Origin of the sequence: Rhizobium pisi, assembly GCF_003938655.1 — a bacterium.
Taxonomy (GTDB): Bacteria; Pseudomonadota; Alphaproteobacteria; order Rhizobiales; family Rhizobiaceae; genus Rhizobium; species Rhizobium pisi.
This window is the reverse complement of sequence record NZ_RJJT01000006.1, coordinates 1-224,843: the sequence shown is the minus strand read 5'-3', so window position 1 is coordinate 224,843 and position 224,843 is coordinate 1. Positions and strand designations below refer to the sequence as shown.

The window sequence follows — 224,843 nt, the reverse complement described above, 5'->3', positions numbered from 1 at the left end:
CCCAGGCGCCGGTCTGCCTGCCTGGGATGCCGTATGGTTGCGAGCCGGTGCTGGCATGAATTGTTCCTTCTTATTCAATGGCGTGCTGTGAGATATGTCCTTCTCCCCGTCAAAACCGGGAGAAGGCTCGGGCTGGCGGTTGAGGGACAGGCCGCGCATCAGGACGCCGCCTTGATTGCCAGGCTTTCGAGATAGGCGGATGGATTGTCCGGATCGAAGACCTTGCCGTCGAAGAAGGTCTCCTTGCCCCGCGAAGTCGTGGCCGGAATGTCAGCCGCCGCGACGCCGAGGTCCTTGGCGGCATCGCGCCAGATATCCTCGCGGTTCACCTGATCGACCAGCGCCTTGATATCCGTATCCGCCGCGAAATTGCCCCAGCGGATGTTCTCGGCCATGAACCAGGTGTCGTGGCTCTTGAAGGGGTAGGAGACCCCGCCGGCCCAGAACTTCATATAGAGGTCGGTGCCATGGGCGACGCGGCCGTTGCCGTAGTTGATGTCGCCCTTCAGGCGTCCGAGCACGTCCTTCGGGGGCACGTTGAACCACTGACGGCGCCCAAGGATCTCAGCCATCTCGGCCTTGTTGTCCATGCTGTCGCACCATTGCTGGGCTTCCATGACAGCCATGACAAGGGCCTTGGCCGCATTCGGGTTTTTCTCGATCCAGTCGGCGCGCAGGCCGAGCGCCTTTTCTGGATGTCCCTTCCAGAGTTCGCCTGTCGTCGCTGCGGTGAAGCCGATGCCCTGGTTGACGAGCTGCTCGTTCCAGGGTTCGCCGACGCAGAAGACGTCCATGTTGCCGACCTTCATGTTCGCTACCATCTGCGGCGGCGGCACGACGATGGTCGAGACGTCCTTGTTCGGATCGATGCCGCCGGCGGCCAGCCAGTAGCGGATCCAGAGGTCGTGCGTGCCGCCGGGGAAGGTCATTGCGGCCTTAACCTCTTTGCCCTCGGCCTTCTTCTTTTCGAAGGCGGCCTTGAGCTTGGAGGAATCGAGCTGCACGCCGGTCTCGGCATATTCCTTGGCGACCGAAATGCCCTGGCTGTCGTAGTTCAGCCGTGCAACGAGGGCCATCGGCACCGGCTTGTTGTTCTGCGTCACCTTGCCTGTATGCATGAGATAGGGAAGCGGCGAGAGGATATGCGCGCCGTCGATGCCGTTTGCCGCTCCGCCGAGCACGAGATTGTCGCGCGTTGCACCCCAGGAGGCCTGTTTGGCAACGTCGACGTCGGGCAATCCGTGTTTTGCGAAAAGCCCCATCTCCTTGGCAACGATCAGCGGCGCCGCATCGGTCAGCGCGATGAAGCCGAGCTTGATGCCGGTAACCTCAGGTGTCGCGGCTGCGGCAAAGGCGCCAGACGGGAAAGCCGAGCGCACGGCGCCGATCAGTGCGGCAGCGGCGGTGGTCTTCAACATGCTGCGACGGCTGATTGCAGTCGTGAAAATCTTGGTCATGCGCAGGTTTCCTCTGATGGCGGGTGGCTGCCGGAATTTGGGAATAAAAAAACGCCGCTCGATGATTGCGTCCGCGGGAGGGAGAAAGCCCGGACTGCAAAAATCTTGCGACGTCGATGTCTTCTGTGAGCGCCTATCGTGCGCTCATCCTGCACCGATCGCCGTTGACCGGTGCGCAAATAACCAAGCAAGCCGTGTGCCAGTTTGAATTTAATTCTTCAAGATAATGAATTTAAACGGTATTTTGGAAAGATTGGCCACTGCATGTTTTTTGAGCTGCCGACAATCATGCAAATCTTTTGTGCGCCGGTGTCCAGCCGGCGCAAATCCCTGCTGGCGTTTTGTGCAGAGCAATAGGAAAATCAGGCCTCGTCGCTGCCGCAAGCGAAGGGCAGGGCGCTTCTGACGGCAAAGCCCGCGACATAATCCGGCAGTGCCGTGGGATCGAAGACGTGGCCATCCATGAAGCGATCGCCCTCATCGCCACCCTCGATACGGATATCGGCATCCTCGGGTGCATTCTCGTCGCCGAGAGCCGCGCGATAAAGATCCGGGCGATAGGCGGAGGCGGCAGCCCGCGCGTGGTTGAGGCTGGTCTCGGCCTGTCCCCAACGGATCATCTGGCTGTAGATCCACAGCGCATGGCTCGGCCTCGGATAATTGGCGAAGCCGGAATGGAACTTGAAATAATCGGCGATGACGCGCCGGTTGCCTCTGGCGTCAAGGCTGAATTCGCCGGCAAGCACACGACGGATGATGTCGACGGGAGCGGCGATATAGCGGGGATCGGCGAGGGCGGCTGCGAGCGCGTCGTGATTTTCAGCCAGATCGCACCAACGGGCTGCAGCGTCGAGCGCCACGATCAGTCGGGAAACGGTTTCCGGATGGCTTTCCGCCCAATCCGGCCGCATGCCGATCACCTTTTCCGGGGCTGACGGCCATATGTCCTGCTTGGCGGCGACGATGCGGCCGACGCCTCGCTCCGAGGCGACCATGTTCCACGGCGCGCCGACGCAGAAGCCGTCGATGGCGCCGGCCTCCAGCGCGTCCGACGTCAGCGGCGGCGGCACAACGACGAGCTTGACATCCCTGTCGGGATCGATGCCGCCGGCCGCCAGCCAGTAGCGGAATTCGTAATTGTGGGAGGAGAAGGGATAGGTGACGCCCAAGGTCGGCAGCGGCTCGCCGCGCGCCTTCATAGCCGCAATTGTTTTTGCCAAGGCATGGGCATTGTCGAGCGCGCTTGCCGTTTCCGACAGGCCGGTACCATCCCGCATCCTCTCGAAAAGCCGTGTCGAGAGCGTGATCGCATTGCCGCCGCGCCCCAGAGAAAACGGCGTGATCGTCGGCGAGGGGTTGGAGCCGAGGCCGAGCATGGAGGCGATGGGCATCGGCGACAGCATATGGGCGATATCGTACTGGCCGAAGGCCAGGCGGTCGCGGACATTCGCCCAGGAAACGTCCTTGACCAGATCGAGCGTCAGCCCTTCCTTCCTGGTAAATCCGAATTCCGCCGCGGCGATCAGCACCGATGCGTCGACGAGCGGAATGAAGCCCGCCCGCAGCACTTTTGCTCCCTCGCTGTTTAGGCGCGCGGGCAAAGGGAGCCCACCGCTCACATCGGCGATCTTCGTCATCATATCCACTCCGGTTTCCTCCGGAAATTCGCCAAGTCGGCCATCACATCAAAAGTCCCGCGGCGGTGACAACGCTCTGGGCGATTTCCGACATCTTCTTCTTTTCGTTCATCGCCGTCTGTCGCAGCAGCGCGAAGGCCTCTTCCTCCGGCAATCCTCTCATCTTCATCAATATGCCCTTGGCGCGCTCGATCAGCTTGCGCTCCTCCAGCGCCGACCGGGCATCGGCAAGCTCCCGCCGCAGCCGATTGAAGGCGTTGAAGCGGCTGACGGCCATGTCGAGGATCGGCTTGACGCGTTCCTTCTTCAAGCCGTCCACGATATAGGCCGAGACGCCTGCATCGACTGCGGCCTCGATCGAGGCTGTGTCGGAGCGGTCGACGAACATGGCGATCGGGCGGGAAACCGTGCGCGTCAGCTGGAAAAGATGCTCCATCATGTCGCGGTTGGGATTCTCAATATCGATGATGATCACATCGGGCATGAGGGTTTCGATGGTGCGCGCAATGCCGTGGACCTCATGCACCACGGTGACGCGCGCATGCCCTGCCTCGCGCAGTCCTTCTTCGATGATGGAGGCGCGAATGGCATTTTCGTCGATCACCAGAATTGTCAGATCGCGATGCGTCATGCCTATATTCATGACGCACTGCAGCAATTTTTGCAAGATGTTCGCCTGAAAAGTGTGCGAAATTCAGTATTGCATAAAATATAATCAGTTTGCCGTACTTTCGCGCGGAATCAACGCGTAGCCAAGGTCGATCTGTTCTATTTCTGAAGCGACAGAGCGCTGCCCGCGTGCTCAGGACCGATGGGGATCATCGATCTTTATAACGTGCATCCACCGGAAAAATAATGCTGCAGCGGGCCGGAAATCGAAAGAGCATGCCTTCGGTTATCGTGGTATATAACTTACTGAAAATCCTGGAATGGGACGTTATTGTTGTCGGCAGGCTGCGAATACTGGTGATTGTAGTCTTGCGATCGCTTTCTGCCGACGGATCCCATGGCCTCGATTTTAGACGAACAACTTTAAACACAAGGCTTTGGAGGGCCGACCATGAGCTTACGCATCAACGATATTGCACCCGATTTTACCGCCGACACGACCCAGGGACCGATCAGCTTCCATGACTGGATCGGCAACGGCTGGGCGGTTCTGTTTTCGCATCCGAAGAATTTCACGCCCGTCTGCACCACCGAGCTCGGCGCCATGGCCGGCCTCGAGAAGGAATTTTCCAAGCGCGGCGTCAAGATCATCGGCATCTCGGTCGATCCGGTCGAAAGCCACGGCAAGTGGAAGAACGACATTAAGACAGCCACCGGCTTCGATGTCGAATACCCCTTGATCGGCGATAAGGACCTCAAGGTCGCCAAGCTCTACGACATGCTGCCGGCCGGCGCCGGCGAGAGCTCCGAAGGCCGCACACCCGCAGACAATGCGACGGTGCGTTCGGTTTTCATCATCGGTCCCGACAAGAAGATCAAGCTGAGCCTGACCTATCCGATGACGACGGGCAGGAATTTCAACGAGATCCTGCGCGCCATCGATTCCATCCAACTGACGGCCAAACATCAGGTGGCGACGCCGGCGAATTGGAACCAGGGCGAGGACGTCATCATCACCGCCGCGGTTTCGAACGAAGACGCGATCACCCGTTTCGGCTCTTTCGACACGGTTCTGCCCTATCTCAGGAAGACTAGGCAGCCGACCGCTTGATTGCTGATTTCAATCTGTTCCTCGAGCCGCCGGCCATATGGTCGGCGGCTTTTTCGTGAATGCCTCTCAGCGCACCAATTCGAGCGCAGATGTGAATGGGGGAAGCCTTGGGCCTCCATCGATGCTATCTAAGGCATGTCGCGCAAAACCGTGTTCGAACCTGCTGAGATCCGATGATAGGGCGAAAGCGTCAGTCCGGCATTGGGAGGAGACCGGCGAAGGCCATGCTTTCGCTCTGCCTTCTATTTTCTGAAGAGGGCACGGCAAGGGCTCAGCCGGAGGGGAGTGTTGCGCCGCCCGCCTGCCTGTATTCGGGGCCATCCGCATCGGTGTCGGGCGAGACGCTTTGTATCCGCAAGGAGAGTTTCAATCGCGATCTCTGCATTGCGATCGAGCATTTCGCCAAGGCCAATCAATTGCCGCCGGATTTTTTCGCCCGTCTCATCTGGCGGGAGAGCACCTTTCGCCCCGATGCGGTCAGCAACAAGGGAGCGCAGGGCATTGCGCAATTCATGCCGGGAACAGCGAAACTCCGCGGCCTTGAAGACAGTTACCAAGTGCTGGAAGCCCTGCGGAAATCGGCGCAATATCTCGATGAACTACGCCATCGTTTCGGCAATCTCGGCCTGGCCGCCGCCGCCTACAATGCCGGCGAAAATGGCCTTGCTGCTTACCTTACAGCAGGCAGTTTACCTTACGAGACACGCGGCTACGTGATGGCGATCACCGCACATACGGTCGAGGAATGGAAGGATAATCCGCCGGAAGATGCAGCAGCCCCGCTCGACAAGGACAAGCCCTTTCTCGATGGCTGCGTGGCGCTTGCCGAAAGCCGGACGTTGAAGGACACGCCCTGGCGTCAGGAGGGCAATTGGGCTCCCTGGGGTGTCCAGCTTGCGGCAAATGCCGATGTCGGGGTTGCCCGGCGTCTATTTCTCGATGCCGTCCAGGACCTGCCGGCACCGCTGAACGCGGAGCAGCCGTTGATCCTGCGCCAGCGCGATCGCAGCTTCGGCTTTCGACCGCGTTATGCGGCCCGCATCGCCCGCCAGACGCGCGTGGAAGCCAACAATATCTGCACCCAGATCAGAAAGCATGGCGGCAGCTGTCTTGTTTTCAAAAATCGATAGTGGTGCAGCCGCCTCATGCCCAATGACGAAAAGTCTGCTTGCAGGATCGTGGGGCGGCGCAGCATATTCGGCGCGAAAATGGAAAGGGAGGAACGATCATGCGGGTTCTGGTTATCGGGGCAACTGGCCATGTCGGAACCTATCTGGTTCCCCGTCTGGTGGAGGCGGGTCATGACGTCGTGACGATCAGCCGCGGGGTGGCAAAACCCTATACGGCAAATCGCACCTGGGCGTCCGTCGATCAGCGACAGATGGATCGGGCGGAAATGGAGCGGAGCGGTGAATTCGGCCCGGCCGTGCGCGCACTGAAAGCCGATATCGTCATCGACATGATCTGCTTCACGCTGGAAAGTGCGGAGCATCTGGTGACGGCCCTGTCAGGGCATGTCGGCCATTTCCTGCATACCGGCACGATCTGGACGCATGGTTATCCAACGACCGTACCGACGACGGAGGAGGCGCCGAAGTCTCCTTTCGGTGGCTACGGCATACAGAAGGCCGCGATCGAAACCTATCTCTTGCAGCAGGCAAGGCTTCGAGGATTTCCGGCAACCATCATCCATCCCGGCCATATTGTCGGTCCCGGATGGGCGCCGCTCAATCCGGCCGGCAATTTCAACCTGCAGGTCTTTTCGACGCTTGACCGCGGAGAGGTTCTGGCACTGCCCAATTTCGGCCTGGAGACTGTACACCACGTCCATGCCGACGATGTCGCGGCGATGTTCATGGGCGCGATCGCCAACTGGAATGCATCGATCGGCGAAAGTTTCCATGCGGTTTCGGAACAGGCGCTGACACTTCGCGGCTACGCGGAAGTCATGTCGCGATGGTTCGGCCATGAGCCCAAGCTCAGCTTCGCGCCATTCGATAACTGGGCCGAAAGCCAGACGGCAGAGGATGCGAAGGCGACATGGGAGCATATTGCCCGCAGCCCGAATTGCTCGATCGCCAAAGCCCAGCGCCTGCTTGGTTACGCCCCGAGATATACGTCCCTGCAGGCGGTGCAGGAATCGATCGGCTGGCTGATCGGGCAGGGGAAGATCAGGACCTGATCCGCCAGTTCCTACCGGATCAGGATCGCCCTGAAATCATTGACGTTGGTTCCGGTCGGTCCGGTCTCGAAGAGATCGCCGATAGCCTTGAAGGCGGAATAGCTGTCATTGCCGTCGAGCAGCCGGCGCGGATCGAGCCCTGTGGCTCTGAGGCGTCTCACCGTACCGCCGTCGGCAAAGGCGCCGGCATTGTCTTCCGATCCGTCGATCCCGTCCGTGTCGGCCGCCAGCACATGAATGCCCTCCTGGCCGTCTATCGCCAGCGCGATGGCGAGTGTGAATTCGCCGTTGCGTCCGCCTTTGCCGCCCTTGGCCCGCAGCGTCACGGTCGTCTCGCCGCCGGAGAGGATGACGACGGGTTTCGAAAACGGCCGGTCGCGGCCCAGCACTTCGCGGGCGATCGCCGCATGCACCAGCGCCACGTCGCGCGATTCCCCCTCGATCGCATCCGAAAGGATAACAGGCGTGATGCCCTGCGACGTCGCCACCGTTGCCGCCGCCTCCAGCGACACACCAGCGGAGGCGATGATATGATGCTCATGCCTTGAAAAGATTGGGTCGTTCGGCCGCGGTGCATCTGCCTTCGGTGAGTTCAGATGATCGAGCGCCGCCTGCGGTAGCTTCAACCCGTATTGGCGGACGATCTCCAGCGCCTCGTGCCGCGTCGAACCGTCGGGCACCGTCGGTCCGGAGGCAACATGTGCCGGGTTGTCGCCGGGAATGTCGGAGACGATCAGGCTGACGACCCTCGCTCCGGTCGTTGCCGCAAGTCTGCCGCCCTTGATGGTGGAAAGATGCTTGCGCACCACGTTCATCGCAGAGATCGGCGCGCCGGAGGCAAGCAGCATTTCGTTGAGCGCGATTTCGTCTTCAAGCGTCAGCCCCTCCGGCGGGGCGGGCAGCAGCGCCGAGCCGCCGCCGCAGATCAGCGCGATGACGAGATCGTCTTCCGTCAGTCCGCCAACCGTCTCCATCAGACGTCTTGCAGCGGCAAGCCCTTCAGCATCGGGCACAGGATGCGCGGCCTCGACGATCTCGACGGCGCGCGTCTCGCAGCCATAGCCGTAGCGGGTGACGACCAGACCTTCCAGCTTTCCGTCCCAGACGCTTTCGAGCGCTCGCGCCATCTGTGCTGCGCCCTTGCCGGCGCCGATCACAACGGTTCTTCCCTTCGGCTTATCGGGCAGATGCACCTTGATGCCGGTCAGCGGATCGGCGGCGCGAACCGCTGCATCGAACAGGACTTTCAGGAAATCGCGGGGGGCGGTTATCGTCATCGGTGATCTGCCTCGGGTATCGGTCTTGATGCGGACTGTCGGCGCATCGGTGTGCCCGCGTCAAGGTCGAAGGCGCGGCAGTTTGACGGCAATAGGCGTCCTTGAACGAGAGCGGATACGAAACGAATAGAAAGCGTTAACCATACTCCCGTAGACAACGAATAGGATCAAAGGAACGTCTGTTCGATGGCTACTGAAATGACCCGCCGCCCCGTCTCCAATGAAGGCAGAATTATCGCTTTCCCCTCCGGTACCGGAACCGCCAATATCGAGCGCTGCGCCCGCGAACTCGGCCGGCGGCATGGCGCGGATGCAATAGAATTCTGGAAGGCCGAATGCCGCAGGCTCGCCGATCAGCTTCTGGCTGCCGGAATGCCGGAGAGCGATGTCCGAGAGCGGGTGCTGCGGTTCCAGGAAGATGTCCAGATCGAACTCGTCCTGAGCCACGAAAAGCGGGCCGTCGCCAAATCTCAAAAACGATAGCGGCAATCTCGCGGGATCAAGCTTCCGCAATGTCACGTTTGCCCTCGGGTGGCCATTGCTAAGGCACGCAGACCAGCTTGCTGAGAATACTTACCGCAGCAGCCCCGCGGACCGCAGGGCATCTTCAATGACCTTCTGAATGCCGCCACGGTCATTGCCCGTGCCGAATGGACCTGCGGCGTTTTCCGGTTGTGCAGCAGAGGGTTTCTCGGCGCGCCGTTTTTCAAACGAGGGAACAAGACCCCAGGACCTGGCAGTTTCGATGGTCGAGGAAATTCCGACATCAAGCATGAAGGGGCCGCTTGCCCCGTAGCCGGTTCCGACATCGAGCGGCGTGCCGTGAGCCATCCCGGTAATCGTATAGAGCTCGATCACCTCGGCCCCCAGAGCATCAGTCCAGACCCTTCGCTGATGTCGTCCAATATCTTCGACGCGTGACGGCGATGCATCAACGCCGTGGATATGTCTCCATTGCTCCACGATCGCATTCGTATTGGATGGCACGACGGTTCTGTCGGCGGTTCCCTGCCAGATCGATAATGTCGGCCATGGGCCTTTGTGGGCTGAAGCGTTTCTCACCCGCAGTTCCAGCTCTTTGCCGGTCGGGCCGCCGTGACCACGCATTCGGTCGAATGCTTCGGGAATAGTTGCGGCACTTGCATATGGCAGGCCCGCAATGATCGCGCCGCCGGCAAAAACCTCGGGATAGGTGGCAAGCATGGCGGCGGCCATGGCGCCGCCGGCCGAGAGCCCGGTCACGAACACGCGCCTGCCATCGATACTGTGTTCCGCAACGACCTTTGCGATCATCTGGCGAATGGAAAAGACCTCGCCGTGATCCCGGCGGATGTCCTGCGGGTTGAACCAGTTGAAGCAGAGATTCGGATTGTTTGCCCTCCGCTGCTCGGGAAACAGCAGCGCGAAACCATAGTCCTCTGCCAATCGCGACCACCCCGACCCGATATCGTAGCCGGCGGCAGTCTGGGTGCAGCCGTGCAGAACGACGACCAGGGCCATGTTTTTTGCGCGCTTTGACGGCAGGTAGATATAGCCGCCCAAGGCACCCGGGTTCGTGCCAAATGCGTCCAGGGCGATGAGATCGGAGTTGTCCTGCGTGGGTTCGGGGCGAAGCGTTCCTCGCAGCGCAGCAAGGCGTGCGAGGGTGTCTGACATAGATCTCATGAAAGTCTCCGCCAATCAGCAGCCGGGATGGCGGTGATGCCTGACTAACGCCCCAGCCTACGAAAGGTTGCTGCACTGCACAATGTTTATTTTTGGGGCGCCGCGTTTCGCAGTCCTTGTTCCCGGCCGACCTGGTCATCGGCGATCTTCACACAGAGCTCGTGGAGATCGACGAAAATGTTGAATCCTTGGAGCTAACGTAAACTGGGGAGCGCCCCTATATCTTCAGGCGAAAGGTGATCTGGAAGGAGAGAGCAGCGGCTTTTCTCGACCGGTGACAGCCTACAGGGAGAAGCATCGATGAACAAATTTCGGGCATTTGTAGCAGCCGGAGCAATCACGCTTGCCGCCATCACTTCGGCCTGCTCGACCCCGCCGAATTCATACGGCTCGGCATCCGGATATGTGCCGGGAGATTCCATGAATCCGGCCTGCGCGGATGGATTCAGACCCCGCGAGGGCCGTTCGTGCAGCTATTAGAGGCGGTCGGCTCCTGTCCGCACAGAATGGCAGCTTGTCGAATCCGTCAGGCAGACGCTTCAAGACAGAACGGCCACGTGATCTCGTGGCAGCGACGTGACGTCAATCTGTCGCCCGACCCCATTCTTAAGTTAATGGCAGTCGCGTCCTGCCGCGGTCTGTATATCATCCGATCGTCAACGCAAAGGTGGTCGGTTGCGCGGCGCTTTGCATGCTGGTGCTCTGAGTATGCCGGCTCAGGTCACCCTGCCTTGATGTTTCAGTATGCCATCCTCGTCTTCCCGTACGGTCTTTCTTGACGGAAAGAAGACAAAAGGTCGGCGCGAGAGTTCGCGCCGACCTTTCTCAAACATCATCAGCAAAGCGCCAGTTCATCCGTGGTCGCCGGCCATCTGATTTCATGTAGCAAGTGTAGGCGGCTTGTGAATTATGGCAAGGATTACGGGGCTACCGATTTCTGGCTAGAGTTGGCATGCAACGTTCCCCAGCCAGCTTTGAAATAGGAAACGGTTGGTTCAATCCACTCGGCCCCGGACCCGTGCGGAGCTTTTCTGGCTTCATTCGTACCCGCAGTTGTCCACAGGAGCCAAGGGCAAAAATTGGTTTAAAAGCGGGGCGGGAAAGAGGGAAGAAAGCGCGTGCTTTCAGGTTTATCAACGAAACAGGCGCTTGCAGCGCGCCGACTAGTTCTATTTTTTGCCGAGTTCACCTGGCAAAGCGTCAATGAGTTGATGCACTTTTCCGGTGGCGAACGCGATGTCCTCGCGCGGCAGATGGACTGTTATCTCAATTTCTTCCCACCTGCCGCCATGGTCTTTTGCAAACCTGACGGCGGCTTCCAAAGAGGTGAATTGCACGGCCGGTGCGTTGGCGGTCCAGAACTGCACGCTGCAGTCCGCCGTACTGTAATCTAAAAATGCTTTTTCAGGATCTAGCGCCATGGCGTTTGCTTTACACCGTCGGCGGTTGGTTGGCCAGCGAATGCCTGCCCGTCGTAAAAAGCGCTGTTGTCCGCCCAGCGGCGCGCCGGCCGGTGCTTTTCTAAGAAGCGCGCGGCCATTCATCGGAGGTTAATCCTCATTAACCCAGAATCGTAGCCTGAAAGGATGCGCCGATGAAAATGCTTTGTTCCTCACTTGCAGCCATTGTCTTGTCTGCATCTTTCGCCCTGCCGCTAAACGCAACGCCGATCGTCGTGCCGAATGCAGTACAGATGCACACCCCCGACGTCGAGCAGGTCAAACACCGTCGCCACGGTAATGGATATGCATATGGCCACTGGAAGAAACAACGGTACGCTTACCGCGACTGCCGGTACTACGGCTCGTGCTATCGTCCCCGGTATTACGGCTACCGCGACTATTACGGCTATCGCGACGACTACCCTTATCGTCGTCGGTCAGGTGTGACAGTGTATTTTGATTTTTAGTCGGCAGTGCCAGGGACACCAACCTTGGCACCCAACAAGCGCGCGCCATCCATCTCCGAAAGAAACGCGTGCGCCATAGGGGCGCACCGACCTCGTTCGGAGATGGACATGCATCACAAAAGAAAGCGGCCGTGCAAAGCTGCGTGCGGACTCTGTAAGTCCCACAAAACGAACGGCAATTGCCCTCGCCATAAAAACGCGAAACGAAGCAAGTTATCCGCGGAACACGCGTTTCAAAAGTGGGGAGGGAAAGAGGGAAGAAAGCGTCTGTTTCGGAATTGTCCAACGAAAACAGGCGCTTATATTGAAAAATGGCTCCCCGGGCCGGATTCGAACCGGCGACCTGTCGATTAACAGTCGAATGCTCTACCGCTGAGCTACCAGGGATCACTGCTTGGCGCGGTGTGAGTGGGCTAATACAAATGCTTTCCCGATTTGCCAAGCAGTTTTTTCAAAAAAATGAAATGAACTTGTATTTCGGTTGTCTGCGCCCATCTCTGACGCATGACGAATGGGAATGATCGTGAAGAGACGAAGGGCAACGCTGAGCGCAAGGTGAAGGCACGGCGCTTCGGCATCGATCACGCAAGCGGCAGGCTTATGCTCGGCTCTTTCAGCATCGGTATGCCGCGTTCGCGGATTGCGCGGATGGCAATCGGCATTGCCCTCATTTTCTGCGGATTGCTGGGCTTCCTGCCCATCCTCGGCTTCTGGATGCTGCCACTTGGCTTCCTCGTGCTCTCGCACGATCTGCCAGTTGCGCGCCGGCTTCGGCGGCGGCTGGCGGTATGGTGGCACAGGCGGCGCACGCCGGCCGGCTGACCGTCGCCCGGGGACGGTCGGGTGGAACAGTGGATCGCTTTTCGCATTCGTGGTGTATGCAGTGTAAATGCGCCACAATGGACAAGGTGAGGAAATGAAGGCTTTTTTCGTGGTCGTCTTATCTGCGGCGACCGTTCTCTCAGGCGTTCCCGCCGAGGCTCAAGGTGTCGATAGCGGCGGTTTCGACGCCCGCGGCATCTGCCGCCGCCCCGAAGGCTGCGTGGTCGATCATGGCCAAAGCGGATTTAGCGGACCTCGAAACTATCGCAATTTCAACGGCCGCAACGATCGCGACGGGGAAAATCGCGACCGGAACGATCGCCGCTACCGTGATCAGAAAAGAAGCGACAATCCAGGCGCCGCAACTGGCCGCCTTGCAGTCTCGATGAAGGGCACTTTTGCATGGCAGACCGGCGACGATCTTGCCGGCTGATACTGGAGTCGTAACGATTCGACCGGAATCCAACATCTAATTTTCGGTCGGCACATTGCTCCCGGTGATCGAGGCTGCGTAGCGCTTGGACGAATTCGGGTTTAGTTCGAGCTGAGTTCGCTCGCGTGGAAAGTCCCGTCGGGGCCGGGATCGAGGTCATTCGCCGTCAACAGGCTGCAGGCGATGAGGAGGAGCACGAGCTTCAATCCATAGGACACGGCAGAGAATGGTCGTCGACGGCCCGGTGTCACGCGAGAGGGAGCGATATAATATTTGTAGTAGAAGTGCGGATCATCCGTTTCCAGCAGGTTCTGGTAGACATGCTGCGGGATATCTGCGTGTTTCACCGGCTGAGAACCGGGAAATTTTACGTGCAGTTCCCGAGTTTCGGCATCGTATGCCGCCCGCCCGCGCTTCGATTTGAGGGCAGCCCAGTCCATAGCAGCTCCATACAGCTCTTATGCCCTCCCGATGCAATAAGATGTCCGGGCGACGATCGAAGTCAAGCTTGGGATTTATTTCAAATATGATCATTGACAGGAAACGGGACATCGTCGCCGATAGGGAAACTTTAGTTTGCGCCCGGCCGTTCCGGAATGGGGAAGGGGCCATTTTCGGCAGCGGCGGAAAGGCGTTTTTCCGAAATGCCCTCTTGCGATTTCCTTACGATCATTCTAAACGCTCGCCACGGCTCAGATAACGAGCACGTGAGGCCTCGTGGCGGAGTGGTGACGCAGAGGACTGCAAATCCTTGTACCCCGGTTCAATTCCGGGCGAGGCCTCCAAATTTTCCCACATGACATAGTCGGTTAGAAAATGCGGCTCGCTGGCGGTGCGGCGTCAGTGCTTGCGACGGGTCCTACCAGACCTGCGGACCTGGCGAAAAATCGAACTGCGCCGGATTGATTCCCGTGAGGCGGTAGAGCGCTTTCAGACCGCCCTTGCGGATTTCCGCGTGATATTCGGGATCGCTCAATTCGGATCCCCCATCGATTTCGGCGCCGGCGCCGAGCAGCCGTCGCAGGCCTTGCGGCGAAACACGGGTAATGCTGCGAATGTCGCCGCTGCTGTATTTGATCAGCAGCAGTTGGACATTAGCGTTATAGTGAAGCGCTTCTATGCCGCGCGATTGGATCAGGAAGGTTTGCATGCGGCACCCATAGCGAAAGGTGAGGGCGCCGCAACAAAATGGTTGACATAACCTTAATGCGCATAAGGCGGTCGAGGGGAAGGAGCCACTGTTTCAAGGCAACCGAGCGCATAGCGTGAGATTGCCGCAGATGCCATGCGGGAGAATTTCGAGCGCTTCTCGGCGCTCTATCGCCTCAGCTCGTTTCGCCGTCGAGCAGCCCGCAGCAGAGGGTGCCGATGAGCGCTGCGAGGATGAAGAAATCGAACAGCGTGAAATATTCGAAAATCGCAGACATGGCCTGCTCCTCCTATTTCCTCCGGTAGGGATGATAACATCAAGAGGCCGAAGATTCCATGTTTGAGGTGCCGCGTCCCTCATGGGGGCTGTGGCGAGAAAGAAGCGCTCGCCGGATTCTTTTCGCCGACGGTTGCCAAGCCTTGAAAGCATTCGTGGCGGAGATTAAGAGACGCAGGGACAGGAACCGCTTTTCAAAGAGCGAGAGGACATGATGGATTTCGAAGCAGCGCGCGTAAAGATGGTCGACAACCAGGTTCGCACGACGGACGTTACCTCGCATTCCGTGCTGACGGCGTTTCTCACGGTGCCGCGTGAGGCGTTCGTGCCGGAGAAGGCGAAGCTGCTGGCCTATATCGACAACGATGTCGAGATTTCCGCAGCCGCCCCTGCAAAGCCTGCCCGCTTCCTGATGGAGGCCTCGCCGCTTGCCAAGCTGCTGCAGCTCGCGGCGATCACCAAGGATGATTTCGTCCTCGAAGTCGGTTGCGGCACGGGTTACACCTCGGCGCTGCTGTCGATCATTGCCGGTTCGGTTATCGCGCTCGAATGCGACGAGCAGCTTGCGGCCGAGGCCAAGGCGCAGCTTGCCGGCTACGGCAAAATCGAGGTCGTGACCGGCCCGCTCGAAAAGGGTTACGCTGCCGGCGCTCCCTATGATCTGATCTTCATCAACGGCGCGGTCGAGGAAGTTCCGGCAGCTCTTCTCGGTCAATTGCGCGATGGCGGCCGTCTGGTGACGGTCGAGGGTTACGGCAATGCCGCCCGCGCCAAGGTCTTCGTCGCCGAACGCGGCGCCGTTTCGGAAAACGTCTTCTTCAATGCCTCCGTCAAGGCGCTGCCGGGTTTTGCCAAGGCACGCGAATTCGTTTTCTGAGGTCGTTTCTACCGATGAAATCAGCAACGGGCGCCATCGGCGCCCGTTTTTTTGTCGGTGCCGCCGGAAAGCCTTCACAAACATTCTCTATCCTGAACCTGCCGCGTCGGACCGGATGGCTGCGGCTATCGTCACCCTGAAATCGCTATGGATTTTTCGGCGGCAAACATTGGGTAACAAAACTGTGCATGGCCGCATTCATTTGATTCGCGATGATTTTTTTCACGCCTGGGGTATTCTAAGGTCGTGGTGATTCGGATGAACGCTCTCCACACCATCCGGTCGTTGTTTTGGGATAACGGGGATAGATATGGCTCAGCCAAGTGTAGCGCGTGAACCGTCCATGGAAGAAATTCTGGCCTCCATCCGCCAGATCATCGAAAGCAATGAGCCCGGCGCCGGCAAGGCGATTTCAGCATCCCTGCCGCCAGTCTATGGCACCGACGAAGATGAGAACGGTTCCGAAATCCATCTGACCGTTGACGATACCTATGCCGGCGTCGAATTTCCCGAACCGACCATGCGCTCCTCCGATCCGCGTTTCGTCGCCGCCAATTCGGCTGGTACCCCTGAATCTGAAGTGCCGGCCCGCGCGCTGTCGCTGGCCGATGTCGCCGCCCGCGTGCGCGCCGCCTCCGAGCGCAGTGCCGCACAGGCCGGGCAGGCGCTACGTGAAATTCCGAGCGCCTTCCGCCAGCCCGAACCGCAGCCGGCCTTGATGCCAGAGCCGCCGCGCGCCGCAGCGCCACAGCCGGAGCCTCAGCCGGCGCAGCCCGTTTTCCCCGTCGCTCCGGCGCCAGTTCAGCATGCTCCGATCCAACAGCAGCCGGCCGAGCCGATGTTCGCGGAAGCGCCGAAAGTCGCGGTCGCCGAGCTGACGCCCGCCGTCGAAGCAGTGCCGCCGGCACTGGAGCCCGCCGTGCAGTCGTCGACCGACCGTTTCCTGCCGAGCGTCATGGAGGAAGTCCAGCCGACGCTGCTTTCGGAAGATGCCGGCCTGCAGATCAGCCGCTCTTTTGAAGAACTCGCCGCGGCGATCGATGGCGCGGAGCGCCGCTCGCTGGACGAGATCGCAGAGGACATGCTTCGCCCGATGCTGCGCGAATGGCTTGATGATAATCTGCCGACGCTGGTCGAGCGGCTTGTGCGCGAGGAAATCGAGCGCGTGGCGCGCGGCCCGCGCCGCTGATCGGATTGCTTTTTTCCTGAAAAGCCGCTCCGGTCTCCGGGGCGGCTTTTTTATTGACTTGGCCGTGCCCATCCTATTTACAAACGCCCATCCTCGAACCTCGAAATTGGTCAGAAAATGCTCGACAAGACCTATGATTCCGCTGCCGTCGAACCGAAAATCGCCGCGAAATGGGATGAGGCGGACGCCTTCCGCGCCGGCGCGAACGCCAAGCCGGGGGCCGAGACCTTCACCATCGTGATCCCGCCGCCGAACGTCACCGGTTCGCTGCACATGGGCCACGCGCTCAACAACACGCTGCAGGACATCCTGGTGCGCTTCGAGCGCATGCGCGGCAAGGACGTGCTCTGGCAACCGGGCATGGACCACGCCGGCATCGCCACGCAGATGGTCGTCGAGCGCAAGCTGATGGAACAGCAACTGCCGGGCCGCCGCGAAATGGGCCGCGAAGCCTTCATCGACAAGATCTGGGAGTGGAAAGCTGAATCGGGCGGGCTGATCTTCAACCAGCTGAAGCGCCTCGGCGCCTCATGCGACTGGTCGCGTGAGCGTTTCACCATGGATGAAGGCCTGTCGCAGGCCGTTCTCGAAGTCTTCGTCACGCTCTACAAGGAAGGCCTGATTTACAAGGACAAGCGCCTCGTCAATTGGGACCCTAAACTGTTGACTGCCATTTCCGACATGGAGGTCGAACAGCAGGAGGTGAAGGGGCATCTCTGGCATCTGCGCTATCCGCTTGAGCCTGGTGTCACCTATCAGTATCCCATTGCCTTCGACGAGGAAGGCAAGCCGACCGAATTCGAGACGCGTGACTACATCGTCGTCGCGACGACGCGGCCGGAAACGATGCTGGGCGATACCGGCATCGCCGTGAACCCTGAAGATGAGCGTTACAAGCCGATCATCGGCAAGCATGTCATCCTGCCGATCGTCGGCCGCAAGATTCCTGTTGTCGCCGATTCCTATGCTGATCCAACGGCCGGCACCGGTGCCGTCAAGATCACGCCGGCGCATGACTTCAACGACTTTGACGTCGGCAAGCGCGCCGGCCTGCGTGCGATCAACGTCATGAATATCGACGCTACGATCGCCATCAAGGACAACGAGGATTTCCTCGAAGGTCTCGACCATCCCGCGGCGCTCCATGGAGCCTGGGACCGTCTGGAAGGGCAGGACCGCTTCCATGCGCGCAAGGTCATTGTCGAGATTTTCGAAGAGGCCGGCCTCCTCGACAAGATCGAGCCGCACAAGCACATGGTCCCGCATGGCGACCGTGGCGGCGTGCCGATCGAGCCGCGGCTGACGGAACAGTGGTTTGTCGACAATAAGACTTTGGGGCAACCCGCGCTGGAATCTGTCCGCGAGGGAAGAGCCCGGTTTATTCCGAGGAACTGGGAAAACACCTATTTCAACTGGCTGGAGAACATCGAGCCGTGGTGCATTTCCCGCCAGCTCTGGTGGGGACATCAGATTCCTGCCTGGTATGGCCCGGATGGCCAGGTCTTCGTCGAAAAGACCGAGGAAGAGGCGCTCCAGGCGGCGATCCAGCACTATCTCTCGCATGAAGGGCCGATGAAGGCCTATGTCGAAGACCTGCTCGAAAACTTCAAGCCGGGTGAGATCCTGACGCGGGACGAGGACGTGCTCGACACATGGTTCTCCTCAGCCCTCTGGCCATTCTCGACACTCGGCTGGCCCGACCAGACGCCGGAACTCGCGCGATACTATCCGACGAATGTTCTGGTCACCGGCTTCGATATCATCCCGTTCTGGGTCGTTCGCATGATGCAGATGGGCCTGCATTTCATGAAGGACGAGAATGGCGATCCCGTCGAACCCTTCCACACGATCTACATTCACGCACTGGTCCGCGACAAGAACGGGCAGAAGATGTCGAAGTCGAAGGGCAACGTCATCGATCCCCTGGAACTGATCGACGAATACGGCGCCGACGCTCTGCGCTTCACGCTGGCGATCATGGCCGCGCAGGGCCGCGACGTGAAGCTCGATCCGGCCCGCATCGCCGGCTACCGCAATTTCGGCACCAAGCTCTGGAACGCCACGCGCTTCGCCGAGATGAACGGCGCAAAGAGCGACCCGCATTTCGTGCCGGAGGCCGCCGAGCTCACGATCAACCGCTGGATCCTCACGGAACTTGCCCGTACGGAACGTGACGTTACGGAAGCGCTTGAAGCCTTCCGCTTCAACGACGCCGCCGGTGCGCTCTACCGCTTCGTCTGGAACGAAGTGTGCGACTGGTATCTCGAACTGCTGAAGCCGGTCTTCAACGGTGAGGATGAGGGCGCCAAGGCCGAAGCCCAGGCCTGCAGCGCCTATATTCTCGAAGAGATCTACAAGCTGCTGCATCCCTTCATGCCCTTCATGACCGAAGAGCTCTGGGCGCATACGGCGGGCGAAGGCAAGGAGCGCGACACGCTGGTCTGTCATGCCGAATGGCCGGCGCCGTCCTATGCCGACGATGGGGCTGCCGACGAGATCAACTGGCTGATCGACCTCGTCTCGGGTATCCGCTCCGTGCGCGCCGAAATGAATGTGCCGCCGTCGGCAACCGCGCCGCTCGTCGTTGTCAAGGCCAACAACCTGACGCGCGAAAGGCTGTTCCGCCACGACGCCGCCATCAAACGGCTCGCGCGCGTGGAAGCCATATCGCTGGCCGACGATGCGCCGAAGGGCGCCGCTCAGATCGTCGTCGCCGAGGCCACCATCTGCCTGCCGCTCGGCAATCTGATCGACCTTTCCGCCGAAAAGGCTCGCTTGGAAAAGGCGATCGCCAAGACGGACGGCGAGATCTCCCGCATCAACGGCAAGCTCTCCAACGAGAAGTTCGTCGCCAATGCCAATCCCGAGGTGGTCGAGGCTGAACGGGAGCGGCTCGAGGAGCTGGAGGGGCAGATCGCAAGCTTGAGGATCGCACTCTCCAGGGTGAGCGAAGCCGGTTAAGCTTCTCAAGCCCATTTGGTAAGTTATTCCAAAGACGCGCCCTTCGCCGGCGCGTCTTTTTTGCTTTTTTGGCGTAGGCGATTCGGTCCTGAAAACGGCCGATTTCCGGCTTCCAGCCTGTGGATTGTGGTCTTGGGAGCCTCTGGCTGGCGAAAACTGCCACTGTTGTCGGATTGATACAGCTTCTGCAATGTTTGGAATGAATACCCAAAAGCTGCCCGAAAAATGATCCGTCTCGGAATAAAATTTTATTAACCAGATTTTTTGACGTGTCCGTCAATTTCTTTACGTAAATTAGTCGCTGCAACGATGGGAAGCGCTGTCATGGGGCGCGTTGCCATATCAGGCGAACACTTACTAGAGTGCCGCCACATCAATTGCTGGAGTGGGGGAGACACAATGGCATCGCGTATGTTTTCCAAGGGCGTAACGTCGCTCGTTCTTCTTTCGTCGCTTGCATCGCCGTCCTTCGCCGGCGGTCTGGAGCGCGGTGGATACAATGTCGACCTTCTCTTCGACAATTCGCGGTTTTCAGTCCAGTCCGGCGCCACCTATGTCATGCCGCAGCGCAAGCTGAAGAATGTCAAGGACACCAAGGCGAGCGATGGTCTCGGCACCAATGGCATCGGTGGCGGTTCGACCACCGCCGACGATACCGAGAATTATTGGGTCCCATATCTCGGCGTGAAGGTTGGTTTCGGCGATGCGGTCGATTGCTTGGGCGACTATTCCACACCCTTCGGCGCGCATACCAATCCCGGCACTTACTGGCTGGGCGTCAACAACAACATCGAAACCAAGATCAGCACCCGCAACTACGGCCTGACCTGCTCCTATCGTTTCGATATGGGACCCGGCCAGCTTCGCCTGATCGGCGGCGGCTTCTACCAGACCGTCGAGGGTTTCAAGACCCGCCTTGTCGCGCCGATCACCACACCGCCGGCCTCGCTGATCTATGACGGCACCGGTCGTCTGGAGCTTTCTGACCAGGCCTGGGGATGGCGGGCGGGCATCGCCTACGAAATCCCGGAATACGCCTTCCGCGCCAGCCTGCTCTACAACAGCAAGGTCAAGTATGACGATCTCACGGGCACGGTCGATCTGACCGAGGTGCCGAAGGCCGTCAATCCCAGGAATCCCTATCTTGGCGTCGTCACGCCGGTCTATGGTTCGGCTGAGGCCCCGGATTCCGTCGAGTTGAAGCTGCAGAGCGGCATTGCGCCCGACTGGCTTGCCTTCGGTTCGGTCAAGTGGACGAATTGGAGCGTGCTGCAGTCGATCGCCTTCTGCCCGAAGGCCAACAAGGGCGTCGTCGCCTGCAACGGCAGCACCCAGCTCACCTCGCTCGATCTCTTCTATCGCGACGGCTGGACGATCGGTGGCGGCGTCGGGCACAAGTTCAACGACCAGTGGGCGGGCGCCGTCAGCCTGACCTGGGATCGCGGCACGAGCCAGGGCTATGGCTCCCAGACAGACACGTGGACGCTTGGCGCAGGCGTTTCCTACACGCCGGTCGAAAATGTCGAATGGCGTCTGGCCGGCGCGCTCGGCATCATGACCAGCGGTGAATCCGGTACCTTCGTGTATAAAGGCAAGACCTACGGCGACGACGTCTCCTATTCCTTCGGGGATGATCTGGTCGCTGCCCTCTCCACCAGCGTAAAGATCAAGTTCTGATCCTGCGCCCCAAGTAGAAGTCTCCGAGCCCGGCAGTTTGCCGGGCTTTTCTTTGGGCGCTCCGCAAGACAAACGACGTTCTGATTTGTGACGATTCAGCAACACTTTTTTACGACGGTTGGCGTATGGTGGCGATGGGGCGAATTTGTCCATTTCCCGCCACAAAGAGAGCGCAGCGGTATTTGCAGGCGAGGAGATGGCAGACTTACGGTGCGTGTAACTAGTAGCATGGGTCGAATTTTTTCCGGTAACACCAGATCGTACGGCGCGATTGGCGACAATCGTTGGATTGCCGCCGTTTCTCCCTCCGAACAAGGCTGTTCCGGCGGCAAATCCGGCCTCACGATGACGTCGTCGGCCCACTCACGATCGTTGTTTTCGGCCCGCTCGCATGCACAGCCGAACTTCGCCGGAGAAGTCGATACCGGTTTGGTCACATTTACTATTTACGAATGCGATAAAGGCGGGAAGGCGGATGCCGCGCCCACCGAAAGAGTGCCACAGAGATTGCAGTCGGACCATGCCGGAAGCCGGGTGGTTCTGGATGAAATGCTTGAAATACGGTCTTTGAAAAAAGGCCAATGGGCTGGATGCGACGCGGGCAAAGGAGCCATGGAGCTTGCCGCGGGATCGCTCGCCTCGAAGGATTACATCCGCGGGATGCACGGCGTCAGCGCCGCCGCTACCTGCCAGGGATGAACGAAAGAAATCGGTTGAAATGGTGACGTCCGAGTTCAAATTGTTCAAGTTCATGCTGATGGGCATGTCGATGGCCGTTGCGCTGGCGCTGACCTGTCCAGCTCGTGCATTCGACATCAAGGCCGGCGTCAACAAGGAATCCGGTCCTTTCGATCTCTTCAAGTTCGGCTTCAAGGCCTATAAGAACGGGCAGAAGGAAGAGGCGGTCGAAGCCTATAAATACGCCGCGGAAAAGGGCCATACGGGCTCACGCTGGGCACTTGCCAACATGTATGCCGACGGCGACGGCGTCGCGCAGGACGATTTCGAAGCCTTCAAGATCTATAGCGAGATCGCCCAGCAGGGTGTCGAACCCGGTTCGGAAGATACCGGCTTCTTCGTCAACGCGCTGCTCTCGCTCGCCAACTATTACAAGCACGGCATTGCCGGGAGCCCTGTCAAGATCGATCTTACACAGGCGCGTCAGCTCTATTTCCAGGTCGCCTCTACCTTCGGCGTCGCCGAGGCGCAGTTCCAGCTGGCGCAGATGATGCTGGCGGGAGAGGGCGGCTCAGCCAGCCCGCAGCAGGCGAAGAAATGGCTGAACCAGGCCCGCAAGAGCGGCCATCCCGGCGCCATGGCCGTCTTCGGCAATATTCTTTTCGATGAAGGCCAGTCGGCGCGCGGTCTGGCGCTGATGACGGCAGCACTCGACCGCTGCAAGCCCAAGGATTGCAACTGGATGGAAGCGCTACAGGAGCAGGCCTTTTCAGTTGCCAACGAAGCCGACCGCCGTACGGCCATATCGCTATCACATACGATCGCGAGCGGCTCCGACGACTAATGCATGTCGCCTGGAAGTGTGCAGCGGTTCCAGGATAGCGACATGCATAAAACTGAACTTAAGAAAAACTTCAGGCCGCGAAGTCGAAATAGGCGATCACAGGTACGTGGTCGGACGGCTTTTCCCAGGCGCGCACATGTTTTTCGATCGCTGCTGACGTCATCCGGTCGGCGGCTTCCGGCGACAGCAGCAGATGGTCGATGCGGATGCCGTTGTTCTTCGGCCATGCGCCGGCCTGGTAGTCCCAGAAAGAGTAGAGCTGCGTCGCGTCCGTCGTCGCGCGCACCGCATCCGTCAGGCCGAGGTTTTCGAGCTTGCGGAACGCTTCCCGTGTCTGCGGCAGAAATAGCGCATCGTTTTCCCAGACTTTGGGGTCGAAGCAGTCGTGCGGTTCAGGGATGACGTTGTAATCGCCGGCAAGAATCAGCATCTCCTCATAGGCCAGCCGTTCGGCTGCGAACGTCCGCAGGCGCTCCATCCAGGCGAGCTTGTAGGGATATTTCTCCGTGTCGACGGGATTGCCGTTCGGCAGATAGATGCAGCAGACGCGCAGGATGCGCGTGTCAGCCAGCGTGAACACCGCTTCGAGGAAACGCGCCTGCTCATCCAGCGGATCGCCGGGCAGGCCGCGATTGACTTCGAAGGGGGAGCTCTTGGAGAGGATCGCCACACCGTTGAAGCCCTTCTGGCCGTGCGTCTCGACGTGATAGCCGAGCGCCTCGATCTCCAGCCGTGGAAACCCTTCGTCGACGGTCTTGATCTCCTGCAAGCAGACGATATCGGGATTGGAATCCTTGAGCCATTGAGTGAGATTGTCGATACGCGCCTTGACGCCGTTGATGTTCCAAGTCGCGATCTTCATCTCTTCGTCCTGTTGGCTTAAAGCATGTCGCGCAAAAGCGTGCGGCGGTTTTGCGATGACGACATGCGGAAAACAAAAGACCTAAAGCGTGGCAAGCGAATCTGAAAGATTGCGACGCGCTTTAGCGCGCTTCTTTTATCGCGGTCTTTCATCGCCGGACAAGACGATAAACCGGGCGGAAGCAAAACTTCCGCCCGGTTTGATAGGGACAATGCTGTAGTCGGATGTTCAGATCGAGAAGCTGGTGCCGCAGCCGCAGCTTGCCACCGCGTTCGGATTCTTAATCTGGAAGGATTGACCGAGCAGGTTGTCGACAAAGTCGATCTCCGAGCCCGCCATGTAGACGAGCGACAGACTGTCGATCAGCACCTTGGCGTCGTTCTTTTCCACGACGATGTCGTCGTCATCAGCGCCATCGGCAAGGTCGAACTTGTAGGAAAAGCCCGAACAGCCGCCGCCTTCAACGGAGACACGCAGCGCGCTCTTGCCAGCCTCGGCGCTGACGATCGCAGCGATGCGCTTTGCCGCGGCATCTGAAAGGGTTACACTCGTATCCGTCATGTTTCCTCCTGCCGGGGTCAAGATCCGGAGAGAATGGGTTTTGGCACTCGAATGTTCAAATGCCTGATATCTAAGGAACTTATCATGATCCTCGCGAAAAGGCCATGATGCGCTGAAGCGCTTAAGAAAGCGCCTCTTTGCCGTTCGCCAGGCTATAGGTATGAAGAGTGCAGAGCGGCGTCAATGGGCAGATGCGGCAACAGGCAGAATGACGGTGAAGAATGACGATTGACAGGCGTGCTTTGGGTTTCGGCAACAGCGAAAGGGCGGTCTATGCGGCGGATCCCTGGACGACGCGCGGGCGCCTCTATCAGGAGGACGGAAGCCCCACGCGCTCCGATTTCCAGCGCGACCGCGACCGTATCGTCCACACCACCGCCTTTCGCCGGCTGAAGCACAAGACCCAGGTCTTCATCGCCCAGGACGGCGATCATTATCGCACCCGGCTCACCCATACGATCGAAGTGGCGCAGATCGCCCGAGCGCTCGCACGCGCCCTGAAGCTCGACGAGGATCTAGCCGAAGGCGTAGCGCTGGTCCATGATTTCGGCCACACGCCGTTCGGCCATACCGGTGAGGATGCGCTGCACGAGGTGCTGCTGCCCTATGGCGGCTTCGACCACAATGCCCAATCGCTGCGCATCGTGACCAAGCTGGAGCGGCGATATGCCGAATTCGACGGCATCAACCTGACGTGGGAAAGCCTCGAAGGTCTCGTCAAGCACAATGGCCCGCTTCTGACGCCGGAAGGCGTGGGCACGCGCGGCCCCGTTCCCCAGCCGATTCTCGACTACTGCGAACTGCACGATCTCGAGCTTGCAAGCTATGCCAGTCTCGAGGCCCAGGTCGCGGCGATCGCAGACGACATCGCCTATAACACCCATGATATCGACGACGGCCTGCGTTCCGGCTACCTGACTTTCGACATGCTGGAGGAAATCCCGTTCCTTGCCGGGCTGATGGCGGAGGTACGGGAGCGATATCCCCATCTGGAGGCGAGCCGCTTCACCCATGAGATCATGCGCCGTCAGATCACGCGCATGGTCGAGGACGTGATCGGCGTGGCGCAGGAACGCCTTTCCCTCATCCGCCCACAGAGCGCCGGCGACGTGCGCGCAGCCGATCGGGTGATCGCCACGTTTTCCGAGCAGATGGCCGAAACGGACAGGCAGATCAAGGCGATGCTCTTCAAGCGCATCTACCGCAATCCCGATATCATGCGCATCCGCGCCGGTGCGGCCAAGATCGTCACCGATCTCTTTGGCGCCTACATGGCCAACCCGAAGGAAATGCAGAGCCACTACTGGGTGGATCATATCGCTGGCCTCTCCGATGCGCCGAAAGCCCGCCATGTCGGCGACTATCTCGCCGGCATGACGGATACCTATGCGATCAGCGCCCACAGGCGATTGTTTGACCATACTCCGGATTTGCGATAGGCAGCGGTCGCCCGCCGAGGGCCGATTTGAGCCTTTGGCACAGCCTATGCATGGAAGAGTGTGATGAACCTTTTTACCGACTTCGAAGCCAGGATCAAAACCGCCCTTGAACAGATCGATCTGGTCAGGGAAAAGCGATCTGAGCTCGATTTCGGCCGTATCACCGTCGAGCCGCCGCGTGATGCGAGCCATGGCGATGTCGCGACCAATGCCGCGATGGTGCTGGCAAAGCCGCTCGGCTCCAATCCGCGCGCGCTTGCCGACATCATCATCGCCAAGCTCAAGGAAGATGCCGACGTCGCCGATGTCTCGGTCGCGGGTCCCGGTTTCATCAACATTCGCCTGTCCGTCGGTTACTGGCAGCGGCTGCTCGCCTCGATGATCGGCGCCGGCACCGAGTACGGCCGCTCGACGCTTGGCAACGGGCTGAAGGTCAACGTCGAATATGTCTCGGCCAATCCGACCGGTCCGATGCATGTCGGCCATTGCCGTGGCGCCGTCGTCGGTGATGCGCTCGCCAACCTGCTCGCTTTTGCGGGCTACGGCGTCGAGAAGGAATATTACATCAACGATGCGGGCTCGCAGATCGACGTGCTCGCCCGCTCCGTCTTCCTGCGTTATCGCGAGGCGCTTGGCGAAAAGATCGGCGAGATCCCTTCAGGTCTTTACCCGGGTGACTATCTCGTGCCGGTCGGCCAGTCGCTTGCCGCCGATTACGGCGTGCGGCTGCACAACATGCCTGAAGAGCAGTGGATGCCGATCGTCAAGGATCGCACGATCGACGCGATGATGGTGATGATCCGCGAAGATCTCGCGGCGCTGAACGTCCATCATGACGTCTTCTTTTCGGAGCGGACGCTGCATGCCAATGGCGCGGCCGCGATCCGCACGGCGATCAACGACCTGACCTTCAAGGGCTTTGTCTACAAGGGCACCCTGCCGCCGCCGAAGGGCCAGCTTGCCGAGGACTGGGAGGATCGCGAACAGACGCTGTTCCGCTCGACCGAAGTGGGCGACGATATGGACCGGCCGCTGATCAAGTCGGACGGCTCCTACACCTATTTCGCCGCTGACGTCGCATACTTCAAGAACAAGTTCGACCGCGGCTTCAATGAGATGATCTATGTGCTCGGCGCCGATCATGGCGGCTACGTCAAGCGCCTGGAAGCGGTTGCACGCGGTGTTTCGGACGGTAAGGCGAAGCTGACGGTGCTGCTCTGCCAGCTCGTTAAGCTCTATCGCAACGGCGAGCCGGTGAAGATGTCGAAGCGCTCGGGCGATTTCGTCACGCTCAGGGAAGTCGTCGAGGAAGTCGGCCGTGATTCGGTCCGGTTCATGATGCTTTACCGCAAGAATTCCGAACCGCTCGACTTCGATTTCGCCAAAGTGACGGAACAGTCGAAAGATAATCCGGTTTTTTACGTGCAGTACGCACATGCCCGCTGCATGTCTGTCTTCCGGCAGGCGAGGGAGGCTTTCCCTGACCTCGAAGTTTCACCCGAGGACCTCGCCAAAGCCGTTGCTGGCATTCGCGATCCGGCCGAATTGCAGCTTGTCGCCAAGCTCGCCGAATTCCCCCGTGTCGTCGAGGCGGCGGCCCAGTCCCAGGAGCCGCATCGCATCGCTTTTTACCTCTACGACCTCGCCAGTTCGTTCCACGCGCATTGGAACAAAGGTAAAGATCAGACGGACTTACGATTTGTTAATGATAAAAACCGAGAATCAAGTATTGCCAGACTTGGGCTGGTGTACGCCGTCGCGTCGGTTTTGAAGTCGGGACTTGCCATTACAGGCACTGCCGCACCTGACGAAATGCGATAACGTCACCATTTCCCCACAATGCGCTGGCATTTGAGCGTTGGCGTTTGCGAGTGGGATAGGCATGGCTGAGAAACAACTTGCGTATGATACGCGCGGAAAAAGCGATCTGTTTGCCGACGACGATCCGTTGGCCGAACTCGCCCGTATCGTTGGTTTCGAACCGCGCGTTGCGGCAAACACGGTAACCGAAGAACGGCGCGAGCCTGCCCTCGATCTCGATGAAGAACTCGTACGCGAATTCGACCGTTACGATTCGCCGCGTCCGCTTGCGGAGCTCGATCATCCAGCCGAACCGTTCGCTGAAGATATCTCTGCGGAGGATTATATCGAGCCGGTTCTCGATGTTTCCCCGGTTGCCGAAAGCACAGAGGCTCCTGAGCCGGTTTCCGTCGCTCCCGTCGAGGAAGCGGCAGCACCGGCTGACAAGCGCTGGGACGCGCTCGCCGCCGACTGGGCGGCCGGGCCGCAACAGCAGCTCTCCGTCGAGCCCGCCTCCGAGGCGCCGGTGCAATCGGCCTTCGGCGGTGCGCGCGATCTGATCGAGGAGCTCGAACTTTCGATCGGCGCAGCCCCGGTCTCTTCGATCGCGCAACCTGCCAAGGCGCCGCAATGGTCGGCCGCCAGCATTCGGCTGCCACTTGCCAATTTCCATGCCGCGAAACGCGAGGAACCGGTTGTTTCACCGGAGCCGGTGGTTGAGCCGGCCGCCGTGCCGGTTGCTGAGACGTCGTTTGCAGATCTTCCTGAGGTGAAGCCGGAGCCGGTGACAGAGCAGCCTGCGCCTGTCACTGCTGTCGAACCTTCCGAGGAATTCGAATCCGCTACTCCGTCGCTCGGCTATCCCGCCGAACTCGATCGCCATGATGATGAGGTGGCGACGCCGGAAGAGACTGCCGAGGCCGAGGATTTCGTCGAGATCGAGGACGAACTGCAGGATTTCGGGGGCGATGCCGGTTTCGATCTCATTGCTGCGGCCGTTGAAGGCGAGATCCAGGCCGATGCTGCCTTGACCGAGGTCGTGCCCGAAGTGCCGCACACCGCCGGCACGTTCGATCTCGACGATCTGCTTGCCGACGTCTCGCGTTATCCTGTGCCGCAACGCGCCAATCTGGCGACGCCTGTTGCGCCGCAGCCCGAACCCGTCGAAACAGCGCCCGCCGTTGCTGTCGCGCCTGCGCAGCCTGAGGCGATCGTTTCTGCGCCGGTCGCGGAAGCGCCCGTCCGGCCCGCTCGAGTAGAACCCGCTCCGGCCTATGCTGCCGAAGCCGCAAGGCCGATCGCGCCGCAGCTTGCCGAGGTTGCCCCGCCGCAGCCTGCCGCACCGTCATATTCGCGGGCGCCGCAGCCGGTACAGGAAGCCGACGATCCTTTCGCCGGTCATGATTTCGAGCTGGATCTTGCCGGCATCGAGCTGGAGCTCGCTGATCTCGACTTCTCCGAGCCTGCCCCGGAGCTGCAGCCGCAGGCGATAGTCCCTGCGCCCAAACAGGCAACGCCTGTGCCGCAGCCGGAAACGCCCGCTCGCCCGCAGGCGACCATCACGCCTCCAAGGCCCGCGTCTACCTTCGCTTCCGAGCCGCAGGCTCCAGCTCCGGCTCCGGTTTTCAACTGGGCGCCTGCCGCTGCCGCCGATTCGACCGAAGACCTGCCGTTCGATCCAGCGATGATCTCCGACCCGGAGGATCGTCCCGAGACCGTCGATGACATGCACGTGCCGGCGCTGCCGCCGGTCGAGCAGCCCGCACCGGTCGCCAAGACCGCGGATTTCGATTTCGATCTCGATGCGGAAATCGCGAGCTTCTTTGAACCGGCCAAGCCGCGGGAAACGCCCGCGCCGGTCCGGGATACGGCGGCTGCCGCGGCAAAGCCGATCAAGCCCACCATCGCCGACGGCCTCGATGATTTCGAGCGGGCGCTGGAGGAGGATTTCCGCCGCAGCGTGCGCGAGCCGGTCGAGCGCCGCGAGACCTCCGAAGTCCGTATCGAATCGGCAAGCCAGGCCGCTGATTTCAGCCGCGCCCGGTCGATGCGCCGCCTGCTTGCCGGAGCCGTCGTGCTCGTGGTTTTCGGCGGCGTCGGTTACGGCATCTATTCCTCCGTCTGGAAGGGCGAGGGGCTCGGCATCGTCTCGTCTGGCGAGCCGCGCGTGATCGCGGCCGACAAGGAGCCGGTCAAGGTCGTTCCGGAAAATCCGGGCGGCAAGACCGTGCCGAACCAGGACAAGGCCGTCTATGACCGCGTTGCGGGTTCCGCCGAGGAGCCGAAGCAGAAAGCGCTCGTTTCCTCAGATGAGGCGCCCGTCGATGTCGTCCAGCGCACGCTGACGCCGGAAGCATTGCCCGAGGACGATGAGAACGCCGGGGCCAACGACCAGATCACGCCGACTGCGGTCGGCGAGACGGAAGATCCGCGTCTGCTGCCGAACCAGGCCGGTGCGGACAACAGTTCCGCAAGCGATGCCGACAAGGCGCCGTCCGTTTCGCCGCGTAAGGTCCGTACGATGATCGTCAAGCCTGACGGCACGTTGGTCGCTCGCGACGAACCGGCACCCGTCGACCAGCCTGTTCAACCTGCCCAGCCTGCGCAATCTGCCCAGGCGACATCGCCGGCTCAACCGGCGTTGGCGGCTCCGTCAACTCCGTCCGCGCAACCGGCTCCGTCCATGCCTCCTGCCGTCGGAAAGGCCGCAAGCTTCCCGACGAGCGCCGAGGTTGCTTCCGTCGACGCTCGTTCCGCGGCACCCGTCGAAACCGCACCGGCACAGCCGTCGGCTGTCGGCAATGCCGACGCGCAGGCCGCAAATCCCACCCCGGTCGATGCGCCGGCGCGACCGGTCAAGACCTCGGCGGTTGCCGATACCGCTCCGGTTCCGATCGCCCGCCCGGCCGAACAGCCCGTCAACGTCGTCGGCACCGTTACCGAGAAGGGCAATGTCAGGCCGCCTGCACAGCAGCCGAAGACCACGCAGGTTGCAACTGCCGCACCGGTCGCCGCTCAGCCGCAACAGGCCGCATCGGCCGGCGGCTACGGCATCCAGATCGCTTCGCTGCCATCGGAAGACGAGGCGAACAAGTCCTTTGCCAGCCTGTCGAAGAAATTCGCCAGCGTGCTTGCCGGTCGCAGTCATGAGATCCGCAAGGCCGATATCGCGGGCAAGGGCACTTTCTACCGTGTCCGCATTCCGGCCGGCTCCAAGGATGAGGCTGCGGCACTGTGCGAGCAGTATCGCGCGGCGGGCGGAACCTGCCTGATCTCCAAGTAACGCTAGATAATTGATAGGGGGCGGCGGGCCGGATCGGTCCGCCGCTCTTTTTTGTGCATCGCGCCCCGACCTCCCGGTCAGATTGCCTCTGCCGTGACGAAAACCTGCTCCGGCAGAATGCTTCAAACTGATCGGGAAAGACTCTAAGATTCTGGTATGACCGAATCAAAAGCGATGATCCTTGGCTGCAGCGGCCTTGCCCTCACATCCGAAGAAAAGGCCTTCTACCGGGGCGAACGGCCCTGGGGCTTCATTCTCTTCGGGCGCAACATCTCCGAAGCGCGGCAGATTTCCGATCTCGTCGCCGAACTGCGTGAAAGTGTCGGCTGGCATGCGCCGGTCCTGATCGACCAGGAGGGGGGGCGGGTCCAGCGCATCCGCCCACCGGTTCTCTCGCGTTATCCCTCCGGCCAGGCGCTCGGCGATCTCTATCGACGTGACCCGGCGCTCGGCCTGCGCGCCGCCTGGGTGATGTCGCGGCTGCACGCCTTCGATCTTTCGAGCCTCGGCATCGATGTCGATTGCCTGCCGGTGCTCGATGTGCCGGTCGAGGGCAGCAGCAACGTCATCGGCGACCGCGCCTATAGCGACGATCCAGAGACGGTCATCGCCATGGGCCGCGCGGCCGCAGAAGGGCTGAAGGCCGGCGGCCTGCTGCCCGTTATGAAGCATATGCCGGGCCACGGCCGCGGCTTTGCGGATTCGCACCTGGAGCTGCCCGTCGTCACCGTTGCGCGCGACGAGCTGGAAGCCCATGATTTTCCGCCCTTCGTCGCGATGAAGGACGAACTGATGGCAATGACCTGCCATGTCGTCTTCACCGCCATCGACCCCGACAATCCGGCAACGACCTCACGCAAGGTGATCGACGGCGTCATCCGCGAACATATCGGTTTCAACGGTCTGCTGCTCTCCGACGATAGCTCGATGAACGCTCTTTCCGGCACGATCGGCGAAAGAGCGGCGAATATCATTGCAGGCGGATGCGATATCGTGCTGCATTGCAATGGCAAGATGGACGAGATGCTGGATGTCGTGGCAAATGTTCCTCCGCTTGCCGGCCTGTCGCTCGCCCGCGCAAAGGCGGTCGAAGCAGGCTTTACGGCGCCGGATGCGGCCGACGAAGCGGAATTGAGAGCGGAATTCGAGGCGATGTTTGCGACGGTCTGATCGTAAGGGAGTTGTTGAGTGAACACGGTCAAGGGCACGGAACGTTCCCAGGCGGCAACGCCGATGGACAAGCTGTGGCAGGATAACGGTGCCGAGCGCGCCAGCCACGAGCCGGCGCTGGTGATCGACGTTGCCGGTTTCGAAGGCCCGCTCGACCTCTTGCTCTATCTCGCTCGCAACCAGAAGGTCGACCTGTCGCGCATTTCTGTGCTGGCGCTCGCCGAACAATATCTGCAGTTCGTCGAAAGCGCCCGGCGCATCCGCATCGAGCTTGCCGCCGACTATCTCGTCATGGCGGCCTGGCTTGCCTATCTGAAGTCGCGGCTGCTCATTCCCCAGCAGGTCAAGGATGACGGTCCTTCCGGCGAAGAACTGGCCGCAACGCTCGCCTTCCGCCTGAAACGCCTGGAAGCCATGCGCCAGGCTGCGGAGGGTCTCATCAACCGCAACCGCCTCGGCCGTGATATCTTTGCCCGCGGCGCGCCCGAGCATATTCCTGACCGGCAGCAATCCGCCTATGTGGCGAGCCTCTACGATCTCTTGACCGCCTATGCGGCGCTGCGCCAGCGCAATGCCGTGACCCAGGTGACGATCGAAAGGCGCAACGTCTGGTCGCTGACCGATGCCCGCGAGCTGCTGACCCAGATGATCGGTGAGATCGGCGACTGGACGGCGATGGAGCATTATCTGCTGGGTTACCTCGCAGCGCCCGAGGAGCGCGTTACGGCAATCGCCAGCGCCTTTGCCGCCTCGCTGGAGCTGGTGCGCGAGGGCAAGCTCGAAATCCGCCAGGACGGCGCCTTTCAGCCGATTTACATGCGTCGCGGTCCCAAACACGCTACCCTGCAAGTGGTGGAACAGGAGCAGCCGGTTTGATCGACCCCAGGAGTGAAGAGGATTTCGAGGACGAAGGCCGCGACCTCCAGGCTGAGATCGAGGCCGAACGCATCGCCGAGGCGCTGGTCTTTGCTTCCTCGCAGCCTGTTCCCGAAGCTTTCCTCTTCGAGCGCCTGCCCAGGGGCGCCGACGTGCGCGCGATCATGCTCCGCCTGAAGGAGCAATATGCTCCCCGCGGCGTCAATCTCGTGCAGATCGAAGGTGCCTGGGCCTTCCGCACCGCTGCCGACCTCTCCTTCGTCATCCGTCGCGACGACAACGAGGTGAAGAAGCTTTCGCGCGCCGCATTGGAAGTGCTGGCGATCATCGCCTATCACCAGCCGGTGACGCGTGCCGAAATCGAGGATATTCGCGGCGTTCAGACCTCGCGCGGCACGCTCGACGTGCTGATGGAAGCCGGTTGGGTGCGTTTCCGCGGTCGCCGGCGCACGCCGGGCCGGCCGGTAACGCTCGGCACGACACGCGATTTCCTCGATCATTTCGGCCTCGAAGAGTTGCGTGATCTGCCCGGTCTCGAAGAGTTGAAGGGCGCGGGCTTGCTGTCGGGCCGCATTCCGGCGAATTTCAATATTCCCTCGCCGTTGATGAACGACGAACTGACCGAGGACGAGGACCCGATCACCCAGATGGACCTCGAGGAACTGGGGTTGCTGGCGCCACGTGGCACCTCTGAAGATTGAGGGGCTTGCGTCTTGCTTTTGCCACGCATGGCGAAAACAATGGAGCCAGCACTTTTCGATGGGTCAATGACTTGTCACAAAGGGCGATACCGTGACATTAAGCTCAGTTTGAAGGGCTTGATGTTGGAAACGGTGTCGGAAATCCTTACATCGTGGGAACATAGAAACAGGGAGTTAACGTAATGGGTTCTTTTAGCATGTGGCACTGGCTGATCGTTCTGGTCATCGTGCTGTTGTTGTTCGGTCGCGGCAAGATTCCAGAACTGATGGGCGACGTTGCCAAGGGCATCAAGAGCTTCAAGAAGGGCATGACGGACGAAGACGCGCCGGACACCGCAAAGACCGTCGATCACAAGGCCGACGAAACGAAATAACCAAGTCCGGGAAAAAGCGCAGCCCCCGCGCTTCCCGTCTAGGAGCCTTGCATGTTCGATATTGGCTGGACCGAGCTTTTGGTCATCGCGGTCGTACTGATCGTTGTTGTCGGTCCCAAGGATTTGCCGCCGATGCTGCGCGCTTTCGGCAAGATGACGCAGCGCGCCCGCAAGGTGGCGGGTGAATTCCGTGCGCAGTTCGATGAAGCGTTGCGCGAAGCCGAGCTTGACGATGTTCGCCAGACGATCAGCGACGCCCAGAAGCTCAACCCGGTCAACAGCCTGCGCGAAGCCATGAACCCGCTTCGCCAGATGGGCAACGAGATCAAGGCCGACCTGCAGAAGGCGACCGTGGTCACGGAAAACAAGACCGAGGTGCCGACTGCCGCGGTATCGGCCTCGACGCCGTCGATGAGCCTGCCGGAAACACCGCCGCTGGCGCCGCCGCCTGAACCCGTCGCAGCAGCGGCTGTCCAGGCCGATACGATTGCCGCCAAGCCGAAGGTCGTGCGCAAGCCGCGCGTCAAGGCTGCCGACAAGGTTGATGTTGCGGCGGCCGTTGCCGTGCCTGTGGAAAAACCGAAGCGCACGACGGCAGCCAGGAAGACTGCAACGCCGAAGAAGCCCGCGCAGACGAAGAAGGACAAGGCATGAGCGGTGATATCGAAGACAAGCCGCAGCCGTTGATCGAGCACCTGATGGAGCTGCGCACGCGGCTGATCTGGTCGATCGGCGCGTTTTTCGTCGCCTTCATCATATGCTTCTTTTTTGCCAAGCATCTCTTCAATTATCTGGTCATTCCTTACAAGACGGCCGTGGTGTGGGCTCATCTCGACGTCGAGAAGGCCCAGCTCATCTACACTGCGCCGCAGGAATTCTTCTTCACGCAGGTCAAGGTGGCGATGTTCGGCGGCCTGGTGGTCGCTTTCCCGATCATTGCCGCCCAGGTCTACAAGTTCGTGGCGCCCGGCCTCTACAAAAATGAGCGTCAGGCCTTCCTGCCGTTCCTGATCGCATCGCCGGTCCTGTTCCTGATGGGCGGCGCGCTCGTCTATTTCTTCTTCACGCCGATGGTCATGTGGTTCTTCCTGTCGATGCAGCAGGCGCCGGGTCATGACGAGGTGGCGATCTCGCTGATGCCGAAGGTTTCGGAGTATCTGAGCCTCATCATGACGCTGGTCTTCTCCTTCGGCCTCGTCTTCCAGCTGCCCGTCGTCACGACGCTGCTTGCCCGCGTCGGCCTGCTGACCTCGCAGTGGCTCGCCGAAAAGCGCAAGTTCGCCATCGTGCTCGCCTTCGTCGTCGCTGCGGTGCTGACGCCGCCGGACCCGATGTCCCAGATCGGCCTTGCGCTGCCGACGATCCTTCTCTACGAGATTTCCATTCATGCGGCGCGACTCGTAGAGCGCCAGCGTGCCCGGCAGGCGCTCGAAAAGGACACCGAATCCGCGGACGTTGCCAAGACGGACAGCGTCTGAGCGGCGATCCTGGAAATCCCTTCATAGGCGCCGTCCAACTTCCGGTCGAGGCCCGGTCAGGCTTTGGCCGGGTCACTTCTGTTGCAACGACCTGGAACGACGATGCTCGATATCAAATGGATCCGTGAGAATCCCGAAGCGCTCGATGCCGCACTTGCCAAGCGCGGCGCGGAGCCGCTCGCCCAAAGTCTCGTCGCCCTCGATGAAAAGCGCCGCTCCGCCGTACAGAAGGCCCAGGACATGCTGTCCCGCCGCAACCTTGCCTCCAAGGAGATCGGCGCGGCGATGGCCCAGAAGAACGGCGAACTCGCCGAGAAGCTGAAGGCCGAGGTCGCCGAACTGAAGACCCAGCTGCCGGCGATCGAGGAAGAAGACCGGCAATTGACGGCCGAACTCAACGATGCGCTTTCGCGCATCCCGAACGTGCCATTCGACGAGGTCCCTGTCGGCAGGGACGAGCATGACAATGTCGTCACCCGCATCGTCGGCGAAAAGCCGCGCTGGAACCACACGCCGAAGGAACACTTCGAAATCGGCGAGGCGCTCGGCTATATGGATTTCGAGCGCGCCGCCAAGCTCTCCGGCTCGCGCTTCACGGTTCTGACCGGTCCGCTCGCTAGGCTCGAGCGCGCGCTCGGCCAGTTCATGATCGATCTCCACACCAGAGAGCACGGCTATACGGAAGTCAGCTCGCCACTGATGGTGCGCGCCGAGGCGGTGTTCGGCACCGGCAGTCTGCCGAAGTTCGAAGAAGACCTCTTCAAGACCACAGACGGCCGCTATCTGATCCCGACGGCCGAGGTGACGCTGACAAATCTTGTGCGCGAGGAAATCCTCGATCAGGAAAAGCTGCCGCTGCGCTTCACCGCGCTGACGCCGTCCTTCCGCTCGGAAGCAGGCTCGGCCGGCCGCGACACGCGCGGCATGTTGCGCCAGCACCAGTTCTGGAAATGCGAACTCGTCTCGATCACCGATGCCGAAAACGCCGTTGCCGAGCATGAACGGATGACCGCCTGCGCCGAGGAGGTGCTGAAGCGCCTCGGCCTGCATTTCCGCACGATGACGCTTTGCACCGGTGATATGGGCTTCGGCTCGCGCAAGACCTACGATCTCGAAGTCTGGCTGCCGGGGCAGAACGCCTTCCGTGAAATTTCCTCCTGCTCGGTCTGCGGCGATTTCCAGGCCCGGCGGATGAATGCGCGCTACCGCGGCAAGGACGACAAGAACAACAAGTTCGTCCACACGCTGAACGGTTCCGGCACCGCCGTTGGCCGCTGCCTGATCGCCGTTCTCGAAAATTATCTGAACGAAGACGGTTCTGTCACGATTCCGGACGTTTTGCTGCCTTATATGGGCGGATTGACGAAGATCGAACGGGCGGCTTGAGGCGATGCGCATCCTGCTTACGAATGACGACGGCATTCATGCCGAAGGTCTTGCCGCGCTGGAGCGGATTGCGCGCACGCTGTCCGACGACGTCTGGATCGTGGCGCCGGAGACGGACCAGAGCGGCCTCGCTCATTCGCTGAGCCTTTCCGAACCTCTGCGGCTGCGCAAGATTTCCGACAAGCATTTCGCGCTGCGCGGCACGCCGACCGATTGCGTCATCATGGGCATCCGGCAGGTGATGGACATCAAGCCGGATCTCGTTCTCTCCGGCGTCAATTCGGGTTCGAACGTTGCCGACGACGTGACCTATTCCGGCACGATTGCCGGCGCTATCGAAGGTACGATGCAGGGCGTGCGTTCCTTTGCGCTCAGCCAGGCCTATCTATACGAGGACGGTGCGCGTCTTGTGCCGTGGGAGGTCTGCGAGACGCATGCGCCGGCGCTCCTCGAGAAGCTGATGGTCTTGGATCTGCCGGACGGCACCTTCCTCAATCTGAACTTCCCGAACTGCCGCCCCGAAGAGGTCGACGGCGCCGAGGTGACCATGCAGGGCAAGCTCGCCTTCAATCTCCAGGTCGACGCCCGCTCCGATGGCCGGGGCTTTCCCTATTACTGGCTGAAGTTCGGCGAACGCGCCGGCGCCTTCATTGAAGGCACCGATATTCATGCCCTGAAGCATAACAAGATTTCGGTAACGCCTTTGAAACTGGATTTGACCGATTATTCCGTGACGGACCGCGTGGCGCGGGCCCTGGGATACGGAGCACAGGTTTGACGGCAAGACTGGCGGAGAAGGAGGGCTTTGCAGCGCTCGTCCTCAGGTTGCGTGCTGAGGGCATCTCCGACCTCGACCTGCTGACGGCGGTCGAGCAGACGCAGCGCTCGCGGTTCGTGCCGCCGCAATTCGCAGACGACGCCTATTCGAGCCGCACGATACCGATCGAATGCGGTTCCTTCCTCGAAGGCATCGATTTCGTCGTCCGCATCCTGCACCACCTAAAACTCAAGCCGGGACAGCGTGTCCTGGAAATCGGCACCGGAAGCGGCTTCACCGCCGCCGTTATCGGCCGCATCGCCGAGCGCGTTCTGTCTATTGACCGTTACAAGACACTGACGGCAGCCGCACAGCGGCGGATGGATACGCTTGGTCTGCGCAGCGTCGTCATTCGTCACGCCGACGGCAGCGCCGGGTTGCAGGGCGAGGGCACTTTCGACCGCATCCTGGTGACTGCCGCCTTCAATTCGATGCCTCGCTTCTATACCGAGCAGCTCGTTTCTGGCGGCTCGATGATCGCGCCGCTGATGATCTCCGAGCACGAATGCCGGATGGTGCGGCTGACAAAAACCGGCAGCCGGTTCGAGCGCGAAGAGCTGTTCGAAGCGCCTTATCTGCCGATCGTTCCGCGGCTGGCCTCGCTGCTGTAGATGCGGATGATTTCGGGCCGGATCGGCCTGAAATCTGAATCGGCATCTCCATCAAAAAAGAGAGCATGCTGTCGTCCGAAAACCGCTCACACTTTTCGGCATCATGCTCTGCGCACTGCGATTTCTCACCCATAAGCTATGGTTATCAACTTCTCAAAATTATCGGACTGATTCCAGCATCTTAACCGCGTGGTAATACTAACGCGCTTTAATAGATTCACAAATGGTTGCGTTCTCAGTGGGTCGAGTCATGCGTTTCAGTCTTTCGCCGAAGTTCGGGAAGTCGGCCGGTAATCTTCTGGTTGTTGGTCTGCTGGCAAGTGCCGCAACGGGCTGCAGTTCCGATGTGACACGGTTTGGCAACTTGTTTTCCTCCTCAGGGCAGGATCAGATCACCACCAGTTCCATTCCGCGCAGGGGTGGCCCTCAGGCCGATCCGGTGCCTCGCGCCGATCTCGGCGGTTCCGCCGTTGCGAGCCAGTCTGGTTACGGTGGCGGCAACGATGCGATGGGTCAGTCTTATCCGTCGCGTCCGAGTTATGATCCGATCCGCACTTCGAATTCGAGTGCGCGTCTGGCTTCGGCGCCAGTCTCGGTGCAGCGTTCCGACCTTGCTGCGCCGACGGCTGCGGCACCCTCCCGCCAGCGGGAAAGGGAGGTAGCGCTTGCTCAGCCTTTCCCGGCTGCGCCGCAGGCTGAGAAGCCCCGGTTGGTGGCCCCGGCCGCGCCGAAGGCGACACCTGATTCTTTGACGACGGGCACGACGCCTAAGGTTTCCGGCTGGTCGGCGACCAACGCCCCTTCCGTGACGCTGCGTCCCGGTGAAAGCGTCGCGGTCCTCTCCAGGCGTTTCGGCGTTCCGGAAAACGAAATCCTGCGTGTCAACAATCTGAAGACGGCATCTGCCGCCAAGCCCGGCCAGGCGATCCTGATCCCGACCTTCAATGGCGGCAATGCCGCCAAGGCGGCATCGCAGACGGCCGACCTCTCCAAGCCCGGCAAGATGCCGGAGCCGGCCAAGACGCCTGAGCAGAACGTCGCCGTCGTTCCCGGCGCCAATTCCGCCCGCGACAAGACGATGGCGAGCGCCGATGCCACCGGCAAACTTCCTGCCGGCGCCGGTAAGGATCCGAAGGCGCCTGCAGGCTCCTATGTCGTCAAGCAGGGCGATTCTCTGGCGAAGATCGCCAAGGCGACCGGTACGGATATCGACGATCTCAAGGCTGCCAACAATCTTTCGGCCAATTCGCTGCGCGTCGGCCAGGCCCTGAAGATCCCGAGCGCCGATACGATCAAGACTGCGTCGATCGCGGCCGAGAAAGCCGATCCGAAGCCGGTTCAGGCGGCCCCTGCCCAGCAGCAGACGGCTTCTCTTCAGCCGGCGCCCTACAAGGCGCCGACCGCCACGCAGACTGTCGATGATGTCGAGAAGAAGTCCGACGTCAGCTCCGCCGCGCCGGAATCGACCGGTATCGGCAAATACCGCTGGCCGGTCCGCGGTCAGGTCATTGCCGCCTATGGCGCCAACGTCAACGGCAACCGCAATGACGGCATCGATATCTCGGTCCCGCAGGGTACGCCGATCAAGGCTGCTGAAAACGGCGTCGTCATCTATGCCGGCAACGGCCTCAAGGAACTCGGCAATACGGTTCTCGTCCGCCACGACGACGGCACCGTCACCGTCTACGGCAACGCCGATACGCTGAGCGTCACCCGCGGCCAGAAGATCCAGCGCGGCCAGACCGTCGCAGTCTCCGGTATGAGCGGCGACGTCAAGCAGCCGCAGGTGCATTTCGAGGTGCGCAAGGACGCATCTCCAGTCAACCCGATGACTTTCCTGGAGTAGGTATAGCGTACCAGGAAGCGCAAAAGCCCGGCCACCCGCCGGGCTTTTGTCATTTAATGCATGTCGCCCAAAAGTGTGCAGCGGTTTTGGGACAATGACATGCATAAATCAAAGACCTAAAGCGCGTCGCATGATGCCGGATTGACGCGACGCGCTTTAGGCCCGATCGATGTGAACGCGCATGCGCCCGGCGAGGTCCTGGATGTACTGCCAGGCGACGCGGCCGGAGCGGGCGCCGCGCGTCGTCGCCCATTCCAGCGCCTCGGCATGCATCTTCTCGCGGTCCAGCCCGAGCTTGAAGTGATCGGCATACCCGTCGATCATGCCGAGATAGTCTTCCTGGCTGCATTTATGGAAGCCGAGCCACAGGCCGAAACGGTCGGAAAGCGAAACCTTTTCCTCGACGGCCTCCGATGGATTGATCGCCGTCGACTGCTCGTTTTCCATCATGTGGCGCGGCAGGAGATGGCGCCGGTTCGAGGTCGCGTAAAAGAGCACATTGTCAGGCCGGCCCTCGACGCCGCCGTCGAGCGCTGCCTTCAGCGACTTGTAGGCGGTATCGTCATGATCGAAGGAGAGATCGTCGCAGAAGACGATCACCCGGTGCGGCGTGTCCTTCAGCAGGTCGAGCAGGTTGGGCAGGCTGGCGATATCTTCGCGATGGACCTCGACGAGCTTCAGTGAGACGCCGCTTTCGCGCCTGACATCCTCGTGCACGGCCTTGACAAGCGAGGATTTACCCATGCCGCGCGCGCCCCAGAGCAGCACGTTGTTGGCGGCATAACCGTCGGCGAAACGCACGGTATTCTCATGCAGGATATCGCGCACGTGATCGACGCCGCGGATAAGCTTCAGTTCCACGCGGTTCGGCCTCTTGACCGGCAGCAGATGCTGGCGCAAGGGCATCCAGACGAAGCAATCGGCAGCGTCCCAGTCGTTGAAAGCGGGCGCCGGTCCGGCAAGGCGCTCGACGGCGTCTGCGAGCCGTTTCAACTCGATAAGCAGAGCGGTATTGATTTCCTCGGTCATCGCAGGCCTCCTGATTTCTTGCTGCGGCAATCCGCTTGGATCTTTCGATGCGGGGTAGCATGGCGTTTTGACGGCGGAAAGGTTATGAGGCAGCGGAATCGGTACGGTTTCCGGCTGTTTCTGTTGCATTCATTGAAGCCGTAATTATAGTCCGGCAACCTGAAAAGAGAGGCGGAGTTCCGCCGTAGAAGCCTTAGGAGTTTAGCATGTTCATCACCCCGGCATTCGCCCAGAGCGCGACCGACACCACATCGGCATTCGGCGGCTCCGGCTTCGAAATGATCATCCTGTTCGTGCCGCTGATGGTCGTCTGGTACTTCCTGCTGATCCGTCCGCAGCGTGCGCAGGCCAAGAAGCGCGAGGAAACCCTGAAGGCGATCCGTCGCGGCGATCAGGTCGTCACCGGCGGCGGTCTCGTTGGCAAGGTCACGAAGGTCGTCGACGACAAGGAAGTCGAAGTCGAGATCGCTGAAGGCGTTCGCGTGCGCATCGTCCGCAGCGGCATTTCGGAAGTTCGTGTCAAGGGTGAACCGGTCAAGGCCGACGCGGCATAACCAACGATAACGGCACGACCGCCGGATCGGAAGATCGTCGAGAGAATGTTGCATTTTTCCCGTTGGAAAACACTTCTGATTTGGCTGGTCGCCTTTGCGGCCATCATTATTGCTGCGCCCAATCTGCTGAGTGAGGCGCAACGCGCTTCTCTGCCGGACTGGCTGCGGCATGACCGCGTGACGCTCGGCCTCGACCTGCAGGGCGGCTCGCATCTCGTCCTGAAGGTCGAGCGTTCCGATGTCGTCAAGGACCGGCTGGAAGAGGTGGTCGCAAATGTACGTAACGCGCTACGTGGCGCCGGCATCCGCTATACAGGGCTGACGGGCAACGACCAGACCGTCACGGTGCGGATCACCGATCCGGCTGAGACGCAGAAAGCAGTCGATCTCCTGAAGCCCTTGACGGCCGCCGGCGGACATTCGGGACCCGATGTCGCTTTGCAGCAGGGTGGGGAGGGGCAGCTCTCGCTGCAGATTTCCGATGCCGGCATTACAGCTGACGTCGCCTCAGCCCGGAGCCGCTCGCTCGATATTGTCAGCCGCCGCATCGCGGGATTCGGCTACGACAATTTCGTCGTCCATCCCGATGGCGCCGACCGCATCGTCGTGCAGGTGCTGGGATCGGTCGATGCGGAGCGGCTGAAGAACCTCCTGAACCAGCCGGCGAAGCTTTCCTTTCATCTGATCGATGAAAGCATGTCGGGGCAGGAAGCGCTGAACGGCCGCTGGCCGGCGACATCGCAGGTTCTCTATTCGCTGGACGATCCGCCGGTTCCCTATCTCGTCGACCGCACGGCTTTCGTCACCGGCAGCAATATGGTCGATATCCAGCCGGTCGTCGATCCGCAGACGCAGGACACGTCGATTGCCTATCGTCTCGATGCGGAAGGCAAAGAGCGGCTGGCTCAGATGACGGGGCAGAATCTCGGCAAGCACCTTGCCATCGTCTTCGACGACCAGGTGATGTCGGCGCCGGTCATCGAGGCGGCAATTGCGAACGGCGAGGGCCGTATTTCCGCGAATTTTTCCGAGGATGGCGTTCGCGACCTTGCGGTGATGCTGCGCGCCGGCGCTTTGCCGGCGACGCTGACGAGCGTCGAGGAGCGTAGCGTCAGCCCGAGCTTCGGCGCCGAATCCATCTTCTCCGGCCTCGTTGCCGGCCTTGTCGCCGTCGTGCTGGTCGCAGCGCTGATGATTGCGCTCTACCGCATCCTCGGCATCGTTGCCGTCGTCTCGCTGTTCTTCAACCTGATCTTTATCGTCGCGGCGCTCAGCCTTGCCGGTGCCACGCTCACCTTGCCCGGCATTGCCGGCATCGTGCTGATCGTCGGCATGGCAGTCGATTCCAACGTGCTGATCTACGAGCGCATCCGCGAAGAGGAAAAAACCGCCCATTCCTTTTCGGAGGCCGTCGGGCGCGGCTTCTCACGCGCATTCGCAACGATCGTCGATGCGAACGTCACGATCTTCATCGCCGCCGTCATCCTCTTCTTCCTCGGCAGCGAATCCATCCGCGGTTTCGCGGTGACGCTGGCTGTCGGCATCCTGACGACGGTTTTCACGGCTTTCACGCTGACCCGCTCGATCGTCGCCGTCTGGCTGAAGCGGCGCCATCCCCGGCATCTGCCGAAAAGCGTCCTGACCCATCTTTTCGAACATGCCAATGTTCGTTTCATGGGGATTCGCCGCTACGTCTTTACCGTGTCGGCGGTCATCTCGTTGATCGCCATGGCCGCGTTTGCCACCGTCGGCCTGCATCTCGGCATCGATTTCACCGGCGGCTCTCTCATCGAAGTGACGGCGAAGCAGGGCAATGCCGATATCGCCGATCTAAAATCGCGTCTCAACGATCTCAATCTCGGCGATATCAAGGTCGAGCCCACCGGCGGTCGGTCGAGTGCGCAGATCCTCATCGAGTCCCAGGGCGGGGGCGAGAATGCCGAGCAGTCGGCAGCCACGCTGGTGCGCGGCGAGCTCGAGGAGGACTATGATTTCCGCCGCGTTGAAGTTGTCGGTCCCGCCATCTCGGGCGAGTTGACGATGATGGCGACGCTCGGTGTGCTTGCGGCGCTCGCGGCGATCCTGGTCTACATCTGGATCCGCTTCGAATGGCAGTTCGCGGTCGGCGCCATCATTGCCACACTGCACGACGTCATCATCATGCTCGGCCTCTTCGTACTGTCAGGCATCGAATTCAACCTGACGAGCATCGCCGCGGTGTTGACGGTCGTCGGTTATTCCCTGAACGACACGGTCGTGGTCTATGACCGAATGCGCGAAAATCTGCAGCGATACAGGAAAATGCCGCTGCCGATCCTGATCGATGCCTCGATCAATCGGACGCTGTCGCGCACCATCTTGACTGCGGCGACGACCCTGCTCGCCTTGCTCGCGCTCTATCTCTTCGGAGGCGAAGTCATTCGCTCCTTCACCTTCACGATGCTTTTCGGCGTCGCTCTCGGCACCTTCTCTTCGATCTATATCGCCGCTCCAGTATTGATCGTCTTCCGGCTGCGGCCAGAGGCTCCCGACGGGGAAGAGAGCAACAAGACGGATGCTGGTGTAAGATCCGGCACGGTGGTTTGAAAATATGGCAAAAGGCATAGAAATCCGCGCGGCGCATTTTCCCGGCCGCGCTCCGATCGATACCTACGGCAATGGTGGATTCCGTTTTGCCGATATGTCGCATCGCGGTTCGATCCTTTGCCTGCCTTCCGGCATCTACGGCTGGGACATGGACATATCGAAACCGCTGTCGCCCGAAAATTTTCGCCGTGTGCTGGATGAAGCTGCCGATATCGAGGTTCTGCTCGTCGGCACCGGAACCGAGCTTCGCCGTCTGCCCGAGGAATTAAAGCAGGCGCTGAAGTCGCGCGGCATTTCCTCAGATCCGATGAGCACGGGTGCCGCCGTGCGCACCTTCAATATCATGCTCTCGGAACAGCGCGCCGTCGCTGCGGCGTTGATAGCGGTCTGACGATGACGGAAGCCAATATTGCGACGAACCAGGACATTTGCCTGGCGATGCTGCGCGACAACGACCGCGACCGTTATCTGGCCTGCCTCCTGTCGCCGGAGGACAAGCGCGGCGCCCTTGCAGCCCTTTACGCCTTCAATGCCGAACTTGCCCGCATCCGTGACCTGGTGCACGAGCCCTTGCCGGGCGAGGTACGCATGCAATATTGGCGCGATCTGCTGGAAGGCAGCGCGCACGGCTCGACGGCCGCCAATCCCGTCGCTTCCGCCCTTCTGACGACGATCGAAACCCATCGCCTGCCGCGCAAGACGCTGATCGACATGATCGAGGCCCGCACCTTCGACCTCTATGACGACCCGATGGAGACGCGGCTTTCTCTTGAAGGGTATGCCGGTGAAACCGCATCCGCGCTGATCCAGCTCGCAAGCCTGGTGCTTTCGCCGGTAGAAGCAGCCGGATCGGCCGATGCCGCCGGCCATGCCGGTGTCGCCCAGGCGGTCGCCGGCCTGTTGCTGCTGATGCCGCTGCATCGCCGCCGCGGCCAGGTCTATATTCCGCTGCAGATCCTCTCGGCCACAGGTCTTGACCGGGATGCCTTCCTCGCCGGCCAGGACAGGCCGCGTATCTCTGCCGCCATCGAGGCCTTCGCCGGTCTCGGTCGCGAGCATCTGGCAAAGGCGAGGGCGGCAGGGCCGATTGCGCCCTCGGTCTTTCCGGCCTTCTTGCCGGCAACGATTGCCGAACCGGTGCTCCTCAAGGCGCAGAATCGTGGCGTCTTCCTGTTCGATCGGCCGCTGCAGCCGTCGCAATGGCGCCGCCAGCTCCGGATGGCGCTCTCGGCAGCCCGCAGGAAAATCTGATATCGGTCAAATTCGCGCAAGTCTCGCGCATTAGAAGACTTCACCGCTACCCTTTGGAACGGAGATTCGGCGTGGGCATTATCGTCTGGTGCGTTCTTTTCGCGATCGTCATTTTCTTTGCCTTTGTGGCAACGCGCATGGCAGCGCAGAACAAGGAAGACGGCCTGCACGACACGGGCCTCGCCATCATTGAATTCGGCCGCGCCTTTCCGAACGAAGCAATCCGCCAACTGCAGGCGACGGAAAACGGCCAGGCCGTCTTCGTGCGTCTGCACGACAACAAGGCCGGCTTCATGCGCAACATGTCGCGCCATTTCTCCTGTCACCTGATCGAGCCGGGCCGCGTGCGCGTCGTGAGTTCGGCAACGGGCAGAGGGCTGGTGATCGATTTCCTCGATGCGCCCTCTCACAACGGCGATTTCGAGTTCGTCTCCGCCAAGGAGGCCTCGGAAGTCGCACTCTGGCTGCTCGGCAACTATATCGCCGAGCCGGATAAGGATTTGCCGCCGAGCAATCTCTCGGCGGCGAACAAGCAGTAGAAACGGCGGTCAGGCACTTTCGGCAAGCGGCGCGGTCTGGCCGAGCCAGGCGGCGCAGTCGGCGAGCGCGCGGCGCGCGATCAACTGCCGCTTCATGATCGTCTTGTCCTTGCCGCGGAAGCGCTTGACGCCCTCGGGCTTGACGATCGAGCCCGGCTGAAGCTCCGGAAACAGTCCGAAATTGATGTTCATCGGCTGGAACGACCGTTTGCCCGGCTCTTCGTCGGTGACGATGTGCCCGCCGGTGATATGGCCGAGCAGCGAGCCCAGCGCCGTCGTTGGCGGCGGCAGGGAGATTGTTTCGCCCTTGCGTTCGGCGGCGGCAAAACGCCCGGCCAACAGCCCAACGCTGGCGCTTTCCACATAACCCTCGCAGCCGGTGATCTGGCCGGCAAAACGCAGGCCGGGCCGCGATTTCAGTGTCAGCGACGGGTCGAGCAGGGTAGGGGAATTGATGTAGGTATTGCGGTGCAGACCGCCGAGGCGGGCAAACTCCGCATTTTCCAGACCCGGGATCATCCGGAAGATTTCCGCCTGGGTGCCATATTTCAGTTTCGTCTGGAAACCGACCATGTTGTAGAGCGAGCCGAGCGCATTATCCTGCCGCAGCTGCACGACGGCATAGGCCTTCACCGTCGGGTTATGCGCATTCGTCAGCCCCATCGGCTTCATCGGCCCGTGACGCAACGTCTCGCGGCCGCGTTCGGCCATTACCTCGATCGGCAGGCAGCCGTCGAAATAAGGCGTGCCCTCCCATTCCTTGAAACCGACCGTATCGCCTGATATCAGCGCGTCGACGAAGGCATTGTACTGTGCCTCATCCATCGGGCAGTTGATGTAATCCTTGCCGGTGCCGCCAGGCCCGACCTTGTCGTAGCGCGACTGATACCAGCAGATATCCATATCGATGCTCTCGCGGTAGACGATCGGCGCGATGGCGTCGAAGAAGGCAAGGGAATCCTCGCCGGTCTCGGTTTGGATGGCGCTTGCGAGTGACGGCGCGGTCAAGGGTCCGGTGGCGACGATGGCAAGGTCCCAGTCCTTTGGCGGCAGGCCGGTGATTTCTTCGCGCACGACAGTGATGAGCGGGTGGTCCTGAATTGCTTTGGTGACGGCGTTCGAGAAGCCGTCGCGATCGACGGCGAGCGCGCCGCCGGCAGGCACCTGGTGCCGATCGGCAGCGGCCATGATCAGCGAGCCGGCCATGCGCATCTCGGCATGGATGACGCCGACCGCATTGCTGGTCGCATCGTCGGAGCGGAAAGAATTGGAACAGACCAGTTCAGCAAGGCCGTCGGTCTTGTGCGCGTCCGTGCCGCGCACGCCGCGCATTTCATGCAGGATGACGGGAACGCCGGAACTGGCGATCTGCCAGGCGGCTTCCGAACCGGCAAGCCCGCCGCCGACGACGTGGATAGGAGAGTGGGAAGAGGTCGTGTTCATTCCGGGCTGATATCATGTCGGCGGACGTGATCCAACACCCCGGAATCAAAAACGGCGCCCTGATGGCGCCGTCTTGGAAGCATCGCGCCCGTTATTAACGGAACGAGCGGGATGCGATATTGCGGATGTCGTAGCGGCTGACGCCGATGTCGGACAGGGTCTGGTTGGACAGGTTGCCGAGTTCGTTGAGCGTACGGCGGTAGCTGAGCCAGCTTTTTGCAATGCGGATCGGGTTCATTGTCTTCTTCCTCGAACAAATCTCCGCGGGACGGCGGGATCGCCGGTCTCTCTGCGGTTGATGTTTATATAGGTGATCTCAGCCCCATTGTGCAGTGCAAATAAAAGGCGTCTGCCATGCAATTGTGCAATGTGATGCCCGAGATTTAAGCGATGAATATTTTTTGAGCGGGCTGACGAGGTGGGAAAACATGCAACCGTTGGCGAGTTGCTCGCAGGCAAATGAAAACGCCCGCTGGAGTCCAGCGGGCGTTTCGATCGAGAACAATGCTGCCTGGGAGGAAGCAGCGATCGCCTTGAATTAGCGGGAGGAAGCCTCACGGGCAACGCGATGGATGTCCGAACGGTCGATGCCGAGGTCGTGCAATTCGCGGTTGCTCATGCGGCCGAGTTCGGTAACGGTCTGACGATACTTGCGCCAGTTATTGAAAGAGCGAGTGATGTTCATGTTTAGCCCCTTTCCGAGGGTTTGATCTGCCAGCAGCCACCGATCGGCGCTGACCTCTATTTGATGACCGGAGTATGTGTTGCGGCGCAAAAGAGTAAAATAGCCAAGTTTTCAGACCACCTATGCAGGTTGCGCAATGCTCGGAAGTTATTCGACACGGTTTGACCATTTTGTGGTCAAGGAATAGGCAGAATGATTCTCGAAAAAGTAACCATGTTCGAGGCGCTGGATGGCTATAGCCGCTCGAAACATTGGGGTTTCCAGCGATTCTGCGTGCCCAGCCCTTGGTGGAAGCTACCCGTTCGATCGCCCGGCTTGGTTAAATGACATGACGACAATGCGGCAGCTTGGCTGCTGGATGGCGAAAACTCCGGATTGCCAATGCGTTAATTACGGATTGATTAAATAAAACGCCCGCCGGGGGAGGATCCGGCGGGCGTGTTATAGTGACTGGCAACTGGGAGGAGGAGTTGCTGCCAGTCTATCGCAGCGCGCTTGGGAGGAGGAGTGCGCAGCTACGAATCTCTTCGCGGACAAAGTGTCCGTGGGCATCGGCAGAGCCGGCCGGGGCGCCATCCCCGCGCTTCGATATCTGCTAAATAGTATGACTAATGGGTATTTTGCAGTGCAATAAATTCATGAGGGCTATGCGAAATACGCATGGCTTCCCGAGTATGCGCTTATATTGGCACTTCCAACGTAAGCGGACGGTTAACGGCTGACCCAATTTAGACCAATGAGGATCTTGTATATTTGTCGCAAGGGCGTTTCCGAACCGCCATGCTTGCGTTTATAACGGCGTGAGCTGCAGCGCCTTAAAGAGCGCCGCGCAAATCAAGGGGTGGAGCATGTATCGCGGCAGGTTGGAGCGGGATCTCTCCCTCTGGGTGGGCAAGGGACTGCTTGGCGAGGATACGGCAGGCGCACTTCTCGCCGAATATGACAGCCGCCCGGCAAGCTTCAGCCTCGGCAGGGTGCTGGTGGCGCTGGCGGCAGTGCTGCTTGCGGCCGCCATCCTTCTGGTCGTCGCCTCCAACTGGGAGGCCATCCCGCGTCTCGTGCGCGTCGGCGCCATCCTTCTCCTGATCTGGGCGGTTCACATCGGCGCCGCCCTCATGCTTGCCCGTGGGGCGGCAGTCGCGGCGAGCGGCTTGCTGGTCATCGGAGCGGTGAGCTTCGGCGGCGCCATCTCGCTGGTCGGCCAGATGTATCATCTCTCAGGCGACGAGCAGACGGTAATGTATCTCTGGTTCGCGATCGCGACGATTTCGGCGATCCTGTTCCGCTCGGGTGCAGTCGTCGTCGTCGCCGGCTTCCTCTCCTGGGCGTCTTTCGCCGTTTATCTGCAGAATAACGATACGCATTGGATTGCACTCGATCCCTGGATGGCGCCCGTCATGGCGGCGATCGTCATCGCGCTGGTGCGGTATACCGGCGCCGAGCGCGCTCGCCATCTGGCCTATCTGCTGCTGGTTGGCTGGCTCGCCTGGCTTTACACTCTTTATGAAGAGAGCGCGGTGGCGCTCGCTTTCGTGGTCGGCGGCATGGCGGCCTTGGTTCTAACGGCGCTGCCGGTCCCGCGGATTGCCTTCCTGGTCAGGAGCGCCGGTGCGGCCCCCGCCTTCTATAGCTTTCTTGTCGCCGCGATCGGTTTCCTATTGCTGCATATCAAGATTGAAGACGAATGGCGGCAGCTGGCGGTGCTCGGTGTGGTGACGCTCGCCGCATCCGTGCTGGCGATCGCGCTCCATGGCAGGGACAATGGAGCGGTGCGCTATCTCGCCTATGCGACCTTTGCCGCCGAGATGCTCTATCTCGCCTCCGTCACCGTCGGCTCGATCCTCGGCACGTCAGGTCTCTTTCTCTTTTCCGGTCTTGGGGTCGCGCTGGTCGCCTGGATCGTCATCCGGCTCGAGCGGCGCTTTTCCGCAGGTGCACAGGAGAGGCGCGCATGAGCTCGTTCATGACAAGGCTGCAGTCCGGCAGGGGGTATCTGATCTCGGCAATCATCGTGGCCGGCCTGCAGACCGTGATCCTCGGCACGATTATCCAGAGCCGGGCGTCGATTTTGAGCGATGGCGCCGAGGTGCTGCTGAAAACGGCTCCCGTCGATCCGCGCGATTTCCTGCGCGGCGATTATGTCGTCTTGAATTACGACATTTCCTCGGTGCCGATGCAGACCATTTCCGGCGGCATTCCGGCCGAACCCGGCGAGCGAACCCTCTGGGTCCGGCTGAAGAAGCAGCAGGATGGTTTCTGGGTAGTGACCGAATCGTCCTTCAACGCGCTGCCGCCGCAGCCGGAGACGGTGATCCTGCGCAGCCTGCCATTTTATAGTGCCGGGCTTGCCGCGGGCGACAGCATCCGCGTCGAATACGGCATCGAGCGCTATTACGTTCCCGAAGGTGAGGGCAAGCCGATCGAGGAGGCCCGCAACGACGACAATGTCGCGATCGCCGTGCGCGTCTCGCCGGCGGGAGGTGCGCAGATCCGCAGCCTTCTCGTTGACGGCAAGCCGATTTACGAGGAACCGCTTTATTGATCCTTGAACCCTTTGGGGGAGGGCGGCTTTGCGGCCGCAAATCCCCTGTCATTTACCGTTCATTTTTCCTTTGCCTCGACCAAATCGGGTGATATAGAGACGCGCGCTCCGGAAGGCCTCATGCGCAGGCATAAGCATGCGGTTTTGTGAACGCGGGTATGGTGAAATTGGTAGACACGCCAGATTTAGGTTCTGGTGCCGCAAGGCGTGGGAGTTCAAGTCTCTCTACCCGCACCAGGCTGTTTGCAGGGGGAGACTAAGAAGTTAGTCGTCCCGGACGACCGTAAGGTTGGCCAGATACCCGGAAGCGAGTGCCGTTCCCCTTTGGGTGGAATGATGCAGGAATTGGGAAAAGCCACGCGCGGCACGCTGCCGGCGTCGTGCTCATAGAAACGAACGGCGTCTGGGCACGGCCGCCACGACATGAAGGTAGGAAGACATGCAGGTTATCGAAACGCTCGCTGAAGGGCTGAAGCGCGAAATCAAGGTCGTTATCCCGGCCAAGGACATGGAAGACAAGATGAATGAGCGTCTTGCCGATGTGAAGGACAAGGTCCGCATCAACGGCTTCCGTCCTGGCAAGGTACCCGCTGCTCACCTTAAGAAGGTTTACGGCAAGTCGATCATGGCCGACCTCGTCAACGAGATCGTCCGCGAGCAGCCGGCCGCTATCCTGTCCAGCCGCGGCGAGAAGTCGGCCACCCAGCCCGAAATCGCCATGACTGAGGACAAGGACGAAGCCGACAAGATCCTCGCTGCCCAGCAGGATTTCGAATTCACGCTCTCCTACGAAGTTCTGCCGCCGATCGAGCTGAAGTCCGTCAAGGGCCTCAAGGTCACGCGCGAAGTCATCGACATCTCGGATGACGAAGTCAACGAGCAGGTCCTGAAGGTCGCCGAAAGCGCGCGCTCCTACGAGACCAAGACCGGCAAGGCCGCAAATGGCGACCGCATCACCATGGATTATGTCGGCAAGGTCGACGGCGAAGCCTTCGAAGGCGGCACCGACCAGGGTGCCGAACTGGTGATCGGTTCCGGCCGCTTCATCCCGGGCTTCGAAGATCAGCTCGTCGGCGTCAAGGCCGGCGAAGAGAAGACCATCACCGTAACCTTTCCGGCCGACTATCCGGCCAAGAACCTCGCAGGCAAGGAAGCGACCTTCGACATCACTGTCAAGGATGTCGCAGCCCCCGGCGCTGTCGAGATCAATGACGAACTCGCCTCCAAGCTCGGCATCGAATCGGCCGATCGCCTGAAGGAGATCGTCCGCGGCCAGATCGAATCGCAGTACGGCTCGCTGACCCGCCAGAAGCTGAAGCGCCAGATCCTCGATCAGCTTGACGAGATGTACAAGTTCGAGACCCCGGCTTCGCTGGTCGACGCCGAATATAACGGCATCTGGAGCCAGGTGAACAACGATCTCGCCCAGTCCGGCAAGACCTTTGAAGACGAAGACACGACCGAAGAGAAGGCGCGTGACGAATACAAGGCGCTCGCCGAGCGTCGCGTCCGCCTCGGCCTCGTTCTCTCCGAAATCGGCGAAAAGGCCGGTGTCGAAGTCAGCGAAGACGAAATGCAGCGCGCCATCTACGATCAGCTGCGCCAGTATCCGGGCCAGGAAAAGCAGATCCTCGAATTCTTCCGCAGCCAGCCGGGCGCCGCAGCTTCGATCCGCGCACCGATCTTCGAAGAGAAGGTCATCGATCACCTGCTGACCGAGATCGACGTCACCGACAAGAAGGTAACGAAGGAAGAACTGCTCGCCGAGGAAGAAGGCGAAGCCAAGGCCGAGACCAAGAAGGCCGCTCCGAAGAAGAAGGCTGCCGCCAAGGCCGAAGCAGCTGAGGCCGGTGAAGGCGAAGAAGCCGCACCGAAGAAGAAGGCTGCTCCGAAGAAGAAGGCGGCTGACGAAAGCGCTGAATAATCGCTTTTCAGTTCTGAAGTTTGGAGGGCCTCGCACAATCGTGCGGGGCCTTTTTCTATGATCCGGGGCAGTTCATTCCCGAACGTCTTCTACGATAGAGCTGCAGCAACAAAGAGTTGCAATAAAGTATAATTCACTGCAGATTTCGCTGACGGTGGGAGGACCTGAACATGACTGCAAAGCACGACATGAAGAAGCTCGTGGAGGAAATGTATGCTGTGCGTGACCGCGGCGATGTCGAGGGCACGCTGGCGCTGCTCGGCGAGGGTTGCACCTTTCGCATGGTCGGCAATATCCGGCTGGCGCCCTTTTCAACTGAATCAAGCGGGCATGCGTTTCGGCAGGCGATAACGCAGCTTATCACAGTATGGGACCTATCGAAGATCAGGACAGCCATCTATGTGGACGAGGACGAGCAAATGGTCTTTGCCCACCGCGAAGGCGAGGTGAGGCACATCCCATCGGGCGTGAGCTTCCAAACGGAGTTCGTCGACAAGATCCATTTCCAGGATGGCAAACTGGTCAAGATCGTCGAGTTCGTCGACACGCTGCAGGTGGCTGAGACGAGCCAGATAATCCAAATCGCTTAAACGGGCATCCAGGTCGAAGCGCTTCAAAGCGCGACATCAACTTGATTTAAGTTTGATGCCGCCCATGTTTTCGGCCGACAGGGCGTCGGCCGCCGTTACAATCAATGCCCTGTCAGTTGCGCGACTTTCCTGACATGGCTGACTGCTGCGGCGCCGCCGGCCGTCTGGGTGAAGAGGTGAAGCGTTTCCTCCTCGTCATCGGCCACCGGCGTCAAAGCCTGATCCATATAGGTCTTCGACTTGGCGTCCCTTGCGATCAGGAATGCCGAGACTGCCAGGCTGATGATCGTGCCGGCGAGCGAGACATGCTTGCTGAAGGTTTCCCAGACGAAGCGCGGCCAGAACACCAGCGGATTTTCGCGCGGCAGCTCCGGGCGCCGTTCGGACGGCGTCTTTAGACGCAGCAGGCCGCTTTGTAGCGGATGCACGTTTTCCAGCGGCACGGTGGTGGCGAAGGAGACGAGAACCTTGGCGAGCCTTACCAGCGGAACCCCGGTCGCCACGGCGCGGCGCAGCAGCGTCTTCATGTGCTCCGGCGAATAATAGAGCGACCATGCCTCGTGATAGATGTCTTCCCATTCCTGCTTGCTCATCTTCGGATGCGCGGTGCAGACATGCTCGACGTCGTAGATATTGAGATCAGCATCCATCTCGACGCCCTTCTTCCAGAGAACCTGATGGTCTTCGGAGCCGGGCAGCGGCGTCAGGATGAAGAATTCGATGACGTCGAGCGGCAATTCTTCCTGGATGATCTTAATGTCACGGCGGATCGATTCTGGCGTATCAGCGGGGAAGCCCAGGATATAGCCGGCCAGCGTCATGATGCCCTGCGCCTTCCAAGCGAGCAGCATCTTGCGATATTCGGTAATCTTGTTCTGGTTCTTCTTGGCGGCGGTCAGATTATCGGGATTGACGTTTTCGAGACCGATGAAGACGCGGGTGACGCCGGCGCGCTTGGATTTCTCGATGAAATTCGGGATCTTGTGGCAGAGTGTGTCGACCTGGATCATCAGGCCGAGCGGTATGCCGTCCCGCTCCTTGAGCTCGATCAGCCGGTCGAATATCGCTTCCCAATCCTTGTTGCGGGCGAAATTGTCGTCGGTGATGAAGAATTTATGGATGCCCTGTGCCCAGTTCATCCGCACGAGCTTTTCGACGTCGTCGGCCGAGCGGAAGCGCGACTTGCGCCCCTGGACGTTAATGATGGTGCAGAACGAGCACTGGTAGGGGCAGCCGCGTCCGGCATCGAAGCTGGTGCTGAGCCCGAGAGTGCGCTGGATATTGTCCCTCGGCAGGAAGGGAACCGGCGTGCCGCCGATGCCTGGTAGGTCGTTCATGAAATTGTAGAGCGGCTTCAGCTCGCCGGCGGCTGCATCGCGCAACACCATATCCAGCCGCCCCTCGGCTTCGCCGGCAAACATCGAGATGCCCATGTCGCGGCAGGCGTCGAGCCCGACCGCCTTGCCGTCCAGCATCGACAGGCAGCCGGAAACATGGAAGCCGCCCATCGAGACAGGCAGGCCGGCATCGCGGAACGGCCGGGCGATATCGAGCGCGCGCGGATATTGGTTCGACTGGACGCCGACCAGCGCGATCATGCCGAAATTGTCGTGACGCTTGAACTGCGTCAGCAGCTCGGCGAAATCGATCCGCGTGTTGGTCTCGTCGATGACGGTGATATCGATCTCGGTGTCGGGTCCGAGCACTTTGCGCTCGGCGCATTCAGCGGCGATGCCGTAGAGAGCCGCAAGCGAGTTGGAAGGAATCATCGCCCGCCACCAGCGGATGACGTATCCGTCATCGTCATAGTGCGACGGCTTAATCAGGATGAGCTGAAAACGTCTGCGCGCGGCTTCCGGGAAATGGGACAAGAGTATCTATCTTTCTTTAGAAGCTTTTGCCCGGAGACAAAATGGCGTTGAAGGCACATATCAGGCACGGCGCAGGATGCGAACTATCGGCTTCAAACTAAGGCATAAAAGCGGCGCGACACACTGAACAGGTTCTCAACCATCAATATACTACATGATATCGAGCATCAATGCGCGGTGGTCTGAGACCTCCGGCGCCTCGACCACCTTGAATTCGGCAATGTTCACTCCCGGTGTCACAAGCATGTAGTCGGCATATCGGCCCTGCTTCAGATAGTAGGAGGTACGTGTATCTACAAGGCCGTTGCCGGTGACGAGATCGGAAAGCCCGAGTCTGGCGAGAACCTTGAACGTTGCGCTGTCAGGCAGCACGTTGAAATCGCCGCAGACGACGAGCCCTTCGTCGCCGGGCCAGACGCGCTTAATAAGCTTGACCAGCGCTTCGGCCTGTTCTTCGCGCGCCGCCGTGTCGCCTTTGCCCGCGGGATCGCGCAGGCCGTGCATATGGGCGATGGTCACGGTGGAAGCATTGTCGCGGCTGAAGAGCCGGATGCAGTGCGCATTTCGCGGCCGCGGATGCTCGCCCCAGCCATCGGCGGAAAAACTTCCGTGCACGAAGTCCAACCCCTGGGCGATAACGGAATGCGTTTTGCGCACGAAGGTCGCCAGCCCGAATTCGGCGGCAGTGACGATATCGCCGTCGAAAAGTTCGCCTCTCGATGTCGGGCAGAAGAAGCCGTCGTGGCCGGGCATGGCGGCGCTGATTTCCTCGAAGAGATTGGTGCGCTGCGGCAGTTCCAATCCCGCGTCGCGATAGACCGCCCATCCTGGAGATGCGCCGGGTGTACGCAGCACCTCCTGCAGACACAGCACATCCGGATTGGCGTGCCTGACATAGTTGATCAGGGCTTCATGCAGCCTGCCGCCCCATGCATTCAGTGAAATGATCCGCAATGTCATTCGGCTCCGTTTGGCGGCCGGATCAAACCATACTCCGGCGTCTATGCGATGCGCCTAGAGTTCCGACTTGATGTCGCCCATCCGGTTCCAGGCGTCGAGGCCGGCGATCTTGTAGGCTTCGGCAAGGGTCGGATAGTTGAAGGTATTCTCGACGAAATATTCAACCGTGCCTTTGAGATTGAGCACCGCCTGGCCGATATGGACGAGTTCGGTAGCACCTTCGCCGACGATATGCACGCCGAGCAGGCGGCGCGTCTTCAGCGAGAAGATCAGTTTCAAAAGCCCGGTGTCGAGACCCATGATATGACCGCGCGAGGTTTCGCGGAAACGGGCGATGCCGCATTCATAGGGAATGCCGCGCTCCTTCATTTCCTCTTCGGTCAGGCCGCAGGTCGAAATCTCCGGCACGGCGTAGATGCCGTAGGGGAAATATTTCGGCGGCTCCTTGGCGACCGCGCCGATCGCGACACGGGCGGCGATGCGGCCCTGTTCCATCGAGGTCGAGGCAAGACTTGGAAAACCGACAACGTCACCGGCGGCGTAGACGTTGGCAACCGATGTCTGGAAGGTTTCCGGATTAACCTTGAGACGGCCGCGGCTGTCGGCTTCGAGGCCGATGGCCGAAAGGTTCAGCGCGTCGGTCGCCCCCATGCGGCCGGCGGCAAAAAGCACCATGTCGGTCGTCAGGCGCCGGCCGCTGTCGAGCGTCAGCTCGACCTTGCCGTTGTCGAGTGTCTCCACCTTGTCGGCCTTCTGGCCGAGCAGTAGCTTCATGTTGCGGTCGCGTAGCTGGTAGGTGAAATCTTCGATGATTTCCTTGTCGATAAAGTCGAGCATCGTCGCCTTCGGGTCGATGACGGTGACGGCTGTGTCGAGCGCGCTGAAGATCGTCGCATATTCGATGCCGATGACGCCGGCGCCGATAACGACCATCGAGCGCGGCAGGTCCTGGATGTCGAGCAGTTCGTCGCTGTCGAGAACGGTCTTGCCGTCGAAGGGCATGTAATCCGGCCGGAACGGCTTGGTGCCGACGGCAAGCAGCACGCTGGCGGCGGTGACCTGCGTGGTCTCGCCGTCATCCTTGATCACCTGCAGCGTCGACGCATCGACGAAGCTCGCCTTGCCGCGAATATGCTGCACGCGATTGCGGGCGAACTGGTGCTCCAGCACCTCGACCTCGTGGTTGAGCGTAATCAGCAGGCGACGCCGCAGGTCATCTGCGCTGATCTCTTCCTTGACGCGGTAAGACCGGCCGTAGAAGCCGCGTTCACGCCAGCCGGAAAGATTGAGCGCGGTCTCGCGCAGCGTTTTGGAAGGGATGGTGCCGGTGTGCACGGACACGCCGCCGACGCGTTTGCCCTGCTCGATGACAAGCACTTTCTTGCCGAGTTTTGCAGCCTGGATCGCGCCCCGGCGCCCTGCGGGACCGCTGCCCACCACAACAAGATCGTACTGAAGCATCATCAAGCCCCGGATTGGAAAGGAATCATTTGCGACGCAAAAATGTCGCCCGTCTATCGGTAGCCGGTCAATGTTACAGATTGTTTTACGGCCGCCGATTCGGCCGGACCTGTGCTTTTCAGATCAGCTTCAGCCCCTTCAGGCTGACATGGCCATCCTTGCCGATGATGACGTGGTCGTGGACGGTAATATCGAGTGCCTTGGCGGCGTCGATGATCACCTTGGTCATCTCGATATCAGCGCGCGATGGCGTCGGATCGCCGGAGGGATGGTTGTGGACGAGGATCATCGCCGTTGCCGAAAGCTCCAGCGCCCGTTTCACCACTTCGCGCGGATAGACCGGGGTGTGGTCGACCGTGCCTCGGCCCTGCACCTCGTCGGCGATCAGCACGTTGCGCTTGTCGAGAAAGAGGATGCGGAACTGTTCGCGGGTCTCGTGCGCCATGGCGGCATGGCAATACTGGATGACTGAAGACCACGAGGATAGGACCTGCTTGCTCCTGAGTTCGCTTTTCAGGGTCCGGTGGGCGACAGTCGAAATCAGCTTCAAGTCGAGCGCCACGGCCTCGCCGACACCTTTCACCTCCGTCAGCAATGCCGCAGGCGCGCCGAAAACGCCGGCGAGCGAGCCGAACCGTTCGATCAGCGCCTTGGCGATCGGCTTGGTGTCGCGCCGCGGGATCAGGCGGAAAAGCAAGAGTTCAAGGATTTCGTAATCGGCAAGCGCCGTATCGCCGTGCTCGCGGAAGCGGTCTCGCAAGCGCTCGCGATGGCCGTGGTAATGCTCCTGGGCTGCAAGCGAGGCGGGCAGGGTAGCCCTCGCATTCGGCGCGGACGGTTTTCCCGGCCGCCCGAAGAACGAGCGTTCGTCAGCGGCAACAGGCTCCTCGAAAGGCAGTTCGTCATCGGAAGATTTCGAAACGGGCCCCTTCGCCATCGGATCGTCACCCGTTGAACGGCGGCAGGCCGGGGCGGTCGAGCCCGCCAGGCGACAGCGTGAAGATCTCGCAGCCGTCGGAGGTGACGCCGACGGTATGTTCGTACTGCGCCGAAAGCGAGCGGTCGCGGGTGACTGCCGTCCAGCCGTCGGCGAGCACCTTCACATGCGGGCGGCCGAGATTGATCATCGGCTCGATGGTGAAGATCATGCCTTCGCGCAGCTCCGGCCCTTCGTTGGCGCGGCCATAGTGCAGGATATTCGGCGAATCGTGGAACAGCCGGCCGACGCCGTGGCCGCAGAAATCGCGCACCACGGAACAGCGCTCGGCCTCGGCATAAGTCTGGATCGCCTCGCCGATCGCGCCCGTGCGGGCGCCCGGCCTGACGGCGGCAATGCCGCGCATCAGCGATTCATAGGTGACTTCGAGCAGCCGCTCGGCGGCGCGCTTGACGGTGCCGACAGGATACATCCGACTGGAATCGCCATGCCAGCCATCGAGCACGAACGTCACGTCGATATTGACGATATCGCCTTCGCGCAGCGGCTTGTCGTTCGGAATGCCATGGCAGACGACGTGGTTGATCGAGGTGCAGGTCGATTTGGTATAGCCGCGATAGTTCAGCGTCGCCGGATAGGCGCCGTGATCCATGCCGAAATCGAAGACGAACCGGTCGATGTCATCCGTCACCAGCCCCGGCTTGACGATATCGGCAAGCGCGTCGAGGCAACGCGCGGTCAACTGGCATGCCCTGCGCATGCCCTCGTATGCTTGCGCGTCGTAAAGCCGGATGGCGCCCGTATTCTTTGGGGGCGCGGAAGAGGCTTCGATATAGTTCACCATTGCAGGGCCTTAGCGGAGATTGTTAGATTTGTTCATAATGCAGCTATGCCGGGTTCGTCCATCGCGATCAACCGCCAGCGCGACATTTCTGAACGGATCCGATCCGTCAGGCCGTGCAGCTTCCCGCCTCCATCCGATGCCAAATCATTGACCGGACTTGAATATCCACAATCTTCCCAAGGGGATAGGATTGATTGGACGGGGTCTCCCGGCTACTCACCGATTGGTGACAGCGGGGAAGGGTCGGTCATGTTGATTGAAGCGGTAAAACTTGAAAATTCGCCGGAGGCCGGCGCCGAGCCGGAACGGCGCGTGCGCGATCGCGGCGCCACCGAGCGCGCCATCCTCGCCGCTGCCAAGAGCCTGCTGGCCCAGGAGGGCTTCCAGAACTTCGGCATCAATGCGGTCGCCCGCCGCGCCGGTTGTGACAAGCAGCTGATCTATCGTTACTATGGCGGCCTCGATGGGCTGGTCGAGGCGATCGGCACCGATCTCGGCACATGGGTGAGGGATCGCATCCCGGAAGATGCCGGCGGCATGTTCCTGCTCACTTATGGCGATCTGATGGAGCGCCTGGCGCTTCTTCTCCTCGACGCCTTGAAAAACGATCCGCTGATGCGCCGCATCCTCGCCTGGGAGATATCTGATAACACCGAGCAGGTGAGGCGGCTCTCCGAAGCGCGCTCGAAGGCGCTCGCGCTCTGGCTGGAGCGCATGCGCGGTTCGCTGGCGCCGCCGAAAGGCGTGGATGCAGCGGCCGTCAACGCCATCGTCATTGCTGCGATCCAGCATCTCGTGCTTGCAGGCGCGGCCGGCGGGCAGTGCGCAGGCCTGTCGTTGAAGACGCCGAAGGACTGGGAGAAGGCGGCACTAGCGCTGAAGCGCATCGTTCGCGGCGTCTACGGCTGACACTCATCCACAGGGGCGGCGGCCATGTTAACCTTAATGAATGGTTTACGTTGCGCGTCGCCGGTTAACCCGACAGTGTGGCGGTCAGCAGAGATGATACGAGTAGAGTCCCGAGTTGACGTCCATGGGAGCCAAAATCGCTAGAGCTGTGTTTCTCGTGATGGCGATGATGTTCTTTGCAGTCCTGGCGCTGGACATTGCAGTTCCAACGTTGGTGCTCTGTATCATGGCATTGTCGACCTGGTTGGTCTCACTCGATCTGCCCGTCGCGCACAAGCATGGAGGAGAGGCCGCATGAGGTGGTTTCTGATCTTCTGGGCCGGCCCCATCATCTTTCTGGGTGGATGGTACTGGCTTTCCTACTACGACATGAACTTCGGCATCTTCATGCTGACGCGGCAGGTCCATGATCTGACCTTCGCGGTTTATGGCAAGGCGCTCGGCCTTCCGCCGGAAACCATCCCGCCGCTCGTTGCCCGCGCGATCGCCGTTGACAGCCTCGTCGTCTTCGCAATCCTGGGCTTCAGAAAGCGCAAGTCGATCATTGCTTGGTGGAAGGCGCGTCAGGCGCCGAATTCATCTGCATCAGATCTTGCCAGTAGGGAAAGCCTGTCGAGCGCGCCCTGAAGGATGAAGCTTGCCGCGGCCGAATCGATCCGTTCGGCCCGCTTTGCGCGCGAGACATCCATTTCCAGCAATGCCCGTTCCGCCGCAACCGTTGAAAGCCGCTCGTCCCAATAGACGAAGGGCAGCGCCGTCTTTTGTTCCATGTTGCGCACGAATGCGCGCGTCGCTTGCACGCGCGGACCCGCCGATCCGTCCATGTTCATGGGCAGGCCGATAACGAAGCCCGCGATCTTTTCAGCTGCGGCAAAATCCAGCAGCGCCTGCGCGTCGAGAGTGAATTTGACCCGGCGGATCACCGGACGCGGCGTGGCGAAACGCCGCCCGAGATCGGACATGGAAAGCCCGATCGTCTTGGTGCCGAGATCAAGGCCTGCGATTGCCTGTCCCGGGGCAAGCGTCTCAGCCATTTCCTCGATCGTCAGCACCGTCATTATCGTTTCATCCCGTCAAGAGAAATTGAAGTCGCCGCCGCTTTCCTTTGCGGCCGCATAAGATATGTCCTTAACATCGAAACCGGTTTTTGCATCACGTAATAAAGGAGAGATTTCATGAAGATCACCTGGCTTGGCCATTCCGCCTTCCGCATCGAGACATCAAAGGCGAAGATCCTGCTCGATCCGTTCCTCACCTACAACGCCTCCTTTTCCGGCCAGGATATCAAGGACGTTTCCTCGGGCATCACCCATATCCTGCTGACACATGGCCATGGCGACCATGTCGGAGATACCGTGGCGCTCGCCAAGGAGACCGGGGCCGTCGTTCTTGCCAATGCCGATCTCGCCGCGTGGCTCGGCTCCAAGGGCGTCGACAAGATCGAGATGGGCAATACCGGTGGCACGATCGCGCTCGGCGGTTTCTCGGCGACCTTCACCAATGCGCTGCACTCCTCCGCGCAGATCACCGAGGACGGCGTCTCGCATGCGCTCGGTAATGCCAACGGCCTGATGCTGCATTTCGACGACGAGGCCTCGATCTTCGCCATGGGCGACACCGATATCTTCTCCGACATGGCGCTGATCAACGAGTTACATCAGCCCGATATCGGCTTCGTGCCGATCGGCGACCGCTTCACCATGGGCGGCGCGGTGGCAGCCCTTGCCTGCCAGCGCTATTTCGGCTTCAAGACCGCCATCCCCTGCCACTACGGCACCTTCCCGATCATCGAACAGACGGCCGATAAATTCGTTGCCGGCATGGAGGGATCGAAGACGCAGGTGAAGGCGCTCAAGCCTTCCGAGAGCCTGTCGATCTGACGAAACCCCGTTGCGTCAGGCGGACATGGCCTTTATAGCGGTAGGAAAAATCCCATCCGGAGAATGCCATGTCCGTCGATCTCGCCACCGTGAAGCGCGTTGCCAAACTCGCCCGTATTGCCGTCTCCGAGGATGAGGCAAATCGCATGGTCGGCGAGCTGAACGGCATCCTCGGCTTCGTCGAGCAGCTCTCCGAAGTCAATGTCGACGGCGTCGAGGCGATGACGTCGGTCACCCCGATGGCGATGAAAAAGCGGACCGATGAGGTGACCGACGGCAACAAGGCGGCCGATATCGTCGCCAATGCGCCCGTCACCGACCACAATTTCTTCCTGGTGCCGAAAGTCGTCGAATAAGGCTGCGAAGCCTCTTTCCGACCCCTGTTGCCATTTCCAGATCTGAAGCGAAAATATCATGAGCGAACTCACCAGCCTGACCATTGCCGAAGCCCGCCGGAAGCTGCGCGGCAAGGAAATCACCGCGACCGAACTGACCGAAGCCTATATCTCGGCGATCGATGCGGCCAATGACCGGCTGAACGCTTACATCAAGGTCACGCCGGATCTCGCCCGCGTCATGGCGAAGAATTCCGACGAGCGCATCGCCGCCGGCAAGGCGGGCGACTTGGAAGGCATTCCGCTCGGCATCAAGGATCTCTTTGCCACTGTCGGTGTGCACACCCAGGCCTGCAGTCACATTCTCGATGGCTTCGAGCCGCGTTATGAGTCGACCGTGACGCAGAACCTCTGGGATGACGGCGCCGTCATGCTTGGCAAGCTTAATATGGACGAGTTCGCCATGGGCTCATCCAACGAGACCTCCTATTACGGCCCGGTGATCAATCCCTGGCGTGCCGGCGGCTCCAACCAGCAGCTTGTCCCGGGCGGCTCATCCGGTGGCTCGGCTGCGGCCGTTGCCGCGCATCTCTGCGCCGGTGCCACCGCGACAGATACTGGCGGCTCGATCCGCCAGCCTGCTGCCTTCACTGGCACAGTCGGCATCAAGCCGACCTACGGCCGCTGCTCGCGCTGGGGCACCGTCGCCTTCGCCTCTTCGCTCGATCAGGCAGGCCCGATCGCCCGTGATGTGCGCGATGCTGCAATCCTTTTGAAGTCGATGGCAAGCGTTGATGCCAAGGATACGACTTCGGTCGATCTGCCCGTGCCGGATTACGAGGCCGTCCTCGGCCAGTCGCTGAAGGGCATGAAGATCGGCATTCCGAATGAATACCGCGTCGATGGCATGCCCGAGGAAATCGAGACCCTCTGGCGCCAGGGCATCGCCTGGCTGAAGGATGCCGGCGCCGAAATCGTCGATATCTCGCTGCCGCACACCAAATATGCCCTTCCGGCCTATTACATCGTCGCTCCGGCTGAGGCATCCTCGAACCTCGCGCGTTACGACGGCGTGCGCTACGGCTTGCGCGTCGACGGCAAGGATATCGTCGACATGTACGAGAAGACGCGCGCGGCCGGCTTCGGCAAGGAAGTCAAGCGCCGCATCATGATCGGCACCTATGTGCTTTCGGCCGGCTACTACGATGCCTATTACATCCGTGCCCAGAAGGTCCGCACGCTGATCAAGCGCGATTTCGAACTCGCCTTCGACGCTGGCGTCGACGCGATCCTGACGCCGGCAACGCCGTCGTCCGCCTTCGGCATCGCCGATGAGAACCTCGCCGCCGATCCGGTGAAAATGTACCTGAATGACATCTTCACGGTGACGGTCAATATGGCGGGCCTGCCGGGCATCGCCGTGCCCGCCGGCCTCGACCAGAAGGGCCTGCCGCTGGGCCTGCAGCTGATCGGCAAACCTTTCGACGAAGAAACGCTGTTCAAGACTGCCCATGTCATCGAACAGGCCGCCGGCAGGTTTACGCCGGCGAAGTGGTGGTAAGCGGGCTCGTCATTCGCCCGATAGCGGTAGCCGACCAACAGGCGGTCGGCACCGTCGGTTTTGCCGCCTGGGCAGCGAACGATCCCTATGAGGATAGCTATCGCGATCCGGTGTAATTGCCCGCGTCAGGCAAGATTTCGAGACCTTTGCCGGTGTGACGAAGGATGAAATCGTCATTGCCGAACTGAACGGGCAGGTTGTCGGCTGGGCTGCGCGCCAGACTGCGAGGAACTACCTCTCCGACTTGTGGGTGCATCCCGACCATCAAGGCAAGGGTTTCGGCAAGGCGCTTCTGCTCCATCTGTGCGAGGCGATGAGGAACGAGGGGCTGGTAACAGCGCGGCTCGACACGCACGCCAGAAACGGCGGCGCCATCCGCCTCTACGAACGCTGCGGCTTCACCATCGTCTGGCACGGCATCGAATTTTCCAAGAGCATGGGCGTCCCGCTCGAAAAGGTGCATCTTGAAAAGCGTTTGACGGATCGATAGCTGAAACCAGAAGGAGATCTTATGCCGAAACAGGATCTTGCGAAATTGATCGAGGCATTCGATCGCCTTGCCGCCGCCGATTTCACCATGGGCGCGGAGTGGCAGGCGGTCCACGAAATCTGTCAGCGCCACGAAGGCGAACAGCCGTTCGATTGGGGCCATGCCCTTTGCCACCGCATCGAGCGCGATGACTGGAATGCCGACTATTGGTATCGTCGCGCCGGCAAGGCGCGCGGTACCGGCGCAATGGCCGACGAGTGGTCGGCAATGCGGGCGGAGTTCTCTGCAAAGGCTTGAGACTTCGCCCTGACCGCGCGCCGGTTCGACGAGCGGTCAGGGTGGTTGCCTGAATTACCTGTTGTCCAGCTGCGACCTGACCAGCCTCAGTCCTCTTTCGGTGATCCGGTAGGGCTGGCCGCCTGAGGACTTGATCGCCCTCAGCCGTTTCAGCTTTCGGAAGAGATCGAAGTCGACGCCGGGATAGAGCCAGCCGTCGCGGGTGAAGCAACTGACGGCCTCGATTTTCCTGTTGTCGTCGCGGGTAATTTCGATGCGGCCGCCTTGGGCCATGAGATGCAGGATGCGCTGCTCCGTGCGTGAGATGTCCATGTGTTGAGATCCGGTGTCGCGCCCGGCAGGGCGCACAAAAACGATCTGGCGCTCATTCGAACGTCAGGGCTTCGTTTTTTTCGGGCCCATGCGCGCAAGCGAACTTGCTGGCAGGGCCTTTACCGGGTCTCAGGCAGGCTCAACATAAAACACCTCGATAAGGTTTCTTATTCAGCCGGGAAAAGCCGGTCAAGAGCGTGTGCTCAGATCAAAACCAGTCCAAAATTGTAGTTTCGGACCCATCACTCCATGGCAGGTACTGGTAAAACCCGCGACTCAATGGTCTAGTTGAGGGGTAACGCGGAGGTGTCTTTGATCCACATTCGCAATGCCCGCGATGGGGAAGCGGAACTGCTGAGCGAGATCGGGCTGAGGGCCTGGCAGAAAGCGATGGCGGCGATCGGCGAATCGGACGCGATGATCGACGCGGCGCGCAACGCCTTTCGCAATTTCGTGGAAAACGACTGGCTGACCATTACCGTCGCCGAGCAGAACGGCCAGGTCGCAGGCTGGGCGGCGCGCGAGGGATTGGACGAAACCATCTCGGATTTCTGGATCGATCCCGCCTTCACTCGCCAGGGGCTCGGTTCGGCCCTGCTCGAGCGCATAGAAAAGGACATTGCCGAGCAGGGCTTTGAAAAGGCGGCGATGCAGACCCATTCGGGCAACAGCGAAGCAATCGGCTTCTTCCGGAAGCACGGCTACAGCATCCACTGGCTCTCGGTTGCCTACAATCCGAAACTTGACCGCGACGTGCCCTCCGTCGGGCTGAGGAAGCAGCTTGTTTCCGACGGTCAGGGTGGGTACGGGCAGGAATTCTGACGCTCTTAAAATCCTGTCGTGCAGCAAACGCCGCGAAGCGCGGGTCTACGGCGTACTATGCGGACGTCACGCAAAAGTTGTTGCCTTCAGGATCATTCAATACGGTGTAGGCATCCGTCTCGCGCATGAACGTTGCACCAAGGGATAGGAGCCGTTCCACTTCCTTCTGACGGTCCGGAGCGGCGATATCGAGATGAACCCGGTTGCGGGCAGGACGCTCGCCTTGGCGAAGGTGGAAGCAAAGGCGTATTCCGGGACCGTCGACCATCACGGTCGGATCCGTTTCAGGTGTCAGTCCCATCGCGGCAAGGCGGGCCAGCTCAACATCGTCATAAGGCATTATCTTGTAGCCGTCGAGCGCAGCCGCCCAGAAGCGGGCGACGCGCGAGGGAATGTCGCAATCGACGACGATTTCTTTCAGCTTTCCCATGGCGCTTCTAAAGCTTGTCGGACCTACGCTGGGAAACGCGCTCAACGATCGCGCCGCCGACGGCCGGCAGCAGTGCGAAAAGGATGAGCTCTGGTGTTCCCTGCAGTGCCAACAGGCCAGAAATGGTGAACGCGACCAGCAATCCCGCCAGCGTCCCGACCAGATAAGGCAAATAATCCTTCAATAGTGCCTCCATGGGGTGAGGGTCCCAAATCCAAGCGACATTTTGCTGAAGATAGAGGTTACTGACAACTGGGGGCGGTCATAACTCGTGTCGATCGACCGGCTTATGCGGAATGCGTAGCCGCCCCAGTGCAATGCCGCCTCCCGGTCCGGGCGGAAGCGGCCAGCCGCAACTGCTGCACAGTTCCGCGAAAGCCTTGCACCGGCACGCCATTTCCTTTACCTCACCAGTGGAAAAGAACAGCCTGCAAAGAGTATCAGATGACCCTTGTCGACGTCCGCACGCCCGATCCGAAACGCTTCATCCCCGGCGCCACCGGCGACTGGGAAGTCATCGTCGGCATGGAAGTCCATGCCCAGGTTCTGTCCAATTCGAAGCTCTTCTCCGGTGCCTCGACGGAATTCGGCAAGCCGCAGAATTCGAACGTCTCGCTGGTCGATGCCGCCATGCCAGGCATGTTGCCCGTGATCAACGAGGAATGCGTCAAGCAGGCGGTGCGCACCGGCCTCGGCCTGAAGGCTGAGATCAACAAGCGCTCGCTGTTCGACCGCAAGAACTATTTCTATCCCGACCTGCCGCAGGGCTATCAGATCTCGCAGTTCAAGGATCCGATCGTCGGTGAGGGCAAAATCGTCATTTCGCTCGGGCCGGACCGCCAGGGCCAGTTCGAAGATATCGAGATCGGCATTGAGCGCCTGCACCTGGAGCAGGATGCCGGCAAGTCGATGCACGACCAGCACGCGACCATGTCCTATGTCGACCTCAATCGCTCCGGCGTTGCGCTGATGGAAATCGTTTCCAAGCCTGATATGCGCTCGTCCGATGAAGCCAAGGCCTATATGACCAAGCTGCGCTCGATCGTGCGTTATCTCGGCACCTGCGACGGCAACATGGACGAAGGCTCGATGCGCGCCGACGTCAACGTCTCCGTTCGCCGTCCGGGTGAGGACTTCGGCACGCGCTGCGAGATCAAGAACGTCAACTCCATCCGCTTCATCGGCCAGGCGATCGAATACGAAGCCCGCCGCCAGATCGGCATTCTGGAGGATGGCGGCAAAATCGACCAGGAGACGCGCCTCTTCGATCCGAACAAGGGCGAGACACGCTCGATGCGTTCCAAGGAGGATGCGCACGATTATCGTTATTTCCCCGATCCGGACCTGCTGCCGCTCGAATTCGATGATGCCTTCATCAAGGCGCTCGAAGTCGACCTGCCGGAGCTGCCTGACGACAAGAAGGAGCGCTTCGTGCGAGAGCTCGGTCTGTCGATCTACGACGCCTCCGTGCTCGTCTCCGAAAAGGCGATCGCCGATTATTTCGAGGCCGTGGCGGCAGGCCGCGACGGCAAGACCGCGGCAAACTGGGTGATCAACGATCTGCTTGGCGCGCTGAACCGCACTGGCAAGGATATCGAGCAGACGCCGGTTTCGCCGTCTCAGCTCGGCGCCATCATCGATCTCATCAAGGCGGGAACCATTTCCGGCAAGATCGCCAAGGATCTTTTCGAGATCGTGCTCACTGAGGGCGGCGATCCCGCCGAGATCGTCGAATCGCGCGGCATGAAGCAGGTGACCGATACCGGCGCGATCGAAAAGGCCGTGGACGAGATCATTGCCGCCAATCCCGATCAGGTCGAAAAGGTCAAGGCGAAGCCGACCATGGCGGCATGGTTTGTCGGCCAGGTGATGAAGGCGACCGGTGGCAAGGCCAATCCGCAGGCCGTCCAGGCGCTCGTCAAGGCGAAGCTCGGCATCGAGGAGTAAGCGGTGTATTTCGTCCGCACCGCTGGAGAGCGCGACCTGGAGAAGGTGCGCGCCCTTCTGGCGGAGAGCTTCCACGCCACCTATGACGGCCTCCATGGCAAGGCCAGGGTGGACGAACTGATCGCCCATCTCTTTACGCCGGCGGCGCTGAAGGCGCGCCTAGTGCGCAAGGATGCCGAATTCCTCGTGGCCGACGATGGCCGCAACATCGGCGGCATGGGCTATGCGGCAATGTCGCAGGCGTTGACGAAAACGGTCATGCTGCATCTCCTCTATGTCGGCCCGACGCTGCAGCGCCAGGGCATCGGCCGGGATATTTTCGCCGAACTCGAAACCTGCTTCCCGGATGCGGAGATCATGCGTCTCGAAGTCGAACCGCGGAATACGGCCGCGATCGGTTTCTATCGCGCACACGGCTTCACCGAGGTCGGCCGCAACGAGAATGCTGCGTCCGGACAATCCGGCATTCCAGCGCTGATTTTCGAAAAACCGCTCGAAGGGCATTGAGGTCGTGATGCTCGAATCGTCCGACATTCTTGTTCGCGAGGCGCGGAAAGATGATCTGCCGGCACTCGTCGCTTTGTTTGCCGCCGATGCGCTCGGCGGTCACGGCGATACGACGGAACCCGCGGCTTTTCCCGATTATGCCCGGGCCTTCGCCGTCATTGAGGCTTCGCCCGACCAGACGCTTTACGTCGCAGAATATGGCGGCGAAGTCGTCGGCACCTTTCAGACGATGGTGACGACCTCGCTGACCGGCCGCGGCTCTTCGGCGATGATCATTGAGGCGGTGCAGACGCGGGCCGATATGCGCGGGCAGGGGATCGGTGCCGCGATGATCGAATTCGCCATTGCCGAGGCAAAAGGCCGCGGTTTAAGGCTGGTGCAGTTAACCTCGAATGCACTGCGCAAGGACGCCCATCGTTTCTATGAAAGGCTGGGCTTTAAGCCCTCTCATCTCGGCTTCAAGATGGCTTTGAAATGACCCGCGGCTGTCGTGGAATCGCTGGACAATTCGGCGTTGCGACGGCATAAGCGAAGAAATGAATTCTGGTTTCGCTCGTGTTTTGACGGGCACAAGGAAAAGACATGTGGAATCTTCTGGTTCAAACCTTCACCTGGTGGAACGGTCAGACGATGGGCACGCGTTTTGCGACCTGGCGTTTCGGCAAGCGCGTCGGTGAGGATGAATTCGGCAACGTCTATTACGAGGGCGGCATGTCCTCTTACGGCCTGCCGAAGCGCTGGGTGATCTACAAGGGTTATGCCGAAGCTTCCGCTATTCCGCCGGGTTGGCACGGCTGGATGCATCATCGTACCGACGTTCCCCCGTCGAAGGAAAACTACACGGCCAAGGAATGGCAGAAGCCTCATCGTCCCAACCATACCGGTTCGCCGCAGGCCTATCGCCCGCCGGGCTCCATCGCCGTTCCGGGCGAACGTCCGCGCGTCACCGGCGATTACGACGCCTGGACGCCCGGCAACTGAGACGGCTCGACAGGGCCGATCCTCAGGCTCGGCTTTTAGCCACAATTGACCTTTACCCGCAGGTTGGCCGCGCTTGACCGCGGCCTTGAACTGAAAATGTCTGGAGACGGGTGCATGAAGCTCTTCACGCGGAACATGGTCCTGCGTGCCGCCGGATTGTTGCTGGCGCTCTCGGCCCTGCTTCCGCCGGCCGTGGCAAACGCCGCGCGCATCGAAAACCCGGTTGCCGTCTTCTCCGGTCTCGACAAGATCACCGGCCGGATCACGACTTTCGACGTCTATGTCAACGAGACGGTCCAGTTCGGCGCGCTGCAGGTAACACCGAAGGCCTGCTATTCGCGTGACCAGGCGGAAGCGCAGAAGATCGACGGCTTCGTCGAAGTCGACGAGATCACCCTTGACCGAAAGATCCGCCGCATCTTCACCGGCTGGATGTTCGCCGACAGCCCCGGCCTCAACGCCGTCGAGCATCCGATCTACGACGTCTGGCTGAAGGACTGCAAGACAAGCTCAGATGTCCCGGCTCCCGATAACGCCAAGGCGCCAGCCCGCTAACGCGCGATGCCGAAGCATACAGTATTTGGCTTAAAACTTTAGATTAGGCGACTCCATCGCCGCGGCCAGTATCACCGCATAGTCTGCCTTCGGAACGTCGATGGCTCCGAACGTCTTTAGATGCTCGGTGGTGAACTGCGTGTCGAGCAGGGTGAAGCCTCTTTCCCGCAGCCGGTCGACCAGATGCACGAGGCAGATCTTCGAGGCGTCGGTACGGCGTGAAAACATGCTTTCGCCAAAGAAGGCCGAGCCGAGCGAGACGCCGTAGAGGCCGCCGACCAGTTCATCGCCGTCCCAGGCCTCGACGGTATGGGCATGACCCATGTCGAAGAGCGTCGAATAGAGCGATCTGATCGTCGTGTTGATCCAGGTGCTCGGGCGCCCGGATGTCTCTTCCGCGCAAGCCGCGATCACCTGATCGAAGGCGTGATCGAAGCGGATTTCGAAAGGCTGCCTGCGCACCGTTTTGGCAAGGCTCTTCGATACATGGAAATGATCGAGCGGCAGCACGCCGCGCAGTTCCGGTTCGACCCAGAAGATCTCCGGGTCGTCGGCGGATTCGGCCATCGGAAAAAGGCCGATGGAATAGGCGCGCAGGAGAATGTCAGGGGTGATGCCTGGTGATTTCCTGCGCGATCCTGCCATTCCTGTCCTATGCCGCCGGCGTGTTGGCGAGGTAGTGTTCCAGCCAGTGGATGTCGTAATCGCCGTTGGCGATATCCTGGTTGGAGACGAGATCCTGGAACAGCGGCAGCGTCGTATTGATGCCGTCGACGACAAATTCGTCGAGCGCTCGGCGCAGGCGCATCATGCATTCGACGCGGGTGCGGCCGTGCACGATCAGCTTGCCGATGAGGCTGTCGTAATAGGGCGGGATCTTGTAGCCCTGATAGGCGCCGGAATCGATGCGCACGCCAAGGCCGCCAGGCGCATGGAAATGCGTGATCGTGCCGGGCGAGGGCACGAAGGTGCGCGGGTGCTCGGCATTGATACGGCACTCGATGGCGTGGCCGGAAAAATGCACCTCGTCCTGCGTCACCGAGAGACCGCCGCCGGAGGCGACGCGGATCTGCTCATGCACCAGGTCGATACCGGTGATCGCTTCCGTTATCGGATGCTCCACCTGCAGACGGGTGTTCATTTCGATGAAATAGAACTCGCCGTTCTCGTAGAGGAATTCGATCGTGCCGGCGCCGCGATATTTCAGCTTTTTCATGGCGTCGGCACAGATCTGGCCGATCTTCATGCGCTGCTCGACGTTGAGAGCCGGCGAATTCGCCTCTTCCCAGACCTTCTGGTGGCGGCGCTGAAGCGAGCAGTCGCGCTCGCCGAGATGGATGGCATTGCCTTCACCGTCGCCGAACACCTGGATCTCGATGTGGCGCGGCTTACCGAGATATTTTTCCATGTAGACGGCGTCGTTGCCAAAGGCGGCTGCCGCTTCCGTGCGCGCCGTCGACCAGGCTTCGATCAGATCGGCCTCACTCTTGGCGACCTTCATGCCGCGTCCGCCGCCGCCGGCTGTCGCCTTGATCAGCACGGGATAGCCGATTTCGGCGGCCGTCTTCAGCGCATCCTCTTCAGTCTTCACTTCGCCGTCCGAGCCCGGAACGACGGGAATGCCGAGTTCCAGCGCCGTCGTCTTGGCGGTGATCTTGTCGCCCATGATGCGGATGTGGTCCGCCGTCGGCCCGATGAAGGTGATGCCGTGTGCATCGAGGATATCGGCGAACTTGGCATTCTCAGACAGGAAGCCGTAGCCCGGATGCACGGCGTCGGCGCCGGTGATCTCGCAGGCGGCGACGATCTGGTGAATGTTGAGATAGCTCTCGCGCGAGGACGGCGGGCCGATGCACACGCTTTCGTCGGCAAGGCGCACATGCATGGCATCGGCGTCGGCGGTGGAATGAACCACGACGCAGGCGATGCCGAGTTCCTTGCAGGCCCGGAGCACGCGAAGGGCGATTTCCCCGCGATTGGCGATGAGGATTTTCGAAATCATGGGCATCGGCCTATTCGATGACGACGAGGGCTTGGCCGTATTCGACGGGATGTCCGTCATCGACGAGGATTTCGGTCACTTTGCCTGACTTCGGCGAAGGGATCTGGTTCATCGTTTTCATCGCTTCGATGATGATGAGCGTCTGGCCTTCCTTGACGGTCGCGCCGATCTCGATGAAGGGACGCGCGCCCGGGGCCGGGGCCATGTAGACGGTGCCGACCATCGGTGCACTGACGACGTTTGCGGGGTTGCGGCTGGGAGCTGCGGCCGGGGCGGCAGCGGCTGCTGCCGGTGCGGCGGCTGCGGGCGCGGCAAAGGCCGGCGCTGCGATCGGTGCCTGGACGTATTGCGTCGTGCCGGCGCGCGAAACGCGGATGCGCAGATCGTCCTGCTCGACCTCGATCTCCGTCAGATCCGTCTCGTTGAGAATGTTGGCGAGATCGCGGATCAGTGCCTGATCGATACCCGATTTCTTTTCAGCCATGGTGTTGCCCTGTCTTCTTCTTATGCCGTGATGTTCTTCAGCGCGTGGAGCGCCAGGATGTAGCTGTGAGGCCCGAAGCCGCAGATCACGCCCTTGCATGCCGGCGCGATCATCGACTTGTGGCGGAATTCTTCCCGTGCATGCACGTTGGATATGTGGAGCTCGATGACGGGAACTGAAATAGCGCGGATCGCATCATGCAGCGCGACCGATGTATGCGTATAGGCGCCTGCATTGATGGCAATACCGACGGCCTTTTCGTCCGCCTCATGGATCCAGTCCACAAGCGTGCCTTCGTGGTTGCTCTGGCGGAAATCGATATCGAAACCGAGTTCGCGGCCGGCCGCCTTGCAGTCCGCCTCGATGTCCTTGAGCGTCTTGCCGCCATAAATGCCAGGCTCTCGCTTGCCCAGCGTGTTCAGATTGGGGCCGTTCAGAACAAATATTGTTTGCGTCATCGAATGTTCCGTAAAATGCACGACGGCAACCTATAGACTCCGCGAAGGCTGATTGAAAGCCCTTACGGATTGGCCAGCGGGAATCGTGCCACATTTGTCCACATGGCTGAAACGCTTCGATTTTGGCGATTTGATGGGCGGCCCGGTTGGCAGCCCGCCTGCTCAGCAGGCGGTCTTGCCACAGCTGCGCATGTTCTTGACCTTGGCTTCGAGATCGTCGAGCCCGACGGCGCCGGGCACCAGCTCGTTGCCGATCACATAGGAGGGCGTGCCGCTGATGCCGAGGCTGGAGGCGAGCTGGTAGGTCGCCTGAACGATGCCGTCATTCGGGCTCTTCGCCATCTCGGCGCGGATCTTGTCCTCACTGACGCCAAGCGAAGCGGCGACCGCGATCGCTGTTTCGTCAGAGGCGCGGCCTGCGCTGCCGAGAAGGGCGACGTGGAAATCAGCGTATTTCTCCGGTGCGAGTTTGCGGAAGGCATCGGCCACCTTGTGGGCGGCGACCGAATCCGGTCCGAGGATCGGAAACTCCTTGAGCACGAAACGGACGTTCTTGTCCTTCTTCAGCATCGCCTGCATGTCGGGAAGCGCGTGACGGCAGTAGCTGCAATTGTAGTCGAAGAATTCGACGACGGTGACATCGCCCTTGGGATTGCCGAGCGTGACGTCGTTTTTCGAATCGAAGATGTTGGTGCTATTCTCTTCGATCGCCATATTGGCTTTCACCAGCCGCTGGGCTTCCTGCTTCTTCTGCAGCGCATCCTGGACATCGAGCATGATCTCGGGATTTTCGATCAGATATTGCTTGATGAATTCGCCGAACTCCTTCTTCTGCTGGTCGTCGAGCGCTGCCGCCGGAAGCGGAAGGGCGATCGATGCGGCAAGCGCCACTGCTGTAAAGGTGGGGAAGAAGGCCATGATATCCTCGTTATCGGCGGTATGATCGTCTCATCGTCGGGTTAATGGACTTGAGAGCGTTGCGTCAAGGTACGGCGCGTTCTCTGCTCCTCAAACAGGATTTTTCATCCCCGCGCGGTCCTCGCGGGATTGTGATGAGCCGATTATTGCGGCAATTGTCGGGCCGTCATTCAAAAGTCGAGCGAGAAGCGATCTTGTTTTCCATATCGAAACGCAGCGAAGTTGAGCCTTTTCACGCCATGGATGTCCTGGCGGAGGCGACGAAACGGCGTGCAAACGGCCATCCCGTCATCTCGATGGCTGTCGGTCAACCCTCGCATCCCGCACCTCAGGCCGCTCTCGCAGCGGCCCGCGAAACACTTGCCGAAGGCAGGATCGGTTATACCGATGCGCTGGGGACAGCACGGCTGAAATCGGCGCTCGCGTGGTACTATAAGGACCGGCACGGACTGGAAATCGATCCTGCTCGAATTGCCGTCACGACAGGGTCTTCGGCGGGTTTCAATCTCGCTTTCCTGACGCTTTTTGATGCCGGCGATGCAGTGGCGATCGCAAGGCCGGGTTATCCCGCCTATCGCAATATTCTCGGCGCGCTGGGTTTGAAGGTTCTCGAAGTGCCGGTGACGGCCGAGACCCATTTCACTCTGACGCCGCAAAGCCTGGAGGCGGCGCAGAAGGAAAGCGGCGTGAGGCTGAAAGGCGTGCTGCTCGCAAGCCCCGCCAACCCGACCGGCACCGTGACGGGCCGTGAGGGGCTGAAGGCGCTTGCAGATTATTGTGCGGCGCATTCCATCGCCTTCATCTCGGATGAGATCTACCATGGGCTGACCTTTGCCGGCGAGGAAGCGAGCGCGCTGGAGCTGACCGACGAGGCGATCGTTATCAACTCCTTCTCCAAATATTATTGCATGACGGGTTGGCGAATCGGCTGGATGGTGCTGCCGGAACGCTTGGTGCGGCCGATCGAGCGGGTGGCGCAGAGCCTCTATATTTCTCCGCCGGAACTCTCCCAGATCGCCGCTGCGGCCGCTCTCGGCGCCGGCGAAGAGCTTGATCGGGTCAAGGCAAGTTACGCCGCAAACCGTGAATTGCTGCTCGATCGCCTGCCGAGGATCGGACTTGCGCCGGCTTCGCCGATGGACGGCGCCTTCTATGCCTATGTCGACGTTTCCAGATTCACCAATGACAGCATGGGGTTTGCCAAGCGCATGCTCGGCGAAATCAACGTCGCCGCGACACCCGGAATGGACTTCGATCCGCTGGAGGGACATCGCACGCTGCGTTTGTCTTACGCAGGCTCGCAGGCGGAGATCGCCGAGGCGGTGGAACGAATCGCAGCCTGGCTGAAATAGCCTTCCAGGCCGGCGATCCACGCCTGTCGCTTAGCTACGCGACGAAAACAGCGAGGCAAGCGTTGAAGCCGGTTTGCCGTTCAGCCTGGGCACCACCACGAGCTGCCTGATGTCGCCGCGCTTGTAAGCTGCGAGGAAGCGCTTGTAGTCCCTGAAGGAGACGCAGCCGTTGGAATCGCCGTTCTTGCCGAGCATGTAGGTATGGGCCAGCAGGCCGACACGGTCATAGATCGCGTCCGCGCCCTCGACCGGCGTCAGCCGCAACGCCTCGACGCCATGGAAAAGGCTCTCGCGCATGGTGAGGGCATAGGTGTGCGGCGGCGTCGGTCCGCGCATCTTCTGGTTCACATAGCGCGGATTGTCGCGCATCTTGCCGAGACCGGAATGCGCTTCGAGCCGTTCGCCGTTCGGCAGATAGACGGTGCTGTTCTCGATGTCGTAGATCGCAACACCTGCGCGCAGCTTCGGTGAGAAGACCGGCTTGTCGTAACGCGGCACCGCATCGTCTTCGTCATCCTCGATCGGCGAGTTCGGCTTGGCATAGGCGAGGACAGGCTCGGCGGAGCGCTGTTGCCCCTTGGAAGCCGGAGCCGGTTTGCCGACGAGGCCATCGGGCCGCGCCATCGGCAGAGGTACCGAATCTGCGTCCGGCGCCAGAACGAGATCGAAGGGCGGTTGCTCTTCGGCCTCTGCAACGACCACGGGCGCCGTTTTTTCTGCAGGCGCTAACGCCGTCTTGGCCGCGGAAGCGACCGGCTCGACCGGGGCCGGAGCGATCTGCTGCGGCCCGGCATCGGCCAGTGCGAGCAGGGCGGGGAGTTGGACGGCCGCAACGACCTCCTTGGAGGGAATGATGATGCGGTCTTGGTTTTCCTCGTCCGCCCCGACCTGGGCAACCTCCGTCGAGGGCGTGACGATATCATCCTCGGCGAATTTTACGCTGTCGGCGGGAGCGGCCGGCGTTGCGGCGGCAACCGCTACCGGCGGTTCAGCCGGCGTGACGAGGCGGCTATTCCTTGCGAGCGCAAGCGAAGCCATTGCGGCAGCATTGGTCTTCTTCGCATGCGAATGGATAAGTTCGGCCGTCAGGGCCACGACCGGCTTGGCGTCGAAGGCCGCCAGCCGGTCAGCCTTGCCGACGTGGATCAGCCGTTCATGATTCATCGCCGGCTTGAGCTTCGGCGCGGATGCTACCTTCGTGAAGCCGTCGGGTGACGAAACGGGTGGGGCGATCGAATGCATCGTCGCGAAGGTCGCGATCAGCCATGTGGAGGTCAGAAGTCCGGCGCCGACGACACCGTAAAGAAAGCCGCGAGATCTGCGCGAACGCAAAGCAGATCCGCTAAGAGGGGTGACGTCATCGAACGTCCCTACCGCTAACGCCATACTACACTCGTCTTTCAAACTCGCTACGCAGGCCGGCGGCACTGACTGAATAAACTTCGCCGGGGCCGGTAAAGGCGCAAATGGGCCGAATTTGGACCAAGTGCGACTTCAGGCTTGTTTCGCAAGGATGACGAATTATGGTTTCTAATTTGTTTACGCGTCGTCGCTCTTTTTCTGGACGTCCCAAAAAGAGATGCGCGCGCCTTCTCAGGCGCGTTCCATCACATAACTTCCCGGGGCTTCCTCGATCGCATTCAGCGCGTCGCCGCCGGGTTTGCGTGCTGGCACGCGCCTGCCGTTTTGCGTTTCGATCCAAGCCTGCCAATGCGGCCACCAGGATCCCGGCGTCTCGCTCGCCTGCTCGAGCCAGTCCTCGTATTCTCCCTTTGCCGGGCCGCCCGTCCAGTATTGATACTTCTTCCTATTGGGCGGGTTGACGACGCCGGCGATATGTCCCGATCCGGTGACGACGAATTCCACCTTGCCGCCGAAGAACTGGCTGCCGAGGAAGACGGATTTGGCAGGCGCGATATGATCCTCGCGGGTGGCGAGATTGTAGATCGGGATCTTCACGTCCTTCAGCGACACGGACTTGCCGTCGAGGATCATCTCGTTCCGCGTCAGCGCATTCCGGAGATAGCAGTTGCGCAGGTAGAAGGCATGGTTTGCAGCCGCCATGCGGGTCGAATCGGCGTTCCAGAACAGGAGGTCGAAGGGCAGGGGCTCCTGACCCTTGAGATAGTTGTTGACGAAATAAGGCCAGATCAGCTCGGAGGCGCGCAGCATGTTGAAGGCCATCGACATCTTCGTACCGTCAAGATAGCCGGCCGCCTGCATATGCTCTTCGAGCGCTGCAAGCTGCTCCTCGTCGACGAAGACCTTGAGATCGCCGGCATGGGTGAAATCGACCTGTGTGGTGAAGAGCGTCGCGGTCTTGATGCGCTTGTTTTTTTCCTTGGCGTGCAGCGCCAGCGTTGCCGCCAGCAGCGTGCCGCCCACGCAGTAGCCGACGGCGTTGACCTCCTTCTCGCCAGTCGCCTTCTCGATCGTTGCAAGCGCAAAATCGATGCCCTCGCGGGCATAGGCCGCCCAGTCCTTCTCGGCATGGCGCGCATCCGGGTTGACCCAGGAAATGACGAAGACGGTCTGCCCCTGGTCGACGCACCATTTGATGAAGGATTTCTGCGGGTTGAGGTCGAGAATATAGAACTTGTTGATCCAGGGCGGACAGATCAGCAGTGGCCGCTTCAGCACCGTTTCGGTCGACGCTTCGTATTGGAGGATCTGGCAGATATCGTTCTGGGCAATCACCTTGCCAGGCGTCAGCGCCATGTCTCGGCCGACGGCGAATTTCGTCATGTCGGTCTGGCGCAGGCGAAGATCGCCCTTTCCGGCTGCGATGTCCTCGGCCAGCATCTTCATGCCGCGCACCAGATTTTCGCCGCTGGTTGCGATCGTCTCGCGGTAGAGCTGCGGATTGGTGGCGACGAAGTTGCTCGGCGAAAGCGCTGCCGTGATCTGCTTCACATAAAACTCGGCCTTGTGCTTGGTGTGCTCGTCGAGGCCATCGGTCTCCGACACCAGCTTCTCGGCCCAGTCTGACGTGACGAAATAGACCTGGCGCAGAAAATCGAAGAAGGGATTCTTCTGCCAGTCCTCGTCCGAAAAGCGCTTGTCCTTGCGGGTGTCCGGCTCGGCTGGCGTCGGCTCGCCCTGCATGCGCTGCATCGAGCGCATCCAGATGCCGAAGAACGAGGACATCAGCTGCGTCTGCGCCTCGAAAGTGCGGCGCGGATCGGCAATCCAGTATTCGGTGACCTTGGACAGCGTCTTGACCATGTCGGTCATCGGGTCGACGACGCTGTCGGCGATCTCGCCGCGTTCGCGCGGCGCAAGCCAGGCAGAGGCCGCTTTCCCGAGATTTTCGAGCGCCCGGGCGAAATTCATCGTCATGGCCTCAGGATCCTTCAACAGATAAGGATCGAGATCGGTCGCATCGAAACCGGCCTTGCCGCCATTCTCCTGCTTGCTGTCGGTCACCATTTCCTCCGGCGGCAGCACTCTTTTTATCAGTTCGTTGTACATCGCGACCGAACGAGAAAACAAGTTCCACCAGCATCCGCTCATGCTATTGCTTTGTGGCGGCGACAAATTTAACAGTCGAAGCAGTCAGAACTGGATTTTGAGGCATGACGAAGAACGGCATTCGGCGCATCGCAACCTTCAACCGCACCGCATTGATCTGCGCCGCGGCGGCGATGGCCCTTGCCGGGTGCAATCTGACGGCGGAACAGAAGGCCGCGGCCGCCGCCAAGCGAGCGGCGCCGACCGCCGTCGTCATGCCGGCCACCAAGGGCGAGGCGGTCGAAGGCGGCCTTGCGAAGTACCCGGACGGCTATCCGAATTTCGGCGCGCCGCTGACGGCCGCCAACGTTCAGATGAGCGATGAACAGGCGGCCGAACTGCAGCATCAGCTGACGGCACTCGCCGCCCGGCGCAAGGCCGGCACGATCTCGGAAGCCGAATACCAGGCCAAGGTCGCCGAAATGCGCCGCCTTGCCGCCGAACACGGCGCTGATACGCTCTCCGAAATCTCCAAATAAACCTTGCCTTTCAGGCGATTTGGACGCAAAGCCTTCCGGGTGGATCGGAAGATGCAATTTTCCTGATAATGCGCGCTGCGCGGCCTTTTCGTCAAAGATTTGCCGCTTGGCTTGGGTCTGATGAATACGGCGTTGCGATTCTGAAGTTCGTGTCGCAGCCGCCGGGAGACGGAACGAACTTCGACCGCGGCCCGAAAGGCCGCCTTTCCATGGGGAATGAAATGGAAGAGTTTCACAAAGTCCGGCGTTTGCCGCCTTATGTTTTCGAACAGGTCAACCGTTTGAAAGCAAGCGCGCGAGCGGGCGGCGCCGATATCATCGATCTCGGCATGGGAAACCCTGACCTTCCCACTCCCCAGGCGATCGTGGACAAGTTGTGCGAGGTCGTGCAGGATCCGCGCACCCACCGTTATTCGTCCTCCAAGGGCATTCCCGGGCTGCGCCGCGCCCAGGCCGCCTATTATGCCCGCCGTTTCGGCGTCAAGCTCAACCCGGATACGCAGGTGGTCGCCACCTTGGGCTCCAAGGAAGGCTTCGCCAACATGGCGCAGGCAATCACCGCGCCCGGCGATGTGATCCTCTGCCCGAACCCCACCTATCCGATCCACGCCTTCGGCTTCCTGATGGCGGGCGGCGTGATCCGCTCCATGTCGGTGGAACCGGACGAGAGCTTTTTCCCGCCGCTTGAACGCGCGGTCCGCCATTCGATCCCGAAGCCCTTAGCGCTGATCCTCAACTACCCCTCGAACCCGACGGCCTTCGTCGCGACGCTCGATTTCTACAAGGACGTCATCGCCTTCGCCAAGAAACACGATATCATCGTGCTTTCGGATCTCGCCTATTCGGAAATCTACTTCGACGGCGCTCCGCCGCCATCGGTTCTTGAAGTGCCGGGCGCAATGGATGTGACGGTCGAGTTCACCTCGATGTCGAAGACCTTCTCCATGCCCGGCTGGCGCATGGGCTTTGCCGTCGGCAACGAGCGGCTGATTGCGGCGCTCACGCGCGTGAAGTCCTACCTCGATTACGGCGCCTTCACGCCGATCCAGGTGGCTGCGACCCATGCTTTGAACGGCGATGGTTCCGACATTGCGGAAGTCCGCAACGTCTATAAACGTCGCCGCGACGTCATGGTCGAAAGCTTCGGCAAGGCCGGCTTCGACGTGCCGCCGCCGGCTGCCACCATGTTCGCCTGGGCGAAGATCCCGGAAAAGTTTCGTCATCTCGGTTCGCTTGAGTTCTCCAAGCTGCTGGTCGAGAAGGCCGACGTCGCCGTTGCCCCGGGCATCGGCTTCGGCGAAATGGGCGACGACTACGTCCGTCTGGCGCTTGTCGAGAACGAACACCGCATCCGCCAGGCTGCGCGCAACATCAAGAAGTTCATGTCGACGGCAGACGAGACGATGCATAACGTCATTTCGCTGAACGCACACCGCTAATCCAACCGTTGGGCAGCCGCGTCATGCGGCTGCCGCCACACAGACATTTCAGGATCGATCCATGGCAGATGCCCTCAAAATCGGCATTGCGGGCTTGGGCACCGTTGGCGCCTCGCTTGTCCGTATCATTCAGCAGAAGAGCAACGAGCTTGCCGTCACCTGCGGGCGTCCGATCATCATCACGGGGGTCTCCGCGCGCGACAGGACGCGGGACCGCGGCATCGATCTTTCGGGCGTCACATGGTTCGACCGGCCCGAAGACCTTGCCGAGAAAGGCGATATCGACGTCTTCGTTGAGCTGATGGGCGGATCCGAGGGGGCTGCCAACATCTCTGTGCGCGCGGCACTCCTGCGTGGTCTCCACGTGGTGACAGCCAACAAGGCGCTGCTCGCCTATCATGGCGTCGAGCTTGCGACGATCGCGGAGGAGAAAGGCTCGCTGCTGAACTTCGAGGCGGCGGTCGCCGGCGGCATTCCCGTCATCAAGGCGCTGCGCGAATCGCTGACGGGCAATGCCGTTTCGCGCATCTACGGCATCATGAACGGCACCTGTAATTACATCCTGACCAAGATGGAGAAGGAGGGGCTTTCCTTCGCCGAATGCCTTAAGGAAGCGCAGCGGCTGGGTTACGCAGAAGCCGATCCGGCCTTCGATATCGAAGGCAACGACACTGCCCACAAGCTTTCGATCCTGACGACACTCGCCTTTGGCAACCGCATCGCAGCCGATGACATCTATCTCGAAGGCATCACCAACATCTCGATCGAGGATATCCACGCCGCCGCCGAACTCGGTTATCGCATCAAGCTGCTGGGCGTTGCCCAGCGCACCGATACCGGCATCGAGCAGCGCGTCCATCCCACAATGGTGCCGGTCGATTCGGTTATCGCCCAGGTCGACGGCGTCACCAACGCGGTGGCGATCGAATCCGACGTGCTCGGCGAACTGCTGATGGTCGGCCCCGGTGCCGGCGGCAATGCCACGGCCTCGTCGGTGCTCGGCGATATTGCCGATATCGCCAAGAGCCAGCCGGGCGCCCAGCGCGTGCCGGTGCTTGGCCATCCTGCAGCGGCGCTGGAGCCCTATCGCAAGGCGCAGATGCAGAGCCACGAGGGCGGCTATTTCATCCGTCTTACCGTACTCGATCGCACCGGCGTCTTTGCAAGCGTCGCAACCCGCATGGCGGAAAACCACATCTCGCTGGAATCGATCGTCCAGCGTTCCAAGCAGCATCTGTCGCCTTCGCATCACCAGACGATCATTCTCGTCACTCACGCGACGACGGAAGAGTCGGTGCGCAAGGCCGTCGCCTCCATCAAGTCGGAGGGGTATCTCTTCGGCGAGCCGCAGGTCATTCGCATCGAGCGGCCGAAAGAGGAAGGCTGAACCCTTTTATCCCGAAACGGGACGAACGCCGCCCTGTCTCTGGCAGGGCGGTTTTTTATTATCTGTTCAACCTTCCCTAACGGAAGTCTATATTAACAGATGCGAAAATATTGATATAAATAAAACCGGAGATGGTGAGTCGTCGGCGTGGAGAATTTCATGAGCAAGGACAGCCATGCCGGGAAGGGGTATGGCCGCCCGCGCGAGGTGCCGCCGAACCGTCCCGATGTGCTTGAGAAAATCCTCAAGCCGGTCCACCGTGAGATTCTCGAAGAGACTCAGGATGGGGCTGACGGCGACGAATACACGGCAGGCCGCAACTGGGCCATTTTGCTGACGCTGTTTTCGTTCCTGCTGGTGATGCTCGCGGGCATCGCCCTGATCGTCTGGGCCGTGCTTTAGCATGTCGCGATCTTTCAGATTTGCTCGCGCTTTACGAGATTTATTTCTACGCGTGTCGTTATCGCGCGACATGCTTTGGTAAAAATCCGTGTCTGCAAACCCGTCGCTATGTTATCTCCGCTGCTCCTGTAGAAAGAGCAGATGAAGTCAGCGGAGTTTGGCATGGCAGATCTCGTCGATCCCGTACAGCGTGCGTTCCTCGGCGTGGAGAAATCCGCGCTCGACAATCGCTGGGTCGCGCGGCTCGATCAGGCCGGACAGAATCGTGCGCTGGCCATGTCGCAGATCCACGGACTGCCGGATCTGATCGCCCGCGTGCTGGCGGGGCGCGGTGTGACGGTGGACGAGGCGATCGAATTCCTCGATCCGACGATCCGTGGCCTGATGCCCGACCCCCATACCCTGACCGACTGCGAAAAAGCCGCCACCCGCCTCGTGAGCGCGATCGAGCGCGGCGAGAACGTCGCGATCTTCGGCGATTATGACGTCGACGGCGCGGCATCCTCGGCACTGATGTTCCGCTTTCTCAGCCATTTCGGCGTGAAGGCGAACATCTATATTCCCGATCGCGTCTTCGAAGGCTACGGTCCCAATCCGGCGGCGATCAATCAGTTGATCGACAACGGCGCCCAACTGATCGTCACCGTCGATTGCGGTTCCACCAGTCATGAGGCGCTTGCGGCTGCTGCCGCGCGCAACATCGATGTCGTCGTCATCGATCACCACCAGGTGACACATGAGCTGCCGCGCTGCCATGCGCTCGTCAACCCGAACCGCGAGGATGATCTCTCGGGGCAGGGGCATCTTTGTGCGGCGGGCGTCGTCTTCATGGTGCTGGTTGCGACGCTGCGGTTGCTGCGTGCGGCCGGCAACAAACGCATCCTGGCGATCGACCTGCTGCAGTGGCTTGACATCGTGGCGCTTGCGACGGTCTGCGATGTCGTACCGCTGAAGGGCCTCAACCGCGCCTATGTCGTCAAGGGGCTGGTCGCCGCCCGGCACCAGAGCAATGCCGGCCTTGCCGCACTCTTCCGCAAGGCAGGGCTCGCAGGCCCGGTGACGCCCTATCACTTCGGCTTCCTGATCGGCCCGCGCATCAATGCCGGTGGGAGGATTGGCGATGCGGCGCTGGGGAGCCGCCTGCTGACGCTCGACGATGCCGGAGAGGCGGATGTGATCGCACAGCGCCTCGACGAGCTCAACCGTGAACGTCAGGCGATGGAGGCAATGATGCTGCAGGAGGCGGAAGCCGAGGCACTCGCCGAATATGGCGACGGCGAGGGCGCGTCCGTGATCGTCACCGCCCATGAGAAATGGCATCCCGGCATCGTCGGGCTGATCGCGGCGCGGTTGAAGGAGAAGTTCAAGCGGCCGGCCTTCGCGATTGCCTTCGATCCCTCGGGCCGCGGCACTGGTTCCGGCCGCTCCATCAACGGTTTCGACATGGGGAAGATGGTGCGGGCTGCGGTCGACGAGGGAATACTCGTAAAGGGGGGCGGCCATGCAATGGCCGCGGGGCTGACGGTCGAGCGCGACAATCTGGGCAGGCTGAGGACTTTCTTCACGGAAAAGGCGGCGAGAACGGTGGCGAGCCTCGTTGCCAACGAGACGCTGAAGATCGACGGCGCGATCGGCGCAAGCGGCGCCACCCTCGAACTCATCGACCGCCTGGAGGCTGCCGGCCCTTATGGCTCGGGCCACGCGCAGCCGCTCTTCGCCGTGCCGGCGCATCGCGTGCGCGACGCGCGCCTGGTCGGCGAGAAACACGTGAAGGTGACGTTGGAGGCAATGGACGGATCGCGACTCGACGGCATCGCCTTCCGCGCCGCCGATACCGCCCTCGGCGGTCTTCTGCTCAATTCACGGGGCGCGAACCTCCATGTCGCAGGCGCGCTCGGCGCCGATCATTACCAGGGTGCACGCCGCATCCAGCTGCGTGTCTTCGATGCAGCACCGGCAAAATGAATGGCCGCGAAAAGCGCTGACGAATAAAGGATTTAGCGGGAAAACACTGGCACGCCCTAGGGGAGTCGAACCCCTCTTCCCAGAATGAAAATCTGGTGTCCTAACCGATAGACGAAGGGCGCGTCCTTCGTGGTGGCGCCCTTATAGTCAGCACCTTCGAAAGCCGCAAGCGCCAAGGCGCGAAAAAATCATCGTTTTCGCCGATTTTTTTGCTGCTGTGGAAAATCACGGTTCGCACGGCAGCGAAGCCGAAAAAGATCAAGCGACGGGGACAGGCTGACGGGCCTCACACAGCAAGATGGTACGCCCTAGGGGAGTCGAACCCCTCTTTACAGAATGAGAATCTGTCGTCCTAACCGATAGACGAAGGGCGCGCGAGCCAACTTCGTTAAAATAGGCGCGCACACAGGCTTCTGCAAGCGGATGCAATGGGTTCTATAAGGAGAGAAAGTGGCACGCCCTAGGGGAGTCGAACCCCTCTTCCCAGAATGAAAATCTGGTGTCCTAACCGATAGACGAAGGGCGCTTCCTTCGTGGTGGCGCCCTTATAGTCAGGCCCTTTCGATCCCGCAAGCGGCAAATTCGATTTTTATCAAAAAAATGACTATATTTCGGCTGGTAGATTGTTTGGGATTAGGTTAGCCGAATCAACGGTTTGTGGGCGTTGCTGGAAGTCCGTCGGTTGGAGCTGACGTCGCGTCACGCCGTTTCGCCCGATGGAATCAGATAGCTCTTGCCGTCGCCATAGGCGCGCGTTTACCACCGCAACCCCAGTTCCAGTCGCGTGTTTTGCCGGTGTCGAGGTGGACCGAATCCGTATGGCAATAGGTGCCGACACCGCCGCGGTCCGGCAGCGAGCGGATATAAGCGGCGATATCCCATTTCGGCACGCCGTCGATCCGGATGTCGGCTGCCTCGCAGCTCTTGTGCATCGATTCGTCGGCGCCGCCGACCAGGCGGTTATGCTCTTCGTCGCGATAGCCCGAAGTAATGACAACGGGCCGGCCGAAATGGGTTTCGACCGTCTTGATCACTTTCAACAGGTCTGGCTTGAAACAGCCGACCTCGACATTGTCGTTCTGGAGATGCAGCCCGTTCGGCGCGATGCGCGTCATGCCGGGAAGGGCGGCCTTGTGCAGGAGGCCGGAGAGACTGCCGAGCAGGTTCTGCTTCGGAGCACTGTAGAGCGCGTTCGTCGTCGAGGTCGGAATGCTGCCCGTCGCCAATGATGCGGTTTGAACGGGCGCAACCTGTGTGCTCGTATTCTGCGAGGATTGCTGTGGCAGCACCGGCTCCGCCGCCTGTTCTGGCGCGGCAGGCTGGCTGTAGACGCCACTTCTTGCCGGTGCGGCACCTTCCGCCGGCGCATAAGCCTGCGGCTGAATGACGGTGGATGTGCTGTTGTTCTGCGGCCCCGGCTGGTGATCCGAAAAAATGCTCATCGCCTGCGCGTTGATCCGGGTCGACTGCATGACGAGCCCGCCGATATTGGCGGGTGCTGCCGTCGCGGGATCTGCCGGTGGGGCGGCAGCATTCGGGTTTTGCGCGATAAGCTGAGGCGCGGCTTGAGCGCCGGATACATTGACCACCTGCGGGTCGCTATAGACCGAGCGCGGGCCGGATTTTGCGGGCGCAGCCGTTGCAAGTTGAACTGTTGGGACCGTTGCGGCCTGCGCCGCCGGAGCGGCTGCGGCGGAATCGAGCGCCTTCTTGTTCGACACGCAGCCGGACAGCGCCAGCATCGAGGTGGCGATCAGCAACGCGCCCGTCAGGGGCATCCGCATCTCAGTATTACGCAAGCGAGCCGTCTCCAGTAGATGCGGAAAATGTGCGAAAAACGCCATCTTCCGCTTCGAGTCGGTTGGAGATTGCCTGCGGGGCCGGATCGCGGCAAGCGCCAAGGCGCCGGCCGGACCCGAAATCGAAAAAGCCGCAAGCCTCGCAAAAGCCTTGCGGCAGGAAAGCTTACCAGGCGCCGGTATTGCCCATGGAAGCCCAGGGTTCGGCGGCCGGAAGGGGGCTGCCTTTCTGCAGGATTTCGATCGAGATGCCGTCCGGAGAGCGCACGAAGGCCATGTTTCCGTCGCGCGGCGGCCGGTTGATGGTGATGCCGTTGTCCATCAGATTCTGGCAAGTGGCGTAGATGTTGTCGACCTCATAAGCGAGGTGGCCGAAATTGCGTCCTCCGCTATAATCTTCCGTATCCCAGTTGTAGGTAAGCTCGAGACAGGGAGCCTTTTCGTTGCGCGCACGGTCGAGATCGTCGCGGGCGGCCAGGAAAACCAGGGTGAAGCGGCCCTTCTCGTTTTCGTGTCGGCGGATCTCCTCCAGCCCGAACAACGTCGTATAAAAGGCGAGCGAAGCATCCAGGTCTTTGACGCGAACCATCGTGTGGAGATAACGCATTCTATCTACTCCTTTATTGGGGCTGGCTTTTTCAGCGAGCCGAGGTCAGCTTCGGGCAAGTCATCTTTATAGAATGTGCAGCTGGGAATAACTGAAAACTAGGACTTGCGCTTATCCGTTACCAAGATGTTAATCTTGATTTCAAGAATCAGTTAACCGTAACAGTGTGACGCGTATTCGAGGGGCTGGCGAAATGGCTGATAGGATTTCATCGAACGAATACTCCGACCTCGACGAGCTATCGGGAGAGGCGGTCGATCTTGTTGAAATCACCGGCGTCGTCAAGTGGTTCGACGTCGCCAAGGGTTTCGGCTTCATCGTGCCAGACAACGGCATGCAGGATGTTCTTCTGCATGTGACCTGCCTGCGCCGCGACGGTTACCAGACGATCCTCGAGGGAACGCGCATCGTCGCTCTCGTTCAGCGCCGCGAACGCGGTTACCAGGCCTTCAAGATCCTCTCGATGGATCAGTCGACGGCGGTTCATCCCTCGCAGCTGCCGCCGGTGCGCACACATGTGCAGGTCACCGCGACGAGTGGGCTCGAGCGTGCGCTCGTCAAGTGGTTCAACCGCACCAAGGGCTTCGGCTTTCTGACGCGCGGCGAGGGGACGGAAGACATCTTCGTGCACATGGAGACGCTTCGCCGCTTCGGCCTGACGGAGTTGCGCCCCGGCCAGGTCGTTCTCGTCCGCTTCGGCGACGGCGAAAAAGGCCTGATGGCTGCAGAAATCCATCCAGACGTTCCGAGTCCGGCAAGCCGGTCGCACTGATATGCGCGGCTTCGTCCTGTTTCACGCGATCAGAAGCGCCATCCTGGCGCTTTTTTTCATGGTTGCGCTGCCCGCCTTGGCTGAGGAGCAGGTGCGCTTCGAAAAGGAGCCGCTGCTCATCCAGAACGTCGCGGGCAAGATGCTGCATTTTACCGTCGAGATCGCCACGACCGAGGAACAGCGTGCCCGCGGGTTGATGTTCCGCAAGACGATGGCTGACGATGCCGGCATGATCTTCGATTTCGGCCAATCGCGGCGCGTTGCCATGTGGATGGAAAACACCATACTGCCGCTCGACATGCTCTTTGCAGACGACACCGGTACGATCCGCCACATCAAGGAAAACGCCAAGCCCTATTCGCGCGACATCATCGATTCGATGGGTGAGGTGAAATATGTCGTCGAACTCAACGCCGGCATCGTCGCCAAGCTCGGAATCAAGCCGGGCGACAAGATCGTGAGCGCCACGACGACAAGCAAGGCGAAGTGACGGCCGGATGCAATCGGCATACGAGCGATCGCGCGGATCTCAATGAATTCAGAAATATCGGGATATTGAATGGTCGGAGTGGAGAGATTCGAACTCCCGACCCTCTGGTCCCAAACCAGATGCGCTACCAGACTGCGCTACACTCCGTGCCGTGAATGGCAGGGGGAATACACGGTTCACTCCACCGTCGCAACCCCATAATCCAGTCGTTGCAGGAGATTATGTGGATACTTCCAAAAAACGTGATGTGCCGCCGGTTTGCCCTGCCGGGCGCAACTGGACGCGAGAACAAGCGCTGCTCAGCCCTGGCCGAGCAGGCCGACATATTGGGCGTAGCTGATGGCCATGTAGAAGAAAGCCGTAATGCCCGCCCCGATCACAATGGCATTGAACTCTGCCGAACGTCTCATCATGACTGCAAATCCACTAAACCTGATTGGGCCGTAAACTAGTGCCGAGCGCCGTATGCGGCAATCAGGTTGCAATCACAAGATGAGACAATCGGTAATATTGCGCAACCCAACCGAAAATCCCTTATATTTCAAACTGCGGTAAAGCTGGCGGGGCAGGGTATATCCACAGCCGCGTCGGTCATCGATATCCCTGTTCCCTTGATGTCGCTCGCTCCGGGCATGGAGCCGGCAACGACCGCATGCACCGCCTTTTTTCTTGAAAAGCGGGGGATTCGCGGATAAGCAAAACTCATCTCTTTGCTTTATCCCATCATGATGCAGCAAAGGCCCGGTGACGGGATTGAGATCATATATTCGGAGACTGCAGTCATGTCCGCCAAGATTTATCGTCCCGCCAAGACCGCCATGCAGTCGGGCAAGGCCAAGACTCATCTCTGGGTGCTCGAATTCGATCAGGAGTCGCCGCGCAAGATCGATCCGATCATGGGCTACACCTCCTCCGGCGACATGCGCCAGCAGGTGAAGCTCACTTTCGAAACGCAGGCACTCGCCGAAGCCTATGCCCAGCGCAACGGCATCGAATACCGTGTCATCGCGCCGAAGGATCCGGTCCGCCAGGTTGTCGCCTATCCGGATAATTTCCGCTATACCCGCACGCAGCCCTGGACGCACTGACATTTCTCGTCCACATATGCCGCATCCGGCCGCGCTTCTTGGGTGCGGCCAGCAGACGGCCCCTTAGCTCAGCTGGATAGAGCACCTGCCTTCTAAGCAGGTTGTCGCAGGTTCGATTCCTGCAGGGGTCGCCACAAATTCAGTGCCTTGAAGCCGCCCCGTGACCAGCGCGAGGAGGTCTGGTCACGGGGCGCTTACATTTCGATCGCCGTCCAGCCAATCCAGCATACGGCGGCGAACGGGCGTCCCACCTTGATCACCAGCAACCTTCCGTTCGACGAATGGACGGAGACCTTGGGATCCGAGTGCCTGACCGGCGCTCTGCTGGGCCGCATCACCCACCACGTCAACATCCTCGAGATGAATCGCGACAGCTATCGCCTCGTAAGCCGCGCCACGAAAGGCCGGCTGACACCCGTCGAAAAACGCAGCGCGCGGATGATCCCCCCGGTGAGGCTAAGCCCTCCCGGCGGGATCATCCGCGCGCTGTCAGCACGATTGTTGCGGCGATCGGACGACCGCCGCAACTGACATAGTTACAGGATCAAATCGCCTGCCCCCAGTTGGACGTGGCCATGCAGCTGAACCTGGAAGTCGCGAACGCCGTCGCCGTTCAGGTCGCCCTGGATAACGGTAGCATCAGCCTTGTCTTCATAGTGCCAAGTGAGCGCGCCAGCCTTATGGTCGAAGGAGGCATTCTCCTGTGCCAGGAAATGGAAGGCTCCATTGCCCAGCGCAGAGCCATTCGCATCCATCGCCGAGAGGTCGATCTTATCGACGCCGTGCTGGAAGTCGGTGATGATGTCGCGGTTCGAGCCGGACGCGGATTCCGTCGCTGCTTTGAAGACAAACGTATCCGAGCTGAGGCCACCGGTCATGATGTCCTTTCCGGAACCACCAATGAGGACGTCCGCGCCGTCGCCGCCGTTCAGCTTGTCCGCGCCGGCGCCGCCGTCCAGCTTGTCCGCGCCAGCCCCGCCATTGAGAACGTTGCCGCCGTTATTGCCGCCGGTCAGCACGTCGTCGTAGCTGGAGCCAGTCAAGTTTTCGATGCTGACGATCTTGTCACCGGTGGCATGCCCGCCCGATGCGGCCCCAGTCGCCAAGTTGACGTTGACCCCGCTGGAGGAGCCCTCATAGCTGGCCGTGTCGTTGCCATAACCGCCGTCGAGCACGTCCGCGCCGGCGCCGCCCTTCAACACGTCATTACCGGCGAGACCCTTGAAGGTTTCGTTGCCGCCGTTGGACTGACCGGTGTGTGGCATGATGTCGTTGCCGTTGGTGCCGGTATATACCGTCGGCGTGGTTGGCGTTCCCGGTTGTGTCGGCGTGGTCGGCGTTCCCGGATTCGTCGGTGTGGTCGGCGTACCCGGATTCGTCGGCGTAGTTGGCGTTCCCGGTGCCGCGCTGGAGCCGGATTCGTAGGCACCGGCATCGACAGTTCCAACGACGCGAGTGTGGCCGTCCAGATCGACCGAGGCGACGCCGTACTGGCTGGTTCCGTGGTCGATCGCCAGCGAGCCGGAGGCGAGGTGGAAGTTGTCGCTCGCTGCCCCCAGGAATTTCGGATCGACGCCGAGCTGGTTGCCGTTCGCTGCGCTCGGCATCGCGTTGCCGCCGTCGGTCTTGACCGATGCCTGGCCGGCCGTGCCGTTGTAGGTGACGTTGTTGGCCCAGACGACGTTGGCGTTGGTGTAGCCACCGTACGACGTGTTATCGACTGCGGTGTTGTTCTTGTTCACCGATGGGTCCGCTACGGCGACGTTGTTGACCCAGGTGTTGTTGCTCGACTGCGCGTTGCTGAGTTCGCCGCGCCAAGTGCCGTCGTTCAGCAGGTCCTGATTGTTGTGGTATGCTGTGTTGTTCTGCACCGTGACGGAGTCGCTCCAGGTAACTTGGATGCCTTTGCTGCCGTTCTCATAGACGAGGTTGTTGTCGACCAGGGTCTTAAACGTGTAGTTCGGATGACCGCTCGTCTGCGTGCTCTGGAAATCGTCGATGATGATGCCGTTGCCATCGGTGTGCGCACCCGACTTCGTGACGTTGTCGTGCGAGATGTTGTTCCGGATGATGTTGCGGAAGCTGCCATCGTCCGGCGCCCCGGTGATGTTCCGGTTCTGGTAGAGAGAGATGCCTGAAAACCAGCCGGAACTCGCATTTTTGTAAGTCTCGTTCCCTTCGATCGTGATGAAGTCGGATCCCGCGAAGGCGATGCCGGACGCACCGTTGTCGTGGGAAACGTTATTGGCGATCCTCACATGGTGGACGCCATCACCAACAATGCCGTGCGAATCGCTCCCGTAGACCTCGAAGCCCTCGACCGCCACATAGTTAGCAGTGATGTTGATACCATTTGCGCCGCCCGATGCTGAGTGGATCACCGCTCCACCCGGTACCTCCGACCGCAAGGTAATGTAGCCGGCGGCGGAACCATCCTTGTACATGTTCACCGACTCATTATAGACGCCGGCGCGCACCACAACCTCGTCGCCGGGCTTAAGGTCCGCCGCCATTGCCTCGCTGATCGTGTGAAAAGGAGACGAGGCACTGCCGTTACCGCTGCCACTGCTGCTCGCCGATACGTAGTATGTCGTCATGGTCTTGTTCCTCAACCTTAGCGTTGTCTTTACCAATTACCATTTTTAGTTAATCAGTCGTTACGGCGGCGGGTTATAAGGCGACGTTTTGGAGGGCGCAACAGCAACGCGACAGTAAGTGCTTGAGAATCATAGCCATATTGCTGCCACATTATCCAAATCGATCTGAAGTTACGTTTTGAAATACTTGGTGAATTTCGAGTCGCCCAAAATGGGGCAATATATATATCTCGCATGCCGCGAATTATTCTTTCTGCAACTACAGAGATATGCATCCATTGAAAACATTAGAAAAACTGATGGGCGTGACTGGAATCTTCCCACCAAAGAGCGGAATCGACATTTTTTTCTGAATTCAGCAATTTTTGGATAGATTTTGCCGGATGTGGACAACAATTTAGCTCGCATGGCACCGGCGATGGTCGCTGATTCGACCTCGTTCTGCAGCCGGCAGTCCTGGTGGAAGATCAATGGAAGCGGTCGCTTTGCCGCCCTGGAGACCCGCCTACTGGTCGATTGCAACGACGATGCGATCCGACAAGAATGCAATTCAGCCGTCTCCCAGAGCCGTCGTCGATACGACCTACAACGGTAACGACGTACCTAAGGCATGAATGACAGCCGCGTGCCGAACGGGTCACCGACGGCTTGCAAGTACGAGACCGCCGACGAGCGATCCTGTCTTAACGGCCTTGGAAAATCTTGATGATTTTCGGAATAAAGCGGTGTTGTTTGACGTCGACGACATCGTCATAGGTTATGCGGCCGGAAACAATGGCTGCAACAAATCCGCTGGAAAGGCCGGCCACGAAAATGTGGGCAAGCCGGAACTAGGAACGCTTTGCTGGGCAACGCATTCGTCAAAGCGATGCCGGAGAATGCGTTGCATTCCCCGCTGACAGAAACGATCGGCTGCTCTTATCAGCGATCCAGGAAGTGATCGAAGTAGACCTTGGGGATCGGATAGGCGTAGACCCCTCTGTCAAGGAAGCTTTGCCTGGAGAGGCAGCTTCTGAGAGCCGTGTTGTACAGCAGGCTCTGCGAGTCCGGCGAGCCTCTGCGCCAGGAACTTGCCTCCGGCAGGCAGTGCTGAAGCGCTTTATCGTATCGCGCCAGCAGAACCGGATCGGTATCGACCCGAATGCCGCCATGATAGGATTGATAGTTCGAGGGGGCTTCCGCCGCCGAAATGCAGCCTACACTCAGTACAAGACCTACTACCGCCATCAATCTCATTGGATGCAAATCTCCCATGGTCGATTATCCGAAGTAATCGATGCGAGATTATTGCTTCCCGCGCCTTCAGGCAAGCGGCCCCCGTGACTTCACAGAGCCGGCAGAGTTGGCGCTCGCGGTAGCACATCCGTCGCCTGGGCGCTCAAGAAGCCATGTCGCGAAACGCCTACGTTAGAGCCTTTCCGGATTAGATTGAAGCATTCTGTTGGCTCAAACGGAGTCGAATGGTCGACCGGCCGGCGCGCGTCGTAGCCCAGCTCTACGGCCAAGCCGGCCGGTCGATCAGGCGGCCCGTTTCAGCCAACCCGAAGGGCCGGGCATATTTCCGCCAGGATCAGAGGCGATCCGCTCGGACGTGCCTTGGGGTATGCCCGTCGCCAACCGCCTCTGCCCTGACGAAAATCTGCTCCGGCAGAATGCTTCAATCTAACCCGGAAAGGCTCTAGCGCCCAGAAGCGGCGATGCGATCCAGTTCGATCAATTTAGGAGATCAGCGGGAACCTTGCCGCCGTTTTCCGAAAGCCGCTTCATCAGCGCCTTGTGCAGCCACATATTCATTTTCGCGGAGTCGTTGGTGTCGCCGGTATAACCGAGTTCAGCGGCGAGCTCCTTGCGTTCGGCCAGGCTCGCATCCATCCCGACGGCTTTCATCAGGTCCACGATCGAGTGACGCCAGTCGAGTTTCTGGCCGTTCTTCTTCACGGCCGCGTCGAGGATAGGGACGATATCGACGGTCGTCGGCTTGCTCTGAGCGGGAGAAGCCGGGGGCGCCGGGCTGGGCGCTGCCGATGGGGAGACCGGAGCCTGTGCGGGCTCTGTCTTCGGCGCGCTTGTCGCAACGGGTTCGGCTGCTTTTGCTTCTCCGAAGATTGCATGTTTGATCTTGTCGAAAATGCCCATGCGTTAACCTCCAATTCCGTAGATGAGAACATGCTGAAACATGGAGTTCGCCGCAGGCATATCCAGACGGGCAAGGGGGTATTTTTACTCTTCAATCAAGGATAGTAAAACCAGGATCCCTTGGCAGAGCGATCGGCCTGGTGCCCGCTTTTGGTACAGTCGGCCCGCCTCCTACTCATATGGCGTTAAGCATGAATCATTATTGTCGGTGGCAACGCCGCTTGCGGCGCGGCGAAGGGAAACATTCGCAAGTCCATAACGTTGCCTTGCATGAGCGTCCTGCAGGTGCAGGCGCCCAATCGATCGAAGGCACGCGCGTTCCTCGATTTTCTGCCGGGACCGGTCGTTCGGCCCGTGGAAACGGAGGAAAATCATGACTCATAAGCACCTTGGACTGCCGCTTGTCCTGTTCGCATCCTGTGCTGTCCTTGCCATGCCGGTAGGCCAGGCATGGGCGATCGACGTCGGCGTGACGGCGAATGCAGGCAATACCGTCAGCGCCAATGCTGGAGCTTCGCTCGGTGGCGGAGGCGGTGTTGATGCAACAGCAAAGGCATCCGTCGGCGGCTCGAATGGCGTCAATGCGGATGCAACTGCCAATGCCGGCAACCGTCGAGGCGTCGATGCCCATCTCAATGCTGGTGTCGGCGAGAGCAATGGCCTCGGCGCAAACGCCAATGCCAGGCTCGGCGGCGGGCGCGGAACCAATGCCGATATCAACGCACGCACCGGCGGCTTCCGCGGGATCGATACCAAAGCCACGGCTTCAGTTGGCGGCATCAACGCCAATCTAGCCGTCGGCCGCGTGAGCGGACAGGGCGCTACGGCGGCTGCGCCGGACGCCACCGCCGATGCGGCTGAGGCTCGCACCCTCGATGCCTTCCGCAGCATGCCTGCCGATCAACGGCGCAAGATCCTCATTCGTTGCGTCGATGTTTCCGCCTCGGGCGGCTCCGATGCCGGTCTTGCCGGTCTCTGCCAGCTCCTGCGGATAACGGCCTCCCGTTAAATATCAAAAACCCGCCGAGCCAGGCTCGGCGGGTCTTCAACAAGCTCGCTTCGCTCTCTTAGTGCAGGATCTGGCTGAGGAACAGCTTGGTGCGTTCGTGCTGCGGATTGTCGAAGAACTCGGCCGGTGAATTCTGTTCGACGATCTGGCCCTGGTCCATGAAGATGACGCGGTTGGCGACCTGGCGGGCAAAGCCCATTTCATGAGTCACGCAGAGCATGGTCATGCCTTCTTCGGCAAGGCCCACCATGGTGTCGAGCACTTCCTTGATCATTTCGGGGTCAAGCGCCGAAGTCGGCTCGTCGAACAGCATGATCTTCGGGTTCATGCAGAGCGAGCGGGCAATCGCCACGCGCTGCTGCTGGCCGCCGGAAAGCTGGCCCGGATATTTGTTGGCCTGTTCCGGGATCTTGACGCGCTTCAGGAAGTGCATGGCGATCTCTTCCGCCTGCTTCTTCGGCATCTTGCGCACCCAGATCGGCGCCAGCGTGCAGTTTTCGAGGATCGTCAGATGCGGGAAGAGGTTGAAGTGCTGGAACACCATGCCGACTTCGCGCCTGACCTCGTCGATCTTCTTGAGATCGTTGGTCAGCTCGGTGCCGTCGACGATGATCTGGCCCTTCTGATGTTCCTCCAGGCGGTTGATGCAGCGGATCATCGTCGATTTGCCCGAGCCCGACGGGCCGGCGATGACGATGCGCTCGCCGCGCATGACCTTGAGGTTGATATCGCGCAGCACGTGGAAATCGCCGTACCACTTGTTCATGTTGATGATCTCGACCGCCACTTCCGTTGTGGAAACGGTGAGCTTTTTCGCTGGAGCTTCAGCCATGTTATTTTCCCTCATTCTTATCGTTTTGGCGTTCTTATCGTTTGTGGCCGGTATCGAGATGGCGTTCCACGAAGCTTGAATAGCGCGACATGCCGAAGCAGAACAGCCAGAAGGTAAAGCCGGCGAAGATCAGGCCGGTGAGCGGCGTGACGGCACTGGCCCAGTAAGCGTCGCTGAAATTCAGGCGGACGATGCCGAGCAGATCGAACATGCCGATGATCGAGACCAGCGACGTGTCCTTGAACGTTCCGATGAATGTATTGACGATGCTCGGTATGACAAGCTTGATGGCCTGCGGCAGGATGACCAGCCGCATCTTTTGCCAGTAGCTGAGACCGAGCGAATCGGCGCCCTCGAACTGGCCCTTCGGGATAGCCTGCAGGCCGCCACGGATAACCTCCGCCATATAGGCCGAGGTAAAGATCGCAACGCCGATCAGCGCCCGCAGCAGTTTGTCGACATTCCAGCCGGTCGGCAGGAACAGCGGCAGCATGACGCTTGCCATGAACAGCACGGCGATCAGGGGAATGCCGCGGATGATTTCGATGAAGGCAATGCAGACGGTGCGGATGATCGGCATGTTCGAGCGCCGCCCGAGCGCCAGGATGACGCCGAAGGGAAGCGAGACGGCGATGCCGACGAAGGAGAGAACCAGCGTCACCATCAGGCCGCCCCAGAGCGAGGTTTCGACCGGCTCGAGCCCGAAGCCGCCGCAGAGCAGCCAGAAGGACAGAATAGGCAGGGCAATGAACAGCAGGATGGCGTTCAGCCCCTTGCGCGGGGCGCGGGGGATCAGCATCGGCGTCATCAGCGCGATGAAGAGGATGCCGACGATCGTCGGCCGCCAGCGCTCTGCGAGCGGATAACGGCCGTAGACGAATTGGTCGAACTTGGCGTTGACGAAGGCCCAGCAGGCGCCGCTCCAGCCATCCGGCTGGATGCCGCCCTGCACTGTTGTGGCACAGAATGTTCGGTCCGGGCCGCTCCAGACGGCCTGGATGAACAGCCAGTTGATCATATGCGGCAAGACCCAGGCGAGAACGGCGAGCGCAAGCACCGTCATCACTATGTCCCTGGGTGTTGCAAGCAGGTTCTTGCGGACCCAGGCAACCGCGCCCCTTTCGCCGGGCGGGGCTGGTTCCGGTGCCAGTATGGTGGTTCTGACGAAGGATTGGTTGGATACAGACATCTTATCGCTCCACCAGGGCCATTTTGGCGTTGAACCAGTTCATGAAGAGCGATGTCACGATGCTGAGCAGCAGATAGGCGATAACCACGAGGAACATCAGTTCAACGGCCTGACCGGTCTGGTTGAGAATTGTGCCGCTGACGGCGAAGTAATCGGCGAAACCGATGGCGATCGCCAGCGAGGAATTCTTCGTCAGGTTCAGATATTGGCTCGTCAGTGGCGGAATGATGATGCGCAGTGCCTGTGGCACTACAACGAGGCGCGTGATGCTCGATGGATGCAGGCCGAGTGCGCCTGCCGCTTCCGACTGGCCCTTCGGCACGCCGCGAATGCCGCTACGCACGATCTCGGCGATGAACGAGGCGGTATAGAAGGAGAGGGCCAGGAAGAGCGACATGAACTCCGGACCGACGACGCTGCCGCCGGTCAGGTTGAACTTGCCGGCGACCGGCATGTCGAACGACAGCGGCAGGCCGCTCAGCAGGAAGGCGAGGATCGGAAGCCCGACGATCAGGCCGACCGACGCCCAGATCGTGTGGAACTGCTTGCCCGTTGCCGCCTGGCGCTTATGCGCCCAGCGCGCAGTGAAGACGGTGGCGATGATCCCGATCAACAATGCGATGCCTACGGCCCACATGCCGGTCTCGAAAATCGGCTTGGGGAAGGCGAGGCCGCGATTGTTAAGGAACATGTTAAGCGGCAGGTGCAGTGAATCGCGCGGCTGCGGCAGCACGGCGAGAACGCCGGAATACCAGAAGAAGATGACGAGCAGCGGCGGGATGTTGCGGAACACCTCGACATAGACGGTGCAGAGCTTGGCGATCAGCCAGTTGTGCGACAGCCGGCCGATGCCGATGATGAAGCCGATGATCGTTGCCGTGATGATGCCGGTGACGGCGACCAGGACCGTGTTCAGGATCCCGACGAGCAGTGCGCGTCCGTAGGTGGAATCGCTCGAATAGCCGATCAGCGATTGGCCGATCTCGAAGCCGGCGCGTCCGCGCAGGAAGGCGAAGCCGGATGCCGTGTTGCTGCGGGCGAGGTTTACCGCCGTATTGTGCGTGACCCATATGGTCAGCACGGCAATCACCACGACGGTTACGATCTGGAAGAAGATGCCCCGAATTTTCGGGTCGTACATGGCTGAGCTCAAGCTCCAGCCGGTATCGTAAGGTACAGAAGCCTCTTGCGTCATACCGCGCCATTCCCCTGTGAGCCCGTTTTTGGGCTTTTCTTTTTTGGAAGAGGAAAGGCGTTTTACCGCCTTTCCCGGCTTTTCAAGCGGTGCGCAATCAGCGAACCGGCGGAGCGTACTGGATGCCGCCCTTGTTCCAGAGAGCGTTGAGGCCGCGCTGGATCTTCAGCGGGCTGCCCTGGCCGATGTTACGTTCGAAGACCTCGCCGTAATTGCCGACGTTCTTGACGATGTTATAGGCCCAGTCATTGGTCAGGCCGAGGTCGGTGCCGATCTTGGTGTCAGCCTCGCTGCCGAGGAAGCGCTTGATGTCGGGGTTCGGCGAGTTCTTCATCTCGTCGACATTCGCCTGGGTGATGCCGAACTCTTCGGCGTTGATCAGCGCATAGGCCGTCCACGACACGATGTCGAACCACTGGTCGTCACCCTGGCGGACTGCCGGGCCGAGCGGCTCCTTGGAGATGATCTCTGGAAGGACGACGTGCTCGTCGGGGTTCTTCAGCGTCAGGCGCAGCGAATAAAGGCCGGACTGGCCGGTCGTGTAGACGTCGCAACGACCGGAATCATAGGCGGCGTTGACTTCTTCGAGCTTCTCGAAGACGACCGGATTGTACTGAAGGTTGTTCGCCTTGAAATAGTCGGCGAGGTTCAGTTCGGTGGTCGTGCCCGATTGTACGCAGATGGCGGCGCCCGAGAGTTCCAGTGCCGACTTCACGTTCAGGCTCTTGCGAACCATGAAGCCCTGACCGTCGTAATAGGTGACCGGGCGGAAGTTGAAGCCGAGCGCGGTATCGCGGTTGATCGACCAGGTGGTGTTGCGCGACAGGATATCGATTTCGCCGGACTGCAGTGCCGGGAAACGATCCTTTGCCGATAGGGGCGTGTATTTCACCTTGGTCGGATCGCCGAAGACGGCGGAAGCGACGGCCTTGCAGAAGTCGACGTCGAAGCCGGCCCAATTGCCGGAAGCATCAGGCTGTGCGAAACCCAGAAGGCCGGTATTGACGCCGCATTGCACGAAACCCTTCGCCTTGACGTCTCCGAGAGTTGTGGCCGAGGCGGCCGAGGCGCCAAGTGCCAAAACTGCTGCGCCGAGAGCGGCGGACAGAAGCTTGTTCTTCATTTTTTCCCAACCTTTTCCGTTGTCTTATATTTTCTTGTGGGGAGTTCCGGCGGAAAAACCTGCCGCCCCCATGTCCCTCGACACCCTCCCGGCGCGAGTAGGTCTATCACAGTCGCAAATGTCACTATGGTCAAGTGTCGCCATCAATAATTGCGGCAAAATTCAGCATTTTGGTAGATTGGGCTGCATTCATGGGCGATTGGCTATGAAATAGGCGTCCAGTTGCGGAAAAATAACGCGAAAATCGAAAAATCCATCGTCCCCGACGTCACCGGCAACCAGCCTTCAAGGGGTTGACCGGAAACGGCGAGGCGTCCAAAGGTTTGGTTTCGCGACCCTTCGCCAAAGGCTATTTCCGACATGAAAGACAAAGACAGCTTGCTGCAGAATGCCGGCATCAACACCCGCCTGACCCATATCGGCAATGACCCGTTCGACTATCACGGCTTTGTCAACCCGCCGGTCGTGCATGCTTCAACGGTGCTGTTTCCGAATGCGCGGACGATGGAGACGCACGCGCAGAAATATACATACGGGACGCGCGGCACACCGACCACGGACGCGCTCTGCGAGGCGATCGATGCACTCGAAGGTTCGGCCGGCACGATCCTCGTGCCCTCGGGGCTGGCGGCCGTCACCATTCCGTTCCTGGGTTTCGTTGCCGCCGGCGATCATGCGCTCGTCGTCGATTCGGTTTACGGCCCGACGCGCCATTTCTGCGATACAATGCTGAAGCGTCTCGGCGTCGAGGTGGAGTATTACGATCCGGCGATCGGCGCCGGCATCGAGACGCTGTTCCGGCCGAACACGAAGCTCGTCCACACCGAGGCTCCCGGCTCCAATACTTTCGAAATGCAGGATATTCCGGCGATCTCGGCGGTTGCGCACCGCCACGGCGCCGTCGTCATGATGGACAATACCTGGGCGACGCCGCTCTATTTCAGGCCGCTCGATCACGGAGTCGACATCTCCATACACGCGTCGACGAAATATCCCTCCGGCCATTCCGATATCCTGCTCGGGACGGCTTCGGCCAATGCCGAGCACTGGCCGAGGTTGAAGGACGCCAACGGTGCGCTCGGCATCTGCGGCGCACCCGACGATGCCTACCAGATCCTGCGCGGACTGCGCACCATGGGGCTGCGCCTCGAGCGACACTACGAAAGCGCGCTTCATATTGCGGAATGGCTGGAGGGCAGGGAGGATGTCGCCCGCGTGCTGCACCCGGCTCTTCCGAGTTTTCCCTCTCACGCCATCTGGAAACGCGATTTCAAGGGCGCGAGCGGCATCTTTTCCTTTGTGCTTGCCGCAGACCAGCCCGAGAAATTCAAGGCAAAGGCGCATGCCTTCCTCGACGCGCTCCGGATTTTCGGTCTCGGCTATTCCTGGGGCGGCTTTGAAAGCCTCGCGCTGCACGCCAATCTCAATGACCGCAAGGTTGCCAAGGCCCCGACTGAGGGCCCGGTCATCCGCCTGCAGATCGGCATCGAGGATGTGGCCGACCTCAAGGCCGATATCGAGCGCGGTTTTGCAGCTGCAAGTCTCGCCTGAGAAGGGAGGCGTCGCCTGTCGCATCTTACGGCAGATGGACGGCGCGATAGCCGTAGATCCAGTCGAGATCCGCCGCGAGACTTTGCGGCGGCTTGAGGCCGAGCACGAGATCGCGGCCGATCCGGATCGGTCCCTTCGCATGATAGGCGAACCGGTTGAAGGCGCCGCGCTGGCGGAGCCTTGCAATGCGTGGCGCGCGATGTCTTTCGAAGAGCGCCAACGCTTCCGCAACGGGACGATCGGAAAGAAATGCGGCAAGCTCGTAGGCGTCTTCGATCGCCATGGCCGCTCCCTGTGCGGCAAAGGGCATCATCGCATGTGCAGCGTCGCCGATCAGAACCGTCTTGCGGCCGTCCTGCCACGCGCCTGCAGTGGTTTCAAACAGCGGCCAGAACGTCAATTTCCCCTGTCTTTCGAACAATGAGAGGATCGCGGCGTTCCAGCCGGAAAGGCGCGCCCGCAACTGCGCGCGCTGCGCTTCCGTCGGTTCGCTTTGCCAGGCCTGCGGCGCAAGGTTGCCGGCGGTGATCGCCACCATGTTGAAGCTGCGGGTCTCTTTCAACGGATAGGAGACGAGATGCGCCGCCCCGCCGAGGAAGGCGGAAACGCTTGCCCGGTCGAGAAAACCGGGCGCCTCGTCTTCGGCAATGGTGAAGCGGTAGGCGACATTGCCGGAAAAGCGCGGCGAGGGGCTGCCGGAAATGGATGGCCGGAGCTTCGACCACACGCCGTCCGCCCCGATGACGAGATCGGCGGCGCGCTCGAATGACGGCAGGCTCGTCTCCATCCGTACGCCGAGATGAAGCCGGCAGAGCGGATCGGCCTCGACGGCGGCCAGAAGGGCCTTCTGCAACGTGGTGCGATGCAGGACGCCATAGGGAGCGCCCCAGCGCTCGCGCGCGAAATTGCCTGCCGGAACGGCCGCGAGCTGGCGGAGCGAACTGCCCGATATCAGCCCGATCGCGTCCGGTTCCAGCCAGACTTTCGAAAGCCCTTCCAGGATGCCGAGTTCGGCAAGGATGCGGGAGGCGTTCGGCGATACCTGCAATCCGGCGCCGACTTCGGTGAGTTCGCCCGCCTGCTCGAAGATATCAGAGCTGATGCCACGCCGCGAAAGCGAAAGGGCAGCGGTCAGCCCTGATATCCCGGCGCCAATGATGGCGGCATGTTCGACCGGCATTGTCCGTCCGATCCCGAGTTGGACGGGTCAGGCCGCCTTTACGTGGAAAACGCAGCCGGCCGGATTGGTCTGGCTCGGCTTGAGCGCGGAATTGAAGCGATAGAGCGTCGAGCAGTAGGAGCAGACTTTCTCGTTGTCGTCGCCCATGTCGATGAAGATGTGCGGATGGTCGAAGGGAGCCGAAGCGCCGGTGCACATGAATTCCTTGACGCCGACCTCGATGACGCGGTGACCGCCGTCGTTCTGGAAGTGGGGAATGTTGTGGCCGGCCATGTCGCTCTCCGAATGCTTTGAAACGTGCGCGGACCTTATAAGCCTTCGTCGCAAATGTGTAGAGCCAAAGCGCTGTGCCAGCCACAGTTTTTGGCTTCACGCTGACAGGCGCCTCGATTATGGTCGCGCCAAAAAGGAAGGTCCGATGAACCTGAATACGCCTGCATTTTCAAGCTTCACCCATGACGGATTGCGGCTTGCCTTTTTCGACGAGGGCGACCCGTCCGGTGTGCCAGTGCTGTTGATCCACGGCTTTGCCTCGACGGCAAACGTCAACTGGGTGCATCCGGGTTGGCTGAAGACGCTGGGTGATGCCGGTTATCGGGTGATCGCCATCGACAATCGCGGCCACGGCGCAAGCGACAAGCCGCACGATGCGCAAGCCTATCGTCCTTGGGTCATGGCCGGCGATGCAATAGCGCTGCTCGACCATCTCGGCATCCCGGAAGCCAATGTCATGGGCTATTCCATGGGCGCGCGCATTTCCGTCTTTGCAGCGCTCGCCAATCCGCATCGCGTCCGTTCGCTGGTGCTCGGCGGCCTCGGCATCGGCATGACCGATGGCGTCGGCGACTGGGATCCGATTGCCGATGCGCTGCTCGCTCCCTCGCTCGATGAGGTGACGCATGCCCGCGGCCGCATGTTCCGTGCCTTCGCAGAGCAGACGAAGAGTGACCGCATCGCCCTTGCCGACTGCATCCACGGCTCGCGCGATCTTGTCGCCCGCTCGGATATGGGCAAACTCGACATGCCGACGCTGATCGGTGTCGGCACCAAGGACGATATTGCCGGCTCGCCGCAGGAATTGGCGGCGCTGATGCCCAATGCCGAAGCTCTCGATATTCCGGGCCGCGATCACATGCTCGCGGTCGGCGACAAGGTTTTCAAGCAGGCGGTGCTGGCCTTCTATGCGAGGGTCGCCAAGCGGTGACATCATCGTGAAGCCGAAAAGCCATGCTAAAAAACCATGGCGATGGCACCCATTTATGTTATTGGCGTTTTCCTCTATATATCGGCATTCCGAAAACGGCATTCCTGAAGGCAGCGAGGAGAGCGGCGATGGTCGCAAAGACAGACATTCGTGCTTTTGAGACAGGCCATCCCGTGAAGGTGATGGATCCCATCTGGGACAGCCTGCGCGAGGAAGCAAGGATCGCAGCCGAAAGTGACCCGGTTCTCGCCGCCTTCCTCTACTCGACGGTGATCAACTACCATTCGCTCGAGGAATGCGTCATTCATCGCATCTGCGAACGTCTCGACCATCCAGATATGCAGGCGAACCTGCTTCGCCAGACCTTCGAGGAAATGCTCTTCGACTGGCCGGAGTGGGGCTCGATCCTGCGCGTCGACATCCAGGCCATCTACGACCGTGATCCCGCCTGCCTGCGTTTCATGGAGGCGGTGCTCTATTTCAAGGGCTTCCATGCGCTGCAGACGCATCGTCTGGCCCATTGGCTGCTGAACCGCGGCCGGCGTGATTTCGCGCTCTATCTGCAGAGCCGCTCCTCCAGCGTCTTCCAGACCGACATCAATCCGGCCGCCCGCATCGGCAAAGGCATCTTCCTTGATCATGCGACCGGCCTCGTCGTCGGCGAGACGGCCGTTATCGGCGACAACGTCTCGATCCTGCACGGGGTCACGCTCGGCGGCACCGGCAAGGAGGGCGCCGACCGCCATCCGAAGATCGGCAGCGGCGTCATGATCGGCGCCGGCGCGAAGATTCTCGGCAATATCGAAATCGGCTACTGCTCGCGCGTCGCCGCCGGTTCCGTCGTCCTGAAGGCGGTGCCGCCCAAGAAGACGGTCGCGGGCGTTCCGGCCAAGGTTGTTGGCGAGGCTGGTTGTTCCGAGCCGTCGCGCAATATGGACCAGGTCATCGGCGCCGATATCTGAGCGCCTGTTGGAAGAGGGTAGGAGAAGTCGGCAGGATTGGAGCGGGGACAGCTGTTCCAAGCGGCAACTCTGCCTTTACACCGCTGCTTTTGCTGTGCAAGAAGCGGCTCATCAAGACCGTTCACGGAGATGACAGAGTGAAGCCAGAAGAAATCAAGAAGCTCGACGCCTATTTCAAACGCATGTTCAACCCACAGATCATCGTGAAGGCGCGTCCGCGCAAGAATGATTCTGCGGAAGTCTACCTCGGCGAAGAATTTCTGGGCGTCGTCTATATCGATGACGAGGACGGCGATCGCTCCTACAACTTTTCGATGGCGATCCTCGACGTCGATCTTTGATCGTCCTCGAAAGCTCCAAGAGGACCGGGCGGCGCGATTCGCCCGGTCTTTTTTTGTTTTTTCGCTCCCGGGCCAAAATTTTTTTAAATCTTCCGGTTGTGGCATTGTGATATATATTAGCAAAATCAATTAAAGACGTACGTGCCCCGGCGCGCATGCTTTGTTATATAATTGTAATGCAACCAATGGGTGTTTTGCGGCGCACAAGACTACTTGACTATTTGTGCGTTGCAGCTACCCTGCCGCCACCAACAGCCCCAACGGAGGACGGCCATGTTCAACTTTGACGATGCCAACAAGAAGAGCAAGGAAGCCGTCGACACGGCGCTGAGAACCTATTCCGACACAGCCAAGGGCTTTCAGGCGATCGCCGCCGAAGCCGCTGAATATTCGAAGAAATCCTTTCAGGACGCGGTGACGCATTTCGAAACGCTGGCCGGCGCCAAGAGTTTTGAGGCGGCCTTCGAGCTGCAGACCAGCTACGTAAAGTCGTATTTCGAAGGCTTCGTCTCCGAAACGACGAAGCTCGGCGAGATGTATGCCGATCTCGCCAAGTCCGCCTACAAGCCCTACGAGGCTCCGATCGCTGCTGCCGTCTCCAAGGCGCCGAAATCGGCGCAGCCGGCGGCATCCGTCGCCGCATAAGGCGATTTCGACAGCGCAACCTGCGCTACATATTGAAAAATAGGGACCGGCTACGCATCTGTGGCCGGTCTTTTTTGTTTCCGCTTTTGCTGCAACGCCTGCATGGGATTGGCCAGGGACTTTTTTGGTCTTTCCCGTGAATGCCGGGCATTTCTTGATTGCAGTGTCTGACAGGGGGCTTAAAATCAGCCTATTATGAACTAAGTTAGTGTTTCAGATATTCGGCGGGAAAAGCACCCTCCCATGCTCCGCCGGATTGATTGAGGAATGAATGACTATGATCGCAACGCCGATCCGGATGCAGAACGACAGCGAAAGGAACGGGGACAACGGAAATCGCGGAACCTCGGTCATCACACGCACCAAGCCGAAGACCAAGAAGCCGAATCTCTATCGCGTGCTGCTTTTGAATGACGACTACACTCCCATGGAATTCGTCATCCATATTCTGGAGCGTTTTTTTCAGAAGGATCGTGAAAGTGCCACCCGCATCATGCTCCATGTCCATAACCACGGCGTCGGCGAATGCGGAATATTCACATACGAGGTGGCGGAAACCAAGGTCAGCCAGGTGATGGACTTCGCCCGGCAGCACCAACATCCGCTGCAATGCGTCATGGAAAAGAAGTGAGGATCTGAACGTGCCAACATTTTCGCCTAGTTTAGAGAAGGCGCTCCATCAGGCACTGACCTTTGCCAACGAGCGGCACCACGAATATGCGACGCTCGAGCATCTGCTGCTCGCCCTGATCGACGATGCCGATGCGGCAGCGGTCATGGGTGCGTGCAATGTCGATCTCGATGCGCTTCGCAAGACGCTCGTCGAATATGTCGATAACGAACTCTCCAATCTGATCACGGGTTATGACGAGGATTCCAAGCCGACCTCCGGCTTCCAGCGTGTCATCCAGCGTGCCGTCATCCACGTGCAATCGTCCGGCCGCGAGGAAGTGACCGGTGCCAACGTGCTCGTCGCGATCTTCGCGGAGCGCGAAAGCCATGCTGCCTATTTCCTGCAGGAGCAGGAGATGACCCGCTACGACGCCGTCAACTACATCTCCCACGGCATCGGCAAGCGGCCTGGCGTTTCTGAGGCTCGTCCTCCGCGCGGCGCCGAGGACGAATCGGAAAGCAAGCCGACGGCGCGCGGCGGCGAAGAGGACGGCGGCCCCAAGAAGCAGCAGGATGCGCTCAAGGCCTATTGCGTCAATCTCAACGAGAAGGCCAAGGGCGGCAAGATCGACCCGCTCATCGGCCGTCACGCCGAGGTGAGCCGCACCATCCAGATCTTGTGCCGCCGTTCGAAGAACAATCCGCTCTATGTCGGTGATCCCGGCGTCGGCAAGACGGCGATCGCCGAAGGCCTTGCCAAGCGCATCGTCGAAGGCAAGGTTCCCGAAGCGCTTGCCGATGCGACGATCTTCTCGCTCGACATGGGCACGCTGCTCGCCGGCACGCGCTATCGCGGCGATTTCGAAGAGCGCCTGAAGCAGGTCGTCAAGGAGCTGGAAGAATATCCGGGCGCCGTGCTCTTCATCGACGAGATCCATACGGTGATCGGCGCCGGCGCCACGTCGGGCGGCGCGATGGATGCATCGAACCTGCTGAAGCCGGCGCTTTCGTCGGGCGCGATCCGCTGCATCGGTTCGACCACCTACAAGGAATACCGCCAGTTCTTCGAGAAGGACCGGGCGCTGGTCCGTCGTTTCCAGAAGATCGACGTCAGCGAACCGTCGATCGATGATGCGATCGAGATCATGAAGGGCCTGAAGCCCTATTTCGAAGAGTATCACCACCTCAGGTATTCGAACGATGCGATCAAGTCGGCCGTCGAACTGTCGGCCCGCTACATCTCCGACCGCAAGCTGCCCGACAAGGCGATCGACGTGATCGACGAGACGGGTGCGGCTCAGATGCTACTGCCGCCGTCGAAGCGCCGCAAGCTGATCACCGAAAAGGAGATCGAGGCGACGATCGCGACGATGGCCCGCATTCCGCCGAAGACCGTATCGAAGGACGACGAAGCCGTGCTCGCCAATCTCGAGCAGGAACTGCGTTCGGTTGTCTACGGCCAGGATATCGCGATCGAAGCCCTTTCGACCTCGATCAAGCTGGCGCGTGCCGGCCTTCGTGAACCGAACAAGCCGATTGGCTCTTACGTCTTCTCGGGTCCGACGGGCGTCGGCAAGACCGAGGTCGCAAAGCAGCTGGCGTCGTCGCTTGGCGTCGAGCTTCTGCGCTTCGACATGTCCGAGTACATGGAGCGGCACACGGTTTCGCGCCTGCTCGGTGCACCTCCCGGCTATGTCGGTTTCGACCAGGGCGGTCTTCTCACAGATGGCGTCGACCAGCACCCGCATTGCGTGGTCCTGCTCGACGAAATCGAGAAGGCGCATCCCGATATCTACAATATCCTGTTGCAGGTCATGGACCACGGCACGCTGACCGATCATAACGGCAAGAAGATCGACTTCCGCAACGTCATCCTGATCATGACGACCAATGCAGGCGCTTCGGAAATGGCCAAGGCCGCGATCGGCTTCGGTTCGTCCAAGCGCACCGGCGAGGATGAGGAGGCGCTGACCCGTCTCTTCACGCCGGAATTCCGCAACCGTCTCGACGCGATCATTCCCTTCGCGGCGCTGCCGACGGCGGTCATTCACAAGGTCGTGCAGAAGTTCATCATGCAGCTGGAAGCCCAGCTTTCCGAAAGGAATGTCACCTTCGACCTGCACGAGGATGCGATCGCCTGGCTGGCGGAAAAGGGTTACGATGAGAAGATGGGCGCCCGCCCGCTTGCCCGCGTGATCCAGGACACGATCAAGAAGCCGCTCGCCAACGAAATCCTCTTCGGCAAGCTGAAGAAGGGCGGCGTTGTCAACGTCACCGTCGGTCCGAAGGAAGACGGCAAGCCGGGCATCGTGCTGGAAGCCATTCCGGATACTGCTCCGATCAAGCCGAAGCCGGAAGCGGAAGTCGTGCATCCCGAAGCCGACGACCAGGGCGATGGCGAGCTGAAGACCAAAGCGGCTCCCAAGGCCCGCGCCAAGACAGTCCCGCAGGCCGAGCCTGAGGTCCGCGACGCTCCGAAAAAGGGAAGCACGGTTCCGAAGGTTCCGCGCAAGAAGTGAGACATCATCACTAAATTGGAAAAGGCCGCTCAACAGCGGCCTTTTTTGTTTTGGGGCATTGGCAAAGCCGGTGCTACGCCAGCGCTGCCCTGATCTTTTCGGCGTTGGCGGCGAGCACGGCACCGTCCTCCATCCTGCCGGAATGCGGCTTGAGCGCCACGCCCTGATGGCGAGGGATGATGTGGAAATGCAGATGGAACACCGTTTGCCCCGCGGCCGGTTCGTTGAACTGGGCGATGAACACGCCATCGGCATCGAAGACCTCCTCGAGCGCCTTGGCGACCTTCTGGACGACGGTAATTGCATGGGTGAGGGTGGCGGGATCGGCATCGAGGATATTGCGGGACGGCGCCTTCGGTACCACGAGCACGTGGCCCGGCGCCTGCGGCATCACATCCATGAAGGCGACCGTATGTTGGTCCTCGTAGACTCGATGCGAGGGAATTTCGCCACGCAGGATCTTGGCGAAGATGTTGTTGTCGTCATAGGCGGCCGGGCTGGTCATCGCGAAATCTCCTCAGTTCCTGTTGATCGGGTAGCGCGGCGGGCGGGGCGGCGTCAATCCTCCTGCTGACGCTCGCCCTTGCGGAAGGGGCTATGCTCGCTCAGCAGCTCGCTCATCTGTTCGACATCGGCACGCTCGCGCGCGAGATAATCGCCGATCGCTCGACGAAGGCCGGCATGGGCGACGTAATGGGCGGAATGCGTCGTCACCGGCAGGTAGCCGCGGGCGAGCTTGTGTTCGCCCTGTGCGCCGGCCTCGACCCGTTTCAGCCCTTTGAAAAGGGCGAAGTCGATCGCCTGATGATAGCAGACCTCGAAATGCAGGAACGGATGATCCTCGACACAGCCCCAGTGACGGCCGTAGAGCGTATCGCCGCCGATGAAATTGATCGCGCCGGCGATATAGCGCCCGTCGCGCTTGGCCATGACGAGCAGGATGTCGTCGGCCATGCGCTCGCCGATCAGCGAGTAGAACTTGCGGGTGAGGTAGGGCCGACCCCACTTGCGGCCGCCGGTATCCATGTAGAACTTGAAGAATTGATCCCAGATGCGTTCCGTCAGGTCGCGGCCGGTCAGCCAGTCGATGCTGATGCCGTTTTCGAGAGCGGCGCGGCGCTCCTTGCGCAATGCCTTGCGTTTGCGCGAGGCAAGGGTTTCGAGAAACTCCTCGTGATTGGCATAGCCGTCATTGATGAAATGGAACTGCTGGTCTGTGCGGTGCAGATATCCGTCCATCTCGAAGACCCCGATCTCCTCATCGGGCACGAAGGTGATATGGGCCGAGGAGATGCCGAGCCGGCGCACGACCTCCTTCAGGCTTTCGGCGATCGCATTCTGGATCGGCAGCCGCTGCAGCCCCTCGGCGACAAGAAGACGCGGACCTGTGGCCGGGGTAAACGGGATCGAGCACTGGAGTTTGGGATAATAGCGTCCGCCGGCCCGCTCGAAGGCGTCGGCCCAGCCGTGGTCGAAGACATATTCGCCCTGGCTGTGGTTCTTGAGATAGCCGGGCAGGGCGCCGATCAGTTCGCCGCGATCGGTCTCGAGCATCAGATGATGGCCGAGCCAGCCGGTCTCGGCGGTGGCTGAACCGGATTCCTCCAGCGACGACAAAAAAGCATGCGAAACGAAGGGATTATAGGCCAGCGTGCTGCAGGCCTTCGACGCCCCGGAAAGTCTGGACCAGCTCTCCGGGGAAATCGCGGTGAAGGAGCGTTCTACGCGAATGGATAGTTCATCGGTCATGGGGCAAATGCGAAGCCTGTGGGGGATGGTTCGGCTCTACCTCAGTCTGCGCATGATCTTGGCCAAAAAGCGAGCGTCAAACTACCACACGCGGATCGAAGCCTTCAAAGGTCATCTGGTCGGCGTTTGCGAATGTACGCCGGCGCGCTTCTTCGTCGCGCACCGTCCAGGTAATGACGGGTAGGCCCTTTTCGCGTTCGCCCGTGATGAAGGCATTCGGCAGGTCGTCATAATAATAGGAGATGAAATCCAGACCGATCGCCATTGCTTTCGCATGAGCCTCGAACTCCTCCGGCGTATTGCCGTTGGCCGTCAGCCCGAGCGGATAGGGTGAGCCAAGCGCCTTCAGGTCGCGCAGCAGCCAATGGTCGAAGCTCATCAATGCGACCTTGCCCTCATAGCCTTCGAGCACCTCGAGCACGGCTTCCGCAAACCCCTCGTCATCGGCTTCTCGGCCCTTGAGCTCCAGCACCAGCGGCACCTTGCCCTTGACGAGATCGAGGAGCTGACGCAGCGTCGGTACCTTGTCGCTGGTGCCGCCGATGGCGATCAATCCGAGTTCCCTGGAGGTGCGCTCGCGGATGTCGCCGTTGAGATTGCACAGGCGCTGCAGATCCTCGTCGTGAAAGATGATCGGCACGCCGTCCGAGGCGTAATGCAGGTCGCATTCGATCGCAAAGCCCGCTTCGACGGCGCGCGAGAAGGCAGAAAGCGTGTTTTCCCAGACAAGCCTGTTGAGGTCGTGATAGCCGCGATGGGCAACCGGCACGTCCTTGATCCAGTCGGCATTGGTCATTCTGCGATTTCCATGATAGCATCGATCTCGACGGCAGCGTTCAGCGGCAGGGCGGCCATGCCGACGGCCGCACGCGCATGTTTGCCGGCTTCGCCGAGCACGCCGGCAATCAGGTTCGAGGCGCCGTTGATGACGAGATGCTGCTCGACGAAGTCGGGCGCCGAGGCGACGAAGCCATTCAGCTTGATGATGCGACGAATGCGGCCGAGATCGCCGCCAAGCGCTGCCTTCGCCTGGGCAAGGATGTTGATGGCGCAGAGTTCGGCGCCACGCTGGCCCGTTGCAACATCGACGGTTTTGCCGAGATGGCCGGATACTGCAACCTTGCCGCCTTCGAGCGGCAGCTGGCCGGAGATGTAGAGAAGATTGCCGCTGATGACATAGGGAACGTAATTTGCAGCAGGTGCTGCGGCTTCCGGCAGGGTTATCCCCATCTCAGTCAGGCGCGCTGCAATTTCATTGGACATTTTCGTCTCCGCTTTTGTTGTCAATTCTTCAAAAATTATGCATCAAGACTGGAATCTTTAATATGACAGGTTCGAGCCTCGATTTGGCCGAAAGCGTTCTTATAACATCGCGACCGAGTCCAACAGGAGTTAATGAATGTTCCGATCAGGTCTTGTCGCTCTGCTTTTCGCCAGCGTTTCCGCCAATGCATGGGCGGCTGCGCCCGCGGTAAGCGCTGCGATTGCGACCGGCCTCGTCGCACATCGCGCCGTCTACGATCTGGAATTGAAAGACGCCTCGGACCGCTCCGGCATTGCCGGCATGTACGGCCGCATGGTCTATGAATTCGACGGCAGCTACTGCAAGGGCTTCACCACCAATTTCCGCTTTGTGACGCAGATCAACACCGGCGACAGCGTGCGCGTCAGCGACCAGCAGACGAAGACTTTCGAAAACCTGAAGGACGGCAAATTCACCTTCGACACGAAATCCTTCACCGACGACCAGCTCGACAAGGAGGTCAACGGCGCGGCCCAGGACCAGCCCGATGGCGTGAAGGTTGATCTCACGCAGCCGGCGAGCCGCGAACTTCAGCTTGCCGAAAGCCGTTTTCCGACCGAGCACATGCTCGACGTGATCCAGAATGCCAAGGACGGCAAGCGCTTCTTCGAGGCCCGTGTCTTCGACGGCTCGGATGACGGCGACAAGTCGCTGGTAACGACAACGATCGTCGGTAAACAGGAGGTCCCTTTTGCCGAGGAGGCCGATGCCGGCAATGCCGGCGCCTTCTCAAAGGCTGCTTTCTGGCCGGTGACCATCGCCTATTTCAATGAGAATGCGAAATCGGATGCGCTGCCTGTCTATCGCATGTCCTTCAAGCTTTATGAGAACGGCATCACCCGCGATCTGACGATGGATTACGGCGATTTCGTTCTGACCGGAAAGCTCGCCAAGCTGGAGCTGCTCGATCGCAAGGCCGAGGTCTGCAAGTAGGCGGGGGCTTCTGCGCCGTCATAAAACTGTATCATAATATTCACTATGGTTCGACGAGCAGCAATGGCTGAGTCGCTGGCGCGTCGTCGTGCTCTTCGAGGTTGCGATCTTTGCTGCCAAGCCATTGCGACCAGGCCTGTTTATTGCGAAGATGGGCCTCGAAGACCATTGTGCGCCGCAAGCTTGGAAAGCCCGACCTATGGCAGATACCGACGTCGCGACTGTTCAGAACGCCGCCCTGTCGGTCGTCGCCGATCCGGCGGAAATTGCCCGTATTTCCGATAGCATCAGCATCACCGACCGCGCCGGCATTTCCGTCTATGGCGATCGTGCCCAGCAGGCGGTCAGCGACTATGCCGACAGGATACTGCGCGAGGTCCGGAACAAGGATTTCGGCGAGGTGGGCCGCCTGCTGACCGACATCATCCTCAAGTCGAAGAGCCTCGATCCGGCATCGCTGAAGGACAAGGGTTTCCTCAGCCGCATCTTTCTCTCGGCCAAGGCGCGGCTCGAACGCTTCAAGGAGGAGTTCGAGGATGTGGCCGGCCAGATCGACCGGATCGGCCTTGAGCTCGACCGTCACAAGGATACGCTGAGGCGCGACATCGCGCTACTCGACGACCTGCATGAGGAAACCAGGCAGTCGATCATGCGCCTCGACGCCTATGTGCAGGCCGGCAAGAATTTCGCCGAGCGTTTCCGTAGCGTCCAGCTGCCGAAGCTGAAGGCCGAAGCTGAAGCCGCTGCGACCGGCCCCGGCGGCGGCATGCTGGAGGCGCAGAACTATCAGGACAGCCTGCAGGCGCTCGACCGGCTGGAGAAGCGGGTGTTCTACCTGCAGCAGGCGCGCCAGCTCGGCATCCAGCAACTGCCGCAGATCCGCATCGTCCAGGCGGGCGACGAAACACTGATTGAGAACCTGCAGGCAACCTCGGCGCTGACGGTGCCGGCCTGGAAGCAGAAGATGGTGATCCTGCTTGGCCTGACACGGCAGAAATCGGCGCTTGACCTGCAGAAGGCCGTGACCGACGCCACCAACGACATGATCCGCCAGGCATCGGAAATGATGAAGGACCAGGCGATCGCTATCGAACAGCAGTCGCAGCGCGGCATCGTCGACATCGACACGCTCGCCAAGGCGAACAAGGATCTGATCGACACCATATCAGGCGTGCTTCAGGTTCAGGAGGAGGGGCGCCGGAAGCGGGCGCTCGCCGAGCAGCAGATGGAGCAGATGACGATTGAACTCAAGAAGGCGATGACCCAAGCGTGATCGGCAAGACGACGATGCGAACGCTGCTTTCGGGCTTGGCACTTCTTGCCGCACTTTCCCTTGCGGGCTGCGGTCCCTTCAGCCGGGGTCCGGATTTCTCGATCGTCTCGGGGTCGGAGAACACCGTCCTGCAACCGATCGTCGAGGAATTCTGCAAGCAGAAGAACGCCACCTGCACTTTCAAATACGAAGGCACGCTCGATATCGGCCTGGCGCTGCAGAGTGAGCAGGGCGTCGAGCAGGACGCGGTCTGGCCGGCCTCAAGTGTCTGGGTCGACATGTTCGACACCAGGCGTCGCGTCAAGAGCCTGACCTCGGTCGCGCAAACGCCGGTGGTATTGGGCGTGCGCAGGTCGAAGGCACAGCAGCTCGGCTGGATCGGCAAGGACGTCTTCATGAAGGACATCCTCGCCGCTGTCGAAGGCGGATCGCTGAAATTCCTGATGACATCGGCGACGCAATCCAACTCGGGCGCCAGCGCCTATCTCGCCATGTTGTCGAGCGCACTCGGCAACAGGCCGGTGATCGAACCTGGCGATCTCGACAACAAAAGCGCCCAGGAGAGTGTCCGCTCGCTGCTCTCAGGAGTAGAGCGTTCCTCAGGTTCTTCGGGTTGGCTCGCCGACCTTTACATCGGCGCCGCCAGCAAGGGCACTCTCTACGACGCGATGTGGAACTACGAGGCGGTGCTGAAGGAGACCAACGACAAGCTCGCCGCCCTGTCGCAGGAGCCGCTTTACGCGATTTATCCGGCCGATGGCGTGGCCATGGCGGATTCGCCGATCGGCTTCATCGATCACGGCCGCGGGCCCGAGGTTCAGACCTTCTTCAACGATCTGCTCGCCTATCTCAGGTCGGCCCCCGTGCAGCAGCGCATCGCCGATACCGGCCGACGCATTCCGCTGACCGACGTTGCCGCCAAACCGGAACCGAACTGGAATTTCGATCCCACCCGGCTCGTAACCGCCATCCGCATGCCGGAGCCTGGCGTCATCCGCCAGGCGCTCACCCTTTATCAGGCCGCGCTGCGCAAGCCGTCTCTGACCGCGCTCTGCCTCGATTTTTCCGGCTCGATGCAGGGGAACGGCGAGGATCAGCTGCAGAAGGCGATGCGTTTCCTGTTGACACCAGACGAGGCGAGCAAGGTGCTGGTGCAATGGTCGCCCGCCGACCAGATCATCGTTATTCCTTTCGATAGCAGCGTGCGCAACACCTTCATGGCGAGCGGAAACCCGCTGGAGCAGGAAGGGCTGCTGAACGAAGTTTCCCGAGAGAAGGCCAATGGCGGCACCAACATGTATGCCTGCGCTGAACGCGCCTTGCAGCAGATCGCCAGAACCGACAGGCTCTCGACCTATCTGCCTGCCATCGTCATCATGACGGATGGGAAGTCCGATGATCAAAGCCAGGCTTTCACCCGCGAATGGAACGCGATGGAGCCGCATGTGCCGATCTTCGGCATCACATTCGGCGATGCCGACAGAACCCAGCTCGACAGCCTCGCCAAGCTCACCTCGGCGCGCGTATTCGACGGCGGTTCGGATCTCGCGACCGCCTTCCGCACCGCGCGCGGCTATAATTAGGACGGGGATGCGTAACTGGCTCGGCAATGACGGCAACTGGATCGTGGCGGGACTGGCGGCGGCAATCACCGTGCCGCTGCTGAGCTTCGTTGCCGGCATGCCTTATTGGATCGCCGCCATCATCGCCGTTCTGGTCTTTGCCGGCCTCGTTATTCTGCTGGCGCCGCGCCGGCTGTTCGAAGGCCTCGATATCAAGAGCATCGGCAGCGGGCGCGTCGCCTTTGCCCGTGATCTGCTGGAGGCCGCCGTTCCCTTTGCGCAGCGGCTGGAAGCCGCCGCCGACACGATAAGCGATCGTCAGACCGCAACCGCTGTCCGCCACCTTGCCGAAATCGCTGCCGATGTCTTTCGCAAGGTCGAGGCCAAACCCGAAAACGCCAATGCCGTGCGGCGGTTCCTATCCTACTATCTGCCGCGCGCCGCCGAGGTGGCGGAAGGTTTTGCCGTTATCGAGGCCAAGCGCGTCCCCGACGCGAAGCAGTTGGAGGATGTCCGCGCCGTGCTGGTGAAGCTCGAAGAGGCCTTCGTCCACTATGCCGATAGCCTGGTCGACGAGGCGCTCGGCACGCTCGACACCGATCTGCGCCTGATCCAGGCATCGCTCAAAGAGGATATCGGACGCTGATGGCCCTTTCTCGTCGCGCTTTTGGAGTGGGATTGCTCGGAGCCGGCGTCGTCGGCACGGGCGGTTATTTCGCCGTCCGCGACCGGCCGGAATTGCAGGGCCTGCTCGGCAGCCGCACGACGCTGTTCGGCTTCGTGGGCGGGGAGAAGGAGGCCTTCCTGGCCGATCCGGATGTCATCAGGGCGCTCGGCGGATATGGCTTGACGGTGGATAGCCGCGTGGCCGGCTCCGTCGAGATGGTGCGCGAACAGGCGCTGCTGTCGCAGCATCCGCAATTCCTCTGGCCGTCCTCCTCGATCATGGTCGATATCGCCAGGCAGAACGGTCTCGGCATCCGCAATGACCGCGTTGTGCTGAACACGCCCGTCGTCGTCTATTCCTGGCAGCCTGTGGTCGATGGACTGGTGAAAGCGGGACTGGTGACGGTGACGAATGAAGGGCATCACCAGCTCGACCTGAAGGCGCTGCTGGACGCTATCCTTGCCGGCGCCGACTGGTCGAAGCTCGGCGTCAATTCGCTCTACGGCCGCGCCCGCATCGTCTCGACCGATCCGAACCGCTCCAATTCCGGCTTCATGTTCGCAGGCCTTGTCCTCAGCCTTTTCAGCGGTAATGTCGCGACGTCGGCCGATCTTGCCACGTTCGGCGGCAAGGTGCAGGCGATCTTCCGCAACATGGGATTCAAGTCGCCTTCGTCGGGCAAGCTTTTCGACCAATATCTGGCTGGTGGCCTTGGCGGCGAGCCGATGATCGTCGGCTATGAGAATCAGTTGGTCGAATGGATCCTCGCCGATCCCACGCGCTGGGATCGCATCAAGGCGAGCGCAGGCGCAAAGCCGGTGGTGCTCTATCCACGCCCAACCGTCTATTCCGCGCATCCGTTGATCGTTGTTGACGAGACCGCCAACCGGTTGATCGAGGCGCTGTCCAGCCCGCGGCTGCAGGAGCTCGCCTGGACAAGGCATGGGTTCCGCGGTCCGCTCGGGACCGCCACCGGCAATGCGGACAGCGCCGTATCCGGCCTGCTGCCCGCCGAGGTCGACGCCGTCCTGCCGATGCCTGATGCCGGTGTCATGCTGTCGCTGCTGTCGACGCTGGCAAGCTGAGCGGCGTCTGTGGGAGCGGACAGTCGCCGCCTCGGCCGAATAAAGTCGATTTTTTGGCATGAGCCTTGCTTTTGCGTCAAATCGAATGTATGGGCACCGGCATTCCACACGTAAGGCATGGGATCGTCCGGGAGAAATCCGGGCTGTTCCGCCGGTGGCGTTCTCGAAGAGGATGCTGTTCGCCTTGCGGAGGTTCAACCGGAAAAGGAGTATAAAGGCATGGCATTGCCTGATTTTTCTATGCGCCAGCTTCTCGAGGCAGGCGTTCACTTCGGTCACCAGACTCACCGCTGGAACCCGAAGATGAAGCCGTACATCTTCGGCGATCGTAACAACATTCACATCATCGACCTGGCACAGACCGTTCCGATGCTGTCGCGCGCCCTTCAGGTCGTCAGCGACACCGTTGCCCGCGGCGGCCGCGTTCTCTTCGTCGGCACCAAGCGCCAGGCGTCGGAGATCATCGCCGACAGCGCCAAGCGCTCGGCCCAGTATTACGTCAACTCGCGCTGGCTCGGCGGCATGATGACGAACTGGAAGACGATCTCCAACTCGATCCAGCGCCTGCGCAAGCTCGACGAAATCCTCGGTGGCGAAGCCCAGGGCTTCACCAAGAAGGAACGCCTGAACCTCGAGCGCGAGCGTGAAAAGCTCGACAAGGCTCTCGGCGGTATCCGCGATATGGGCGGCACTCCCGACCTGATGTTCATCATCGACACCAACAAGGAAAAGATCGCGATCGACGAAGCCAAGCGCCTCGGCATCCCGGTCGTCGCCATCATCGATTCGAACTGCGACCCTGACCTGATCGACTATCCGATCCCGGGCAACGACGACGCATCGCGTGCGATCGCTCTTTACTGCGAGCTGATCTCCCGCGCAGCCATCGACGGCATCGCGCGTCAGCAGAGCTCTTCCGGCCGCGATCTCGGCGCATCCTCCGAAGTTCCGGTCGAGCCGGCTCTCGAGGAGGCAGCCGAAGGCTGATGAAAGCGGGCGGACCGAAAAATCCGCCAAAGCTTGCAGAGACTGGGAAAGGCCGCTCGCGACTCATCGAAGTTCGGCGGCCTTGCCTGTTTCAGGGCGAAGGCATCGGGCGCTTCGCCAGATAAGTTTCGTTATGGCGCGTCTTCATCACGCTGTCATACATACAAGTACATTTCGTGCGTCAATCCGGTGCCGTGCCGCGCTTTGCGGCCCACCGTATGAACCGACAAGAGGAAGCTAATGAGCGAGATTACGGCTGCAATGGTGAAGGAACTGCGGGAGAAGACCGGCGCAGGCATGATGGACTGCAAGAAGGCTCTTGCTGAAACCAATGGCGACATGGAAGCGGCGATCGACTGGCTGCGCGCCAAGGGCATCGCCAAGGCCGACAAGAAGTCCGGCCGCACCGCTGCCGAAGGCCTCATCGCCGTGGCGAGCGCCGGAACCAAGGCCGTCGTCGTCGAAGTCAACTCCGAAACCGACTTCGTCGCCCGTAACGATGCCTTCCAGGATCTCGTCCGCGGCATCGCCAAGGTCGCCGTCTCCACAGACGGCACCGTAGAAGCTGTTGCCGCTGCGACCTACCCGGCATCCGGCAAGTCCGTTTCCGACACGATCAAGGATGCGATCGCAACGATCGGCGAGAACATGAACCTCCGCCGTTCAGTCGCTCTCTCCGTCGAAGACGGCGTCGTCGCCACCTATATCCACAATGCCGTTTCCGACGGTCTCGGCAAGCTCGGCGTTCTCGTCGCTCTCAAGTCGACCGGCGACAAGGAAGCCCTGAACGCGATCGGCCGTCAGGTCGCCATGCATATCGCTGCAACAGCGCCCCTGGCGATCCGCCCGGAAGAAGTCGATGCCGCCGTCGCCGAACGCGAGCGCAACGTCTTCATCGAGCAGTCGCGCGCTTCGGGCAAGCCCGACAACATCATCGAGAAGATGGTCGAAGGACGCATGCGCAAGTTCTTCGAGGAAGTCGCACTTCTCTCGCAGGCTTTCGTCATCAATCCTGACCTGACTGTCGCAGCTGCCATCAAGGAAGCTGAGAAGGCTGTCGGCGCGCCGATCGAAGTCACCGGCATGGCTCGTCTTCTGCTCGGCGAAGGCGTCGAGAAGGAAGAGACCGATTTCGCAGCCGAAGTTGCGGCTGCCGTCAAGGGCTGATCTTCCACCCATAATTGGGAAAACACGAAGGGCATCGCGTGACAACGCGATGCCCTTCGTGTATCGGGCATTCACGGCAATTTACGAGGAGCCAAGATGTCTTTAGAGCCTGTCTATAAACGCGTTCTACTCAAGGCTTCCGGCGAAGCGCTCATGGGTAGCCAGGGTTTCGGGATCGATGTCACGGTGGCGGACCGTATTGCATCTGATATCGCCGAAGCTAGGCATATGGGCGTGGAAGTCGGCGTCGTCGTCGGTGGCGGCAACATTTTCCGCGGTGTTGCGGTGGCGTCCAAGGGTGGCGATCGGGTCACCGGCGATCACATGGGCATGCTCGGCACCATCATCAACGCGCTGGCGCTGGCGACTTCGCTGCGCAAGCTGAACATCGATACAGTCGTGCTTTCGGCAATCTCCATGCCGGAGATCTGCGAAAGCTTTTCACAGCGCGCAACCCTCTATCATCTGTCGCTGGGGCGCGTGGTGATCTTTGCCGGCGGTACCGGCAACCCCTTCTTCACCACCGATTCCGCCGCGGCACTGCGTGCTGCTGAAATGGGCGCGGAAGCGATCTTCAAGGGTACGCAGGTGGACGGCATCTATACCGCCGACCCGAAGAAATATCCCGATGCGACCCGCCTCGATCGCCTGACGCATCAGGAAGTTCTGGACAGGGGGCTTGCGGTGATGGACGTTGCCGCCGTGGCGCTCGCCAGAGAAAACTCCATTCCGATCATCGTCTTCTCGATCCACGAGAAAGGCGGTTTTGCTGAAATCTTGACGGGCGGTGGCCTCAAGACCATCGTCTCCGACAACTGATATAAGCTGCGCCGCGTTTTCGGCGCAGCCCTCGCCAGACGGGAGCATCGACATGAGTGAAGGTATCGATATCAAGGAACTGAAGCGTCGCATGGATGGCGCGGTTTCCGCTTTCAAGAGCGACATCGCGTCGCTGCGCACTGGCCGTGCTTCGGCCAATATCCTCGATCCTGTGACGATCGAGGCCTATGGTTCGCGCATGCCGCTGAACCAGGTCGCCAACATCACCGTGCCCGAGCCGCGCATGCTGACGGTTTCCGTCTGGGACAAGTCGATGGTCGGCGCCGTCGATCGCGGCATCCGCGAATCCAATCTCGGCCTTAACCCGATCGTCGACGGCCAGAACCTGCGCATTCCGCTGCCGGAACTGAACGAAGAGCGCCGCAAGTCGCTCGTCAAGGTGGCTCACGATTATGCGGAAAAGAGCAAGGTAGCGATTCGCCACGTCCGCCGCGACGGCATGGACGGCCTCAAGAAAGCCGAAAAGGATGGCGTGATCGGCCAGGACGAGGGCAGGGCGCAGTCGGAACGCGTACAGAAGATGACCGACGAGACGATTTCCGAGATCGACCGCTTGCTTGCCGAGAAGGAAAAGGAAATCATGCAGGTCTAAGGGATCTGTGCCTTTGCCGAGAAAGACCGGACGGGAAATGTCGGAATCTGCATTTGTAACTGTGCCAGAGCATGTTGCCATCATCATGGACGGCAATGGTCGTTGGGCCAAGCAGCGCGGCCTGCCGCGCACGATGGGCCATCGCAAGGGTGTCGAGACGGTGCGCGAGACGGTGCGCGCCGCCGGCGCCGTGGGCATCAAATATCTGACCCTCTTTGCCTTCTCCTCTGAGAACTGGCGCCGACCCGAAGCCGAGGTCTCCGATCTGCTGGGTCTGCTCAAGGCTTTCATTCGGCGCGACCTTGCGGAGCTCCATCGGCAGAACGTGCGGATCAAAGTGATCGGCGACCGTCACAGTCTGCGAAGCGACATTCTCGGCCTGCTGCTCGAAGCCGAGGAAACGACCAAGGAGAATACGGCGCTGACGCTCGTCATCGCCTTCAACTACGGTTCGCGCGACGAAATCTCGCGCGCTGTGGTGAGCCTGGCAAGAGACGTCGAGGACGGTCGCCTTAGGGCGCAGGACATCACGCCAGCGCTGATCAACGCCCGGCTCGACACGGCGGGTATCCCTGATCCGGATCTTATCATCCGCACCAGCGGCGAGGAGCGGCTTTCCAATTTCCTTCTCTGGCAGGCCGCCTATTCGGAATTCGTCTTTCTTCCGGAATATTGGCCGGATTTCAGCCCTGAGGTCTTCCGTTCGGCGCTCGAAAAATTTGCCTCTCGCGACCGGCGCTTCGGCGGCCTGTCATCTCAGGCAGCTGCGGTCGGCACCTGATGCAGAGGGAACTGAAGCTCCGCATCGTTTCAGGACTGGTTCTTGCTGTCATCGTTCTTGCAGCCACCTGGTATGGCGGCCTTGCCTTCCGCGTTCTTGCGGCCGCAATCGGCCTGCTGATCTATTATGAATGGTCCCGGATTACCGGCATCGCGCGCGACTGGGTCGCCAATGTCGTCGGCTGGATCGGCGAGGCGGCGATCGCTTTCCTCGTGCTAATCGGCAATTTCGAATTTGCCGCCGGCATGCTGGTCGGCGTTACCGCCGTCGGCATCGCCCTGATCATCCTGCACGGCACGAGCCGCTGGTTTCCCGCGGGCTTGTTTTATGCCGGTGCTACCGGCCTGGCGCTTGCCGCGATCAGAAGCGATGATCGGCCCGGCCTTTACGCCATGCTCTTCGTCTTTGCCGTCGTCTGGGCAACCGATATCCTCGCCTACTTCGTCGGTCGGGCGCTTGGCGGGCCGAAGCTGGCGCCTTCGATCTCACCTGGAAAGACATGGTCGGGCGCAATCGGCGGCGCCGTTTCGGCGGTCGCAGCCGGCGTCGTTCTCGTGCATTTTCTTCTTCCCGGCACTGAAGTCATCGCCGCTTGCGTGGCGCTCGTTTTGTCGGTTTGCAGTCAGTCGGGCGATCTTTTCGAATCGTTCATCAAGCGAAAATTCGGGGTCAAGGATTCAAGCCGTCTCATTCCGGGGCATGGCGGCGTCATGGACCGGGTCGACGGACTGATTTTCGCCTGTTTTTCGGCGTTCTTGCTTGCTGGGCTTTTTTCCCTGATAAAGGGAAGCGGAATGACGTCGCTCGGTGCGGCATTGTTCGGCCTCTGATGACGCGGCAGCCTGACGGAAGAAACACATGGAAGCGGTGACTGGCATATTCGGATTTCTGACGGGCTATATCGTTCCCTTCGTCCTCGTGCTCTCGCTGCTCGTCTTCGTGCACGAGATGGGCCACTATCTCGTCGGGCGCTGGAGCGGCATCCGCATCCTTGCCTTTTCGGTCGGCTTCGGTCCCGAAATTTTTGGCTTTACCGACCGCCATGGAACGCGCTGGAAGATTTCGGTGATCCCACTCGGCGGTTACGTCCGGTTTTTCGGCGACGAGGATGCATCGAGCAAACCCGACGCAGATAAGCTTGCAGCCATGTCCGAGGAGGACAGGGCGCGCTCCTTTGCCGGCGCAAAGCTGTGGAAACGTGCGGCAACCGTCGCGGCCGGCCCGATTGCCAATTTTCTGCTGGCGATCGCGATCTTCACCATTCTTTTCGCGGTCTATGGCCGCACGGTCGCCGATCCCGTCGTGGCCGAGGTCAAGCCGGAGAGCGCGGCTGCCGCCGCCGGCATTCTTCCTGGCGATCTGCTGGTCGCCATCGACGGCGGCAAGGTCGAGACTTTCGACGACGTGCGGCGCTATGTCAGCATCCGCCCGAACCAGAAGATCGTCGTGACGATCGAGCGCGGCGGTCAAAAGCTCGACCTGCCGATGGTGCCGCAACGCACCGACATGACCGACCAGTTCGGCAACAAGATCGAGGTAGGCCTGATCGGCATTGTGACCAATCAGGAAGTCGGCCATTTCCGCCTGCAGACCTATACGCCACTCCAGGCGCTGCGCGAGGGCGTGATCCAGACCCGGGATATTGTCACCGGCACCTTCAAATATATCGGCAATCTCCTCACCGGATCGATGCGGGCAGATCAATTGGGCGGGCCGATCCGTGTGGCGCAAGCTTCGGGCCAGATGGCTACGCTTGGTATAGGTGCGGTGCTGCAGCTCGCTGCGGTGCTTTCAGTTTCGATAGGATTGCTTAACCTGATGCCGGTTCCGGTACTTGATGGCGGCCACCTGATGTTCTATGCGGTGGAAGCGGTCAGGGGAAAACCGCTGGGCTCTGCGGCCCAGGAAATTGCATTTCGCATCGGCTTGGCCATGGTACTTACATTGATGGTTTTTGCGACTTGGAACGACATTAGCGCGCTCATAGGATAAACGCGCAGGGTGAGGGAATTACTATTTATTTACGATGTTTCAAGGCTGTAGTGGCGAATGGGTCACGCTTGGAAATGAAGTAAACAGAAATTAACGACCTCCCTTGCTTGTATGTCAAAAGCGGGTAAAACGACACACGTGACCGGAATCGGGTTTTCCCGGGGACGGGGACGAGGGAAAAAAGGTAATAGGTGAAATGAAGGCTGGTTCAAAGTTTTTGAACGCAGTATCGGCGGTTGCGCTGTCTGCTAGTGTTGTTGCTTCGGGCGCAGGTGCTTTGACGTTCGTTTCCGCTACGGCCGCTGAGGCCGCGGTCATCCAGCGCATCGATGTGCGCGGCGCAAGCCGTGTCGGCGCGGAAGCCGTCCGGTCGAACCTCACTATCGCTCCCGGCAAGAGTTTTTCGAACACCGATATCGATAACTCCGTCAAGCAGCTCTACGGAACGGGTTACTTCTCCGACGTGAAGATCTCGGTTTCGGGAAGCACGCTCGTTGTCAACGTTCAGGAAGCCCAGCTCGTCAATCAGGTCGTCTTCAACGGCAACCGCAAGATCAAGGACGACAAGCTCGCGACGCTCGTCCAGACCCATGCTGCCGGCCCCTATAGCGACACCCAGATCCAGTCCGACATCCAGGCGATCAAGGATGCCTATGCCGCCACCGGCCGCAGCGAAGTCGAAGTGACGACGCAGGTGGTGCCGCTCGGCGAAGGCCGCGTCAACCTCGCTTTCGTCATCAACGAGGGTGACCGCACCAAGATCGACGCGATCAATTTCGTCGGTAACAACGCTTACAGCGCCGGCCGCCTGGCTGCCGTCATCCAGACCAAGCGGTCGAACTTCCTTTCGTTCCTGACCCGCAAGGACGTCTACAACGATGACAAGCTCCACGCCGACGAAGAAGCGCTGCGCCAGTTCTATTACAATCGCGGCTATGCCGACATGCGCATCGTTTCTTCCGATGCCACCTTCGACGAGGCGACCAACAAATACACGCTTACCTTCAACATCGAGGAAGGGCAGCGTTACGACTTCGGGCCGGTGACCGTTCAGTCGACCGTTGAGGGCGTCGGCTCGGATCAGCTGCAGCCTCTCGTGCGCACGAAAGAAGGCCATGTCTACGACGCCAAGGAGGTCCAGAAGTCGATCGAAGCGATCTCCGATCAGGTGGCCTCTGCCGGTTATCCCTTCGCGCGCGTAACGCCGCGCGGTAACCGCGACCTCAACAACAACACGATCGGCGTCGAATATCTGGTTGACCAGGGCGAACGCGCCTATGTCGAGCGTATCGAAATTCGCGGCAACAGCCGCACGCGCGACTACGTGATCCGCCGCGAATTCGACATGAGCGAAGGCGATGCCTTCAATCAGCAGATGATCACCAAGGCCAAGCGTCGCCTTGAAGCGCTCGGTTACTTCTCGTCCGTCAATATCACCACCCAGCCGGGCAGCTCGCCGGACCGCGTCGTCGTGGTCGTCGACGTGCAGGATCAGTCGACCGGTTCGTTCGGCGTCGGTGCGGGTTATGCGGCCGGCGGTGACGGCCTGCTGCTCGAAGCATCGATCGAGGAAAAGAACTTCCTCGGCCGCGGCCAGTACATCCGCATCTCTGCCGGCGGCGGCGAAGAAGGTTCGCGCAGCTACGGCGTGAGCTTCACCGAGCCCTATTTCCTTGGCTATCGTCTCGCGGCAGGCTTCGACGTCAACCGCAGCGAAACGTCGAGCAACAGCAATTATGACTATGAGGAAACCAGTGTCGTCCTGCGCGTCACTGCGCCGATCACCGAAGATCTGGCGACGACCTTCCGTTATAACTACAAGCAGATGAAGTATGATGCGAGCAACAGCGATCTTGCCGACCTGTCCGCTCCATATCAGCACCTCGTCGAGGATAGCCCGTGGACACGTTCCTCCGTCTCGCAGACGCTGACCTACAACACGCTTGACGATATGATCCTGCCGCGTGAAGGCATCTATGCGACGGCCACACAGGAAATTGCCGGCCTCGGCGGCGACTCGCAATTCTACAAGATTTACGGCAAGGCTCGTTATTACCGTCTGCTCGCCGACGATGCCGATATCATCGGCTCGCTCTCCGCTGGTGCCGGTTATGTCGTCGGCTTCGGCGAGCACCTGAATGTCTTCGACCAGTTCACGCTGACCAACGGCGATATTCGTGGCTTTGAAAACAAGGGCATCGGCCCGCGTGTTTCGGGCAGCAACGACGATCCGTTGGGCGGTACGACTTATTTCACGGCATCGGCTGAAGCGACTTTCCCGATGCCCGGCTTCCCGCGCGACTTCAACCTGCGCGGCGCGGTCTTCGCCGACGCCGGCACGTTGTTCGGCAACGACGTTGACCTGAGGGGCGACGGCATCGATGGCGAAGATGCCTCCCTGCGCGCTTCCGTCGGCGTCGGTGTCGTCTGGCAGTCTCCCTTCGGTGCATTGCGTCTGGATTACGCGATCCCGGTTCTCAAGGAAGACTTCGACAAGACGCAGAACTTCAAGTTTGGCATCAACAACCAATTCTGATATCGGCAGTCCGGAACTGTAAGACTCAATTCCGTTCTGGAGCATTGCCGATGGAGCAAAACGTATTTTTTCTGCCCCATGAAGGTCTGAAGCTCGCTGAGCTGGCAGAGTTTCTTGGGGCGGAACTTGCCAATTCCGACCATGCCGATGTCATCGTCAGGTCCGTGGCCCCTATCAGCCGGGCACGGCCGGGGGATGTCTGTTATATCCTGTCGCGTCGCAGCCGCGATGAGCTGGCGACATGCGAGGCCTCGGCGGTGATCTGCGACAAGGCGCTCACCGACCTCGTGCCCGAGCATATCCCGGTCATCCTGTCGTCTAATCCGCATGCTGCTTTCGCCATGGCGGGTGGCCTGTTCTATCCCGCCGCATTGCGCCCTCAAGTCTTTTCGCCGGGTGAAAACGAGATCGCGCCAAGTGCAGTGATCGATCCGAGCGCAAAGCTCGAAAAGGGCGTGATCGTCGAGCCGATGGCCATTATCGGTGCGCATGCCGAGATCGGCGAGGGTACGCGCATCGGCGCGCACGCTATCATCGGCCCGAATGTCAAGATCGGACGGGATTGTTCGATCGCTGCCGGCGCGAGCATTCTCTGCGCGCTGATCGGCAATGGCGTCATCATCCACAACGGCGTCCGCATCGGCCAAGATGGTTTCGGTTATGCGCCAGGTCCGCGCGGCATGATCAAGATCGTTCAGATCGGCCGGGTGATCATTCAGGACAACGTCGAGATCGGCGCCAATACCACGATCGACCGCGGCGCCATGGACGACACGGTCATCGGCGAGGGCACCAAGATCGACAACCAGGTGCAGATTGGCCACAACGTGCAGATCGGCCGCCATTGCGCCATCGTCGCCCAGGTTGGCATCGCCGGCAGCACGAAGATCGGCAATGGCGTGCAGATCGGCGGCCAGGTTGGCATCAAGGGGCATGTTACGATCGGTGACGGCGTGCAGATCGCCGCCAAAAGCGGTATCATGACCGATCTTGCCGCCGGCGGGCAATATGGCGGTGTACCTGCACGTCCGTTAAAAGACTATCTGAGAGAGGCCGCGCAGCAGGTGTCGAAGAGCAAGCTGCGCGGGAGGAACCCTGGAGGCAAGCAAAATGACTGAGGAAGCCACGACAACGCTTTCTTCGGCTGACATCATTGAAATCATGAAGCTGCTGCCGCATCGTTATCCGTTTCTCATGGTCGACAAGATCATCGAGATCGACGGTGACAACGCGGCGATCGGCATCAAGAATGTGACAGTGAACGAACCGCATTTCACGGGTCATTTTCCGGAATCTCCGATCATGCCGGGGGTCCTGCTGATCGAGGGCATGGCACAGACCGCGGGCGCGATCTGTGCCAAGAAGGAAGGTCAGCCGGGCAACCTCGTCTACTTCATGACCATCGAGAATGCGCGTTTTCGTAAGCCCGTCGTGCCCGGTGATCGCGTCGAATTCCATGTCAAGAAGCACAAGCAGCGCGGCAACATCTGGAAATTCCATTGCGACGCCAAAGTCGACGGTGCGCTTGTCGCCGAAGCCGATATCGGCGCGATGATCGTTCGTAAGGATCAGGCATGAGCAATATCGCCGAAAGCGCCCGTATTCATCCGATGGCCGCCGTCGATGACGGTGCTGTTATCGGTGAGGGCGTCAAGATCGGTCCCTTCTGCCATGTCGGGCCGCATGTCGTCCTGCATGCGAATGTCGAACTCTTGTCGAATGCTGTCGTCACCGGCCGCACCGTGATCGGCAAGGGCACGCGTATCTTCCCGATGGCCGTCATCGGCGGCGATCCGCAGAGCGTGCATCATGGCGGCGAGGAGACGACGCTGACGGTCGGCGCCAACTGCACGATCCGCGAAGGCGTGACGATGAACACGGGGACGGCCGATTTCGGCGGCCAGACGATCGTCGGCGACAACAACCTCTTCCTTGCCAATTCCCATGTCGCGCATGACTGCCGTGTGGGCAATCACGTGATCATGTCGAACAATGTCATGCTCGCCGGCCATGTCGTCATCGAGGATCGCGTCATCCTGGGCGGCGGATCGGCCGTTCACCAGTTCACCCGCGTCGGCCGCCAGGCCTTCGTCGGCGGTCTTTCGGCAGTGAGCTACGACGTCATTCCCTATGGCATGCTGAACGGCAATCCCGGCCTGCTGAGCGGCCTCAATGTCGTCGGCATGACGCGCGCCGGGATTGACCGCGCCGTCATCCACAGGGTGCGCCGCGCCTACAAGGCGATCTTCGAAGGGACGGCCTCCGTCCGCGAAAACGCCGCCGCCATTCGCGAGGAATATGCCGATTGCGAGCAGGTGATCCAGATCCTCGATTTCATCGCTTCCGATAGCGATCGCGCTCTGTCCTCACCCACCCGGGGGCAGAAAGGCTAGTCCGTGACTTTATCGGGCGACACCGCTGCAGGCCGGCTGGCGATCATCGCCGGCGGTGGCCTTCTGCCTTCCTATGTCGCCGAGGCTGCGCGTGCTGCCGGCGAAAATCCTGTTATCGTCGCGTTGAAGGACGAAAGCGATCGGCGCTGGGAAGGCTATGACCATGCCGTTGTCGGCATCGGGGATTTCGCAGCCCTCGATGGATTGTTCAACCGCTATGGCGTCGGCCGCGTCGTGATGTCGGGCAGCGTGCGCCGGCGGCCGGAATGGCGCGAGGTACGCCCAACGCTGCGCATTCTGATGAAGGTGCCGGCTGCCATTCGGACCCTGCTGTCCGGCGGCGATGATACGGTTCTGCAGATGGTGATCCGGCTGATCGAAGGAAATGGCCGGCGTGTCGTTGGCGCCCATGAGATTGCCCCCGACCTTCTGGCTGCCGTCGGCCCGCTCGGCGCATTGGCGCCCGGTGAGGAAGATCGGCGCGATATCGCGCGCGCGGCCGAAGCCGCCGAGATGCTCGGCCGGCTTGATGTCGGGCAGGGCGCCGTCAGCATCGGCGGGCGGGTCGTTGCGATGGAGGGTCTTGAAGGTACCGATGAGATGCTCGAGCGGGTGACGGGTCTCAGGGCAGCCGGGCGGATCTCGCCGCGCCGCCGGGGTGCGCTCGTCAAGATTTGCAAGCCGCAGCAGGATATCCGCGCCGACCTGCCTGCGATCGGCGCTTCCACAGTCTTCAATGCAAAAAAGGCCGGCCTTGCCGGTATCGCCGTCGAGGCCGGCCGCTCGCTGGTGCTCGATCGCGCCGGCGTCATCAGGGCCGCCGACGAGGCCGGGCTTTTCGTCTGCGGCATCGATCGCGGCCTGCCGGCATGGGGGCTCGAATGAACGGGACGCCGCTGAAGGTTGCCGTCATCGCCGGTGAGGTGTCAGGCGATCTGCTCGGTGCCGATCTCATTGCCGCCCTGAAGCGCATTCATCCCGGACCGGTGGAGCTCGTCGGCGTCGGCGGCGAGGGGCTGCAGGCCGAAGGCTTGAGATCCCTGTTCGACTTCTCAGAGCTGTCGATCATGGGCATCACCCAGGTGCTGAGCCGGCTGCCGAGACTGTTTAGCCTGATCCGCAAAACGGCGGCGGCAATCGTCGCCGCAAGGCCGGATGTCCTTCTCATCATCGACAGCCCCGATTTCACCCATCGCGTCGCGAAGCGAGTTCGCATCGCGCTGCCTGATCTGCCTGTGGTCAATTATGTCTGCCCGAGCGTCTGGGCCTGGAAGGAATACCGTGCCACGCGCATGCTCGGCTATGTCGATCACGTGCTCGCCGTTCTTCCCTTTGAGCCGGCGACGATGCGCGCACTCGGCGGCCCGGCAACGACCTATGTGGGGCATCGCCTGATCGCCGACCCGGCCCTGCTGGAGACCCGGCGCCTGCGTGCCGGGAGACAGCCCGGCAACGGTGCGATCCTTCTTCTTCCCGGCTCGCGTTCTTCCGAAATCAAGAAGCTTATGCCTTATTTCGAGGCTGCCACGAATGAACTTGTCGCCCGCAATGGGCCAATGCGCTTCATTCTGCCGACGGTGACGCACAAACAGGCGCTTGTCCGCGAAATGACCGCGGGATGGGCGGTAAAGCCGGAGATCGTTATCGGTGCGGAGGCAAAATGGAAGGCCTTCGCCGAAGCCGATGCAGCCATGGCGGCGTCTGGAACCGTTATTCTCGAACTGGCGCTTGCCGAGGTTCCCGTCGTCTCCGCCTACAAGGTCGACTGGATCATGCGCATGCTGACGTCAGGCATCAAGACCTGGACCGGCGCGCTGCCAAATCTGATTGCCGATTACGCGATCGTGCCGGAATATCTGAACGATGTCGTTCGCGGCGCAAGCCTGGCACGCTGGATGGAAAGGCTGTCAGGCGACACCAGCCAGCTCAAGGCGATGAAGGAAGGCTACGAGCTCGTCTGGCAACGGATGCAGACCGAAAAGCCGCCCGGCGAGCATGCCGCTGAAATTCTTCTCGACGTACTGAAAAAGAAAAAACCCGGCCGTTTCTGACCGGGTTTTCTTTTGGCTATAGCGTCGGTCCGAAAATCAGAGAGTTTCGGACCGATGCATCAATTCAAAGTGTTAAACGCAGCGCGTCTGAAGGACGCGCAGCGCTGTAAAGCGATTAGCGCTTCGAAACCGGGATATAGTCACGCTTCGGTTCGCCGATATAAAGCTGCCGCGGACGGCCGATGCGCTGTTCCGGATCCTCGATCATCTCGTTCCACTGCGCGATCCAGCCGACGGTGCGGGCGAGCGCGAAGAGCACGGTGAACATGGTCGTGGGGAAGCCGAGCGCCTTCAGCGTGATGCCGGAATAGAAGTCGATGTTCGGATAGAGCTTCTTTTCGATGAAGTATTCGTCGGTGAGCGCGATGCGCTCCAGCTCCATCGCCACTTCGAGCAGCGGATCGTCCTTGATGCCGAGTTCGCCGAGCACTTCATGCGTGGTCTTCTGCATGATCTTGGCGCGCGGATCGTAGTTCTTGTAGACGCGGTGGCCGAAGCCCATCAGGCGGAACGGATCGTTCTTGTCCTTGGCGCGGGCGATATATTCCGGAATATGGTCGACCGTGCCGATCTCATGCAGCATGTTGAGCGCTGCTTCGTTGGCGCCGCCGTGAGCAGGCCCCCAGAGGCAGGCAATGCCGGCGGCGATGCAGGCGAACGGATTGGCGCCCGACGAACCGGCGAGGCGGACGGTCGAGGTCGAGGCGTTCTGCTCGTGATCGGCATGCAGGATGAAGATGCGGTCCATGGCGCGGGCAAGCACCGGATTGACCACATATTCCTCGCAGGGAACGGCAAAGCACATGCGCAGGAAGTTCGACGCGTAGTCGAGGTCGTTCTTCGGATAAACGAACGGCTGGCCGATATGGTACTTGTAGGCCATGGCGGCAAGCGTCGGCATCTTGGCGATCATGCGCAGGCTGGCAACCATGCGCTGGTGCGGATCGGTGATGTCGGTCGAGTCGTGATAGAAGGCCGACAGCGCGCCGACGCAGCCGCACATGACGGCCATCGGATGCGCATCGCGGCGGAAACCGGTGAAGAAGCGGCTCATCTGCTCGTGCACCATGGTGTGGTGCGTGACGCGATAATCGAAATCCTTCTTCTGCACGGCCGTCGGCAGTTCGCCGTAGAGAAGCAGGTAGCAGACTTCGAGGAAGTCGCCATGCTCGGCGAGCTGCTCGATCGGATAGCCGCGATGCAGCAGCACGCCTTCGTCGCCGTCGATGTAAGTAATTTTCGATTCACAGGATGCGGTCGAGGTAAAACCCGGATCGTACGTGAAGGAAGCGGTGTTCTTGTACAGGGCACCGATATCGATGACGCTTGGGCCGATCGTGCCGCTCTTGACGGCAAGGTCGACTGATTTGTCACCGATTTTTATTGTAGCGCTTTGATCCGTCATGCTGATCCTCCGAAATGTCGGTAGCGCCTTAAAAGCGCCATAGGGGTTAAGCGTCCTCACCGATAGCTATATGATCACGAGGCTAATGCCAAGTTACCGTGATGGCATTTTGTGCATTGCGGCATCACCTTTTAGGCACTGCAGCGATGAGCCGCACGCATAACGGAAGCCGATGATTCGACTGGACTTTTGGCGCCCGCGATTCCCCCTCATATTTCAATCGATTATTCTTGCCGGATCCGATTGGAGGTTGCATTCTGGCCGCCTTCGGGGTGTCTTGGGCGGCGCATGCAGGAATTGACGACAGTCGAATTGCGGCGGGAAACAGGCGCAGGCATTGCCGGCTCCTCGGGCCTTTCCGCGCCTATCGAGACGACGCGACCGGCAAGGACGCAGTCGGCGACGCCGTTGCGTCATCGGCTGCCTGTTATAACCGCCCGATCGCTGCGTGCCTCCGTCCGCATGCTGAGAGAGGAAGCGGACCATGGCCGCCTGCTGCTTTTTTCGCCGGTCTTCCTCGGCGCCGGGGCGGCCTTCTGGTTTCTCGCGGCATCGGATTTTCCGGTCGTCTTATCGCTGCTCTGCCTGCTGGTGCTGACGGTCGCTCTGCTTGTCACCAGCAATAGCCGGGCGGCATTGCGGGCAACGTTCGTCGCACTTGCGCTTGTGGTTTGCGGCATGCTCTCCGCACAGTTCGAGAGCTGGCGAGCCTCGACCGTGATCCTCGATTCATCAGTGACGACGACGGTGACCGGCCGGGTCGAACGACGCGAAGGCGACGGTCGCGGGCGGTACCGCTACGTTCTTGAAGTTATGGGCACTGAGGCGCCCGAGGTGAAGCGACCGCCGGAACGGATCACCGCGATCGTCCGCGGGGCGGACACGCCTTTCGAGATCGGCGATATCATAACTGGCAGGGCGCGGTTGACGCCGCCGGCAGGTCCCGCACTTCCCGAGCTCAACGATTTCTCCTTCGGGTCTTATTTCGACGGCATTGGCGCCAACGGTTTCTTTTATGGCGCGCCTGACAGGGTCGATTTGTCGACGGGGCCTCCTGCGGTTGCGCGATCGACGTCGGAGGCTCTGCTCGAATGGCTCTATCGGCTGCGCAGCCGCATCGGCGACCGCATACGCTCTATTCTGCCCGGCGACACAGGCGCTTTTGCCGCCTCTCTTGTCGCCGATGAGAGACGGGCAATCTCGGACCAAACCACGGAGGCCCTAAGGCAGTCTGGCCTTGCCCACATCATTGCGATTTCCGGTCTCAATATGGCACTGTCAGCCGGCATTTTCTTCGTCGGCCTGCGCATGATCTTCAGCCTGATTCCGGGCATTGCTCAAGCCTGGCCGACGAAGAAGATCGCCGCCGCCGGCGCGCTCCTAGCTGTGACGGCCTATTATATGATCTCGGGCTTTGCCGTCTCCGCCGAGCGCGCCTTTATCATGATGGCGATCATGCTGATCGCCGTCTTCTTCGACCGGCCCTCGATCAGTCTCAGGAACGTCGCGCTTTCCGCTCTCGTAATCCTTGCCGTCTCGCCATCAGAGGTGCTGGGGCCGAGTTTCCAGATGTCCTTTGCCGCCACGCTTGCGCTGGTTGCGGGCTACGACCTCTGGAAAATGCGGCCGATGCGGGAGAACGCCTTCGCCAAGCTGCCGATCATGAAACCCTTCTTCATGGTTGGCGGCTTCTTCGGCGGCATTTTGCTGACCTCATTGATCGGCGGTTTCTCGACCGCGCTGTTTTCCATCGAGCATTTCCATCGCCTGACCGCCTATGGGCTGCCGGCAAATCTCGCAGCCATGCCGGTGATCTCCTTTATTGTCATGCCATTCGGCATGATCGCGATGCTGCTGATGCCTTTTGGCCTGGACGGTTGGGCATGGCAGGTCGCAGGCACTGGGCTCGGTCTGGTGATCGCAATTGCAAACACGGTATCCGGCTGGGGCGGCAATATAGATGTGGGCCGTTTGTCCGGTTGGTACTTCCCGACGGCTGTCTTGGGCTTTCTCTTGCTGACATTGCTTAAAACCCGCCTGTGGCACATCGGAATGGCAATCGTCGCGATTTCCACGCTGGCTGTCGTGATGCTGCCGTCAGGGGTGGCCCCTAACGTCACCATTGCCGAAGACGGCGGTCTGGTCGCTATCGTCGATGGCGAGACAATGGCTTCGAACCGCACGAAACCACCAGCTTTTATCTTCGAACAATGGAAACGCGCGCTTGCCATCGAAGAACACCGCCAGCCGGTCATGGTTGGGATGAGCAACGCGCCTGCTGCGCTTCAAGGCAAAAGGCCGCAACTCTCGCCTGATCAGCAGAATGACGCCCGAGAGGCGATGAGACAGGCGATCGCCACCAACCCACCGTCACACTTTTCCTGCCTGAAGGCCGCCTGGTGCACCACCTTACTTGATAATGGAAAGACACTGACTGTCATCAACAATGCCGCCTATCTCGGACCGGCTTGTGATACAGCTGACATCGTCGTCACACCGGTCCGCTTGCGCTTTGACCGCTGCCGTTCCGGCGCACTGCTCTTTACGGGCGAGACGCTGCGCAAGACAGGAGCGGTCGAGCTTCGCTTTACCGAAAGGGGGATCGAGGTTGCAACGGCATTCGACACATTGCTGCGACCCTGGATGCGCCATCGCGCCTACGACTGGCGCAGCGACAGCTTTTCCGATTCCGGCAAGCCTGATGTCAGTGATAGCGGCGAATGAGCCCGACGAGTTTGCCCTGGACCTTCACGCGATCCGGCCCGAAGATACGGGTCTCGTATGCCGGGTTGGCCGCTTCCAGCGCGATCGAGGCGCCCTTGCGGCGGAAGCGCTTCAGTGTCGCTTCCTCGTCATCGACGAGGGCAACGACGATGTCGCCGGGACTTGCGGTGCTGCCGTTGCGGATGATCACGGTGTCGCCATCGAAGATGCCGGCATCGATCATCGAATCGCCCTTGACCTCCAGCGCATAATGTTCGCCCGAACCGAGCATGTCGGCCGGAACGGTGATGTCGTGCGTGTTGTTCTGGATCGCCGAGATCGGAACGCCGGCGGCGATTCGACCCATGACCGGCACGGAGATCGAGTTGCCGTTTTCGGCGACGGGCTTCACGGAAGCGGGAGGGGCGACCGGCTGGGGCTTGCCGAGACTGCCCTCGATGACGCTCGGCGAAAAGCCGCGCCGGGGCTGGATGCTGGGGCTGTAGGCCTCCGGAAGCTTGATGACCTCGAGCGCGCGGGCGCGGTTCGGTAGGCGGCGAATGAAACCTCGCTCCTCGAGCGCCGTGATCAGGCGGTGAATGCCGGATTTGGAGGCGAGATCCAGGGCATCCTTCATTTCGTCGAAAGACGGAGGAACGCCCGATTCCTTCATGCGCTCATGAATGAAAAGGAGAAGCTCCTGTTGTTTGCGCGTGAGCATCGACGTCAGACCCCGTGATTGAAACAAATCCAGAACAGACACTATATGTTCCATATGTGTTCCGCAAGTAGCTAAATTTCCGTAAAACTGGGGGCACAAAAATCATTTTGGAATGACGATGAGACGGCAATTCCGAATTATTCGAGAATGTAGTCAGGTAAGGCGTTATTTTTCTGGCAACGTTTAGTTGCGCAGCGGCGATGGCACACCTTCGTTGTCGGGCATATTCCGGTTCGTGAAGGATATGAAGCGGACCGGATCGCCGAGACGGTGAATGCGTTCACCGCTGCGTCGGTTTTGTGACACCAGTCGGACCTGCTGAACCTTCCGGGACAATCCCACTTAATTGCTCAAGCCGCGCATTCATCAGAGAGGAGCTTTTCAGGCAAAAGTGTCGTGAAAGAAATCGCGGAGAACCACCGAGACCTTTTCGGGATCCTCCCAGTGCGGGTTATGTCCAAATCCTTCCATCAGGACCGATTGAGCTTTCGAGAGGGCATCTTCAAGCGCCAGCCGGTGACCCGCATCGAACAGCGCATCCTCGCTACCACTGATGCAAAGCACGGGCATTCTGACCTGTACCGCGGCCTCCGTCAGGTCGAGTGTGGAAAAACAAGCCAGGATGCCATGCCAGATCTCTGCCGAAATGGCTGCTGCCTCGCGGCTGATCGGGGCGAGGAAACATGGATCGACCGGATGCGGGCAGGCGTGCCAGAGATCGAAGAATGGATCGCCGGGATCGATCGGATCGCAAAGCCCAAGGATTCCGTCCGTGACCGGATCGCGCTGCGGAAAGGCTGGGCGCACTGTGCCGGAAATCGTGACCAGCGCGGCAACAACGTCGGGCAGCCGGGCAGCAAGGTCGATACCGATCATTGCTCCCATCGAATGGCCGATGACCGCGAAGCGCTCAACAGAGAGCGCTGCCGTCAGCGCAACGATGTCGTCGGTGAAATCCGCGACTGTCATGCCTGCCCCGACCGCGGAGCCTCCATGGCCGGGCAAATCCGGAATGACAAGTCGGTAGCCGCAAAGCCACGGCTCCAATAGCGAAAAGCTACGGCTGGAATCCGAGTAACCGTGCAGCAGCAGTAGCGTCGGCCCCGAGCCGCCGGTATCAATATATGCGAGCGACCGCCCCTCAGTAAGGGGCAGCATGCGCTTGCGGGCCGTCCAGCCGCTTTGATCGACGATGTTCATCAAAACGGGCTCACAGCGCGAGCTTAGCTTTCACAGCCTCAAGCCCCGGTTTGCCGTCGAGGGTCGTCACGCCATCCAGCCAGGCATCGAGACGTCGCGGTTCGCTGACGATGGCTTTCAGGCCAGCCTCCTCCGGAGCCAGCCCATCCGCCATCAGATAACCCATGCCTCTGTTTTCGAAATCGACGTCGAAAGTCAGGTTTTGCAGCAGTTTTGCGACGTTGGGGCATTCCTGAAGGTAACCCTTGCGTACCTGCGTCGAGACCGTGGCTGCGCCGAAATCCGGTCCGTAGAACTTGTCCCCACCAGTCAGGTATTTGATATCCAGCTCGGTATTCATCGGATGCGGCGCCCAGCCCTGGAAGACTATGAAGGCTTTGTTCTTTACGTGGCGCTTGACCTCGGCGAGCATGCCCTGTTCGCTGGATTCGACAACATCCCAGCCGGAAAGACCGAGCATCTGATCCTGGACCGCGTCCAGCATCAACTGGTTCGAGCCAGGCTCGATGCCGTAGAGCTTCTTTTCGAACTGATCGGGGAATTTCTGCAGGTCGGCGAAATCTTTGACGCCGGCGTCCCAGACGTAGGTCGGGACGGCAAAGGTGTATTTCGCGCCCTTCAGATTGGTCACGACGTTCTCAACTGAGCCGTCCTCCTTGTAGGGCTTGTAGTACGCGACCATGGCAGGGTCCCAATAGCCAAGAAAGACGTCGAGATCCTTGTTTTTCAAGCTGAGATAGATGACGTCGATGCCGAGCAGCGAGCTTCGCGGCTCGTATCCCAGGGCCTTCAAAAGAGTGAGGCCGACGCCAGTGGTGAACGCGAGATCGTTCCAGCCGGGCTCTGCCATGCGGATCACTTTGCAGCTTTCCGGATCGGCGGCGAAAGCCGGCATGGCTACGGCACCGAGGAGTATTGAAAGAACGCCTGTCTTCAGATGCTGAATCATTGCATTTCCCCTTTTATTGACCTTTGGGTTATTTAATTGTCCCATCGGTCAATAATTGATCTTTGCGGAAGAATTGTCAATGATGGAGACAAGATGAACGGGCACGAGCATGAAACTGACGAAAATCAGCGCGATCCGGCGCAAGGAGTTACGACAGGCAGCCTTCGAGGTGCTGCAGCAGGAAGGCATGGCAGGCGCGACGTTGGAAAAGGTGGCCGCCCATGCCGGTGCCTCCAAAGGCATCGTGCTGCACTATTTTCGAAGCAAGCAGGAGCTCTTCGAGCATGCGATGCGCGAGGCGAATCTTTCACTCAGTGAAGCGGTGAACGCCCGGCTGAAACAGGCGACGACGCCTCGCGGGCGACTGGAGGCGATCATCGAAGGCAATTTCGAGGAGCGTTTCTTCCGACCTTCTATCTGCCACGCCTGGCTTTCTCTTTGCGCCGAGGTTCCGCGCGAGCCGCAGCTCGCCCGCATCCAGAAGGTGATCCATGCCCGCATGCGTTCCAACCTGATGTCGGCGCTGGTCCATCTTCTGCCGCGTGCCGAATGCGAGGCTGTGGCGCTGGCGATCACAGCTCTGATCGATGGGCTCTGGCTGCGGGCCGGCTTACAATCGGAAGGCCTGACCCGAGATATGGCCCTCAACCAGATGCGCGAATATTTGAAATACCGCATCCCACGCTGAACATCGGTGCAGCGCACCAGGTGAGGCAATCTTGCATTCCGCTGCATCCGCTCGACTTGGCTTGGTAGGGGACGAAGTCGGCCCTTGTAACAAGTTTTCGACTTCGCCGGATTGGCAGGCAGGCCTTGCCTTAAAGGCAGTGGTGTCACACATCTCTGCCGTGTCAGGGAGGGTTTCATGAACGCGCATTCCGCCAAACCGCATCCGCTGGATCATGTCGTGCTGTCCGTCGTCAGTATCGATCTGGCTCGCGAGAGGCTCGGCAAGCTGGGCTTCACCGTTGCCGCCGATGCGCGCCATCCCTTCGGAACGGAGAATGCCTGCGTCTTTTTTGCCGACAAGACCTATCTGGAGCCGCTCGGGATTGCGAGCGTCGAGGAGAGCGAGGCGTCGGCACGGCACGGCAACGTCTTCACCGCCCGCAACCGGGCCTTCCGCTTTCGTTGCGGCGAGGAGGGGCTTTCGGCGGTGGCCTTCGCCACCAAGGATGCTGGTGTCGATCATCGGAATTTCGTCAGCAACGGATCGAGCGCCGGCGAGATGCTGCAGTTCAGCAGGCCGATGACGATGCCTGATGGTTCGGAGAGTATTGCCGGCTTCAAGCTGGCTTTTGCCGGCGACCTGCGCGCGCCCGATTTCTTCCTTTTCGCCGTCGAACGCGTCAATACGCTGCCGTCGGACTGCAGCGCCTTGGAGGCGCATGCCAATGGCGTGACCGGCATTGCCGAGGTGGCGCTCTGTGCGCCGGAGCCCGCCGCATTCTCCGCCTATGTCAACCTCGCCGTGGCGCAATCGGCGGTGGAGAAAACAGGTTTCGGCGTCAATATCGCAGCGTCGAATGCCAAAATCAGCCTGATGACGCCGGAAGGGCTGGAAGCTTATTTCGAGATCGCCGTCCCACCCGCCGAGCGCGGCCTGCGCGGCCGGGCAATCCTCTTCAATGTCGGCGATCTTGCCGTGACAGAAGCGCATTTGGCTGCTAACGGGGTGACCTATACGCGCAAGAACAATCGCATTCTGGTGAAGCCCGCGCCCGGCCAGGGCGCGCTCTTTGCCTTCGAGGAAACACGATGAGCACCAATACGAATTCCGAAGTCAAGATCGGCCAAGGCGACGCCCAGGTCACCTTTTCCAATACCGGCCGCCTCTCGTTGATCGCCGGCCCCTGCCAGATGGAGAGCCGCGACCACGCCTTCATGGTGGCCGGCACGCTGAAGGAACTTTGCGGAAAGCTCGGCATCGGCCTCGTCTACAAGAGCTCCTTCGACAAGGCGAACCGCACGTCGCTCTCGGCCGAACGCGGCATCGGGCTTGAAAAGGGCATGGAGGTCTTTGCCGACCTGAAGAAGGAATTTGGCTTTCCCGTCATCACTGACGTCCATACCGCCGAGCAATGCGCTGAAGTGGCAAAGACCGTCGATGTGCTGCAGATCCCGGCCTTCCTCTGCCGTCAGACCGACCTTCTCATCGCCGCCGCCAAGACCGGCCGCGTCGTCAACGTCAAGAAGGGCCAGTTCCTCGCTCCCTGGGATATGAAGAACGTCCTGAAGAAGCTCAATGCCAGCGGCAATCCGAACGTGCTTCTGTGCGAGCGCGGCGCTTCCTTCGGCTACAACACGCTGGTCTCCGACATGCGTTCACTGCCGATCATGGCGGCGATGGGCGCGCCTGTGATTTTCGATGCGACCCATTCCGTGGCGCAGCCGGGCGGGCAGGGCGATTCCTCCGGCGGTCAGCGCGAATTCGTCGAAACGCTGGCGCGCGCGGCAGTGGCCGCCGGCATTGCTGGCGTCTTCCTTGAAACCCATCAGGATCCTGACAATGCGCCTTCCGACGGGCCGAACATGGTCTATCTCAAGGACATGCCGCGGCTTCTCGAAAAGCTCCTTGCCTTCGACGCCGTCGCCAAGAGCTGACAGTCAAAAGCCTGACATGATCGTGCTATAGCCACGATGGAATACGCAATCGAAGGTGCCTATTGCAGCATTGTAATTTGCGCACCTTCGATTAAGACAGGTTCCGAACGACTTATCACCCACCCGAGCAGGAAGAACCCATGACTGCAATCACCGATATCATTGCCCGCGAGATTCTGGATAGCCGTGGCAACCCCACCGTCGAAGTCGATGTCTATCTCGAAGACGGCAGCATGGGCCGCGCGGCGGTTCCCTCGGGCGCTTCGACCGGCGCGCATGAGGCGGTCGAACTGCGCGACGGCGGTAAGCGCTACCTTGGCAAGGGCGTCCAGAAGGCGGTCGATGCCGCCAACACCGAGATCTTCGACGCGATCGGCGGCATCGATGCTGAGAACCAGATCCAGATCGACAACATCATGATCGAGCTCGACGGCACGCCGAACAAGTCGCGTCTCGGCGCCAACGCCATCCTCGGCGTGTCGCTCGCCGTCGCCAAGGCTGCCGCCCAAGCTTCCGGCCTGCCGCTCTACCGCTATGTCGGCGGTGCTTCCGCGAGCCTGCTGCCAGTGCCGATGATGAACATCATCAACGGCGGCGCCCATGCCGACAATCCGATCGATTTCCAGGAATTCATGATCCTGCCGGTCGGCGCCGATACGATCGCCGAAGCCGTGCGCATGGGTTCGGAAGTCTTCCACACGCTGCGCAAGGAACTTGCGGCACAGGGCCACAACACCAATGTCGGCGATGAAGGCGGTTTCGCACCGGGCCTGAAGAGCGCTTCGGAAGCCCTCGACTTCATCGTCAAGTCAGTCGAGAAAGCCGGCTACAAGCCGGGCGAGGACATCTACCTCGGCCTCGACTGCGCCTCGACGGAATTCTTCAAGGACGGCAAGTACGTGCTCGAAGGTGAAGGCCGCACGCTCGAATCGGGCGCCATGGCCGAATATCTGGCTGAACTCGCCGCCAAGTACCCGATCATCTCGATTGAAGACGGCATGGCCGAAGACGACTGGGACGGCTGGAAGACCTTGACCGACCTGGCCGGCAAGAAGACCCAGCTCGTCGGCGACGATCTCTTCGTCACCAACTCCGCACGTCTTCGCGACGGTATCCGCATGGGCGTCGCCAACTCGATCCTCGTCAAGGTCAACCAGATCGGCTCGCTGACGGAAACGCTCGACGCGGTCAACACGGCGCACAAGGCAGCCTACACCGCCGTCATGTCGCATCGCTCCGGCGAAACGGAAGATTCGACCATCGCCGATCTCGCGGTCGCCACCAACTGCGGCCAGATCAAGACCGGCTCGCTGTCGCGTTCCGACCGTCTTGCCAAGTACAACCAGCTGATCCGCATCGAGGAAGGCCTTGGTCCCCAGGCCCAGTACGCCGGCCGCTCGATCATCCGCGGCTGATCGGATCTGATTTTCAAAAGTTTGACCCGCGCCGTCCATCGGCGCGGGTTTTTTGTTGCTCTTTTTTAGAGTCAACGAACGGTTAATCTCTGCGCGGTAGATTGAACGAATTGGTAATGCGTTCAAGAGCATGCGTGTATGTGGACAAAGCATCATAAGAAGAGAAGAATCGGTCGCTTCGTCATTCCGGCCATGACGGTCGCCTTCCTTTCCTACTTCGGCTATCATTGCATCCATGGCGATTACGGCTTGCGCGCCACGGAGGCGTTCGAGCATCAGCGTATCGCGCGCGAAAAAGAGCTTGCAGTCCTGAAGGCGAAGCGCGAACATCTGGAAAGTCAGGTCGCGCTGCTCAGCGACGGCTCGCTCGACAAGGACATGCTGGACGAAAAGGCGCGTTACCAGCTTAATATGTCGCGCGCAGACGAGATCGTAATATTCAATCACTATTCAAATTAACCGGAATTAGGTTAATTCTAATTCCCATATGTATTTCAATGATTTAACTCAGAATATGAGCCATGCAATTATGGCATTGCTGTGGTCATATTTCTTCCCTATGGTACGCGGCACCGAGAACCGACAAACCATAGGGAGGGTTGAATGGCGCCGCGAAAGACCGCGACGGTTTCCAGCCGCAAGACAGCAGCAAAACCTACAGCGAAAGCATCGAATGGCGGCCCGGTAGCCGACTTCGATCGCGATGAGGAGCTCAAGGCCTATCGCGAGATGCTGCTGATCCGCCGCTTCGAGGAGAAGGCCGGTCAGCTTTACGGCATGGGTTTCATCGGCGGTTTTTGCCATCTCTACATCGGTCAGGAAGCTGTCGTCGTCGGCATGCAGATGGCGCAGAAGGAAGGTGACCAGGTCATCACCGCCTATCGCGACCACGGCCATATGCTGGCGACCGGCATGGAAGCGCGCGGCGTCATGGCGGAGCTGACGGGCCGCCGCAGCGGCTATTCCCACGGGAAGGGCGGCTCGATGCACATGTTCTCGAAAGAAAAGCATTTCTACGGCGGCCACGGCATCGTTGGCGCCCAGGTCTCGCTCGGAACCGGTCTTGCCTTCGCAAACCGTTACCGCGGCAACGATAATGTCTCTGTCGCCTATTTCGGTGATGGCGCCGCCAACCAGGGCCAGGTCTACGAGAGTTTCAACATGGCGGCTCTCTGGAAGCTGCCGATCGTTTATATCGTTGAAAACAACCGTTACGCCATGGGCACTTCGACCGCGCGCGCCACTGCGCAATCGAACTATTCGCTCCGTGGATCCGGCTTCGGCATCCCCGGCATCCAGGTCGATGGCATGGACGTTCGCGCCGTCAAGGCGGCTGCCGATGAGGCGTTCGAACATTGCCGCTCGGGCAAGGGGCCGATCATTCTCGAAATGCTGACCTATCGCTATCGCGGTCACTCCATGTCCGATCCGGCGAAGTATCGCTCCAAGGACGAAGTGCAGAAGATGCGCTCCGAGCACGACCCGATCGAGCAGGTAAAGGCACGCCTCATCGAAAAGGGCTGGGCTTCCGAAGACGATCTGAAGGCGATCGACAAGGATGTCCGCGATATCGTTGCCGACAGCGCCGACTTCGCCCAGGCCGATCCGGAGCCGGATGCATCCGAGCTCTACACCGACATTCTGCTCTAATCGGGGAGGGAACCCATGCCTATCGATATCCTCATGCCCGCCCTCTCTCCGACGATGGAAGAAGGCACGCTGTCCAAATGGCTGAAACAGGAAGGTGACAAGGTCGTTTCCGGCGACGTGATCGCCGAAATCGAAACCGACAAGGCGACGATGGAAGTCGAAGCCGTCGACGAAGGCGTCATCGGCAAGCTGCTGGTCAACGCCGGCACCGAAGGCGTCAAGGTCAACACCAAGATCGCGGTGCTGCTGCAGGACGGCGAGTCGGCCGATGCGATTTCCGCCGCTCCGGCTGCCTCGCAGCCGGCTCCGGCTGCTGCGGCACCCGTTGCCCAGGAAGAGGAGCCGGCGCCAGCGTCGGCTTCCGCCCCGGTCCCGGCCGAGCCCAAGGCATTTGTGCCGAACGATCCGGAAATTCCTGCCGGTACGGAAATGGTGTCAATGACGGTGCGCGAAGCGCTCCGCGATGCCATGGCCGAAGAAATGCGCGCCGATGACAACGTCTTCGTCATGGGCGAGGAAGTTGCCGAATACCAGGGCGCCTACAAGGTCACCCAGGGCCTTCTGCAGGAATTCGGCGCTCGCCGCGTTATCGATACGCCGATCACCGAACACGGCTTTGCCGGTGTCGGCGTCGGCGCCGCAATGGCAGGCCTTCGCCCGATCGTCGAATTCATGACTTTCAACTTCGCCATGCAGGCGATCGACCACATCATCAACTCCGCTGCCAAGACGCTCTATATGTCGGGCGGACAGATGGGTGCTCCGATCGTCTTCCGCGGCCCGAACGGTGCGGCGGCTCGCGTCGGCGCCCAGCACAGCCAGGACTATGCTGCGTGGTACAGCGCGATCCCCGGCCTGAAGGTCGTCATGCCCTATACGGCTTCCGACGCCAAGGGCCTGCTGAAGGCCGCGATCCGGGATCCGAACCCGGTCATCTTCCTCGAAAACGAAATTCTCTACGGCCAGCACTTCGACGTGCCGAAGCTCGACAATTTCGTCCTGCCGATCGGTAAGGCGCGCATCCATCGTCCGGGCAAGGACGTCACGGTCGTCTCCTTCGGCATCGGCATGACTTATGCGACGAAGGCGGTCGCCGAACTCGAAAAGCTCGGCATCGACGTCGAACTGATCGACCTTCGCACCATCCGCCCGATGGATCTGCCGACCGTTATCGAATCGGTGAAGAAGACCGGCCGTCTCGTCACCGTTGAGGAAGGTTATCCGCAGTCGTCGGTCGGCACCGAAATCGCCACCCGCGTCATGCAGCAGGCCTTCGACTATCTCGATGCGCCGATCCTGACGATCGCCGGCAAGGACGTGCCGATGCCTTACGCTGCAAACCTAGAAAAGCTGGCGCTTCCGAACGTCCGCGAAGTCGTCGATGCGGTGAAGGCCGTTTGCTACAAATAAGGGGAGGGTATTTCGATGCCGATCAATATCACGATGCCCGCCCTCTCTCCGACCATGGAAGAAGGCAATCTTTCCAAATGGCTGGTCAAGGAAGGCGACACGGTCAAGTCAGGCGATGTGATCGCCGAGATCGAGACCGACAAGGCGACGATGGAAGTCGAAGCCGTCGATGAAGGCACGGTCGCCAAGCTCGTCGTGCCGGCCGGGACCGAAGGCGTCAAGGTCAATGCGCTGATCGCGGTTCTGGCTGCCGACGGCGAGGATGTCGCTGCCGCCGCAAGCGGCGCCGGTTCGGCTGCTCCGAAAGCCGAAGCCGCACCTGCTTCGAAGGCCGATGCCGCGCCAGCCCAGTCCGCACCGGCTCCGGCCGCTGCACCGGCGCCCGCAGCAGCAACCGCAGCGGTTTCGGTTGACGGCAACCGCTCCTTCTCCTCGCCGCTCGCGCGTCGTCTGGCCAAGGAAGCCGGTATCGATCTGTCGGCCGTTGCCGGCTCCGGTCCGCACGGCCGCGTCGTCAAGAGCGACATCGAAGCCGCCGTCGCCGGTGGCGGCGCCAAGGCTGCTGCTGCGCCCGCACCCGCCGCAGCCCCGCAGGCCGCCGCAGCTCCGGCCGCTGCTGCACCGAAGGGCGCCTCCGAAGAGGCCGTGCTCAAGCTTTTCGAGCCGGGTTCCTACGAACTCGTGCCGCATGACGGCATGCGCAAGACGATTGCCAGGCGCCTGGTCGAATCCAAACAGACGATCCCGCATTTCTACGTCAGCGTCGATTGCGAACTCGATGCGCTTATGGCGCTCCGTGCCCAGCTGAACGATGCGGCGCCGCGCAAGGACAATGCCCCGGCCTACAAGCTCTCCGTCAATGACATGGTCATCAAGGCCATGGCGCTGGCGCTGCGCGATGTTCCGGATGCCAACGTGTCCTGGACCGACAACAACATGGTCAAGCACAAGTACGCCGATGTCGGCGTCGCGGTCTCGATCCCGGGCGGCCTGATCACGCCGATCATCCGTAAGGCCGAGCAAAAGACGCTGTCGGCGATCTCCAACGAGATGCGCGATCTCGGCAAGCGGGCCAAGGACCGCAAGCTGAAGCCCGAGGAATATCAGGGTGGCACGAGTTCGGTCTCGAACATGGGCATGATGGGCGTGAAGAACTTCGCAGCTGTCGTCAACCCGCCGCATGCGACGATCCTCGCGGTCGGCGCCGGCGAACAGCGGGTCGTCGTCAAGAAGGGCGAAATGGCAATCGCCACCGTCATGACCGTCACGCTCTCGACCGATCATCGCTGCGTCGACGGCGCGCTCGGCGCCGAGCTGCTCCAGGCTTTCAAGGGCTACATCGAGAACCCGATGGGCATGCTCGTCTGATAGCGAAGCGGAGGCGGAAATGACCAAAACCGTTCTTTGCTATGGTGACTCGCTGACCTGGGGTTATGACGCCGAGACGATCGGCCGTCATGACTATCAGAACCGCTGGCCGAGCGTGCTTCAGGCCGCGCTCGGCAGTGAAGCGCGCGTCATTGCCGAAGGCCTGAATGGCCGAACGACCGCCTTCGATGACCATCTCGCCGATTGCGACCGTAACGGAGCGCGCGTCCTGCCGACGATCCTGCAGACGCACGCACCGCTCGATCTCGTCATTCTTCTTCTCGGCACCAACGACATGAAGCCGGTTGTCGCCGGTTCGGCCTTTGCCGCATGCCAGGGGATCGGCCGGCTCGTGCGGCTGATCCGCAATCATGCCTGGCCCTTCGAATTCGATGGGCCGGATATCCTGATCGTGGCGCCGCCGGCAATCTGCGCGACGGCCAATGTGCCCTTCGCGGCTTCTTTCCCGGGAGGCATAGAGGAATCGGCAAAGCTTGCAACGCTTTACCGTGATCTTGCCGACGAACTCGGTTGTGGCTTCTTCGACGGCAATTCCGTCGCCAAGACCACGCCGCTCGATGGCATTCACCTAGATGCCGAGAATACGCGTGCGCTCGGGCGGGGGCTGGAGTCGATCGTGCGGATGATGCTGGGGATTTAAGCATGACCTCCTTCATCGCCCTCCGGCAGGCCTCACGACGGGATGCCTCGGAGCTGGCGATTTTGGCGGATATCGCATCGCACGGCTTCGCCTCCTGGCTCTGGTTCGCCGATGTGGCGAACGGCGTGAGCGACACGCCGCTCGAGCGGGGCAGGCTGAAGATGAGCGAGGAGGAGGCCGTCGGCGGCTGGAGGGATGCCGTCGTCGCCGAGGCCTATGGCGAGGTCGCAGGTGTGGCGATCGGCCATGAGTTGGATGAAGGCATACGCGATATCGAGGCGACAGTCCCGGCGACCGGGCCGATGCTGGCCTTGCAGAAGACGGTTGTGGGAAGCTGGTTCATCGGCAGTCTCGGCGTCTACAGCCACCTGCGCGGCATCGGCATCGGACGCAGGCTGCTGGACGATCAGATTGAAAGAGCGGATCGGCGGCCCGTCAGTCTGATCACCGCAAGCGATAACGAAGCGGCTTTGTCGCTTTATGGAAGAAACGGATTCTTGGAGGCTGCGCGCGCCGATGCCGTGCCGCTCTTCGAAAACAGCAAAAAACACGCGTGGGTGCTCATGACCCGCAGCGCAGCGTAACAAAGGCAGGAAACACATGGCTGAATCCTACGACGTCATCATCATCGGCTCCGGCCCCGGCGGCTATGTCGCCGCCATTCGCGCCAGCCAGCTCGGCCTCAAGACCGCGATCGTCGAGCGCGAACATATGGGCGGCATCTGCCTGAACTGGGGCTGCATACCCACAAAGGCGTTGTTGCGTTCGGCCGAAGTCCTCGACCACGCAAATCACTTCAAGGATTACGGCCTCGTTCTCGAAGGCACGGTCAAGCCGGATGCCAAGGCCGTCGTCGCTCGCTCGCGCGGCGTGTCCGCCCGTCTCAACGCCGGCGTCGGCTTCCTGATGAAGAAGAACAAGATCGACATCATCTGGGGTGAGGCAAAGATCACCAAGCCCGGCGAGATCGTCGTCGGCAAGTCGTCGAAGCCTGTTGTCGAGCCGCAGCATCCGCTGCCGAAGAACGTCAAGAGCAGCGAGGGCACCTATACCGCCAAGCACATCATCATCGCGACCGGCGCCCGTCCGCGCGCGCTGCCGGGCATCGAGCCTGATGGCAAGCTGATCTGGACCTATTTCGAGGCGCTGAAGCCGGATGTATTGCCGAAGTCGCTGATCGTTATGGGCTCGGGCGCGATCGGCATCGAATTTGCAAGCTTCTATCGCTCGATGGGCGTCGACGTCACTGTCGTCGAAGTCATGCCGACCATCATGCCGGTCGAGGATGCCGAAATCACCGCCATCGCCCGCAAGCAGCTTGAAAAGCGCGGCCTCAAGATCTTCACGAGCGCCAAGGTCTCGAAGGTCGAGAAGGGCGCTAATAGCATCACCGCGCATGTCGAGACTTCAGACGGCAAGGTGCAGCAGATCACCGCCGACCGGTTGATTTCGGCTGTCGGCGTTCAAGGCAACATCGAGAACCTCGGCCTTGAGGCGCTCGGCATCAAGACCGATCGCGGCTGCGTGGTTGCCGACGGTTACGGCAAGACCAATGTTGCGGGCATCTACGCGATCGGCGATGTCGCCGGCCCGCCGATGCTGGCGCACAAGGCGGAGCATGAAGGTGTCGTCTGCGTCGAGAAGATCGCCGGCCTTCCGAATGTCCATCCGACCGATAAGGGCAAGGTTCCGGGCTGCACCTACTGCAATCCGCAGGTCGCCTCCGTCGGCTTGACGGAAGCCAAGGCCAAGGAGCAGGGCCGCGACATCCGCGTCGGTCGCTTCTCCTTCGCGGCCAACGGCAAGGCGATCGCGCTCGGTGAAGACCAGGGTATGGTCAAGGTGATCTTCGACAAGAAGACCGGCGAGTTGCTTGGTGCCCACATGGTCGGCGCCGAAGTCACCGAGCTCATCCAGGGATTCGTCGTCGCGATGAATCTCGAGACGACCGAGGAAGAACTGATGCACACGATTTTCCCGCATCCGACCGTATCCGAAACGATGAAGGAAGCGGTTCTCGATGCCTATGGCCGCGTGCTGAACGCTTGATAATTTCCAAGGCCGCCCTTTATCCCGGGGTGGCAAAGCCCATCCCCACAGGGCGGCAAAGCCATCCCCTGGGTGGCCAGAGCCATCCCCGGATGACCTAAGTCATCTCGCGGGGGTGGAAAAAACGAAAGGAAATCATCATGTCTATGGAGACGCAGGCGTTGCTGGTATTTTTGCTGATTGGTTTGGTCGCGGGCTTCCTCGCAAGTCTGGTCGTCGGTGGCGGCGGGCTGATAAGGTGTCTGCTGAGCGGCATCATCGGCGCCTTCGTCGGCGGCTATCTGTTCAGTGCGCTCGGCATCTCGCTGGGCATTGAAAACGCGTTGGTCGTGCAGATCATCCACGCCACCCTCGGCGCCATCGTTGTGGTGCTGATTGCAAGGGCGGTCGCCTGAGGCGCAACTGAGGGGTAAGGCAGGAATGGAAGGCGTCGGCTGGATTTCGGCAATCATCATCGGCGGACTTGCGGGCTGGCTCGCCGGCAAACTGATGGAAGCGCGATACGGGATTTTCCTGAATATTGTGCTCGGCATCGTCGGTTCGGTCGTCGCCAGCGCTGTCCTCGCGCAGTTTCATGTCGAGGTGGTCGGCGGGCGGCTCGGTTATTTCGTGACGGGTTTTCTCGGCGCCTGCTTGTTGATATTCCTTGCGCGGCTGGTGCGGCGCTAATGCATGTCGTCCGAACGTGTGCAGCGTTTTGGGATAACGACTGCATGAATCAAAGAATTAAAGCGTGTCGCACGGATGCGGTTTGACGCGATGCGCTTTAGATGGTTTGCCGCATAGGGGCGGCGGAAGGCTGATACTGCAATGGTGACTATCCTCGATACGATCAATCCCGACGCCAAGCGTGTGCGCCATCCCGAGAAGGCGCATCGCCCGGACACGGAAGTCATGCGCAAGCCGGATTGGATCCGCGTCAAGGCGCCGACGTCGAAGGGGTATGCCGAGACGCGCGCGATCGTGAAGGAGCACAAGCTCGTCACCGTCTGTGAGGAGGCCGGCTGCCCGAATATCGGCGAGTGCTGGGACAAGAAGCACGCCACCTTCATGATCATGGGCGAGATCTGCACCCGCGCCTGCGCCTTCTGCAACGTCGCCACCGGCAAGCCGAATGCACTTGATATGGCCGAGCCCGAAAATGTCGCCAAAGCCGTCAAGGAGATGGGTCTCAGCCACGTTGTCATCACCTCGGTCGACCGCGACGATCTTGAAGACGGCGGCGCCGAGCACTTCGAAAAGGTGATCTGGGCGATCCGCGCCGCTTCGCCGATGACGACCATCGAAATCCTGACGCCCGACTTCCTGAAGAAGCCCGGTGCGCTGGAGCGCGTCGTCGCCGCCAAGCCCGACGTCTTCAACCACAACATGGAAACGGTTGCCGGCAACTATCTGACGGTTCGCCCTGGCGCCCGTTATTTCCATTCCATCCGTCTGCTGCAGCGGGTGAAGGAACTTGACCCCACCATGTTCACCAAATCGGGCATCATGGTTGGCCTCGGCGAGGAGCGCAACGAGGTTCTGCAGCTGATGGACGATCTGCGCACCGCCGACGTCGATTTCCTGACGATCGGCCAGTATCTGCAGCCGACCCGCAAGCACCATAAGGTCGAAAGCTTCGTCACGCCCGATGAGTTCAAGTCCTACGAGACGGTCGCCTACAGCAAGGGCTTCCTGATGGTCGCCTCAAGCCCGCTGACCCGCTCCTCCCACCATGCCGGCGACGACTTCGCCCGGCTTAAGGCCGCACGCGAAAAGAAGCTGCTAATCGCCGCCGGGTAGGAGCCGCACTCGGTTTTTCAAGGAACCGAGGCGATTTGTTCGCTCAGGGTCGGCGTATCGCCCATTGCAGCGCGGGATAGCTGCCGATCATCTCGAACGCGCCAGCGCCGACTGCTTCGCGAACGGCGATCGCTACGCCGCTATGGGGATGATCGAGGGCGTCATGCCAATCGTCACCGGCGACGATGCCGCCCGATTTTACCTTACGCCTCAACACTTTGAGTTCCTCGGCCGTGCCTTCATAGGAGTGCGAAGAATCCAGATAGACCCAGTCGAGATTGTTGTCGGGAAGCTGCTCAAGGAAAGGCACTGAATAGTCGACATGGACCGACACGCTTGCGCCTTGCGCAGACCTTTTAATACGCTGCGAGGCTACATTGTGGGCGCGGCTCGTCGATAGCCGGCCATTGGCGGTATAGATGCCCCAGTCCGGATAGCGGTTTCCGAAAATCAACCACCAAGGATCGACGAAATAGGCGGATTTCGGTTTAGCCTGGTTGAGCAGAATGGTCGAGAATAGTCCGGTGAACACACCGAACTCGGCGCCGACACCACCTTTAGGGAACAAATCACACAGGAACTGTCTGCTCTTCAAGCGGTGGTCAGAGAAAAATTCAGCCCGTAGAAATTTCCAGTCTAACGGTATGCTCCCGGCTGAAAGTATATCTTTGGCATTTCTGAGAAAATGCTCTGTGAGGAAGCTCATTTGCGCCAATACCCGTTATTTTCCGGCAATGTATATGTTCTTATTGGAGGCATAACAAGAAATATTATTAGATTTGTGCAGGATATATATAAGTATAATATGTCGGAAAAATTGATTTTCGACAGGGTGTAGAGAGTATCGCATGGGCACTCACTTTATTTCCATTGTCGCCATGACGCGGGGGAGCAACAACCTTAGGATATCTGATACGGCATTTTGCGCGGCCAGCATCGTCTGACTCGGGGGAGCAATCTTAAGAGCGTTCGCTACCGTCATCATCAGGTCACGCGAAGCAGCTAGCCAACTCGCCGCTTTTGGCGCTTAGAGCATGCACGGAAAGTGCTCGCACGGGCTCGAGGGAGTTGCACGATGGACTTGAGAGCAGAGCTGCCGCTGCGTCAGCAGATCACCGATCTGGAACGGGCTGCGGAGCATATCCGCAGAGCTCGCCGCATTCTCGTCGTGGGCTGCTCGGGCGGCGGTAAATCCACTCTGTCGCTGAAGATCGCCGAGCGCTTCGGGCTTTCCTATATTTCGCTCGATCGCGATGTTCGCTGGCTTCCCGGTTGGATGCAGCGCGACAGGGTCGAGCAGAGAAATATCATCGCCAGCCGAATCCTCGAAGATCGTTGGATCATGGACGGCACCAGTCCCTCGACTTTCGACATTCGGCTGCCGCGCACCGAGGTCGTCGTCTGGGTACGCATGCCGCGGCTTCTCTGCATCTGGGGCGCGATCAGCCGATGGGCGAAGTGGATCGGCCGCACTCGACCGGAGATGGCGCCGGGCTGCATCGAGAAGGTCGATTGGGAATTCCTCCGCTTTATTTGGACTTTCGAAGAGAAATTCGCGCCGCGAATCGTAGCCGGCATCGCCGAGCATGGCCCTGATCTGCCCGTCCTCCAGCTAAAATCCCGCCGCCAGATGCGTGAGCTTCTTGATCTTCTCGGCCGGCCCGCTTAATTGCCGCCTATGCCGCAATTCGAAACACACCGTCCTGTCCCGCACACGCCCGACCAGATGTTTGACCTCGTTGCCGATGTTGAGCGCTATCCGGAGTTTCTGCCGCTCTGCGAAGCGCTGGCCATCAAAAGCCGCAGGGAGCGCGATGGCAAGATCCTGCTCATTGCCGACATGACGGTCGGCTACAAGGCGATCCGCGAGACCTTCACGACGCAGGTGCTGTTAAACCGGGCCGAGCGCGTCATCGAGGTCAAATATATCGATGGTCCGTTCAAATATCTCGACAATCGCTGGCACTTCGCCGACGCGCCAGCCGGCGGCTGCACCGTCGATTTCTTTATCGACTACGAGTTCAAGAGCCGCATCCTCGGCGCATTGATGGGCTCGATGTTCGATCGCGCCTTCCGCATGTTCACCGAGGCCTTCGAGACGCGCGCAAACAAAATCTATACGGCCGCCTGACGGAGCGCCGTCAGCGAAGCGAAACGATCATCTCCAGCGCCGTCCTGACTGTTGCCAGCCGAACTTCGCTGCGGCCGATATCGCCGTAGAGCATTTTCCGGAGAACGAGTGCGCCGGTGCGCGATTTGGCGGCGAGATGGACGAGACCGACGGGTTTTTCAGCCGCTCCGCCACCGGGGCCGGCAATGCCGGTGACGGCGACGGCGATGTCGGCGCGCGAGCGGAAGAGGGCGCCGTGCACCATCTGCCGCGCGGTTTCCTCGGAGACCGCTCCGAAACGCGAAAGCGTTGCCTCCTGCACGCCGAGCATCTCCATCTTCGCCGTATTCGTATAGGTGACGAAGCCGCGGTCGACGACCGCTGACGAGCCCGATATCTCGGTCAGCGCGCCGGCAATCAGTCCGCCCGTGCAGGACTCGGCTGTGGAGAGCATCAGCCCGGCAGCGGTGAAGTCGCGGATGATCGCCTCTGCAGCCGAAATGATATCCTGCGGAAAAAGGCTCATCATTTCCTCCCGCGATAGACGACAGTCGCAGTCGCGATCGCCGCGATGCCCTCGCGCCGGCCGACGAAGCCGATCGTCTCGTTGGTCGTCGCCTTGACCGAGCAGCGCTCGATATCGATGCCGAGATAATCCGACAATTTCGCCCGCATGGCGTCGCGATGTGGCCCGATCTTCGGCGCCTCGGCGATCAGCGAGACATCGGCATTCATGATCGTGCCGCCGCGCTCGCGCACGATCCGGGCCGCGTGTTCGATGAAGATCTTCGAGGCCGCCCCCTTCCATTGCGGGTCGGAGGGCGGGAAATGATCGCCGATATCGCCGGCGCCGCAGGTGGCGAGCAGTGCATCCGTCAGCGCATGCAGCGCGACATCGGCATCTGAGTGCCCCTTGAGCTTCTGATCGTGTGGAATGAACACGCCGCAGAGGGTGACGCCGTCGCCCGCCACGAGCTGGTGCACATCGTAGCCGTTGCCGGTGCGCACGTCGGGAAGCAGCGATGCCGACAGCTTGTCGTCGGCCTTGGCGATATCGCTCCTGACTGTCAGCTTGACGTTATCGGCCGTGCCTTCGACGATCGTCACCGGAATGCCGAGCCATTCGGCGATCGAGGCGTCGTCGGTGAAATCGCTTCGTCCGCTGGCGGCTGCCTTCTCATGCGCGTCGAGGATCGTCTCGAAGGCGAAGGATTGTGGCGTTTGCGCCGCATAGAGGCTTTCGCGCGAGACCGTCGCCAGCACGGTGCCGGCGCTGTCGGTGCGTTTCAGTGTATCGGTCACCGGCATGGCCGGGAGAACGGCCGGCGCGCCGTCGCCGAGGCTCTCGGCGATACGGTCCAGAAGCACATGGTCGAAAAAGGGACGCACGGCATCGTGGATCAGCACATGGCTGACATGTTTGTCCTTGAGATATTTGAGGCCGGCAAGCACGGATTGCTGCCTCGTGGCGCCGCCATGCACCGTTTCGATCGGGGTTGCCGAGATGATATGGCGCAGCGCCCTCGCAAACAGCGCCTCGTCATCGGGGTGGATGACGACGACGATCTGTGTCGCCAGTTCCCATGTCATGAAGTTTTCAAGCGTATGGACGATAACCGGCTTGCCGCCGATCATGCGATATTGCTTGGGGCCTTCCTTCGAGGACCCGGCGCGCTCGCCGCGGCCGGCGGCGACGATGACAATTCCGGCCGATATCGGTTGCTTGGAAGGCATTTGCAGCATAAATCCCTAAAAATATCCGGAATTGACCCGAGTGCTCTAACGTCTTGCTTTGGCGTTTTCCAGCATCTGCCCGAAAAATATCGATTTCGATCCCAGCCCCCTTGGCAAGCTACAGAACAATGGCTAAAAATAATGCAGTTCCATGGTGTGCCTGAAAGATAATCAATTGATTTCCAAGGACCTCGCAGCGCCTTTCCGAATCGGACCCGTGTCCGTGCGGAACCGCGTAGTGCTGGCGCCGATGTCCGGCGTCACGGACATGCCCTTCCGCGAGCTTGCATGGCGCTTCGGCGCAGGCCTTGTCGTCACCGAAATGGTGGCGAGCCGCGAACTGGTCAACGACACGGCCGAATCCTGGTCACGGCTGCGGGCAGCGGGCTTTCGGCCGCACATGGTGCAGCTTGCCGGGCGCGAGGCGCGCTGGATGGCCGAAGCGGCGAAGATCGCTGCCGATCACGGCGCCGATATCATCGACATCAACATGGGTTGCCCGGCAAAGAAGGTGATCGGCGGTTATTCCGGCTCGGCGCTGATGCGCGATCCCGACCACGCGCTCGGTCTCATCGAGGCGACGGTCAAGGCCGTCAATATCCCCGTGACGCTGAAGATGCGTCTCGGCTGGGACGAAAATTCCATCAACGCGCCTGATATTGCGCGCCGCGCCGAAGCGGCCGGCATCCAACTCGTAACCATCCATGGGCGTACCCGTATGCAATTCTACGAAGGTCGCGCCGATTGGCATGCGATCCGCGCCGTTCGTGACGTGGTCTCCATTCCGCTGATCGCCAACGGCGATGTCGAGAGCGCAGAGGATGCGCAGGAAATATTGCGCCGCTCCGGCGCCGATGCCGTCATGATCGGCAGGGGCTGCCAGGGCAGGCCGTGGCATGCCGGCGTCATTGCAGGCGCCGCCGCGCCGCTGTCGTACGAGATTGCCGACATCGCCGTCGAACATTACGGGATGATGCTGGAGTTCTACGGCGAGGCGGTGGCGATCCGCCATGCCCGCAAACATCTCGGCTGGTATCTGGAGCGTTTCGCCCCGACGCTTGCCGGCAGTGAAAAAGCGGCGATCATGACCTCGCATGATCCGCGCGAGGTGGTCGCCCGCCTTTACGATGCGCTTGATGCAAGTGCTCTCGATGGCCGGGAGGCGGCATGACGAAGGATACGACATCTCCGCCCGATCACGCCGGCGGAACCGTCGCCATGGCGGTGCTGAACGCCATCCAGAACCCCGTCGTCATGGTCGACGAATCCGGCTTTGTCGCCTTCGCCAATTGGGAGGCGGAAGCCTTTTTCGGCGCCAGCGCCTCGCACCTTGCGCGTTATCGGATCTCGACCTTCATTCCATTCGGCAGCCCGTTGCTCGCACTTATCGATCAGGTGCGTGAGCGCAAGGCGCCCGTCAACGAATATCGCGTCGACCTGAGCTCGCCTCGTCTCGGTCAGGACAAGCTCGTCGATCTCTACGTCGCCCCGGTGCTCAGCGAGCCGGGCGCCGTCGTCATCGTCTTCCAGGAACGCTCGATGGCCGACAAGATCGACCGGCAGCTGACGCATCGCGCCGCTGCCCGCTCGGTGACCGGTCTTGCCTCCATGCTGGCCCATGAGATCAAGAACCCGCTCTCCGGCATCCGTGGTGCTGCCCAGCTGCTCGAGCAGTCCGTGATCGACGATGATCGGGCGCTGACCCGGCTGATCTGCGACGAGACTGACCGCATCGTCTCGCTGGTCGATCGCATGGAAGTCTTTTCCGACGAACGCCCTGTCGATCGCATGCCGGTCAATATCCATTCCGTGCTCGATCACGTGAAGGCCGTCGCCAAGGCGGGTTTTGCCCGCAACATTCGCATCACCGAGAGTTACGACCCGTCGCTGCCGGCCGTCTATGCCAATCGCGATCAGCTCGTTCAGGTCTTCCTCAATCTGGTGAAGAACGCCGCCGAAGCGGTCGGCGACCGGCCGGACGGCGAGATCGTGCTGACGACGGCCTATCGGCCCGGCATTCGCCTTTCGGTCGCCGGCACGCGCGAAAAGATTTCGCTGCCGCTGGAATTCTGCGTTCACGACAACGGCCCCGGTGTTCCCACCGATCTACTGCCGCACCTCTTCGATCCCTTCATCACCACCAAGACGAACGGCAGCGGCCTCGGCTTGGCGCTGGTTGCCAAGATTATCGGCGATCACGGCGGCATCATTGAATGCGACAGCCAGAACAGCCGCACGACATTCCGCGTTCTCATGCCGGCATCGAAGGATGCCTCGCTGGAAGACGCCTCTACCGTAAGCTCGACAGGACCTTCTCGATGACAGCTACGATCCTCGTTGCAGATGATGATGCGGCCATTCGGACCGTGCTCAACCAGGCTTTGAGCCGCGCCGGCTATGACGTTCGCATCACCTCCAACGCCGCAACCCTCTGGCGCTGGATTTCGGCGGGCGAGGGCGATCTTGTTGTCACCGATGTGGTGATGCCGGATGAGAACGCCTTCGATCTGCTGCCGCGCATAAAGAAGGCGCGCCCCGACCTGCCGGTTCTCGTCATGAGCGCGCAGAACACCTTCATGACCGCCATCAAGGCGTCGGAGAAGGGCGCCTACGACTATCTGCCGAAACCCTTCGACCTCACCGAGCTGATCGGCATCATCGGCCGTGCGCTCGCCGAGCCGAAGCGCAAGCCGGCCAAGCTCGAAGAGGATATGCAGGACGGCATGCCGCTCGTCGGTCGCTCGGCGGCCATGCAGGAAATCTACCGTGTGCTCGCCCGGCTGATGCAGACGGACCTGACGCTGATGATCACCGGCGAATCCGGCACCGGCAAGGAACTCGTCGCCCGCGCCCTGCATGATTACGGCAAGCGCCGCAACGGCCCGTTCGTCGCGATCAACATGGCCGCGATCCCGCGCGACCTGATCGAATCGGAACTCTTCGGCCACGAGAAGGGCGCCTTCACCGGCGCGCAGACCCGCTCGACCGGCCGCTTCGAACAGGCCGAAGGCGGCACGCTGTTCCTCGACGAGATCGGCGACATGCCGATGGATGCCCAGACCCGGCTTCTGCGCGTCCTGCAGCAGGGCGAATACACCACTGTCGGCGGCCGTACGCCGATTCGCACAGACGTGCGCATCGTTGCCGCCACCAATAAGGATCTGAAGCAGGCGATCAATCAGGGCCTCTTCCGCGAGGATCTCTATTACCGCCTCAACGTCGTGCCGCTGCGCCTGCCGCCGCTGCGCGATCGCGCAGAGGATATTCCCGATCTTGTGCGCCATTTCATCCAGCAGGCCGAAAAGGAAGGACTCGGTTCCAAGCGCTTCGATCAGGAAGCCCTGGAACTGATGAAGGCCTATGCCTGGCCGGGCAACGTCCGCGAGCTGGAAAACCTCATCCGCCGTCTGATGGCTCTCTATCCGCAGGACGTCATCACCCGCGAAATCATCGATGCCGAGCTGCGCGCCGACGTGCCCGACAGCCCGATCGACAAGGGGCCGATCCGCAATGGCTCAATGACGATCGCGCAAGCCGTCGAAGAGAACATGCGCACCTATTTCTCAAGCTTCGGCGAAAATCTGCCGCCCCCCGGCCTTTACGACCGCGTGCTGACGGAAATGGAATATCCGCTGATCCTTGCGGCCCTGACGGCAACGCGCGGCAACCAGATCAAGGCCGCCGACCTCCTCGGTCTCAACCGCAACACCCTGCGCAAGAAGATCCGCGAACTTGGCGTTTCGGTCTACAGGAGCTCCCGCACAGCCTGAGCGACGGCTCCCACGGCTTGACAATGTGACCGAGTGCGTTGCATTTTCGCCACAATGCGTTGCTTAAAGGTCACGCAGGGTTTTGGACATTTCGCTCCCGATCGAGTCGTTAGAGCGCTGGCTTTCTTGGGCCGGCGTTGTTTGGTTTCGATCGGATGGCGAGGGCGGCAGGTGCCGCCTGAAGAGAGGCCGAATGACGCAGGATGGGGTATCGCCGGCGGCGGCGGGCGAGGCGGTGACGACGGTAACCGACCGCCGTGCCCTTTTTGCCGTGCCCGGCCTCGTGCTCGCCGGCGGCGCGCTTCTCTGTGCCACGATCACGCTTTTCGTGCTGCTCGGCCTAACGCCGATCGCGCCGAACTCGCATGTCGTCATTACCTCGGTGATCGTCAATTCCTTCTTCGTTCTGACGCTGATTGCCCTGATCGGCCGTGAGGTGGCAAGGCTGCTCAAGGCCCGCACCCGCGGCCGCGCGGCGGCACGCCTGCATATCCGCATCGTTGTGCTCTTCTCGATCGTCGCGATCACGCCGGCGATCCTTGTCGCCATCTTCGCCAGTATCACGCTGAACGCCGGTCTCGACCGCTGGTTTGCCTTGCGCACCCAGTCGATCGTCAGTTCGTCGCGCAATATCGGCCAAGCCTACATGATGGAGAATGCCAGCTACCTGCAGGGGCAGACGGTTTCCATGGCCAACGACCTGGAGCGTAACCGTGCGCTCTATAGCCTCGACAGAACAGGTTTCGCCGAACTGATGACGCGCCAGGCGAGGGGGCGCGGCCTGCTCGGCGCCTTCCTGGTCGAACGCGACGGATCAGTGAACGTTCAGGCCGACATCTCCACCGAAAAGCCGTTGCCGGCCATTCCGCAGGATGCGCTGGAAAAGGCTGCCGCCGGCCAGCCGACGCTCATTCCGCCCGGCGTCACCAACCTCGTCGGCGCCATCATCAAGCTCGACGCTATCCAGGGGACGTTCCTCTATACCGTGCGCGCCGTCGATCCCAAGGTCATGGGCGCCATGCGCATGATGGAGGAGAACGCCACCGAATACCGTTCGATGGAGGCCAACCGCTTCTCGCTGCAGATCGCCTTCGCCGTGCTCTACATCGGCTTCGCGCTAATCGTGCTTCTGGCGGCAATCTGGACGGCGATTGCGGTCGCCGACCGCATCGTCCGGCCGATCCGCCTATTGATCACGGCGGCCGACAGCGTTGCATCAGGCAATATGGACATCGTCGTGCCGGTGCATGCCGTCGATGGCGACGTCGCCAATCTCTCGCGCACCTTCAACAAGATGATCTCGGAAATCCGCACCCAGCGCGACGAGATCCTCGAAGCCAAGGACGAAGTCGACGACCGCCGCCGCTTCATCGAAGCGGTGCTGTCGGGCGTCACCGCCGCGGTTATCGGTGTGGAGCAGGATCGCCGCATTGCCATCGTCAACAGTTCGGCCGAGACGTTGATGACGATGTCGGCCGACGACATGCTCGGCAAGCAGCTGGCCGATATCGCGCCTGAGGTCGATCAGGTGCTGACCGAAGCGGCGCAGCGCCATCGCGGCGATTTCCGCAAGCAGATCGCGCTCGTACGCGGCGGCACGGTCAGGACGCTGAGCGTGCAGGTCACCCGCGAGGAAGTGCGGGATATGAGCGAATCCTACGTGATCACGCTCGACGATATCACCGACCTCGTCATTGCCCAGCGCTCGACTGCCTGGGGTGATGTGGCAAGGCGCATTGCCCATGAGATCAAGAACCCGTTGACGCCGATCCAGCTTTCCGCCGAGCGCATCCAGCGCCGCTACGGCAAGCAGATCGACCAGGGCGACCGGGCCGTCTTCGACCAGTGCACGGATACTATCATCCGCCAGGTCGGCGATATCGGCCGCATGGTCGACGAATTCTCAGCCTTCGCCCGCATGCCGAAGCCGACCAAGGAGCCGAGCGACCTGCGCGACATCCTGCGCGACGCGATCTTCCTGCGCGAGATGGGCAACCATCACGTCACCTTTGAGCAGGATTTCGGCGACCAGCCGTTGGATGGACTGTTCGACAGCCGCATGCTCGGCCAGGCCTTCGGCAATCTCATCAAGAATGCCGTGGAATCTCTGGAAGCTGTTCCGAGCGATGAACGGGACGAACGCAAGGTTCTCGTGCGCGCAGCACTCGATACCAGCCGCGACCGCTTCACCGTTGATGTGATCGACAATGGTCGCGGCCTGCCGGTGGAGAACCGTCACAGTATCCTGGAACCTTATATGACGATGCGCGAGAAGGGCACCGGCCTCGGCCTCGCCATCGTCAAGAAGATCATCGAGGAACATGGCGGGCAGCTCGAGCTGCACGATGCGCCCGCCGATTTTGACCGGGGAAGAGGGGCCATGATCCGCGTGCATCTGCCACGCCGGGATCCGACGCCTGCCACTCCCGCAGCCAATGACAAGGAAAGCGTTTATGGCCTCTGATATTCTCGTCGTCGATGACGAGCACGATATTCGCGAGATCGTTTCCGGCATTCTCTCGGACGAGGGCCATGAGACGCGCACGGCCCATGACAGTGACAGTGCGCTGGCGGCGATTTCCGACCGCGTGCCGCGGCTGATCTTCCTCGACATCTGGATGCAGGGCAGCAAGCTCGACGGTCTGTCGCTGCTCGACGAGATCAAGACCCGCCATCCTGATTTGCCCGTCGTGATGATATCAGGCCATGGCAACATCGAGACCGCCGTCTCGGCGATCAAGCGCGGCGCCTTCGATTTCATCGAGAAGCCCTTCAAGGCCGACCGGCTGATCTTGATCGCCGAGCGTGCACTGGAGAATTCCAAGCTGAAGCGGGAGGTGTCCGAGCTGAAACGGCGCACCGGCGACGCCTTGGAACTGATCGGCACCTCGGTCGCCGTTTCGCAGCTGCGGCAGACGATCGAGAAGGTAGCGCCGACCAATAGCCGCATCATGATCCTCGGCGCATCCGGCTCCGGCAAGGAACTCGTGGCGCGGATGATCCACAAGAAATCGGCTCGCGCCAACGGCCCCTTCGTCGCGCTGAACGCCGCCAACATCACGCCCGACCGGATGGAAGTGGCTCTTTTCGGAACCGAGGGCACGCCCGGCCAGGCACGCAAGATCGGCGCGCTCGAGGAAGCCCATCGTGGTATTCTTTATCTCGACGAGGTTGGCGAGATGCCGCGCGAAACGCAGAACAAGATCCTGCGCGTGCTCGTCGATCAGCAGTTCGAACGCGTCGGCGGCTCCAAGCGCGTCAAGGTCGATGTCCGCATCATTTCGTCGACCGCCTACAATCTCGAAAGCCGCATCGCCGAAGGCTGGTTCCGCGAGGATCTCTATCATCGCCTCGCCGTCGTGCCGGTGCGTGTGCCCGCACTTGCCGAGCGGCGCGAGGACATTCCCTTCCTGGTCGACCAGTTGATGCGCCAGATCTCCGAGCAGGCCGGCATCCGTCCGCGCCGCATCGGCGACGACGCCATGGCCGTGCTGCAGGCGCATGATTGGCCGGGCAATCTCCGCCAGCTGCGCAACAATATCGAGCGGCTGATGATCCTGGCCCGCACCGATGGGCCGGATGCGCCGATCACCGCCGACATGCTGCCGACCGACCTCGGCGACATGCTGCCGAAGGTTTCCGCCAAGAACGACTATCACATCATGACGCTGCCATTGCGCGAAGCCCGCGAGATGTTCGAGAAGGACTATCTGATCGCCCAGATCAACCGCTTCGGCGGCAACATCTCGCGCACCGCGGAATTCGTCGGCATGGAGCGTTCGGCGTTGCACCGCAAACTGAAGTCGCTCGGCGTCTGATTATGCCAGGCGCGGCCGAAGCCGCGCCACATCCCTTATTGCTTCCCGGAAAACCAGGTTACCCATGCCGAGAATTGCCTATGTGAACGGCCGCTACGTCAAGCATTCCGAAGCGAGCGTGCATATCGAGGATCGTGGCTACCAATTTGCCGATGGCGTCTACGAGGTCTGCGAGGTGCGCCACGGCTATATCGTCGACCTCACGCGCCATCTGAACCGTCTCGACCGTTCGCTGAGCGAATTGCGCATCGCCTGGCCGATGGGCCGGGCGGCGCTGACGCAGGTCATTCGCGAGACGCTGCGCCGCAACCATGTCCGCAACGGGCTGTTTTATATGCAGGTGACGCGCGGTGTCGCCCGGCGCGATCATGTTTTTCCGGCCGAGGGAACGTCGCCTTCCCTGGTGATAACAGCCAAGAGCACCGACCCGAAGATCATCGCGGCCAAGAATGCCAACGGCATCAGGGCGATCACCGTCGCCGACAACCGCTGGGACCGTGTCGACATCAAATCCGTCGGCCTGCTGCCGAACGCCATGGCCCGTCAGCAGGCCAAGGAAGCCGGCGCCCAGGAGGCGATCTATGTCGATGGCGACGGCATGGTGAAGGAAGGGGCGGCGACCAATGTCTGGATGGTAGATTCGGATGGAACGCTGGTGACGCGCCCGGCCGAACACGGCATCCTGCGCGGTATTACCCGCACCACATTGATGGATGTCGGCGCCAAGCTCGGCTTGAAGATCACGGAGCGGAACTTCTCCGTTTCCGAGATGCTCGCGGCCCGCGAAGTCTTCCTCACTGCAGCAACAAGCATTTGTTTTCCGGTCGTTTCCGTCGATGGCCAGCCTATCGCCAACGGTCATCCGGGCAGCGTCTCGCAGAAAGTCCGCGAAGCCTTTTTCGACGTTGCGGAAAAGATTGCGATTTGATACCAAGATTTGCTGGACGGGTGGAATGAGGGTGCCGCCGGTCTTGCATGGTGAGGTTGATTGATATTCTACCGGCCAGATCAGGTCGGCAATAAAGAAAGAAGCGGCGCGATGGCGGAACGTTCTCAGAATCTGCAGGACTTATTTCTCAATACTGTTCGCAAGCAAAAGATTTCCCTGACAATCTTTCTGATCAACGGCGTGAAACTCACGGGTGTTGTTACGTCTTTTGACAATTTCTGTGTTCTTCTTCGCCGTGACGGCCATTCGCAGCTCGTGTATAAACATGCGATCTCGACGATCATGCCGGGCCAGCCCATGCAGATGTTCGAGAGCGAAGAAGCCGCGTCCTAACAGGATCAGCCGTCATTTCGACACGCGATACCAAGAACGATTCGATCATCCCTGAGGCCGCCAAGCACAGGGATGACATGCGCGCGACTGTCGTCGTGCCGGTTCTGAAATCCCGCAGTCGCGGTGGCCAGACCGAATCGGCCTCCACCCGCACGCCGGAAAGCCGGCTTGAAGAAGCGACGGGCCTTGCCCAGGCAATCGACCTCGACGTCGTCAACGGCCAGATCGTACCGGTCAATGATCCGAGACCGGCGACGCTGCTCGGCACCGGCAAGATCGAGGAGATCAAGGCGCTGCTGAACGAGCGCGATTCCGGTCTCGTCATCGTCGATCATCCGCTGACGCCGGTGCAACAACGTAACCTCGAGAAGGAATGGAACGCCAAGGTCATCGACCGGACGGGCCTCATCCTCGAAATCTTCGGCCGCCGCGCCTCCACCAAGGAAGGCACGCTGCAGGTCGATCTCGCCCATCTCAACTATCAGAAGGGTCGCCTGGTCCGAAGCTGGACCCACCTTGAGCGTCAGCGCGGCGGTGGCGGCTTCATGGGCGGCCCCGGCGAAACCCAGATCGAAGCCGACCGGCGGCTGTTGCAGGACCGCATCATCAAGCTCGAACGCGAGTTGGAGCAGGTCGTGCGAACCCGCCAGCTCCACCGCGCCAAGCGCCGCAAGGTGCCGCACCCGATCGTGGCGCTGGTCGGTTATACCAATGCCGGCAAGTCGACCCTGTTCAACCGCATCACCGGCGCCGGCGTGCTGGCCGAAGACATGCTCTTTGCCACGCTCGACCCAACCCTTCGGCGCATGAAACTGCCGCACGGCCGCACCGTCATCCTGTCTGACACCGTCGGCTTTATCTCCGACCTACCGACCCATCTCGTCGCCGCCTTCCGCGCGACGCTGGAAGAGGTGCTTGAGGCCGATCTCATCCTGCATGTCCGGGATATGTCCGACGTCGACAATCAGGCGCAGAGCTCCGACGTGATGCGGATCCTGGGCGATCTCGGCATTGACGAGGCCGAAGCCGGTAAGCGGCTCATCGAGGTTTGGAACAAGATCGACCGGCTGGAGCCGGAGGTCCACGATGCCATGGTGCAAAAAGCTACCGGCGCCAGCAACGTGGTCGCGGTTTCCGCCGTCAGCGGCGAGGGCGTCGACGCGCTGATGGAAGAGATCAGCCGCAGACTGTCAGGCGTGATGACCGAGACGACGATCCGCCTTCCCGTCGACAAGCTGGCGCTGCTGCCATGGCTTTACGACCACGCAATCGTCGACGGCCGCGAGGACAATGAGGACGGTTCGATCACCCTCGATCTGCGCCTGTCCGAAACCGAAGCGACTGAACTGGAACGGCGCATCGGCAATGGCCCGAAGCCGCAGCGGGAAGATTGGGAATAGCGACCGTCGCCGGCGGAGTGATATTTAAACGGTATCGAGCTGTCGCTCGATCGCCTTTGCCGCCTGCCAGATTTCCTCCATCCGCTCCAACGTCGCGTCTTCCAGCGTCTCGCCTTCCGCTTCAAGAACATGCTCTATATGGCTGAAGCGACGACGGAACTTAGTATTCGTCCCACGCACTGCCTGTTCCGGATCGGTCTTCACATGGCGCCCGATATTGACGATCGCGAAGATCAGGTCGCCGAGTTCGTCGCTGACCTTCGCCTGATCTCCTTCCTTTAGCGCTACCCGCAATTCGCCGATCTCCTCCTCAATCTTGTCGAGGATCGGTTCCGGTGCCGACCAGTCGAAGCCAACCTTGGCGGCGCGTTCCTGCAGCTTCAGCGCTTCCGTCAAGGCCGGGAAGCTGCGCTGCACGGAGCCGAGGAATCCGGCCTTGAAATCCTCGGTGATGCCGCGCCTTGCCCGGCGCTCGGCGCGTTCGCGTTTCTCTGCCTGCTTGATCTCGTCCCACTGTCTCTTCACCGCGTCAGGCGTATCGGCCTCTGAACGGTCAAAGACATGCGGGTGGCGGCGGATCATCTTGGTAGTGATGGCGTTCACCACGTCGCCGAAGGAAAATTCACCGGCTTCCTCGGCCATGCGCGCGTGAAAGACGACCTGCAGCAGCAGGTCGCCCAACTCATCGCAGAGGTCGTCCATATCCCCGCGTTCAATCGCGTCGGATACCTCATAGGCCTCCTCGATCGTATAGGGCTTGATCGTTTGGAAGTTCTGCTCGATGTCCCAGGGGCAACCGGTTTCGGGATGGCGAAGGGCTGCCATGATCTCGATCAGCCGCGAAATGTTTTTGGAAGGTTCCATGTTGCCTCAGTTGAGCGGAATGTCGTTGGCGCTCTTCGACGACTGGTAGGTGGTAGACAGCGCGTCGTAGCGCGCCTTGATGCGGGCGGTCTGCGCCTTGAGGGTGGTTTTGAGCGCAGCCTCTTCAGTTTCGACGAGGTCGGCGATGGCAAAACTATTCCAGAAGGCGTTCTGCCTGCGGTAGCCGCCGGGTTCAAGCCCGAAGACTTCCTTCAGGATCTTCAGATCGTGGGGAATAGCGAATGCATCCCGGGAATCCTCATGGCTGAAGAAATAGTAGAAATTGTCGAAGCCCGCCCAAGTGATCGCGGACATGCACATGGTGCAGGGTTCGTGCGTCGAAAGGAAGATCAGATCCTTGGTCGGCGGCCTCTCGCCGAGCTCGTAGAAGCGTTTGAGCGTGTGCACCTCGCCATGCCACAGCGGATTTTCCAGCTCGTTGTTGGTCTCGGCAATGACGAGCGAGAGGTCGGATTTCCGCAGGATCGCCGCGCCGAACACCTTGTTGCCAAGCGAAACACCACGCTCCGTCAAGGGCAGGATGTCGTCTTCAATGACCGAAAGCAGGCGGGGGGCGATGGTCTTGTCGGGCATGAGGCTCTCCGGTTTTCCTCAGTCTATCGCCTGGATAGCGGGAGTGAAATGCACGAATCGCCGGTGGACGCCGTTTGCCACAGGCTTTATACTGCACCGCAACAAAAAGAATGGGGTAGGACGGTTTCCGTCAGTACGGTTGACTTTTCTCAAATCGTTGATCGGGCGAGCAAAAGAATACGCGCTTGCTCGGGCTTTCGAATTTCTGTTCCTTCAATCCCTTGTCGATCAAGGGCATATTCTGGCAACTTCGAAGTGGATTGATGATGCCTCCCAAGACTGAACAGCTCTCGATATTTCCCGCTTTCTTTCGCGTGGAAGGCCAGAAGACGGCTGTCTTCGGCAATGGCGATGAAGCCTTTGCGAAGGTGCGGCTGTTGCTGAACACGCGGGCACAGATCGTCGCCTATGCCGATCGGCCGGAAGCCGATTATCATTCCTTCCTGATCGCCAACCGCATTGAAACCGTACGCTCCGCCTTTTCCGCCGGCCAGGTCGAGGGAGCTGCACTCGTCTTCGCCGCAACCGGCAATGAAGCTGACGACCGCAGCATTGTCGATGCCGCCCGTGCCGCAAGAATTCCGGCCAATGCCGTCGATCAGCCCGATTACTGCGATTTCTTCACGCCGGCGCTGGTCAACCGTGCGCCCGTCGCCGTCGCGATCGGCACTGAAGGAGCAGGGCCGGTTCTGGCGCAGATGATCCGTGCGCAGATCGACCAGCTTCTTTCGCCCTCGCTCGGCCGGCTCGCCGGGCTTGCAACGAGCTATCGTAAGGCCGTCGAGCAGCTGGTGCCGCGAGGCGTTTCCCGTCGCGTCTTCTGGCGCCGTTTTTTCTCCGGCCCTGTTGCCGATGCGGTCGCCAACGGCAACCTGCCGCAGGCCCGCCATGCCGCCGATGGGCTGTTACGGGCGATGGACAAGGTTGCTGGTCACGTCTGGCTGGTCGGCGCCGGCCCGGGCGCTGAGGACCTGCTGACGCTACGGGCCCAGCGCGTGATGATGGAAGCCGACGTGATCGTCTATGATGCCCTCGTGCCGCAGGCGATCGTCGATATGGGCCGTCGCGATGCCGAGCGGCTTTCGGTCGGCAAGCGCAAGGGCTGCCATTCGAAGTCGCAGGAAGAGATCAACGATTTGCTGGTCGATCTCGGCCGCCAGGGCAAACGGGTCGTCCGCCTGAAATCGGGCGATCCCCTGGTCTATGGCCGGGCAGGGGAAGAGATGGCGGCGCTGCGCGCTGCCGGCATCACCTATGAGGTCGTGCCGGGCATCACCTCGGCTTTCGCCGCCGCCGCTGATTTCGAGCTGCCGCTGACGCTGCGCGGCGTTGCCTCCTCGCTGGTCTTCACGACGGGCCATGATCTCACAGGCGACGTGCTGCCCGATTGGGCAAGCCTTGCCGTGTCTGGCGCAACGATCGCCGTCTATATGGGCCGCACGGTTGCCGCCTCGGTCGCCGAGCGTCTGATGCAAGCGGGCATTCCTTCCGAGACCACCGTCGCCGTCATCGAAAATGCCAGCCGCGCTGATCGCCGCCTGCTCCATGGCACGCTCGCTGATCTGCCCGATCTGCAGCACCGCGACGAGTTGACGGGACCTGTCATGGTCATTATCGGCGATGCCGTCGCCGGTGCCAATTTCGAACTGTCCGAGCCGCTGGTGCGCGCGAACGCCCGGCTCGAGGAACTTGCAAGGAGCTGAATATGGTAGACAAGGTTCTGACCGCCAACCGGCTGACAGACGGCATTGCCGTATGGCTGGATGCGAACGGGAAGTGGTCCACCTCGCTGCAGGAGGCGCTCGTTGCCCGCCACAATGAAGCCGTTGCGGCGCTGGAAGCGATCGGCAAGAAATCCTATGCCGACAACGAGGTTGTTGACGTCGCCGTCGTCGAAGTCCAGGAAACCAACGGTATTCTCTGGCCGCTTCGCCTTCGCGAGCGCATCCGCGCACAAGGTCCGACCATGGAATATGCTCCGGGCTACGCTCCCGCCGATCCAGAATTTATTGCAGTCTGAGGAAGACGATGTACCGTTACGACGAATTTGACCATGCCTTTGTCAGCGAGCGCGTCGAGCAGTTTCGCGATCAGGTGCAGCGCCGCCTTTCCGGCGAGCTCGCCGAGGACGCGTTCAAGCCGCTGCGCCTGATGAACGGCGTCTACCTGCAGCTCCACGCCTATATGCTGCGCATTGCCATTCCCTATGGCACGCTGAGCTCGCGCCAGCTGCGCATGCTCGCCCATATCGCCCGCACCTATGACCGCGGTTATGGCCATTTCACCACGCGCCAGAACCTGCAGTTCAACTGGCCGAAACTGTCGGACATTCCCGATGCGCTCGCTGACCTTGCGAGCGTCGAGATGCATGCGCTGCAGACGTCGGGCAACTGCATCAGAAACGTCACGGCCGATCACTTCGCCGGTGCTGCCGCCGATGAGTTCGCCGATCCGCGTCCTTACGCCGAGATCCTGCGCCAATGGTCGTCGGTCCATCCGGAATTCTCCTTCCTGCCGCGCAAGTTCAAGATCGCGGTCACCGGCGCCGAGCGCGACCGTGCCGCGATCCAGGTCCATGATATCGGCCTGCACGTGAAGAAGAACGACAAGGGCGAGATCGGCTTTGCCGTCTATGTCGGCGGCGGCCAGGGCCGTACGCCGATGATCGCCAAGCTGATCCGCGACTTCCTGCCTGAGGAAGACCTGCTTTCCTACACCACCGCGATCGTGCGCGTGTACAATCTGCACGGCCGCCGCGACAACAAGTACAAGGCCCGCATTAAGATCCTCGTGCACGAAACCGGGACCGAGGAACTGACACGCCAGGTGGAAGCCGAATTCGCCGCGCTCAAGGATAGCGAGCTCAAGCTGCCGGTCGCGGATGTCGATGCGATTTCCGCCTATTTCGCGCCGCCAGCTCTGCCCGAGCGCGCCGAAGGCTGGGAAAACCTCGCCCGCTGGAAGAAGGCCGATGCCGGCTTTGCCCGCTGGGTCCAGCAGAACGTGCAGCCGCACAAGAACCCCGATTACGGCATGGTGACAATCTCGCTGAAGCCGATTGGCGGCATTCCGGGCGACGCCTCCGATGCGCAGATGGATGCGATCGCCGATCTCGCCGAGGAGTATGGCTTCGACGAGATCCGCGTCAGCCATGAGCAGAACCTGATCCTGCCGCATGTGGCGCTGGCCGATCTCGAAGCCGTCTATCGCGGCCTCGTCGCCATTAATCTGGCCGAAGCCAATGCCGGTCTCATCACCGATATCATTGCCTGTCCGGGGCTGGATTACTGCGCGCTTGCCAATGCGCGCTCCATTCCCCTGGCGCAGGAAATCTCCCGCCGTTTCGGCAATGCCGAACGCCAGGCCGAAATCGGTGAGCTGAAGATCAAGATCTCCGGCTGCATCAATGCCTGCGGCCATCACCATGTCGGCCATATCGGCCTGCTCGGTGTGGAGAAGAAGGGCGCCGAACTCTACCAGATTACGCTCGGCGGCTCCGGCGACGAACATACTTCGATCGGCGAAATCATCGGCCGCGGCTTCGAGCCGGAGCGGGTGACGGACGCGATCGAGACGATCGTCGACACCTATCTCGGCCTGCGCCTGGATCATTCCGAAACCTTCCTCGCCGCCTATCGCCGCGTCGGACCGCAGCCTTTCAAGACCGCGCTCTACGGCTCGGCCGCCGAAGCGGCATAAGGAGGGGATGATGACGAAGATCTGGAGAGAAACCGGTTTTGTCGAAAACGATCCCTGGGTGATCGAAACCGACGAGGTGAAGGCGACCGAGGAGCAGAAGCCGCTGCTCAGTCTCGACGAACTGATCGCCAAGGCCGAGGAGAGCAACGATATCGGCCTCGGCGTGCTGATCAAGCCGGCCGACGACGTGCGCAAGCTGGAGCCTTATCTCTCTCGCCTCGAAATCGTGGCTGTGGCCTTTCCGGCTTTCAACGACGGCCGCGCTTTCAGCCATGCCTCGCTGCTGCGCCAGCGCTTGGGCTACACCAACGAACTGCGCGCCGTCGGCGACGTGCTGATCGACCAGGTCCCGCTGATGCTGCGCGTCGGCATCGACAGTTTTTCCGTCAGCAACGCCACGGCGCTGAAGCGGCTTGCCGAAAACCGTCTTCCCGCCATTCCCCATCATTATCAGCCGGCGGTGCGTGACGCCGAAGCCGGCAAGGGCTATAGTTGGCGCCGTCAGGCGAAGCCGGCCGCATAAAGCGGCCGGTCCGCCCTTTTACGATGGCGGAACAGTAGCATGAAGACATTCGAAGTGGCGGTGATCGGTGGCGGTCTCGCCGGCATGATCGCCGCAATCGCGCTTGCCCGCGGCGGCCGCGATGTGGCGCTGGTCGCCCCCGTCGCTCCAAAGGAGGACCGGCGTACAACGGCGCTGATGGACCAGTCGATCCGCCTCCTCGACCGGCTGGCGCTCTGGGAAAAGCTCCGCCCCGCGACCGCTCCTCTGACGAGCATGCGCATTATTGACGGTACCGACCGGCTGCTGCGTGCACCGACGACCACCTTTCGCGCGGCCGAGGTCGGCCTTAATGCCTTCGGCTATAATTTTCCCAACAAGGTGTTGATCGATATCCTCGAAGAGGCGGCGGCCGGCGAGGGCAATATCACCCGCTTCCCCGAAATGGCCGAATTGATCGAGATTACCAACGAGGCCGTCTCGATTACGCTTGCCAACGGCGAGACGCTTTCGGCCGATTTTGCCGTTGGCGCCGATGGCCGCGGCTCGAAGCTGCGCGAAACATCAGGCATCGGCGTTCGCAACTGGTCCTACCCGCAATCGGCCATGGTGCTGAATTTCGCCCATTCGCTGCCACATCAGAACATTTCCACGGAATTCCATACGAAGCACGGCCCCTTTACCCAGGTGCCGCTGCCCGGAAACCGCTCCAGCCTGGTCTGGGTGCAGGACCCCACCGAAGCGACTTCCCGCATCGAATTGCCGCTTGCTGAGCTCGGTGCGCTTGTCGAGGCACGCATGCAATCCATGCTCGGCAAGGTTGATGTCGAAGAGGGCGTCCAGGTCTGGCCGCTGTCTGGCATGATGGCGCATCGCTTCGGCAAGGGGCGGATCGCGCTGATCGGCGAGGCCGCCCATGTCTTCCCGCCGATCGGAGCGCAGGGGCTGAACCTCAGCCTGCGTGATGTCATGGCGCTGGCCGAAATCCTCTGCGACAGGGCGGAACTGCCGGTGCCGGCCGATGCTGGCGACAGCTTCGACCGCAGGCGCCGCGCCGACATCATGACGCGCACGGCAAGTGTCGACCTTCTCAACCGGTCGCTGCTCTCGGATTTCCTGCCCGTGCAGATGCTGCGCGCTGCCGGCCTGCATATCCTCTCGGCCATACCGCCGCTGCGGGGCATCGTCATGCGCGAGGGCATCGAGCCGGGCCGGGGCTTGCGTGATATTCCGGCCGCCCTACGGGAAAAGCTGAAGCGGAAGAAAGCCTGAGCGGATCACGATCAGCCAGAGCGAAACGCTCATCACCGAAAGTACCGTCGTGATCAGGATCGTCGCAGAGGCGCGCTCCTGCCAGACGCCATATTGCTGGCCGATGACGAAGACGTTGGTCGCCGTCGGCAGGCAGGCGAGCAGCACGGCGGCATGGATCCACACCGGCTCGAAACCGCCGACACCAGTCAGCGCGACGAAAACCAGGATCGGATGCAGGATCAGCTTCGCCGGCACGATATAGGAGATCTCCACCGGGACCCGCTTCAGCGGCCTGAGCGCCAACGTCACGCCCATGGCGAAGAGCGCACAAGGAGCGGCCGCCTGGGCGAGGTAGTCGACAAGGCGCTGAAACGCCGGCGGTTGGTCGATGTGCAAGGCGGCCACGGCAAAGCCCAGCGCTGTCGACAGGATAAAGGGATGAAGGGCGACCTTTCGCGCAATATCGACGGCAAGCGGGCCGGCTGACCTCTTGTCGTCACCGGCCGCTGCCATTAGCGCCGGCGCCACGATGAAATGTAGCGCATTCTCGAAGCAGATGATCAGCGCCACCGGCACGGCAGCCCCTTCGCCAAGCGCCGACAGCGCCAGGCCCGGTCCCATATAGCCGATATTGCCGTAAGCGCCGGCAAAGGACTGGATAGTGCAATCGGCGAGTGAATTGCCGCGCAGGATGCGGCCGATGGCGAACAGCAGGATGAAGACCGCATAGGTCGCCGCGATATCGGTGACGATGAAATCGACGCGCGTCAGCTGTTCGATCGGCGTGCGCGAGACGAGCTTGAAGAACAAGGCGGGCAGGGCGGCGTAGATGATGAAGGTGTTGAGCCATCCGAGCGCCTCGGCCGGCTGCTTGGTCGCCTTGGCGGCGATGTAACCGATCAGGATCAGGCCGAAGAACGGCAATAGCAGGCTGATGATATCGGCCAAGAGGTCTTCCAGTGCACGGGGATTACAGGCGGGGTAAGGATCTGACTTAAAACAATTCCAGCAAAAGTGCACAGCGGTTTTGCTGGAATTGGGTGAAAATGAGGCGCTAACCCGACAAGCGGTCAGTAGTCCCAGAAGGCCGGAACCCAGCGAAAGGCGTCGCCGTCGACCGCCACACGGCCGACGGACGGGAACGGCAGGTGCGTGGCCACCAACTGCTCGCCGGTCTCCGCCAGTTCCCGCAAAAGACGGACGCGAACGCGAGCCGCTTCCTCGGGGTCGTGTTCGAAGCCGTTGTACCAGTCGGGGTGTTCAAACCCGACCGCGAACACTGCGTCGCCGGCAAACATCAGCCGGTCCCCGCCAGACGCAAGGCGGATCACGCTGTGCCCGGGGGTGTGGCCGCCAGTCCGATGGACGACCACACCAGGCGCCACCTCATACTCCTCGTCGAACAGCCGCAGATGGCCGCTGTACTCTTTCGCGAACCGCTTGGCAGCCGCCCGAAGCGCGTCCGGGAACCCCGGCGGCATGGAAACGTGGGAGAAATCGGGCGCCTCCCAGAACTTGACCTCGGCGGCTGCGACGTGGATCCGCAGGTCCGGACGCAGCTGGTCCTTCACCCCGTCGACGAGCAGGCCGCCAATGTGGTCCATGTGCATGTGGGTCAGCACCACGTCGGTCACGGACGCAAGATCGATACCGGCGGCCTCCAGTCGCTTGATCAACTGCCCGGCCCGCGGCAAATGCAAGTCCGGGTCGATCCCCAGCCCTGCGTCGAGGAGTATGGTCTGCTTGCCGCTGCGCACCACGACCACGTTCAGCGCCCAGTCGAAGGCATCCTGCGGCAGGAACATGTCGCCCAGCCAGGCGGCCCGGGCGGCCGGGTCGGCGTTGTGGCCCAACATCGCGGTTGGGAGCGGTAGCACGCCATCGCTGACTACCAGCACGTCAATCTCGCCGATCCGCACCGCGTAGCGCGACGGAACCAACTCGTCGAGCCGAGGTTTGCCGGGGTGTGCGGTGTTTTCCAGGCCCATCTTTGTCTCAAGGTTCATGTTCATCTCCTTCTGACCGCCGCCTTAAACACGGCATCGACGACGCTACATGGAGGCGTGTTGGCGATCGATTGGGTCGAGGGATAAGGGCGAGTGGCCTCGATGGACAGGGCAAGCCATACCACGGCATAGGTCCGGCCTCTTTTACCGCCGGCGACGTGCCGATGAACGCGGCTGATCGAGCAATCGATCAGCGGCAGCGAATGCGACTAGCCGATCTGCATCAGGATCGGAAAGGTCTGCTGGAACCAGATCGCCACGTTGCTGACCCATCCGAACAGGAAGGCGAGGCCGGTGAGGACGAGGAAGACACCCATCACCTTTTCCACCGTGCCGAGATGGCGGCGGAAGCGCGACAGGAACCGCATGAAGGCGCCGGAAAAACCGGCGGCGATCCAGAAGGGAATCGCAAGGCCGAGCGAATAGATGGCAAGCAGCCCCGCGCCGGAGCCGACCGTCTCGCGCGAGGCGGCAACGCCGAGGATGGCGCCGAGCACCGGGCCGATGCAAGGCGTCCAGCCGAAGGCGAAGGCAAGGCCCATGACATAGGCGCCAGTCAGCGTCGCCGGCTTGCCGTTGCCCTGGAAGCGCGCCTCGCGGGCAAGCAGCCCGATTCGGAAGAGACCGAGAAAGTTCAGCCCCATGACGATGATGATGAGCCCGCCGATCTTGGACAAGAGGTCGAGATGCTGGCGGAGCGCCATGCCGATGCTGGAAGCGCCGGCGCCGAGCGCCACGAAGACGGTGGCAAAGCCGAGTGTGAACAGCAGCGCGGAGAAAAAAACGCCGCGCCTGATATCGGGTGCCACTGCAACCGCGCCGCCGCCGCGGAACTGCTCGACCGATATGCCGGCCATGTAGCAGAGATAGGGCGGGACGAGGGGAAGCACGCAGGGCGACAGAAAGGAAAGCGCCCCGGCAATCAGCGCGCTCCACAGGGAAATATCGGCAATCGACACGCATTCTCTCCGGCTGCATTCTGCGTCATGTTCCTAGCTTTCCAGGCCCGGGATTGCCAATCACCTTTTTGCGCTTGGCAGAAATGCGGCTTTGCGTCCGCAAGAAATGTGCCGAACGTTTGGAAAAGACAAATTTTTCGGTTGACCGCAATGGGTCGCCTGCCTATGTTCCGCCCACTTCCAGCCGGGGTGCATCACACCCGCGGAGAGGGAGAGCGTAGCTCAGCCGGTAGAGCAACTGACTTTTAATCAGTAGGTCTCGGGTTCGAACCCCGACGCTCTCACCATATGCCTCAATAGATAAGTTCGAAATCCTTGGTGGCCTGCGCCGTCGAGCCGACGCCGGCGTGGCCCGTTGCCGCGGGCCAAACGATGTCGGGCGTCTGCGTCCTTCAATAACTGCATGAGCGGGCATTGCTGGGTCTGAAGCCGCCCGCGCATGCCGGGTTTATCGAAGTATCGCGCTGATATTGAAAATCCTCATTGTCGTGCCTTGCGGGCGATGTGCAGGCAGAGGTGATTGTGGACGCACCGAGCAGCGCCCCGGCGGCTACCAACGTGAGAAAACGGTTCATGTGAGCCTCTCCTTGAAAGGGTGGTGCGAGACCATGGCATCGTAAGCCTACACGAAAACTTACGGCACGCGTTGATCACGCTCACTTGATCGGAAATGGCGGCGCGATCGATCAGTTCAGCTGACGACGCCTCCACCTCGAGTAAGGTTAAAACCATTTCAATACTATGATCGAGCTATTCTGTCGTTATGGAAGCGATTTCAGCAATGATGTGAGCCTGATGTAGCCAATTTTTTGTTGAATGAATCGCGTTTTTCCAGTACAGTTATAGCATAAAAAGTATTATAAATGGGAGGATACTATGTCAGAAGCTCGGTTTGATCCGGTTTTTCTTCATAGGAGACATTTCATCGATCAGATCACATGTCTGGACGAAATCTTCGATGTCTTGGACGAATGGCCGGAGGACAAACGAGGCTTGGCATATGATACGCTGTTGAAGGCGTGCAGGGATACGGCAAGCGGGCGTTTCCCGCTCAGCGCGGCGCGCGAAAATTTCCGGCGTTTTCTGAAGATGTCGGGCGTGCTCGAGGGCGGGCCCAAATTCGATCGGGTGCTCAGCGATCAAAATATCGGCAATGCATGAGGAAGGTGATTTCCGAGCCAGCTGATGGCCGTGCCGTCACGTGCGGCCCGGAACCACTTTCGCACAGTTCGCATTTCACGATTGCCGCATGACGATACGTGTTGGCGGTTATTGTCGGCGACCAACCCGGCGCCGGTCTCGACTAGACTTAGCCGAGACCGGCGCCGGTCCAGTCGCATTGGAAGGCCAGCATGGGCTTCGAAAATCCCTTGAGCCGACGGCGCGTCGCGTGGACAAATAGATCGGCGGCGCCGTATTCCCGGAAAATATTCTCCGAGACGAGGATCTGATCACCCGAGGCTGCCGCACAGAGACGCGCGGCAAGTTGTACGGTCGAGCCGAAGAGGTCGTTGCTGTCCTCGACCGGCTCGCCGCAGTCCAGTCCGATGCGGATATGGATGGGCTCGGCGTTTCCGCCGTTGTAATGCTTGAATTCCTTCTGAATCGCCATTGCGCATTCGACCGCGGCGGTCGTTTCGGCAAAGGCCGCCATGATCCCATCACCGGTGTGCTTCACTTCGCGGCCTGAATTATGGCTGAGGCATCGGCGCACCACGGCGTCATGCGCCCGAACGAGTTCGGTCGCCATGCGGTCGCCGAGGCGCGATGTCATCTCGGTCGAGCCGACAATGTCGGTAAAGAGGATTGCCCGATGGCCGGGATCCACTTGACCCGAGGGTTGGCCGGGTGCTGGCTCAGGATCGTGAATTCGGCCGAGAAAAGCCTCGACGGCCGATAAAGCGACCTCGACGATCTCGTTGGCGACGAAGCCGTGGGCCTCGCGATGCACGCACTGCGCGGTTTCCATATCTGGTGCATCCACGAGACAAAAAGCGGTGCCACGCCGCTGGTCGAACCAATAAGTGAGGAATTTGACGCCGTAGCGATCCTGAATATCGAGGTCCATGCGATGCGCCTGGGCAACCTCGGCAGCTGACGTTCCCTCAAGATAGTGCCGGTCCATGAAGATGGGCATCGCACGCTCCTCCCGATCCGCCGCATGTGGACGTGGCGCATTGTACGGTCTGAGCCCTGTTCCGTCCACATCTGGCACAGTCGAGCAATAATATTGAACTGTTGGAGATGCGTGCGGCAAGGAAATGGCGTCGAAGGGCTCTGGGAAGAGTTTCTCATGTTCCGATGAAATACATGCAGAATGCGACCTTGAGTGGGTCGATACGTGATTGATACGTGCGTTGCTGCAAGCTCTGGGTGAAATCCTGAATTTTAATCAACAAGCCTCTACAGGCCATGGAACCTTCAGCATGCTGAAGGCGTTCCACGCATCGCCCATGCTTTATCGCGTATCGAAGGCGAGGGCCCACAGGAACGGGAGTCATGTCTGCTGCTATCGCCGATCAAAACAAATCCCGCCAAACCTCGACGCTTCAACAGTGCTTCCCATCCGGCACGGAAATTGCAAAGATATTAACATGCTCACGGAAATTGGGAAAAGCTGTAGCAAAGTGAGACAGACGGCAAATTTTCGACCGGTCGGCTTGGCCTCCATAGGGCTCGCTCATTATGCCGTTATTAACTCTGTGTGGGATGCCGCGCGCACGCTCCTCCACGACTGGCCCGTCGACGATGGCGAGGAATATTTCGAAGCCGTAAAGGCGTGTCTCGATGCCATTATCGGCGATCTCCCGCCGGAGCACGTACGCGCCGTGTTCATCAGGGCGGCGCAAGAGGCCGGCATCGCCGTGATAGAAGCTGCGGGTTGAGTGCCCGGCCTATTCCCGGCGTCACGATCAAAATCTCCGGTTTGACGATCGAAGCCTACGGCTTTGTCTGCCGTTCTGAGCACAAGATCGTCGCAGCACTTGACTTCCTCGGCCAAAGTTTTAAATTAGAACAAAACAGGAACATTGGAGATGATCATGACGCATACGGAACAGGTGATCGCCAACGCCCTAGCCCTTGTCGAAGCGTCCCGCGCGGCGCGCGAGCGGGATCAGCTGCGGCGCGCTGCCTGGCAGAAAAAGGTCGAACTCAGCCGGCCGCTGCCGCCCTTGCCGCGCCCGGTTCAATTGCCGCTGGCGCTGAACTGATGCAGACGGCAAAGGCCCTGGAGCAAGCGTGGGAAGTCGAAGCAGTGCTTGCCTGGCATGACGACAATGCCAAGGCTGCGATACGCTCGCTGCTCGACGACTGTAAACATCTGCGCCAACAGCTGGCACTGGCGGAAAGCGCGATGAGCCGCGGCATGACCCGCGGGTGGACGCCGCGATATGAACGGGACGTTCTCTGAGCCACCGGCACGGTGGCGATGTCGACAGCAACTGACCGAGCACGGCGGCGTCCGGCTCGCTCAGCCAAACACCTTGGCGGCCGTGACCTCGACTTCCACGAGGAATTCGGGGCGGGTGAAGCCGCCGACGATGATCAGCGTCGAGGTCGGCTTCGGATCGAGCGTATAGCGATCTCGCACGGCCATATAGGCTGGGAAATCCTCACGCTTGGTCAAAAAACCGGAAATGCGGATGAGGTCGGCGAAACTCATTTCCGCCTCGGCCAGAATTGCCTTGATTGCTTCGAAGCAAAGCTCCGCCTGAGCGCTGATATCCTCGGGCACCGTGTCATCGAGACCGATGCCGAGCTGCCCCGAGGTCACGAGCAACGAGGCGCCCGCCGGCACCAGTAGCCCATGATTGTAATTTCCGAACGGGCGACGGACAGATGAGGGATTGATAATCGTCTTCATCGGCATTCCCTGCTTGAACGAGGATGCTTCGGCGGTCATTCCATCTGGTTCAATAACAGACAAATGCCGGTTGCGGTAAACGTCCTCAGAAACGCTCCATGGTGATCTTTACCTTCTCCAGAAACCGTGCCCGCGTTTCCTCAGTGCAATTGTTCATGTCGTAGTGTGCAAGGAAGGTCACGGGCCGCAGCGGATTGATCTGCGCTCTGAGCACGCGCTTGACGATCTTCTTTGGCGGGTTGCCGGCGACGAAGGCGCGGAACGGTGTTGCACCATAGGTCAGCACGGCGGCGAGCTTGCTGATATGGCGCAGTCGCGATTCCACCTTGCCGTCGACCAGTTCGAAGGAGACACCTGGAAGCCAGACGCGATCGAAATAACCCTTCAATATGGCCGGGAAACCGAAATTCCATATCGGCGTGACCAGCACCAGCCCTTCCGCCTGTTTCAGCCGTTCAACATAGGGTTTTACCAGTGCGGTATTGCCGGGGTAATCGTGGTAGGCGAGCCGGTCGTGCCTGGAGAGCACGGGATCGAAATTCTCCGCATAGAGGTCGCAGGCATCCACCTCGTGACCAGCCTTCTGCAAGCTTTCCAGCGTCTGTTTGTAGAGCGCCTTGCCGTAGCTTTCCTCGACCGGGTGCGAGTGCAGCACCAGAACCCTCATGAGGCCTCCATGACGCTCGCAAGACCGGGGAAGAGATAGTTCTTGCCGGCGTCGAAATCGAAATCGGGGTTCTCCCAGGCGATCATCTTGCCGGGGTTGAGCAGCCCCTTCGGGTCGGTCTCGTGCTTGAAGGCGAGCTGCACCTTGTCGGTGCGCTTCATGCCGCCTTCCTCAAGCGTATAGCGGTGTGGATTGAAGATCGGGCAGCCGTGGTCCTGATGGATCCTGATGATCTCCTCGAGACGTTCCTCTGTGGTATAGCGCACCAGCGGCAAGCCGGAGCACTGGATCTGCCCGTCGAACTTGATGAATTCGAGATGGCCCGGCACCTCGTCGCCGAAGATCTCCACCATCTTGGCAACCTTCGCCACATGATCCGGCCCCGGATACTGAACCTGCAGATAGGTGAAGCCGGGATCGACCTTCAGCGCGCGCAGCGTCGTGTGGTTCCAGGCAAGTTCGTAAGCATGCGGGATGCCCTTCATGCTCTCGACCATGTCGGAACGGAAGATGACCTCGCCTTTGTGGGCCGAGGTGAAGGCGAGGAAGGCATCCATCGAATGCGGCGCGATCATCAGTACCACCACCGACTGACCCTTGCGGATATAAGGCTTGTGGCGGGTGAAATATTCATGCGGGATCGGGGCCGCGATCGGAGCGATCTCCTTGAGGAGGATGCCGTTGCACTTGGCGAGCGCGTCCGAGAAACGCACCGAGGCCATGAAATCGTCATAGCCGACGAGCACGTCGACCCAGTCATAGGCAGGAGCGAGCGGCATCTCGATTTCGGTGATGATGCCGTTGGTGCCATAGGCATGGCTGACTTTCTGGAGATCCCAGCCAGTGAGATCGAGCACACGCGGCTCGGCCTCCATGGTGACGACGCGCAGCCGCAGGATATTGCCGATATCGCGCAGGCCGCCCCAGGTGATCGAGCCGACACCGCCGGAGCCGCCGGCGATAAAGCCACCGACAGTCGCCGTCTGCGCCGTCGAGGGATGGAAGCGCAGCTCCTGGCCAGAATGCGCCTTGGTCTGCTTGTCGAGCTGGGCAAGCACGATGCCCGGTTCGCAGATCACCCGACCGGGATGGACCGCCTTGATCTTGTCCATGGCGGCAAGATTCAGCACGATGCCACCGGAAAGCGGCATGGCCTGGCCGTAATTGCCGGTGCCGGCGCCGCGCGGCGTGACCGGTACGCCATGGGCGAAGGCGACCTTCAGCGTCCGGATGACTTCTTCCTCGTTTTTCGGCGTGACGACGAGATCGGCCGTCACATTATCGAGCTGCGCCTTCAGGACCGGCGAATACCAGTAGAAATCCCGGCTCTTCTGGCGCACCAGCGCCGGATTGTCCTCGATGGCGATGCCTTCGAGTTCCTTCTTGATCGTCTGATAATCCGGCATGTCAGGCTCCAACGACGCTGTCGAGTTCACGGTAGTCCGGCAGGCTGCGGTCGATCACCTTGCCACGGCGTAACACGACGCGGTCGGACTGCGGACGGGAAAGAAATTCGCTCCAGCGCCTGGCGCTGAAGAGCACGAGATCGGCAGCAGCGCCGACGGCGATGCGCCCCATGTCAGGCCGGCCGAGGATGTCGGCGGGCGAAGTGGTGACGACACGCGCGGCGGTATCCAGGGGATGGTCGAGATGGAGGATGCGGACCGCCTCGCGGAACACTTCGACGGGGTCGAGATCGCCATAGGCATAGAAGGGATCGCGTGTATTGTCGGATGCGACTGCGGTTGCGACGCCGGCTGCCGCCAGTTCCTTGAATAGCGTGACGCCGCGCCAGCGCGCCGTGCGGCCGGGATAGCGGTCCTGCAGATACATGTTGCACATCGGCAGCGAGACGATCGAGATTCCGGCCTTGGCGACGAGTTCGACGGTGCGCTTTGCCGTATCCTCGTCCTGGCGGGCGAGCGAGCAGCAGTGGCCGGCCGTGACCTTGCCGTCGAACCGGTTGCGCAGCACGGCTTCCGCGATCGCCTTCAGCGTTTCGGCTGTGGGGTCGTCGGTCTCGTCGACATGGAGATCGACATCGAGCCCGTTGTCGGCTGCGGCTTTGAAAAGCGTGTCGAGCTGGCTGTCGAGATCGGGGTTCATCCGGGTGACGCCACCCATCAGTCCGCCCTTGTCACGAATGACGGCGACCAGATCGGCGAAATAGGCCGTGTCCACCATATTGTCCATCGGGAAGAGCGCCACTGCCTGCAACGCAATCCTGTCCTTCCAGACCTCGCGCAGCTCGGCGAAGACCTCGAAGGAAATGCGGTGCTGCGGCGCCAGTGAATCCAGATGCGTGCGGATCAGGCTGGTGCCGTGCGCATAGGCTGAACGCAGCGAGAATTCCATGCGTTTCCTGACATCGGCGGCCGACCAGTGGGCTTCGCGGTCGGCGCGCACCGCTTCCAGCGCGCCCATGAAGGTGCCGTCCGGGTTGGCGTTGCGCGGCCAGATATGACCCTTGTCGAGATGAGTGTGCATATCCGCGAAGCAGGGCCAGACCATGCCATCCTTCAGGTCGGACTTCGCGAATTCGACCGGCGCTTCGCCTGGCGGCAGCACGGCGGAAATAATGCCGTCGGTGATGACGATATCGGCTTTGACGAGCCCTTCGGCAGCCGGCGCGTGATATTCCGCGACGGCGACGGCAGGCAGCGTCGCGTTGCTCAGCACGAAGCGGCCGGCATTGGGCGGGGAGATGAAGGAATAGGTCATCAGTTTTCCCGTTTCAGGCTGCTCTCATGCCAGCGATGCAGGCTCAGCCAGGAAATGAAGGAAGTGACGGCGAAGATCGCCACACCGAGCAGGGAGAGCATCAATAGCGCGGCGAAGAGACGGGGAATATTCAGCCGATACTGTGCTTCGAGAAGCCGGAAAGCGAGACCGGACCCGGCGCCTGCCGAGCCTGCGGCAAATTCCGCAACGACGGCGGCGATCAGCGCAAGGCCGCCGCCGATCCTCAGGCCCGTCATGAAATAGGGTTGGGCGGCAGGCAGTTTGAGAAAGAGCAGCGTCTGCCAGCGCGACGCGCCATAGAGTTCGAACAGGTTGATCAGATTGTGATCGACGCTCTTCAGCCCCTGGACCATATTCGAAAGGATCGGGAAAAAGGCAACGAGGAAAGCGCAGATCAGCAGCGCTACCTGCGTCGACGGCGCATAGATCAGGATCAGCGGCGAGATCGCCACGATCGGCGTTACCTGGAGAATGACGGCGAGCGGATAGAAGGCGAGCTCGATCCAGCGCGACTGAACGAGGAAGATCGCAAAGCCGACGCCGCCGACCAACGCCAGCATCAGCGACATGAAGGTGATCTTGGTGGTGACCCAGAGGGCAGGGGCAAGCGTGCCCCAGTCCGTTACGAAGGCACTCGCCACGGCCGCCGGGCCAGGCAGGATATAGGGCGGTACGCCGGATAGTTTCACATAGGCGGACCAGATGAGGATCAACAGGGCGATGACGAGGAAGGGGACGGCGATGCGCAACGCAAGATCGCGGCGCCTGGCGCTTGCGGCGCTCTGAAGGAGAAGCGGCGGCATTTCGGTTTCGTCACTCATCAATGATCCTCCGCCGAATTGATCGCCCCGATGAGCGAATGCGAGACCGTCTCGCAGGCTTTGCGGTATTCTTCCGAGGTGCGGTAATGCGCGTCCCGTTCCAGGCTGGTGGTCAGAGGAAGGTCGGCATGCACGCGCCCCGGTCTTGCCTTCATCACGACGATGCGGTTGGAGAGATAGGCGGATTCGAAGACTGAATGCGTGACGAAGATGACTGTAATGCCTGTTGTCTTCCAGAGCCGCAGCACGTCGTCGTTCAGCCTCTGGCGGGTGATCTCGTCGAGCGCCGCGAAAGGCTCATCCATCAGCAGAAGCTTCGGCTTCGTCACCAGCGCACGGGCAATCGAGACGCGCATCTTCATGCCGCCGGAAAGTTCACGCGGATAGGCCTTCGCAAAATCCTGGAGGCCGACGGTGCTCAGTACTTCCATGATCTGGTTATGCGCCGCCGCCTTCGAAATGTGCCTCAGTCTCAGCGGCAGGTGGACGTTGTCGAACACGTTCTTCCAGGGCATAAGCGTCGGCTCCTGGAAGACGAAGCTGATATCCCCCTCCGGAAGGCCCCTCGAATTGATCCGCGAACTCGGCCAGTCGATCGCGCCGGACGTGACATCGCCGAGACCGGCGATGATGCGCAGTGCTGTCGACTTGCCGCAACCGGAGGGGCCGAGCAGGCTGATGAATTCACCGCTTTCGACGGTGAGCGACATGTTTGAAAGGGCCACGGTTCCGCTGGAGAAGATTTTCGAAACCGATTGCATGACAACAAGCGGCCGCTTGCGCGTCTCTTTCGGGGATAGGGCCTGAGCTTCTGCTGGGAGCATTGCCTGTCTCGTTCATGCAGGGGATGCGATCCGCCCTGTTCGCAGCGGATCACAGGCGGCGTCGCGGCTTACTTCTTCATCGCCATTCCGGTGCCCTTGCAGACGAATTTCGTCGTGAAGGCCTTTGTGTAGTCCGTCTCCGGCTTGAACACCTTGATCGCCACCATCTCGTCGAAGAATGCCTTGTAGTGCGTATCCGTCAGGCAGCCGATACCCTTGTCCAGGCTGTCGCCGGATTCGATGATGCCGTATTCTTTCATCTTCGCGATGGAGTAGGCGATCTGACCATCCGTCATTTCAGGATTGTCTTTCTTGATCAACTCGTTCGCCTTGGTGTTGTCACCGTAGAGATAATTGTACCAGCCTTCGATCGAGGCATCGACGAAGCGCTGAACGACATCAGGCTTACTGTCGATCATAGTCTGTGTGGTGGTGATCATCGTGGAGTAGGGAGAGTAGCCGTTGTCTGCGAGCAGGAAGACCTTCGGCTCGAAGCCGGCCTGCTTCTGGATCTCATAGGGTTCCGAGGTGAGGTAGCCTTGCTGCGCGGACTCCTTGTCGGCGAGGAATGGCGCCGGGCTGAAATTGTAGGGCTTGTACTGCTCGTCCTTGAAGCCCTTGAAGTTCGCCTTCATCCATTCGAAATAGGTGAGATAGCCGTCCTTGCCGAGAAACAGCGTCTTCAACTTCGCAAGATCTTCGAATTTCTCGATGCCGGCGTCCGGGTGCGCAATCAGCACCTGTGGATCCTTCTGGAAGATCGCCGCGACGTCGACGAGCGGAATACCCTGTTCGACCGCTGAGATTTCGCCCTGCGGTCCGCCCATGTAGAAATCGATCTTGCCGGAGATCAGCAGCGCGCTGTTTGCCGCATTCGGCCCTCCCTGGACGATGGTGACGTCGAGGCCGTGCTTCGCATAGGTGCCGTCGGCAACCGCTTGATAGAACCCGCCATGCTCGGCCTGCGCCAGCCAATTGGTGCCATAGCTGACTTTATCGGCCGCCTGCGCGGATGCGATGGCGGCAAGCATGCCGCCAAGGCCGACGAGTGCGGAAAAGACGCTGTTCTTCAGTGTATTGGGCATGATCGACGTTCCCCTTCTGAGTTCGCAACGTCTGCGGCGACGTCCGATTTTCTTCATAGGAGCGGTTGCTTTGCTCTTTGAAAAGCATCAAATTTCGTGCGCAATGATGCCTTTTCGGCATCTCACTGAAAGCCTGTGCCTAATTTGCGCTATGTGCTTTATTTTTGTGCAACGAGGTTGTGATGCTGCACTCCAGAAAGCTTCTCTATATCAACGAGATCGCGCGCTCGGGCTCGATCCGCAAGGCGGCGGCCCGGCTGAATGTGGCGTCTTCGGCGATCAACCGACAGATTCTGGCGTTGGAGGAAGAAATGGGAGCGCCGCTCTTCGAGCGGCTGCCGCGCGGTCTGCGCCTGACGGCAGCCGGCGAGCTCTGCATTGAACATATCCGCGACGTCTTGAAGAATTACGAGCGGCTGGAAGGACGCATTCGCAGCCTGAAGATGCAGCAGGCGGGCAAGGTGCGTCTGGTGACCACAGTCGGTCTTGCGGCAGGTCCGCTCCCTGAGATCATCGCGCGGTTCCAGTCGGAGCATCCCAGGGTCTTCATGCAGCTGCGCAACGACGCCGGCACGATGACGGTCAATCCGGTGCTTTCGGGCGAGGTGGATATCGGCCTCGGCTTCAATATTCCAGCCACACCCGGCATCCGAACGCTCGGCAATTTCGACATTCCGATTGGGGTGGTTTTGCCGCCTGGTCATCACCTGATCGGTTCAGGCCCGATCAATCTGGCGGATATCATCCAGGAGCGCCTGGTGCTGGCGCAGCAAGGCACCAGCCTGCGCGATGTGATCAATTTGGCGATGGCGCGTCTTGACGTGCATGTCGAGCCCGTCCTGGAAACCAATGCGTCGGAGATGTTGAAAAAACTCGTCAAATCGGGGGCAGGGGTGACCATGCTGAACCCGCTTGACGTCATCACCGAGTGCCGGCAGGGAGAACTGGTCTTCCGGCCGATCGCGGAGCCGCATGCACGCCACCAAACGATGAAGCTTTTCGCCCGCGCCCGCGCCCCGCTCGATTCGGCCACCAGCCTCTTTGTCGAATATCTCCTCGCCGAACTGGCCGGCTTGGTGGAGGAGCTGCAGGCCAAAGGCCACATCGCGATGGAGAAATCCGCCGCGATCTGAACTAGGTCTCGGACAGGGCGCTTACTTTGAATAAAGATTGGAGAGCGGGTAGCGCTTCAGGTCATAGAGCAGTTCGATAAAACCCCGGACCTGGTGGCGGCAGATCGCTTCGCCCTTTTCGGCTGCGCCGAGCGACGCGTCGCCGACGACGCCGTTGGGATTGAGATCGTGGGCGATCCAGGCAAGCGAATGCGGCGGCAGCGGCTGGATGTATTTCGATTGCTCGCGCATCCATTCCGCCTTGGATGTGAAGTTTTGCGCGTTGTCCATCCGCACCAGATCTGGACGGAAATGGAGCATGAGCGAGGTTTCCACCTCGCCGCCGTGGATGCCGTATTTCAGCTCATGTTCGCTGATCATGCCTTCGGGATGGCCGAAGCGGCCCCATTGCGTGGAAACCACAGCCATCCCGTAACGGACGCGCAGCTCCCGCGCGACGATGCCCATGATATCGACATTGCCGCCATGCGAATTGACGATCACCATCTTGCGGATGCCGGCTTCGGCAACCTTGGCGCCGATCGCCGTCCAGACCGGAATGAGCAGTTCCGCGCCAAGCGAAAGCGTTCCAGGCCCGTAAATATGCTCGTTGGCTTTACCGATCTCCTGCGTCGGCAGGACCAGAAAATCGAGATCGGCAGGTTTCTGCTTCCGCAACTCGGCAAGCATGCCGTTGGCGATGGCGACATCGGTTGCAATAGGCAGGTGAGGCCCATGCTGTTCGGTGGAGGCGATAGGAAACACGGCGATCGTGGTGTCGGGGGAAAGTCCGGCGAAATCGTCGCTGTTCAATTCGTTCCAGTAGAATGGCATTGCCATCGCCGTGTGCCTCTCATTGCCGTTTGAGACAGTGAGTAGGGAATATCGCTACATGCGAAAAGCATCAATTTGCGCCCGCACCGATGCCTTTTTGCGGATGACGGGGCACGGCCCCATCAAAACCGCCTCGCTTCCACAATTAGATGCCTGATAGCAGCGAGTCCGTTCAACGAGACCATTGCGCCTGCGTGTTTGCGATGGTTTTGTAGTGCCTCCGCAATTCAACGCTTTCCGGTGATTTTCAATGTTCGATATTCTGTGGCGCGGCCTGATGATCGGCGCCGGCGCAACCATTCTTATGGACCTTTGGGCGATCGTACTCGCAAAGGTCTTCAGCCAGCCGGCGGCCAATTGGGCGCCGGTCGGCCGGTGGTTCTGGCATCTCGGTCGCGGCAAGCTGTTCCATGAAGCCATCGCCGACGCCGAGCCTTATGAGCATGAATTGGCGCTCGGCTGGATCAGCCACTACGCCGTCGGCATTCTCTATGGCGTGATCTTCGCGATTATCATGGGGGAGGCGTGGCTCGCCGCACCGACATTTCTTCCCGCCTGGATCTTCGGCATCGTCACCGTAGGCGCGGGATGGTTCCTGTTGCAGCCCGGCCTCGGCATCGGTTGGGCTGCCTCCAAACATCCAACGCCGAATAAGGTGCGATGCCTCAACCTCGTCGCCCACACGGTGTTTGCGCTGGGGCTCTACGGCACCGCACTGATCATCCGCTAATCCTGGGCCGGTTTATCCAATCCCGGGCCGGTTTCCGGCCCGGGATATTCACCCTATCGTGCGGCCCAGTTGGCCCCGCGACGGAAGATGGTCTTCATCTCGGGAACGTCGAATTCCTTGGCCTGATGGCCGAGTGAGGAATAGAAGACGCGGCCCTTGCCGTATTTCCGCTTCCAGACGACGGGCATGACGACGCCGTCGATCCAGTAGGCGTGATCGCCGGTGAATTTCGTCGTCGCCAGAACCTCGTTCGAGGGGTCGACATGCATGTAATATTGCTCTGAGGTGTAGGGGAAATCGGCGATGCCTTCCATCAGCGGATCGTCCGGCCGGGTGATGTTGACGGTATAGTCGATGATGTTGCCGGGATGCGCTACCCACTGACCGCCGATGATGAACTGGTAATCGACGGAGTCGCGGAAGGCATCGCCCGCGCCGCCGTGATAGCCGGCGATGCCGACGCCGCTTTCGATCGCGGCGGCGAGGTTCTTGACCTCTTCCTTCTCGATCTTCGACATCGTCATGATTGGCACGACGAGGCTGAGATCATGGACTGAAGGGTCGGCGAGGGCCTCGGTGCCGTGTTCGAGATAGACCTTGAAGCCGTCCTCCTCGAGCATGGTCTTGATGATTTCGGCGCATTCCTGCGGCTCGTGTCCGCTCCAGCCGCCCCAAACGATCAGTGCTTCACGCATTCTCTTTCCTCCTGAAACTTATTTCGCCAGCCGTCCGTCGACGATGGAATCGGACAATGGAGCAGGGCGCTCCGTCTCCGTGGTGATGGTGACCGTCCTGCCGGTCGAGGCGGCGGTGTGGAACGCTTCCATGACTTCGAGCACATGCAGCGCCAGATCGCCATTGGCGCGGTGCGGCCGGTTGGAGCGGATCGCATGCGCCATGTCGGCGACGCCGAGCGAGCGGTAATTGCCGTCGGCATAGGGGGCCGTGATCGGCTGGTCCTCGAATTGCCCGCCCTTCTTCAGATATTCCACAGGGCCGGCGAACTTGTTCGGATCGGGCACGATAAGCGTTCCCTCGGTTCCGTAGACCTCGAGCGGTACATGCTTGTGGCCTGCGACATCGAAGCTCATGGCGATCTGGACGACGGCGCCGTTGGCAAAGGCCATCATGCCGGCGACATGGGTCGGAACATGTACGGGAATGCGCTCGCCGTTGCGCGGTTCGCTTGATATCAGCCGTTCCGCACGCGGCGTCGTTGCAAAGCCCGCCACCTGTAACACAGGCCCGAAAAGATTGACGAGATCGGTGATGTAATAGGGACCCATATCGAGCATCGGCCCGCCGCCGACCTCGTAGTAGAAGGCCGGGTTCGGATGCCAGCGTTCATGACCGGGGCACATGAAGGTTGCCGAGCCGCCGACCGGCTGGCCGATGACGCCCTCGTCGATTAAGGCGCGGGCCGTCTGGTGGCCGCCGCCGAGGAAAGTATCGGGGGCGGCGCCGATGCGAAGGTTCTTGGCCCTGGCGGCCTCCGCCAATTTTTTCCCTTCTGCGAAATTAATCCCGAGCGGCTTTTCGGAGTAGGTATGTTTGCCGGCATCGAGAGCTTGCATCGCGACCGCGACATGGGCTCTCGGGATGGTCAGATTGACGATGATCTCGACCTTGGGATCGGCGAAAAGCTCCTCGACGCTCTTGGCTGGGACGTTGAATTCCGCAGCTTTCGCTTCAACCAGTTCCCGATTGAGATCGGCGACGCCGCGGATGTCGAGAATGGGAAAGGATGCCATCGCGGTGAGATAGGCGCCCGAAATATTGCCGCATCCAATGATGCCGATACCGACCTTGTCCATGAATTCCTCCATTAGTCTTGATTGTGTCGCTCCTTAGAGCGCCGGCCCCGTCGTGCTCCAGGGCGATTCGTAGAGTTCGTAGAGCGCCACGGCGGCCGCACCCTGCGCCCAGAAATCATCCGTCGAATCGTCGAAGACGAGTTCGCTCACCCCGCGCAGCGAAGGGGGAATGGCGACCGCATAGGAATCGCGCAGGCTGTTGAGGAAGGGTTCGCCGAGCGCCAGGCTGGAGCCGACCAGAATGACCCGCGGCGGCGCAAAGAGGGTGACGATGTTGGCGATGGTCAATCCAACCGCTTCGCCGGCGCGGATGGCGGCTCCGATCAGCCGATCGTCATCGGCCTTGATCAGCGCCTGGGCATGGTTCATGCCGCGCCCGAGGCGGATCGCTTCGGCAAAGCGCCCGTCGGCCTGCTGTTCGCCGAGGATCGCGCTTTCGCCGGCCTGGCTGAAAAGCCGCACGATGCCATTGGGTCCGGTGCCGAGCACGAGATCGCCGAGATTGTGACTGAGGCCGCCAGCGCCGCGGAAAAGGCGGTTGCCATGCAGGACGCCGAGCCCCAGCGTCTGTTCCAGCGATATCAGCACCATATCCTCGAGGTCGCGTGCCTTCCCGAACCAGTGATGGCCGAGCGTAATGGCATGGGCGTCGCTTTCGACGATGGTGGGGGTTGCAAGCCGCGCCGACATTTCAGCGGCGAAATCGACATTGGTATCGCGGAAGATCGGGCTGCTTCTTACATAGCCGGTGCGATGTTCGATAACGCCGGGAAAGCCGAGGCAGACAGTATCGATATCCTCCAGCGAAAGCCCGGCATCGACGACACAGCGCCGGACCCCGTCCTCGACGAGATCGGCGATGACACCGATCGGCTGCCGATCGATGCGGATCGGCAGGGCAAGCTTCGACAGCACGTCGCCACGGAAATTGGTGACCACGAAGACCATTCTGTTGGCGGCGATCTTGGCGCCGACCACGCGGGCCGCATCGGGATTGAGCTCCAGCATCACGCGCGGCCTTCCGCGCACCGCCTCGTTGCGGATGTCGCCTTCGTGGCGCGGCAGAATCAGCCCGTCGTCGAGCAGCGAGGCGGTGATGGCGGAAACGGTGGTGGTGGAGAGTTCGGTGCGCTCGCTGATCTCGATGCGCGCGATCGGACCATGACGCCGGACGGTATCGAGCACGTTCAAGCGATTGATCGCGCGCATCAATTCTGGATCTGCAGTCTTCATGAAAATTAGCCGGCGATCGTTTCTTTGGGCGGAAGCCAATATTTTTAACGGGTTACGAAATAAATAACAGGCAATTTCGCGGTCCTGTCAAGCGCATTTGATAAAAATACAGGCAATCGGGTTGACATTAGATGAAAGCTCCGTTGAATTATTCCGCATTGGGGAAAAATTGTGAGGATAGGTCCCCTGGGAGGAAAATCATGAATTTTATGCTGAAGAGCGCCGCTTTCGGCGGCAGGCGCATTGCATCCATGGCAGCGGCAGCCGGCATGTTGCTGGTAGGAGCAAGTGCTGCCTCGGCGACGACGGTGGTCAAGTGGCTGCATCTCGAGCTCGATCCGAAAAACGTCGCGGTCTGGGAGGATATCGCCAAGAAATACGAGGCCCAGCATCCCGATGTCGACATCCAGATGCAATTCCTCGAAAACGAGGCTTTCAAGGCCAAGCTTCCCACGCTGCTGCAGTCCGACGACGTGCCGGATTTCTTCTTCAGCTGGGGCGGTGGCGTCCTGAAGCAGCAATCCGAGACCGGCGCCCTGCAGGATGTGACGGCAGCGCTCGATGCCGATGGCGGCAAACTGCGCAGTGCCTATACCCCGGCTTCAGTCAATGGCCTGACCTTCGACGGCAAGACCTGGGCGATCCCCTACAAGGTCGGTCTGGTCAGCTTCTTCTATAACAAGGCGCTGTTTGCCAAGGCCGGCGTTAAAGCCGAGGACATTAAGACCTGGACCGATTTTCTCGAAGCGGTGAAGAAGATCAAGGCGGCCGGCATCGTGCCGATTGCGGGCGGCGGCGGCGAGAAATGGCCGATCCATTTCTACTGGAGCTATCTCGTCATGCGCGAAGGCGGCCAAAAGGTCTTCGAAGCGGCCAAGAAGGGCGAGGGCGAAGGTTTCCTTGATCCGGCGATCATCAAGGCCGGCGACGACCTTGCCGAACTCGGCAAGCTCGAGCCTTTCCAGCCCGGCTATCTCGGCGCAACCTGGCCGCAGACGCTCGGTGTCTTCGGTGACGGCAAGGCGGCGATGATCCTCGGCTTTGAAAGCACCGAAGCCAACCAGCGCAAGAATGCCGGCGACGGCAAGGGGCTTGCGTCGGACAATATCGGCCGTTTCGTCTTCCCAACGGTCGAAGGCGGCGCGGGCAAGCCGACGGATACGCTCGGCGGTCTGAACGGCTGGGCCGTCACCAAGAAGGCCTCCAAGGAGGCGATCGATTTCCTCGCTTTCCTGACGAATGCGGACAACGAGCGCGCGATGGCCAAATCAGGCATGTTGCTTCCCGTTGCCGTCGGTGCCGACGACGGCGTCGTCAACCCGCTGATTGCAGAATCGGCAACACAGCTTGCGGGTTCGACCTGGCATCAGAATTTCTTCGACCAGGATCTCGGTGCGGCGGTCGGCCGTGTCGTCAACGACGCCTCGGTGGAAATCGTCTCCGGACAGATGAATTCCAAGGATGGCGCCCAGATGATCCAGGACGCTTTCGAACTGGAACAATAACCAGCGCTTGCAGACCCTTCCTGGCGCTCCGATGAAGAGCGGGGCGCCAGCATTGCTGCCGACATACGAAAGCAGGAGCCATGGCCAATATTTCAGTCCCATCGATGACATCAGCCGTAAGCCCGGCAAGACGAGCCGCAAACCGGAAAAGCTCGGTCGCGCACGACCGGCTGACGGTGCTGCTGATTTTTCTGCCGCCGGCGCTGTTGCTGTTTACGCTCTTCGTCATCATGCCGATGGGGGAGGCTGCCTGGTACAGCCTCTATAAATGGAACGGCTACGGCACGCCGACCGAGTTCATCGCGCTCCGCAACTTCCAGGTTTTGTTCCGGAATGCGGCTTTCACCCAGGCGCTGGTCAATAACGGCCTGATCATCGTCATCTCGATCTGCATCCAGGTGCCGCTTGCCATCTGGCTTGCCACTATGCTGGCCCATCGCATTCCGGGCGTCGTCGGCTACCGCCTGATCTTCTTCCTGCCCTATGTGCTGGCGGATGTTGCCGCAGGCCTCATCTGGCGTTTCGTCTATGATGGCGATTATGGCCTGTTTGCCGCCGTTTCCAACTTCTTCGGCTTCGCAAACCCTTACGTGCTCGCCGACAAGGACGTGGCGATCTATGCCGTGCTCGGGGTCATCGTCTGGAAATATTTCGGCTTCCACATGATGCTCTTCATCGCCGGTCTGCAATCCGTCGATAAGAGCGTGCTGGAGGCCGCCGAAATCGACGGCGCTACCGGCTGGCAGAAATTCCGTTACGTCACGCTGCCGCTGCTCGGCTCCACTTTACGTCTTTCCATCTTCTTTGCCGTCGTCGGCTCGCTGCAGCTTTTCGACATGATCATGCCGCTGACGGGCGGCGGGCCGTCCAACTCCACCCAGACGATGGTCACCTTCCTCTACACCTATGGCGTCATGCGCATGCAGGTCGGTCTCGGCAGCGCCGTCGGCGTGGTGCTCTTCATCATCTGCGTGACGCTCGCCTTTGGCTACAAAAGGATCTTCATGCGCCATGACTGATATGAGCTCTTCCATTCGCATGAGCGCGTCGACACGCATCTATCTCTATGTGTCGCTGAGCCTGATTGCCGCGATCGTGCTCGTGCCGCTGCTGACGACGGCGCTCGGCGGCTTCAAGACGCTGGGCGACCTGCGCACCAACCCCTTCGGTCTGCCGACGGAATGGCAATGGGCGAACTATACCGACATTCTCTTTGGCGAACGCTACTGGCTGCAGATCGGCAATTCGCTTGTTATCGCCGCACTCACCGTCCTCCTGACGCTGATCGTGTCGTCCATGGCGGCCTTCGCCTTCGCCCATGTCCGGTTTTTCGGCTCGTCCTTCCTGCTCAATTATTTTCTGCTCGGCCTGATGTTTCCGGCGGCGACTGCGATCCTGCCGCTCTTCATCCGCATCCGCGATCTCGGCCTGCTGGATACCTATTGGGGCGTGGTGCTGCCGCAGGTGGCCTTCGGTCTCGGCATGAGCATCCTGCTGTTTCGGAACTATTTTCGCAACCTTCCGGAAGAATTGTTCCAGGCGGCCTTTGTCGACGGCTGCGGCTATCTCAGATTCTTCTGGCATGTCTCGCTGCCGCTTTCCCGGCCGATCGTCGCGACCGTCAGCATCATCTCCTTCGTCGGCAGCTGGAACAGCTACATCCTGCCGCTGATCATGCTGAATTCCGAATCCAAATATCCCTGGCCGCTCGGCATCATGGTCTATCGCGGCGAATACGGCACGGAATGGCAGCTGGTGCTCGCCTTCATCACGCTCACCATCCTTCCCACCATCATCGTCTTTTTCGTTGCCCAGAGACACATCATCGCCGGCTTGACGGCCGGCGCCGTGAAGTCCTGAGCCGAGCCATTGGAGGAATCATGGCATCCGTTGAACTGAACGACATCCGCAAGACTTATGGCGCCGTCGACGTCATCCACGGCATATCGCTTGATATCGAGGATGGGGAATTCGTGGCTCTCGTCGGGCCATCCGGTTGTGGAAAATCGACGCTGCTGCGGATGATCGCCGGCCTCGAAGAAATCACCGATGGCGAGATTGCGATTGGCGGCAAGGTCGTCAACGGCATGACGCCGCGCGAACGCAACATCGCCATGGTCTTCCAATCCTACGCGCTCTATCCGCACATGACGGTCGCTGAGAACATGGGTTTCAATCTGAAGCTCGCCGGCGTGGCGAAACCTGAGATCGAGGCCCGCGTCGCCGAGGCCGCCCGCATGCTCGATCTCGCCAAGCTGCTCGACCGCAAGCCTGCCCAGCTTTCCGGCGGCCAGCGCCAGCGCGTCGCCATGGGCCGCGCCATCGTGCGCAATCCCGCCGTCTTCCTGTTTGACGAGCCGCTGTCCAACCTCGATGCCAAGCTGCGCGTGCAGATGCGCTCGGAGATCAAGACGCTGCACCAGAAGGTGAGGACCACCTCGATCTATGTCACTCACGACCAGATCGAGGCAATGACGCTCGCCGACCGCATCGTCGTGCTCAATCACGGCAGGGTGGAGCAGGCGGGTACGCCGCTCCAACTCTATAAGAAGCCAGCCAATCTCTTCGTCGCCGCCTTCATCGGGTCGCCGGCGATGAACATGCTCGACGGCACGGTGGACGATGAAAACGGCGAACCGGCTGCCCGCCTCAGCGATGGTACGGCGATCCGCATCGCGCCCGATCGCAAGGTGAAGGCCGGTCAGGCGATCACGGTCGGCCTGCGCCCCGAACACCTCGTCCCCGGCATATCAGCCGGCACGCCGCTCGCCGGCCGGACGATGCTGGTGGAACCCACAGGCGCCCAGACCCATGTGGTCTTCGATCTCGCCGGACAGCAGGTAACCGCCATCGTCGACGGTGAATATCCCGCCCGTTACGGCGCCGTGTTCGAGGCAAGTATTACGAGCGATCAGGTGCACGTCTTCGACCGTGGCACTGGGGTGGCGCTGTAGCGAATCCTCGGTGCAGGAGATCGCCGATAACAGCCCCTCATCCGCCTGCCGGCACCTTCTCCCCGTAAACGGGGCGAAGGGAACATACCGCACCGGCTCCCTTGATCTCGACGCTGCGTTTGGCACGTCCCCTCGCTCCGCGAGCGGGGAGAGGGCTACGGTGAGGGGCAGCTGTTCACGCTGACCGAACAGCCACAGTGCCAGCCCAATCGCCTACTGCGGCGATATATTACTCCGCCGCGATCCGTGTGACCCCGTTTGTCTGCACGATCTTCTCCAGCAGCGCGAGTTCCTCCGGGGCGAGATCCGTCAGAGGCGGGCGCACAGGCCCTGGATCCTGCCCGAGGACGCGAAGGCCGGCCTTGATGATCGAGACGGCATATCCCCGCTTCCGATTGCGCAAGGCGACGAAGGGGAAGAAGAAGCACTTCAGGATCTCGTCGACGGTTGCCTGATCGCCCCCGCGCAGGGCGGTATAGAAGCGCTGGGCGAGGGCGGGCACGAAGTTGAAGACGGCGGATGAATAGGTCGTCACACCCGCAGCGAAATAGGCCTGGGCATAGACCTCATGGGTGGGCATGCCGCCGACATAAACGAGACGGTCGCCGAGCAGGGTGGTGATCTCGATGACCTTGTCGACATCGCCGACGCCGTCCTTGAAGCCGATCAGGTTCGGGCATTCCTCCGCCAGGCGCGCGATGCTTTCGGCCGAAAGAATGGCGTTGTCGCGGTTATAGACGATGACACCGATGCCGACCGATTGGCAGACCGCCTTGACGTGGGTAATCAGCCCGGCCTGTTCCGCAAACATCAGATAGGGCGGCAGCAGCAGCAGTCCGTCCGCGCCTGCCTTCTCGGCCGCGACGGCGATCTCGATTGCGAGCGACGTGCCATAGCCGGTTCCCGAGATGATCGGCGTCTTGCCCGCCGACGCCTTGGCGGCCCGGATAACCTGTGGAATCTCGGACGGATTGAGAGAGAAGAACTCCCCGGTGCCGCCGGCGGCAAAAAGCGCAGCAGCGTCGTAACCCGAAAGCCACGCGACATGACGGCGGTACTTCGCCTCGTCAAATTTGAGTTGATCGTCGAAATGCGTCACCGGAAACGAGAGGAGACCACTGCCGACGGCCTTCTTCAATTCAATCGGGTTCATCATGAAGTCCTATTCTTTAGGTGTTGAAAATCTGCCCTGTCAGGCGCTCTCGAGCGCTTGCAGAAGTGCGGCGATGTAGCCGTAGCAAAAGGCAAAAGCCGTCGCAGAAGGATCCTTGCCGCTGACGGTCGGCACATGGTCGGGCATCAGCATGTATTTGAAGCCCACTTCCTTGTAGGTCCTGACTGAGCGGACCATGTCCATGTCGCCCTCGTCAGGGAAAGTCTCCATGAAGGAGAGCTTGCCGCCGCGAATGTTGCGGAAGTGAACATTGAAGATTTTGCCGCGCAGGCCGAACCAACGGATTATGTCGTCAATCTCCTCGCGGGGATTTTCGAGCATCTCGCCGATCGAGCCCTGGCAGAAGTTGAGGCCGTGATAAGGGCTTTCGCGCATCAGCACGAATTTCTTCAGGCCTTCGACCGTGCCCAGCACACGCGTGACGCCGCGATAGCCAGGCGGCGTATAGGGATCGTGCGGATGGCAGGCGAGCCTGACGCGGTTGCTTTCGGCAACGGGAACGACGCGTTCCAGGAAATAGTCGATCCGTTCCCAGTTTTCGTCTTCAGGCAACACGCCGGCGAGACCGGGCTCGGCCTGCTGATCGGTCTTCTCCCAGCGGAAGCTGGCATTCATCGATCCGCCACGCCCGGGTTCATCAGGCGTGCGTGGAATGCCGATCAGGTTGAGATTGTACTTTACCGAAGGAATGCCGGCCGCCGCGACATCCTCGATCAACCTGCAAACGGCGTCGATCTGCCTGTCGCGATCGGGGCCGGCAAGCAGAATGTCCGGGTAGGACGCCTTCTCGATCGGCTGAGAGGGTAGGGGCAATTGAATCATGTCGAGGATCAGGCCGAAGCTTTCGACCTTGTCGCGATGACGCTCGATATCGGCGAGCGTCCAGCTGCTCGGTTTTCCCGGTGGATCGGCGTTGATATGCTTCACGCCCAGTTGCGCGAAGATACGATAATCATCGTCGTCCCGCGCGGCCACCTGTGTTCCCAGATACATGTGAGTCTCTCTCGAAATCCTACGATGTCATATGACATAATATGAATTTTCGAGAGTGTCGAGCCCTATTGCTGCTCGGCGAGCAGGCGATAACGACGTTGACTTGCCATTAGATGCGTCCGCATCGCCTGGCGGGCGCGCTCCGGATCCTGATCGGCGATTGCCGATAGAATTTCGACATGTTCGGCATGAACCTTGCGAAGATAGTCGCTGTCATTGGCTTCCGGCAGCGTCGGAAACTGGCCGCGGGGGATGGCTCTGGGGCCAAAATGGCGCAGAACATCGACATAGAACCGGTTGTTGGTGGCTGCGGCGATCGCCATGTGAAAGGCATAATCCGCTTCCACCGTTTGCTGTCCGGTTTCGATCAGGCTTGCCATTCTGCGGTTGGCTTCGCGGATGGCCGCCTCTTGCTCGGCGGTGCGGCGATAGGCGGCGATGGCTGCCGCTTCGCCCTCGGCTGCCATGCGAAACTCCAGCAATTCCAAGGTTTCCGGAATGCTTTTGATCTCCACCGGCGTCAGTGACAATACCGAATGAGCCTTGGGATCGGCGACGAAGACGCCTTTGCCCTGGATCGGCTTGACGAAGCCTGCTGCCCTCAGATCGGCAATGGCTTCGCGCACCACCGTGCGGCTCACGCCGAATGTCGATTCAAGCTGCGGCTCGGTCGGCAGCTGGTCGCCGACGCGCAGCTTCCCCGTCTCGATTTGCGCCCGCAACTGATCGATAACCTGCTGCGCCAGTCTTTGCCGACCGCGGCCGAGTGTTGTCATTTTCCGTTCCCATTCCCTTTGCATCAAGGTCACCCGCTGGGTCTTGCAAATCATATCCGACTTCGTTAAATCATAATACGACATACGGGCGACATAATATGTTTCCTATAGTAATCCAGGGAGGAGTTACAATGAAGCATTTTTCTAGAGGTCTGTTCGCAGGCGCCGTCATCGGCGCATTGACGATCGCCGCGCCGCAATTGCATGCCGCCACGCCGCAGGACCAGCTGGTGATCGGGACATCCCTGGCGCAGGTCTTATCCCTCGATCCGCATCAGGCGACCGAGGGAAAAGCGGTTGAAATCATGTCGAACCTTTACGACCGGCTGGTGAACAGCACCCCTGACGGCAAGATCGTGCCGCAGCTGGCCGAAAGCTGGAAGGTTGACGACAAGGGCATCACCTTCACGCTGCGCCAGGCCAAATTCGCCTCCGGCAATCCGGTGACCGCTAAAGATGTCGTCTATTCGCTGGGACGCCTCCTGAAGCTCGATCAGGCCGCTGCTGCAAACCTCAAGCGCATCGGCTATGACAAAGACAATATCGACAAACTCGTCACGGCAGTCGACGACAAAACGGTGCGCATCGATTTTTCCGGTCAGGTGACGGCGGAAATGCTGCTCTACCGGCTCACGACCTCGACCACCAGCGTGGTCGACAGTGTCGAAGTGCAGAAGCATGTCGTCGATAATGACTGGGGAAACGCCTGGATGCGGACGCACTCGGCCGGCTCCGGTCCCTTCACCCTCAATCGCTGGTCTCCGAACGAACTTGTCATTCTCGATGCCAATAAGGATTATGTGACCGGCGCCCCAAAGATGAAGCGCGTCATCGTCCGCCACGTTCCGGAAAGCCAGGTCGAGCGCCTGATGCTCGAACGTGGCGATATCGATATCGCCAGCGCACTGACGGCATCGGATCTTGCGACGTTCAAGGATAAGCAGGGTTTCACCATCCAGCGGATTCCCACAGGCGGCTTCTACGTGCTGTCGATGAATGCCGGCAACCAGTACCTCTCCAACCCAAAGGTTCGCGAGGCCATTGCCTACGGTATCGACTACAAGGGTATCGAGAGGACGATCATGGGTCCTTACGGACGAGCGAGAAACGTTCCCGTTCCGGAGAATTTCGAATATGCGATCTCCAATCCCGATTGGCATCTCGACGTCGAAAAGTCCAAGCAGCTCTTGAGCGAGGCCGGGTTCAAGGACGGTTTTTCGCTTTCGCTGAAGACCATCGCGCAGACACCGCGCATCGATCTTGCCACGGCCATCCAGGCATCGCTCGCCCAGGTCGGTATCAAAATCGATATCCAGCAGGGCAACGGCTCGGAAATCATCGCCGCCCATCGCGCCAGGGATTTTGACCTGCTGATCCCGCAGACCAGCGCCTATATGCCGAACGTGCTCGGCTCGATGGAGCAGTTCTCGTCCAATCCCGACAACTCGAAGGAAGCCAACAATGCCGGCAATTTCGTCTGGCGCTCAGCCTGGGACATTCCCGAACTGACGGCCTTGACCGCCAAGGCATCGATGGAGGCGGACCCCAAGAAGCGCGGCGAACTCTACGTTCAGATGCAGAAGATGTTCGTGGAACAGAAGCCGGCGGTGCTTCCGCTCTTCGAGCGCTTCGAGCCGATCGTCCTGTCAAGCAAGGTACAGGGATATGTGGGACATCCGACCCAGCTGACGCGCCTCGAGGACGTCACAAAGTCTGAAACCCAGTAATACCCCCGAGGCAGCCGATCATGAAGGAACTCTCCGCAGCCGAATTTGGCCGACGCCTGGCGCATCTGCTGGTCAGCCTGTTCATCCTCCTATGTGTGACCTTCGTGATCGGTCGCGTCCTGCCCACGGATCCCGTCGGGGCGATTGTCGGCGAGCTCGCCGATCCCGCCGCCTATGCGGCGATGCGCGCGCGCCTCGGCCTCGATCTCCCGATCTACCAGCAATTCTACCTCTATCTCTACGGGCTGGCGCATGGTGATTTCGGCACCGCCGCTCTGACCGGCAATCCGGTCTCTGCGGACCTCGCCCAGGCCTTTCCGGCGACGTTCGAGCTTGCAACGCTTGCCGTGATCATTTCGACGTTCGTCGGCGTCCCGCTCGGGCTTACTGCTGCCCTTTTCCGCGACAGCCTGATCGATAAGCTTGCCCGCGTGATCGCCCTTGTCGGGCATTCGGTGCCGGTCTTCTGGTTCGGCATCGTCGGGCTCGTCATCTTCTATGCGGGCCTGAACTGGGTCGGCGGGCCGGGCAGGGTCGACGTGTTCTACGAAGGTCTCGTCACGCCGCAGACCGGGCTGTTGCTGGTCGACAGCCTGCTGCAGGGCGAGACGGAAATCTTCTGGAATGCGCTCGGCCATATCATCCTGCCGGCTTTCATCCTCGCTTACGCGGCGATGGCCTATATCACCCGCATGACCCGCAGCTTCACGCTGGAGCAGTTGAGCCAGGACTATGTGATTGCCGCCCGCGCTAAAGGCGTGAGTCCGACCGGCACGATTTTGCGCCACGTCCTGCCGAATATCGCGGTGCAGCTGATCACCATTCTCGCAATTTCCTATGGCGGGCTGCTCGAAGGCGCTGTCGTGACCGAGATCGTCTTCTCCTGGCCGGGCATCGGCCAGTACATGACCAACGCGCTGATGATCGGCGATATGAACGCCATCGTCGCAGCCACCATTATCGTGGGATTCATCTTTATGTTGCTGAACTTCCTGGCCGACGTCGCCTACGCCGTGCTTGATCCGCGCATGAGGGAGGCAGCCCGATGAGCGATGCCATCCACAGTGAGATTCGCATCCGGCCTCCAAGCATGCCGAGCCGTGTTGCCGCCTCCTTTGCGCGCGCCGGCCGCAAATTGGCCGACGAGCCGCTTGGTCTCGCCGGCTTCGCCGTCCTCGGCATCCTCTGCGTCGTGGCGATTTTCGCGCCGCTTCTGGCGCCCTATGATCCGACCATTCAGGCGCTTGGCGATGCCTTGCAGCCTCCAAGCCTCGCTCATCCGGCGGGCACGGACGAGTTCGGCCGGGATATCCTCAGCCGCCTCATCTTCGGCACGCGCATCACCATTCAGACCGTGCTTGCGGTCTCGCTGATCGTCGGGCCGATCGGCCTCCTGATCGGTGTCGTCGCGGGTTTCTTCGGCGGCAATACGGATGCGTTTCTGATGCGCGCGACCGATATCGTTCTCTCCTTTCCGTCGCTGATCCTGGCGCTCGCCTTTGCCGCGGCACTCGGCGCGGGGTTGGGCACGGCGATCATCGCCATCTCGCTCACCGCATGGCCGCCGATCGCAAGGCTTGCCCGGGCAGAGGCACTCGTCGTCCGAAACGCCGACTATGTGGTCGCCGCCCGCCTTTACGGCGCTTCGCCGATGCGCATCCTGCTTCTCTATATCGCGCCCATGTGCATTCCCTCGGTCATCGTTCGCCTGACGCTCAACATGGCGGGCATCATCCTGACGGCGGCCTCCCTCGGCTTTCTCGGGCTCGGCGCTCAGCCGCCAGCGCCGGAATGGGGCGCGATGATCTCCAACGGCCGCAAATTCATGCTCGATTACTGGTGGGTCGCCGTCATGCCGGGTATCGCAATCCTGCTGACGAGCCTTGCCTTCAACATCGCCGGAGATGCTCTGCGCGACATTCTGGATCCCCGCCATGCAAGATCATGATCTGCAGCCCGTTCTGTCAGTTAAGGGATTGAGCGTTCGTTTCGGAAGGGGCGCCGTGCCCGCCGTCTCCAATGTCAGTTTCGACGTCGGACGCGAACGTGTCGGGATCGTCGGAGAATCCGGCTCCGGCAAATCGACGACGGGCCGTGCCATCATGCGCCTTCTGCCGCCGGCCGCCATGCAATCCGCCGAGCGCCTGGATCTTGCCGGCAGTTCCTTGCTTCTGAAGACCGAGCGTCAGATGGGCGCGCTTCGCGGCAAGGATATCGCCCTGATCATGCAGGACCCGCGCTATTCGTTGAATCCGGTGCTTTCGATCGGCAAGCAGATCGCCGAATCCGCGCGCCTTCATCTCGGCCTTCGCGGAAATCAGGCGCAGGATGCTGCCCGCGCCATGCTGGAGCGCGTGCGCATCAGCGATCCGGACCGGGTCATGGCGCTCTATCCCCACCAGATATCAGGCGGCATGGGCCAGCGGGTGATGATCGCGATGATGCTGCTGGCCCGGCCGAAACTGGTGATCGCCGATGAGCCGACCTCGGCTCTCGACGTCAGCGTCCGCAAGGACGTGCTCCTGCTGCTCGATGAGCTGGTGCGAGAGAACAATTCGGGACTGCTGCTGATCAGCCACGACATTCGCATGGTGGCAGCCTTCTGCGAGCGCATCATCGTCATGTATGCCGGCCGGATCGTGGAAACCTTGACCAGCCTGGAAGAGGCTCGCCATCCCTATACTCGCGGCCTGATATCAGCGCTGCCCGACCCGAAGAACCCGGTTCGTCGGCTTGCGGTTCTCGACAGGGCGAAACTCGACCTGGAGACGGCGCAATGATCAATGTGCAGGATCTGGATGTCACCTTTGCGTTGGGCAAGAACAGGAACCATGTCGTCAGAGGCGTTAGCTTTCAGGTCAACCGGGGGGAGACGCTCGGAATCGTCGGCGAGTCGGGATGCGGCAAATCGACGGTGCTGCGTTGCCTCGCCGGAATGGAGGACGGCTGGACGGGCCAGATCGAGCTCGGCGGAAAGCCGATCGGAAAGAAGCGCTCCCGCGAGGAGCTGACAATCGCCCAGATGGTGTTTCAGGATCCTTATGGATCCCTCCATCCCCGTCATCGCATCGGCACCGCATTGGCTGAGCCGCTGCGCGCCATGCGGCGTTCCGATATCTGGTCCAAGGTCGAAAAAGCCCTGATCCAGGTCGGTTTACCCGGGAGTTTTGCAAGCCGTTTTCCCCACGAGCTTTCCGGTGGCCAGAGGCAACGCGTCGCCATCGCCCGGGCACTCATCCTGTCACCGCCGATCCTGTTGCTCGACGAGCCGACATCGGCGCTTGATGTCTCCATCCAGGCAGAAATTCTAAACCTGCTTGCTGATCAGCGCGAAGAGAAGGGACTGACCTATCTGCTCGTCAGTCACGACCTCGCTGTCATCGCGCATATGTGCGACCGGGTGCTGATCATGAAGAACGGCGGCTTCGTGGATGAGTTCACCAAGGAGGATCTGCAGGCCGGCATCACGCATGATGCCTATGCGCGAGAGCTCTTTGAAGCAAGCTTCATCGAAGCTTGATGGGGATCGACCTGCAAAACGTCAGGCTGCTTTGCAATAGCTTGCGAAAGCGTTGAGGAAACGGCGCATCTCGTCCTGATGCCGAGGCTCGGAAAGATGCTCGCTAACCTCGTCCGGGGAAAGCTTCATCAGGTAGAACCGAAGGAAGAGCTCCTCGTTGAATCGATCGCTGAGCGTGGCGAGGACGACGCGAAGCTGCTGCAGCATGTCATCCCCTCTATGGGATGCATGCGCTAGCACGATCGGTTTGCCGATCACCTCGTTACGGGAGACAAGCCAGTCGATGGCGTTCTTCAGGCCGCCCGGAATTGATCTGATATATTCGGGACTGGCCAGGATCAGTCCATCTGCATCCGCTATAGCTCTTGCAAGCGCCGTCACTTCAAGCGGGGCTCCGGAAGTTCCAGATCGGGCGAAAAGACCGGAAGTTCCCCCACGCGGTCATAGACCGAGACCGTATGCGTCGAGCCGGCAACCGACTGTAGCGCATATAGCATGGCCGTATTGGTGGAGGCTCTGCGAGCGCTGCCGGATATTGCCAGGAATTTCATGGTGTCGGCATAACCTCCGGCTTCGTGCGATCGGCTCAAATCTGGTCAGCGGCAGTTGGGCGGCTGGAGGCGGCGACGCTGCCCCTTTCGACGAGATGACAGGAAAGCTCGACGCGCCGCCGCGGCGTCGCAAGGCCGAGCATCATGTCACGCAGCAGGTCGAGCGCCGTGGCGCCGAGTTCGCGCATCGGAATATGCACCGTCGAGAGTGGCGGATTGAGAAAGGCTGACTGCGGCAGGTCGTCGATGCCCATGACCGAGATGTCCCGTGGCACGGCATAGCCCGCCGCCTGCAATCCGCGCACGGCGCCGTCGGCAAGGCTGTCGCCCGCCGTCAGGACGGCGGTGAAGAACAGGCCTTTCTCGCGGACGAGCCGCGCAATCGCCTCGGCGCCGAGTTCCGGCAGCCAGTCATCGACTTCGAGCACCAGATCGGCATCAGCTTTCAGCCCGTGATGCAGCAGGGCATCGCGCCAGCCCTCCAGACGCCGCTCGATCGTCCGTCGCCCCGGCCGCAGCATGAACAAGATGCGTTCGTGCCCAGCCTTGATCAGCCGCTCGGCGGCGATGAAGGCGGCCGAGCGGTTGCAGGGCGTCACGCTCGAAAGCCGCATATAGGGATCGTCACTGTTGACGAGCACGACGGGTTTTCCAAGATTTGCGGCTGCTGCAAGCATATCCTCCTCGTCGACGGTCAGGATCAGCATGCCGCCGAAGCTCGCATCGTCACGCATTTCGGCGATGACGCGCGCTTCGTCCGCCTTGTCAGCGACGGGGCGCATCGCCACCTCGATGCCGAGGGCGGATGCACGCGCATTCAGTCCTTCGAGAACGTAAAGCGTGAACTGGTTGCGAACATAGTCGATCATCGCGGCGCCGGAGGCGACGAGCATCACCTTCTTGCCCGCAACACTTGCCGGCAAGGCGTAGCTGACGGCGCTCGCCGTTTCCAGCACCAGTTTGCGGATTTCCGGCCTTACGCCTTTTTCACCCGCCAGCGCCCGCGACACCGTGCTGATCGAGACGCCGCATCTGGCGGCGATGTCGTCGAGGCGCGTGCGCCTGCCTTTTTTCTGGTCCGCCGTCATAGGCATCTCCTCACTCCCTCTTCCTTTATGCAAAAATCTTTCAGATTGCGCAAATGAAATGCCTATGCACAATTGTCGCGAGGAGTCCGCGACAAGCAACAGAGCAGGGAGGCTTTGAAGATGCGGTTTGACGGCCAGTCCATCCGTCGGCGTTTTGCCCGGCATTTCAAGGTTCGCGTGGGCTAAGCATGGCCGCCGAGCAGCAATCCTATCTCCGTCGTGCAACCGCGAAGAATAACCCGATCGTCTATTGGCAGCTCGCCCACCTGTGGCAGGAGCGTTATGACGTCGCCGACCGTCCGATGGAAGGCAGGATGGATCCGTTCTTCTTCGTCACCAAGACGAAGAACTTCATTCCTCATGAATATCCTTGCCGCACCGAATTCAAGCAAGCATTCTCAGGACGGCGGCCGCAACCGGCCGCCGAATTCGAGGCCACCCGCTGGTGGCTTCCCTTCGCGTCCCCGCGTGTCGACCTGTCCGGTTTCTGGTTTCGCCCGACGCGCATCGGCTGCTGGGCGCGCACCTTTCTGGATGCCCGATCGGCGGGGCCTGCCACGCTTCGCCTGTCGACCTGTGGCGGCGCAATCCTCTTCGTCAACGGTGACGAACAGGGCTTCATGGCGCCCTACGAGCGCAACCTCGAGGCCCAACAGGTCTTCGAGGCCGAGCTGGCGGCCGGCCTCAATGAGATCCTCATCTATTTCGACGATCTCGCCGAGCGCGACGCCCGTTTCTATTTCCAGCTGGATTATCTCGAAGGGCCGGAGGTCGAAACGTCGGTTCCGGTTCCCGTCGCGGCCGGTGATGCGGATGCGCTTGAAGCGATCCTCGAAGGGATCAGGTTCGACCGCACCGCTTATTTCGGCGAAGATGTAACGATCCTTTTCCCCAAACCGCTGCCGGTGGCGTTGACCTGCCATGTCGAGATCGAAGGCGACTTCATGTCGACCGAACGTTTCGACTATGATTTCGAACTGGAGAAAGGGGCGACAAGGCTTGATCTCGGCACCTCGGAGCGGATGCCGGCCGATTTCCGCCATTTCCGGATCGCCTTCAAGGCCGACGAGTTTTCCATCGGCCGCACGCTCGGCGTCGAAATCTGTCATCCTCAGGGAGAAGCGCCCGCTGCGCTGGATGACCGCGTCGCCGAGGCGCTTGCCGAGGTCGCGGCGCATTCCGAGCCTGACACGGTCTGCGCTTTTGCGCGCCTGGCGCTAGGGCAGGGCGGCGAGGAGACCGAGGCGATGATCTCGGCCATGCTGCCGGTCATCGAGGATTGTCACGACTGTGCTGATTTCGTGCTCGTGCCGCTGCTATTTGCCTATACGCGCTGGAGTGATCTGCTGTCGCCGGGTCTGCGGGAAAGGATCGAGCAGGCCGTTCTCCGCTATCGCTATTGGATGGACGAGCCGGGCAACGACGTTCAATGGTATTTTTCGGAAAACCACGCGCTTCTTTTCCATACCGCCGCCTATCTCGGCGGCAGGCTTTTCCCCAACGCCGTCTTCGTCCGTTCCGGCCGCACCGGCGTCGAGCAGATGAAGGTCGGCGAGCAGCGCGTGCGCGCCTGGCTTGATCATTTCGAGCGCTGGGAAATGGCCGAGTGGAATTCCGTTCCCTATTTCCCGATCGACCTCAAGGGCCTGACGGCGTTGGCCGCCTGCGCGCCTGACGAAACGATCCGTGCTCGGGCGAGCGCCAGCATCGTCCGCCTGATAGAGATCGTCGCCCGCTCGGCCCATCATGGCATGCTGACCGGCAGCCAGGGCCGCTCCTACGAACACACGCTACGACCCGGCCGCTCGGTCGAACTGTCAGCCATCGCCCGCCTTCTCTGGGGCCGTGGCTGGTACAGCCGGCGCGTCCACGCCCTACCGCAGCTCGCCGTCTGCATTCGCGATCACGGCCTGCGTTTCCCCGAGACGCTGGCCGAAATAGCCGCGCATCAATCCGACGACGCGCAGGAATGGACCTTTTCCCAGGGTGAGAACCGCTTCGCCGCGCTCTACCACTACAAGACGCGCGATACCGCGCTCGGCACCATCGCACATTATCGGCCAGGCGCCTGGGGCTATCAGGAGACGGTGCTGCATTTGCGCCTGGGCGCCCGGCCGGAAGCGCAGATCTGGATCAACCATCCCGGGGAAACCATCCAGTTCGGCTACGGCCGGCCGAGCTTCTGGGGCGGCTGCGGAACGCTGCCGCGCGTGCACCAGTATCGCAATCTGGCGATCCTCGATTTCGAGATCCATGAAGGCCAGCCGGATTTCACCCATGCCTGGTTCCCTGTCGAGGCCTTCGACGAAACCGCAGTTGACGGCAATCTGGCGCTTGCCCGCTCCGGCAACGGTCTAACGATGCTGATCGGCAGCGGAGCATTGACGCCGGTGAAGGAGGGCCCGACGACCGGTATGGAGCTTAGGCTCGCCGGCCGAAAAAGCCGCTGGATCGTTCGTCTCTCCGATCTCGATCGCGACGGCGGCCTTGACGGCATACAGGCACGTTTCGCCGGGCTTTCGGCCCGCCGGGACGACGAGGGCGCACTGATCGTCGTCGATCCGGATTATGGCCAAGTCGTCTTCGAAGAGGACGGCACCGTGCGCGCTGAAGGCCGTATTCTTCGCCCTTCGGACTGGTCTGTGCGGGGAGACGCGGTACATTTGGAGATACCGGGCAGGCAGCCTCGGCGCGCGGCCTCGTAAACGAGGTGCCCGGCGGGGGAGGACCGGCCGGGCGCAGAAATTCATCGGTCAGGAGGAGGAGAAAATGACCAGAATGAAATCGATCGGCGCGGCTTTTGCTGCGGTTCTTTTGAGTTCCGTTGCCGCTCACGCCGGCGACGTGCGCATCATGTGGTATTCCGATGGCGGCGAAGGCGCTGTGATCAAGGATCTGCTGTCGCGCTTCTCCAAGGCCAATCCCGATGTCAATGTCATCCTCGACGAGGTTTCCTACGATGTCGTCAAGGAACAGCTGCCGGTGCAGTTGGAAGCCGGTAAGGGACCCGATATTGCCCGCCTCACCAACCTGAAGGCGCCGGCGCAGCACTGGCTCGACCTTCGCCCGTACCTCGCCGACGCGAAATACTGGGATGACAATTTCGGCGCCCAGGCCGACTGGATGCGCCCTGACGGCTCGAACGCCATCACCGGCTTCATGACGCAGCTGACGCTGACCGGCGGCTTCGCCAACAAGACACTGTTCGAGCAGGCCGGCGTCGAAATTCCCGGCCCCAAGGCCACATGGGATGACTGGGCGGCGGCAGCCAAGAAGGTGGCAGACAGCCAGAAGGTCTTCGCCATGGCGATCGACCGCTCCGGCCACCGTGTCTCCGGCCCGAACATCTCCTACGGCGCCAACTACATCGCCGCCGACGGCAAGCCCGCGCCGATCGATCAAGGCGCCAAGGATTTCCTCAGCCGTTTCGTTAAGTGGAATGAGGACGGCACCATCAACAAGGACGTCTGGGTCAGTGCCGCCGGCACCACCTACCGCTCCGCCGCCGAGGACTTCATCAATGGCGGCCTTGCCTATCTTTATTCCGGCAGCTGGCAGGTCCCGGGCTTCGCCCAGAAGATCGGCGACAATTTCGATTGGGTCATGACCGGCAGCCCTTGCGGCACTGTCGCCTGCACCGGCATGCAGGGCGGCGCCGGTCTCGTCGCCATCAAATATACCAAAAACCCTAAGGACGTCGCCAAGGTGATGGATTACCTGGCGAGCGCCGACGTGCAGAAGGAGTTCGCCGAGCGCAGCCTGTTCATTCCGGCGCATAAGGGTGTTGCCTCCGGCCAGTTGGACTTCAAGACCGATAATCCGCATGTGAAGGCGGCGCTGAAGGCTTTCGTCGAAGCCTCCGGCCAGACGGCGGCACCCGCCATGAAGCTGCCGGGCTGGAAGTGGTCGGACGCCTATTACAGTGCCATCGTCGCCCGCATCAGCCAGGTGATCGCCGGCGAAATGAAGCTCGACGACGCCTATGCCCGCATCGACGAGGACATCAAGGCGAAGGTCGCCGGCAACTGACGGAAGAACCGATGGCGGCAAAGAAGGTTTCTTCAGAACCACCTGTCAAAACCGGTCTGCGGCAGGCGCTCCTTGCGCCTGTCCGGCTTGCCATGGGGTTCGTCGATATTCCCATGCGCGCCTGGCAGAAGCTGACGGGGCTGAACGGCATGGCGGGCGTTTTCCTAGCGCCGAACATGTTGATCTTCACCGTCTTCGTGCTACTGCCGCTGGTCATCAACTTCATCTATTCGACGACGAGCGGCGGCGCCATCTTCCTGCAGAACAGGACCTATGTCGGCGCCGAACAATACCGCGTTCTCTTCGATTGCCGCAGCTACCTCGACCCGTCTACCTGCGCGGCCGATACATTCTGGGCGGCCGTGCGCAACACGGCCGTCTTCGTCGTCTTCCAGGTGACATTGATGCTGGTCGCAGCGCTGGCAACGGCGCTGATCCTCAACCGAGAGCTCTCCAATCGCGGCTTCTGGCGCGCCGTCTTCTTCTTTCCCGTGCTTCTGTCGCCCGTCGTCGTCGGCCTGATCTGGAAATGGATTCTACAACGTGAAGGCCTCTTGAATTATGCGCTGAGCCCCTTCGGCTTCGAGCCTTTCTCCTGGCTCAGCGATCGTTTCTGGGCCTTCTTTTTTTCCGTCTTCGTCTCGGTCTGGGCGCATATGGGTTTCTACGCGCTGATCCTGCTGGCCGGCCTGCAGGCGATACCGAAGGATCTCTACGAGGCGGCGGCGATGGATAAGGCGAGCCCGACCCGCATCTTCCGGCGCATTACCCTGCCGCTGCTGATGCCGAACCTTATCGTCGTCCTGGTGCTGGCGCTGATCCGCGCCGTGCAGATTTTCGATGAGGTCTTCGTGCTGACCGGCGGCGGGCCGGGCACCAGCACCATGTACATCACCCAGTATATTTACGAGACCGGCTTTGCGAGTTCATTGCGCAATCCGGGGCTTGCATCGGCTGCCTCGATCCTGATGGGCATCGTGCTTGTCATCCTGACGCTGATCCAACTCGGTGTCAGCGCCGGTAACGAGAAGAAGGGAACACGCCAATGAGCGCTGTCGGTGCCTTCCTCCTTCGCCGCCGCGGGCGTGGCTGGCACTGGACGGATGTGGTCACCTGGATCTGGCTGATATCGGGCGTCTTTTTGATGTTCGGTCCGGCCGTCTGGCTGGTCTTCTCCTCGTTCAAGACGCCGGCAGCACTTGCCGAATTCCCGCCGTCCTTCCTGCCATATGTCACCGAGCAGGCTGATGTGCCGGGCTACAACAAGCCGCTGCCGCTTTATAACGTCACCATGCCGGATGGTAGCAGCCGCGTGCTTGCCGAAGTCCGTCGCATCGGCATCATCGGCCAGATGATCGATCCGAAGCAGCCGGGTGAGATCGTCAAGGCCAACATCAAGGACCGCACGCCGGTGCGCAAGGTCGAATTCGCCGGCGGCAACTATACCGAGCCGTTCCAGCGCTTCGATTTCTTCCTGTTCCTGCGCAATTCCGTCTTCGTGACGGTGGCAGCGACGGCCATTACGCTGCTCGTCAATTCCATGGCCGCCTTCGCGCTGTCGAAATACCAGTTCCCCGGGCGCACCGCCGTCATGCTGATGATCCTGGCGACGCTGATGGTGCCGCTTTCGGTCATCGTCGTGCCGCTCTATTCCGTCATCGGCACGCTGAACCTCTTCGACAGTCTCTGGGGCGTCATCCTGCCGACGGTCGCGACCCCGACCGGGGTCTTCCTGCTCAGGCAATACATGCTGACGATCCCCGACGAGCTGATCGACGCCGCGCGCATGGACAAGGCCAGCGAGTGGCAAATCTACTGGCGCATCATACTGCCATTGTCGGCGCCGGCGCTGGCGGTGCTGGCGATCTTCTCGGTCGTCTGGCGATGGAACGATTTCCTCTGGCCGCTGATCGTGCTCTCGCGCAAGGAACTCTACACGCTGCAGGTCGGCCTCAACGTCTATGCCGGCGAACTCAATGTGCAATGGCACTACATCCTCGCCATGACCGTCGTCTCTATGATCCCCGTCGTGCTGATCTTTGTCTTCCTGCAGCGCTTCATCACGACGGGTATCGCCGGCTCCGGACTGAAATAGGCGGGCTCATAATATGAAACAGGAGAGTGCATGAGCGGGCTCGAACTCAGGAACATCGTCAAGAATTTCGGCGCCGTCGAGGTCATTCGCGATGTCTCGCTTGCCGTCAACGACGGTGAGTTCGTCGCTTTTGTCGGCCCGTCCGGTTGCGGGAAATCGACGCTGCTGCGCCTGATCGCCGGCCTCGATAAGCCCACAGGCGGCAGCATCGCCATCGACGGCAAGGATGTCACCGGTATCACCGCCGCCGATCGCGGCCTTGCGATGGTCTTCCAGTCCTATGCGCTCTACCCGCATATGAGCGTGCGGGAAAATCTCGCCTTCGGCCTCGAAAACACCAAAGTGCCGAAGGCCGAGATCGAAGCGCGCATCGCCGATGCCGCCCGCATGCTGGAGATCGAACCCTTCCTGCAGCGCCGTCCGGGTCAGCTCTCCGGCGGCCAGCGCCAGCGCGTCGCGATCGGCCGCGCGATCGTCCGCCGGCCGGATGCCTTCCTGCTCGACGAGCCGCTGTCCAATCTCGACGCGGAACTGCGCGTCTCGATGCGCGCCGAACTCGCGGCCCTCCACGCTCGCCTGAAGGCGACGATGATCTACGTCACCCATGACCAGGTCGAGGCGATGACACTTGCCGATCGCATTGTCGTGCTGAGAGGCGGCAGGATTGAGCAGGTCGGAACGCCGCTCGAACTTTACAACAAGCCGGCGAACCGCTTCGTCGCCGGCTTCATCGGCGCGCCGCACATGAATTTCCTGGAAGGCGCCGTCGTCGGCCACGACGGCGGTTTCACTGAGGTCGAAACCGTCGGCGGCCACCGCCTTTCCGCCATCGCGCGTGAAACTCTTCCGGTCGGCGAAAGGATCAGCATCGGCATCCGGCCGCAACACATCACCCTTGCCGATGCAAATGCCGCGACCAGGCTGGACACCCGCATCATGCTGGTCGAGGAACTGGGCTCCGAGACGGTCGTTCATGCCGACGCCGCCGGAAAGAAGCTGATCGCGGTCTTTGCCGGCCAGCAGCGGATGAAATCGGGCGATAGCCTGCCGCTCAATCTCGATCCCGCTGTGCTGCATCTCTTCGGCGAGGACGGCCAGCGTCTGTCCTAAAGCATACCGCGCAAAATGCTGAGTGAGGCGGGACGAGGAAGCGGACCGGGCGGGTAGGGAGCTCATCTGCCGTTTCGTTGGCCACCGGGAGAAAGCGGAAAAATCCCGATGTTCTCCGCCACCGCCGCGTCCGCTTGGCGCGGTCCGCAACCTCGATCTGAAAATGCGCATATCGGCAAGAAGGTTCCGGAAATGAACCCGATCCACCATGCTGGAAGGGTCGGTGCAGCTCATGGGCTCTTCCCTATTCATCCTATCGCTCTAGCTTAAAGGGTAGCCGATGAAAGGAGAAAACCATGACCGACGCACCGAATACGGCGACCCCGGCGCGAAGAGTGTTGCGTGGCCGCCCCTACAGCATCAGTGAATTTGCCAGGAAATACCGGCTCGACGACAAGGAAGCAAAACGGCTCTACGAAAAGTTCGGTCCATCCGCCACGGAGCTCGACCTGTTGATGGCGGCAAAGCGACGCCCGCCGGGGCTGCCGACCAGTCTCGACGCCTGACACCCCATCATGAATATCCGAACCGGAAGCTGCCTTTGCGGAGCGGTTGCCTATGAGGTGGAGGGCGAGCCGCTTCGTGTCGGCCTCTGCCACTGTGCCGATTGCCGCAAATCGAGCGGCTCCGCCTTCGTTTTCTTTGCAGTCTGGCCGCGTCCGGCTTTTTCCCATAGCGGCAAGATCGCCAGCTTCGCCGGCCGCAGCTTCTGCCCCGTCTGCGGCAGCAGGCTTTTCTGTCTCAGGAACGATGAGGCGGAAATTCGCCTGGGTTCTCTCGACAGTCCGCCGACCGACCTTGCGCCCAGCTATGAGGTCTGGATCAAGCGGCGCGAGCCGTGGCTGCATCCCTTGTCCGGCGTGGACCAATTTGCCGAGGATGCGCGCTGACGGGCGCTTTTAAGTCTTTGGTTTACCGCATGTCTTGATCGCAAAACCGCCGCACATTTTTGCGCGACATGACCAAGCGCACCGAAACTTGACTTTCCTTACCAATATTTCATTTCACCCTTCCGCAATTCCGTGCCAGTTCGGCGCGACGCTAATCGTCGGTTCATCTGCATTGTGATTATTTCGCTGTGGGGCCCGGACGGCCACTGACTGATCGAGGACGACATGAACAAAATCGTAAGCGCCGACGAAACCGGAGCAAAGGCTGGCGCAACGCCCGACCTCGCAGCGGTTCTCGCCGCGTCGGGAAGGCAAGGCAAGGGCCGCCGCTGGCGCGGGCGCCTGATCGTTCTTCTCGTCGTCATCGCCGCCGCCGCAATCGCCGCCTATGTCTACATGGGCCGTGGGCGCAGTGAAGTGAGCTATTCCAGCCAGCCGGCAAAACGTGGCGACCTGACGGTGCTCGTCACCGCTACCGGCTCGGTGCAGCCGACCGAGCAGGTGGATATATCGAGCGAGCTTTCCGGCACGGTTCGCGACGTCAACGTCGATTACAACAGCACGATCAAAGCGGGCGAGGTGCTTGCCCTCCTCGACACCAATAAGCTCGAGGCGGATGTGAAGAGCTCGCGCCAAACTCAATTCAGCCAAGGCGAACGTCGCCAAGGCCAATGCAGACCTGCAATCGGCAAGTACCTCGCTGGAGCGGCTGAAGAGTCTCGTCAGGAGCAACGTCTCCACCCAGCAGAGCCTCGACGACGCCACCTACAAGTATGATTCCGCCGTTGCCGCCAAACAGATCAACGAAGCCGAGGTGCTGGCCTCGGAGGCCGACCTGCAGCTTGCCGAGGTCAACCTCGCCAAGGCGAAGATCGTGTCGCCGATCGACGGGGTGATCCTTACCCGCTCCGTCAATCCGGGCGCGACGGTCGCAGCCTCGCTTTCCGCGCCGATCCTCTTCACCATTGCCGGCGACCTGAAGAAGATGGAGCTGCAGGTCGATGTCGATGAGGCCGACGTTGGCCATATCGCCGTCGGCCAGAAGGCGAAATTTACCGTGGACGCCTATCCCGACCGGACCTTTCCGGCGGAGATCGAGCAGATCCGCTTTGCCTCCGAAGTGGTCAACAATGTCGTGACCTATAAGGCGGTACTGTCAGTCGATAATGCCGACCTGCTGCTGCGCCCCGGCATGACGGCGACGGCCGATGTCACCGTCGAGGCCGTCAAGGATACGCTGATGGTGCCGAACGCCGCATTGCGCTACGCCCCGGCGCAGGCGGAACGGCGCGGCCGCGGCATTTTCGGCCTTTTCGGTCCGCCGCGCCAGCGCCGCGATTCCGGTCCGGCGCTGACGGGCGCCGAACGTCGCGTCTGGGTGCTGCGCGATGGCCGCCCGACGCCCGTCGTCATCCAGGTCGGCTCATCCGACGGCCAGTTCACCCAGGTCGTCTCCGGCGACATCAAGGAGCACGATGCGCTGGTGACCGATGCGACGTTGCGGACGAATTAGGCGAGGGGACGCATGACAAGCTCGCCGCTCATCGAATTCAGGCAGGTCTCGAAAGTCTACGGGCAGGGCGAGGCGGCGATCCGCGCGCTCGACCATGTCGACCTTGCGATCAACGCCCATGAATTCGTCGCGATCATGGGACCGTCAGGCTCCGGCAAATCGACGGCGATGAACATCCTCGGCTGCCTCGACGTGCCGAGTGGCGGCGACTACATCTTCCAGGGCATCCCGACCAGTGGCTTCGACCGCGGCCAGCTGACGCTGCTGCGCCGCCACATGCTCGGTTTCGTCTTCCAGGGCTTCAACCTCTTGTCGCGCACCTCGGCCGTCGAAAATGTCGAGCTGCCGCTGATTTATCGCGGCATGGGGGTGCGCGAGCGGCGTGACCGAGCCCACGAAGCCTTGGCGCTGGTCGGCCTGTCCGGCCGTGAACATCACAAGACGCAGGAACTGTCAGGCGGCCAGCAGCAGCGCGTCGCCATAGCGCGGGCCATCGTCACCGAACCGGCGCTGCTTTTGGCCGATGAGCCCACAGGCAATCTCGACACGAAGACCAGCGTCGAAATCATGGACCTGATGACGCGGCTGAACCGAGAGCAAGGCATCACCATCGTCATGGTCACGCACGAGCCCGACATCGCCGCCTATGCCCAGCGGCTGCTGCGCTTCGTCGACGGCAAGCTCGAGACCGAGGTTGAGCACCGGAGGAGGGCGGATCATGTTCTTTGAGACGCTGAAGCTCGCGCTGCGCGCCATCAGCCGCAACATGCTGCGCTCTTTCCTGACCGTGCTCGGCGTCGTCATCGGCGTTGCCGCCGTCATCGCGCTGGTAACGATCGGCAACGGCACGACCGCGCAGGTCTCGACCGAGCTGTCACGGCTCGGCACCAACATGCTGTTCGTCCGTCCCGGCCAGTTCGGTCCCGGCCGGGCGAGTTCCGAGGCCAAGCGTTTCAGCATCAAGGACGTCGCGGCCATTCGCGACCAGATCGGCGGCCTCAGGGCAGTGGCGCCGCTCAACCAGTCCACAGCGACCGTGATTTTCGGCGGCCAGAACCATTCGACCAGCGTCTCCGGCACCACCAACGATTATTTCGTCGCGCAGGACTGGGATCTGGCGCTCGGCCGCAATTTCCTGCCCTCCGAGGAACGCGGCCAGGCGCGCTGCATCATCGGCGAGACGGTGCGCTCGCAACTCTTCGGCAGCGCCGACCCGACTGGCCAGCAGATCCGCGTCGGCAAGGTCTCGTGTCCCGTCATCGGCGTCCTTGCCAAGCGCGGCCAGTCCGGCATGGGCACTGATCAGGACGATGTCGTCATCATGCCGGTCAAGGTGTTCCAGCGGCGCATCAGCGGCAACAGCAACGTGCCGCAGATCATCATCTCGGCGCGCGACGGCGTCTCCACCGCCAAGGTGCAGTCCGATGTCGAAAATCTCCTGCGCGAGCGCCGCAAGATCATTCCCGGCCGGCAGGACGATTTCAACGTCAACGACATGACGCAGATCGCTGAGGCGATGACCGGCACGACGACGCTGCTGACCGGCCTGCTCGGCGCCGTCGCCGCAATCAGCCTGCTCGTCGGCGGCATCGGCATCATGAACATCATGCTGGTCTCGGTCACCGAGCGCACCCGCGAGATCGGCATTCGCCTGGCAATCGGCGCGCTCGAAAATCAGGTGCTCACTCAGTTCCTGGTCGAAGCCGTGGCGCTGTCGCTGTTCGGAGGCATCACCGGCATCGTACTAGGCTTGAGCCTCGGTTTCGGCGCAGTGACGCTGCTGAAAGTGCCCTTCGTCTTCAGCCCCCTCATGGTCGCCGTCGCCTTCCTGTTCTCCGCAGCGATCGGCATGATCTTCGGCTATTTCCCGGCGAGAAGGGCAGCCCAGCTCAACCCCATCGAGGCACTGCGGCATGAATGAAAAAAATCGCTCAGCCGTGGCAAAACGGATGATGCCTCGCTACTCCTATGAACCGAATACGAGCGCTATCGAAGGGCAGAATCATGCCGCCCAAGAGACTGCTGATCTACGCCAAAAACGTCGAGGAAACGGCGCGGTTTTATGAGAAGCACTTCGGTTTCAAGGCGATTGGCCTGCCCGGCGACAGGATCGTCGAACTGGTTTCTCAGGACGGCGGCGCGAATATAATGCTTCATCAGGCCGCTAAGGGTCAGCGGAGCGGCCAATCCACCGTCAAGCTCGTATTCGACGTGGAGGACGTCGTCGCCTTTTGCAGGCGATGCGCGGAGAACGGCCTGGAGTTCGGGGCTATTCACAAGGCTGACGGCTACATGTTCGCCAACGCTAAGGACCCATGTCAAAATTCGATCTCGGTTTCCAGCCGGGCTTTTCGAAAGCGTGCGGAAAGCGCTTGACCTGGAAGCCTTGTTATCTATCTGTCTCCATTATGATATATCAGCGAGACTTGCCTTCCATTCTCGGCTTGTCCGCGCGTGAAATATCAATTTCGGAGTCGGATTTCGGCATGCAGACTTCACAGAGCCATCTTGCCTATCTCGCGCTGGAGCATCTGATCGTGACGCTGGCGCTGAAACCTGGCGCACTTGTCACCGAAAAGCAGCTGATCGATATGGCGGGTCACGGGCGTACGCCGGTTCGCGAGGCGATCCAGAAGCTCGCCTGGCAGGGGCTCATCCTGGTGAAGGCGCGTGTTGGGCTGCAGGTTGCCGAGATCGCGCCTGAGGACCATGGCAATGTCATGCAGGTGCGCCGCGAACTGGAGCCGATCGCGGCAGGGCTCGCTGCCGAACGCGCTACCGACGAACAGCGCGCGCGCCTCATCGAATGCGCCCGCGCGATGGAGGAATGCGCAGTCACGGGAGATCTCGCTGGCTTCTTCTCAGCTGACAAGTCCTTCGACGAAATCCTTGAGGATGCCTGTCCGAACGGCTTCATCATGGCAGCGCTTGGCCCGGTGCAAACCCATGCGCGCCGTCTCTGGTACTCCACCGCAAGCCCGGAACGCATGGATCGCTCCATCTCGCTGCATGTCGCCGTTATCCGCGCCATCCATGCGGGCAAGCCGGATGAGGCGCGCGCCGCCATGACGGCGCTGATCGACTATCTTGCCCACATATAGAAACGGCCCCGTTTCCGGAGCCGCTGTCAGATCTGGTTGTTAGTAGAGCGTCAGCCGACGAACGCGCGCTCGATGACGAACTCGGCGGGCTTGCTGTTGGCGCCTTCATCGAGGCCGGCCTTCTCGAGCAGTTCCTTGGTATCCTTCAGCATTGCCGAGGAACCGCAGATCATGCCGCGGTCGATTGCCGGGTCGAGCGGCGGCACGCCGAGATCGGTGAACAGCTTGCCGGAGGAGATCAGGTCGGTGATACGGCCGCGATACGCGAAATCCTCGCGCGTGACCGTGGGATAGTGCCGCAGCTTGTCGCCGACGACTTCCTTCAGCAGCTCATCGTTCTGGATCTCGTGCACGAGGTCGAAGCCGTATTTCAGCTCGGCGACATCGCGGGTCGTATGGGTGAGAATGACTTCCTCGAACTTCTCATAGGTCTCGGGATCGCGGATCAGGCTGGCGAACGGCGCAATGCCTGTTCCCGTCGAGAACATGTAGAGACGACGGCCGGGTGTCAGCGCATCGAGCACCAGCGTGCCCGTCGGCTTCTTCCGCATCAGCACCTGATCACCAGGCTTGATCGCCTGCAGATGCGAAGTCAGCGGGCCGTCAGGCACCTTGATCGAGAAGAATTCAAGTTCTTCGGCCCAGGCGGGGCTGGCGATCGAATAGGCGCGGAAGACCGGCTTGCCCTCGACCATCAGGCCGATCATTGCGAATTCACCGGAACGGAAACGGAAGCCCTGCGGCCGGGTCATCGTGAAGCGGAAGAGCCGGTCCGTATAATGTGTCACGGCAAGCACCGTCTCGGCGTAAACACCGGCGGGGATGGACGAGGCGAAGTCTTCGGTCTTTGCAGGCGCGTTCATTGCGGTAGAGGATCCCGTTTCGTCGGATGAACTGTCGGATGCGAGGCAGATATTACATATCGGGCCGAAATTAAAGGCATTCCATTCCATCCAGCGCTCATGAAAGGAAATATGCGTGTTACTGTCAGGATTCAATGGCGGGCGGGGAATGTTATATTTCGCGCTGGCGAAGCCCGGCAAAGGATGCATATTAGAGCGGCGCGCCTGGAATGGACGCCGGCTTTCGGCAAAAACGGTGCGACAACAAAGACCTACGGCGCCGAACCCTGTACAGGAACAGGGCCGGTGATGATGGCGAAAAAAGACGCTTGCCGGAGCGAGCGCGATAGGGCGGTCGGGGGAATATGAAGATTTTCAACTACAAGCGTGTTCCTTATGCGGAAATGCGCGCCTTTTCCGTCCATATCCTGACGGCTTCCGGCTCTTTCCTGGCCTTTCTCGGCGTCGTCGCGGCTGCCGAGCACCGCTTCATCGATATGTTCTGGTGGCTGGGGCTTGCCCTTCTCGTCGACGGCATCGACGGTCCGATCGCCCGCAAGGTGCGCGTCAAGGAAGTGCTGCCGAACTGGTCGGGCGATACGCTCGACAACATCATCGATTACGTCACCTATGTGCTTCTGCCCGCTTTCGCGCTCTATCAGAGCGGCATGATCGGCGAACCCTGGTCCTTCGTCGCCGCCGGCATGATCGTCGTCTCCAGCGCCATCTATTATGCCGACATGGGTATGAAGACGGAGGAATATTTCTTCTCCGGCTTCCCCGTCGTCTGGAACATGATCGTCTTCACGCTGTTCGTCATCGATGCGAGCGCGACGACGGCGCTTGCCGTCGTAACCGTTTCGGTGGTGCTGACCTTCCTGCCGATCAATTTCCTGCACCCGGTCCGCGTCAAGCGGCTGCGCCCGCTCAATCTCGGCGTCTTTTTCCTGTGGTCGACGCTCGGCATCTATTCGTTGCTGATGCATTTCGACACGCCTGAATGGGCGCTCATTCTCTTCATCGTGACCGGAATCTATCTTTACGTCATCGGCGCGGTGCTGCAATTCTTCCCGACCCTCGGACGCGAAGCTTAGGACAGGCAAGATGGCGAAAACGCAGGCGGTTTCATTCTCGAGGACGGGCGGGCCGGAGGTGTTCGACTATGTCGACGTCGATCTTCCGCCACCGTCTGTGGGTGAGGTGCAGATCAGGCAGGCGGCGGTCGGCCTCAATTTCATCGACGTCTATTTCCGCAACGGCACCTACAAGGCGCCGCACCTGCCCTTCGTCACCGGCAAGGAGGGCGCCGGCACCGTGACGGCGGTCGGTCCTGGTGTCGAGGATTTCAAGGTCGGCGACCGTGTCGCCTATGCCGGCGCCGACGGTGCCTATAGCAGCGAACGCAACATTGAGACCTGGCATCTCGTCCATGTCCCTGACGGCATAAAGCTCGAAACGGCGGCGGCGATGATGCTGAAGGGCATGACCGCCGAATATCTGCTCAACCGCACCTTCAAGGTCGGCCCGGAGACCATCCTCCTGTTCCATGCCGCGGCCGGCGGCGTCGGGCTGATCGCCGGACAATGGGCAAAGGCGCTCGGCGCCACCGTTATCGGCACCGCAGGCTCCGAGGACAAGGTCGAGCTGGCGCTTGCCCATGGCTACGACCATGTGATCAACTACAAGAGTGAGGATTTCGTCGGCCGTGTCCGCGAGATATCAGGCGGCAAGGGCGTGGATGTCGTCTACGATTCGATCGGCCGCGACACTTTTCCACAGTCGCTCGACTGCCTGAAGCCGCGCGGTCTTTTTGCCTCATTCGGCCAATCCTCCGGGCCGATCGAGAATTTCACCCTTTCGGCGCTGGCCCAGAGGGGCTCGCTCTTTGCAACGCGGCCTACCCTCTTCACCTATATCGCCGCCCGCCAGGAACTGATCGACAGTGCAAACGCGCTATTTGATGTTGTGCAAAGCAACAAAGTGCGTATCAATGTCAATCAAACCTATCCGCTACGTGAGGTTGGGCGGGCTCACGCAGATCTGGAAGCAAGAAAAACAACAGGAACGACGCTGCTGATTCCATGAGATCCGAACGGACCGGTTGGCAGAAGAAATGAGGGGAACGTGTCGCCATTGAATGTACCGGATTCCGGTGCGTTGTTATCGGTCCAGAAGCTGACCAAATTTTTCGGCAGCTTTGCTGCCTGCAATGAAATCGATCTTGATATTGCGCCGGGCGAAATTCATGCGCTTCTCGGCGAAAACGGCGCAGGCAAATCCACGCTGGTAAAGATGCTGTTTGGTGTGCTGGAACCGACGGCCGGACAAATCCTCTGGCACGGCGGGCCGGTCTCGATCACTTCGCCGGGCGAAGCCCGCAAGCTCGGCATCGGCATGGTTTTCCAGCATTTTTCTCTATTCGAGGCGCTGACGGTTGCCGAAAATATCGCGCTGTCGCTCGATGACGCCATCCCGATCGACAGGATCGCCGAGGAGGCGAGGGCTCTGTCCATCGCCTATGGCCTGCCGCTTGATCCTCATGCCCATGTCGCCGATCTCTCGGTCGGCGAGCGTCAGCGCATCGAGATCGTCCGCGCGCTCTTGCAGAACCCGAAGCTGATCATCCTCGACGAGCCGACCTCGGTGCTGACGCCGCAGGAGGCCGACAGGCTGTTTGAGACACTGTTCAAGCTCCGCTCCGAGGGACGTTCCGTTCTTTATATCAGCCATCGCCTGGAAGAGGTGCAGCGCATCTGCGACCGGGCGACCGTTCTGCGCCACGGCCGGGTGACCGGAGCCTGCGATCCGAAGCGGGAAACGCCGGCCTCGCTTGCCCGCATGATGGTTGGCAGCGAGGTGGCGGCCGTTACCCATCCGGAGCGCAGCGACAAGGGTGACGTGCAGCTTGCCGTCGCGAACCTTTCCGTCGCGGCGCGCACGCCGTTCGCCATGCCGCTGCGTGATGTGTCGATGATGGTGTGCTCGGGCGAGATCCTCGCCATCGCTGGTGTCGCGGGCAACGGGCAAAGCGAGCTCTTCGATGCTCTCTCCGGCGAATATCCGGTCGCCTCGGCCGAGGCGATCGTCATCCGCAAAAAGCACGTGGGCAATCAGGGCATTACCGCCCGCCGGCTTCTCGGTGCCGGTTTCGTGCCGGAGGAGCGTCATGGCCATGCTGCTGTCTCGGCCATGAAACTGTCGGACAATCTCGTCCTTGCCCGCAGCCAGTCGGACCGCAAGGCGTTTCTCGGCCTGCTCGGCATCATCCGCCACGGCGCGGTGAAGTCCGCCGCAAGGCGCATTTCCGAGGCCATGGATGTCCGCAAGAGCGGCGATGATCCGGCCGCCGGTTCGCTCTCCGGCGGCAATTTGCAGAAATTCATCGTCGGCCGTGAACTCGACCGCCAGCCGGCGGTATTGGTCGTCAACCAGCCGACCTGGGGTGTGGATGCCGGGGCGGCAAGCCGCATCCGCCAGGCCCTGGTCGATCTTGCAAGAAGCGGTTCGGCCGTCGTCGTCATCAGCCAGGACCTGGACGAGATCTTCGAAGTGGCGACCGATATCGCCGTCATCTCCGAAGGCCGCCTTTCCAGGCCGTTCCCGGCGAGCGAACTGACGCGTGAAAAGATCGGCCTGCTGATGGGCGGCTTGCATGAGAGCGGTTCTGCCGCGGAGGCAGTCCATGCGCATTGAACTTGAAAAACGCCCCGACGTCTCGAAGCTCTTCGGCGTCGTCTCGCCGCTCCTTGCCCTCGTCCTGACGCTGATATTCGGCGCCATCATGTTTGCCATGCTTGGCAAGGATCCGGTCGAGGCGCTGGATGCCTTCTTCGTCGAGCCGCTACTCGAGGTCTGGTCGCTGCACGAACTGGCGATCAAGGCCGCACCCCTGATCCTGATCGCCGTCGGCCTTGCCGTCTGTTATCGCTCGAACAACTGGAATATCGGCGCCGAAGGCCAGTTCACCATCGGCGCCATTACCGGCTCCTATCTGCCGATCGTCTTCTACGACTGGCATTCGCCGCTCGTGCTGCCGCTGATGCTGATCGCTGGTGCACTCGGCGGCGCGCTTTTCGCGGCCGTTCCGGCGCTTTTGAAAGCGCATTTCAACACCAACGAGATCCTGACGTCGCTGATGCTGGTCTATATCGCCCAGCTCTTCCTCGATTGGCTGATTCGCGGCGCCTGGCGCGACCCGAAGGGTTTCAACTTTCCCGTCTCTCGCGATTTCGCGCCTGAGGCGGTGCTGCCCGCGATCTGGGAAGAATCGGGCCGGGCCCATTGGGCCTTCATCTTTGCCATCGTCGCGGCGATCGGTGTGTGGTTCATGCTGCGGTATACGCTGAAGGGCTTCGAAATCGTCGTGCTCGGCCAGTCAGAGCGGGCAGGGCGCTTCGCCGGCTTCTCTTCGAAGAAGATGATCTGGTTCAGCTTCCTCTTCTCCGGCGCGCTCGCGGGGCTTGCCGGCATTTGCGAGGTCTCCGGCTCGATCGGCCACCTGCAGCCGGCAATCTCGCCGGGCTATGGTTTCAGCGCCATCATCGTCGCCTTCCTCGGCCGCCTCAATCCGCTCGGCATCATCGCCTCGGGCCTGGTGCTGGCGCTCACCTATCTCGGCGGCGAGGCGGCGCAGCTTTCGATCGGCGTTTCGGACAAGGTCACGCGCGTCTTTCAGGGCCTGCTGCTGTTCTTCGTGCTCTCCTGCGACACGCTGATCTATTACAAAATCCGCATCATCTGGTCGCGCGTAAGGGGCGGTGCCGCATGAGCATCTTCGAAGCCATCCTCCTGACCGTCATTACGGCATCGACGCCTCTCGTCATTGCGGCGCTTGGCGAATTGGTGACGGAACGCTCCGGCGTCCTCAATCTCGGCGTCGAAGGCATGATGATCATGGGCGCGGTCGCCGCTTTCGCCGGTGCGCAGATGTCGGGCTCACCCTATGTCGGCATCATCTGCGGCATCGTCGCCGGCGCGCTTTTCTCGCTGCTCTTCGCCTTCCTGACGCTGACCTTGGTGGCGAACCAGGTGGCGACCGGTCTGGCGTTGACCCTCCTCGGCCTTGGCGCATCCGGCCAGTTGGGCGAACCCTTCGTCAGCGTGCCCGGCATCCGGCTGGAAGAGATCACCATTCCTGTTTTATCCGATATTCCTGTCATCGGTCCGGTTCTTTTCAAGCAGGACCTGATCTTCTACCTGTCGATCGCGCTGGTCTTTGCCGTCAGTTGGTTCCTGTTCCGCAGCCGGACCGGCCTGAAGCTCCGGGCGATCGGCGACAATCACGGTTCGGCCCATGCGCTCGGCATTCATGTCATCCGCACGCGATATCTCGCGGTGATGTTCGGCGGCGCCTGTGCCGGTCTTGCCGGCGCGCAGCTTTCACTCGTCTATACCCCGCAATGGGTGGAGAACATGTCGGCCGGCCGCGGCTGGATCACGCTGGCGCTTGTCGTTTTCGCATCCTGGCGGCCGTGGCGGGTTTTCGCCGGCGGTTATCTCTTCGGCGCGGTCACGATCCTGCAGCTTCACGCGCAGGCCTTCGGTCTCGGCATTCCCTCGCAGTTCCTCTCGATGCTGCCCTATGCCGCGACTATTGTGGTTCTCATCGTCATTTCCCATAATCGGCGCACGACGTTGATCAATACGCCCGCGTCGCTTGGAAAAGCCTTCGTACCGGAGCGATAAAGCAACAACATAAGACGGGTTTCCGGAATAACTTCAAACCAACAGGGGTCACCATGAAGAAGTTCGCATTCACCCTTGCCGCCTCGGCTGCCGCCGTGATCGGCATCTCCTCCGCCGCTCAGGCGGCTGACAAGACGAAGGTCTGCTTCGTCTATGTCGGTTCGCACACCGATGGCGGTTATTCGCAGGCCCACGATCTCGGCCGCCAGCAGGTCCAGGCCGAGTTCGGCGACAAGATCGATACGCCTTACCTCGAAAACGTACCGGAAGGCCCGGACGCCGAGCGCGCCATCGAGCGCCTTGCCCGTTCCGGCTGCAAGCTGATCTTCACGACCTCGTTCGGCTTCATGGATGCGACGGTGAAGGTCGCCGCCAAGTTCCCGAAGGTCAAGTTCGAGCACGGCACCGGCTACAAGTCCGGCCCGAACCTTGCGACCTACAACTCGCGTTTCTATGAAGGCCGCTACATCCTCGGCCAGATCGCCGCCAAGACCTCGAAGAACCATGGCGCGGCGTATATCGCTTCCTTCCCGATTCCCGAGGTCGTGATGGGCATCAACTCCTTCGAGCAGGGCGCAAGGTCGATCGATCCGAGCTTCAAGCTGAAGGTCATCTGGGTCAACACCTGGTTCGACCCCGGCAAGGAAGCCGATGCCGCCAAGGCGATGATCGACCAGGGTGTCGACGTGCTGACGCAGCATACCGACACGACCGCGCCGATGCAGGTTGCCGAAGAACGCGGCATCCATGCTTTCGGCCAGGCCTCCGACATGATCGCAGCAGGCCCCAAGGCTCAACTGACGGCGATCGTCGATACCTGGGGTAACTACTACTCCAAGCGTGTTCACGCGCTTCTGGACGGCACCTGGAAGTCCGAGCAGAGCTGGGACGGCCTGAAGGACGGCATCCTGAAGATGGCGCCATACACGAACATGCCTGATGACGTAAAGAAGATGGCCGAGGAAACCGAAGCCAAGATCAAATCAGGCGAACTGCATCCCTTCACCGGCCCGATCAACAAGCAGGACGGCACGCCTTGGCTGAAGGCCGGCGAGAAGGCCGATGACGGCACGCTGCTCGGCATGAATTTCTATGTCGAAGGCGTCGACGACAAGCTGCCGGCACAATAAATAGCGCTCAATTCGCAGTTGCGAAGAGCGCCCCTTGTGGGCGCTCAGACTGCTGACAAACCCCTGGCACCGTCCAGGGGTTTATGATTCATTGGGACATGTTGAAGAAACCTGCCCCCACCCAGACGGCTCTTGAGATGGTGACGCTCGATAGCCTGGTGCCGAA

223 protein-coding genes, 9 tRNA genes and 3 pseudogenes (1 of these 235 running past the window's edge) are annotated in these 224,843 nt (G+C 60.7%); 153 read left to right on the top strand and 82 right to left on the bottom strand.

Translation table 11 applies throughout. The annotated features are described in order from the left end of the window. The 4 genes from ntrB to EFD55_RS10675 form a co-directional block, all read right to left on the bottom strand. Positions 1–57, bottom strand: the 5' end (the start) of a protein-coding gene (gene ntrB / locus EFD55_RS10690; protein WP_312860823.1) for a nitrate ABC transporter permease. It extends 825 nt beyond the left edge of the window; only the first 57 of its 882 coding nucleotides appear in the window; the start codon lies at positions 55–57; its stop codon lies beyond the left edge, outside the window. Positions 58–158: 101 nt separating this feature from the next. Continuing rightward, positions 159–1,457, bottom strand: a complete 1,299-nt coding sequence (locus tag EFD55_RS10685; protein WP_125845017.1) for a CmpA/NrtA family ABC transporter substrate-binding protein — start codon at positions 1,455–1,457, stop codon at positions 159–161. A 362-nt stretch (positions 1,458–1,819) separates the two neighbouring features. Next, entirely contained in the window at positions 1,820–3,103 is a 1,284-nt protein-coding gene (locus tag EFD55_RS10680) for a CmpA/NrtA family ABC transporter substrate-binding protein (protein WP_183736691.1), read from the bottom strand. A gap of 34 nt (positions 3,104–3,137) precedes the next feature. Beyond that, the gene (locus tag EFD55_RS10675; protein WP_125845016.1) at positions 3,138–3,725 is read right to left on the bottom strand and encodes an ANTAR domain-containing response regulator; all 588 of its coding nucleotides are present in this window, start codon (positions 3,723–3,725) and stop codon (positions 3,138–3,140) included. A gap of 429 nt (positions 3,726–4,154) precedes the next feature. Between EFD55_RS10675 and EFD55_RS10670 the strand changes: the two genes are divergently transcribed. The 3 genes from EFD55_RS10670 (at position 4,155) to EFD55_RS10660 (ending at position 6,996) form a co-directional block, all read left to right on the top strand. Continuing rightward, a complete protein-coding gene (locus EFD55_RS10670; protein ID WP_125845015.1) occupies positions 4,155–4,814 on the top strand; it encodes a peroxiredoxin in 660 nt (219 codons plus the stop codon). Between the two features lie 173 nt (positions 4,815–4,987). After that, positions 4,988–5,944: a lytic transglycosylase domain-containing protein gene (locus EFD55_RS10665; RefSeq protein ID WP_125845014.1), complete on the top strand. Its 957-nt coding sequence runs from the start codon at positions 4,988–4,990 to the stop codon at positions 5,942–5,944. A gap of 98 nt (positions 5,945–6,042) precedes the next feature. Further along, positions 6,043–6,996 carry an NAD-dependent epimerase/dehydratase family protein gene (locus EFD55_RS10660; RefSeq protein ID WP_125845012.1) on the top strand — a complete coding sequence of 318 codons (954 nt, stop codon included), beginning with the start codon at positions 6,043–6,045 and terminating at the stop codon, positions 6,994–6,996. Positions 6,997–7,007: 11 nt separating this feature from the next. Here the strand turns inward: EFD55_RS10660 and EFD55_RS10655 are convergent, their stop codons facing one another. Beyond that, positions 7,008–8,273: a glycerate kinase type-2 family protein gene (locus tag EFD55_RS10655; RefSeq protein ID WP_125845010.1), complete on the bottom strand. Its 1,266-nt coding sequence runs from the start codon at positions 8,271–8,273 to the stop codon at positions 7,008–7,010. Positions 8,274–8,459: 186 nt separating this feature from the next. Between EFD55_RS10655 and EFD55_RS10650 the strand changes: the two genes are divergently transcribed. Further along, the gene (locus tag EFD55_RS10650) at positions 8,460–8,756 is read left to right on the top strand and encodes a DUF6074 family protein (protein ID WP_125845008.1); all 297 of its coding nucleotides are present in this window, start codon (positions 8,460–8,462) and stop codon (positions 8,754–8,756) included. 90 nt (positions 8,757–8,846) lie between these two features. Here the strand turns inward: EFD55_RS10650 and EFD55_RS10645 are convergent, their stop codons facing one another. Then, positions 8,847–9,938 (bottom strand): extracellular catalytic domain type 1 short-chain-length polyhydroxyalkanoate depolymerase, encoded by a 1,092-nt coding sequence (locus EFD55_RS10645; RefSeq protein ID WP_125845006.1) that lies wholly within the window; start codon positions 9,936–9,938, stop codon positions 8,847–8,849. A gap of 300 nt (positions 9,939–10,238) precedes the next feature. On the opposite strand from EFD55_RS10645, the gene EFD55_RS33725 reads away from it, so the two are divergent. Further along, on the top strand, positions 10,239–10,418 hold the full coding sequence (locus tag EFD55_RS33725) for a hypothetical protein (RefSeq protein ID WP_125845003.1): 180 nt from the start codon (positions 10,239–10,241) through the stop codon (positions 10,416–10,418). Positions 10,419–11,107: 689 nt separating this feature from the next. Here the strand turns inward: EFD55_RS33725 and EFD55_RS10635 are convergent. Then, on the bottom strand, positions 11,108–11,359 hold the full coding sequence (locus EFD55_RS10635; RefSeq protein ID WP_125845100.1) for a hypothetical protein: 252 nt from the start codon (positions 11,357–11,359) through the stop codon (positions 11,108–11,110). Between the two features lie 173 nt (positions 11,360–11,532). Here EFD55_RS10635 and EFD55_RS10630 point away from each other — a divergent pair, with 173 nt between their 5' ends. Then, positions 11,533–11,847, top strand: a complete 315-nt coding sequence (locus EFD55_RS10630) for a hypothetical protein (protein WP_125845001.1) — start codon at positions 11,533–11,535, stop codon at positions 11,845–11,847. Between the two features lie 312 nt (positions 11,848–12,159). Here EFD55_RS10630 and EFD55_RS10625 read toward each other — a convergent pair. After that, positions 12,160–12,234 (bottom strand) — tRNA-Asn (locus EFD55_RS10625). 117 nt (positions 12,235–12,351) lie between these two features. Here EFD55_RS10625 and EFD55_RS33720 point away from each other — a divergent pair. Both EFD55_RS33720 and EFD55_RS10615 read left to right on the top strand, forming a co-directional pair. Beyond that, positions 12,352–12,669 (top strand): hypothetical protein, encoded by a 318-nt coding sequence (locus tag EFD55_RS33720; RefSeq protein WP_125844999.1) that lies wholly within the window; start codon positions 12,352–12,354, stop codon positions 12,667–12,669. 94 nt (positions 12,670–12,763) lie between these two features. Further along, entirely contained in the window at positions 12,764–13,102 is a 339-nt protein-coding gene (locus EFD55_RS10615; protein WP_125844998.1) for a hypothetical protein, read from the top strand. Between the two features lie 101 nt (positions 13,103–13,203). Here EFD55_RS10615 and EFD55_RS10610 read toward each other — a convergent pair whose 3' ends face one another. Continuing rightward, the gene (locus EFD55_RS10610) at positions 13,204–13,542 is read right to left on the bottom strand and encodes a KTSC domain-containing protein (RefSeq protein WP_125844996.1); all 339 of its coding nucleotides are present in this window, start codon (positions 13,540–13,542) and stop codon (positions 13,204–13,206) included. A 271-nt stretch (positions 13,543–13,813) separates the two neighbouring features. Here EFD55_RS10610 and EFD55_RS10605 point away from each other — a divergent pair. Further along, positions 13,814–13,887, top strand: a tRNA-Cys gene (locus EFD55_RS10605). A 74-nt stretch (positions 13,888–13,961) separates the two neighbouring features. On the opposite strand, the gene EFD55_RS10600 is transcribed toward EFD55_RS10605, so the two are convergent. Then, positions 13,962–14,252, bottom strand: a complete 291-nt coding sequence (locus tag EFD55_RS10600; RefSeq protein ID WP_125844994.1) for a hypothetical protein — start codon at positions 14,250–14,252, stop codon at positions 13,962–13,964. Between the two features lie 487 nt (positions 14,253–14,739). Between EFD55_RS10600 and EFD55_RS10595 the strand changes: the two genes are divergently transcribed. From EFD55_RS10595 to exoR, 6 genes are all read left to right on the top strand, one after another. Next, positions 14,740–15,405, top strand: a complete 666-nt coding sequence (locus EFD55_RS10595) for a protein-L-isoaspartate O-methyltransferase family protein (RefSeq protein WP_183605230.1) — start codon at positions 14,740–14,742, stop codon at positions 15,403–15,405. 310 nt (positions 15,406–15,715) lie between these two features. After that, a complete protein-coding gene (locus tag EFD55_RS10590; RefSeq protein ID WP_125844992.1) occupies positions 15,716–16,594 on the top strand; it encodes a DUF2497 domain-containing protein in 879 nt (292 codons plus the stop codon). Between the two features lie 117 nt (positions 16,595–16,711). Beyond that, positions 16,712–19,555: a valine--tRNA ligase gene (locus EFD55_RS10585; RefSeq protein ID WP_125844990.1), complete on the top strand. Its 2,844-nt coding sequence runs from the start codon at positions 16,712–16,714 to the stop codon at positions 19,553–19,555. A 399-nt stretch (positions 19,556–19,954) separates the two neighbouring features. Further along, positions 19,955–21,232 (top strand): OmpP1/FadL family transporter, encoded by a 1,278-nt coding sequence (locus tag EFD55_RS10580; RefSeq protein ID WP_125844987.1) that lies wholly within the window; start codon positions 19,955–19,957, stop codon positions 21,230–21,232. Positions 21,233–21,460: 228 nt separating this feature from the next. After that, on the top strand, positions 21,461–21,931 hold the full coding sequence (locus tag EFD55_RS10575; protein ID WP_125845098.1) for a hypothetical protein: 471 nt from the start codon (positions 21,461–21,463) through the stop codon (positions 21,929–21,931). A gap of 19 nt (positions 21,932–21,950) precedes the next feature. Further along, a complete protein-coding gene (gene exoR / locus EFD55_RS10570; RefSeq protein WP_125844985.1) occupies positions 21,951–22,754 on the top strand; it encodes an exopolysaccharide production regulator ExoR in 804 nt (267 codons plus the stop codon). 70 nt (positions 22,755–22,824) lie between these two features. Here the strand turns inward: exoR and xth are convergent, their stop codons facing one another. Next, the gene (gene xth / locus EFD55_RS10565) at positions 22,825–23,616 is read right to left on the bottom strand and encodes an exodeoxyribonuclease III (RefSeq protein WP_125844983.1); all 792 of its coding nucleotides are present in this window, start codon (positions 23,614–23,616) and stop codon (positions 22,825–22,827) included. Positions 23,617–23,844: 228 nt separating this feature from the next. Beyond that, entirely contained in the window at positions 23,845–24,177 is a 333-nt protein-coding gene (gene erpA / locus EFD55_RS10560) for an iron-sulfur cluster insertion protein ErpA (protein ID WP_125844981.1), read from the bottom strand. Between the two features lie 221 nt (positions 24,178–24,398). Between erpA and EFD55_RS10555 the strand changes: the two genes are divergently transcribed. The 13 genes from EFD55_RS10555 (at position 24,399) to EFD55_RS10495 (ending at position 39,958) form a co-directional block, all read left to right on the top strand. Beyond that, a complete protein-coding gene (locus EFD55_RS10555) occupies positions 24,399–25,616 on the top strand; it encodes a deoxyguanosinetriphosphate triphosphohydrolase (RefSeq protein WP_125844979.1) in 1,218 nt (405 codons plus the stop codon). Between the two features lie 63 nt (positions 25,617–25,679). Then, entirely contained in the window at positions 25,680–27,437 is a 1,758-nt protein-coding gene (gene argS / locus EFD55_RS10550; RefSeq protein ID WP_125844978.1) for an arginine--tRNA ligase, read from the top strand. A 61-nt stretch (positions 27,438–27,498) separates the two neighbouring features. Then, positions 27,499–30,699: an SPOR domain-containing protein gene (locus tag EFD55_RS10545; protein WP_125844976.1), complete on the top strand. Its 3,201-nt coding sequence runs from the start codon at positions 27,499–27,501 to the stop codon at positions 30,697–30,699. Positions 30,700–30,855: 156 nt separating this feature from the next. Beyond that, positions 30,856–31,869 (top strand): beta-N-acetylhexosaminidase, encoded by a 1,014-nt coding sequence (gene nagZ, locus EFD55_RS10540; protein ID WP_125844974.1) that lies wholly within the window; start codon positions 30,856–30,858, stop codon positions 31,867–31,869. An 18-nt stretch (positions 31,870–31,887) separates the two neighbouring features. Continuing rightward, positions 31,888–32,745, top strand: coding sequence for a segregation and condensation protein A (locus EFD55_RS10535; RefSeq protein ID WP_125844972.1), 858 nt, complete (start codon positions 31,888–31,890; stop codon positions 32,743–32,745). After that, positions 32,742–33,446, top strand: a complete 705-nt coding sequence (scpB, locus tag EFD55_RS10530; RefSeq protein WP_125844970.1) for an SMC-Scp complex subunit ScpB — start codon at positions 32,742–32,744, stop codon at positions 33,444–33,446. Before EFD55_RS10535 ends, scpB begins: the two co-directional genes overlap by 4 nt. 182 nt (positions 33,447–33,628) lie before the next feature. Then, positions 33,629–33,820: a twin-arginine translocase TatA/TatE family subunit gene (locus EFD55_RS10525; protein ID WP_003538990.1), complete on the top strand. Its 192-nt coding sequence runs from the start codon at positions 33,629–33,631 to the stop codon at positions 33,818–33,820. Between the two features lie 51 nt (positions 33,821–33,871). Continuing rightward, entirely contained in the window at positions 33,872–34,474 is a 603-nt protein-coding gene (tatB, locus tag EFD55_RS10520; protein ID WP_125844968.1) for a Sec-independent protein translocase protein TatB, read from the top strand. Continuing rightward, positions 34,471–35,298, top strand: a complete 828-nt coding sequence (gene tatC, locus EFD55_RS10515; RefSeq protein WP_125844966.1) for a twin-arginine translocase subunit TatC — start codon at positions 34,471–34,473, stop codon at positions 35,296–35,298. The genes tatB and tatC overlap by 4 nt, the downstream gene beginning before the upstream one ends. Before the next feature lie 102 nt (positions 35,299–35,400). Further along, on the top strand, positions 35,401–36,684 hold the full coding sequence (serS, locus tag EFD55_RS10510) for a serine--tRNA ligase (protein WP_125844964.1): 1,284 nt from the start codon (positions 35,401–35,403) through the stop codon (positions 36,682–36,684). A 4-nt stretch (positions 36,685–36,688) separates the two neighbouring features. Continuing rightward, positions 36,689–37,462 carry a 5'/3'-nucleotidase SurE gene (gene surE, locus EFD55_RS10505; RefSeq protein WP_125844962.1) on the top strand — a complete coding sequence of 258 codons (774 nt, stop codon included), beginning with the start codon at positions 36,689–36,691 and terminating at the stop codon, positions 37,460–37,462. After that, entirely contained in the window at positions 37,459–38,112 is a 654-nt protein-coding gene (locus tag EFD55_RS10500) for a protein-L-isoaspartate(D-aspartate) O-methyltransferase (RefSeq protein WP_125844960.1), read from the top strand. Before surE ends, EFD55_RS10500 begins: the two co-directional genes overlap by 4 nt. A gap of 250 nt (positions 38,113–38,362) precedes the next feature. Beyond that, on the top strand, positions 38,363–39,958 hold the full coding sequence (locus EFD55_RS10495; RefSeq protein WP_125844958.1) for a peptidoglycan DD-metalloendopeptidase family protein: 1,596 nt from the start codon (positions 38,363–38,365) through the stop codon (positions 39,956–39,958). 156 nt (positions 39,959–40,114) lie between these two features. On the opposite strand, the gene EFD55_RS10490 is transcribed toward EFD55_RS10495, so the two are convergent. Continuing rightward, complete coding sequence (locus EFD55_RS10490; protein WP_125844956.1) at positions 40,115–40,987, bottom strand: ATP-binding protein; 873 nt, start codon at positions 40,985–40,987, stop codon at positions 40,115–40,117. A 206-nt stretch (positions 40,988–41,193) separates the two neighbouring features. Between EFD55_RS10490 and yajC the strand changes: the two genes are divergently transcribed. From yajC to EFD55_RS10465, 5 genes are all read left to right on the top strand, one after another. Next, positions 41,194–41,541, top strand: a complete 348-nt coding sequence (gene yajC, locus EFD55_RS10485; RefSeq protein WP_125844954.1) for a preprotein translocase subunit YajC — start codon at positions 41,194–41,196, stop codon at positions 41,539–41,541. 45 nt (positions 41,542–41,586) lie between these two features. Then, a complete protein-coding gene (gene secDF / locus EFD55_RS10480) occupies positions 41,587–44,127 on the top strand; it encodes a protein translocase subunit SecDF (RefSeq protein ID WP_125844952.1) in 2,541 nt (846 codons plus the stop codon). Positions 44,128–44,131: 4 nt separating this feature from the next. Further along, positions 44,132–44,518 (top strand): Mth938-like domain-containing protein, encoded by a 387-nt coding sequence (locus tag EFD55_RS10475; protein WP_125844950.1) that lies wholly within the window; start codon positions 44,132–44,134, stop codon positions 44,516–44,518. Positions 44,519–44,520: 2 nt separating this feature from the next. Then, a complete protein-coding gene (locus tag EFD55_RS10470; RefSeq protein ID WP_125844947.1) occupies positions 44,521–45,378 on the top strand; it encodes a phytoene/squalene synthase family protein in 858 nt (285 codons plus the stop codon). Positions 45,379–45,449: 71 nt separating this feature from the next. Then, entirely contained in the window at positions 45,450–45,917 is a 468-nt protein-coding gene (locus EFD55_RS10465; protein WP_125844945.1) for a hypothetical protein, read from the top strand. 9 nt (positions 45,918–45,926) lie between these two features. Here the strand turns inward: EFD55_RS10465 and trmFO are convergent, their stop codons facing one another. The 3 genes from trmFO to EFD55_RS10450 form a co-directional block, all read right to left on the bottom strand. Continuing rightward, positions 45,927–47,360, bottom strand: a complete 1,434-nt coding sequence (trmFO, locus tag EFD55_RS10460) for a methylenetetrahydrofolate--tRNA-(uracil(54)-C(5))-methyltransferase (FADH(2)-oxidizing) TrmFO (RefSeq protein WP_125844943.1) — start codon at positions 47,358–47,360, stop codon at positions 45,927–45,929. Positions 47,361–47,454: 94 nt separating this feature from the next. Continuing rightward, positions 47,455–47,598, bottom strand: a complete 144-nt coding sequence (locus EFD55_RS10455; protein ID WP_010030024.1) for a DUF1127 domain-containing protein — start codon at positions 47,596–47,598, stop codon at positions 47,455–47,457. Positions 47,599–47,898: 300 nt separating this feature from the next. Continuing rightward, the gene (locus EFD55_RS10450) at positions 47,899–48,045 is read right to left on the bottom strand and encodes a DUF1127 domain-containing protein (protein ID WP_008527135.1); all 147 of its coding nucleotides are present in this window, start codon (positions 48,043–48,045) and stop codon (positions 47,899–47,901) included. A gap of 848 nt (positions 48,046–48,893) precedes the next feature. Here EFD55_RS10450 and EFD55_RS10440 point away from each other — a divergent pair. From EFD55_RS10440 to EFD55_RS10420, 5 genes are all read left to right on the top strand, one after another. Next, complete coding sequence (locus EFD55_RS10440; protein ID WP_125844941.1) at positions 48,894–50,000, top strand: DUF2157 domain-containing protein; 1,107 nt, start codon at positions 48,894–48,896, stop codon at positions 49,998–50,000. After that, the gene (locus EFD55_RS10435) at positions 49,997–50,587 is read left to right on the top strand and encodes a GDYXXLXY domain-containing protein (protein WP_125844939.1); all 591 of its coding nucleotides are present in this window, start codon (positions 49,997–49,999) and stop codon (positions 50,585–50,587) included. The genes EFD55_RS10440 and EFD55_RS10435 overlap by 4 nt, the downstream gene beginning before the upstream one ends. 152 nt (positions 50,588–50,739) lie before the next feature. Next, positions 50,740–50,824: transfer RNA gene (locus EFD55_RS10430), tRNA-Leu, on the top strand. A 202-nt stretch (positions 50,825–51,026) separates the two neighbouring features. Further along, positions 51,027–52,511 carry a trigger factor gene (gene tig / locus EFD55_RS10425; RefSeq protein ID WP_125844936.1) on the top strand — a complete coding sequence of 495 codons (1,485 nt, stop codon included), beginning with the start codon at positions 51,027–51,029 and terminating at the stop codon, positions 52,509–52,511. 170 nt (positions 52,512–52,681) lie between these two features. Next, a complete protein-coding gene (locus EFD55_RS10420; protein ID WP_125844934.1) occupies positions 52,682–53,101 on the top strand; it encodes a nuclear transport factor 2 family protein in 420 nt (139 codons plus the stop codon). 101 nt (positions 53,102–53,202) lie between these two features. Here the strand turns inward: EFD55_RS10420 and EFD55_RS10415 are convergent, their stop codons facing one another. From EFD55_RS10415 to map, 5 genes are all read right to left on the bottom strand, one after another. Next, complete coding sequence (locus EFD55_RS10415; RefSeq protein ID WP_125844931.1) at positions 53,203–54,972, bottom strand: B12-binding domain-containing radical SAM protein; 1,770 nt, start codon at positions 54,970–54,972, stop codon at positions 53,203–53,205. 150 nt (positions 54,973–55,122) lie between these two features. Beyond that, on the bottom strand, positions 55,123–55,932 hold the full coding sequence (locus EFD55_RS10410) for an endonuclease/exonuclease/phosphatase family protein (protein WP_183736687.1): 810 nt from the start codon (positions 55,930–55,932) through the stop codon (positions 55,123–55,125). Positions 55,933–55,986: 54 nt separating this feature from the next. Next, entirely contained in the window at positions 55,987–57,393 is a 1,407-nt protein-coding gene (gene sthA, locus EFD55_RS10405; RefSeq protein WP_125844929.1) for a Si-specific NAD(P)(+) transhydrogenase, read from the bottom strand. A gap of 118 nt (positions 57,394–57,511) precedes the next feature. Then, positions 57,512–58,330, bottom strand: coding sequence for a RadC family protein (gene radC, locus EFD55_RS10400; RefSeq protein ID WP_125844928.1), 819 nt, complete (start codon positions 58,328–58,330; stop codon positions 57,512–57,514). Between the two features lie 7 nt (positions 58,331–58,337). After that, complete coding sequence (gene map / locus EFD55_RS10395) at positions 58,338–59,174, bottom strand: type I methionyl aminopeptidase (RefSeq protein ID WP_125844926.1); 837 nt, start codon at positions 59,172–59,174, stop codon at positions 58,338–58,340. Positions 59,175–59,423: 249 nt separating this feature from the next. Here map and EFD55_RS10390 point away from each other — a divergent pair, with 249 nt between their 5' ends. Both EFD55_RS10390 and EFD55_RS10385 read left to right on the top strand, forming a co-directional pair. Further along, positions 59,424–60,083, top strand: a complete 660-nt coding sequence (locus EFD55_RS10390) for a TetR/AcrR family transcriptional regulator (RefSeq protein WP_125844924.1) — start codon at positions 59,424–59,426, stop codon at positions 60,081–60,083. Positions 60,084–60,377: 294 nt separating this feature from the next. Further along, positions 60,378–60,710 carry a DUF6105 family protein gene (locus EFD55_RS10385; RefSeq protein ID WP_125844922.1) on the top strand — a complete coding sequence of 111 codons (333 nt, stop codon included), beginning with the start codon at positions 60,378–60,380 and terminating at the stop codon, positions 60,708–60,710. On the opposite strand, the gene ruvX is transcribed toward EFD55_RS10385, so the two are convergent. Continuing rightward, entirely contained in the window at positions 60,647–61,141 is a 495-nt protein-coding gene (gene ruvX / locus EFD55_RS10380) for a Holliday junction resolvase RuvX (protein WP_125844920.1), read from the bottom strand. The two genes, EFD55_RS10385 and ruvX, sit on opposite strands and share 64 nt — an antisense overlap. 117 nt (positions 61,142–61,258) lie before the next feature. On the opposite strand from ruvX, the gene EFD55_RS10375 reads away from it, so the two are divergent. From EFD55_RS10375 to EFD55_RS10355, 6 genes are all read left to right on the top strand, one after another. Then, positions 61,259–61,963: a metal-dependent hydrolase gene (locus EFD55_RS10375; protein ID WP_125844918.1), complete on the top strand. Its 705-nt coding sequence runs from the start codon at positions 61,259–61,261 to the stop codon at positions 61,961–61,963. A 68-nt stretch (positions 61,964–62,031) separates the two neighbouring features. Next, positions 62,032–62,319: an Asp-tRNA(Asn)/Glu-tRNA(Gln) amidotransferase subunit GatC gene (gatC, locus tag EFD55_RS10370; protein ID WP_009992749.1), complete on the top strand. Its 288-nt coding sequence runs from the start codon at positions 62,032–62,034 to the stop codon at positions 62,317–62,319. A gap of 58 nt (positions 62,320–62,377) precedes the next feature. Further along, complete coding sequence (gatA, locus tag EFD55_RS10365) at positions 62,378–63,859, top strand: Asp-tRNA(Asn)/Glu-tRNA(Gln) amidotransferase subunit GatA (RefSeq protein WP_125844916.1); 1,482 nt, start codon at positions 62,378–62,380, stop codon at positions 63,857–63,859. Next, positions 63,853–63,975, top strand: coding sequence for a hypothetical protein (locus EFD55_RS34310; protein ID WP_376774092.1), 123 nt, complete (start codon positions 63,853–63,855; stop codon positions 63,973–63,975). The genes gatA and EFD55_RS34310 overlap by 7 nt, the downstream gene beginning before the upstream one ends. Before the next feature lie 38 nt (positions 63,976–64,013). Continuing rightward, positions 64,014–64,349, top strand: a complete 336-nt coding sequence (locus EFD55_RS10360) for a GNAT family N-acetyltransferase (protein WP_376774091.1) — start codon at positions 64,014–64,016, stop codon at positions 64,347–64,349. 21 nt (positions 64,350–64,370) lie between these two features. Further along, positions 64,371–64,646: a hypothetical protein gene (locus EFD55_RS10355; RefSeq protein WP_125844915.1), complete on the top strand. Its 276-nt coding sequence runs from the start codon at positions 64,371–64,373 to the stop codon at positions 64,644–64,646. A 54-nt stretch (positions 64,647–64,700) separates the two neighbouring features. Here the strand turns inward: EFD55_RS10355 and EFD55_RS10350 are convergent, their stop codons facing one another. Continuing rightward, entirely contained in the window at positions 64,701–64,958 is a 258-nt protein-coding gene (locus tag EFD55_RS10350) for a YjhX family toxin (RefSeq protein ID WP_125844913.1), read from the bottom strand. Positions 64,959–65,270: 312 nt separating this feature from the next. On the opposite strand from EFD55_RS10350, the gene EFD55_RS10345 reads away from it, so the two are divergent. Next, positions 65,271–65,780 (top strand): GNAT family N-acetyltransferase, encoded by a 510-nt coding sequence (locus EFD55_RS10345; RefSeq protein ID WP_125844911.1) that lies wholly within the window; start codon positions 65,271–65,273, stop codon positions 65,778–65,780. Between the two features lie 55 nt (positions 65,781–65,835). On the opposite strand, the gene EFD55_RS10340 is transcribed toward EFD55_RS10345, so the two are convergent. After that, positions 65,836–66,210, bottom strand: coding sequence for a VOC family protein (locus EFD55_RS10340; RefSeq protein ID WP_125844909.1), 375 nt, complete (start codon positions 66,208–66,210; stop codon positions 65,836–65,838). A gap of 7 nt (positions 66,211–66,217) precedes the next feature. Beyond that, a complete protein-coding gene (locus EFD55_RS33100) occupies positions 66,218–66,394 on the bottom strand; it encodes a DUF4262 domain-containing protein (RefSeq protein ID WP_165504808.1) in 177 nt (58 codons plus the stop codon). A 260-nt stretch (positions 66,395–66,654) separates the two neighbouring features. Here EFD55_RS33100 and gatB point away from each other — a divergent pair, with 260 nt between their 5' ends. The 5 genes from gatB (at position 66,655) to EFD55_RS10315 (ending at position 70,200) form a co-directional block, all read left to right on the top strand. Continuing rightward, positions 66,655–68,157, top strand: coding sequence for an Asp-tRNA(Asn)/Glu-tRNA(Gln) amidotransferase subunit GatB (gatB, locus tag EFD55_RS10335; RefSeq protein WP_125844907.1), 1,503 nt, complete (start codon positions 66,655–66,657; stop codon positions 68,155–68,157). Positions 68,158–68,160: 3 nt separating this feature from the next. After that, a complete protein-coding gene (locus EFD55_RS10330; RefSeq protein WP_125844905.1) occupies positions 68,161–68,664 on the top strand; it encodes a GNAT family N-acetyltransferase in 504 nt (167 codons plus the stop codon). Positions 68,665–68,671: 7 nt separating this feature from the next. Next, complete coding sequence (locus tag EFD55_RS10325) at positions 68,672–69,142, top strand: GNAT family N-acetyltransferase (RefSeq protein ID WP_125844903.1); 471 nt, start codon at positions 68,672–68,674, stop codon at positions 69,140–69,142. Between the two features lie 104 nt (positions 69,143–69,246). After that, on the top strand, positions 69,247–69,645 hold the full coding sequence (locus tag EFD55_RS10320; protein ID WP_125844901.1) for an NADH:ubiquinone oxidoreductase subunit NDUFA12: 399 nt from the start codon (positions 69,247–69,249) through the stop codon (positions 69,643–69,645). Between the two features lie 114 nt (positions 69,646–69,759). Further along, positions 69,760–70,200, top strand: a complete 441-nt coding sequence (locus EFD55_RS10315; protein WP_125844899.1) for a DUF2155 domain-containing protein — start codon at positions 69,760–69,762, stop codon at positions 70,198–70,200. Between the two features lie 30 nt (positions 70,201–70,230). Here EFD55_RS10315 and aat read toward each other — a convergent pair whose 3' ends face one another. The 5 genes from aat to EFD55_RS10290 all read right to left on the bottom strand — a co-directional run bounded on the left by aat (position 70,231) and on the right by EFD55_RS10290 (position 74,062). Continuing rightward, positions 70,231–70,845: a leucyl/phenylalanyl-tRNA--protein transferase gene (gene aat / locus EFD55_RS10310; RefSeq protein WP_125844897.1), complete on the bottom strand. Its 615-nt coding sequence runs from the start codon at positions 70,843–70,845 to the stop codon at positions 70,231–70,233. Positions 70,846–70,852: 7 nt separating this feature from the next. Further along, complete coding sequence (gene accC / locus EFD55_RS10305; RefSeq protein ID WP_174824496.1) at positions 70,853–72,208, bottom strand: acetyl-CoA carboxylase biotin carboxylase subunit; 1,356 nt, start codon at positions 72,206–72,208, stop codon at positions 70,853–70,855. Positions 72,209–72,212: 4 nt separating this feature from the next. Further along, a complete protein-coding gene (gene accB, locus EFD55_RS10300) occupies positions 72,213–72,686 on the bottom strand; it encodes an acetyl-CoA carboxylase biotin carboxyl carrier protein (RefSeq protein WP_125844895.1) in 474 nt (157 codons plus the stop codon). A 20-nt stretch (positions 72,687–72,706) separates the two neighbouring features. Next, on the bottom strand, positions 72,707–73,144 hold the full coding sequence (gene aroQ, locus EFD55_RS10295) for a type II 3-dehydroquinate dehydratase (RefSeq protein ID WP_125844893.1): 438 nt from the start codon (positions 73,142–73,144) through the stop codon (positions 72,707–72,709). A 162-nt stretch (positions 73,145–73,306) separates the two neighbouring features. After that, complete coding sequence (locus EFD55_RS10290) at positions 73,307–74,062, bottom strand: DsbA family protein (protein ID WP_125844892.1); 756 nt, start codon at positions 74,060–74,062, stop codon at positions 73,307–73,309. A gap of 194 nt (positions 74,063–74,256) precedes the next feature. Between EFD55_RS10290 and EFD55_RS10285 the strand changes: the two genes are divergently transcribed. Beyond that, a complete protein-coding gene (locus EFD55_RS10285; protein WP_125844890.1) occupies positions 74,257–75,414 on the top strand; it encodes a pyridoxal phosphate-dependent aminotransferase in 1,158 nt (385 codons plus the stop codon). 30 nt (positions 75,415–75,444) lie between these two features. On the opposite strand, the gene EFD55_RS10280 is transcribed toward EFD55_RS10285, so the two are convergent. Together EFD55_RS10280 and phaC are read right to left on the bottom strand one after the other, a co-directional pair. Beyond that, a complete protein-coding gene (locus EFD55_RS10280) occupies positions 75,445–76,800 on the bottom strand; it encodes a DUF2778 domain-containing protein (protein WP_125844888.1) in 1,356 nt (451 codons plus the stop codon). 207 nt (positions 76,801–77,007) lie between these two features. Then, positions 77,008–78,843, bottom strand: coding sequence for a class I poly(R)-hydroxyalkanoic acid synthase (gene phaC, locus EFD55_RS10275; protein ID WP_245438452.1), 1,836 nt, complete (start codon positions 78,841–78,843; stop codon positions 77,008–77,010). A gap of 146 nt (positions 78,844–78,989) precedes the next feature. Here phaC and EFD55_RS10270 point away from each other — a divergent pair, with 146 nt between their 5' ends. From EFD55_RS10270 to recJ, 5 genes are all read left to right on the top strand, one after another. Continuing rightward, the gene (locus EFD55_RS10270; protein WP_125844886.1) at positions 78,990–79,403 is read left to right on the top strand and encodes a hypothetical protein; all 414 of its coding nucleotides are present in this window, start codon (positions 78,990–78,992) and stop codon (positions 79,401–79,403) included. Between the two features lie 221 nt (positions 79,404–79,624). Beyond that, entirely contained in the window at positions 79,625–80,842 is a 1,218-nt protein-coding gene (locus tag EFD55_RS10265; RefSeq protein ID WP_125844884.1) for an LL-diaminopimelate aminotransferase, read from the top strand. 61 nt (positions 80,843–80,903) lie between these two features. Next, positions 80,904–82,229, top strand: coding sequence for a homoserine dehydrogenase (locus EFD55_RS10260; RefSeq protein ID WP_125844882.1), 1,326 nt, complete (start codon positions 80,904–80,906; stop codon positions 82,227–82,229). A 159-nt stretch (positions 82,230–82,388) separates the two neighbouring features. Further along, complete coding sequence (locus tag EFD55_RS10255; protein WP_125844880.1) at positions 82,389–82,631, top strand: hypothetical protein; 243 nt, start codon at positions 82,389–82,391, stop codon at positions 82,629–82,631. 162 nt (positions 82,632–82,793) lie between these two features. Further along, on the top strand, positions 82,794–84,596 hold the full coding sequence (gene recJ / locus EFD55_RS10250; protein WP_125844878.1) for a single-stranded-DNA-specific exonuclease RecJ: 1,803 nt from the start codon (positions 82,794–82,796) through the stop codon (positions 84,594–84,596). A 47-nt stretch (positions 84,597–84,643) separates the two neighbouring features. On the opposite strand, the gene EFD55_RS10245 is transcribed toward recJ, so the two are convergent. The 5 genes from EFD55_RS10245 to gloA all read right to left on the bottom strand — a co-directional run bounded on the left by EFD55_RS10245 (position 84,644) and on the right by gloA (position 87,002). After that, positions 84,644–84,718 (bottom strand) — tRNA-Glu (locus EFD55_RS10245). A gap of 177 nt (positions 84,719–84,895) precedes the next feature. Next, positions 84,896–84,970 (bottom strand) — tRNA-Glu (locus tag EFD55_RS10240). 77 nt (positions 84,971–85,047) lie between these two features. Continuing rightward, positions 85,048–85,122: transfer RNA gene (locus EFD55_RS10235), tRNA-Glu, on the bottom strand. A 196-nt stretch (positions 85,123–85,318) separates the two neighbouring features. Next, a complete protein-coding gene (locus EFD55_RS10230) occupies positions 85,319–86,395 on the bottom strand; it encodes a D-Ala-D-Ala carboxypeptidase family metallohydrolase (protein ID WP_125844876.1) in 1,077 nt (358 codons plus the stop codon). A 166-nt stretch (positions 86,396–86,561) separates the two neighbouring features. Then, positions 86,562–87,002 carry a lactoylglutathione lyase gene (gloA, locus tag EFD55_RS10225; RefSeq protein ID WP_125844874.1) on the bottom strand — a complete coding sequence of 147 codons (441 nt, stop codon included), beginning with the start codon at positions 87,000–87,002 and terminating at the stop codon, positions 86,562–86,564. Between the two features lie 193 nt (positions 87,003–87,195). Here gloA and EFD55_RS10220 point away from each other — a divergent pair, with 193 nt between their 5' ends. Next, positions 87,196–87,774, top strand: a complete 579-nt coding sequence (locus tag EFD55_RS10220; protein WP_125844872.1) for a cold-shock protein — start codon at positions 87,196–87,198, stop codon at positions 87,772–87,774. Between the two features lies 1 nt (position 87,775). Next, on the top strand, positions 87,776–88,264 hold the full coding sequence (locus tag EFD55_RS10215; protein ID WP_125844870.1) for a DUF192 domain-containing protein: 489 nt from the start codon (positions 87,776–87,778) through the stop codon (positions 88,262–88,264). Between the two features lie 70 nt (positions 88,265–88,334). Here the strand turns inward: EFD55_RS10215 and EFD55_RS10210 are convergent. Next, positions 88,335–88,411, bottom strand: a tRNA-Pro gene (locus tag EFD55_RS10210). Between the two features lie 635 nt (positions 88,412–89,046). Between EFD55_RS10210 and EFD55_RS10205 the strand changes: the two genes are divergently transcribed. The 3 genes and pseudogenes from EFD55_RS10205 to EFD55_RS34305 all read left to right on the top strand — a co-directional run. Then, positions 89,047–89,352, top strand: coding sequence for an ETC complex I subunit (locus EFD55_RS10205; protein ID WP_125844868.1), 306 nt, complete (start codon positions 89,047–89,049; stop codon positions 89,350–89,352). 57 nt (positions 89,353–89,409) lie between these two features. Further along, positions 89,410–89,486: transfer RNA gene (locus tag EFD55_RS10200), tRNA-Arg, on the top strand. Between the two features lie 115 nt (positions 89,487–89,601). After that, positions 89,602–89,754: pseudogene (locus tag EFD55_RS34305) on the top strand (ATP-binding protein); the annotation flags it as partial. Positions 89,755–89,888: 134 nt separating this feature from the next. On the opposite strand, the gene EFD55_RS10190 reads toward EFD55_RS34305, so the two are convergent. From EFD55_RS10190 to EFD55_RS10170, 3 genes are all read right to left on the bottom strand, one after another. Beyond that, the gene (locus tag EFD55_RS10190) at positions 89,889–91,949 is read right to left on the bottom strand and encodes a M10 family metallopeptidase C-terminal domain-containing protein (protein WP_125844866.1); all 2,061 of its coding nucleotides are present in this window, start codon (positions 91,947–91,949) and stop codon (positions 89,889–89,891) included. Positions 91,950–92,870: 921 nt separating this feature from the next. Further along, positions 92,871–93,185 carry a hypothetical protein gene (locus tag EFD55_RS10185; protein WP_125844864.1) on the bottom strand — a complete coding sequence of 105 codons (315 nt, stop codon included), beginning with the start codon at positions 93,183–93,185 and terminating at the stop codon, positions 92,871–92,873. A 477-nt stretch (positions 93,186–93,662) separates the two neighbouring features. Next, positions 93,663–94,085: a DUF3597 domain-containing protein gene (locus tag EFD55_RS10170; protein ID WP_125844862.1), complete on the bottom strand. Its 423-nt coding sequence runs from the start codon at positions 94,083–94,085 to the stop codon at positions 93,663–93,665. A 373-nt stretch (positions 94,086–94,458) separates the two neighbouring features. Here EFD55_RS10170 and EFD55_RS10165 point away from each other — a divergent pair, with 373 nt between their 5' ends. Continuing rightward, positions 94,459–95,094 carry a hypothetical protein gene (locus EFD55_RS10165; RefSeq protein ID WP_165504807.1) on the top strand — a complete coding sequence of 212 codons (636 nt, stop codon included), beginning with the start codon at positions 94,459–94,461 and terminating at the stop codon, positions 95,092–95,094. A 58-nt stretch (positions 95,095–95,152) separates the two neighbouring features. Here the strand turns inward: EFD55_RS10165 and EFD55_RS10160 are convergent, their stop codons facing one another. The 4 genes from EFD55_RS10160 to EFD55_RS10145 form a co-directional block, all read right to left on the bottom strand. Further along, positions 95,153–95,926, bottom strand: coding sequence for an amino acid ABC transporter ATP-binding protein (locus EFD55_RS10160; RefSeq protein ID WP_125844860.1), 774 nt, complete (start codon positions 95,924–95,926; stop codon positions 95,153–95,155). Between the two features lie 34 nt (positions 95,927–95,960). After that, a complete protein-coding gene (locus EFD55_RS10155; protein ID WP_125844858.1) occupies positions 95,961–97,115 on the bottom strand; it encodes an amino acid ABC transporter permease in 1,155 nt (384 codons plus the stop codon). Between the two features lies 1 nt (position 97,116). Then, complete coding sequence (locus tag EFD55_RS10150; RefSeq protein WP_125844856.1) at positions 97,117–98,310, bottom strand: amino acid ABC transporter permease; 1,194 nt, start codon at positions 98,308–98,310, stop codon at positions 97,117–97,119. Positions 98,311–98,407: 97 nt separating this feature from the next. Beyond that, positions 98,408–99,433 carry an amino acid ABC transporter substrate-binding protein gene (locus EFD55_RS10145; RefSeq protein WP_125844854.1) on the bottom strand — a complete coding sequence of 342 codons (1,026 nt, stop codon included), beginning with the start codon at positions 99,431–99,433 and terminating at the stop codon, positions 98,408–98,410. A 360-nt stretch (positions 99,434–99,793) separates the two neighbouring features. Here EFD55_RS10145 and EFD55_RS10140 point away from each other — a divergent pair, with 360 nt between their 5' ends. After that, the gene (locus EFD55_RS10140; RefSeq protein WP_125844852.1) at positions 99,794–100,984 is read left to right on the top strand and encodes a cystathionine beta-lyase; all 1,191 of its coding nucleotides are present in this window, start codon (positions 99,794–99,796) and stop codon (positions 100,982–100,984) included. Between the two features lie 25 nt (positions 100,985–101,009). Here EFD55_RS10140 and EFD55_RS10135 read toward each other — a convergent pair whose 3' ends face one another. Together EFD55_RS10135 and EFD55_RS10130 are read right to left on the bottom strand one after the other, a co-directional pair. Beyond that, on the bottom strand, positions 101,010–102,164 hold the full coding sequence (locus EFD55_RS10135; protein WP_125844850.1) for an FAD-dependent monooxygenase: 1,155 nt from the start codon (positions 102,162–102,164) through the stop codon (positions 101,010–101,012). A 27-nt stretch (positions 102,165–102,191) separates the two neighbouring features. Continuing rightward, the gene (locus EFD55_RS10130) at positions 102,192–102,437 is read right to left on the bottom strand and encodes a zinc-finger domain-containing protein (RefSeq protein WP_003539274.1); all 246 of its coding nucleotides are present in this window, start codon (positions 102,435–102,437) and stop codon (positions 102,192–102,194) included. Positions 102,438–102,582: 145 nt separating this feature from the next. Between EFD55_RS10130 and EFD55_RS10125 the strand changes: the two genes are divergently transcribed. From EFD55_RS10125 to clpA, 6 genes are all read left to right on the top strand, one after another. After that, positions 102,583–103,368 (top strand): alpha/beta fold hydrolase, encoded by a 786-nt coding sequence (locus EFD55_RS10125; protein ID WP_125844848.1) that lies wholly within the window; start codon positions 102,583–102,585, stop codon positions 103,366–103,368. Between the two features lie 128 nt (positions 103,369–103,496). Continuing rightward, on the top strand, positions 103,497–104,330 hold the full coding sequence (cysE, locus tag EFD55_RS10120; RefSeq protein ID WP_125844846.1) for a serine O-acetyltransferase: 834 nt from the start codon (positions 103,497–103,499) through the stop codon (positions 104,328–104,330). Positions 104,331–104,467: 137 nt separating this feature from the next. Beyond that, positions 104,468–104,671 carry a DUF3126 family protein gene (locus EFD55_RS10115; RefSeq protein ID WP_010021897.1) on the top strand — a complete coding sequence of 68 codons (204 nt, stop codon included), beginning with the start codon at positions 104,468–104,470 and terminating at the stop codon, positions 104,669–104,671. A gap of 273 nt (positions 104,672–104,944) precedes the next feature. Beyond that, complete coding sequence (locus EFD55_RS10110) at positions 104,945–105,316, top strand: phasin family protein (protein WP_125844844.1); 372 nt, start codon at positions 104,945–104,947, stop codon at positions 105,314–105,316. A 277-nt stretch (positions 105,317–105,593) separates the two neighbouring features. Beyond that, complete coding sequence (gene clpS / locus EFD55_RS10105; protein WP_125845095.1) at positions 105,594–105,947, top strand: ATP-dependent Clp protease adapter ClpS; 354 nt, start codon at positions 105,594–105,596, stop codon at positions 105,945–105,947. A 10-nt stretch (positions 105,948–105,957) separates the two neighbouring features. After that, entirely contained in the window at positions 105,958–108,447 is a 2,490-nt protein-coding gene (gene clpA / locus EFD55_RS10100; protein WP_125844842.1) for an ATP-dependent Clp protease ATP-binding subunit ClpA, read from the top strand. Positions 108,448–108,520: 73 nt separating this feature from the next. Here the strand turns inward: clpA and EFD55_RS10095 are convergent, their stop codons facing one another. The 4 genes from EFD55_RS10095 to EFD55_RS10080 all read right to left on the bottom strand — a co-directional run bounded on the left by EFD55_RS10095 (position 108,521) and on the right by EFD55_RS10080 (position 111,459). Further along, positions 108,521–108,952, bottom strand: coding sequence for an HIT family protein (locus tag EFD55_RS10095; RefSeq protein WP_125844840.1), 432 nt, complete (start codon positions 108,950–108,952; stop codon positions 108,521–108,523). Between the two features lie 53 nt (positions 108,953–109,005). Beyond that, the gene (locus tag EFD55_RS10090; protein WP_125844838.1) at positions 109,006–110,196 is read right to left on the bottom strand and encodes a GNAT family N-acetyltransferase; all 1,191 of its coding nucleotides are present in this window, start codon (positions 110,194–110,196) and stop codon (positions 109,006–109,008) included. 76 nt (positions 110,197–110,272) lie between these two features. After that, positions 110,273–110,992: a glycerophosphodiester phosphodiesterase gene (locus EFD55_RS10085; RefSeq protein ID WP_125844836.1), complete on the bottom strand. Its 720-nt coding sequence runs from the start codon at positions 110,990–110,992 to the stop codon at positions 110,273–110,275. Beyond that, positions 110,989–111,459, bottom strand: coding sequence for a RidA family protein (locus tag EFD55_RS10080; protein WP_125844834.1), 471 nt, complete (start codon positions 111,457–111,459; stop codon positions 110,989–110,991). The genes EFD55_RS10085 and EFD55_RS10080 overlap by 4 nt, the downstream gene beginning before the upstream one ends. Before the next feature lie 136 nt (positions 111,460–111,595). Between EFD55_RS10080 and EFD55_RS10075 the strand changes: the two genes are divergently transcribed. The 18 genes from EFD55_RS10075 (at position 111,596) to lpxB (ending at position 130,358) form a co-directional block, all read left to right on the top strand. Continuing rightward, positions 111,596–112,432: a cell envelope integrity EipB family protein gene (locus tag EFD55_RS10075; RefSeq protein WP_125844831.1), complete on the top strand. Its 837-nt coding sequence runs from the start codon at positions 111,596–111,598 to the stop codon at positions 112,430–112,432. A 199-nt stretch (positions 112,433–112,631) separates the two neighbouring features. Then, a complete protein-coding gene (locus tag EFD55_RS10070; RefSeq protein WP_125844829.1) occupies positions 112,632–113,705 on the top strand; it encodes a toxic anion resistance protein in 1,074 nt (357 codons plus the stop codon). Positions 113,706–113,719: 14 nt separating this feature from the next. After that, positions 113,720–115,288, top strand: a complete 1,569-nt coding sequence (locus EFD55_RS10065) for a substrate-binding domain-containing protein (protein ID WP_125845094.1) — start codon at positions 113,720–113,722, stop codon at positions 115,286–115,288. Positions 115,289–115,295: 7 nt separating this feature from the next. Continuing rightward, positions 115,296–115,913: a 5-bromo-4-chloroindolyl phosphate hydrolysis family protein gene (locus EFD55_RS10060; RefSeq protein ID WP_125844826.1), complete on the top strand. Its 618-nt coding sequence runs from the start codon at positions 115,296–115,298 to the stop codon at positions 115,911–115,913. Further along, on the top strand, positions 115,913–117,019 hold the full coding sequence (locus tag EFD55_RS10055; protein ID WP_125844824.1) for a substrate-binding domain-containing protein: 1,107 nt from the start codon (positions 115,913–115,915) through the stop codon (positions 117,017–117,019). The genes EFD55_RS10060 and EFD55_RS10055 overlap by 1 nt, the downstream gene beginning before the upstream one ends. Positions 117,020–117,238: 219 nt before the next feature. Then, positions 117,239–118,006 carry a 30S ribosomal protein S2 gene (rpsB, locus tag EFD55_RS10050; protein ID WP_008526906.1) on the top strand — a complete coding sequence of 256 codons (768 nt, stop codon included), beginning with the start codon at positions 117,239–117,241 and terminating at the stop codon, positions 118,004–118,006. 240 nt (positions 118,007–118,246) lie between these two features. Continuing rightward, positions 118,247–119,173 carry a translation elongation factor Ts gene (tsf, locus tag EFD55_RS10045; RefSeq protein WP_125844822.1) on the top strand — a complete coding sequence of 309 codons (927 nt, stop codon included), beginning with the start codon at positions 118,247–118,249 and terminating at the stop codon, positions 119,171–119,173. Between the two features lie 96 nt (positions 119,174–119,269). Further along, on the top strand, positions 119,270–119,992 hold the full coding sequence (gene pyrH / locus EFD55_RS10040) for a UMP kinase (protein WP_125844820.1): 723 nt from the start codon (positions 119,270–119,272) through the stop codon (positions 119,990–119,992). Between the two features lie 52 nt (positions 119,993–120,044). Beyond that, complete coding sequence (gene frr / locus EFD55_RS10035) at positions 120,045–120,605, top strand: ribosome recycling factor (RefSeq protein WP_125844819.1); 561 nt, start codon at positions 120,045–120,047, stop codon at positions 120,603–120,605. A gap of 37 nt (positions 120,606–120,642) precedes the next feature. Further along, entirely contained in the window at positions 120,643–121,386 is a 744-nt protein-coding gene (locus tag EFD55_RS10030) for an isoprenyl transferase (RefSeq protein WP_125844817.1), read from the top strand. Next, entirely contained in the window at positions 121,386–122,216 is an 831-nt protein-coding gene (locus EFD55_RS10025) for a phosphatidate cytidylyltransferase (RefSeq protein ID WP_125844815.1), read from the top strand. The genes EFD55_RS10030 and EFD55_RS10025 overlap by 1 nt, the downstream gene beginning before the upstream one ends. 28 nt (positions 122,217–122,244) lie before the next feature. Continuing rightward, complete coding sequence (gene rseP, locus EFD55_RS10020) at positions 122,245–123,378, top strand: RIP metalloprotease RseP (protein WP_125844813.1); 1,134 nt, start codon at positions 122,245–122,247, stop codon at positions 123,376–123,378. A 196-nt stretch (positions 123,379–123,574) separates the two neighbouring features. Further along, positions 123,575–125,914, top strand: coding sequence for an outer membrane protein assembly factor BamA (bamA, locus tag EFD55_RS10015; RefSeq protein ID WP_125844811.1), 2,340 nt, complete (start codon positions 123,575–123,577; stop codon positions 125,912–125,914). Positions 125,915–125,964: 50 nt separating this feature from the next. Continuing rightward, the gene (gene lpxD, locus EFD55_RS10010) at positions 125,965–127,032 is read left to right on the top strand and encodes a UDP-3-O-(3-hydroxymyristoyl)glucosamine N-acyltransferase (RefSeq protein WP_125844809.1); all 1,068 of its coding nucleotides are present in this window, start codon (positions 125,965–125,967) and stop codon (positions 127,030–127,032) included. Next, positions 127,025–127,492 (top strand): 3-hydroxyacyl-ACP dehydratase FabZ, encoded by a 468-nt coding sequence (gene fabZ, locus EFD55_RS10005; RefSeq protein ID WP_004678630.1) that lies wholly within the window; start codon positions 127,025–127,027, stop codon positions 127,490–127,492. Before lpxD ends, fabZ begins: the two co-directional genes overlap by 8 nt. Then, positions 127,489–128,307: an acyl-ACP--UDP-N-acetylglucosamine O-acyltransferase gene (lpxA, locus tag EFD55_RS10000; RefSeq protein ID WP_125844807.1), complete on the top strand. Its 819-nt coding sequence runs from the start codon at positions 127,489–127,491 to the stop codon at positions 128,305–128,307. Before fabZ ends, lpxA begins: the two co-directional genes overlap by 4 nt. Before the next feature lie 3 nt (positions 128,308–128,310). Then, the gene (locus EFD55_RS09995) at positions 128,311–129,192 is read left to right on the top strand and encodes an LpxI family protein (protein WP_125844805.1); all 882 of its coding nucleotides are present in this window, start codon (positions 128,311–128,313) and stop codon (positions 129,190–129,192) included. After that, positions 129,189–130,358, top strand: a complete 1,170-nt coding sequence (gene lpxB / locus EFD55_RS09990) for a lipid-A-disaccharide synthase (protein WP_125844802.1) — start codon at positions 129,189–129,191, stop codon at positions 130,356–130,358. The genes EFD55_RS09995 and lpxB overlap by 4 nt, the downstream gene beginning before the upstream one ends. A 115-nt stretch (positions 130,359–130,473) precedes the next feature. Here lpxB and gltA read toward each other — a convergent pair whose 3' ends face one another. Beyond that, positions 130,474–131,763, bottom strand: coding sequence for a citrate synthase (gene gltA, locus EFD55_RS09985; protein ID WP_125844800.1), 1,290 nt, complete (start codon positions 131,761–131,763; stop codon positions 130,474–130,476). Positions 131,764–132,051: 288 nt separating this feature from the next. Between gltA and EFD55_RS09980 the strand changes: the two genes are divergently transcribed. Continuing rightward, positions 132,052–134,487, top strand: coding sequence for a ComEC/Rec2 family competence protein (locus EFD55_RS09980; protein ID WP_125844798.1), 2,436 nt, complete (start codon positions 132,052–132,054; stop codon positions 134,485–134,487). Here EFD55_RS09980 and lexA read toward each other — a convergent pair. From lexA to choX, 3 genes are all read right to left on the bottom strand, one after another. Further along, positions 134,468–135,187: a transcriptional repressor LexA gene (gene lexA, locus EFD55_RS09975; RefSeq protein ID WP_125844796.1), complete on the bottom strand. Its 720-nt coding sequence runs from the start codon at positions 135,185–135,187 to the stop codon at positions 134,468–134,470. The two genes, EFD55_RS09980 and lexA, sit on opposite strands and share 20 nt — an antisense overlap. A gap of 381 nt (positions 135,188–135,568) precedes the next feature. Further along, the gene (locus tag EFD55_RS09970; RefSeq protein ID WP_245438443.1) at positions 135,569–136,387 is read right to left on the bottom strand and encodes an alpha/beta fold hydrolase; all 819 of its coding nucleotides are present in this window, start codon (positions 136,385–136,387) and stop codon (positions 135,569–135,571) included. Between the two features lie 10 nt (positions 136,388–136,397). Continuing rightward, positions 136,398–137,336: a choline ABC transporter substrate-binding protein gene (gene choX / locus EFD55_RS09965; protein ID WP_125844791.1), complete on the bottom strand. Its 939-nt coding sequence runs from the start codon at positions 137,334–137,336 to the stop codon at positions 136,398–136,400. A 109-nt stretch (positions 137,337–137,445) separates the two neighbouring features. Here choX and betI point away from each other — a divergent pair, with 109 nt between their 5' ends. The 14 genes from betI (at position 137,446) to lipA (ending at position 150,275) form a co-directional block, all read left to right on the top strand. After that, positions 137,446–138,024, top strand: a complete 579-nt coding sequence (gene betI / locus EFD55_RS09960; protein WP_125844789.1) for a choline-binding transcriptional repressor BetI — start codon at positions 137,446–137,448, stop codon at positions 138,022–138,024. Positions 138,025–138,201: 177 nt separating this feature from the next. After that, entirely contained in the window at positions 138,202–139,098 is an 897-nt protein-coding gene (locus EFD55_RS09955; RefSeq protein WP_125844787.1) for a VOC family protein, read from the top strand. Beyond that, positions 139,095–139,940 (top strand): 3-deoxy-8-phosphooctulonate synthase, encoded by an 846-nt coding sequence (kdsA, locus tag EFD55_RS09950; protein ID WP_125844785.1) that lies wholly within the window; start codon positions 139,095–139,097, stop codon positions 139,938–139,940. The genes EFD55_RS09955 and kdsA overlap by 4 nt, the downstream gene beginning before the upstream one ends. A 140-nt stretch (positions 139,941–140,080) precedes the next feature. Then, positions 140,081–141,355, top strand: coding sequence for a phosphopyruvate hydratase (eno, locus tag EFD55_RS09945; RefSeq protein WP_125844783.1), 1,275 nt, complete (start codon positions 140,081–140,083; stop codon positions 141,353–141,355). 138 nt (positions 141,356–141,493) lie between these two features. Continuing rightward, positions 141,494–141,814, top strand: coding sequence for an FtsB family cell division protein (locus tag EFD55_RS09940; RefSeq protein WP_125844781.1), 321 nt, complete (start codon positions 141,494–141,496; stop codon positions 141,812–141,814). 144 nt (positions 141,815–141,958) lie between these two features. Next, positions 141,959–143,005 (top strand): pyruvate dehydrogenase (acetyl-transferring) E1 component subunit alpha, encoded by a 1,047-nt coding sequence (gene pdhA, locus EFD55_RS09935; protein WP_125844779.1) that lies wholly within the window; start codon positions 141,959–141,961, stop codon positions 143,003–143,005. Between the two features lie 15 nt (positions 143,006–143,020). Then, complete coding sequence (locus EFD55_RS09930; RefSeq protein WP_125844777.1) at positions 143,021–144,415, top strand: pyruvate dehydrogenase complex E1 component subunit beta; 1,395 nt, start codon at positions 143,021–143,023, stop codon at positions 144,413–144,415. A 15-nt stretch (positions 144,416–144,430) separates the two neighbouring features. Then, positions 144,431–145,783, top strand: coding sequence for a pyruvate dehydrogenase complex dihydrolipoamide acetyltransferase (locus EFD55_RS09925; RefSeq protein WP_125844775.1), 1,353 nt, complete (start codon positions 144,431–144,433; stop codon positions 145,781–145,783). Between the two features lie 19 nt (positions 145,784–145,802). Beyond that, positions 145,803–146,444, top strand: coding sequence for an SGNH/GDSL hydrolase family protein (locus tag EFD55_RS09920; RefSeq protein WP_125844773.1), 642 nt, complete (start codon positions 145,803–145,805; stop codon positions 146,442–146,444). Between the two features lie 2 nt (positions 146,445–146,446). Beyond that, positions 146,447–147,028 (top strand): GNAT family N-acetyltransferase, encoded by a 582-nt coding sequence (locus EFD55_RS09915; RefSeq protein ID WP_125844771.1) that lies wholly within the window; start codon positions 146,447–146,449, stop codon positions 147,026–147,028. A gap of 16 nt (positions 147,029–147,044) precedes the next feature. Next, positions 147,045–148,493 (top strand): dihydrolipoyl dehydrogenase, encoded by a 1,449-nt coding sequence (gene lpdA, locus EFD55_RS09910; RefSeq protein ID WP_125844769.1) that lies wholly within the window; start codon positions 147,045–147,047, stop codon positions 148,491–148,493. Between the two features lie 140 nt (positions 148,494–148,633). Then, entirely contained in the window at positions 148,634–148,888 is a 255-nt protein-coding gene (locus tag EFD55_RS09905) for a GlsB/YeaQ/YmgE family stress response membrane protein (protein ID WP_125844767.1), read from the top strand. A 25-nt stretch (positions 148,889–148,913) separates the two neighbouring features. Continuing rightward, on the top strand, positions 148,914–149,162 hold the full coding sequence (locus EFD55_RS09900; protein ID WP_125844765.1) for a GlsB/YeaQ/YmgE family stress response membrane protein: 249 nt from the start codon (positions 148,914–148,916) through the stop codon (positions 149,160–149,162). Positions 149,163–149,303: 141 nt separating this feature from the next. After that, a complete protein-coding gene (lipA, locus tag EFD55_RS09895) occupies positions 149,304–150,275 on the top strand; it encodes a lipoyl synthase (protein ID WP_125844763.1) in 972 nt (323 codons plus the stop codon). A 43-nt stretch (positions 150,276–150,318) separates the two neighbouring features. Here the strand turns inward: lipA and EFD55_RS09890 are convergent, their stop codons facing one another. After that, the gene (locus EFD55_RS09890) at positions 150,319–150,981 is read right to left on the bottom strand and encodes a class I SAM-dependent methyltransferase (RefSeq protein ID WP_245438442.1); all 663 of its coding nucleotides are present in this window, start codon (positions 150,979–150,981) and stop codon (positions 150,319–150,321) included. A 369-nt stretch (positions 150,982–151,350) separates the two neighbouring features. Here EFD55_RS09890 and EFD55_RS09885 point away from each other — a divergent pair, with 369 nt between their 5' ends. Then, a complete protein-coding gene (locus EFD55_RS09885) occupies positions 151,351–151,944 on the top strand; it encodes a P-loop NTPase family protein (protein WP_125844761.1) in 594 nt (197 codons plus the stop codon). 9 nt (positions 151,945–151,953) lie between these two features. Next, positions 151,954–152,406 (top strand): type II toxin-antitoxin system RatA family toxin, encoded by a 453-nt coding sequence (locus tag EFD55_RS09880; protein ID WP_125844758.1) that lies wholly within the window; start codon positions 151,954–151,956, stop codon positions 152,404–152,406. A 10-nt stretch (positions 152,407–152,416) separates the two neighbouring features. Here EFD55_RS09880 and EFD55_RS09875 read toward each other — a convergent pair whose 3' ends face one another. Beyond that, a complete protein-coding gene (locus EFD55_RS09875; RefSeq protein WP_183736685.1) occupies positions 152,417–152,914 on the bottom strand; it encodes a CinA family protein in 498 nt (165 codons plus the stop codon). Continuing rightward, positions 152,911–154,128 (bottom strand): bifunctional 2-C-methyl-D-erythritol 4-phosphate cytidylyltransferase/2-C-methyl-D-erythritol 2,4-cyclodiphosphate synthase, encoded by a 1,218-nt coding sequence (locus EFD55_RS09870; RefSeq protein ID WP_125844754.1) that lies wholly within the window; start codon positions 154,126–154,128, stop codon positions 152,911–152,913. Before EFD55_RS09870 ends, EFD55_RS09875 begins: the two co-directional genes overlap by 4 nt. A gap of 142 nt (positions 154,129–154,270) precedes the next feature. Here EFD55_RS09870 and dusB point away from each other — a divergent pair, with 142 nt between their 5' ends. The 8 genes from dusB (at position 154,271) to hflX (ending at position 164,389) form a co-directional block, all read left to right on the top strand. Further along, positions 154,271–155,290, top strand: coding sequence for a tRNA dihydrouridine synthase DusB (dusB, locus tag EFD55_RS09865; RefSeq protein WP_125844752.1), 1,020 nt, complete (start codon positions 154,271–154,273; stop codon positions 155,288–155,290). Further along, positions 155,287–156,441, top strand: coding sequence for a two-component system sensor histidine kinase NtrB (locus EFD55_RS09860; RefSeq protein ID WP_125844750.1), 1,155 nt, complete (start codon positions 155,287–155,289; stop codon positions 156,439–156,441). The genes dusB and EFD55_RS09860 overlap by 4 nt, the downstream gene beginning before the upstream one ends. Next, positions 156,438–157,889, top strand: coding sequence for a nitrogen regulation protein NR(I) (gene ntrC, locus EFD55_RS09855; protein WP_125844748.1), 1,452 nt, complete (start codon positions 156,438–156,440; stop codon positions 157,887–157,889). The genes EFD55_RS09860 and ntrC overlap by 4 nt, the downstream gene beginning before the upstream one ends. Before the next feature lie 193 nt (positions 157,890–158,082). Next, positions 158,083–160,353 carry a sensor histidine kinase NtrY-like gene (locus EFD55_RS09850; protein WP_125844746.1) on the top strand — a complete coding sequence of 757 codons (2,271 nt, stop codon included), beginning with the start codon at positions 158,083–158,085 and terminating at the stop codon, positions 160,351–160,353. Further along, positions 160,343–161,707, top strand: coding sequence for a nitrogen assimilation response regulator NtrX (ntrX, locus tag EFD55_RS09845; protein WP_125844744.1), 1,365 nt, complete (start codon positions 160,343–160,345; stop codon positions 161,705–161,707). The genes EFD55_RS09850 and ntrX overlap by 11 nt, the downstream gene beginning before the upstream one ends. A 64-nt stretch (positions 161,708–161,771) precedes the next feature. Beyond that, positions 161,772–162,635, top strand: a complete 864-nt coding sequence (locus tag EFD55_RS09840) for a D-amino-acid transaminase (RefSeq protein ID WP_125844742.1) — start codon at positions 161,772–161,774, stop codon at positions 162,633–162,635. Between the two features lie 111 nt (positions 162,636–162,746). Next, positions 162,747–162,989 carry an RNA chaperone Hfq gene (hfq, locus tag EFD55_RS09835; RefSeq protein ID WP_003539403.1) on the top strand — a complete coding sequence of 81 codons (243 nt, stop codon included), beginning with the start codon at positions 162,747–162,749 and terminating at the stop codon, positions 162,987–162,989. A 77-nt stretch (positions 162,990–163,066) separates the two neighbouring features. Next, complete coding sequence (hflX, locus tag EFD55_RS09830) at positions 163,067–164,389, top strand: GTPase HflX (protein WP_125844740.1); 1,323 nt, start codon at positions 163,067–163,069, stop codon at positions 164,387–164,389. A 24-nt stretch (positions 164,390–164,413) separates the two neighbouring features. Here the strand turns inward: hflX and mazG are convergent, their stop codons facing one another. Together mazG and EFD55_RS09820 are read right to left on the bottom strand one after the other, a co-directional pair. Then, entirely contained in the window at positions 164,414–165,253 is an 840-nt protein-coding gene (gene mazG / locus EFD55_RS09825; RefSeq protein WP_125844738.1) for a nucleoside triphosphate pyrophosphohydrolase, read from the bottom strand. Positions 165,254–165,259: 6 nt separating this feature from the next. After that, on the bottom strand, positions 165,260–165,847 hold the full coding sequence (locus EFD55_RS09820; protein WP_125844736.1) for a deaminase: 588 nt from the start codon (positions 165,845–165,847) through the stop codon (positions 165,260–165,262). A 266-nt stretch (positions 165,848–166,113) separates the two neighbouring features. On the opposite strand from EFD55_RS09820, the gene cysG reads away from it, so the two are divergent. Genes cysG through EFD55_RS09795 form a run of 5 tightly spaced genes read left to right on the top strand, consistent with a single transcriptional unit; the run spans position 166,114 to position 171,320 of the window. Then, positions 166,114–167,550, top strand: coding sequence for a siroheme synthase CysG (gene cysG, locus EFD55_RS09815; RefSeq protein ID WP_125845092.1), 1,437 nt, complete (start codon positions 166,114–166,116; stop codon positions 167,548–167,550). Between the two features lie 2 nt (positions 167,551–167,552). Beyond that, on the top strand, positions 167,553–167,867 hold the full coding sequence (locus EFD55_RS09810; RefSeq protein WP_125844734.1) for a DUF2849 domain-containing protein: 315 nt from the start codon (positions 167,553–167,555) through the stop codon (positions 167,865–167,867). Between the two features lie 8 nt (positions 167,868–167,875). Then, positions 167,876–169,546: a nitrite/sulfite reductase gene (locus EFD55_RS09805; RefSeq protein WP_125844732.1), complete on the top strand. Its 1,671-nt coding sequence runs from the start codon at positions 167,876–167,878 to the stop codon at positions 169,544–169,546. A 10-nt stretch (positions 169,547–169,556) separates the two neighbouring features. After that, positions 169,557–170,069, top strand: a complete 513-nt coding sequence (locus tag EFD55_RS09800) for a DUF934 domain-containing protein (RefSeq protein WP_125844730.1) — start codon at positions 169,557–169,559, stop codon at positions 170,067–170,069. Positions 170,070–170,108: 39 nt separating this feature from the next. Further along, complete coding sequence (locus tag EFD55_RS09795) at positions 170,109–171,320, top strand: UbiH/UbiF family hydroxylase (RefSeq protein WP_125844728.1); 1,212 nt, start codon at positions 170,109–170,111, stop codon at positions 171,318–171,320. Here the strand turns inward: EFD55_RS09795 and EFD55_RS09790 are convergent. The 3 genes from EFD55_RS09790 to EFD55_RS09780 form a co-directional block, all read right to left on the bottom strand. Continuing rightward, positions 171,288–172,250, bottom strand: coding sequence for an AEC family transporter (locus EFD55_RS09790; protein WP_125844726.1), 963 nt, complete (start codon positions 172,248–172,250; stop codon positions 171,288–171,290). The two genes, EFD55_RS09795 and EFD55_RS09790, sit on opposite strands and share 33 nt — an antisense overlap. A 122-nt stretch (positions 172,251–172,372) precedes the next feature. Continuing rightward, positions 172,373–173,308, bottom strand: coding sequence for an MBL fold metallo-hydrolase (locus tag EFD55_RS09785; protein WP_165504806.1), 936 nt, complete (start codon positions 173,306–173,308; stop codon positions 172,373–172,375). Positions 173,309–173,517: 209 nt separating this feature from the next. After that, on the bottom strand, positions 173,518–174,267 hold the full coding sequence (locus EFD55_RS09780; protein WP_125844724.1) for a cytochrome c biogenesis CcdA family protein: 750 nt from the start codon (positions 174,265–174,267) through the stop codon (positions 173,518–173,520). A gap of 211 nt (positions 174,268–174,478) precedes the next feature. Here EFD55_RS09780 and EFD55_RS09775 point away from each other — a divergent pair. After that, a tRNA-Lys gene (locus tag EFD55_RS09775) sits at positions 174,479–174,554 on the top strand. A 105-nt stretch (positions 174,555–174,659) separates the two neighbouring features. Here EFD55_RS09775 and EFD55_RS09770 read toward each other — a convergent pair. Next, positions 174,660–174,842 (bottom strand): hypothetical protein, encoded by a 183-nt coding sequence (locus EFD55_RS09770; RefSeq protein ID WP_125844722.1) that lies wholly within the window; start codon positions 174,840–174,842, stop codon positions 174,660–174,662. Positions 174,843–175,143: 301 nt separating this feature from the next. On the opposite strand from EFD55_RS09770, the gene EFD55_RS09765 reads away from it, so the two are divergent. After that, positions 175,144–175,428, top strand: coding sequence for a DUF982 domain-containing protein (locus EFD55_RS09765; protein ID WP_125844720.1), 285 nt, complete (start codon positions 175,144–175,146; stop codon positions 175,426–175,428). Positions 175,429–175,576: 148 nt separating this feature from the next. Here EFD55_RS09765 and EFD55_RS09760 read toward each other — a convergent pair whose 3' ends face one another. After that, on the bottom strand, positions 175,577–176,404 hold the full coding sequence (locus EFD55_RS09760; protein WP_125844718.1) for a nickel-binding protein: 828 nt from the start codon (positions 176,402–176,404) through the stop codon (positions 175,577–175,579). Positions 176,405–176,894: 490 nt separating this feature from the next. Between EFD55_RS09760 and EFD55_RS09755 the strand changes: the two genes are divergently transcribed. The 3 genes from EFD55_RS09755 to EFD55_RS09745 all read left to right on the top strand — a co-directional run bounded on the left by EFD55_RS09755 (position 176,895) and on the right by EFD55_RS09745 (position 177,679). Beyond that, complete coding sequence (locus EFD55_RS09755) at positions 176,895–177,152, top strand: DUF982 domain-containing protein (protein WP_125845090.1); 258 nt, start codon at positions 176,895–176,897, stop codon at positions 177,150–177,152. A 156-nt stretch (positions 177,153–177,308) separates the two neighbouring features. Continuing rightward, a complete protein-coding gene (locus EFD55_RS09750; RefSeq protein WP_164735986.1) occupies positions 177,309–177,479 on the top strand; it encodes a hypothetical protein in 171 nt (56 codons plus the stop codon). Continuing rightward, positions 177,479–177,679 (top strand): hypothetical protein, encoded by a 201-nt coding sequence (locus EFD55_RS09745; RefSeq protein WP_125844716.1) that lies wholly within the window; start codon positions 177,479–177,481, stop codon positions 177,677–177,679. The genes EFD55_RS09750 and EFD55_RS09745 overlap by 1 nt, the downstream gene beginning before the upstream one ends. 60 nt (positions 177,680–177,739) lie before the next feature. Here the strand turns inward: EFD55_RS09745 and EFD55_RS09740 are convergent, their stop codons facing one another. The 7 genes from EFD55_RS09740 to EFD55_RS09710 form a co-directional block, all read right to left on the bottom strand. Then, positions 177,740–178,132 carry a RidA family protein gene (locus EFD55_RS09740; RefSeq protein WP_125844714.1) on the bottom strand — a complete coding sequence of 131 codons (393 nt, stop codon included), beginning with the start codon at positions 178,130–178,132 and terminating at the stop codon, positions 177,740–177,742. Between the two features lie 85 nt (positions 178,133–178,217). Further along, positions 178,218–178,799 carry an NAD(P)H-dependent oxidoreductase gene (locus tag EFD55_RS09735; RefSeq protein ID WP_125844712.1) on the bottom strand — a complete coding sequence of 194 codons (582 nt, stop codon included), beginning with the start codon at positions 178,797–178,799 and terminating at the stop codon, positions 178,218–178,220. Beyond that, on the bottom strand, positions 178,796–180,205 hold the full coding sequence (locus tag EFD55_RS09730; protein WP_125844710.1) for an FAD-binding oxidoreductase: 1,410 nt from the start codon (positions 180,203–180,205) through the stop codon (positions 178,796–178,798). The genes EFD55_RS09735 and EFD55_RS09730 overlap by 4 nt, the downstream gene beginning before the upstream one ends. Before the next feature lies 1 nt (position 180,206). Continuing rightward, positions 180,207–181,520 (bottom strand): cytosine deaminase, encoded by a 1,314-nt coding sequence (locus EFD55_RS09725; protein ID WP_125844708.1) that lies wholly within the window; start codon positions 181,518–181,520, stop codon positions 180,207–180,209. Beyond that, complete coding sequence (locus EFD55_RS09720; protein ID WP_125844706.1) at positions 181,520–182,362, bottom strand: ABC transporter permease; 843 nt, start codon at positions 182,360–182,362, stop codon at positions 181,520–181,522. The genes EFD55_RS09725 and EFD55_RS09720 overlap by 1 nt, the downstream gene beginning before the upstream one ends. Continuing rightward, positions 182,362–183,186, bottom strand: coding sequence for an ABC transporter ATP-binding protein (locus EFD55_RS09715; protein ID WP_125844704.1), 825 nt, complete (start codon positions 183,184–183,186; stop codon positions 182,362–182,364). Before EFD55_RS09715 ends, EFD55_RS09720 begins: the two co-directional genes overlap by 1 nt. Positions 183,187–183,254: 68 nt before the next feature. Next, the gene (locus EFD55_RS09710) at positions 183,255–184,271 is read right to left on the bottom strand and encodes an ABC transporter substrate-binding protein (protein WP_125844702.1); all 1,017 of its coding nucleotides are present in this window, start codon (positions 184,269–184,271) and stop codon (positions 183,255–183,257) included. A 182-nt stretch (positions 184,272–184,453) separates the two neighbouring features. Between EFD55_RS09710 and EFD55_RS09705 the strand changes: the two genes are divergently transcribed. Beyond that, positions 184,454–185,404, top strand: coding sequence for a LysR family transcriptional regulator (locus tag EFD55_RS09705; protein WP_125844700.1), 951 nt, complete (start codon positions 184,454–184,456; stop codon positions 185,402–185,404). Between the two features lie 21 nt (positions 185,405–185,425). Here EFD55_RS09705 and EFD55_RS09700 read toward each other — a convergent pair whose 3' ends face one another. After that, positions 185,426–186,223 (bottom strand): creatininase family protein, encoded by a 798-nt coding sequence (locus EFD55_RS09700; RefSeq protein WP_125844698.1) that lies wholly within the window; start codon positions 186,221–186,223, stop codon positions 185,426–185,428. Positions 186,224–186,467: 244 nt separating this feature from the next. Between EFD55_RS09700 and EFD55_RS09695 the strand changes: the two genes are divergently transcribed. Further along, complete coding sequence (locus EFD55_RS09695; protein ID WP_125844696.1) at positions 186,468–186,947, top strand: DUF2938 domain-containing protein; 480 nt, start codon at positions 186,468–186,470, stop codon at positions 186,945–186,947. 53 nt (positions 186,948–187,000) lie between these two features. On the opposite strand, the gene EFD55_RS09690 is transcribed toward EFD55_RS09695, so the two are convergent. From EFD55_RS09690 to EFD55_RS09680, 3 genes are read right to left on the bottom strand one after another with little or no spacing between them, the layout of a single operon-like run. Further along, a complete protein-coding gene (locus tag EFD55_RS09690; protein ID WP_088685105.1) occupies positions 187,001–187,642 on the bottom strand; it encodes a ThuA domain-containing protein in 642 nt (213 codons plus the stop codon). An 18-nt stretch (positions 187,643–187,660) separates the two neighbouring features. Next, positions 187,661–188,761: a Gfo/Idh/MocA family protein gene (locus tag EFD55_RS09685; protein WP_125844694.1), complete on the bottom strand. Its 1,101-nt coding sequence runs from the start codon at positions 188,759–188,761 to the stop codon at positions 187,661–187,663. A gap of 33 nt (positions 188,762–188,794) precedes the next feature. Next, positions 188,795–189,994 carry an ROK family transcriptional regulator gene (locus EFD55_RS09680; RefSeq protein WP_125844692.1) on the bottom strand — a complete coding sequence of 400 codons (1,200 nt, stop codon included), beginning with the start codon at positions 189,992–189,994 and terminating at the stop codon, positions 188,795–188,797. 200 nt (positions 189,995–190,194) lie between these two features. On the opposite strand from EFD55_RS09680, the gene EFD55_RS09675 reads away from it, so the two are divergent. From EFD55_RS09675 to EFD55_RS09660, 4 genes are all read left to right on the top strand, one after another. Then, positions 190,195–191,499: an ABC transporter substrate-binding protein gene (locus EFD55_RS09675; RefSeq protein ID WP_125844690.1), complete on the top strand. Its 1,305-nt coding sequence runs from the start codon at positions 190,195–190,197 to the stop codon at positions 191,497–191,499. An 80-nt stretch (positions 191,500–191,579) separates the two neighbouring features. Further along, entirely contained in the window at positions 191,580–192,518 is a 939-nt protein-coding gene (locus tag EFD55_RS09670; protein WP_125844688.1) for a carbohydrate ABC transporter permease, read from the top strand. Further along, positions 192,511–193,359 (top strand): carbohydrate ABC transporter permease, encoded by an 849-nt coding sequence (locus tag EFD55_RS09665; RefSeq protein WP_125844686.1) that lies wholly within the window; start codon positions 192,511–192,513, stop codon positions 193,357–193,359. The genes EFD55_RS09670 and EFD55_RS09665 overlap by 8 nt, the downstream gene beginning before the upstream one ends. Then, complete coding sequence (locus EFD55_RS09660; RefSeq protein ID WP_425376244.1) at positions 193,245–194,453, top strand: ABC transporter ATP-binding protein; 1,209 nt, start codon at positions 193,245–193,247, stop codon at positions 194,451–194,453. Before EFD55_RS09665 ends, EFD55_RS09660 begins: the two co-directional genes overlap by 115 nt. Before the next feature lie 229 nt (positions 194,454–194,682). Here the strand turns inward: EFD55_RS09660 and kdgD are convergent, their stop codons facing one another. From kdgD to EFD55_RS09645, 3 genes are all read right to left on the bottom strand, one after another. Next, positions 194,683–195,609, bottom strand: coding sequence for a 5-dehydro-4-deoxyglucarate dehydratase (gene kdgD / locus EFD55_RS09655; RefSeq protein ID WP_125844682.1), 927 nt, complete (start codon positions 195,607–195,609; stop codon positions 194,683–194,685). 36 nt (positions 195,610–195,645) lie between these two features. After that, positions 195,646–196,620 carry a mannonate dehydratase gene (locus EFD55_RS09650; protein ID WP_125844680.1) on the bottom strand — a complete coding sequence of 325 codons (975 nt, stop codon included), beginning with the start codon at positions 196,618–196,620 and terminating at the stop codon, positions 195,646–195,648. 65 nt (positions 196,621–196,685) lie between these two features. Next, entirely contained in the window at positions 196,686–197,396 is a 711-nt protein-coding gene (locus EFD55_RS09645) for a FadR/GntR family transcriptional regulator (RefSeq protein ID WP_125844678.1), read from the bottom strand. A gap of 131 nt (positions 197,397–197,527) precedes the next feature. Here EFD55_RS09645 and EFD55_RS09640 point away from each other — a divergent pair, with 131 nt between their 5' ends. The 5 genes from EFD55_RS09640 to EFD55_RS09620 are packed head-to-tail and all read left to right on the top strand — an operon-like array spanning position 197,528 to position 202,643. Continuing rightward, positions 197,528–199,123: an ABC transporter substrate-binding protein gene (locus EFD55_RS09640; protein ID WP_125844676.1), complete on the top strand. Its 1,596-nt coding sequence runs from the start codon at positions 197,528–197,530 to the stop codon at positions 199,121–199,123. 20 nt (positions 199,124–199,143) lie between these two features. Then, positions 199,144–200,172 carry an ABC transporter permease gene (locus EFD55_RS09635; protein WP_125844674.1) on the top strand — a complete coding sequence of 343 codons (1,029 nt, stop codon included), beginning with the start codon at positions 199,144–199,146 and terminating at the stop codon, positions 200,170–200,172. After that, on the top strand, positions 200,169–201,071 hold the full coding sequence (locus tag EFD55_RS09630) for an ABC transporter permease (RefSeq protein ID WP_125844672.1): 903 nt from the start codon (positions 200,169–200,171) through the stop codon (positions 201,069–201,071). Before EFD55_RS09635 ends, EFD55_RS09630 begins: the two co-directional genes overlap by 4 nt. Beyond that, positions 201,058–201,903, top strand: coding sequence for an ABC transporter ATP-binding protein (locus EFD55_RS09625; RefSeq protein ID WP_125844670.1), 846 nt, complete (start codon positions 201,058–201,060; stop codon positions 201,901–201,903). Before EFD55_RS09630 ends, EFD55_RS09625 begins: the two co-directional genes overlap by 14 nt. Then, a complete protein-coding gene (locus tag EFD55_RS09620; RefSeq protein ID WP_125844668.1) occupies positions 201,900–202,643 on the top strand; it encodes an ABC transporter ATP-binding protein in 744 nt (247 codons plus the stop codon). Before EFD55_RS09625 ends, EFD55_RS09620 begins: the two co-directional genes overlap by 4 nt. 21 nt (positions 202,644–202,664) lie before the next feature. Here EFD55_RS09620 and EFD55_RS09615 read toward each other — a convergent pair. Beyond that, positions 202,665–203,194, bottom strand: a pseudogene (locus tag EFD55_RS09615) (NADPH-dependent FMN reductase). 35 nt (positions 203,195–203,229) lie between these two features. Next, a complete protein-coding gene (locus tag EFD55_RS09610; RefSeq protein WP_125844667.1) occupies positions 203,230–204,282 on the bottom strand; it encodes a LacI family DNA-binding transcriptional regulator in 1,053 nt (350 codons plus the stop codon). A gap of 188 nt (positions 204,283–204,470) precedes the next feature. Here EFD55_RS09610 and EFD55_RS09605 point away from each other — a divergent pair, with 188 nt between their 5' ends. The 12 genes and pseudogenes from EFD55_RS09605 to EFD55_RS09550 all read left to right on the top strand — a co-directional run bounded on the left by EFD55_RS09605 (position 204,471) and on the right by EFD55_RS09550 (position 217,020). Then, positions 204,471–206,987 (top strand): hypothetical protein, encoded by a 2,517-nt coding sequence (locus tag EFD55_RS09605; RefSeq protein ID WP_125844665.1) that lies wholly within the window; start codon positions 204,471–204,473, stop codon positions 206,985–206,987. Positions 206,988–207,051: 64 nt separating this feature from the next. Next, positions 207,052–208,311 (top strand): ABC transporter substrate-binding protein, encoded by a 1,260-nt coding sequence (locus EFD55_RS09600; RefSeq protein WP_125844663.1) that lies wholly within the window; start codon positions 207,052–207,054, stop codon positions 208,309–208,311. An 11-nt stretch (positions 208,312–208,322) separates the two neighbouring features. Further along, positions 208,323–209,360 carry a carbohydrate ABC transporter permease gene (locus tag EFD55_RS09595; protein WP_125844662.1) on the top strand — a complete coding sequence of 346 codons (1,038 nt, stop codon included), beginning with the start codon at positions 208,323–208,325 and terminating at the stop codon, positions 209,358–209,360. Further along, positions 209,357–210,406 (top strand): carbohydrate ABC transporter permease, encoded by a 1,050-nt coding sequence (locus tag EFD55_RS09590; protein ID WP_125844660.1) that lies wholly within the window; start codon positions 209,357–209,359, stop codon positions 210,404–210,406. Before EFD55_RS09595 ends, EFD55_RS09590 begins: the two co-directional genes overlap by 4 nt. Before the next feature lie 30 nt (positions 210,407–210,436). Further along, a complete protein-coding gene (locus EFD55_RS09585; RefSeq protein ID WP_125844658.1) occupies positions 210,437–211,516 on the top strand; it encodes an ABC transporter ATP-binding protein in 1,080 nt (359 codons plus the stop codon). A gap of 296 nt (positions 211,517–211,812) precedes the next feature. Further along, a complete protein-coding gene (locus EFD55_RS09580; protein ID WP_008526691.1) occupies positions 211,813–212,022 on the top strand; it encodes a hypothetical protein in 210 nt (69 codons plus the stop codon). 9 nt (positions 212,023–212,031) lie between these two features. Next, positions 212,032–212,406 carry a GFA family protein gene (locus EFD55_RS09575; protein ID WP_125844656.1) on the top strand — a complete coding sequence of 125 codons (375 nt, stop codon included), beginning with the start codon at positions 212,032–212,034 and terminating at the stop codon, positions 212,404–212,406. Between the two features lie 225 nt (positions 212,407–212,631). Beyond that, positions 212,632–213,919: pseudogene (locus EFD55_RS09570) on the top strand (efflux RND transporter periplasmic adaptor subunit). Between the two features lie 12 nt (positions 213,920–213,931). Continuing rightward, positions 213,932–214,648 carry an ABC transporter ATP-binding protein gene (locus EFD55_RS09565; RefSeq protein ID WP_125844655.1) on the top strand — a complete coding sequence of 239 codons (717 nt, stop codon included), beginning with the start codon at positions 213,932–213,934 and terminating at the stop codon, positions 214,646–214,648. Next, complete coding sequence (locus EFD55_RS09560) at positions 214,638–215,840, top strand: ABC transporter permease (RefSeq protein WP_125844653.1); 1,203 nt, start codon at positions 214,638–214,640, stop codon at positions 215,838–215,840. The genes EFD55_RS09565 and EFD55_RS09560 overlap by 11 nt, the downstream gene beginning before the upstream one ends. Before the next feature lie 83 nt (positions 215,841–215,923). Beyond that, a complete protein-coding gene (locus tag EFD55_RS09555) occupies positions 215,924–216,295 on the top strand; it encodes a VOC family protein (RefSeq protein ID WP_125844651.1) in 372 nt (123 codons plus the stop codon). A 110-nt stretch (positions 216,296–216,405) separates the two neighbouring features. Then, the gene (locus EFD55_RS09550) at positions 216,406–217,020 is read left to right on the top strand and encodes a GntR family transcriptional regulator (RefSeq protein ID WP_125844649.1); all 615 of its coding nucleotides are present in this window, start codon (positions 216,406–216,408) and stop codon (positions 217,018–217,020) included. 50 nt (positions 217,021–217,070) lie between these two features. Here EFD55_RS09550 and EFD55_RS09545 read toward each other — a convergent pair whose 3' ends face one another. After that, a complete protein-coding gene (locus EFD55_RS09545; RefSeq protein ID WP_125844647.1) occupies positions 217,071–217,883 on the bottom strand; it encodes a ferredoxin--NADP reductase in 813 nt (270 codons plus the stop codon). Between the two features lie 344 nt (positions 217,884–218,227). Between EFD55_RS09545 and pcsA the strand changes: the two genes are divergently transcribed. Genes pcsA through EFD55_RS09515 form a run of 6 tightly spaced genes read left to right on the top strand, consistent with a single transcriptional unit; the run spans position 218,228 to position 224,677 of the window. Then, positions 218,228–218,956, top strand: coding sequence for a phosphatidylcholine synthase (pcsA, locus tag EFD55_RS09540; RefSeq protein ID WP_125844645.1), 729 nt, complete (start codon positions 218,228–218,230; stop codon positions 218,954–218,956). Between the two features lie 10 nt (positions 218,957–218,966). Then, positions 218,967–219,947 carry a quinone oxidoreductase family protein gene (locus EFD55_RS09535; RefSeq protein WP_125844643.1) on the top strand — a complete coding sequence of 327 codons (981 nt, stop codon included), beginning with the start codon at positions 218,967–218,969 and terminating at the stop codon, positions 219,945–219,947. Positions 219,948–219,986: 39 nt separating this feature from the next. Next, positions 219,987–221,555: an ABC transporter ATP-binding protein gene (locus EFD55_RS09530; RefSeq protein WP_125844641.1), complete on the top strand. Its 1,569-nt coding sequence runs from the start codon at positions 219,987–219,989 to the stop codon at positions 221,553–221,555. Next, positions 221,545–222,630: an ABC transporter permease gene (locus tag EFD55_RS09525; protein WP_125844639.1), complete on the top strand. Its 1,086-nt coding sequence runs from the start codon at positions 221,545–221,547 to the stop codon at positions 222,628–222,630. The genes EFD55_RS09530 and EFD55_RS09525 overlap by 11 nt, the downstream gene beginning before the upstream one ends. Continuing rightward, the gene (locus EFD55_RS09520) at positions 222,627–223,547 is read left to right on the top strand and encodes an ABC transporter permease (RefSeq protein WP_125844637.1); all 921 of its coding nucleotides are present in this window, start codon (positions 222,627–222,629) and stop codon (positions 223,545–223,547) included. Before EFD55_RS09525 ends, EFD55_RS09520 begins: the two co-directional genes overlap by 4 nt. A gap of 53 nt (positions 223,548–223,600) precedes the next feature. After that, entirely contained in the window at positions 223,601–224,677 is a 1,077-nt protein-coding gene (locus tag EFD55_RS09515) for a BMP family ABC transporter substrate-binding protein (RefSeq protein WP_125844635.1), read from the top strand. Positions 224,678–224,843 lie beyond the last annotated feature (166 nt).

Coding starts and splice junctions, on each gene's coding strand:
- betI (WP_125844789.1), top strand. CDS start 137,446: ATGAAACTGACGAAAATCAGCGCGATCCGGCGCAAGGAGTTACGACAG.
- EFD55_RS10555 (WP_125844979.1), top strand. CDS start 24,399: ATGACGATTGACAGGCGTGCTTTGGGTTTCGGCAACAGCGAAAGGGCG.
- EFD55_RS10630 (WP_125845001.1), top strand. CDS start 11,533: ATGAAAATGCTTTGTTCCTCACTTGCAGCCATTGTCTTGTCTGCATCT.
- EFD55_RS10065 (WP_125845094.1), top strand. CDS start 113,720: ATGCGAACGCTGCTTTCGGGCTTGGCACTTCTTGCCGCACTTTCCCTT.
- lpdA (WP_125844769.1), top strand. CDS start 147,045: ATGGCTGAATCCTACGACGTCATCATCATCGGCTCCGGCCCCGGCGGC.
- EFD55_RS10325 (WP_125844903.1), top strand. CDS start 68,672: ATGCTCGAATCGTCCGACATTCTTGTTCGCGAGGCGCGGAAAGATGAT.
- EFD55_RS10435 (WP_125844939.1), top strand. CDS start 49,997: ATGAGCTCGTTCATGACAAGGCTGCAGTCCGGCAGGGGGTATCTGATC.
- EFD55_RS09675 (WP_125844690.1), top strand. CDS start 190,195: ATGAATTTTATGCTGAAGAGCGCCGCTTTCGGCGGCAGGCGCATTGCA.
- EFD55_RS10185 (WP_125844864.1), bottom strand. CDS start 93,185: ATGAGATTGATGGCGGTAGTAGGTCTTGTACTGAGTGTAGGCTGCATT.
- EFD55_RS10160 (WP_125844860.1), bottom strand. CDS start 95,926: ATGGCTGAAGCTCCAGCGAAAAAGCTCACCGTTTCCACAACGGAAGTG.
- EFD55_RS09515 (WP_125844635.1), top strand. CDS start 223,601: ATGAAGAAGTTCGCATTCACCCTTGCCGCCTCGGCTGCCGCCGTGATC.
- EFD55_RS09785 (WP_165504806.1), bottom strand. CDS start 173,308: ATGAACCTTGAGACAAAGATGGGCCTGGAAAACACCGCACACCCCGGC.
- EFD55_RS10450 (WP_008527135.1), bottom strand. CDS start 48,045: ATGAACATCACTCGCTCTTTCAATAACTGGCGCAAGTATCGTCAGACC.
- EFD55_RS10355 (WP_125844915.1), top strand. CDS start 64,371: ATGCCGAAACAGGATCTTGCGAAATTGATCGAGGCATTCGATCGCCTT.
- EFD55_RS10495 (WP_125844958.1), top strand. CDS start 38,363: ATGCGTTTCAGTCTTTCGCCGAAGTTCGGGAAGTCGGCCGGTAATCTT.
- EFD55_RS09625 (WP_125844670.1), top strand. CDS start 201,058: ATGCAAGATCATGATCTGCAGCCCGTTCTGTCAGTTAAGGGATTGAGC.
- lpxD (WP_125844809.1), top strand. CDS start 125,965: ATGGAGCAAAACGTATTTTTTCTGCCCCATGAAGGTCTGAAGCTCGCT.
- EFD55_RS10670 (WP_125845015.1), top strand. CDS start 4,155: ATGAGCTTACGCATCAACGATATTGCACCCGATTTTACCGCCGACACG.
- ntrX (WP_125844744.1), top strand. CDS start 160,343: ATGGCCTCTGATATTCTCGTCGTCGATGACGAGCACGATATTCGCGAG.
- EFD55_RS10390 (WP_125844924.1), top strand. CDS start 59,424: ATGTTGATTGAAGCGGTAAAACTTGAAAATTCGCCGGAGGCCGGCGCC.
- radC (WP_125844928.1), bottom strand. CDS start 58,330: ATGGCGAAGGGGCCCGTTTCGAAATCTTCCGATGACGAACTGCCTTTC.
- xth (WP_125844983.1), bottom strand. CDS start 23,616: ATGAAGATCGCGACTTGGAACATCAACGGCGTCAAGGCGCGTATCGAC.
- secDF (WP_125844952.1), top strand. CDS start 41,587: ATGTTGCATTTTTCCCGTTGGAAAACACTTCTGATTTGGCTGGTCGCC.
- EFD55_RS09580 (WP_008526691.1), top strand. CDS start 211,813: ATGACCGACGCACCGAATACGGCGACCCCGGCGCGAAGAGTGTTGCGT.
- EFD55_RS10150 (WP_125844856.1), bottom strand. CDS start 98,310: ATGACGCAAGAGGCTTCTGTACCTTACGATACCGGCTGGAGCTTGAGC.
- EFD55_RS09520 (WP_125844637.1), top strand. CDS start 222,627: ATGAGCATCTTCGAAGCCATCCTCCTGACCGTCATTACGGCATCGACG.
- EFD55_RS10080 (WP_125844834.1), bottom strand. CDS start 111,459: ATGTCCAATGAAATTGCAGCGCGCCTGACTGAGATGGGGATAACCCTG.
- EFD55_RS09585 (WP_125844658.1), top strand. CDS start 210,437: ATGAGCGGGCTCGAACTCAGGAACATCGTCAAGAATTTCGGCGCCGTC.
- EFD55_RS09880 (WP_125844758.1), top strand. CDS start 151,954: ATGCCGCAATTCGAAACACACCGTCCTGTCCCGCACACGCCCGACCAG.
- serS (WP_125844964.1), top strand. CDS start 35,401: ATGCTCGATATCAAATGGATCCGTGAGAATCCCGAAGCGCTCGATGCC.
- nagZ (WP_125844974.1), top strand. CDS start 30,856: ATGACCGAATCAAAAGCGATGATCCTTGGCTGCAGCGGCCTTGCCCTC.
- EFD55_RS10140 (WP_125844852.1), top strand. CDS start 99,794: ATGAAAGACAAAGACAGCTTGCTGCAGAATGCCGGCATCAACACCCGC.
- EFD55_RS09645 (WP_125844678.1), bottom strand. CDS start 197,396: ATGACAACACTCGGCCGCGGTCGGCAAAGACTGGCGCAGCAGGTTATC.
- EFD55_RS09925 (WP_125844775.1), top strand. CDS start 144,431: ATGCCGATCAATATCACGATGCCCGCCCTCTCTCCGACCATGGAAGAA.
- EFD55_RS10685 (WP_125845017.1), bottom strand. CDS start 1,457: ATGACCAAGATTTTCACGACTGCAATCAGCCGTCGCAGCATGTTGAAG.
- EFD55_RS10135 (WP_125844850.1), bottom strand. CDS start 102,164: ATGCCGGTCGAACATGCCGCCATCATTGGCGCCGGGATATCAGGGCTG.
- EFD55_RS10645 (WP_125845006.1), bottom strand. CDS start 9,938: ATGAGATCTATGTCAGACACCCTCGCACGCCTTGCTGCGCTGCGAGGA.
- eno (WP_125844783.1), top strand. CDS start 140,081: ATGACTGCAATCACCGATATCATTGCCCGCGAGATTCTGGATAGCCGT.
- EFD55_RS09650 (WP_125844680.1), bottom strand. CDS start 196,620: ATGTATCTGGGAACACAGGTGGCCGCGCGGGACGACGATGATTATCGT.
- EFD55_RS10410 (WP_183736687.1), bottom strand. CDS start 55,932: ATGACATTGCGGATCATTTCACTGAATGCATGGGGCGGCAGGCTGCAT.
- EFD55_RS09735 (WP_125844712.1), bottom strand. CDS start 178,799: ATGAGGGTTCTGGTGCTGCACTCGCACCCGGTCGAGGAAAGCTACGGC.
- hflX (WP_125844740.1), top strand. CDS start 163,067: ATGCGCGCGACTGTCGTCGTGCCGGTTCTGAAATCCCGCAGTCGCGGT.
- EFD55_RS09860 (WP_125844750.1), top strand. CDS start 155,287: ATGACGAAGGATACGACATCTCCGCCCGATCACGCCGGCGGAACCGTC.
- EFD55_RS09760 (WP_125844718.1), bottom strand. CDS start 176,404: ATGCCCATCTTCATGGACCGGCACTATCTTGAGGGAACGTCAGCTGCC.
- EFD55_RS10280 (WP_125844888.1), bottom strand. CDS start 76,800: ATGGCGTTAGCGGTAGGGACGTTCGATGACGTCACCCCTCTTAGCGGA.
- erpA (WP_125844981.1), bottom strand. CDS start 24,177: ATGACGGATACGAGTGTAACCCTTTCAGATGCCGCGGCAAAGCGCATC.
- trmFO (WP_125844943.1), bottom strand. CDS start 47,360: ATGAACACGACCTCTTCCCACTCTCCTATCCACGTCGTCGGCGGCGGG.
- gloA (WP_125844874.1), bottom strand. CDS start 87,002: ATGCGTTATCTCCACACGATGGTTCGCGTCAAAGACCTGGATGCTTCG.
- EFD55_RS10675 (WP_125845016.1), bottom strand. CDS start 3,725: ATGACGCATCGCGATCTGACAATTCTGGTGATCGACGAAAATGCCATT.
- surE (WP_125844962.1), top strand. CDS start 36,689: ATGCGCATCCTGCTTACGAATGACGACGGCATTCATGCCGAAGGTCTT.
- EFD55_RS09535 (WP_125844643.1), top strand. CDS start 218,967: ATGGCGAAAACGCAGGCGGTTTCATTCTCGAGGACGGGCGGGCCGGAG.
- EFD55_RS10110 (WP_125844844.1), top strand. CDS start 104,945: ATGTTCAACTTTGACGATGCCAACAAGAAGAGCAAGGAAGCCGTCGAC.
- EFD55_RS09770 (WP_125844722.1), bottom strand. CDS start 174,842: ATGAACCGTTTTCTCACGTTGGTAGCCGCCGGGGCGCTGCTCGGTGCG.
- EFD55_RS10475 (WP_125844950.1), top strand. CDS start 44,132: ATGGCAAAAGGCATAGAAATCCGCGCGGCGCATTTTCCCGGCCGCGCT.
- EFD55_RS09885 (WP_125844761.1), top strand. CDS start 151,351: ATGGACTTGAGAGCAGAGCTGCCGCTGCGTCAGCAGATCACCGATCTG.
- EFD55_RS10350 (WP_125844913.1), bottom strand. CDS start 64,958: ATGGACATCTCACGCACGGAGCAGCGCATCCTGCATCTCATGGCCCAA.
- aat (WP_125844897.1), bottom strand. CDS start 70,845: ATGGCAGGATCGCGCAGGAAATCACCAGGCATCACCCCTGACATTCTC.
- EFD55_RS09725 (WP_125844708.1), bottom strand. CDS start 181,520: ATGACCTATTCCTTCATCTCCCCGCCCAATGCCGGCCGCTTCGTGCTG.
- tatB (WP_125844968.1), top strand. CDS start 33,872: ATGTTCGATATTGGCTGGACCGAGCTTTTGGTCATCGCGGTCGTACTG.
- pcsA (WP_125844645.1), top strand. CDS start 218,228: ATGAAGATTTTCAACTACAAGCGTGTTCCTTATGCGGAAATGCGCGCC.
- argS (WP_125844978.1), top strand. CDS start 25,680: ATGAACCTTTTTACCGACTTCGAAGCCAGGATCAAAACCGCCCTTGAA.
- EFD55_RS09730 (WP_125844710.1), bottom strand. CDS start 180,205: ATGCCGGATTATCAGACGATCAAGAAGGAACTCGAAGGCATCGCCATC.
- EFD55_RS09575 (WP_125844656.1), top strand. CDS start 212,032: ATGAATATCCGAACCGGAAGCTGCCTTTGCGGAGCGGTTGCCTATGAG.
- EFD55_RS09920 (WP_125844773.1), top strand. CDS start 145,803: ATGACCAAAACCGTTCTTTGCTATGGTGACTCGCTGACCTGGGGTTAT.
- lpxA (WP_125844807.1), top strand. CDS start 127,489: ATGAGCAATATCGCCGAAAGCGCCCGTATTCATCCGATGGCCGCCGTC.
- EFD55_RS10420 (WP_125844934.1), top strand. CDS start 52,682: ATGACTGCAAAGCACGACATGAAGAAGCTCGTGGAGGAAATGTATGCT.
- EFD55_RS10655 (WP_125845010.1), bottom strand. CDS start 8,273: ATGACGATAACCGCCCCCCGCGATTTCCTGAAAGTCCTGTTCGATGCA.
- EFD55_RS09670 (WP_125844688.1), top strand. CDS start 191,580: ATGGCCAATATTTCAGTCCCATCGATGACATCAGCCGTAAGCCCGGCA.
- EFD55_RS10055 (WP_125844824.1), top strand. CDS start 115,913: ATGGCCCTTTCTCGTCGCGCTTTTGGAGTGGGATTGCTCGGAGCCGGC.
- gatB (WP_125844907.1), top strand. CDS start 66,655: ATGACCCTTGTCGACGTCCGCACGCCCGATCCGAAACGCTTCATCCCC.
- EFD55_RS09640 (WP_125844676.1), top strand. CDS start 197,528: ATGAAGCATTTTTCTAGAGGTCTGTTCGCAGGCGCCGTCATCGGCGCA.
- EFD55_RS10315 (WP_125844899.1), top strand. CDS start 69,760: ATGAAGCTCTTCACGCGGAACATGGTCCTGCGTGCCGCCGGATTGTTG.
- EFD55_RS09595 (WP_125844662.1), top strand. CDS start 208,323: ATGGCGGCAAAGAAGGTTTCTTCAGAACCACCTGTCAAAACCGGTCTG.
- phaC (WP_245438452.1), bottom strand. CDS start 78,843: ATGGTGACCGACAGCAAGCAGGAGAATGGCGGCAAGGCCGGTTTCGAT.
- hfq (WP_003539403.1), top strand. CDS start 162,747: ATGGCGGAACGTTCTCAGAATCTGCAGGACTTATTTCTCAATACTGTT.
- EFD55_RS09745 (WP_125844716.1), top strand. CDS start 177,479: ATGCAGACGGCAAAGGCCCTGGAGCAAGCGTGGGAAGTCGAAGCAGTG.
- EFD55_RS10440 (WP_125844941.1), top strand. CDS start 48,894: ATGTATCGCGGCAGGTTGGAGCGGGATCTCTCCCTCTGGGTGGGCAAG.
- EFD55_RS09590 (WP_125844660.1), top strand. CDS start 209,357: ATGAGCGCTGTCGGTGCCTTCCTCCTTCGCCGCCGCGGGCGTGGCTGG.
- EFD55_RS10650 (WP_125845008.1), top strand. CDS start 8,460: ATGGCTACTGAAATGACCCGCCGCCCCGTCTCCAATGAAGGCAGAATT.
- EFD55_RS09685 (WP_125844694.1), bottom strand. CDS start 188,761: ATGGACAAGGTCGGTATCGGCATCATTGGATGCGGCAATATTTCGGGC.
- EFD55_RS09695 (WP_125844696.1), top strand. CDS start 186,468: ATGTTCGATATTCTGTGGCGCGGCCTGATGATCGGCGCCGGCGCAACC.
- EFD55_RS10090 (WP_125844838.1), bottom strand. CDS start 110,196: ATGACCGATGAACTATCCATTCGCGTAGAACGCTCCTTCACCGCGATT.
- EFD55_RS09805 (WP_125844732.1), top strand. CDS start 167,876: ATGTACCGTTACGACGAATTTGACCATGCCTTTGTCAGCGAGCGCGTC.
- mazG (WP_125844738.1), bottom strand. CDS start 165,253: ATGGAACCTTCCAAAAACATTTCGCGGCTGATCGAGATCATGGCAGCC.
- EFD55_RS10030 (WP_125844817.1), top strand. CDS start 120,643: ATGTCGGAATCTGCATTTGTAACTGTGCCAGAGCATGTTGCCATCATC.
- EFD55_RS09870 (WP_125844754.1), bottom strand. CDS start 154,128: ATGCTGCAAATGCCTTCCAAGCAACCGATATCGGCCGGAATTGTCATC.
- EFD55_RS09720 (WP_125844706.1), bottom strand. CDS start 182,362: ATGAGTGACGAAACCGAAATGCCGCCGCTTCTCCTTCAGAGCGCCGCA.
- EFD55_RS09750 (WP_164735986.1), top strand. CDS start 177,309: ATGACGCATACGGAACAGGTGATCGCCAACGCCCTAGCCCTTGTCGAA.
- EFD55_RS10340 (WP_125844909.1), bottom strand. CDS start 66,210: ATGGGAAAGCTGAAAGAAATCGTCGTCGATTGCGACATTCCCTCGCGC.
- EFD55_RS10615 (WP_125844998.1), top strand. CDS start 12,764: ATGAAGGCTTTTTTCGTGGTCGTCTTATCTGCGGCGACCGTTCTCTCA.
- EFD55_RS10025 (WP_125844815.1), top strand. CDS start 121,386: ATGCAGAGGGAACTGAAGCTCCGCATCGTTTCAGGACTGGTTCTTGCT.
- EFD55_RS09970 (WP_245438443.1), bottom strand. CDS start 136,387: ATGAACATCGTCGATCAAAGCGGCTGGACGGCCCGCAAGCGCATGCTG.
- EFD55_RS10610 (WP_125844996.1), bottom strand. CDS start 13,542: ATGGACTGGGCTGCCCTCAAATCGAAGCGCGGGCGGGCGGCATACGAT.
- EFD55_RS09630 (WP_125844672.1), top strand. CDS start 200,169: ATGAGCGATGCCATCCACAGTGAGATTCGCATCCGGCCTCCAAGCATG.
- cysG (WP_125845092.1), top strand. CDS start 166,114: ATGCCTCCCAAGACTGAACAGCTCTCGATATTTCCCGCTTTCTTTCGC.
- EFD55_RS09710 (WP_125844702.1), bottom strand. CDS start 184,271: ATGCCCAATACACTGAAGAACAGCGTCTTTTCCGCACTCGTCGGCCTT.
- EFD55_RS09635 (WP_125844674.1), top strand. CDS start 199,144: ATGAAGGAACTCTCCGCAGCCGAATTTGGCCGACGCCTGGCGCATCTG.
- gatC (WP_009992749.1), top strand. CDS start 62,032: ATGTCCGTCGATCTCGCCACCGTGAAGCGCGTTGCCAAACTCGCCCGT.
- EFD55_RS09705 (WP_125844700.1), top strand. CDS start 184,454: ATGCTGCACTCCAGAAAGCTTCTCTATATCAACGAGATCGCGCGCTCG.
- EFD55_RS09660 (WP_425376244.1), top strand. CDS start 193,245: ATGGCAGCTGGTGCTCGCCTTCATCACGCTCACCATCCTTCCCACCAT.
- EFD55_RS10525 (WP_003538990.1), top strand. CDS start 33,629: ATGGGTTCTTTTAGCATGTGGCACTGGCTGATCGTTCTGGTCATCGTG.
- EFD55_RS10085 (WP_125844836.1), bottom strand. CDS start 110,992: ATGACCAATGCCGACTGGATCAAGGACGTGCCGGTTGCCCATCGCGGC.
- EFD55_RS09940 (WP_125844781.1), top strand. CDS start 141,494: ATGTGGACAAAGCATCATAAGAAGAGAAGAATCGGTCGCTTCGTCATT.
- EFD55_RS10170 (WP_125844862.1), bottom strand. CDS start 94,085: ATGGGCATTTTCGACAAGATCAAACATGCAATCTTCGGAGAAGCAAAA.
- ntrC (WP_125844748.1), top strand. CDS start 156,438: ATGACAGCTACGATCCTCGTTGCAGATGATGATGCGGCCATTCGGACC.
- EFD55_RS10545 (WP_125844976.1), top strand. CDS start 27,499: ATGGCTGAGAAACAACTTGCGTATGATACGCGCGGAAAAAGCGATCTG.
- EFD55_RS10165 (WP_165504807.1), top strand. CDS start 94,459: ATGACTCATAAGCACCTTGGACTGCCGCTTGTCCTGTTCGCATCCTGT.
- tig (WP_125844936.1), top strand. CDS start 51,027: ATGCAGGTTATCGAAACGCTCGCTGAAGGGCTGAAGCGCGAAATCAAG.
- EFD55_RS09700 (WP_125844698.1), bottom strand. CDS start 186,223: ATGGCAATGCCATTCTACTGGAACGAATTGAACAGCGACGATTTCGCC.
- rpsB (WP_008526906.1), top strand. CDS start 117,239: ATGGCATTGCCTGATTTTTCTATGCGCCAGCTTCTCGAGGCAGGCGTT.
- ruvX (WP_125844920.1), bottom strand. CDS start 61,141: ATGACGGTGCTGACGATCGAGGAAATGGCTGAGACGCTTGCCCCGGGA.
- EFD55_RS09820 (WP_125844736.1), bottom strand. CDS start 165,847: ATGCCCGACAAGACCATCGCCCCCCGCCTGCTTTCGGTCATTGAAGAC.
- EFD55_RS10070 (WP_125844829.1), top strand. CDS start 112,632: ATGGCAGATACCGACGTCGCGACTGTTCAGAACGCCGCCCTGTCGGTC.
- dusB (WP_125844752.1), top strand. CDS start 154,271: ATGGTGTGCCTGAAAGATAATCAATTGATTTCCAAGGACCTCGCAGCG.
- EFD55_RS09955 (WP_125844787.1), top strand. CDS start 138,202: ATGAACGCGCATTCCGCCAAACCGCATCCGCTGGATCATGTCGTGCTG.
- lipA (WP_125844763.1), top strand. CDS start 149,304: ATGGTGACTATCCTCGATACGATCAATCCCGACGCCAAGCGTGTGCGC.
- EFD55_RS10260 (WP_125844882.1), top strand. CDS start 80,904: ATGGCAGATGCCCTCAAAATCGGCATTGCGGGCTTGGGCACCGTTGGC.
- clpS (WP_125845095.1), top strand. CDS start 105,594: ATGATCGCAACGCCGATCCGGATGCAGAACGACAGCGAAAGGAACGGG.
- recJ (WP_125844878.1), top strand. CDS start 82,794: ATGGCAGATCTCGTCGATCCCGTACAGCGTGCGTTCCTCGGCGTGGAG.
- EFD55_RS10600 (WP_125844994.1), bottom strand. CDS start 14,252: ATGCAAACCTTCCTGATCCAATCGCGCGGCATAGAAGCGCTTCACTAT.
- EFD55_RS10155 (WP_125844858.1), bottom strand. CDS start 97,115: ATGTCTGTATCCAACCAATCCTTCGTCAGAACCACCATACTGGCACCG.
- EFD55_RS09980 (WP_125844798.1), top strand. CDS start 132,052: ATGCAGGAATTGACGACAGTCGAATTGCGGCGGGAAACAGGCGCAGGC.
- EFD55_RS09545 (WP_125844647.1), bottom strand. CDS start 217,883: ATGAACGCGCCTGCAAAGACCGAAGACTTCGCCTCGTCCATCCCCGCC.
- EFD55_RS10095 (WP_125844840.1), bottom strand. CDS start 108,952: ATGACCAGCCCGGCCGCCTATGACGACAACAACATCTTCGCCAAGATC.
- EFD55_RS09890 (WP_245438442.1), bottom strand. CDS start 150,981: ATGAGCTTCCTCACAGAGCATTTTCTCAGAAATGCCAAAGATATACTT.
- EFD55_RS09840 (WP_125844742.1), top strand. CDS start 161,772: ATGCCGAGAATTGCCTATGTGAACGGCCGCTACGTCAAGCATTCCGAA.
- exoR (WP_125844985.1), top strand. CDS start 21,951: ATGGTGACGTCCGAGTTCAAATTGTTCAAGTTCATGCTGATGGGCATG.
- EFD55_RS10375 (WP_125844918.1), top strand. CDS start 61,259: ATGAAGATCACCTGGCTTGGCCATTCCGCCTTCCGCATCGAGACATCA.
- sthA (WP_125844929.1), bottom strand. CDS start 57,393: ATGCTTCAGTACGATCTTGTTGTGGTGGGCAGCGGTCCCGCAGGGCGC.
- EFD55_RS09930 (WP_125844777.1), top strand. CDS start 143,021: ATGCCTATCGATATCCTCATGCCCGCCCTCTCTCCGACGATGGAAGAA.
- pyrH (WP_125844820.1), top strand. CDS start 119,270: ATGTCTTTAGAGCCTGTCTATAAACGCGTTCTACTCAAGGCTTCCGGC.
- EFD55_RS10220 (WP_125844872.1), top strand. CDS start 87,196: ATGGCTGATAGGATTTCATCGAACGAATACTCCGACCTCGACGAGCTA.
- EFD55_RS10130 (WP_003539274.1), bottom strand. CDS start 102,437: ATGGCCGGCCACAACATTCCCCACTTCCAGAACGACGGCGGTCACCGC.
- EFD55_RS09690 (WP_088685105.1), bottom strand. CDS start 187,642: ATGCGTGAAGCACTGATCGTTTGGGGCGGCTGGAGCGGACACGAGCCG.
- EFD55_RS09605 (WP_125844665.1), top strand. CDS start 204,471: ATGGCCGCCGAGCAGCAATCCTATCTCCGTCGTGCAACCGCGAAGAAT.
- EFD55_RS09565 (WP_125844655.1), top strand. CDS start 213,932: ATGACAAGCTCGCCGCTCATCGAATTCAGGCAGGTCTCGAAAGTCTAC.
- EFD55_RS09915 (WP_125844771.1), top strand. CDS start 146,447: ATGACCTCCTTCATCGCCCTCCGGCAGGCCTCACGACGGGATGCCTCG.
- EFD55_RS09620 (WP_125844668.1), top strand. CDS start 201,900: ATGATCAATGTGCAGGATCTGGATGTCACCTTTGCGTTGGGCAAGAAC.
- EFD55_RS10255 (WP_125844880.1), top strand. CDS start 82,389: ATGAGCAAGGACAGCCATGCCGGGAAGGGGTATGGCCGCCCGCGCGAG.
- EFD55_RS33725 (WP_125845003.1), top strand. CDS start 10,239: ATGAACAAATTTCGGGCATTTGTAGCAGCCGGAGCAATCACGCTTGCC.
- EFD55_RS09810 (WP_125844734.1), top strand. CDS start 167,553: ATGGTAGACAAGGTTCTGACCGCCAACCGGCTGACAGACGGCATTGCC.
- EFD55_RS09665 (WP_125844686.1), top strand. CDS start 192,511: ATGACTGATATGAGCTCTTCCATTCGCATGAGCGCGTCGACACGCATC.
- map (WP_125844926.1), bottom strand. CDS start 59,174: ATGGTGAACTATATCGAAGCCTCTTCCGCGCCCCCAAAGAATACGGGC.
- EFD55_RS10590 (WP_125844992.1), top strand. CDS start 15,716: ATGGCTCAGCCAAGTGTAGCGCGTGAACCGTCCATGGAAGAAATTCTG.
- EFD55_RS10190 (WP_125844866.1), bottom strand. CDS start 91,949: ATGACGACATACTACGTATCGGCGAGCAGCAGTGGCAGCGGTAACGGC.
- EFD55_RS10060 (WP_125844826.1), top strand. CDS start 115,296: ATGCGTAACTGGCTCGGCAATGACGGCAACTGGATCGTGGCGGGACTG.
- EFD55_RS10490 (WP_125844956.1), bottom strand. CDS start 40,987: ATGACCGAGGAAATCAATACCGCTCTGCTTATCGAGTTGAAACGGCTC.
- lexA (WP_125844796.1), bottom strand. CDS start 135,187: ATGCTCACGCGCAAACAACAGGAGCTTCTCCTTTTCATTCATGAGCGC.
- EFD55_RS10635 (WP_125845100.1), bottom strand. CDS start 11,359: ATGGCGCTAGATCCTGAAAAAGCATTTTTAGATTACAGTACGGCGGAC.
- EFD55_RS09765 (WP_125844720.1), top strand. CDS start 175,144: ATGTCAGAAGCTCGGTTTGATCCGGTTTTTCTTCATAGGAGACATTTC.
- frr (WP_125844819.1), top strand. CDS start 120,045: ATGAGTGAAGGTATCGATATCAAGGAACTGAAGCGTCGCATGGATGGC.
- rseP (WP_125844813.1), top strand. CDS start 122,245: ATGGAAGCGGTGACTGGCATATTCGGATTTCTGACGGGCTATATCGTT.
- EFD55_RS10470 (WP_125844947.1), top strand. CDS start 44,521: ATGACGGAAGCCAATATTGCGACGAACCAGGACATTTGCCTGGCGATG.
- aroQ (WP_125844893.1), bottom strand. CDS start 73,144: ATGACGCAAACAATATTTGTTCTGAACGGCCCCAATCTGAACACGCTG.
- EFD55_RS09900 (WP_125844765.1), top strand. CDS start 148,914: ATGGAAGGCGTCGGCTGGATTTCGGCAATCATCATCGGCGGACTTGCG.
- EFD55_RS09560 (WP_125844653.1), top strand. CDS start 214,638: ATGTTCTTTGAGACGCTGAAGCTCGCGCTGCGCGCCATCAGCCGCAAC.
- EFD55_RS09555 (WP_125844651.1), top strand. CDS start 215,924: ATGCCGCCCAAGAGACTGCTGATCTACGCCAAAAACGTCGAGGAAACG.
- gltA (WP_125844800.1), bottom strand. CDS start 131,763: ATGACGGATCAAAGCGCTACAATAAAAATCGGTGACAAATCAGTCGAC.
- EFD55_RS10125 (WP_125844848.1), top strand. CDS start 102,583: ATGAACCTGAATACGCCTGCATTTTCAAGCTTCACCCATGACGGATTG.
- EFD55_RS10265 (WP_125844884.1), top strand. CDS start 79,625: ATGGAAGAGTTTCACAAAGTCCGGCGTTTGCCGCCTTATGTTTTCGAA.
- EFD55_RS10455 (WP_010030024.1), bottom strand. CDS start 47,598: ATGAACCCGATCCGCATTGCAAAAAGCTGGCTCAGCTACCGCCGTACG.
- pdhA (WP_125844779.1), top strand. CDS start 141,959: ATGGCGCCGCGAAAGACCGCGACGGTTTCCAGCCGCAAGACAGCAGCA.
- EFD55_RS09600 (WP_125844663.1), top strand. CDS start 207,052: ATGACCAGAATGAAATCGATCGGCGCGGCTTTTGCTGCGGTTCTTTTG.
- yajC (WP_125844954.1), top strand. CDS start 41,194: ATGTTCATCACCCCGGCATTCGCCCAGAGCGCGACCGACACCACATCG.
- EFD55_RS09800 (WP_125844730.1), top strand. CDS start 169,557: ATGACGAAGATCTGGAGAGAAACCGGTTTTGTCGAAAACGATCCCTGG.
- kdgD (WP_125844682.1), bottom strand. CDS start 195,609: ATGATGAACCCGATTGAATTGAAGAAGGCCGTCGGCAGTGGTCTCCTC.
- EFD55_RS09680 (WP_125844692.1), bottom strand. CDS start 189,994: ATGAAGACTGCAGATCCAGAATTGATGCGCGCGATCAATCGCTTGAAC.
- tatC (WP_125844966.1), top strand. CDS start 34,471: ATGAGCGGTGATATCGAAGACAAGCCGCAGCCGTTGATCGAGCACCTG.
- EFD55_RS09795 (WP_125844728.1), top strand. CDS start 170,109: ATGAAGACATTCGAAGTGGCGGTGATCGGTGGCGGTCTCGCCGGCATG.
- EFD55_RS10075 (WP_125844831.1), top strand. CDS start 111,596: ATGTTCCGATCAGGTCTTGTCGCTCTGCTTTTCGCCAGCGTTTCCGCC.
- EFD55_RS09715 (WP_125844704.1), bottom strand. CDS start 183,186: ATGCTCCCAGCAGAAGCTCAGGCCCTATCCCCGAAAGAGACGCGCAAG.
- EFD55_RS09850 (WP_125844746.1), top strand. CDS start 158,083: ATGACGCAGGATGGGGTATCGCCGGCGGCGGCGGGCGAGGCGGTGACG.
- gatA (WP_125844916.1), top strand. CDS start 62,378: ATGAGCGAACTCACCAGCCTGACCATTGCCGAAGCCCGCCGGAAGCTG.
- EFD55_RS10270 (WP_125844886.1), top strand. CDS start 78,990: ATGACGAAGAACGGCATTCGGCGCATCGCAACCTTCAACCGCACCGCA.
- EFD55_RS10290 (WP_125844892.1), bottom strand. CDS start 74,062: ATGGCCTTCTTCCCCACCTTTACAGCAGTGGCGCTTGCCGCATCGATC.
- EFD55_RS10575 (WP_125845098.1), top strand. CDS start 21,461: ATGGGTCGAATTTTTTCCGGTAACACCAGATCGTACGGCGCGATTGGC.
- fabZ (WP_004678630.1), top strand. CDS start 127,025: ATGACTGAGGAAGCCACGACAACGCTTTCTTCGGCTGACATCATTGAA.
- EFD55_RS10665 (WP_125845014.1), top strand. CDS start 4,988: ATGATAGGGCGAAAGCGTCAGTCCGGCATTGGGAGGAGACCGGCGAAG.
- tsf (WP_125844822.1), top strand. CDS start 118,247: ATGAGCGAGATTACGGCTGCAATGGTGAAGGAACTGCGGGAGAAGACC.
- EFD55_RS10595 (WP_183605230.1), top strand. CDS start 14,740: ATGATGGATTTCGAAGCAGCGCGCGTAAAGATGGTCGACAACCAGGTT.
- EFD55_RS10320 (WP_125844901.1), top strand. CDS start 69,247: ATGTGGAATCTTCTGGTTCAAACCTTCACCTGGTGGAACGGTCAGACG.
- lpxB (WP_125844802.1), top strand. CDS start 129,189: ATGAACGGGACGCCGCTGAAGGTTGCCGTCATCGCCGGTGAGGTGTCA.
- EFD55_RS09550 (WP_125844649.1), top strand. CDS start 216,406: ATGCAGACTTCACAGAGCCATCTTGCCTATCTCGCGCTGGAGCATCTG.
- EFD55_RS09905 (WP_125844767.1), top strand. CDS start 148,634: ATGTCTATGGAGACGCAGGCGTTGCTGGTATTTTTGCTGATTGGTTTG.
- EFD55_RS10145 (WP_125844854.1), bottom strand. CDS start 99,433: ATGAAGAACAAGCTTCTGTCCGCCGCTCTCGGCGCAGCAGTTTTGGCA.
- cysE (WP_125844846.1), top strand. CDS start 103,497: ATGGTCGCAAAGACAGACATTCGTGCTTTTGAGACAGGCCATCCCGTG.
- EFD55_RS10585 (WP_125844990.1), top strand. CDS start 16,712: ATGCTCGACAAGACCTATGATTCCGCTGCCGTCGAACCGAAAATCGCC.
- EFD55_RS09875 (WP_183736685.1), bottom strand. CDS start 152,914: ATGATGAGCCTTTTTCCGCAGGATATCATTTCGGCTGCAGAGGCGATC.
- bamA (WP_125844811.1), top strand. CDS start 123,575: ATGAAGGCTGGTTCAAAGTTTTTGAACGCAGTATCGGCGGTTGCGCTG.
- EFD55_RS10580 (WP_125844987.1), top strand. CDS start 19,955: ATGGCATCGCGTATGTTTTCCAAGGGCGTAACGTCGCTCGTTCTTCTT.
- EFD55_RS10660 (WP_125845012.1), top strand. CDS start 6,043: ATGCGGGTTCTGGTTATCGGGGCAACTGGCCATGTCGGAACCTATCTG.
- accC (WP_174824496.1), bottom strand. CDS start 72,208: ATGCCCATGATTTCGAAAATCCTCATCGCCAATCGCGGGGAAATCGCC.
- choX (WP_125844791.1), bottom strand. CDS start 137,336: ATGATTCAGCATCTGAAGACAGGCGTTCTTTCAATACTCCTCGGTGCC.
- EFD55_RS09740 (WP_125844714.1), bottom strand. CDS start 178,132: ATGAAGACGATTATCAATCCCTCATCTGTCCGTCGCCCGTTCGGAAAT.
- EFD55_RS09525 (WP_125844639.1), top strand. CDS start 221,545: ATGCGCATTGAACTTGAAAAACGCCCCGACGTCTCGAAGCTCTTCGGC.
- EFD55_RS10385 (WP_125844922.1), top strand. CDS start 60,378: ATGAGGTGGTTTCTGATCTTCTGGGCCGGCCCCATCATCTTTCTGGGT.
- kdsA (WP_125844785.1), top strand. CDS start 139,095: ATGAGCACCAATACGAATTCCGAAGTCAAGATCGGCCAAGGCGACGCC.
- accB (WP_125844895.1), bottom strand. CDS start 72,686: ATGGCTGAAAAGAAATCGGGTATCGATCAGGCACTGATCCGCGATCTC.
- EFD55_RS10215 (WP_125844870.1), top strand. CDS start 87,776: ATGCGCGGCTTCGTCCTGTTTCACGCGATCAGAAGCGCCATCCTGGCG.
- EFD55_RS09610 (WP_125844667.1), bottom strand. CDS start 204,282: ATGACGGCGGACCAGAAAAAAGGCAGGCGCACGCGCCTCGACGACATC.
- EFD55_RS10205 (WP_125844868.1), top strand. CDS start 89,047: ATGTCCGCCAAGATTTATCGTCCCGCCAAGACCGCCATGCAGTCGGGC.
- EFD55_RS33720 (WP_125844999.1), top strand. CDS start 12,352: ATGACGAATGGGAATGATCGTGAAGAGACGAAGGGCAACGCTGAGCGC.